Source organism: Streptomyces vilmorinianum (assembly GCF_005517195.1).
GTDB lineage: Bacteria > Actinomycetota > Actinomycetes > Streptomycetales > Streptomycetaceae > Streptomyces > Streptomyces vilmorinianum.
This window is the reverse complement of record NZ_CP040244.1, coordinates 4,686,486-4,912,722: the sequence shown is the minus strand read 5'-3', so window position 1 is coordinate 4,912,722 and position 226,237 is coordinate 4,686,486. Positions and strand designations below refer to the sequence as shown.

Genomic DNA, 226,237 nt, shown 5'->3' with positions numbered 1-226,237 from the left:
GTCAAGCAGCGCGTCGACGGGCAGGACAAGGGGCTCGTGCTGCCGCAGGCCTGGTCGGCCTCGCTGCTCGGCTCGCCGTACATCCGAGTCCTCGGCTCCACGTACGACGTCGAGACGATCAACGCGGTCGACTTCCTGGTCAAGGAGAAGGGCCTGAAGGCGGGCGACAAGATCGGCCACGTCTACTTCGAGGGCGACTACGGCGAGAACGCCCTGACCGGCTCGAAGTACGCGGCCGGGAAGGCCGGCCTCACGGTCGTCGAGCAGAAGATCAAGCCCACCGACAACGACATGTCGGCGCAGGTCGCGGCGTTGAAGCAGGCGGGCGTCAAGGGCATCGTGATCAGTGCGGGACCGCGCCAGGCGGCCTCGCTGGTCGGCGTCGCGGCGGCGACCAAGCTCCTGGTGCCGATCATCGGCAACAACTCGGCGTTCGCGCCGCAGCTGCTCGGCACCCAGGCGGGTCCCGCCCTGGAGAAGATGTACTGGTTCGCCTCCCCGAGCCTGCCCATCGGCGCGGAGACCCCGGCCGCCAAGAAGCTCGTCGCCGACTACAAGGCCGCCTACCCGAGCGACAGCCTCGACAACGGCATCGTCGCCGGCTGGACCGCGGCGAGCGTCTTCGGTGAGGCCCTGAAGAAGGCCTGTGCGTCCAAGGACCTCACCCGTGAGGGCATCGACAAGGCACTGCTGACGCTGAACAGCTACGACGCGGGCTTCGGCATGACGCACGACTTCAGCGACCCGAAGGCGCCGTCGTCCCGCGAGTCGGTCATCCTCCAGCCGGACAAGACGGTCCCGGGCGGCATGCGCACGGTCCGTGAGCCCTTCGTCTCCGACGCGGCCAAGACCTTCACCCCGAAGGCGGGCTGAGCCGGGGAGCGGATCGCGACGACCCCGCACCGCGCCGAAGCCCTCGGCGCGGTGCGGGGCGTCCGCGCGCCCAGGTCACGGTCCGACCCGCGCCCCCGGCGACACCGTCCCGCCGGCCGTGGGCGAGCGACTGAACCATGGCCAGATCATGACGGCCTGTGGCAGGCGGGTGCCGGCTGCCGTCACACTGGTCTCGCCGATCGTGATGAGCGGCACGAGACTGCTGGAGGAACACATGGCGACGTCCGGCGCGGATCTGGCTCACCCGGGAGGAGACGGCACCGCGGAGGACGTCGGCCCCCGGGGCGTCCTCGTTCTGCGCACCTCACCCGCCGTGCCGGCCGCCGCGGTGCTGCTGCTGCACGGCGGCCACGAGCACGGCATGGAGGCACCGCCCGCCCTGAACCTCCCCGCGCTGCGCATGCGCCCCTTCGCGGCGGAGATCGCCCGTGTCACCCGAGGGCGTGACGTGCTCGTCGCCGAGGCGCGGTACGCGCGCCGCGGGTGGAACGGACCGCGCTGCGACGCCGCCCACGACGCCCAGGCGGCCCTCGGCCGGCTGCGGGACCTCGCGGGGAACGTCCCCGTCGTTCTCGTCGGGCACTCGATGGGGGGCCGGGCGGCGCTGCGTGCGGCGGGAGACCCGCTGGTGCGCGGCGTGGTCGGTCTCGCGCCCTGGTGCCCGGCCGGGGAGCCCGTGGAGCATCTCAGGGGCCGCGGGGTCTTCCTGCTCCACCACGAGGCGGACCGGGTCACCCCCGCCGCGGAGTCCTGGGCCTTCGTGCGCCGCGCCCGGGAGGCGGGCGCGGACGCCGTCGGCATCCCGATGGCGGCCGGCGGCCACGCCATGCTCCGCGGCGCGGGCGCCTGGCACCGGCGCACCGCCGCTCTCACGGAGTCCCTGCTGGGACTCTGAGGACATACGGAAGGGCCCGGAAGCGATCTCGCTTCCGGGCCCTTCCGTATGTCCGTACCGCCTACGGCAGCTGGGCCACCTCGGCCTGTCGCGCCTCGCGGCTCTCGCGGCGGTTGCCGCGGAAGGTGTTCACCCGACGGGCCGTCGCGAAGAGGGGGATCACGGCGCCCATCACCACCTGCAGCGCACAGCCGGCCTGCAGCAGGAACGCGCCACCCGGCGCGTCGAACGCCCACGCCGCCAGCATGCCCATGGCTCCGACGATCCAGGCGAGCATCGCCACCGCGAGGACACCCCGCGGCTTGGGGTACTCGACCCGGCTCACCATCAGCCAGGCGACGCCGATGATCGCGAGCAGCGTCGGGATGAACGGCAGCTCGAGGAGCACGATCGAGACCACCGTCAGCGCGCCGAAGGGGCTCGGCATGCCCTGGAACATGCCGTCCTTCATGGTCACGCAGGAGAATCTCGCCAGCCGCAGCACCACCGCGAGCAGCACCACGATCGCGGCCACCGCCGAGACCTTCTGCTGCGCGTCGTCCGCGACCATCCCGTACACGAGTACGAAGTAGGCCGGGGCCAGACCGAAGCTGATCAGGTCCGAGAGGTTGTCCAGCTCCGCGCCCATCGGCGAGCTGCGCAGCTTGCGCGCCACGAGCCCGTCGAACAGGTCGAAGATCGCCGCGCACAGCATCAGTATCACGGCGGTGGCGGCGCTGTTGCGGGCCATGCCGGTCTCGTTGCTGCCGGTGAGGTGCGGGATGAGGATGCCCGTGGTGGTGAAGTACACCGCCATGAATCCACACGTGGCGTTACCGAGCGTGAGGGCGTCCGCTATGGACAGCCTCAGCGACAGCGGCATCTCCTCGGTCTCCTCGACGGAGTCCGCGTCCGCGTCGGCGACCCAGTCGGCGGCCCGGGTGTCGGGATCAATCACGGTCAATGCGAGTCACCCCCGCGGTCGTGGTCTGCCCGACCTCGACGGCGACGTCCACACCTTCCGGAAGGTAGATGTCGACGCGCGACCCGAAGCGGATCAGACCGATGCGCTCGCCCTGCTCGACCTTCGTCCCCTGCGGGATGTACGGCACGATGCGACGGGCCACGGCCCCCGCGATCTGCACCATCTCGATGTCACCGAGCTCGGTGTCGAAGTGCCAGACAACGCGCTCGTTGTTCTCGCTCTCCTTGTTGAACGCCGGGACGAACCCGCCGGGGATGTGCTCCACGGACGTCACCGTGCCGGCCAGCGGCGCGCGGTTGACGTGGACGTTCAGCGGGCTCATGAAGATGGCGACCCGGGTCCGGCCGTCCTTCCACGGCATGATGCTCTGCACCACACCGTCGGCGGGGGAGATGACCCGGCCCTGAGCGATCTCACGCTCGGGGTCGCGGAAGAACCACAGCATGCCCGCCGCCAGCGCGGTGGTGGGCACGGCGATGGCCGCGGCGCGCTTCGACCTGCGCGCACGCGCGAGGCTGAGCGCCGCGGTGGCGACGGTCGGCAGAAGCCACGGCGATGCTCCGCGTGCGATGCGTACGCCGGCAAGGCTGTCGCGAGGTGCAGAGGTTTGGCTGTGGGGCATGGATGACCTTCGTAGCGGATGATGCCGCACTGGCAACAGGGGACGGCGGCTTTCGGGCGATGCTATCGGTTGCGGGCCGCAACTGGGCAAGCCAGAAGCCGAGTCGGTCGGCCGGAAACCCCCGGCAAACGCTTCCAGGGTGTGATCTTCTTCGCGGCCGAACCGACCCAAATGCGACAATCAACCCTGGAATCGGTACTCCTCGAGCAACCGACGCCCAATGATCATTTTCTGGATCTCGGCGGTACCTTCACCGATGAGCAGCATCGGAGCCTCACGGTAGAGGCGCTCGATCTCGTACTCCTTCGAGAACCCGTATCCGCCATGGATACGGAAGGCGTCCTCGACGACTTCCTTGCAGTATTCGGAGGCGAGGTACTTCGCCATCCCTGCTTCGAGGTCGTTTCGTTCCCCGGAGTCCTTTTTGCGTGCTGCGTTCACCATCATGGCATGAGCGGCCTCGACCTTGGTAGCCATCTCGGCCAGCTTGAACTGAATCGCCTGGTGCTGGGCGATCGGCTTGCCGAAAGTGTGACGTTGCTGGGCATACGAGACACCCAGTTCGAAGGCACGATGCGCGACACCGCAGCCACGGGCCGCGACATTCACGCGGCCGACTTCCACGCCGTCCATCATTTGGTAAAACCCTCGGCCGGTGACCCCGCCGAGGACCCGATTGGCCGGAATGCGCAGTCCGTCCATGATGAGTTCGGTCGTGTCGACGCCCTTGTAACCCATCTTGTCGATCTTCCCGGGGATGGTGAGGCCGGGGCGGACCTCTCCGAAGCCGGGCTCCTTCTCGACGAGGAAGGTCGTCATCGACTTGTGGGGCGCCGTACCCTCAGGGTGTCCTTCGTCACTTCGGACGAGAACGGCGACCAGCGTTGACGTGCCGCCGTTCGTCAGCCACATCTTCTGGCCGTTGAGGACGTACTCGTCGCCGTCCTTGACGGCCTTGGACGTGATGGCCGACACATCCGAGCCGAGACCCGGCTCCGACATCGAGAACGCGCCACGCGTCTCGCCGGCCGCCATCCGCGGAAGGAAGTAGTCCTTCTGCTCCTGGGTGCCGTGCTGCTTCAGCATGTACGCCACGATGAAGTGCGTGTTGATGATGCCGGAGACCGACATCCAGCCGCGGGCGATCTCCTCCACGCACAGCGCGTAGGTGAGCAGCGACTCACCGAGACCGCCGTACTCCTCGGGGATCATCAGACCGAAGAGGCCGAGCTCCTTGAGCCCGTCGACGATCTGCTGCGGGTACTCGTCGCGGTGCTCCAGCTCGGTCGCGACCGGGATGATCTCCTTGTCGACGAACTCCCGGACGGTCTTGAGGATCTCCTGCTGGACGTCCGTGAGCCCGGCGGTCTGGGCGAGTCGGGCCATTGCTACTTCTCCGTCTTCTTGGAGGGCTCGATGAGCTCGGGGCGGCCGGGCTGCTCGCCGCCGCGCTCCTTGATGTACGTCTCGGTGGGGACCATCACCTTGCGGCGGAAGACGCACACCAGGGTGCCGTCCTGCTTGTAGCCCTTGGTCTCGACGTAGACGATGCCGCGGTCGTTCTTCGACTTCGAGGGGGTCTTGTCGAGGACCGTGGTCTCGCCGTAGATGGTGTCGCCGTGGAAGGTCGGCGCGACGTGGCGCAGCGACTCGATCTCCAGGTTGGCGATCGCCTTGCCCGAGACGTCCGGCACGGACATGCCGAGCAGCAGCGAGTAGATGTAGTTGCCGACGACGACGTTCTTCTTGAAGTCCGTCGTGTTCTCGGCGTAGTTCACATCCATGTGCAGCGGATGGTGGTTCATCGTCAGCAGGCAGAAGAGGTGGTCGTCGTACTCGGTGACCGTCTTTCCGGGCCAGTGCTTGTAGACGGCGCCGACTTCGAACTCTTCGTAGGTGCGGCCGAACTGCATGGTCTTACGCCTCCGGGATCTCGAACTTGCTGGTGCGCTGCATACCGGCGGCGCGGCCCTTGCCGGAGATGACCAGGGCCATCTTGCGGCTGGCCTCGTCGATCATCTCGTCGCCGAGCATGGCCGAGCCCTTCTTGCCGCCGGCCTCGGAGGTGTAGTAGTCGTACGCGTCCAGGATCAGCTCGGCGTGGTCGAAGTCCTCCTGCGAGGGGGAGAAGATCTCGTTCGCCGCGGCGACCTGGTCCGGGTGGAGCACCCACTTGCCGTCGAAGCCGAGGGCGGCGGCGCGCCGGGCGACCGCCTTGTAGCCCTCCGGGTTGCGGATCTGCAGGTACGGGCCGTCGATCGCCTGGAGGTTGTTGGCGCGGGCGGCCATCAGGATGCTCATCAGGATGTGGTGGTACGCGTCCGCCGGGTAGCCGGGCGGCTGCTCGCCGACGACCAGGGACTTCATGTTGATGGAGGCCATGAAGTCGGCCGGGCCGAAGATGATCGTCTCGACGCGCTGCGAGGCCTGCGCGATCGCGTTGACGTTGGTGAGGCCCTGGGCGTTCTCGATCTGCGCCTCGATGCCGATCTTGCCGACCTCGAAGCCCATCGTCTTCTCGATCTGGGTCAGCAGGAGGTCGAGCGCCACGATCTGCTGGGCGTCCTGGACCTTCGGCAGCATGATGCAGTCGAGGTTCTGGCCGGCGCCCTCGACGACGGTGACGACGTCACGGTACGTCCAGTGGGTCGTCCAGTCGTTGACCCGCACGACCCGGGTCTTGCCGGTCCAGTCGCCCTCGTTGAGGAACTTGACGATGGTGTGACGGGCCTCGGGCTTGGCGAGCGGCGCGCAGGCGTCCTCCAGGTCCAGGAACACCTGGTCGGCGTCCAGCCCCTGGGCCTTCTCCAGGAAGCGCGGGTTCGAGCCGGGCACCGCGAGGCACGAGCGGCGCGGGCGGAGTCGGTTCACAGGGGAAGCCGGCGTGGTCATGCGGGGACCTCCAGAGGGTCGAGCTTGTTCGCTTTCCGGATCTCGTCGACGATACGGCCGATGATCTCGGTGATACCGAAGTCCTTCGGTGTGAAGACGGCGGCCACACCCGCACGCTTCAGTTCTGCGGCGTCGGCGTTCGGGATGATCCCGCCGACGATGACCGGAATGTCGGTCGCGCCCGCCTCGCGGAGGCGGTCGAGGACGTCCGGGACCAGCTCGGCGTGCGAGCCGGAGAGGATCGACAGACCCACGCAGTGCACGTCCTCCGCGAGGGCCGCGTTGACGATCTGCTCGGGGGTCAGCCGGATCCCCTGGTAGACCACCTCGAAACCGGCGTCACGCGCGCGTACCGCGATCTGCTCGGCCCCGTTGGAGTGCCCGTCCAGGCCCGGCTTGCCGACCAGGAGCCGCAGCCGCCCGGAGCCCAGCTCCGTGGCCGTCCGCGCCACCTTCTCCCGTACGAGAGCCAGCGGCGTGCCCTCCTCGGCCGTCACCGCGACCGGGGCGGAGGAGACGCCCGTGGGGGCGCGGAACTCGCCGAAGACGTCCCGCAGCGCCCAGGACCACTCGCCGGTGGTGACACCGGCGCGCGCGCACTCCAGGGTGGCGGCGAAGAGGTTGCCCTCCCCGGCCGCCGTCGCCTTGAGGGCGGCCAGCGACTCCTGGGCACGGTTCTCGTCGCGGTTGTCGCGCCACTCGTGGAGCTTGGCGACGACCTTGGCCTCGTTGGCCGGGTCGACCGTCATGATCGCCGTGTCGAGGTCCGCGGTGAGCGGGTTCTCCTCGGTCGACTGGAAGATGTTGACGCCGACGATCTTCTCGTCGCCGGCCTCGATCCGGGCCCGCCGCTCGGCGTGCGAGGAGACCAGCTGCGACTTGAGGTAGCCGGACTCGACGGCGGCCATCGCGCCGCCCATCTCCTGGATTCGGTCGATCTCGGCCAGGCACTCCTCGACGAGCGAGTCGACCTTGGCCTCGATGACGTGCGACCCGGCGAAGATGTCCTCGTACTCCAGCAGGTCGGACTCGTGGGCGAGCACCTGCTGGATGCGGAGCGACCACTGCTGGTCCCAGGGGCGGGGCAGGCCCAGCGCCTCGTTCCAGGCGGGCAGCTGGACGGCACGCGCGCGTGCGTCCTTGGAGAGCGTCACGGCCAGCATCTCCAGGACGATCCGCTGGACGTTGTTCTCCGGCTGGGCCTCGGTCAGACCGAGCGAGTTGACCTGGACGCCGTAGCGGAACCGGCGCTGCTTGGCGTCCTCGATGCCGTACCGCTCGCGCGTGACCTTGTCCCAGATGCGGCCGAAGGCGCGCATCTTGCACATCTCCTCGATGAAGCGGACACCCGCGTTCACGAAGAAGGAGATACGGGCGACGACCTCGCCGAAGCGGTCCGCCGGCACCTGGCCGGAGTCGCGGACCGCGTCGAGCACCGCGATGGCGGTGGACATCGCGTACGAGATCTCCTGGACCGGAGTGGCCCCCGCCTCCTGCAGGTGGTAGCTGCAGATGTTGATCGGGTTCCACTTCGGGATGTTGTTCACCGTGTAGGTGATCATGTCCGTCGTGAGGCGGAGCGACGGGCCGGGCGGGAAGACGTGCGTCCCGCGCGACAGGTACTCCTTCACGATGTCGTTCTGGGTGGTGCCCTGGAGCCTGGTGACGTCCGCGCCCTGCTCCTCCGCGACCACCTGGTAGAGCGCCAGGAGCCACATCGCCGTGGCGTTGATGGTCATCGAGGTGTTCATCTGCTCCAGGGGGATGTCCTGGAACAGCCGGCGCATGTCACCGAGGTGCGAGACCGGGACCCCGACCCGGCCGACCTCGCCGCGGGCGAGGATGTGGTCGGGGTCGTAGCCGGTCTGCGTGGGCAGGTCGAACGCGACCGAGAGGCCCGTCTGACCCTTGGCGAGGTTGCGCCGGTACAGCTCGTTGGACGCCTCGGCGGTCGAGTGACCGGCGTAGGTCCGCATGAGCCACGGCCGGTCCTTCTGACGCTCAGTCATATACGGTCCCGGGATCAGATGTTACGGAAGCGGTTGATGGCGTCGATGTGCTTCGCGCGCATCTCCGGGTTGCGCACGCCGAGGCCCTCCTGCGGCGCGAGCGCGAGGACGCCGACCTTGCCCTGGTGCAGGTTGCGGTGGACGTCGTAGGCGGCCTGGCCGGTCTCCTCCAGGGAGTAGACCTTGGAGAGCGTCGGGTGGATCTTGCCCTTGGCGATCAGGCGGTTGGCCTCCCACGCCTCGCGGTAGTTCGCGAAGTGCGAGCCGATGATCCGCTTCAGCGACATCCACAGGTAGCGGTTGTCGTACTCGTGGTTGTAGCCCGAGGTCGAGGCACAGGTGACGATCGTGCCGCCCTTGCGGGTGACGTACACGGAGGCGCCGAAGGTCTCGCGGCCCGGGTGCTCGAAGACGATGTCCACGTCCTCGCCGCCGGTGAGCTCGCGGATGCGCTTGCCGAAGCGCTTCCACTCCTTCGGGTCCTGGGTGTGCTCGTCCTTCCAGAACTTGTAGCCCTCGGCGTTGCGGTCGATGATCGCCTCGGCGCCCATCGCACGGCAGATGTCCGCCTTCTGGTCGCTGGAGACGACACAGATCGGGTTGGCGCCGCCGGCCAGCGCGAACTGGGTGGCGTACGAGCCGAGGCCGCCGCTCGCGCCCCAGATCAGGACGTTGTCGCCCTGCTTCATGCCGGCGCCGTTGCGGGAGACCAGCTGGCGGTACGCGGTGGAGTTCACCAGTCCGGGCGCCGCCGCCTCCTCCCAGCTGAGGTGGTCCGGCTTCGGCATCAGCTGGTTGGACTTCACGAGGGCGATCTCGGCGAGGCCGCCGAAGTTGGTCTCGAAGCCCCAGATGCGCTGCTCGGGGTCGAGCATCGTGTCGTTGTGGCCGTCCGAGGACTCCAGCTCGACCGAGAGGCAGTGCGCGACGACCTCGTCGCCGGGCTTCCAGGCGTTGACGCCCGGGCCGGTGCGCAGGACGACGCCCGCGAGGTCGGAGCCGATGATGTGGTACGGCAGGTCGTGGCGCTTGGTGAGCTCGGAGAGCTTGCCGTAGCGCTCGAGGAAGCCGAAGGTCGCCATCGGCTCGAAGATCGAGGTCCAGACCGAGTTGTAGTTCACGGAGCTGGCCATGACGGCGACCAGGGCCTCACCCGGGCCGAGCTCGGGCAGCGGCACGTCGTCGAGGTGGAGCGACTTGCGCGGGTCCTTGTCGCGGCTGGCGAGCCCGGCGAACATCTCGGTCTCGTCCTTGTGGACGGTCACGGCCCGGTAGGACTCGGGGAGCTTGATGTTGGCGAAGTCGGCGGACGTGGATTCCGGCGACTGGATCGCGTCCAGGATTTCCTTCACGGGTGTGCCTCCGGCGGTGCGGCGTCTGAGGGATGACGCGCTGAGGGGTACGTCTGGGGGTGGTGCTGTGGAGGTGTGCCGTCGGTTCGGCGGGGTGGAGCTGTTGGCCGCGCTTGGTGGGCGCTGAAGTTTGCCTGTGACGCAGGCGTCCGGGCGCACAATCACGATCGCTTGTGGGGACAGCCGGCGCACGAGGAGACCTCGGCGCGCCGGCCGCCCGGACAACATCAACGTATGGCACCGCGTGTCACCTGACAAGGCACTGCGTGCCAACAATTTCACTCAGATGCAATCTGGCGGTCACACATGAGCGATGATCGATCGAAGGTGGGTGCAAATGCGACGAAAGCCGCCCCGGTGGGGCGGCTTTCGTCGTGAAGGGGTTGAGCTCAGCTCTTCTTCAGCGCCTGCTGGATCGTCCGCATGACCTCGTCCAGCGGGGCGTCCGTCCGGGCGACGGCGATCACCACGTCGCCCTGGGCCGACGCGGTGGCGGCGGGGCCCGGCGTGGACGGGGCCGACGAGGCGGGCTGCGCGGACGAGCCCGGGCGGCCCGCGCCTATGCCCGTGCCGAAGGTCTCCCGCACGATCGCGAAGGCGTGGTCCAGCTGCGCCTCCACGTCCCCCTTGCCCCCGGCGCGCAGCCAGCGGCGCAGGACGTGGTTGTGGGCGGTGACGACCGCCGAGGCGGCCACCTCGGCGAGCAGCGGGTCGTCGTTGCCGTCGTGGTGGTCGCGCTCGTCGAAATGGCCCAGCAGATAGCGGGTGAACAACCGCTCGTAGCGGGCCACCGAGGCGATCTCGCGCTCCCGCAGGGTCGGCACCTCGCGGGTGAGCCGGTAGCGCTCCACGGAGACCGCCGGCGACGCCGCGTACATCTTCATGACTTCCTTGATGCCCCGGCAGACCGTGTCCAGCGGGTGCTCGTGCGGCGGCGCGGCGTTCAGGACCGCCTCCGCGCGCACCAGGGTGTCGTCGTGGTCGGGGAAGATCGCCTCTTCCTTGGAGCGGAAGTGCCGGAAGAAGGTCCGGCGCGCGACCCCGGCCGCCGCGGCGATCTCGTCGACCGTCGTGGCCTCGTACCCCTTCGTCGCGAAGAGCTCCATGGCCGCGGCCGCCAGCTCACGGCGCATCTTCAGCCGCTGCGCGGCCGCGCGGGTGCCCGCCGCACTCTCGGTGTTGTCGGAGGTGGACGGTGACATGGCACGGGGTGTCTTCGCGGCCTTGGGCATGTCCTGAACGTACTGCATCAGTGCGGGAGTGTGCCCAGGTGGGGGAGGGTCGCCCGGGGCCCCGGAGGCGCCTGAGGGGCTCAGCAACCCTCCCCAGCCCGCATAGGGCTCAGCGTCGGGCATATTCGCGGAAGCCGCGTCCCGTCTTGCGGCCCAGGCAGCCGGCCGCCACCAGGTGCTCGAGCAGCGGCGCGGGCGCCAGGCCCGGGTCGCGGAACTCGCGGTGCAGCACCTGCTCGATCGCGAGCGAGACGTCGAGGCCGACGACGTCCAGGAGCTCGAACGGCCCCATCGGGTAGCCGCCGCCCAGCTTCATGGCGGCGTCGATGTCGTCCAGGGTCGCGTAGTGCTCCTCGACCATCTTGATCGCGTTGTTCAGGTACGGGAAGAGCAGTGCGTTCACGATGAAGCCGGCCCGGTCGCCGCAGTCCACCGGGTGCTTCCTGATCTTCGCGGTGACCTCGCGGACCGTGGCGTGGACGTCGTCGGCGGTCAGGACCGTACGGACGATCTCCACCAGCTTCATGGCCGGCGCCGGGTTGAAGAAGTGCATGCCGATGACGTCCTGCGGGCGCGAGGTCGCGCGGGCGCAGGCGACGACCGGCAGCGAGGAGGTCGTGGTGGCGAGCACCGCGCCCGGCTTGCAGATCTTGTCGAGCCGCCCGAAGAGCTCCTGCTTGATCTGCAGGTCCTCGGCGACCGCCTCGACGGCCAGGTCGACCTCGGCGAAGGCGTCGAGCGAGCCGGCCGGGGTGATCCGGGCCAGCGTCTCGTCGCGGGCCTCGCCGCTCATCCGGCCCTTGTCGACCGAACGGGCGAGGGACTTCGCGATCCGGGCCTTGGCGGTGTCGGCCTTCTCCTGGGAGCGGGCGGCGAGCACGACCTCGTAACCGGCCTTGGCGAAGACCTCGGCGATGCCGGACGCCATGGTGCCCGAGCCGGCGACGCCGACCGAGCGGACCTCGCGGCCGGAGCCGGCGGCGGCGGCCTCCAGCGGGGTGAGCGCGTCGCGGACCACGGTGGCCGAGCCCGGGGCGTCGTAGGTGTAGAAGCCGCGGCCCGACTTGCGGCCCGTGAGACCGGCCTCGCTGAGCTGCTTCAGGATCGGGGCGGGCGCGTGCAGCCGGTCGCGCGACTCGCTGTACATCGCGTCCAGGACGGTACGGGCGGTGTCGATGCCGATCAGGTCGAGCAGGGCGAGGGGGCCCATCGGCAGACCGCAGCCGAGCCGCATCGCGGCGTCGATGTCCTCGCGGGAGGCGTACTTCGCCTCGTACATGGCGGCGGCCTGGTTGAGGTAGCCGAAGAGCAGACCGTCGGCGACGAAGCCGGGGCGGTCGCCGACCGCGACGGGCTCCTTGCCGAGGTCGTGCGCGAGGGCGGTGACGGCCTCCACGGCCTGCGGGGCGGTGAGGACCGAGGAGACGACCTCGACCAGCTTCATGGCCTGGACCGGGGTGAAGAAGTGCAGGCCGAGGACGCGCTCGGGGTGCGCGGAGTCGGCGGCGAGGCGCGTCACCGAGAGCGCGTTGGTGCCGGTGGCGATGATCGCCTCGGGCCGGACGATGGAGTCCAGGGCCCGGAAGACCTCCTGCTTGGCCTCGTACGACTCGGGCACGACCTCGATCACGAGATCGGCGTCGGCCGCCGCCTGGAGGTCGGAGAAGGTGCGGAAGCGGGCGAGGACGTCCTGCCGCTCCTCCTCGGTGATCCGCTCACGGGCCACCGCGCGGGCGGTGGAGGCCTCCAGGGCGGTGACGGCCTGGGCGGCGGCGGCTTCGCTGATGTCGATGCCGATGACCTCACGGCCGGCCCGGGCGAGGACATCGGCGATGCCCTTGCCCATGGTGCCCAGACCGACGACGGCGATGGTGGAGAGAGGGGTGTCCATCAGGGGACTCCAGGGAGGGAAGAGTGACGACTGAAGGCGGCGGTGCGGATCCGGACGGACCGCGAGAACGCGAAACGACGGGAACGCGAAACGACGGGAACGCGAGACCACGAGTACGCGAGACCACAAGAGGAAAAGCGCGAGGGGATCGCGACGAGAGCACGAAGAGATCGCGAGGAAAAGGCGACGGACTCTGTCCCGGAGCCACGTCGAAACTGCCGAACCGACAAACTCGATCCCACGACGGCTGCGTCACCAGGCCGTTGTGAGAGTGCGGGGGTGACCCGCTCACCTGAGATTAACCGGCGAGTAACGAGCGCGCCAGTCCTCGGAACTCCGGAAACTGTGATCTGGATCGCGGATACGCTGACGGCCATGGATATCGCCACGGACGGCGCGGAATTCCGCTCGATGATCGATCGTTTGAACGCGGAGATCGTGGAAGAAGAAGGCCTGGCGGAGTATCGCAGACTTCTCGCCACCGAGGACACGGAATCCCTCGCGGCCGTTCTCACGCAGCCCCAACGCCCCCTCTGGGCCCGCGAGATCGCCGCCTTCCGGCTCGGCCTCGCGGGGGACCCCCGCGCCTTCGAGGCCCTGGTCCTCCTCCTCAACCACCGCGACCCGGAGCGCTGCGTCTCCGCCGCCTACGCCCTGGTGCGGCTCGGCGACCCGCGGACCGCGCGGGCCGCCGCCGCTCTCGCCACCAACGAACTCCGCGTCGCCTACGCCCTGCTGCCGGTCCGTCTGCTCACCGACCTGCGCGCCCCCGAGTCGGTGCCGGCGCTGGTCACCGTCCTCGCACGACGCCTCGCGGCCGACGACCCGCACTGGCGCGTGGGACTCGCCTGCGTCGAGGGCCTCGGTGCCCTGGGCGACACACGCGCCCGGCCGGCCCTCGAAGCCGCCCTTCCCCATCCCCGCCTCGGCGAGGCGGCGGCGCGGTCACTGGCCCGACTCGGCCCCGAGGGGTGACGCGTCGGCGACCGTCGGCACGAGGGCGAACGCCTCGATCTCGACGAGCAGCTCCGGGCGGACGAGCGCGGAGACCTGCACCGCCGAGCTCGCCGGCAGCGGAGTCGTACCGGAGGCCGTACCGAACGCCGTACCGAACGCCGTACCGAAGGCCTCGTCCCGCGCGGAGCGGACCGCCGGCAGGTGGGCGACATCGGTGACGAAGTACGTCAGCTTCACCACGTCCGCGAAGCCCGCGCCCGCGGCGGCGAGGCAGCGGCCCAGATTCGCGAAGACCTGACGGGCCTGCGCCACCGGGTCGCCGACGCCGACGACCGCGCCGCCGGCGTCCAGCGCGCACTGGCCGGATATCGCGACGAACCGCCCCGTGCCCCACACCACATGGCTGTACTGGGGGCTCGGGGCGATGCCGTCGGGGGCGGGCACGTGCGTGAGGTGGCTCGTCATGCCGGACATCCTCGCGCACGCCACTGACAGTCCCCGGCGGGGGACCGCCGCTCAGCGAGCGTGGCCGAGCAGCCCGTGCAGGGTCGCGCCGGAGCCCGCTGCCGGGGTGCCGCGCGTCGGCTTCGCGGGCTCCGGCTCGGGCAGCGTCTCGCAGACCGCGTCCGCCTCCGACCGCCCGTCACCGCGCGGGACGTGCCCCGTGGCGAGGTAGGCCGCCAGATGCTCGTCCATGCAGTCGTTGCCGCCCAGCGTCACCCCGTGGTTCCCGCCGCCCTCCTCGACCACCAGGCTCGATCCCCGCACCATCCGGTGCAGCGCCACGCCACCCTCGTACGGAGTGGCCGCGTCGTCCGTCGCCTGCAGGATGAGCACCGGCGGCACCTCGTCGTTCGAGACGTCGGGCGGCGTCAGCGAGTCCACCGGCCAGAACGCGCACGGAGCGTTGTACCAGGCGTTGTTCCAGGTGGAGAAGGGTGCCTTGGCGTGCACGTCCCAGTTGTCCTTGCGCCAGACGCTCCAGTCGCGCGGCCACGCGGCGTCCCGGCACTGCACGCTCGTGTAGACCGAGTAGCCGTTGTCGGCCCCCGCGTCCGCCGCCCCGTAGTTCTCGTACGCCCGGGTCAGCGGCACCGCGTCCTTGTCGTTGACGTACGCCGAGAAGGCCTCGGCCAGCTTCGGCCAGTAGCCGTTGTAGTACCCGCCCGGCAGGAAGGTGTCCTCCAGCTCGCCCGGGCCGACCTTGCCGCCCGCCGGGCTCTCCTTCAGCTCGTCCCGCATCTCGTACCAGGCGGCTTCGACCGCCGCCGGGTCCGTCCCGAGCCGGTACGTGGAGTCCTGGCGGGCCACCCAGGCCATGAAGTCCTTGTGCCGGGTGTCGAACGCGTAGTCCTGCGCGATGTTGTCCTCGTACCAGACGCCCTGTGGATTGACGACGGAGTCCAGGGCGAAGCGGCGCACCCGCTCCGGGTACAACCGCGCGTACACGGCGCCGAGATACGTGCCGTAGGAGTACCCCAGGTAGTTGAGGTGCGGCGCGCCGAGCGCCGCGCGGATCGCGTCCACGTCCCGGGCGGTGCTGACCGTGTCGATGTACGGGAGGACGTCGCCGTGCTTCTGTCCGCACGCCGCCGCGAAGGCCTGGGCCCGCTCGACGCTCGTCCGCTCGCCCTCGGCGCCGCTCGGCACCGAGTCCGGCCGCACCGGGTCGAAGTGGCCGGGCCTGCAGTCCAGGGCGGGCTCGCTCTTGCCGACCCCGCGCGGGTCGAAACCGATGACGTCGTACTGCGCGGCCACCTTCGCGGGCAGCGAGGCCGCCACGTACCCGGCCATGGTCCGCCCGCTGCCGCCCGGCCCGCCGGGGTTGACCAGCAGCGGCCCCTGGTACTCCTTCGCGGTGTGCGCGATCCGGGTGAGCGCGAGCGTGATGCTCCGGCCGGCCGGATCGTCGTGGTTCAGCGGAACCCTGAGCGTGGCGCACTGGAGCTTCGGATACGCCTTCGTGGCGCAGCCGCTCCAGACGAGCGAGGGGAGGGGACGAGGGACCGGCTCGGCCCCGGGCGCCGCGGACGCGGGCAGGACGGTGACCGTCCCGGCGACCAGCGCCCCAGTGGCGATCAGCATTCCTGCGCGTTTCGTCATAGGGCGTCCGTGCCCCGAACGGAAGGCGGAAGGACCCATTCCGCCGAGAGTTGACCCGATCAGAGGAGGGTGAGCTGTTCCGGGGTCCCCGCGAGCGCCGGATCCTCCGGTACGGGTATCCGGCGCGGCGCCCCCCGATGGGCCGGTCCGATCCCGAACTCGGCGGCCAGCTCGTGCACCTGACGGGTGATCCGACGCTGGTACCAGGTGGGCGCGTAGGCCCCGTCCGCGTACATCCGCTCGTACCGCCCCACCAGGTGGGGGTGGTGCTGCCGCAGCCAGGCGAAGAACCACTCGCGCGCGCCCGGCCGCAGATGCAGGACGAGCGGGGTCACCGAGGTGGCGCCCGCCTCGGCGATGGCGCGCACCGTCTCCCGCAGCTGCTCGGGCCGGTCACCGAGGAACGGGATCACCGGGGCCATCAGGACCCCGCAGCCGATGCCGTGCTCGCCGAGGGTCCGTACGACGTCCAGGCGCCGCTGCGGAGAGGGCGTGCCGGGCTCGACCGTGCGCCACAGCTCCTGGTCGGTGAAGCCGACGGAGACGGAGATGCCGACCTCGGTCACCTCCGCGGCCTGGACGAGCAGATCGAGGTCGCGCAGGATCAAGGTGCCCTTGGTGAGGATCGAGAACGGGTTGGCGTGGTCGCGCAGGGCCTCGAGGATCCCCGGCATCAGCCGGTAGCGGCCCTCGGCGCGCTGGTAGCAGTCGACATTGGTGCCCATCGCGATGTGCGCGCCCTGCCAGCGCCGGGAGGCGAGCTGGCGGCGCAGCAGCTCCGGGGCGTTGATCTTCACCACGATCTGCGAGTCGAAGCCGAGGCCGGTGTCGAGGTCCAGATAGCTGTGGGTCTTGCGGGCGAAGCAGTACACACACGCGTGCGTGCAACCGCGATACGGATTGACCGTCCATTCGAACGGCATGCGGGAGGCGCCCGGCACCCGGTTCACGATCGACCGCGCCCGCACCTCGTGGAAGGTGATCCCGCGGAACTCCGGTGTGTCGAAGGTGCGGGTGGTGACGGAGTCCGTGCCGAACAGCGCGGCCTCCGTCGCGGCGGTGTTGTCGCCCAGATTGTCCCAGCGCATGGACGCCTCCTCGGTAGCAGTGTCCTCAGCTGTCTCCAGAGAATAGAACACATGTTCCCTTGATCGCCGCAACCCGGATTTGGGAGGCCCGGGCCCAGGTGGTTGGCTGGTCCCACACCCCTGAAGAACCAAGTGCTGGAGGAAGTGCAATGGCGCAGGTCGAGGCCACCACGGAGCGGATCATCGCGGCGGACGCGGAGACGGTGTTCGACGCTCTGGCCGACTACAGCGGCACGCGCGCGAAGCTGCTGCCCGAGCACTTCAGCGAGTACGAGGTGCGCGAGGGCGGCGACGGCGACGGGACCCTCGTCCACTGGAAGCTCCAGGCCACCAGCAAGCGCGTCCGCGACTGCCTCCTGGAGGTCACCGAGCCCACCGACGGTCAGCTCGTCGAGAAGGACCGCAACTCCTCCATGGTCACCACCTGGACCGTGACCCCGGCCGGCGAGGGGAAGTCCAAGGCGGTCGTCGCCACCGTCTGGAACGGCGCGGGCGGCATCGGAGGCTTCTTCGAGAAGACCTTCGCGCCCAAGGGTCTCGGCCGTATCTACGACGCCCTGCTGGCCAACCTGGCCACCGAGGTGGAGAAGTAACGCCCGCGCGCTCACCGATTCGAGTGGTTTTCCCGCGACCCCCGCAAGAGCGCCCCGCGCGCCCGGGGGTTGCGGGGCGCCCGGCAAACGCGCTGATGAGCGCCCCAAGTGCGCCGTACCGCAGGGCCGTTCGCGGCCGCGGCCACGACTGACCTCCCGTACCGCCCGACTTGCTCCCGCTTCGTGCCCAATGCGAAGAATGGCGCGGCGCTGAAGTCGTGACGAGGGGAGCAGCACGTGGGTGCGATCGCGATGGTGAAAGCCGCCGAGGAGACGACACCGCGCGTCGCGGACGATCCGCCCTCCGGCCAGGCGCCTGTGCCCGCACCCGAGGAAGCCCCCCTCGACCCCCGTCGCGTCCGGCTCGTCTTCTTCGGCCTCATGCTCGCGCTGCTGCTCGCCGCGCTCGAGCAGATGATCGTCGCCACCGCCCTGCCGAAGATCGTCGGCGAACTCCAGGGCCTGGACCGGATGTCCTGGGCGATCACCGCCTATCTCCTCACCGCAACGATCGGTCTGCCCGTCTACGGCAAGCTCGGCGACCTCTTCGGCCGCAAAGGCGTCTTCCTCTTCGCCATCGTCGTCTTCGTCATCGGCTCGGCCCTGGCCGGCTGGTCACGGTCCATGGACGAGCTCATCGCGTTCCGGGCCGTCCAGGGCGTCGGCGCCGGCGGCCTGATGATCGGCGTCCAGGCGATCATCGCGGACATCGTCCCGGCCAGGCAACGCGCCCGCTACATGGGCCTCATCGGGGCCGCCTTCGGCCTCGCCTCCGTCGCGGGACCCCTGCTCGGCGGCTTCTTCACCGACCACGTCTCCTGGCGCTGGTGCTTCTACTTCAACGTCCCCTTCGGGCTCGTCACCCTCGCCGTCGTCGCCGTGGTGCTGAAGCTCCCCAAGCCACAGGCGCGCGCCCGGCTCGACGTCCTCGGCGCGATCCTGCTCGCCGCCGCCTCCACCTGCCTGGTCCTGCTGACCAGTTGGGGCGGGACCGAGTACGCCTGGGACTCCCGGGTCGTCATCGGCCTCGGCTGCGGAGCCGCGGGATCGGCCCTGCTCTTCCTCGTCGTCGAGCACGTCGCGCCCGAACCCCTCATCCCGCTGCGGCTGTTCCGCGACTCGGTCTTCACCGTCACGAGCCTCGTCGGAGCGGTGATCGGCGTCGCGCTCTTCGGCGCCGCCAGCTATCTGCCGACCTTCCTGCAGATGGTGGAGGGCGCCACCGCCACCGAGTCCGGCCTCCTCATGCTGCCCCTGATGGGCGGGATCGTCGGCGCCTCGGTCGTCTCGGGACAGCTGATCACCCGCACCGGCCGCTACAAGATCTACCCGGTGCTCGGCGGCGCGGTGTCCGTCGTCGGCATGTGGCTGCTCTCCCGGATGGAGACGGACACCCCACGCCTCCACCACAGCGTCTGGCAGGCCGTCCTCGGCATCGGCATCGGCCTGGTCATGCCCGTCCTCGTCCTGGCCGTGCAGAACTCCGTGCGCCCCACCGACCTCGGCACGGCCACCAGCGCCCACAACTACTTCCGCCAGATCGGCGGCAGCGTCGGCGCCGCCGTCTTCGGGACGCTCTTCGCCTCCCGGCTCGACGCCGCCCTCGCCGACTCCCTGCCCCGTACGGCCGCGGCCCCGCTGCCCGCCGCCGAATCGATCACTCCGCAGGCGGTGCACGCCCTGCCGCCCGCCCTGCGCGACGCCTACATCCAGGCGTACGCGGACGCGATGCCGCGGATCTTCCTCTACCTCGTGCCGGTCCTCGTGCTCGGCCTCGTCCTCGCCTTCTTCCTCAAGGAGAAACCGCTGGTGTCCCACCACACCCCCACCACCGAGGCCCCCACCGCCGTCCCGCGCGCCAGGAGCGCCGCCGCCTCCCTCGCCGGCCTCCCGGTCTGCGGTTCGGTCCAGCACCACGACGGCAGCCGCGTCCCGCGCGCGGCGCTGACCCTCATCGACGTCCAGGGGCGCCAGATCGGCCGCGGCGGCAGCGGAGAGGACGGGCGGTACGCCCTCAGCGTCCCGGGCCCCGGCTCGTACGTCCTGATCGCGGCGGCCGGCGGGCACCAGCCACAGGCCGTCTCCGTCACCGTCGGCGACCGGCCCGTCGAGCTCGACGTGGTCCTCGGCGGCGCGGGCCGGCTGGCCGGGACGGTCGTGACCGCCGACGGAACTCCCGTACGGGACGCGGCAGTCACCCTCACCGACGTCCGCGGCGAGGTCGTCGCCTCCACCCGCAGCGGCCGCGAGGGCGCGTACGTCATCACCGAGCTGGTGGCCGGCGAGTACACGCTCGCGGCCAGCGCCCCCGCCTTCCGGCCCGCCGCGCTTCCGGTCAGCGTGCAGGCGTCCCGCGAGACCCGGCAGGACATCGAGCTGGCGGGCGGCGCGGTGCTGCGCGGGACGGTGCGCGCGGGCGGCGGCCGCCCGGTCGAGGACGCGCGTGTGACGCTCCTCGACGCGGCGGGGAACGTGGTCGACACCCTGACGACCGGCCCCGACGGCACCTTCCGCTTCGTGGACCTGTCCTCGGGGGAGTACACGGTGATCGCGGCGGGCTATCCGCCGGTCGCCACCGTGCTCCAGGTCGCGGGCGGCGGACGCACGGAACGCGACCTGCAACTCGGCCACGAGGACTGACGACCCGCCTCGGGCGCCGCCCTGGGCGCTGCCTGCTAGCGGGCGCCGGGGCCGAGGAGCCGCATGACGCATGCCCCGTCCCGCGAAGACCAGTCGAACGCACCGGACTTCCGGACCCGCGCCTCGGTCCCGGGTGTCGCCCGGGGCCGGACCGTCAGATGAAGCCCCGTCCGGAGGACGACCCGCAGACCGCCTGTCCTGAAGGCCACCGCGGAGGCCACCGCGGAGCCGACCGCGTTCTCCAGTGCCCGGGCCGGCAGCTGGGGCGCCCCCGGCGCCGAGGCCCCGCCCTGCGTGAGCAGCCAGCTGCCGTCCACCCTGATCTCCGTACCGTCGGCCAGTGTCACCGCCGGCCCAGGACGCTCCGCGTCCAGCGAGACAGCCGTCACGACGGTGCCCTGAAGACCGAGGATCCAGCGGTCCTCCACTTCTTCCACCGGTCCTCCTCCGTCAGGTGGCCGCAGGCGTGGGGGAGGCTCAGGAGGCGGCGGTCGCCTTGCGCAGCGCGCTGATGCAGCTGCTGATCGCCGACTGAAGGGCTTCGAGGCGCTCCAGCATGTCGTCCTCGACGACGTCCTCCTCCAGGACCTCGTCGAGGGTCAGCTCCTCGAAGACCTTCGTCGCCTTCTGCAGGCTGTTGTAGAACTTCGTACGGCGCTCCTGGACGCGCAGCGCCGGGTCCGCCTCGACGGCCTGGGCGACCAGCCCCTTCACCGTGTCGTACGCCTCCCCGGCCCACTCGCCCGCCTCCTCGGAGTCGTCGAGCTCGTCGATGAGCGAGAGGTGCCGCTCCGCCTCGGCGCGCAGCGCGGCGGGTGCCTCGACCGTCTGCCCGGCGGGTGTCCGGATCTGGCCCTTCTCCGCGATCTGGCGCACATAGCCGATCCGGTCGGCCGCCTTCGCCTCCTGGGCCACGGCCTTCTTCAGGTCGTCGGTGCGGGCGATGGCACGGGCCATCTCGGTCTGCAGCGCCGGGTCCTCCTTCATCCGGTCGAGCAGCGCGCCGCGCGCGGCCTCCGCCGTGCCCGGGTCGGCCAGGATCGCGGCGCGCAGGGCCGTCGGGTTCTCCGCGACCTCCAGTGCCTTCGTCGGCCGGATGCCCTCGGCCTCCGCCGCCGCGGTGATCGCGTGTCCGCGCACCGAGGAGGCGCTGGAGCGGGAGGAGTAGTACGACAGCCAGACGTCGGCGTCCGGCAGCTCGATGTCCTCGCCCGGCACCAGCGCCTCGAACTGCGGGACGATCCCGTCGTCGGCGGCCATGTCCCAGGCCTTGTAGAACCGCATGACCCGCTCGGGGGAGCACTCGGCCAGCTCGGCGAAGGCCTTCGCCGACACCTTGGGCGAGCCCTCCGCCGGCTGCCCGCCGGGCCGCACGCTGCGCGCCACCTTCAGCGCGAAGGCCCACCCGCCGGTCCGGGCGTAGACCCCGAACTCCCGCGCGTCGCGGACCACCGCGTCGGACACGTCCTGGACGACGAACACGGTCGCCTCGGCTTCGGGGGCGGCAGTGGGGATGGCGATGGTCACTGAGGGGTCTCCTGCCGGCACGGGGACAAGAATCTGCGCGGGCCAGCCTATACGCACCCGTTGGAGAGATTTCGTCCGGATTCGGTGCCGGACGTCCGTGGGGCGGGCGGGGCGATTGATGCCGCCGTAGGGGTTGTCAGTGCAATTTCACATTACTATGTTACAGCGCACACGGCGTGGTGAACGTCCGTCAAATGCCGTGCGAACCACAACAGTTCTCGTTCCACTCCCCACAGCCACCCCCCTACAACAGGAGTTCTGTTGTCCATCCACAGACGCGTGCGCTCGTCCCTGCTCGCCTCCGCGATCGCGGTGACCCTCCTGGCCTCCGCCGGCCAGGCCGGCGCCTCCGCGGCAGACACGGACCCCCGCCCCACCCCGGCACCCGCCCCGGCGCTCGGCGCGGCGGCCCCCGAGGCCGGGCACGGAGCCAACCCGTTCGACGAGGTCGAGCGCCTCGCCCGCGCTCCCCGCACGGCCTTCGGGCCCGCCCCCGCCCCCGGCGGGCTCGCCACCGGCCGCGTTCCCGGCCAGGCGCCGTCGGCCACCGCCGTACGGACCTACGCCACGGCCGTCACCACCACGGCCGCCGGCGTCCCCTGCACGCTCGACGGGATCACGGGCCTCGGCCCCGAGCGGTTCGCCGACTTCCTCGCCGACCCGGCCGTCACCGCCGACGGCTGTCTGCGCGGCCTCATCTGGACCTGGGACGCCCGGCTCACGCCCGTCATGTCCGACGCCCACGTCCAGGCCGTCGCCCGCCGAATATCGAGCCTGGCCGCCTCCCACGACGGCCGGAACTCCTCCCACCTGGAGGAGATGTTCACCTACCTGCACGCGGTCGCCTATCACGACTACTCACGCGACGAGATCGACACCACCGACGCCCCCACCGTGAACGCCGTCCGGCAGGCCGTCGCCGACTTCGGCGCCGCCGCCCGCACCTTCGACGTCACGAAGACCAACGCGAACACGCTGCGCGAAGCCCTCTACGCCGCGAGCGCCCCGGGGCTGCGCCAGCACCAACTCGGCCTGATCAAGCGGGTCCTGGCCACCATGGACCCGTCCCACACCGCCACCCACCTCGACCCCGCCTGGGCCGGAGCCGCGCTCGCCGCGCTCTCCGTCAACTACCTGGGTGTCTACACAGGCAACCAGGACACCGCCTTCCACGCGGCCGTCTCCGCCGACCCCGCCTACCGCGCCACCTTCAAGGCCTTCGCGAGCTACGGACACCTCAAGGGCACCGCCAACAGCTGGGTCGCACGCGACGCGCTCGGCGAGTACGGTCGCTTCGGCGAGATCGAGAGCCTCAAGACCGGCATCGTCGCCGACCTCGGCATCCTGCTCACCCCGGTCGTCGACACCTTCGGCCGCGGCAGCGAGCAGTGGGCCAAGGTGGTCTCCTGGCTCAACTTCTACGAGGCGTGCAAGCCGTACGGGGTCTGCAAGGACGACATCGAGCGGCAGATCTTCCCGTACACGTACACCTACGACAACGGGGCCATCAAGGTCCGCACGGGTCTCGACCGGGCCACCGTCGACCAGCTCTACTACGCGAGCAAGCAGGTCAAGGCGCAGTTCCACCGCGTCCTCGGCACCGAGCAGCCGCTCGCGGGCGACCCCAACACCACCCTGAACATCGTGCTGTACGGCTCCCGGGCCGACTACGAGAACTACCACCCGATCCTGACCGGGATGGGCACCAACAACGGCGGCATCTACATCGAGCGGGGCGCCACCTTCTACACGTACCAGCGCCGCGTGCCGCAGGACTCCTCCCTGACCCTCGAGGAGCTGTTCCGGCACGAGTACACCCACTACCTCAACGGCCGCTTCGCCGTCCCCGGCTTCTTCGGCGAGGGACCCTGGTACCAGGACGACCGGACGACCGCGATGGACGAGGGCACGGCCGAGTTCTTCGACGGGGCCACCCGCGACGACGGCATCGCCGTCCGCAAGTCACTCGTCCGCAGCATCATCAACGACACCGCGGGCGGCGGCCCGCGCATGAACGTCGAGCAGATCCTCAACGCCACCTACGACGGCGACGGCTTCCGCTTCTACAGCTACGCCGGCACCTTCTTCGAGTACCTGTGGACCGAGCGGCCCTCGCTGCTCCGCGAGATGTACGGGCATCTGCGCAACAACGACGTCCGGGCGTACGACTCCTGGCGCCACCGGCTGGGCGCCGACACCTACCTCCAGCGGGGCTACGACCGCTTCCTGGACGCGCAGATCGCCAAGGTCGACGACCTGTTCGTGCCCAACACCACCTATACGCCCAACGACCAGCTCCGCGACTCGGCGCTCGCGAACGTGAAGTCCTCCTTCGCCGCCGCGACCTCCAACAACCCCGACTGCGTGGAGAACGGCGACCCGGGCAAGCGCCGGTTCGTCTGCACGGGACGGATCACCGCCAACCTCACCAACTGGGCGAGCGACGACCAGAACTTCAAGGACATGTCCGAGACGGTCGACTACTTCATCCTGGACCGGGCGGGCGCCGCGTCCACCAACCTGGCCGACATGAACTGCAGCTTCGGACCCATCGAGATCTGGTCCACCAGGGTGGCCGGAACGTCGAGCTACAGCTGTGAGGGCCCCCTGCGCAGCTGACCCACCGCACCCCGATGCCCGGGCCGGTCCTTTCCACGGGGGAGGGGCCGGCCCGGCGCGGCACCCCCGACATCGCTTCCCGGAGGCCGTACGTCGTGAGCAGCACCCCGCACACCCCGCACACCCCGCACACCGTCCGTACCACCGACTACCACACGGCGGGCGAGCCCTTCCGTATCGTCGACCAGGACCTGCCCCCGATTCCCGGGGACACCGTCGCCGAGCGCCGCGCCCTCGCGCCGCGGGTCGGACCGCTCGATGAGCTCCGCCGCCTCCTGGTGCGGGAACCACGCGGACACTCCGGCATGTACGGCGGGTTCGTCGTGCCGCCCGACGACGACGGTGCCCACTTCGGCGTGCTGTTCTGGCACAAGGACGGGTACTCCACGGCCTGCGGCCACGGCACCATGGCGCTCGGCGCCTGGGCCGTCGACACCGGACGCGTCCCCGCCCCCGACGACGGCGACGCGTCCGTGCGCGTCGACGTACCCTCGGGGCGCGTCACCGCGACCGTGCACCGGGCGGGCGGCCGCACCACCGGCGTCACCTTCCGCAACGTCCCGACCCGGATCCTCGCGCGCAAGGTCCCGGTGACCACCGGATACGGCACCGTCGAGGCCGACCTCGCGCACTCCGGAGCCCGCTACGTCTCCGTCGCCGCCCGCGACCTCGGCCTGGACACCACCACGGCGTCCCTGCCCGGGCTCGTCCGGGCCGGACGGGAGATCCGGGCCGCGCTCCCGGAGCACGACGTGTACGGGGTCATCCTGTACGAGGACCTGCCCGACACCCCCTCCGGCCCCCGGCAGCGCAATGTCACCGTCTTCGCCGACGGGCAGATCGACCGCTCACCCTGCGGATCGGGCACCTCGGCGCGCCTCGCGCTGCTCGCCGAGGACGGGCGGCTCGCACCGGGGGACACACTCCTCCACGAGTCCGTCGTCGGTACGGTGTTCACCGGCCGCCTGCTGCCCGAGGGCATCACCGAGGTGACCGGCCGGACCCACCGCACCGGCACACACACCTTCGTCCTCGACCCCCACGACGACCTCGGGACGGGATTCCTGCTGTGACCCACCTGCTCCAGATCGACGCCGCGACCACGGCCCGCCTGCTCGACCCGGCGGCGGCGGTCGAGGTGCTGGCCGACGTCCTGCGCGCCGGACTCGACCCCGAGGCCGGACCGTCCCGTACCGCGGTGTCCGTACCCGCCGGTGAACTCCTGCTCATGCCCGCGGTGTTCGGCTCGCACGCCGGCGTGAAGATCGCCGGGGTGGCCCCCGGCAACCCGGCCGCCGGGCTGCCCCGCATCACCGGCTCCTATCTGCTGCTCGACGGCGCGACGCTGCAGCCGCTCGCCCTTCTCGACGGCGCGGCCCTGACCGCCCTGCGTACGCCGGCCGTCTCCGCCCTCGCCGTACGCCATCTGACACCGGACGAGCGGCCCCTGCGGCTCGTCCTCTTCGGCTCCGGACCCCAGGCCTACGGACATCTGGAGGCCGTCCTCGCCGTACGCGAGCTCGCCGAGGCGGTCGTCGTGGCGCGCAACCCGGTCGGGGCACGCGCCCTGGCCGGATACGCGCGGACGCTCGGCGTCCCCGCCGCCCGCACCGGCACGCCCGACGACGTGGCCAAGGCCGACCTCGTCGTCTGCTGCACCACGGCCCGCGGACCCCTCTTCGACGGGACCCTGCCGGCCCCCCACGCCACGGTCGTCGCGGTCGGCTCGCACGAGCCGGCCGCCCGCGAGACCGACACCGCGCTCGTGGCCCGCGCCGAGGTCTACGTCGAGGCGCGCACCGCCGCGCTGCGGGAGGCCGGAGACCTGCTGGTCCCGATGGCCGAGGGGGCGATCGGCGAGGGACACATCGCGGGCACCCTCGCCCACCTGGTGAACGGCCGGCGTACGCCGTCGGCGCAGCGCCCGCGCCTCTTCAAGAGCGTGGGTATGGCCTGGGAGGACCTCGCCGTCGCGAGCGCCGTGTACCGGGCGGCCCGCGCGGCCTGACGGCACACCGATGCCCCGGCCCCGCGCGTCGAGCGGGGACCGGGGCACCGTCGCGTCAGGCCGCCGGTTCGGGGAAGTGGCAGGCGACCTGCCGCGCCTCGCCCGGGGCGGCGATCCGCAACAGCGGAGCCTCGGCCCGGCAGATCTCCTGGGCCTTCGGACAGCGCGGATGGAAGGTGCAGCCGGGCGGGGGAGCGGCCGGGCTCGGCGGGTCGCCCAGCAGCGTGATCCGCTCCCGGGTCCGCTCGGCCGCGGGGTCGGGCAGGGGCACGGCGGACAGCAGCGCCCGCGTGTAGGGATGGGCGGGGGCCGCGTACACCCGCTCCTTCGGGCCGATCTCCACGATCCGCCCGAGGTACATCACGGCGACCCGGTCGCAGACCCGCTTCACCACCGACAGGTCGTGGGCGATGAAGAGATACGCGAGACCGAGCTCGCGCTGGAGCCGTTCCATCAGATTGACGATCTGCGCCTGGACCGAGACGTCGAGGGCGGAGACCGGCTCGTCCGCCACGACGAGGCGCGGGCTGGTGGCGAGCGCGCGGGCGATGCCGATGCGCTGCGCCTGGCCGCCGGAGAACTCGTGCGGATAGCGGTCGATGTGCTCCGGGATCAGCCCGACGAGATCCATCAGCTCGACGGCCCGCTTGCGCGCCTCGGACGCCGAACTGCCCTGCACCATCAGCGGATCGGAGATGATCCGGGCCACGGTCTGGCGCGGGTTGAGGGAGGAGTGCGGGTCCTGGAAGACCATCTGCAGATCACGGCGGAGCGGCTTGAGCTCCCGCTGGGAGAGATGGCTGATGTCGCGCCCGTCGTACGAGACGGAGCCGGCGGTGGGTTCCAGGAGCCGGACGATCATGCGTCCGGTGGTCGACTTGCCGCAGCCGGACTCGCCGACGAGGCCCAGCGTCTCGCCCGCCGCCACGTCGAAGCCGACGCCGTCGACCGCCCGGACCGGGGCCGAGCGGGCCCGGCGCCCCGGGAAGGTCATCGTCAGATCCCGTACGCGGAGCAGAGGTGGGGGTGTCGTGGTCATGAGGGCACGCCTTCGTACGCGGGGAAGTGGCAGGCGACCGGATGGCCCTCCGGGCCGCCGAGCGGCGGACGGTCGCTCGCGCAGCGCGCCCGCTCCTCCTCGGAGCCCTGGGCGGCGCGGGGGCAACGGGGCGCGAACGCGCAGCCCGGTGCCGGGTCGAGCAGCGACGGAGGGCTGCCCGGGATCGCCCGCAGCGGGGCGTCGTCGGGGTCGTCGAGCCGGGGCAGCGAGTCGAGCAGGCCGCGGGTGTAGGGGTGGGCGGGCGCCGCGAACAGGGCGTCCACCGGGGCGTGTTCGGCGGCCCGGCCGCCGTACATCACGAGCACGTCGTGGGCCACCCGGGCGACCACGCCCAGATCGTGCGTGATCATGACGACGGCGAGTCCACGCTCCTGCTGGAGCCGGGCGATCAGCTCCAGGATCTGGGCCTGGACGGTGACGTCCAGGGCCGTGGTCGGCTCGTCGGCGATCAGCAGGTCCGGCTCGCAGGCCAGCGCCATCGCGATCATCACCCGCTGGCGCATGCCGCCCGAGAACTGGTGCGGGTACTCGCCGGCCCGGCGCCGCGGTTCGGGGATGCCGACCTCGGCGAGCGCCTCGACGGCCCGCTCACGGGCGGCCCGGCGGCGGGAGCCGAAGTGGACCCGGTGGTGCTCGGCGATCTGCTCCCCGACGGTGTAGTACGGGTGCAGGCTGGAGAGCGGGTCCTGGAAGATCATGGCCATCTTCCGGCCGCGCAGCCCGTTCAGCTCGCGGTCGGACAGACCGATCAGCTCGCGTCCGTCCAGGGTGACGGAGCCGGTGACCTCGGCGCCGGTGTGCAGGCCCATCACGGCAAGCGAGGTGACGGACTTGCCGGAGCCGGACTCGCCGACGATGCCGAGGGTCCGGCCGCGCCGCACGTCGAAGGCGAGCGAGTCGACGGCCCGGACCGGGCCGCGCTTCGTCGGGAAGGTGACCGTCAGGTCCCGTACCGACAGGAGGGAGGCGGAGGAGGCGGAGGGGCCCATCAGTACCTCACTCGCGGGTCGACGACGGCGTACAGCAGGTCGACGGCCAGGTTGGCGACGACGATGAAGGTGGCGGCCAGCAGGGTGACGCCGAGGATGACCGGCTGGTCCCCGGTGGACAGCGCGCCGTAGAAGAGCCGTCCGATGCCGGGAAGGCCGAAGATGGACTCGGTGATCACCGCGCCCGCGAGCAGGCCGCCCAGGTCCATCCCGAAGATGGTGAGGATGGGGGTCATGCCCGCCCGCAGGCCGTGCTTGACGACCACCGTGCGACGCGGCAGCCCCTTGGCACGGGCGGTGCGGATGTACGGCTCCGCCATGCTCTCGATCATCGAACTGCGGCTCTGCCGCGCGTACATGGCCGCGTACAGGATCGCGAGCGCGAGCCAGGGGAGCAGCAGGTTGGACGCCCAGGAGAGGGGGTCCGAGCCGAAGGGCACGTACTGCGGATAGGGGAGCAGCCCGGTCACCCGGATCAGCCCGAAGATCAGCAGCACCGAGGTGAAGTAGACGGGCAGCGAGGCGGCGGCGACCGCGCCGACCATCAGGGCGCGGTCGGTGAGGGTGTCCTTGTGCAGGGCGGCGGTGACGCCCGCGGAGAGACCGAGCAGCAGCCAGATCACGGCGGCCCCCAGGGCGAGGGAGGCGGAGACCGGGAGCCGGTCCACGAGCAGGTCCCAGACGCCCTCGCTGTTCTCGTACGAGTAGCCCAGGCAGGGGAAGTCGCAGTGCAGGGCGTACTGGCCGCTGCCCATGGTGCGCCCGGTGAAGATGCCGGTGACGAAGTCGGCGAACTGGCGCCACAGCGGGTCGTCCAGGCCCATGTGGGCGCGGATCGCCTCCAGGCGGTCGGCGCTGCACGACTTGCCGCACGCCGCGGCGGCGGGGTCGGAGGGAAGGACGTAGAAGATGGTGAAGGTGACGGCGGCGATGGCGATCAGCACGCCGAGGACGCCGAGGAGCCGGCGGGAGAGGTAGAGGATCACGCGCCGCTCCCTCTCGGGTCGAGGATGTCGCGCAGCGCGTCGCCGAGCAGCGTGAACGCGAGCACCGTGAGGAAGAGGCAGAGGCTCGGGACGACGAAGTACATGGGGTCCGTGTCGTAGTAGGCGACGCTCTCGGCGATCATCTGGCCCCACGAGGGGGTGGGCGGCCGAACGCCGACGCCGAGATAGCTCAGCGCCGCCTCGGTGGCGATCATCCCCGGGATGATCAGGGTGGTGTACGCGATGACGGGTCCCGCGACGCCCGGGAGAATGTCGCGGGCCAGGATCCGCCAGGGGCCCGAGCCGCCGACGCGGGCGGCGTCGACGTACTCGCGGTGCTTGAGCGAGAGGGTCTGGCCGCGCACGACGCGGGCGATGCCGGGCCAGCCGAAGAGGCCGATGACGGCGGTCATCAGCAGGATCCGGTTGACGTCCCGGGCCACCGACATCATCGCGATCATGAAGATGAGGGACGGGAAGGACATGGTCAGGTCCATCAGCCGGGAGAGCACGGTGTCGGTGCGGCCGCCGAAGTACCCGGCGGCGATGCCGGCCGCCGTCCCGGCGAGGACGACGATCGCGGTCGCGGCGAAGGCGATGAGCAGGGAGACCTGGGCGCCGTGCACGACCCGGGCGAACAGGTCGCGGCCGGTGACGGGTTCGACGCCGAGCCAGTGCTCGGCGGAGACCCCGCCGAGCGGACCGATGGGCTGGCCGCCCAGGTAGGGGTCGATGGCGCTCTTGTCGAACTCCTCGGGGCCCCAGCCGCCCAGCGCGCTGAGCAGCGGGGCGGCCACGGCCATCAGCGCGAAGAGCGCGACGACGGCGAGCGAGAGCCTCACGGAGGTGCGGCGGCGCAGTTCGGCGCGGGCGAGCTGCCAGGGGCCGCTGCCCGCGGCGGCGAGAGGTGCGGTGGTGGTGGACATGTGACGGTCTCTCAGCTGCCGCTCTTGGAGGGGTCCTTGAGGCCGACCGTGGCGTAGTCGATCTGGCCGCCGAAGGAGGTGTGGCCGAAGGCGCCGGCGATGTTGGTGCCGATCAGCAGGGGCATGCGCTCCACGACGGCCGGCGCGGTCGGGGCCTTGGCGAGGATCTCGCCGTCCAGCTGCTGCCAGGCCTTGTTGGCCTGCACGGCGTCGGTCATGGCGGCGATCTCGTCCATCCGCTTCATGGTCGCCTCGTCGCGGAAGAGCGAGTGGTTGCCGGAGTTGCCCTTCTCCTTGATGTAGCGGCCGTCGAAGACGAAGGGCAGGAAGGTGGAGCCGGAGGGGTAGTCCGGGCACCAGCCGGTGTAGACGAGGTCGGTGCGGTTCTTGGTGTCGCCGATGGTGTCGTAGAACGCGGACGCGTCGACGGTCTCGATGGTGACCTTGATGCCGGCCCGGCCCAGGGACTGCTGGACGGCCTCGGCGACGCCCTTGTCGCCGTTGGAGACGGTGATGCTGGTGGAGAAGCCGTCCGCCTTGCCGGCCTCCTTCAGCAGCTGCTTGGCCTTCTCGACGTCACCGGTCGCGGGGATCTTGAGGTTGTCGGGCTGCTTCCCGCCCTCGAAGAGGGAGCCCGGCATGAGGGCCGTGGACGGGTCGTTGAGGGCGGGTCCGCCCGAGGCGGTGAGGATCGCCTCGCGGTCCAGGGCGTACTGCACGGCCTGGCGGACCTTGAGGTCGTCGAACGGGGCGCGGCCCGTGTGCATCTGCACCATCTCGGTGCAGTTGGTGGACTCGGCGAGCAGCCGCGCCTTGACCTCGTTCTTGGTGAGCACCTTGGGGGTGCTCTCGGGGCGCAGCTTGGCCCAGGGCACGGCGGAGGCGTCGGCGCCCGAGGAGGTGATGAGCCGGTCGTCGATCTGATTGGCCTTCAGGCCCATCGTCACGACCACCTTGTCCGGGTAGGCCTTGCGTACCGAGTCCGTCGTCGGGTCCCAGTGCGTGTTGCGGACCAGGACGAGCTGCTTGTCGCGGGCGTAGGACTCGATCTTGTACGGGCCCGAGGAGAACGGGCGGTTGTCGTACTGGGGGCCCTTGTCCTTCGCCTTCGGCACCGGGGCGAAGGTCGGCAGGACGGTGGCGTACGGGAACTCGGCGAACGGCGTGCGCAGTTCGAAGACGATGGTGCGGTCGTCGGGGGTCTTGATCGAGTCGAGGTGCTTGCCCTGGGCCGGGCCCTGGTAGCCCTCGGCGCCGGCGAGGTAGCGGGCCGCGTAGTCGGGGCCGCCGGGCAGGTCGGGGGAGAAGGACCGCTCGACGTTGTACTTGACGTCCTGGGCGGTGATGGGCGAGCCGTCCTCGTACTTCAGCCCCGGCTTGAGCCTGAAGGTCCAGGTCTTGGCGCCGTTGGAGGACGTGCCGAGGCTCTCGGCGAGATCGGGGACCAGCTCCCCGCCCTTCGCACCGGGTTCCGCCTTGTACGTCACCAGGGTGCGGTAGAGCAGCCGGGTACCGAAGTCCATGTCGCCCATGACCCAGTTGCGGGCCGGGTCGAGGTGGCTGAAGTCCTGGTTGGACAGGACGGTCAGCGTGCCGCCCTTCTGCGGTGTACCGCCGAGCACCGCCCCGTTGTTGGCGGTCGCGGGGTTCTTCGCTCCCCGGCCGTCGCCGGTCTGCTTCCCGCCGGAACAGGCGGCCGCTCCCAGAGCGAGGGCGGCCACCAGCGTGGTGGCGAGTGCGGTGCGGGTGCGCGTGTCCATCAGTGATCACTCCGAGAGCAGGGTTCGGACAGCCGGCTCGGCGGCGAGCGGCAGCTGGAATGTGACCGGTAACATAGTAATGTGAAATTGCACTGACAAGGCGTCGGGAGTCCCGTTACCCATCCGTGTCCGAGGGGTCGACCAAGCGGACCCGCCGGTTCGGGCGGGGGTCTTGGCGAATCCAGTGCAATGTGAAATATTACTGACGTGCTCACGAGAAACACCTCGGACGTCATCGTCGTCGGCGCGGGCGTCGTCGGCGCGGCCTGTGCCTACTATGCCGCCCGCTCCGGTCTCTCCGTCACCGTCGTCGACCGCGGCCCCGTCGCGGGAGGCACCACGGGGGCGGGGGAGGGGAACCTCCTGGTCTCCGACAAGGAGCCCGGACCCGAACTCGAACTCGCCCTGCTCTCCGGAGCGTTGTGGCGGGAACTGGCCGAACAGCTTCCGCCGGGCATCGAGTACGAGCCCAAGGGCGGACTCGTCGTCGCCTCGGACGAGGACGGGATGCGCGCCCTGCGCGACTTCGCCGCGGGGCAGGGAAAAGCGGGCGTGCATGCCCGGGAGATGCCGGCCGAGCTGCTGCACGAGCTCGAACCCCATCTCGCCCCCGGCCTCGCCGGCGGCTTCCACTATCCGCAGGACGCCCAGGTCATGCCCGCCCTCGCCGCCGCGCATCTGCTGCGTGCGGGCACCGGGATCGCAGACGTACGGCTCAGGCTCCGCGAGGAGGTCACGGCCGTGCTCACCGGCGCGTCCGGAGAGGTGCGCGGAATCCGTACGACGGCCGGGGAGATCCACGCCCCGTACGTGGTGAACGCCGCCGGAACCTGGGGCGGCGACCTCGCGCGGCTCGCGGGCGTCGAGCTTCCCGTACTGCCCCGCCGGGGCTTCGTCCTGGTCACCGAGCCCCTGCCGCGCGTGGTGCGCCACAAGGTGTACGCGGCGGACTACGTGGCGGACGTGGCCAGCGGATCGGCGGCGCTGCAGACCTCGGCGGTGGTCGAGGGCACCCCGGCGGGCCCGGTCCTCATCGGCGCCAGCCGGGAGCGCGTCGGCTTCGACCGCACCCTCTCCACGGAGGTGCTGCGGCGGCTCGCGGCCGGGGCGACCACGCTGTTCCCGGTCCTCGCCGGAGTGCGGGCGATACGGACGTACGCGGGCTTCCGCCCGTATCTGCCGGATCACCTGCCGGCCATCGGACCGGATCCGCGCGTCCCCGGGCTGCTGCACGCCTGCGGACACGAGGGGGCGGGCATCGGCCTCGCGCCGGTGACGGGGCTGATCGTCGCCGCGTGCCTGACCGGGGGAGAACCTCCGCTCGACATCGGGCCGTTCAGACCCGAGCGGTTCGCCTCCGCGTCCTCCTGAACCCGCCCGGCTGTTGTTCCGCACCGTCACGAGAGGAGAGGCCCCGTGGCCCGTACCCCCGCCGACCTGGTCGGGGCGCAGTCCGACCCGCCGTTCGAGATCACCTTCGACGGCCGCCGGATCACCGCCCTGCCCGGCCAGTCCGTCGCCGCCGCCCTGTGGGGAGCCGGCATCCTCGCCTGGCGCACCACCCGGGACGGCGGCCGCCCGCGCGGCGCGTTCTGCGGCATCGGCCAGTGCTACGACTGCCTCGCCACCGTCAACGGCGAGCCCAACCGCCGGGCCTGCCTCGTGCCCGCCCGGCCCGGCGACGCGATCACCACCCAGGAAGGACACGGCCATGACCGCCTCGGGGTGTGAACCGTACGACCTCGTGGTCCTCGGCGCGGGCTGCGCCGGCATCGCGGGCGCCGTCGCCGCCGACGAACTCGGCCTGACCGTCGCCCTGGTGGACGCCTCGGCGCAGACCGGCGGGCAGTTCTACCGCCATCCCGCGCCGGCGCTCGGAGCCGTACGGCCCGAAGCCCTGCACCACGACTGGTCGGCCTACCGCGATCTGGGGCGGAGGCTCGCGGCCAGTGGCGTGACCCATCTCGCCGGACACCACGTCTGGGCCCTGACCAGGGACGACGCGGCCACCGACGCTCCCGCCGGTGCAACCGCCGACGCGCCCTGGACGGTCCATGCCGTCACCGGGCCCGACGGAGCCGAGGAACGGCCCGCCCGGGTACGGGCCCGGGCGGTGCTGCTCGCGACCGGCGCCTACGAGCGCCAACTCCCCTTCCCCGGCTGGACCCTGCCCGGCGTCGTCGGCGCCGGGGGAGCGCAGGCCATGCTCAAGTCCGGCCTGGTGCTCCCCGGCAGAAGCGTCGTCGTGGCCGGCAGCGGCCCCCTGCTCCTCGCGGTCGCCTCCTCGCTGGCCGCGGCCGGGGCACGGGTCCCGGCCGTGGTGGAGGCGTCCGGGTACCTCCGGTACGCCCGCAGCCCCCGCGTGCTCGCGACCAATCCGCACAAGGCGGCCGAGGCGCTGGTCCACGGCGCCGCGCTGCTGCGGCACGGCGTACGGCTGCGGACCCGCAGCGCCGTCACCGAGGTGCACGGCACCGACCGCGTGGAGGCCGTCACCGTCACGCGACTCGACCGCGACTGGCGGCCCGTTCGGGGGACGGGCCGCCGGATCGCCTGCGACGCGCTGGCCGTCGGCCACGGACTCGTGCCGCAGATCGAGCTGGCCACGGCGCTCGGCTGCGCCACCCGCCCCGTGCCGGACGGCACCCTGGCCCTCGACCTGGACGCCCACCAGGAGACCTCGGTGCGCGGCCTGTGGGCCGCCGGCGAGACCGGGGGAGTGGGCGGCGCCGCACTCGCCCGGGTCGAAGGAGAACTGGCCGGCCTCGCGGCGGCCGCCCGGGTGCGCGGCAGCCGCGTTCCCGCCGGCCGCGTACGCGAACTGCGCCGCCGCCGGGACCGGATGCGCGCCTTCGCCGAGGTCATGGCCGCCGCCCACGCGCCCGGACCCGGGTGGCCGGGGTGGCTGACCGACGACACGGACGTGTGCCGCTGCGAGGAGGTCACCGCCGGACGCGTCCGCGCGGCGGTCACCGAGCTCGGGGCCCGCGACGCGCGGACCGTCAAGCTGTTCACCCGGGCCGGCATGGGCTGGTGCCAGGGGCGCATGTGCGGGACGGCCGTCGCCTGCCTCGCGGCCCGCGACGGCGCCGCCGTCGAGCCCCCGTCCGAGCGCCGCCCGCTCGCGGTGCCGGTCCCGCTGTCGGTGCTGGCCGGCCTCGAGGAATCCGGCGAGACCGAAGCGTCCTAGGTGCCCTCCGACCCCTTGTGGGCACCCCGGAAGACCCAATAAAATGTCACACATTACAGAAAGGTACGTCGACATGACCGCCACCTCCTGGACCGGCGCCACCCCCTGGCGCGGCATCATGGTCGCCACCGCCCTGCCCCTGCGGGACGACCTCTCCGTCGACCACGACGCCTACGCCGAGCACGTCCGCTGGCTGATCGACAACGGCTGCGACGGCGTCGTCCCCAACGGCTCGCTCGGCGAGTACCAGACCCTCACCGACGAGGAGCGGGCCCAGGTGGTCCGTACCGCCGTCGAGGCGGCGGGCGACGGGGCGCGCGTCATGCCCGGCGTCGCCGCCTACGGCAGCGCCGAGTCCCGCCGCTGGGCGGAGCAGGCGGCCGAGGCCGGCTGCGGCTCGGTCCTGCTCCTGCCGCCGAACGCCTACCGCGCCGACGAGCCGGCCGTACGCGCCCACTACGCCGACGTGGCCAAGGTCGGGGTGCCCGTGGTCGCGTACAACAACCCCCTCGACACCAAGGTCGACCTCACGCCGGACCTCCTCGCGCGCCTGTACGAGGACGGCAGCATCGTCGCCGTGAAGGAGTTCAGCGGCGATGTCCGCAGGGCGTACGAGATCGCCGAACTCGCCCCGGAGCTCGACCTGTTGATCGGGGCCGACGACGTCCTGCTCGAACTGGCCGTGGCCGGAGCGGTCGGCTGGATCGCCGGCTACCCCAACGCCTTCCCGGCCACCTGCGCCGAGCTGTACCACGCGGCGGTCGCGGGCGACCTGGCCACCGCCCAGCCGCTCTACCGGTCCCTCCACTCGCTGCTGCGCTGGGACTCGAAGACCGAGTTCGTCCAGTCGATCAAGCTCTCCATGGACATCGTCGGCCGCCACGGCGGCCCCACCCGCCCGCCGCGCCTCCCGCTCACCGGCGAGACCGAGGCCCGCGTACGGATCGCCACCGAGAAGGCCGTCGCCGACGGTCACCACTGACCCGCGGCCACCGCTGACCGCGGGCACTGCTGACCGCGGACCCCGCGAAACCCGTCCACCGAAAGGAAGCCCGTGCGTACGCGTCATGTCTTCCACGCCGTCGACTCGCACACCGAGGGCATGCCCACGCGCGTGATCACCGGCGGCGTCGGGGTGATCCCCGGCGCCACCATGGCCGAGCGCAGGCTGCACTTCATCGAGCATCTGGACCACCTCCGGACCCTCCTGATGTACGAGCCCCGGGGGCACGCCGCCATGAGCGGCGCCATCCTCCAGCCGCCCACCCGGCCCGACGCCGACTACGGCGTGCTCTACATCGAGGTCTCCGGACTGCTGCCGATGTGCGGGCACGGGACCATCGGCGTCGCCACCGTCCTCGTCGAGACGGGCATGGTGCCGGTGACCGAACCGGTCACCACCGTGCGGCTCGACACCCCGGCCGGCCTGGTCGCCGTCGACGTACGGGTGGAGGACGGCGCCGCGAAGTCGGTCACGTTCACCAACGTGCCCGCGTTCTGCGTCGGCCTGGAGCGCAAGATCACCGTTCCCGGGTACGGAACGGTCACGTACGACCTCGCCTTCGGCGGCAACTTCTACGCCTTCGTCGAACTGGACGATCTGGGACTGCCGTTCGACCGTGACCGCAAGGACGACCTCCTCTCGGCCGGTCTCGCGATCATGGAGGCGATCAACGCCTCCCCGGACCGCCCCGTCCACCCGGAGCGGCCGGAGATCGCCGGAGTCAAGCACGTGTACCTCGCGGCCCCCGGCTCCGACGCCCGCCACTCCCGCCATGCCATGGCCATCCACCCCGGCTGGTTCGACCGCTCACCGTGCGGCACCGGCACCTCGGCACGGATGGCCCAACTCCACGCCAGGGGCGAGCTGCCGCTCGACACCGACTTCGTCAACGAGTCCTTCATCGGCACGCACTTCACCGGCCGGCTCGTCGCCGAGACCGAGGTCGGCGGGGTGCCCGCCGTCGTCCCGACCGTCACCGGCCGCGCCTGGATCACCGGCACGGCCCAGTACTTCCTCGACCCGGACGACCCCTTCCCCGGAGGCTTCCTCCTGTGACCACCGACCCCACGGGCGTCGTGACCCTCACCTCCCGCAACCCGGCCGACCCCGCCGACGTACTCCTGAGCATCCCCGCGCCCGGCGCCTTCGCCGTGGCCGACGCCGTCGAGCGGGCGCGCACCGCCCAGACCGCGTGGCTGCGCGGCGGGGCGGCGGCACGCTCCGCCGCCCTCGGCGCCGTCGCGTCCGCCTTCGACGCGGCCTCGGCCGAACTGGCCGACCTCGCCGTGCGCGAGGTCGGCAAGCCGGTCGCCGAGGCCAGGGCGGAGGTCGCGCGGACCGTCGCGATCTGGCGCTACTACGCCCAGGCCCCCTACGAGCCCACCGGCACCGTCCACGAGACGGCCGCCGGCCCCGGACTGCTGCTCACCCGCCGCCGTCCGCACGGCGTCGCGGGCCTGATCACCCCCTGGAACTTCCCCTTCGCCATCCCGAGCTGGAAGGCCGCCCCGGCGCTCGCCGTCGGCAACAGCGTCGTCCTCAAGCCCGCCCCCGAGGCCACCGCCTGCGCCCTGCGCCTCGCGGAGATCGTCGAGAAGGCGCTCCCCGAGGGGGTGTTCACGCTCCTGCCCGGCGGAGCGACCGAGGGCGGGGCGCTCGTCTCCGCCGCCGACGTCGTCTCCTTCACCGGCTCGACCTTCGTCGGCCAGGCCGTCGCGGCGCGCGCCACGGCGCGGGGCATCCCCGTCCAGGCCGAGATGGGCGGCCTGAACGCGGCGATCGTGCTGCCGGACGCCGACATCGAGCGGGCCGCGGCCGACATCACCGCCGCCCTCGCCGGGTACGCGGGGCAGAAGTGCACCGCCACCAGCAGGGTGATCGCCGTCGGCGCCGCGCTCGACCCCCTGCGCGAGGCGCTCACCGAGGCGCTGCGCGCCGTTCCGGTCGGCGACCCCGCCGACCCGGCCACCGTCTGCGGGCCCCTCATCGACGAGCGGGCGCGCGACCGGGTCGGCGAGGCCTGGCAGGGTCTGCCCGTCCTCGCGGGCGGCACCATGCCGGCCGGACCCGGCTGGTACGCGGCCCCGACCCTGGTCGAGAAGGCCGCGGCGGACCACCGGCTGCTGCGCGAGGAGGTCTTCGGCCCGATCGCGGCCCTGCTGTCGGCCGACGATCTCGCCGAAGCGGTGCGGATCACCAACTCCGTGCCGTACGGTCTGGTCACCTCGGTCCACACGGCCGATCTGGACACGGCCCTGCACGGCCTCGACGCGCTCGACACCGGCATGATCCGGATCAACGCCCCCTCCAGCGGCGTGGACTTCCATCTGCCGTTCGGCGGGGCGAAGGAGTCCAGCCACGGTCCGCGCGAACAGGGCCGGGCCGCTCTGGAGTTCTACACGTCGAGTCGCACGTACACCCTGTCACCTGCGAGGACAACGTGACATTGTACGGTGGTGGTCCAAACCCGAACGAAGGGATCACCGTCGCCATGGGGCACCTGAAGCACCGCGACCTCAACGCCTCCCGGGAGCGGCTGCGCGACCAGGTCGCCCATGCCCTGCGCGCCGCCCTGATCTCGGGCGAGCTGCGGCCCGGCGTGGTGTACTCCGCGCCGGCGCTCGCCGAGGACTTCGGCATCTCCGCCACCCCCGTGCGCGAGGCGATGCTCGACCTCGCGCGCGAGGGGCTGGTCGAGCCGGTCCGCAACAAGGGGTTCCGGGTCACCGAGGTGGACGAACGCGACCTCGACCAGTACACCGAGATCCGCGCGCTCATCGAGATCCCCGTCGTCGGCCGGGTCGCCAGGACCGCCGCCCGCGAGGACCTGGAGGCGCTGCGGCCGGTCGCCGAGGCGATCGTGCGCGCGGCCCGGGACCACGACCTCATCGGCTACCTGGAGGCGGACCGGCAGTTCCACCTCACGCTGCTCGGCCTCGCGGGCAACGAGCGGCTCGTCGAGACCGTCGGCGAACTGCGCAAGCGGTCCCGGCTGTACGGGCTCACCGCCCTGGACGAGCGCGGCGAGCTGATCCCGTCGGCCGAGGAGCACCTGGAGCTCCTCGACCTGATGCTCGCGGGGGACGCCAAGGGCGCGGAGCGGTGCATGAAGCGGCACCTGGGCCACGTCCGCTCCCTGTGGGCGAAGAGCGAGCGGGCGGCCGAGACCGCGGGCTGACACCCCCTGGCGCCGGCCTTCCGGCGCCTGGGCAGGCCTGTACGTACCGGTGAAATGTCACATGTTATAGTGGAGGGATCGGATGAACCCCGCGTACGCGACCGTCGACCATGTCTTCACCGTCCCCCTGGACCACCAGGTCCCCGACGGGCCCACCCTCGACGTCTTCGCCCGGGAGGTCGCCGACCCGGCCCGCTCCGGCGAGCAACTCCCCTGGCTGCTCTACCTCCAGGGCGGACCCGGCGGCAAGTCGCCCCGCCCGTCCGCCGGTTCGCCCGGATGGCTGGACCACGCCCTGAAGACCCACCGCGTGCTGCTCCTCGACCAGCGCGGCACCGGCCGCTCCACCCCGATCACCGCGCGGTCCGCGTCCCGCTTCCCCTCGGCGGAGCGACTCGCCGCGTATCTCGGCCACTTCCGGGCCGACTCGATCGTGGCCGACGCGGAACTGATCCGCCGCAGGCTGTGCGGCGACACGCCCTGGGAGACCCTCGGTCAGAGCTACGGAGGCTTCCTCACCCTCACCTATCTCTCCCGGGCCCCCGAGGGCCTGCGCGCCTGCTACGTCACCGGCGGACTGCCCGGCCTCACCGCCACCGCCGACGACGTGTACGCCCGCACCTACCCCCGCGTCCGCGACCGCGTCCACGACTTCTACGCCCGCTACCCCGACGACGCCCCGCTCCTGCGAAAGATCGCCGACCTCCTCGCCACGGACGACACACGTCTCCCGGACGGGGACCGGCTCACCCCGCGCCGGCTGCGCACCCTCGGCCTCGCCCTCGGCATGGGCGACGGCTTCGAGCGCGTCCACTGGCTGCTCGACGAAGCCCTCGACGAGCGCGGCGAGTTGACCGACACCTTCCTCCACCAGGTGACGACCCTGACCGGCTTCACCGACAACCCGCTCTTCGCCGTCCTGCAGGAGACCCTGTACGGACAAGGGGCCGGCCCGACCGCCTGGGCGGCGTCCCGTGCGCTCGCCGACTTCCCCGAGTTCGCCGAGGACGCCGACCCCCTCCTCCTCACGGGCGAGATGATGTACCCCTGGATGTTCCGGGACATCAGGGGCCTGCGCCCCTTCGCCGAGGCCGCCGAACTCCTCGCGGCGCGCACCGACTGGCCGCCCCTGTACGACCCGCACCGCCTCGCCGTCAACGAGGTCCCCCTCGCCGCGGTCGTCTACCACGACGACATGTACGTCGACGCAGGACTCTCCCTGCGTACGGCTCGCGCGGTCGGCTCCACCCGCGTCTGGGTCACCAACGAGTGGGAACACGACGGCGTCCACACCTCCGGCGACCGCGTCCTCGCCCGCCTCATGGACCTGGCCGCCGGCCGCGCGTAAGACCTCACCTTTCCCCCCAGCCTCCGACGGGAGATCCGCACGTGCCTGCCCCGATGCCCCGCCTCGCCGCCGCCCTCCTCGCCTCCGCCTCCTGCCTCGCCGTCCTGACCGCCCCCACCGCCCACGCGCGCCCGCAGCCGTTCGCCGCCCCCGCCCCGGCCACCGACTGCGCGCTGCCCGGCCGGACCGGCTGGACCGACGAGGGCCACGACACCGACCCCGTACAGTTCCAGCCCTCCACCGGAACCCGCCGGGTCCTGACCCTCTTCGTGGACTTCCCCGACGCCCAGGCCGACCCCGACGGCGACCCCACCTCCGCCTACGCCGCCCAGCTCGCCCCCGCCGCCGACTGGATGCGCACGGCCAGCTACGGCCGCGCCGAACTCGCCGTCAGCTCCCTGCACCGCTGGATCCGCATGCCGGCGGACTCCGTCTCGTACGGATTCCAGCGCGGCCTCACCTTCGAGGCCCACGAGGCGTACGTGCGCGACGCGATCGCCGCCGCCGACCCGTACGCGGACTTCTCCCGCTACGACATGGTGAACATCGTCCCCACCAGGGCGGCCACCGCGATCCCGTTCTCCCCGACCTACCTCTACGACCCCGCCGGCCCCGGCGTGACCGCCGACGGCACCCGCCTCAAATGGGCCGTCACCTTCGGCCAGGACCTGTGGCGCTGGGGCCACAAGGTCGTCGCCCACGAGACCGCCCACACCTTCGGCCTGCCCGACCTGTACTCCTTCACCGGCGCCACCCACCAGTACGTGGGCGGCTGGGACGTCATGGGCAACATCGCCGGACACGCCCCGCAGTACCTCGGCTGGCACTCCTGGAAGCTCGGCTGGACCCGCGACGACCAGGTCGCCTGTCTCTCCGCACCAGGGCGGCGCACGGTACTCCTGAGCCCCGTGGAGCGCCCCGGCGGAACCAAGATCGCCGTCCTGCGCACCGGCGCCACCACGGCGTACGTCGCCGAGTCCCGCCGCGCCGAGGGCAACGACCGCTCCGCCTGCTCCAGCGGAGTCCTCATCTACCGGGTCGACTCCGCGACCCCGACCGGCGAGGGCCCCGTCCGCGTCATGAACGGCCGTCCCGACACCACCCCGCCCGCCGGCTGCACCCCGCTGGACCTGGGGGCGTACCGGCCGGGCCAGACCTTCACCGACCCGGACGGCGGAGTCCGGATCGAGGTCCTCGCGGGCGGCGAGTGGGGGGACGTGGTCCGGCTGACCACCTCCTGAGCCCGGCGTCGCCCCTCGGCCGGGGCCTGGCCCGGCCGGGGAGGCGTGCACCACAATGTGGCCCTGGCCCACAGCCGTCGGCGCCCGCGGGGTGTACCGTCCCGGCCTCGGGGAAACAGGAGAGCCATGAAGATCCTGATCAGTGCCGACATGGAAGGCGCCACCGGCGTCACCTGGCCCGCCGATGTGCTGCCCGGCACCCCCCAGTGGGAGCGCTGCCGGTCCATGTTCACCTCCGACGTGAACGCGGCGGTCCTCGGCTTCTTCGACGGCGGCGCCGACGAGGTGCTGATCAACGAGGCGCACTGGTCGATGCGGAACCTGCTCCTCGAACAGCTCGACGAGCGGGCCGAGATGCTCACCGGCCGCCACAAGTCCCTCTCCATGGTGGAGGGCGTGCAGCACGGCGACGTCGACGGCATCGCCTTCGTCGGCTACCACACGGGCGCGGGAGCCGAGGGCGTCCTCGCGCACACCTACCTCGCCAACTCCCTCACCGGCGTCTGGCTGAACGGCGAGCGGGCGAGCGAGGGCCTGCTGAACGCCCGTGTCGTGGCGGAGTACGGAGTGCCCGTCGTGCTCGTCACCGGCGACGACCTGACCTGCGAGGACGCCCTCGGATACGCGCCCGGGGCGCTCAAGGTCGCGGTCAAGGACCACGTCTCGCGGTACGCGGCGGTGTGCCGGACCCCGAAGCGTACGGCGAGCGAGATCCGGGCCGCCGCGAAGGCGGCGGCCGCCCTCGCCGTACGGCACGAGCCGGCGCGGGGCGGGCCCTTCACGGTCGAGCTGGAGTTCGACGCCGATCATCTGGGGGCGGCCGCCACGGTCGTGCCCGGCGTGGCGCGGAGCGGCGAGCGCCGGGTCGCGTACACCAGCGAGACGATGTACGAGGGCATTCGCACGTTCAAGGCGGTCACGACCATCGTCTCGGCCGCGGTGGAGGAGCAGTATGGCTGACGACGTGGACAGCACGGCGCTCGACGAGGTGGTGACCTTCACCTCCGAGCTGATCCGGATCGACACGACCAACAGGGGCGGCGGAGACTGCCGGGAACGGCCCGCGGCCGAGTACGTCGCCGAACGCCTCGCGGCCGTCGGACTCGAACCCGCCCTCCTCGAACGGACTCCCGGCCGCACCAACGTGGTGGCGCGCATCGAGGGCACCGACCCCTCCGCCGACGCCCTGCTCGTCCACGGCCATCTGGACGTCGTCCCCGCCGAGCCCGCCGACTGGGCCGTCCACCCCTTCTCCGGCGAGGTCCGCGACGGAGTGGTCTGGGGGCGCGGCGCCGTCGACATGAAGAACATGGACGCGATGGTCCTCGCCGTCGTCCGTTCCTGGGCCCGCCGGGGCATCCGGCCGCGCCGCGACATCGTCCTCGCCTACACCGCCGACGAGGAGGCCAGCGCCGAGGACGGCTCGGGCTTCCTCGCCGGCCACCACCCCGGGCTCTTCGAGGGCTGCACCGAGGGCATCAGCGAATCCGGGGCGTTCAGCTTCCACCCGGCCCCCGGCATGACGCTCTACCCGATCGCCGCCGGCGAGCGCGGCACCGCCTGGGTCAAGCTCACCGCCCACGGCACAGCCGGACACGGCTCCAAGGTGAACACGGCCAACGCGGTCACCCGGCTCGCCGCCGCCGTGGCCCGCATCGGCGCCCACCCCTGGCCCGTCCGCCTCACCCCGACCGTACGCGCCGCACTCACCGAACTGGCCGCCCTGTACGGCATCGAGACCGACGTGAGCGCCGACGGCTTCGACGTCGACCAGCTCCTGGAGAAGCTCGGCCCGGCCGCCGCGCTGGTCGAGCCGACCGTGCGCAACAGCGCCAACCCGACCATGCTGGAGGCCGGTTACAAGGTCAACGTCATCCCCGGGCACGCCGTCGCGTACGTCGACGGCCGGATGCTGGCGGGCGGCGAGGAGGAGTTCGCCGAGACGATGGACCGGCTCACCGGACCGGACGTGGCATGGGAGTTCCACCACCGCGAGGTCCCGCTGGAGGCCCCGGTCGACTCGCCCACCTTCGCCAAGCTGCGCGCCGCCGTCGAGCACTTCGACCCGGACGGACACGTCGTCCCGTTCGCCATGTCCGGCGGCACCGACGCCAAGCAGTTCTCCCGGCTCGGCATCACCGGCTACGGCTTCTCACCGCTGAGGCTGCCCCCGGACCTCGACTACGGCGCGCTCTTCCACGGAGTCGACGAGCGCGTCCCCGTCGACGCCCTGCACTTCGGCGTCCGCGTCCTCGACCACTATCTGAAGTCCGCGTAAGGGGAGTCGACATGGTACCCACGGGGGCCTACGGGACCTGGCCTTCCCCCATCGACGCCGCGCTCGCCGCCCGCCACGACGGGCGGCCCGAGTACGTCGGCGTCGTCGGCGACGAGGTGTGGTGGACCGCGCCCCGCCCCACCGAGGGCGGCCGGCGCGCGCTCGTACGCCGACGGGCCGACGGCACCGAGGAGTCGGTGCTCCCCGCCCCGTGGAACGTCCGCAGCCGGGTCGTCGAGTACGGCGGACAGCCCTGGGCGGGCCTGGCCCGCGAGGACGACGGCCCGCTCGTCGTGTTCAGCCACTTCCCCGACCAGCGGCTGTACGCGTACGAGCCCGACCGGGAACCGGCCGCCGAGCCCCGGCCGCTCACCCCCCTCTCCGCCGTCGGAGGCGGACTGCGCTGGGTCGACCCCGTGATCCACCCCGAACGCGGCGAGATCTGGTGCGTCCTGGAGGAGTTCACCGGCCCCGCCCCCACCGACGTGCGCCGGGTGCTCGCCGCCGTACCCCTGGACGGATCGGCCGCGCGGGACCGTGGGGCCGTACGCGAACTCTCCGACGACCGCCACCGGTTCGTCACCGGACCCCGGCTCTCCCCCGACGGACGGCAGGCGGCCTGGATCGCCTGGGACCACCCCCGCATGCCCTGGGACGGCACCGCGGTGATCCTCGCCGACGTCACACCCGACGGCACCCTCCACGGCGCGCGACCCGTCGCCGGCGGACCCGAGGAGTCGGTGCCCCAGGCCTGCTGGAGCGCCGACGGACAGCTCCTGTACGTCAGCGACCGCAGCGGCTGGTGGAACCTCTACCGCCACGGCGACGACGGCGAGCCGGTCGCCCTGTGCCCCCGGCCCGAGGAGTTCGGCGGACCGCTGTGGAAGATCGGCCTCGGCTGGTTCCACCCCCTGGACAACGGTCTCGTCGCCGTCATCCACGGCAAGGGAGCCACCGCTCTGGGGATACTCGACCCCGACAGCGGCGAGCTCGTGGACGCGGCCGGCCCCTGGACCGAGTGGGCCTCCACCCTCGCCGTGCACGGCACCCGCGTCGTCGGCGTCGCCGCCAGCCCGCGCAGCGCCTACGAGGTCGTGGAGCTGGACACCCGTACCGGCAGGGCCCGGGTCATCGGCTCCGCGCACGACGACCCGGTCGACCCGTCGTACTACCCCGAGCCGCAGATCCGCACCTTCACCGGACCCGACAACCGCGAGATCCACGCCCACGTCTACCCGCCGCACAGCCCCGACCGGATCGCCCCCGGCGAGGAGCTGCCGCCCTACGTGGTGTGGGCGCACGGCGGGCCGACCGGACACGCCCCGCTCGTCCTCGATCTGGAGATCGCCTACTTCACCTCCCGGGGGATCGGCGTCGCCGAGGTCAACTACGGCGGCTCCACCGGCTACGGGCGGGAGTACCGCGAACGGCTGCGCGAGCAGTGGGGCGTGGTCGACGTCGAGGACTGCGCCGCCGTCGCCGAGGCGCTCGCCGCCGAGGGCACCGCCGACCCGGCGCGGCTGGCCATCCGGGGCGGGAGCGCGGGCGGCTGGACCACCGCCGCCTCCCTCGTCACCTCCGAGGTGTACACCTGCGGCACGATCATCTACCCCATCCTCGACCTGATGGGCTGGGCCACCGACGAGACCCACGACTTCGAGTCCCAGTACCTGGAGTCGCTCATCGGCCCCCTCGCCGAGGTGCCCGCCCGCTACCAGGAGCGCTCGCCGCTGGACCACGTCGAGCGGATCTCCGTCCCCTTCCTGCTGCTCCAGGGGCTCGACGACCCGATCTGCCCGCCGGCGCAGAGCGAGCGGTTCCTGGCGCGGATGGCGGGGCGGGGGATCCCGCACGCCTCCATCGCCTTCGAGGGCGAGAGCCACGGCTTCCGGCGGGCCGAGACGATGATCCGCGCCCTCGAGGCCGAACTCTCCCTGTACGCACAGACCTTCGGCATCGCCCGGCCCGACGTCCCCCAGCTGGAGCTGAAGAAGTGACGGTGACCGCGCTGACCCGGCCCCCGCGACTGCGCCCCGGCTCCCGGGTCGCCGTCGTCGCACCCAGCGGGCCGGTCCCGGAGGAGCGGCTCACGGCCGGCCTCGACGTCCTGCGCGGCTGGGACCTGGAACCGGTCGTGGCGCCCCATGTCCTCGACGTCCACCCCGGGTTGGACTATGTCGCCGGTACGGACGAGGCCCGCGCCCGTGACCTTCAGGAGGCCTGGTGCGACCCCGCCGTCTCCGCGGTGATCTGCGCCCGGGGCGGCTACGGGGTCCAGCGGATGGTGGACCTGCTCGACTGGCCGGCGATCCGGGCCGCGGGACCCAAGGTGTTCGTCGGCTACAGCGACATCACCGCCCTGCACGAGGCGTTCGCCGTCCGCACGGGCCTCGCCACCCTGCACGGGCCGATGGTCGCGGCGGGCACCTTCCTCAAGGACCCCCGCACCCAGGAGTCCCTGCGGGCCACCCTCTTCGAGCCCGACTCCGTCCGCACCCTCGGCCTGGAGAGCGCCCGGACCCTCGTCGGCGGCCGGGCCCGCGGTGTCACCCTCGGCGGCTGCGTCAGCCTCCTCGCCGCCGATCTCGCCACCCCGCACGCCCGCCCCTCGGCCCGCGGGGGCCTGCTGCTCCTGGAGGACGTGGGGGAGGAGCCGTACCGCCTGGATCGCATCCTCACCCAACTGCTGCGCTCCGGATGGCTGGACGGGGTCGCGGGCATCGGCCTCGGCTCGTGGGAGGAGTGCGGTCCGTACGACGAGGTCCGGGCGGTGCTCGCCGACCGGCTGGGCGGCCTCGGCGTCCCGGTGGTGGAGGAGATGGGCTTCGGCCACAGCGAGACCGCGCTGACCTTCCCGCTGGGGGTGCCGGGCGTCCTGGACGCGGAGTCCGCCACACTCACGCTGGACGTTCCGGCGCTCGCCTGAAGCGGGCCACCGGACCTTCACTGAATCTCCGTCAATAACCCCTGTCAGGCGCGTTGACGCGGTCTGACACGTGTCACACGATGGGCCCGGCTCGGTACTTACCAGTCGGTAATCCTCAGTGTGGAGGCCCCGTGTCCGTGTCCCGTGCGCTGCCCCTGTCCCGGAGACTTCTCGCCCTTGCCGCGAGTACGGCGCTGGCTGCACCACTCGCCCTCGCGGGGCCGGTGTACGGCTCCGAACCCGCCCCGTACACCGTCACCCCGCTGCGGTTCACCGTCGAGGCGGGCGGGCGCACCTGCGCGGTCGACGCCGATCTCTACCGGCCGGCCGGGGTGGACGCCGCACACCCCGCGCCCGCCGTGCTCGCCACCAACGGCTTCGGCGGCAGCAAGGCGGACGGGTCCACCGACGCCATCGGGAAGGCCTTCGCCGCGCGGGGGTACGTCTCTCTCGTCTACTCCGGGCTCGGCTTCGGGAAGTCCGGCTGCCTGATCTCCCTCGACGACCCGCGGATCGACGGACAGGCCGCCTCCCGGCTCGTCGACTTCCTCGGCGGGACCCGCGCCGCCGACGACGGCACCCGCGCCGACTTCGTCACCCAGGACCGTACGGGCGACCCGCGCGTCGGCATGATCGGCGGCTCCTACGGAGGCGCCATCCAGCTCGCCACCGCCTCCGTCGATCCCCGGCTCGACGCCCTCGTCCCGCTCATCACCTGGAACGACCTCGCCTACTCGCTCGCCCCCAACGGCGCCGACCGCGCCACCCCCGGCGTCTTCAAATGGCAGTGGGCCAACGGCTTCTACCTCATGGGGGAGGGGCAGCCGCTGCTCGTCCCCTCCCTCGACCCCACCCGGATCAACAGCCTCGGCTGTCTGCACTTCGTCACCGACGCCTGCGAGACCGTCCGGCTGCTCAACTCCGGCCGCTACCCGCAGGCCGAGACGGAGAAGATGCTCGACTTCGCCCGGAGCGTGTCCCCGGCCTCGTACCTCGACCGGGTCACGGCACCGACCCTGATCGTCCAGGGCCAGTCCGACAGCCTCTTCAACCTCAACGAGGCCCAGGACACCTACGAGAAGCTCCAGGAGCGGGGCGTCGAGACCAAGATGATCTGGCAGTCCTGGGGACACAGCGGAGGCATCTCCGACCCCGTCGCCGGCGAGCTCGACCTCGGCCGGGGAAATCTGGAGACCAGCTACGTCGGACAGCGCGTCCTCGCCTGGTTCGACCGGTACCTGGGCGGAGACCGGAGCACCGACACCGGCCCGGAGTTCGCCTACTACCGCGCCTGGCAGAGCGGCTACGGCACCGCGGCCACGGTCCCGGCCCTCAGCCAGAAGCTCTACCTCTCCGGGGACGGCAAGCTCGTCGACAACCGGGCCAAGGTCGCCCGGGGTTCGCGCGCGTACAGCAACTGGCTCGTCCCGACGAGCCACTCGGAGTCCTCGCTCGCCGGAATGATCGGCCTGCCCGACCCCCAGCCGTACGACATCAAGGGCACCTTTCTCGGCTGGACCAGCGCCCCGCTCACCGCCCCCGTCGACCTCGTCGGCGCCCCGAAGGCGACGCTCCGGGTCGTCTCCCCGCAGACCGAGCGGGTCCAGGACTCCGGCGACGCCGCCGACAAGCTGGTGCTCTTCGCCAAGGTCTACGACATCGCGCCGGACGGGAAGAAGACGCTGGTCAACCGGCTCGTCGCCCCGGTGCGGGTGCCGGATGTCACCCGGCCCTTCACGGTGGAGCTGCCAGGGATCGTGCACCGCTACGAGACGGGCCACCGCCTGGAGTTCGTGATCGCCGCGAGCGACACGGCGTACACCGGCAACCGCGGGATCAAGACGGTGACGGTCGTCGGCGGACCCGAGGAGACGGGGACGCTGGAGCTGCCCGTCGTGCGAGGGACCGTGGGCTCGTAGACGCCTTCCCGATCGTGAATCGCGGGCCCCGGGGCGAGGGGCTCGGCTTCACCCGACTGCCTGCTGGCCTTTACCTTTTCTTTCCCCAATCCGTCCGCGATGGGACAGATACTGTGCCACCGCCTTCACATCGCGATCACTGGCGCGGTGAGAAAGGCAGCACACCCCTCGCAGAAGGACCGAAGGCCCCGTGCCAGTTCCCGTTGCGCTCACCGGCCGTTCGGTTCGGCTTGAGCCCCTTGCCCCGCAGCACGCCCCGGCCCTTGCCGCCGCCGGCGGACAGGACCGTACGACGTACGGCTTCACGCCCGTGCCCCACGATCTGGACACGGCCTGGAGCTATGTCGAGCGGGCCCTCGACGAACAGAGGGCCGGCCGGCAGCTGGCTTTCGCCGTCGTCGACACCGCCGACGGCCAGGTCGTCGGCTCGACCCGCTTCCTGGAGCTCGACTACTGGCAGGGGCCGCTGGTCTGGCCCTCCGTGCCCGGTGTGCCGTACGGGGATCCGGCCACCGCGGTGCCGGACGCCGCGGAGATCGGAAACACCTGGCTCGCCCCCAGGGCCCAGGGCTCCGGCATCAACACCGAGACCAAGCTGCTGATGCTCCGCCACGCCTTCGAGGTGTGGGGAGTGCGGCGGATCTCGATGCGCGCCGACGCCAGGAACCTGCGCTCGCGGGCCGCCATCGAGCGGCTCGGCGCCACCTGCGAAGGCGTGCGCAGGGCCCATTCCCGAGGCCTCGACGGCGCCGTGCGCAGCACCGCCTTCTACTCGATCCTCGACGAGGAGTGGCCGGCGGTCCGGGGCGTCATCGAGGCGCGCCTCACCGCCGCCCCGCACCGCTCCGCGGCCCTGCGCGCGCCCCTCGTACCCGCCTAGGGGGGCGGGCGGCGCGGGCCCGGCTCGGAGGGTTCCGAGCCGGGCCCGGCGCGTGGGCTAGCGGGCGGCGAGCGCCGCGTAGCCCGGGCGCACGACCTCGTCGATCAGCCGCTGCCGCTCCGGCAGCGGCAGGAAGGCGGAGTCGAGCGCGGCGACCGTGAACTCCTGGAAGACCTCCGGGCCGTAGCCGAAGGCGTCCGCCATGTGCTGGAACTCCTCGCTCATGGTGGTGCCCGAGACCAGGCGGTTGTCCGTGTTGAGGGTGATCCGGAAGCCGAGGCGCCGCAGCTCGTCGATCGGGTGCGAGGCGTAGTCCTTGGCCGCGCCGGTCTGGAGGTTGGAGGTCGGGCAGACCTCCATGGCGATCCGGTTGTCACGGACGTACGCGGCGAGGTGGCCGAGCGTGCCGTCCTCGGCGATGTCGTCGGTGATCCGCACGCCGTGGCCGATCCGCTCCGTGCCGCAGATCTGGACGGCCTCGTGGATCGACTCCGCGCCGACGGCCTCGCCGGCGTGGATCGTGAAGTGGCAGTTGTGCCGCTTGAGGTGCTGGAACGCGGGCAGGTGGCGGGCCGGCGGGTTGCCGATCTCGCCGCCGGCGATGTCGAAGCCGGCCACGCCCTGGTCGCGGTGGGCCACGGTGAGCTCGGCGATCTCCAGGGAGCGGTCGGTGTGGCGCATGCCGGTGAGCAGGGCGCGCACGGTGATCCGGCCGCCGGAGCGGCGCTCGCCCTCACGGAAGCCGTCGTTCACGGCCTCGACGACCTCGTCGAGGCTCAGCCCGCCCTCCAGGTGCTGCTCGGGGGCGTAACGGATCTCGGCGTAGACGACCCCGTCCGCGGCCAGGTCCTCGCCGCACTCGGCCGCGATCCGGTGCAGCGCCTCGCGGGTCTGCATCACCGCGCACGTGTGGGCGAAGGTCTCCAGGTACCGCTCCAGCGAACCGGAGTCGGCGGCGTCCCGGAACCAGACCGCGAGCTCGGCCGGGTCCTCGGTCGGCAGCGCGGTGTAGCCGCACTCCCGGGCCAGTTCGACGATGGTGGCGGGGCGCAGACCGCCGTCCAGGTGGTCGTGGAGGACGGCCTTCGGCGCGCGGCGGATCCACTCGGCGACGGGTATGGAGACCGGGGAGCTGAGCGGGGCGGCAGGGTTGTCAGACAAGTGCATGGCGCGGAAGTGTACGCCACGACCGGGGCCGGGTGCTGTGACGCCGGTCGCCCGCCCGGTGCGCCCGCTCAGTTCGACTGGAGTACGGGGAGCGCCGGGGCGCCCGTCGGCAGCATGTGCTTGGCCGCGAGGACCGGGGTGTCCCCGACCCGTACGACCTGGGTGACCAGCACCGCCGGGGTGTCGGCGGGGCGGCCGAGCTGATCGCCGCGGCGCTGGCCGAGCAGGGTCGCGGTGACGCTGCTGTGCGCGCCCAGCGGCACCCCGCGCGAGGCGGCGGCGAGCACCGCCAGCATCGAGGTCCGCTCCGGCGCCGACTCCGTGCGCAGCGCCTCGGCGAAGGCCGGGTGCGCCCGCTCCAGTACGTCGTCGGCCGCCGCCCATTCCTGGCTGAGCGCAGCCGCCGCACCCTCTCCGGCCAGCAGCGACTCCCAGAACCGCAGCTCCGCCCTGGCCGGGGCCAGCAGGTGCTGCGTGGTGAAGTCGGTGGGCTCCTCGACGGCCCGAAGCAGCGCCCGTACGCGCAGCGGCGCGCCCGCGCCGATCAGCTCCTCCAGGGGCTGGATGTGCTCGAAGCCGCGTCGCGGCGGGTGGTCGTTGACCGTGCGGCCCACCCCGCGCCGTACCGAGAGCAGCCCGTCCTCCTGGAGCAGCAGCAGGGCCTCGCGCAGGGCGGGCCGGCTCACGCCCAGCTCGCCGGCGAGCTTCGGCTCGGAGGGGAGGGTGGAGCCCGGGGGATAGGTGCCGTCGTGGATGGCGTCCGCGATCCGCTCGTAGAGCACCACGACCGGTCGCCTCTGCTGTCCGCTGACTGCCACTGCCCCTCCTCGGCCTCACTTGTCGGCAAGTGAACGGTATCCGTGATCACAGGTCAAAGGGACTTGACGTGTGACGCGCGTAGAACTCACTCTGTTCTGCGCGCGCTTGTCAGACAAGTTTGCCGTGCGGCGTGCGTCATCACGTGACATTCAAGGCAAAGGGGCCCCCATGTCAGCAACATCCGACCTCAAGGGCCGTGGGCCCATGCTCCTGGCGATGGTGCTCGCCGTTCTCGGGTACCAGATCAACGCCACGATGCTCAGCCCCGCACTGCCGGATGTCATCGAACGCCTGGGCACCACCACGGCCGCCGCCGGCCTCTCCCAGACGCTGTTCTTCCTGATGGCGGCCATCGGCCAGGTCACCCTCGCCCGCCTGAGCGACCAGCGCGGCCGCAAGCCGATGATGATCGTCTGCGCGTTCGTGCTGATCGCCGGAAACCTGCTCTGCGTCTTCGCGCCGAACATCGAGATCTTCATCGCGGGCCGCGTCCTCCAGGGCATCTCGGCCGCGATGTTCACCCTCGCCTTCCTCACCCTCAACCAGCTGCTGACCCCGGCCGGCTTCGGCAAGGCCGCCGGGATCATCACCGCCGTCAACGGCGGCCTCGCGGGTGTCGACGCCATCGCCGGCGGCCAGATCGCCGACACCATCGGCTTCCGCGGCATCTTCGTCTGCTCCACCCTGATCGCCGTCGCCGGCCTGATCGGCGTACGGAAGTACGTCCCCGACGTCCCGGCCACCGCGACCGAGGGCCGCTTCGACTCCCGGGGCATCGCCGCCCTCGCGCTCGGCCTCACCGGCATCCTCGTCGGTCTCGCCCAGGGCGCCGCCTGGGGCTGGACCTCCGTCCTCACCCTCGGCTTCCTGCTCGGCGGACTCGCCTCCCTCGTCTTCTTCGTCGTCTCGCAGAAGAGCGCCGCCAACCCGGTCATCGACATCGACGTCCTCGCCTCGCGACGCGCCTGGCCGCTGCTGCTCACCACGATCTGCACCCTGGGCGGCGCCTTCGGTGCCATCGCGCTCACGATCCCGCTCTTCTCGCAGGACGCGCGGGTCGGCCTGGGTCTGTCAGCCGTGACCGCCGCCGTGCTCTTCCTCACCCCGATCCAGCTGATCGGCGTGATCTCGGCCCCGCTGACCGGGCGCCTCGGCCCGAAGATCGGCTGGCGCAGGATCGTCGTCACCGGCGCGGTCGCCAACTTCGCGATCTTCCTCTTCGCCACTCTCTTCCTGCGGAGCGAGTGGATCCTGGTCGCCTCGCTCGCCGCGCTCGGCGTCACGTACGGCGGCTTCATGCTGACCGGCCTCAACGGCCTCGCCGTCACCACCGCCCCGAAGGACAAGCCCGGTTCGCTCTCCGGCCTCAACGGCGCCTGCTTCGGCATCGGGGCCTCGCTCGGCATCGCCCTGGCCTCCGCGATGATCACCGCGGGCAGCGACGCGGGCGGCCCGACCGAGGCCGGCTACCAGCACGCGATGTACACGGCGCTCGCCCTGCTCGGCATCGGCGTCGTCACCGCGCTGCTCATCCAGCGCCCCGACCCGGCCGAGGAGCCGGCGGCCGACGAGCCGCGGCTGGTGCTCGCCCACCACTGACCCGGCCCGCCGGGCGAGGCCGCACCCTCACCCGTACGGCCCTTCCCACGCCCCCGTGCGGACCGGATCCCTCCATCCTGGTCCCACGGGGGCGTCCGTGTACGACGGAGGAGAGGACCGGGCCATGAGCCGCAGGGAGACACCGAGCGCGACGGCCCTGCTCGGCGCCATCGGGGCGGGGGCGGTCCTGGCGATAGCGGCGGCGGCCGTCACCTCGGGCGAGGCGGTGGCGGCGGAGGAGGACTCCGCGCCGATGCCCGGCTTCCTGGGCAAGGGCCTGTGGCGGGTCTTCACCACGCTCGACCACCGCACCCGCGTCGACGTCCACGACGCCGGCGGGCGCGACCGGCGGGTGCTGTGGCCGCCGAACTGGAAGGTGTGCACGCAGTACCCGGCGCAGGGCGTGGAGCTCGACGGCCGTGCGACCGTACTGATCGGCGTGGTGAAGAGGGGCGAGACCTGCCCGTCGAGGGTCCGCTCGGCCCGCCGCTGAATGACAGCGGCGGGCGCGTGCTCGGCGTCGTCGGCGCCGGCGGCATAACACGGCCGCAGCGGGACAGGAATGCGGCGACGGACCGGGCGCACCGCATGGTTCAAGGGGGCCAAGGCGCTCAGGGGGCTCAAGGGGGAGATCGTGGAGTATCCAGCTGTTTCCTTGGGCGTGGGGGCAGCCGCACAGGCCGCCGCCTCTCTCATCAACACTCATCGCCAACTCAAGGCGGAGGAGCAGGCCAGGGCCTCGCGCCAGGACTTCGAGAAGGTCCAGGCAGAGGCCCGGTTCGGTCGCGAGCTCCAGCTGGAGGCCGTCCGCCACAAACGCCTGACCCGGATCGCCGAGCTGGAGAGCCGCCTGCGCCGCGACACCGATCTGGCGGCACTCCGCAACCGCAGGCTCATCGACAGCTACCCCGTCGAGGAAGGTCCCGGCCATCTCCGGGAGAGCCTGCGGCTGCTCTCCTCCGACCTCACGACGCTCCCGCTGGTCGTCCTGCTGCCGACCTTCCACGGCTCCCCGGAGGGCCACTGGGCGGGACTGCGCGCCTCGGTGATCGACGCGCTCAGGCGCCGGCTCGCCGCCGACGGGCTGATCGAACTCCAGGACTCGCTACGGACGTTGGCCTGGCCGCACGCCGCCTTCTACTGGAACGACCTGTACGGCATACCCACCCTCGTCGTGCAGGTGCGCTACTTCCGCGACACCCTCGACATCAGCCTCGGCGGCTGCCATCTGCGAGCGGGCGCCGAGTCGCCGGCGGAGGGGCTGCGCAGCATCTACCGGCACCGCATCGCACGCCCCGACCGCTGGACGCCGGAGGCCGTCGCGGAACTCAACGCCTCGGTGCCCGCCAGCCACCGGCTGGCCGTCCCCACGGACGACACGGAACGGGTACGGGTCGACATCGAGATCGCCGCCCGGGCCGCGACCGCCGTGGTGACCGCCGCCGTGGACGCGTACTACCTGGGCAACTCCGCCCGCTACCGGCAGCGCCTGGACGAGGCCGCCGCCGCACTCGGCGCCGGTGCCCTGGCCGACTGGGAGCCCGACCTCGGCATCCCGCTCTGGCAGGTCGCCGACCCGGCCTTCCACCTGCTCACGGTCGCCACCCGGCAGGCGAGGCGGAGGCAGGGCGAGGCGGCGGTCGCCTCGCTGCGGCACTCGCTGGCCATCCTGACCCACCCTGACTACGCCGTCACCGGCCCGCCCTTCCCCCCGGTCGCCGACGCGGCCGAACCCCTCGCCGCGGCCGACTCCCTCTACCGCACCGCTTTCCGCCAGGCCCTGTCGGAGGCGGCCACGGCCGTCCCGGCGGTGCCGGCCGTTCCGGGTGCCACGGACAGCGCCTCGCGGCAGGACCTCGACGAGATGGCGGGAGTGCTCCATGACTGACGACCGGATGGGCGGCGACCGGATGGGCGGCAACCGGATGGGCGGCAACCGGATGGGGGGCAACCGGATGGGGGGCTCGGGCGAGGGCGGTACCAGTCCCGGCGGTGACCCGACCGTGGCTCCCCCCGTCACCGAACTCCTCGACGTCCTCCAGCGCCACCAGGGTCTCCTGCCCTCCCTCGCCCCAGCCGTACGGGACGCCCTTGCCGCCGTCCGTCGAGCCGCCGAGCGCAGCCACCTCGTGGTGGTGGGCCCCGAGGGCGCGGGCAAGTCCACCCTCATCAGCGCGCTCGCCGAAGCCGATGTCACCCCCACCTCCGCCTTCCTGCCCGGCACCGTCGCCCCGGTCCACATCCTGCACGGTGAGGGCGCCGCGCCGGGCTTCACCGTGTTCCGCGCGTCCGAGGAGCCCGGCGGCCCGCCGCGGGCCGACCCGACGGACCGAGCGGGGTTCGACGGCTGGCTGCTCCAGGAGCACAACCCCGAGAACACCCGGCGCGTGCTGCGCGGCGAGGTCCGGCTGCGGTCCGACCTGCTCAGCGGGGGCCTGCGCCTGGTCGACCTGCCGGGTGCCAACAGCGTCTCCCGGGAGGTCACCGCCCGGACGGCCGAGGACCTCGCGGGCAGCGCGTTCACCGCCGTACTCGTCAGCTTCGGCAGGGTCAGCATCGCCGCCCTGGCGGACGTCGTACGGGAACTCGCCGAGAGCCCGTACGAGGTGAAGGTCGCCGCGATCGTGTTCAACGAGGTCGCGCCACCCCCGTCCGAGCGGTTGGCGGACCACCTCACCATGCGGCGACGGAGCGTCGCGGAGTATCTGCTGCCCGCCGACGCGGACGGCACGCTCGGCCTCGCGCGGGCCGGAATCCACGCCCTGCACCTGCCGTCCTTCCTGCCGGCCGCCAGTGCGGCGGCGGCGCCTGCCGCGGGCCCGAGGCAGGAGGAGGAGCAGTGGAAGGCGTTCCGCGCCGAGGTGGCCGACCGGGTACGGCGCAATGTCGCCTCGACCGCCGCCTCCGCCGCCCGGTACGCCCTTCCGCTGCTCGACACCGCGCTGGCCGACCGGGCACGGAGTATCGATCGCTCCCTCGACGGCAAGGTCCCGCGGAGCGAGGCGGCCGCGCTCGCCCGGGAGCTGACCGCCTCGACGAGAAAGCGGCTGGGGGAGGTGGAGGCGGCCTCCCGCGCGGCGGACTGGGCCGAGATCGAACCGACCGTGCTCCGTACCGCCGCCACGCTCCGCGCCGACCTCGATCGCATCAGGTCCCGGATCACCACCGGCCTCACGCTTCCGAAGGCGGAGGCGAAGAAGCTCAACGACGAGATCGAGGGGCTGCTGACCCGGGCGGCGACCGGTCTGGCCGCCGAGGCCGAAGCGGCGTTCGAGCGGCTGGGCGCGGAGCTGCGGGCGGTCACCGAGGCCGCCGTCGTCGAGTACGACACGCGGATTCCGCTCGGGGCCACCGGGAACCCCGGACATGCCGACAGCTCCGTCTCGTTCACGGTCGGGAGCTACCACTACCAGTCGTCGGGCGACGAGTTCGAGGATCTGGCCAACGACGGGTTCGGGGGGCTGGTCGCCGCCCTGCTGCCGACGGTGTGGATAGCCCTCATCGGCCAGCACTATCTCGGCGGCGGCCATCTCGGCCACACACTGCGGGCGATGGGCAGGACGCGGAAGGAGATCGAGAAGGCGCTCTCCCCGGATCCGGACACCGGCTGCGCACCCGTCTGGCTGCAGGTCCGCACGCGGATGGTGGAGCGGGCCCGGAGGGAAACCGGCTCGCTGCTGACCGGTTTCCAGAGGAAGGCCGTCGACAAACTCCCCCAGACGTCGGTCCGCGACCTGACCGCCCAGCGCGACGGCATCAAGGCGGCCCGCGCGCAGCTCGCCGAGTGGCGCGGCCGTCTTGACAGCCTCGGTGGCCTCGGGGGTCAGTAGTCCAGCGAGGCGTCGCCGCCCCAGGACGAGGTGTCCGTCACGGTGCCGTCCTCGATGGTGGTCGCATTCTCGTGGTGGATCTCGCCGCTGACGGTGACGCTGCTGTCGTCGTCATCGGCGGGACCCCAGGAGTCGGGGTAGTCGACCGTCAACGAGCCACCGGCCTCCTGGCGTTCGGTGCTGGTGCCGCCCTCGATGGTCCGGCTCTCCCGGACGTAGACCTCCCCGGAGAGCGAGACACCGCTCTCGTCGTCCGTGGAGCCCGACTCCCCCTGGTAGTCGTCCCAGTTCGACTCGTCCGCCATGACCGCCCCTCCCGTGGACCGACCACACACCGTCACCACTGTTGCGTCTACCCGTGGGCCGATGCCTTCACGCCGTGGCAGGGCGAGACCAAAGTCCTCCTGGAGCACTGGCTAGTCTGGGACCATGCCCGACGATCTCGGCCCGTACCTCACCGCCGGCCCCCGCGTCGGCCTGCGGCACTACTCCCTCGACGACGCCGAGGAGTTCACCGCCCGGGCGCGGGAGAGCCGTGAGCTGCACCGCCCCTGGCTCTTCCCGCCCGACCACCTCGACACGTACGCGGCCTACGCGCGGTCGATGACCGACGACCCGGCCAAGGCCGGGTTCCTCGTGTGCGAGCGGGCCGAGCAGGGGCGGATCGCCGGGTTCGTCAACATCAACAACATCGTCCGCGGCGCCTTCCTCAGCGGAGCCCTCGGCTACGGCGCCTTCGCGCACGCCGCCGGGCGCGGCCTGCTCACCGAGGCGCTGGGCCTTCTCCTCCCGTACGCCTTCGGGCCCTTGGGGCTGCACCGCCTCGAAGCCGACATCCAGCCGGGCAACGCCGCCTCCCGCGCCCTCGTCCGCCGGGCCGGCTTCCGGCTCGAAGGGTTCTCGCCCGCCATGCTCTTCATCGACGGCGCCTGGCGCGACCACGAGCGGTGGGCGATCACCGCACCCGAGCCCGCTCCCTGACCCACACCGGCGGCGCGCGGGCTCAGTGCCTGTAGTTGATCTTCATCGTGTCCATGTCGGTCACGGAGGACTTCAGCTCCCCGTGGCCGTGGCCCAGCTCCTTCAGCGCGGACTCCACGCGGTCCTCGGCGATCGCCGCGGCCATCTCCTCGCCGTCCGCCGCGTCCGAGACCACGACCAGCCGGTACGAGAAGTGCTTCAGCGTCCTGTCGTACGCGAGGGAGCCCTCCGGGGTGAACCGCATCGCCGCCATCCCGTGCGCGTCGACCTCGGCGAGCAGCCGGGCCCGGCTCTCCTCCGACAGACCCTCGAACGTACCGCGCACGATCACTCGGTAGGTGTGCCGCGTGCTCATCTCTCTCCGTACTCCCGTCACCGTTGAAGATCCAGACTACGGCGGCGAGGATGGCGCGCATGCGGAATATCGTGGCCCTCGACGCCCCTTCCAACCTCGGTCTGCGCCCGCCGGCCCCCGGCACCGTCCCCGGCTGCTACAAGCTCGCCGGTGCCCTGCGCGAGAACCGGATCGTGCAACGGCTCGGTGCGCTGGAGGGCGGAGTCGTCGTCCCGCCCCGCTACGACCGGGGCGACTGGCAGGAGGGCGACGGCGTCTTCAACGCGGCCGCCCTCGCGACCTACACCCGTACCCTCGCCGACCGGATCGAACAGCACGTGCGCGCGGGCGACTTCCTCCTCGTCCTCGGCGGCGACTGCTCCATCCAGCTCGGCGCCTCCCTCGCCCTGCGCCGCGTCGGCCGCTACGGGCTCGCCGCGATCGACGCCTCCCCGGACTTCCGCCACCCCGGCAACTCCGACCGTGTCGGGGCCGCCGGCGGCGAGGAACTCGCCCTCGCCACCGGCCGGGGGCAGCGCTACCTCACCGACCTGGAGGGGCTGAAGCCCTACCTCCGGGACGAGGACATCCGCCTCTTCGGCATCCGCGACGCCTTCCACGACGAACCCGAACTCGTCGAGCTGCGCGCCCTGAAGGTCCCCACCGTCACCGTCTCCGAGCTGCGCGCGTGGGGACCGGCCGAGCTCGCCGCGGCCACGGTCACCAGTCTCGAGACCACGGCCCTCGACGGCTTCTGGGTCCACCTCGACGCCGACGTCCTCGACCCCTCCGTGATGCCGGCCGTCGACAGCCCCGACCCCGACGGCCTGCTGCCCGGCGAACTGACCGAGCTGCTCGGGCCCTTGGTCCGTTCCGAGCGCTGCGTCGGGCTCAACATCACGATCTACGACCCCGATCTCGACCCGGACGGTACGGCCGGAGCGCTGCTCACCGACCTCGTGGTGGCCGCCTTCGCCGGCGCCTGACGTTCAGGAGCGCCGGTCGACGTACTCGAAGACCGAGCCGTCCGGGTGGACCGCGATCAGATTGCGGCCCACCGGCGTCGGCACCGGACCCGCCAGGATCTTGGCGCCCGCCTCGGTCAGCGCCGTGAACGCCGCGTCCACGTCGTCCACGGACAGGGTCGCGGCGACCTTGCGCAGCACCTCCAGCTCCGACTCCGGTCCGCTCATCAGCAGAAACGAGCTGACGGCCGCGACCGCCACCCCGCCCCGCTCGAAGCGCTGGGCGGGGGCACCGGTGAGCCGCTCGTAGAAGTCCACCGCCGACTCGAGATCGTCGACGCAGATGCGCAGCGTGGTACCCAGAATCTCCATACCACCGAGCCTAGTTGAAGACGCGCGGGCCACGGCAGGGGTTCCGGATCAGGAGACCCGGCACACGATCTCGCCGTGCGGGACCATGAACCAGGCGTCCTCCTGCCGGCCCCACTCCCGCCACGCCTCGGAGATCGCGGCCAGCCCCTCGCGCGTGGTGTGGCCGCCGTCCACCGCCAGCTCCGCGTAGACGGACTCGGAGGTGCGGTCCGCCCACAGCCCGCTCCACCAGGCCCGCTCGTCCGGTGTCGCGAAGCACCAGGTGCCGGCCGTCGTCGTGACGTCCGTGAACCCGGCCTGCCGTGCCCACGAGAACAGCCGCCGCCCGGCGTCCGGCTCGCCGCCGTTGGCCCGGGCGACCCGGTGGTACAGCTGCTGCCACTCATCCAGGGCGGGCGACTGCGGATACCAGGCGAAGGCCCCGTAGTCGCTGTCCCGGGCCGCGACCACACCGCCCGGGCGGCAGACCCGCCTCATCTCGCGCAGCGCCCGCACCGGATCGCCCACGTGCTGCAGCACCTGGTGGGCGTGGACGACGTCGAAGGAGTCGTCCGGGAAGTCCAGGGCGTGCACGTCCGCGACCGCGAACTCCACGTTCTCCAGGCCCCGTTCGGCGGCCACGGCACGCGCCTTGGCCAGGACGTCCTCGGCCGCGTCCATGGCGGTCACCCGGCCCGGCGCGACCAGCGCGGCCAGATCGGCGGTGATGGTGCCCGGCCCGCAGCCCACGTCCAGGACGTCCAGGCCGGGACGCAGCTCGGGGATCAGATAGGCCGCCGAGTTGGCCGCGGTGCGCCAGCTGTGCGAGCGCAGCACGGACTCGTGGTGCCCATGGGTGTAGACGGCGGTCTCATGGGGCCTGGACTGCTCGGAGGTATGCGTCATGACCGGACTCCCTCGTCTGGGTTGGTACGGAGAACCGTACGTGCCTCAGCCGCATACTGAGACCCCGATCTTGCGATGTGGACATCGGCTCAAGGGAACAGGCGCCGCCGGTAACGGAGTTCGTCGAGCGTCCGGCCCGCCGTCGTGTCCTGGACGACGGTGCCGTCCGCCCGCCAGCCCGCCGCCTCGTAGAAGCGCCGACCCCGGTCGTTGTCCGCGAGCACCCACAGCGCCGCCTCCCGGAACCCGGCCGCCGCCAGTGCCTCGACGGACGCGGCGAGCAGCCCCCGGCCCACCCCCGTCCCCCACACCTCCGGCAGCGCGTAGAGCGCCGCGATCTCCCCGGTCGTGGCGGGATCGAGATCGCCGTCCGAAGGCCAGGCACGGAAGCAGCAGAACCCCGTCACCCGCCCGCCCGGCTCCTGCGCCACCAGGACCGCGGGCCGCTCGGGCGCCCCCAGCCGGGCCGCCCAGACGGCGGTGCGCTCCTCGACGTCGAGGCCGTCGAGATACGGCCCGGGAAGCAGGTCACGATAGGCGGCCTGCCAGGACCGGACATGGACGGCGGCGATCGCCGCCGCGTCCGCGGGAAGAGCTTCACGGATCGGCATGCGCCGCATTCTCGGCCCGCCCGCGCCGCCCCGGCCACCGCATATCGCCCGGGCCGGCACGCATTGCGGGGCATACGCCCCCGCCCCCTGGGTACCCGGGCGGATGTGGGCCCGCATCCCCGTCCGCCGACGCGAACGTTCCTGGAGGAAGGTGCCCGATGTACGAAACGATGTCCGATCTCGCCCGGCAGCTCCGCGTGGACGCCGTACGCGCCGCCGACGCGGCCGGCTCCGGCCATCCGACCTCCTCGATGTCGGCCGCAGAGATCGGCGCGGTCCTCCTCGCCCGTCACCTCCGCTACGACTTCGACCGCCCCGACCACCCGGGCAACGACCGCCTCGTCCTGTCCAAGGGGCACGCCTCGCCCCTGCTCTACGCCATGTACCGGGCCGCGGGTGTCGTCAGCGAGGGGGAGCTGCTCACCTTCCGCCGCCATGGCAGCCTCCTCGAAGGCCACCCCACGCCCCGGCTGCCCTGGGTCGACGTCGCCACCGGCTCCCTGGGGCAGGGCCTGCCCATCGGGGTCGGCATGGCGCTGGCCGGGAAGTTCCTCGACCGCGTCCCGTACCAGGTGTGGGTCCTGTGCGGGGACAGCGAGATGGCCGAGGGGTCCATCTGGGAGGCCGTCGAGCACGCCTCGTACTGCCGTCTGGACAACCTCACCCTGATCGTCGACGTCAACCGGCTCGGCCAGCGCGGACCCACCCGCCACCAGCACGACCTCGGCGCCTACGCCGCCCGCCTCGAGGCCTTCGGCTGGCACACCGTACGGATCGACGGCCACGACGTCGAGGCCGTCGACGCGGCGCTGCGCGAGGCCCGCGCGACCGTCCGCCGGCCCACCGCCGTCCTCGCCGCCACCCGCAAGGGCCGGGGCGTGGCCTCCGTCGAGAACCGCGAGGGCATGCACGGCAAACCCCTCCCGGACGCCGAGGCCGCCATCGCCGAGCTGGGCGGCTACAGCGACCTGCGGGTCCAGGTCACCGATCCGCCCGCCGCGCTCGTACCCAGCCCGGCCGGCGGCGGCGTACCGCGGCTGCCGCGGTACGGCAGGGGCGAGAAGGTCGCCACCCGGGACGCCTACGGGCAGGCGCTGGCCGCCCTCGGCCACGCGCGCGGCGACGTGGTCGTGCTGGACGGCGAGGTCGGCGACTCGACGCGCACCGAGTTCTTCGCCAAGGCGCACCCCGATCGCTACTTCGAGTGCTGGATCGCCGAGCAGCAGCTCGTCGGGGCCGCCGTCGGGCTCCAGGCGCGCGGCTACGTCCCGTACGCCTCGACCTTCGCCGCGTTCCTCACGCGCGCGTACGACTTCGTCCGGATGGCGTCCGTGAGCCGGGCCGGGATCAATCTGGTCGGCTCGCACGCCGGTGTCGCCATCGGCCAGGACGGGCCGAGCCAGATGGGCCTGGAGGATCTGGCCATGCTGCGGGCCGTGCACGGCAGCACCGTCCTGTACCCCTGCGACGCCAACCAGACGGCGAAGCTCGTGGCGGCGATGGCCGACCTGGACGGGGTCCGCTATCTGCGCACCACACGCGGCGGCACCCCCGTCGTCTACGGGCCCGAGGAGGACTTCCCGATCGGCGGGAGCAAGGTGCTGCGCAGCCACGGCGAGGACGACCGGGCGACCGTCGTCGCGGCCGGGGTGACCGTGCACGAGGCCCTGCGGGCCGCCGACCGGCTCGCGGAGCTCGGCATGCCGGTCCGGGTCATCGACCTCTACTCGGTCAAGCCGGTGGACACCGACACCCTCGACCAGGCGGCCGGCACGACCGGCTGCGTCCTGACCGTGGAGGACCACCACCCCGAGGGCGGGCTCGGCGACGCGGTCGCCGAGGCCTACGCCAACGGACACGGAGGGATGCCCCGCCTGGCACGGCTCGCCGTACGCTCCATGCCCGCCTCGGCGAGCCCGGAGGAACAGCTTCACGAGGCCGGTATCGACGCGGACGCGATCGTCTCGGCGGTCGAGCTGATGCTGGAACGCGTCCTGGTCCGCTGAGTCCGCCGACCGTCCGGTGCGGGCCGGCGTCACCCGGTCACCCGGTCACCCGGACGGCCCTCCTCCCCGCCGTGACGAGACACCCGGTCACCGTCTTCTGGGGCGGCGAACCCCGCTGAACCTTCGTATAAAGGGCACTGGGGCGCCGCGTGGGGCGCCCTTCGGAGCTCAGGAGGTGCGGAAGATGCGGCAGACGGCACCGGAAGGCCGTGGCCCGGTGCGCTACGGGCCTCCCGCCCCGGAACCCGACCTGCCCGTGCTGCCGGTCCTCGCCGCGATCCTCGCCGCCGCGGCGGACCGCACCACCGTCGAGCCCCCCGGCGGCGGGCCGGTGCTGCGCGAGGCGGCCGCCGGCTACTGGTGGCGCCGCGGCCTGCGCACCCACGCCGAGGACGTGGTCGCCGCCCCCGGCGCCCAGCCCCTGCTGCTCGCCCTGATCGCCGCCCACGGCGGGGACGTCCTGATGCCCCGGCCCTGCCCGGCCTGGTGGACCCCCCAGGCCCGCCTCCTCGGCCGCCCCGCTTACCACGTGCCGACCCCCGCCGAGTGCGGCGGCGTACCCGACCCGTACGCCCTGCTCGAAACCGTCCGCCGGGTCCGCGCCGAGGGCGGCCACCCCCGCCTGCTGCTGCTCTCCGTCGCCGATGACCCCACCGCCACCGTCGCCCCGCCGGAACTGGTCCGCGAGGCGTGCGAGGCTGCCGTCGCCGAGGGTCTGCACATCGTCAGCGACGAGACCTGGCGCGACACCCTGCACCGGCGCCACGACACCGTGCTCCTCAGCCCCGCCGAGATGTGCCCCGACGACGTCACCGTCCTGTGCGACCTGTCCGCCGCCCTCGCCCCGGCCGCCTGGCCCTGTGCCGTGGCCCGCTTCCCGCCCACCGACCCCTCGCGCGCGGACCGCTGGACCGACCCCCGCGCCCGCACCCTCGACGTGCTGACCGCGCTCGGCGCCTGCGTCGCAGGGCCGGTCGCCCCCGCCGCGGCGCACGCCCTCGACGAACCCGAGGACGTCACCGTACGGGCCGCCCTCGCCGCCGCCCTCCACGCGCGCGTGGCGGCCGCGGCCCACCGCGCCGTCCTCTCCGCCGGCGCGCTCGCCCGGCCCCCGCAGGCCGGCCGCCACCTCTACGCCGACCTCGGCCCGCTGCGCGCCGGGCTCGCCGCCCGGGGCGTCACCGACTCCATGGAGCTGGAGACCCACCTCACCGAGCGGCTCGGGACCCCCGTCCCCGGCGGCCACCGCTTCGGCGACGAACTCGGCGCCCTGCGGGCGCGTTTCGACACCGGGGTGTTCCTGGGATCGACGGAGGAGGAGCGGAACGAGTCCCTCACATCGGCGGACCCCGTGGAACTGCCCCATGTGGCCCGGGCGTTGAGCTCCTTCGGAGCCGCCCTGGAGGAACTCCGGTGACCTCCGGGGCACTTCGGACCCCTGTACGCCCGTAAGACGTCCCCGACGAACTGCGCAGAACGGAGCTCGCAGATGACGGAACAGACGGCACGGCCGACGCAGGCCCCGCACCCCGCGCGTGACGGCCGGACCGCCTCCGCGCCCGGCCGCCCGGCGCCCGGCCCGGCCCCGGCCGCCTCCCCGGCCGCCTCCCCGGCCTCGGCCCCGGCCTCCGCCCCGGCCCCCGTCCTCCAGCCCCTCGGCCGGATCCGGGACGACTGGCCGCGCTCCTTCGTCGAGCGGCTCACCGCACCGCTCCCCGGCGTCCGCGCCATGGCCCGCCTCGCCCGCGAGGGCGCCGTGCGCCCCGGCCCCGAGGGCCTGCGCGACATCCCGCTGCTGCCGTTCGCCCCCGGCCCGCTGCCGCCCGCCGGGCCCGACACCCTCGCCGTGACCTGGGCGGGCCACGCCAGCTGGATCCTGCGCGCCGGCGGCCTCACCGTCCTCACCGACCCCGTCTGGTCCCGCCGGATCCTCGGCACCCCCGCCCGGATCACCCCCGTCGGGGTGCGCTGGGAGGACCTGCCGCCCGTGGACGCGGTCGTCATCAGCCACAACCACTTCGACCACCTCGACGCCCCCACCCTCAAGCGGTTGCCCAAGGACACCCCGGTCTTCGTCCCGGCCGGGCTCGGCCGCTGGTTCACCCGCCGCCGCTTCAGCCGCGTCACCGAGCTCGACTGGTGGGAGGCGGCCGAACTCGACGGCGTACGCTTCGAGTTCGTCCCCTCCCACCACTGGTCCAAGCGGACCCTCCTCGACACCTGTCGCTCGCTGTGGGGCGGCTGGGTGCTCACCGACCGCTCCCAGCGGCGAGTGTACTTCGCCGGCGACACCGGCTACGGCCACTGGTTCGCCGAGATCGGCCGCCGCCACCCCGGCATCGACCTCGCGCTCCTCCCGATCGGCGCCTACGCCCCGCGCTGGTGGCTCAGCGACGTCCACACCGACCCCGAGGAGGCCGTCCGCGCCTTCCAGGACCTCGGGGCGCGGCGGATGGCGCCGATGCACTGGGCGACCTTCGTGCTCTCCTCCGAGCCGGTCCTCGAACCCCTCACCCGGGTCAGAGCCGCCTGGGAGCGGGCCGGGCTGCTCCGCGAGGACCTGTGGGACCTCCCCGTCGGAGGCTCACGCGTGCTCGCTCCCTGACGCCTCCGACGCGCCCCGCCGGCCCCCGCGCACCCGCCGCCACAGCGCCGGAACGACACTGATCAGCAGCGCCAGACCCACCGCGGCCACCACGCCCTGCCACGGCTCCGGGAACAGCGAACCGCCCAGGATCCCGATCAGCTGGTACGTCGCCGCCCACGCCAGACAGGCCGGCAGGTCCCCGCGGACGAACCGGCGCAGCGGCACCTGCGCCAGCAGGCACGCCAGCATCACCGGAATCCGCCCCGCGGGCACCAGCCGGGACAGCACGAGCACCTTCACCTGATGGGTGTCCAGCCGCGCCCGCGCCTGCGCGAGCCGGTCGGGCGTGACCCGGCCCCGCAGCGCCGCCAGCCACCGCGAGCCGTTCCTGGAGCGGACCCCGCGCTGCCCCAGCCAGTACAGCGCCACATCGCCCACGAGCGCGGCGGAGGCCGCCACCAGGAAGACGAAGAGCAGCGCCAGCGGAGACGTCTGGTGGAAGGCGACCACGGCCGCCGAGCTGACGATCGCCCCCGTCGGCACCACCGGCACCAGCGCACCCAGCGCCACCAGCAGGAACAGGGAGGGATAGCCGACCGCCTGCTGCGTCGACTCCGGCGGCAGCTCCCGTACCGCCCCCATCAGACCGTCGATCACCGGGCGACCTCGGGCCGCACCCGCTCGCCGTGGCCGAGCAGATGCACCACCACCTTCGGCGCGAGCCGCGCCGCGTGCCGGACGAACTCGTCACCCGGCGCGTGGAACTCGTGCGGCCGCACCCCGTCCATCCCGATCGGCCAGTACGTGCCGTAGTGCACCGGCACCGCCGCCGCGGGGGAGAGCGCCGCGAGCGCCTGCGCCGCCCGCCCCGCGTCCAGATGGCCGTGTCCCAGATACGGCCCCCAGCCGCCCACCGGCAGCAGCGCCACGTCCACCGGACCGACCGCCTCCGCCATCTCGTCGAAGAGACCGGTGTCGCCGGCGAAGTACGTCCGCGCCTCGCCCTCCACGACATACCCGAGCGCGGGGGAGCGGTGGGGCCCCAGCGGCAGGCGCCGGCCGTCGTGCAGCGCCGGCACGGCCCGTACGGTCACACCCTCCACCGTCACCACGTCGCCCGGCCCCACCTCGGTCAGCCGCAGCCCCTGCCCGTCGAGTCGGCGCAGCCCCGGTACGGCACCGGGCGCGCCGCGCGGCACGACGATCCGCGTCCCGGGCGCGAGCCTGGCGAGCGAGGGCAGATGGAGGTGGTCGGCGTGCAGATGGGAGACGAGCACGACCTCGGCGCGCGCGGCCTCGGGCGGGGGCAGCGCGCCGCGCCGGCGCCGCAGATGCGCCAGCCGCCGCGCGAAGAGCGGATCGGTGAGGAACCGGACCCCCGAATCCTCGACCGTGCAGGTGGCATGACCCCACCAGGTGACCTCCACCGGCCCGCCGCCCTTCCGCTCGGCACTCCCTTGTCATGAGGGTAAATGTCCGCAGGGGGCGACGCGGGGCGTCTACGGTGGGTCGTGGGGGTAGCCATCCGTCGGCAAGGGGATGGGAGTCGCGGTGAGCACGATGGGGACGACCTGCAATTCTGCGCAGTGTCCGCGCTGCGGGGGCGTCCTGGCCGTCACCCAGGACGGCTGGAGGATCTGCCACACCTGCGGCTACTCCTCGCCGCCGTGACGCCGGGCGTGGCCCCGGGGGACTCCCTCCTCGCGGGACACGGTTCGGAGTAGGGTCGGCCCATGGACGACGTTCGGGTGGCGGCGATCGCCAGCCTCACCCCGCTCGAGGAACTCGACAGCGACCCCTTCCTGGTCGACACGCGCAGCCAGCACGCGATGTGCGCCCGCTGGGCCCTCGACAAGGGCTACGTCGTGACGAGACAGCTGCTCTGCTACGGCATGCGCCCCGACCACGACGCGCTCTGGGCGGACGTCGACGCCGGTCACGTCGACCTCTTCGTCGCCCCCAACGAGCGCGTCCTCGCACGGGCGTTGACCGACGTGTCCGCGTTCTTCGCGGAGTGCGAGCGGCGCGGCGTGCGCCTGGAGACCGCGGGGCTCGACGAGCCGTCCTACGACGCGGCCGGCAAGGCCGACGTGCACCGCAGACTCTCCATGCCGACCGCCGGCTACGACGGCTGCTGAGGCGCCGCAGCCCCGCCCTGCGCCGCGTGGGCGATGTGCCACGCTTGAGGCAGGAAACGGGCGAAAGGTGAACCAGGCGTGGGTGACGGGCGATGGCGTACCGCCGGCCGCTGGCGGACCGCGGGGCGCGCCCTGGTGCGGGTGATCGTGGTCTGGGCGGTGTCGACCCTGACCTTCCTCGCCCTGGCCGGACTGCTGCCCGACTTCCAACTCCAGTCCGCCGACGGCGACAGCATCACCAGGACCGCCGTCACCGCCGCCTGGGGAGCCGGCGCCTTCGGCCTCCTCAGCGCGCTCGTGTGGCCCGTGATCGTCCGGGCACTGCTCCTCGTACCGGCCCTGGTCCTCGGCCTGTTGGTCTTCTTCCTCAACGGCTCCCTGCTGCTGATCGCGCTCTGGCTCATCCCCGACGGCCGAGGCGTCGCCGACCCCGAGACCGCCGTCGTGGTCGCCGCCGTCATGTCCGCCGTCGCCTCCGCCACCTCCACCGCGCTCGCCGTACGCGACGACGACGCCTACCGCCGCCGCCTCTACCGGCTCGCACACCGCACCCGCCCCCGCGGCCCGGCCGGCGGCCCGGAGCCCGACCACGGCACCGTCTTCCTGCAACTCGACGGCGTCGGCCACCGGGTGCTCCGCGAGGCCGTCGCCGGCGGGCTGATGCCGACCGTCGCCGACTGGCTCGACACCACCCACCGGCTCACCCCCTGGCGCACCGACTGGTCCAGCCAGACCGGCGCCAGCCAGCTCGGCATCCTGCACGGCTCCAACGAGGACGTGCCCGCCTTCCGCTGGTACGAGAAGGACACCGGCCGGCTGATGATCTCCAACCGGCCCGCGAGCGCCGCCGAGCTCCAGCGGCGGGCCATCGCCCGCACCGGGGACGGCGGGCTGCTGACGTTCGACGGGGCCTCCCGCGGCAACCTCTTCAGCGGCGGCGCCGACCAGCTCGCCCTCGTCCTGTCGATGGCCGCCCGCCGCGGCCGGAGCAACCGCTCGCGCGCCGGGTACTTCGCGTACTTCTCCGACCCCGCCAACGCCGTCCGCACCGCGGGCTCGTTCGTCGCCGAGGCCGCCCGCGAGATGGTCCAGTCGACCCGGGCGCGGGTGCGCAAACAGACCCCGCGGGTCTCGCGCGGCGGCGCCTATCCCTTCATCCGGGCCTTCGCCACCGTCGTGGAACGGGACGTGGTCGTGGCCGCGCTGATCGGCGACATGCTGGCGGGGCGGACCGCCGTCTACGCCGACCTCGTCGCCTACGACGAGGTCGCGCACCACTCCGGCCCGCACGGCCGGGACACCGACCAGGTCCTCGCCCGGCTCGACCGGTCGATCGCGCTGATCGCGAAGGTCGCCGAGCACGCGCCGCGCCCGTACCGGATCGTGCTCCTCTCCGATCACGGCCAGAGCCCCGGCGTGACCTTCGAGAGCGCGTACGGCCTCACGCTCAAGGACCTGGTGCGCGCCGGGTGCGGGCTTCCCGTGCCGCGCAGGGTCGGGCGCACCCCCAGCGGCTCGGAGGCCAGGGACGCGGCCCGTGACGCGCTGCGCAGCGCGCTGCACCGGCCGGTGGACGAATACGGCGAGGAGGCCGCTGACGCGGAGGCACCGGCGGTCCGGCCGTCCGAGCCGGTGGTGCTCGCCTCCGGGAACCTCGGGCTCGTCTCCTTCCCCGGCGTGCCGCACCGGATGACCCGCGAGGAGATCGACCGGCGCCATCCGGCGCTGCTGCGCACCCTGGCCAACCATCCGGGCATCGGCTTCCTGCTCGTCGCGAGCGCCGAACACGGCTCGGTCGTGCTGGCGCGGGACGGCACGGAGGTGCCCGTGGCCGAACTCGCCGACGACGGGCCGCTCGCGGTCTTCGGGCGCGGCGCGGCGGACGCCGTACGGCGCGCGGACCGCTTCCCGCACGTCGCCGACATCATGGTCAACTCGATGTACGACCCGGTGACCGGCACCGTCCACGCCTTCGAGGAGCAGATCGGCTCCCACGGCGGTCTCGGCGGCGAGCAGTCGCACCCCTTCCTGATGTCGCCGGTGGCCCTCTCGGCGCCTCCGGCCGATCTGGCCGGTGCCGAACAGGTGCACCGCGTGCTGCGCAGATGGCTGCGGGAGTGTCACGGCCCGCAGGTGCCGCTGGAGATTTCGCCGTCGACAGCCGATTCGGAAGCACTTCTTCCGGTTGATGGCCCCGTCGTACCGGACAAAAACAGCTGATTTGGTGGCGCGTCTCGCCTGCCGGACCATGTTCGGGTTTGTACGACGGAAGGCGCACCACCCCTCATGAGCACGGCCACAACTCCATCCCCCGAAGAGAACAGGCACGCCCGGCGGTTCGGCCTGCCGGTCGCCACCGCCCTGGTCATGGGCAACATCATCGGCGGCGGAATCTTCCTGCTGCCCGCCTCGGTCGCCCCCTTCGGCACCATCAGCCTCGTCGCCTTCGGCGTCCTCACCCTCGGCGCGATCGCCCTCGCCCTCGTCTTCGGCCGGCTCGCCCGCCGCCACCCGCAGACCGGCGGCCCGTACGTCTACGCCCGCGAGGCGTTCGGCGACTTCGCCGGATTCCTCGCCGCCTGGTCGTACTGGATCACCGCCTGGGTCTCCAACGCCGCCCTCGCCGTGGCCGCCGTCGGCTACCTGAACGTGCTGCTCCCCGTCCACGAGTCGACGGCCGCCACCATCGCCGCGGCGCTCGCGCTCCAGTGGCTGCCGGCGCTCGCCAACCTCGCCGGCACCCGGTACGTGGGAGCCGTCCAGCTCGTCGCGACCGTGCTCAAGTTCGTCCCCCTCCTCCTGGTCGCCGTGGGCGGACTGTTCTTCTTCGACAGCGCCAACCTCGGCCCCTTCCAGGCAGGTGGGGACAGTGCGCTCGGCGCGGTCTCCGCCTCCGCCGCGATCCTGCTCTTCAGCTACCTCGGCGTCGAGTCGGCGGCCGTCAGCGCCGGCGAGGTCCGCGACCCGCGCCGCAACGTCGGCCGCGCCACCGTCCTCGGCACCCTGGGCGCCGCCGCGATCTACCTCCTCGGCACCATCGCCGTCTTCGGCACGGTCGCCCACGACCGGCTCGTCGACTCCACCGCGCCGTTCTCGGACGCCGTGAACGTCATGTTCGGCGGCTCGTGGGGCGGCACCGCCATCGCGTGCATGGCCCTGGTCTCCATGGTCGGCGCGCTCAACGGCTGGACACTGCTCAGCGCCCAGACCCCCTACGCGGCAGCGAAGGACGGGCTCTTCCCGAAGGTCTTCCGCCACAAGCGGCGCGGTGTCCCGACGGTCGGCGTCCTCGTGACCGTCGTCCTCGCCTCGCTGCTCACCGTCTACAACTACACGGCCGGCACGGAGGGCGTCTTCGAGATCCTGGTCCTCGTCACGACCTTCACCGCCACCGTCCCGTACCTCCTGTCGACCGCCGCCCAGATCTACTTCCTGCTCTCCGGCCGGTCCGAGCGCGTCGACCGCGCCCGGCTGATCCGCGACGGGGTCCTGGCCGCGGCCGCCTTCGCCTTCTCCATGTGGCTGGTCGCCGGCTCCGGATACGCGGCCGTCTACCAGGGCGTGCTGTTCCTCTTCGCCGGTGTGCTCGTGTACGCGTGGATGGCGGCGCGCAGGGTACGGGCCCAGGCCCCGGCGACGGCATCGGCGGAGGCACCGGCCGAAGCCGACGACGCGGCCCTGCCGGCGCCCGGGAGCGCACCCGAGCCGGTGAAAACGGGCGCGCCCGCGTAGACCGCCCGGGCGGTTTCGCGCCCCGACCCGGCACGTCGGTCCGGCCCCGGGGCAGGACGTACCCCGATGAGCACCGCGTCCGCGCACCCCGCCGAACCCTCGGCCCCGCCGGGCGCCGCGGCACCGGTCCGCGCGACCGGGCCACGGCGCCTCGCGGTCGTGCTGCTCCTCGTCCTCGCCATGCTGCTCGGGACCGCCGCCGCTGCCGGCGCGGGTCTCCCGGCGGCCGAACCGCGGGCCGCCGCGTCCGGGACGCCGGACACCGGTGGCGAGACGTATGACGTCGCCGAGACCGTGGCGGCCGCGACCGTGCGTGCCCGGAGGCGCCGTGCCGTCGTCAGGACCGGGGAGCGGGGGCCCGGGCGCCGGCCCCGGAACTGGCGCCCCGTACCCGCCCCCACCCCCGTACCGCTCCCGCGAGGCGACGCACGCCGGTGCGTGGTGATGCGCTGCTGAGAGGCCCCGCCCTCGCAGCCCCCACCCCCCACCGCAAGGAGCTTCGCCATGCCCGTCGACCCCTTCGCCGTCCTCCACGCCCTGCTGCGCGCCGAGGCCGCGCGCGCGGAACGGACCACGCGCGCCGCCACGGCCCTCCCGCCGGAACGCGCGCCCGGCAGCCGCCGCACCCAGCAGGAGACCGCGGCGCGGCAGGACCGCCCCACCCGCTGAACACCCGGCGCGGGGCCGGACGGAGGATTGCGCGACGGCGGGGCGTCGCGGCGAGGCTGAGCCGACGACCTCGACCGACGGCACACGCCCCCCGAGCGGTCGCCGAGCCCCGCGTACGGCTCCACGTCCGGCCTCGCCCGTCCCCTCCGGCCGGCGGCCGTCTCGCGCGGCGTGCAGGCACCGCACGGCCACCGCTACGCGGCGGCCACCGCAGACGGCCGGGCCGCGATGGCCCCGCCGGAGGGCTGGACGGCCGCGGAGACGGCCCGCCTGCGCGGCTTCCTCCGGCACCGCCAGGCCGCGTACCGAGCTGTCACGCGTACAGAGCCGTCACGCGTGCCGATCCGTCACGCGCCCCGCACTCCGCCCCTGCCGTGCAGCCCCACCAGGGCCGTCACGCCGGCGGCCAGCGCGACCAGCGCCACCAGTGCCGGGACGTGGCCGACGAGGGCGCCGGAGGCGAGGGCGCACACGCCGCCGACGGCGAGGACCGTCGGGCGGCGGCCCGTCGCCCGCAGGACGATCGCGGCGCCGCCGAGCAGGAAGACGCCGACGCCGCCCGTCAGCGACCAGGCCACGACCCCGTGCAGCGGCTCGGCGAGGCCGTAGTGGCCCGTGTCCGCGACCTGGTGCAGGATCTTCTTCATCCCGAGGGCGCACAGCACCACACCCGCGACCAGCGGAAGATGCAGGAAGGTGTACGTGTCCCGGGCGAACCGGGTCCGCTCGTCGCCCTCCAGGCCGGCCAGCCGGTGCTCCGCGGCCCCGCCGAGCTGCCGGAAGTACAGCGCCCACAGCGCGGCCGCGAGCAGCAGCCCGGCGGCCGTGGCACCCAGGACCGCGTAGGTGAGCGGCAAGCCGGACACCCCGACGCCCATCGCCACGATGGACTCGCCGAGCGCGATGATGACGATCAGACCGTGGCGCTCGGAGAAGTGCCCGGGGGAGTTGACCCGCCAGCCGGAGCCTCCCGTGACGTAGATCCCGCCGTAGTCGATGGCCACCGCGCCCAGCCACAGCAGGAGTTGGGTCTTCCCGCTGTACGCGCTGCCGATCAGCAGCAGCACCAGCGGCGGCGCCACGGACAGCAGCGCGGTGCGCCGCAGGGTCGCCCGCAGGACCGGGTCGTCCTGGCTGGAGAGCCAGTACGAGACCAGATGCAGCACGCGCACGGCTCCGTAACAGAGCACGAACACCAGCGGCGCCGAGAGCCCGCCGGGGGCGTCCGCGAAGACGTCGGGCACGGCGAGCGACACGATCAGGACGACGGCCATCACGGTGACGACCACCGCGAACAGCGCGCCGGAGTCCGCCCGTACGACATTGCCCAGCCAGGCGAAACAGCACCAGCACCACCACAGCAGCGCGAGCACCGTCATCGCACCGACCACCCGCATCGGCGACGGGCCGGCCGCCATCAGAGCGGTGACCTGGGTGATCGCGTACACGAACACCAGGTCGAAGAAGAGTTCGGCCGGCGTCACCCGGTGATCGTCCGTGGCCGCCACCATCCGCGCCCGGTCCCTGCCCCACGCCATGTGCGTCTCCCCACCGTCCCCGGGGCGGCCCCCGCCGCCACCAGCGCGCACCCTACCCACGTACCCGCCCGCCGCGAGGCGCTGTCCCCCAACCCGCATTACCTCGCGCGTAATCGACCCGCGCAGCCCCGGGCGGCATCGTGGTGTCCACCGGAGCTCGGCCGGCGCACTCCGGCCGAGCTCCGGTCCCACCACCAGCGCGAACGTCCCCCATGGAGGGTGATCCGTCATGTCCCAGGCCCTGCTCACCGGTCTCTCCCGCACCACCCAGCCGCAGTCCATGGTGCGCCGGTTCCTCGCCCTCGACGCCGTCGTCACCGGCGGCAACGGACTCGCCTACCTCGCCGCCTCCGGGCCGATCGGCGAGCTGCTCGGGGTCGACTCGGCCCTCCTGCTCGAACTCGGGCTCTTCCTCACCGCGTTCGCCGCCGGAGTCGCCTGGCTCGCGTGCCGCCGCCGGCCCCCGGCCCTCGGCGTCAAGCTCGTCGTCGACGCCAACATCCTCTGGGCCGTCCTGAGCGTCGTCGCCCTCGTCGCCTGGCTGGAGCCCACCACCGCCGGTCTTGTGTGGACCCCGACGCAGGCCGCCACCGTCGCCGGCTTCGCCGGACTCCAGTGGTCGGCGCTGCGCGCCGCTACCCCCTGAGCGCCTGCAGATACGCGACCGTCGCCGGGTCGGCCGGGAGGAACGTCTCGATGGCCAGCTCGGCGACCGTCACATCCATCGGCGTGTTGAACGTCGAGATCGAGGACACGAACGACAGCACCTGCCCGTCGTGCTCGATCCGCAACGGCAGCGCGAAGTACGGATACGGCTCCGGGTCCTCCCGGTCGTCCGGATCCCCGGCGCCCTCCGGCAGCGGGTACGCCGCCACCTCCTCGTACAGCTCCCGCAACGCCTCCGAACGGGCCAGGCCGATCTGCCGCTCCATCTGGGCCAGCAGATGCCCCCGCCACTCCCGCAGATTCCGGATCCGCGGCGCGAGCCCCTCCGGATGAAGCGTGATCCGCATCGCGTTCAGCGGAGGCGTCAGCAGATGCTCCGGCAGCCCCGCGAGCAGCATCCCGATGCCCTGGTTCGCCGCCACCACCGTGTACGAGCCGTCCACGACCAGCGCCGGATACGGTTCGTACCCCTGCAGCAGCTGCCCGATGCCCTCCCGCAAGGTCTCCAGCTGAGGATCGTCCAGCGTCGACTCGCCGTACCGCGGGGCGTACCCCGCCGCGAGCAGCAGCGCGTTGCGCTCCCGTACCGGCACGTCCAGATGCTCGGCGAGGCGCAGGATCATCTCCTCGCTCGGCCGGGACCGGCCCGTCTCGATGAAGGAGATGTGCCGGGCCGAGGAATCCGCCCGCAGCGCCAGCTCCAACTGGCTCAGCCGTCGCTGCTCACGCCAGCCGCGCAGCAGCGGTCCTACTCCCGTACCGGTTGCGACAGTTGTCATGTGCAGACGCTATCCCAGGTGTCGGCCCGGGTATCCAGTCCCCGGGACCGTATCGTCACCGTCAGCAACCCCGACCGGAGGGAGTACGGACATGCCCACAGAGCCGCTGTCGCAGAAGGAGATCGAGGACCGCCTGCGAGAGCTCCCCGGCTGGTCCCTGACGGAGGACCGGATCACCCGCACCTACCGTCTCGGCGACCACTTCGCGGCCACCGCGATGGTCGTCCACGTGGCACAGATCCAGCAGGAACTCGACCACCACTCCGATCTGACGCTCGGTTACAACACCGTCGCGGTGTCCGTGAACACCCACTCCGCCGGAGACGCGGTCACCGAGAAGGACTTCGAGCTGGCCGCACGCGTCGAGAACATCGCCCCCGGGCACGGCGCGAGCTGACCTCAGGGAACTACCCTCTCCCGCATGGGGGAGACCGTGCTGGACTACGACGCCGAGGCGGACCGCTACGACGAGACGCGCGGCGGTGTGCCGCGTGCCCGGGCCGCGGCCGACGCCGTCCTGCGCCTCGTGCCGCCCGGCGCCCGTACGCTCCTCGACCTCGCCTGCGGCACCGGCCTGGTCACCAAGCGGCTCGCCCGCCCGGGCCTGCGGGTGTACGGCGCCGACACCGCGCCGGGCATGGCCCGCAAGGCCGCGGAGCGCGTCCCGGGCTCGATCGTGCTCGCCGACGCGCGGCGCCTTCCCCTCCCCGACGCCAGCGTCGACGCGGTGAGCGCGGTCTGGCTGCTGCACCTGCTCCCCTTCTCGGCAGCCGTCGTCGCCGAGGCGGCCCGGGTCCTGCGCCCCGGCGGCGTGCTCGTCACCACGGTCGACAAGGACGCGGCCCACGACGTCGGCTGCGACATCGACCGCGTCCTCGCCCCGCACCGCTCGTACGACCGCTCCTCGGACCGGGCCGATCTGATCGACGCCCGCGCGGCCGCCCACGGCCTCACTCCGTCCGGCGCCACCCGCTTCACCGGCCACGGCCAGGGCAACTCCCCGCGCGGCGTGGCCGAGAAGCTGCGCAGCGGCTATTTCGCCTCGTGGTTCCGCGGCGACGCGGAGACGGCCGGCGCACTGGTCGAACAGCTCGCCGCCCTGCCGGACCAGGACCGCCCCCGTGACGACCCCGCGTACCGGCTCGTCTCCTACCGGCGCCCGCTCAGACGCGGCTGAACTCCATCACCCAGTTCGCCACCCACTCCCCGCCCGCCGGCGCGAACGCCTGCTCCCAGCGGGCGGTCACGGCCGAGATCTCCGACCAGCGGAAGCGGACGCGCACGTCCGTGCCCCCGTAGCGGTCGTCCCCGTGGAACTCGCCCGTGCCGTCCTCGGCGAACCGCCCCCTGACCGGCGGATCGAGTCGGCCCGTACGGCTGTCGGACCAGTTCAGGGTCCACTCGCCGGTCTCCGGCTCGTACAGCCGCAGGGTCAGTCCGCTGAACCCCTTCGAGGGGAAGACGATCTCGTCGACATGGGCCCGGTCGCCCCAGAAGAGCCGGCCCGTGGTGTGCCCCTCGAACTCCTCCCAGCCGCTGTCGGGGTCGAGGAAGTCGGCGAGCCTGCGGTTGCGGACGCTCCAGCGGCCGTCGAGGAAGGCGAAGCCGTGGGCCGGGGTCATGCGCGGTCCCCCGTCGTGCCGGCGGGGAGGGAGTCGAGGACGTACGCGTCGAGGTCGGGGGTGCCCGGGGCCAGCATGTGCCGTACCCAGGCGTCCCGTTCGTGCTGGACCGGCACGAGCTCCCAGACACAGCCGATCCAGGAGCGGTCGACCCGGGTGAAGTGGGTGGGGTCCTCGTCGGGACAGCCGAGGACCGGCTGGCCGGCCGCCGCGCCGCCGAAGTGGAGCACGTTGTCCCACACCCAGCTGTACGCGTTGAGATAGGCGCCGCTGTCTCCGCCCCGGTGCAGCACGACGAAGGTCGCCGGCGGCGTGCCGTCCGGCTCCGGGAGGATCTCCGACAGGAAGGCGTACGCCGCCTTCTCCACCTCCGGCTCGATGCCGGCCGGGTCGGCGGTGACGTGGTAGCGCTTGACGCGACGGCCGCCCGACTCGATCGGCGGCGGCGTGAACAGGAGTTTCTCTGCGAAAGCCATGACTGGACCGTACGAGCGGTTCACTGACACCTTGTGTCAGTGAAGTCCAGCCGTCTCCTCTCCATCCTGCTGCTGCTCCAGACCCGGGGCCGCATGACCGCCGCCCAGCTCGCCGACGAGCTGGAGGTGTCGGTACGGACGGTCTACCGCGACGTCGAGTCCCTCCACGCGGCCGGTGTGCCGCTCTACGGCGACGCCGGCCACTCCGGCGGCTACCGGCTGCTCGACGGCTACCGGTCCCGGCTGACCGCCCTGTACACCGGCGAGGCCGAGGCGCTGTTCCTCGCCGGGCTCCCCGGGGCGGCGGCCGAACTCGGGCTCGGCGCCCACTTCGCCGACGCCCAGCTCAAACTGCGCGCCGCCCTCCCGGCGCCGCTGCGCGACCATGTCGACCGGCTCCGCGCCCGGTTCCACATCGACGCACCGGGGTGGTACGCGGAGGAGACCGAGGCACCCTTCCTGCCCCAGGTGGCCGAGGCCGTGCGGGCGGGCCGGGTGATGGAGGCCCGCTACCGCCGCTGGAAGGAGCCGACCGACGTCGACCGGCGCCTCGAACCGTACGGCCTGGTCCTCAAGGCCGGCCGCTGGTACCTGGTCGCGGGACCCGGCCCGCGCACGTACCGCGTCGACCAGATCCTCGAACTCCGGCTCACCGACGAGGAGTCCGAGATCCCCGGCGACTTCTCCCTGACCGCCTACTGGACCGAGCACCAGGCCGCCTTCCGCGCCCGCCTCCACGGCGGCGACGCCCTCGTCCGGCTCTCCCCGGACGGCGCGAGGCGCCTGACGGGCGAGGCCGCCCGGGCCCTCGCCACCACCGGCACCCCCGAGCCGGACGGCTGGACCCGCGCCACCCTCCCCATCGAGTCCCTCGCCCACGCCCACGACACCTTCCTCGCCCTCGGCGCGGACATCGAGGTCCTGCACCCCGCCGAACTCCGCGACCGCATCACCACCACGGTCACCGCCCTGGCGGCCCGCTACGCACCCTCCAGGCCACGTCCGGGCGAGTGACGCCCGCGCACGAGACCGGACCACGTGTGTGGGGACAAGGCGTACAGCTCACGTCGGAACGGGCCGTCCTCCCGGCAACGTGTGGATCCACCCGCCCGGGGAGATGAGCAGGGCCCCTGTTATCGTGCGCCGATGTCAACGATCAAGCAGTTCCAAGTGACCTTCGACTGCGCGGAACCTGCGCGCCTCGCCGCCTTCTGGTGCGAGGTGCTGGGGTACGTCGTACCGACAGTCCCGGAGGGCTTTGCCACGTGGGAGGAGTACCACCACTCGCTGCCGCCCGAGGACGGGGTCTACTTCGCGTGCGCTGATCCCTCGGGTGTGGGCCCGCGCGTGCTCTTCCAGCGCGTTCCCGAAGGCAAGGTCGTCAAGAACCGGGTGCATCTTGATGTGCGGGTCGGCACAGGGCTCGTGGGTGACGAGCGCCTGGCCACACTCGAGGCCGAATGCGCACGGCTGATGGCGCTCGGCGCGAAACACGTGCTGACGCAGCGCGCCGATGGCGTCAACGAGTCATGCATCACGATGCAGGACATCGAGGGCAACGAGTTCTGCCTCGACTGATTCTCCTCCGAGACTGCGAGGGGGGAGCCGTCTCCCTGGTCCTCTCAGGTCTCGTATGCGGCAGAAGCTGTCCCGTGAGAGCGAGGTTGCGCAGTCGGGCGATGCCGAGCATGGCGTGTCGGACCCCGTCGCCCTTGAGACGGCAGTCGCGGATGATCTTCCAGGTCTTCATGCGGGCGAAGACGTGCTCGACGCGGGCCCGGACCTGTTTGTGCGAGCGATCGTGCTCGCGCTTCCAGCCCGGCAACTCTTCGCCCGGGGTGCGGCGGTGGGGCGTGAGGAGGCCGGCGCCCGGATAGCCGCCGTCGGCCATCGTGAGGGTCCTGCCCACGGCGGCCTGCGCGCCGGACTCCGCCCATGCCCGGCAGTCGTTGCGATTGCCGGGCAAGGGCTCACCGACCCAATGACGACCTGGTGGTTGGTGGAGTACCGGTAGTTCTTCGACTGTTCAGCGATGCTGTGGTCCCGGGTAGGCACCAGGGTGCCGTCGACCACCAGCACGGTGTCCTTGGCGAACCGGCGCCGAGGCTGGAACGCGATGAGCGGGCCGAGTTGGTCGATGATGCGGTCGGCCGCATGGGGCGAGTTGGCGCATCGTCAGGTTCGTGCGCCAGTAAGCGACTACCAAGAGCATTCGGTCCTCCAGCGGCAGACCCCACGGCCGCCCCTGGCCCGGGGAGCCGGCGCCCTCGCGGCGAAGCGCGGTCACCAACTTGCCGAAGACGCGCGGGCTCAGCCGGTAGACGGGGCTGTCCAGGACGGTTCCGACGCCGTGATCACACCTGACACGATCAAGATCATTGCAGGGCGAGATCACTTACGGGACATCCCTCAGGTGACGCGCTGAGGTGCCGGACGCCAAGGGCGGGCAGGAGTCGAGTCAACGGTCAACCAGCCGTGGACGCGGGGCCTCACCCGTGGATTCCGCGTCGGTGTCGTCGGTGCCGACCGGGCCGCGGGGAAGCATCCGGTCCAGCCACTTCGGCAGCCACCAGTTGGTCCGGCCGAGGAGTGTCATGGTCGCCGGTACCAGCACCATGCGTACGATCGTGGCGTCGATGAAGATCGCGGTGGCCAGGCCGAGCCCGAACATTTTGGTGGAGGGGTCCTCGGCGACGGCGAAGGACAGGAAGACCGCCACCATGATGAGGGCGGCCGAGGTGATGATCCGGGCGGTGCCCGAGACGCCCTCGACGATCGCCGGGCCGTTGTCGCCGGTGCGCACGTACTCCTCGCGTACGCGGGAGAGGAGGAACACCTCGTAGTCCATCGACAGGCCGAACAGGATGGCGAAGAGGAACATCGGGATGAACGACACGATCGGAACCGTCGCTTCCAGCCCGATGAGGGCGCCTCCCCAGCCCCACTGGAAGACCGCGACCATGATGCCGTAGGCCGCGCCGATGCTCAGCAGATTCAGCAGCACCGCCTTGAGCGGTACGAGTATCGAGCGGAAGACCAGCATCAGCAGCAGGAACGACATCGCCAGCACGGCGGCGACGAACGCCGGCAGGCGTTGGCTGGTGCGTTGGCCCACATCGGACAGGCTCGCGGCGGCGCCGCCGACGTGGGCCCTGGCCGGGCCGTGCCCGATCGCCGTGGGCAGCACGTCGGTGCGCAGCCGGGCGATGGTGTCGGCCGTGGCCTTGTCCTGAGGGCTGGTGGTCGGGAACACCACGAGGGTCGCGATGCCGGTGGCCCGATCGATGTGCGTCGGCGCGACGGATGCGATGCCCGGATCCGCCGCGACCGCCCCGACGAGTCGGTCCAGCACTCCCGGATCACCGGTGGGGTCCGCGGCGATGACGAGGGGACCGTTGGTGCCCGGGCCGAACCCCTCGGCGACGAGGTCGTAGGCCCGGCGCTCGGTACGGCTGTGGGGCAGTGAGCCGTCGTCGGGCAGGCCGACGCGCAGGCCGAGCACGGGCAGCGTCGCGGTCAGCAGCAGCCCCGCCGCGCCGACCGCGTACGGCACCGGGTGCCGGCTGACGTGCCCGATCCAGCGACGCCACCCGGCGGCGTGGGCGGAGCCTGCCGCCGGTTCCCGCCGCCGTGCGAGTCGGCCCGGCTTCCTGGTCTGCAGAGCCCGGCCGATCCGGCCGATCCGGCCGGCCCGGGCCAGGCGTGGGCCGGCGGCGCCGAGGAAGGCCGGCAGCAGCGTCACCGACGCGAGCACCATGGTCAGGACGACGATCGAGACGGCAAGCCCGCCCACCGTCATGAACGGCACGTTCGCGACCGCCATGCCGAGGATCGACACGACGACGGTTCCGCCGGCGAAGACCACCGGCCGCCCCGCCGTGGCCACCGCTCGTCCGGCCGCCTCGTGCGGATCGAGCCCGCGCGCGAGGTACTCCCGGTGCCTGGCGAGCACGAACAGCGCGTAGTCGATGCCCACTCCGAGCCCGACCATGCTGCCCAGGACCGGTGCGAAGGTGGGGACGTCCGTGACCCCCGCCAGTACCGTCATCGTGGCGACCCCGACGGTCAGTCCGAAGACCGCCATGCCGATCGGCAGCGCGGCGGCGACGAGCGAACCGAACGCCAGGAACAGGATCGCGGCCGCGGCGACGAGGCCGATCAACTCGCTCACGCCGCCGTCGGGGTCGGAGAAGGCGTAGAAGAGGTTCCCGCCCATCTCGATGCGCAGCGGCAGCTCGGCGCGCAGCCTGTCGCCGAGATCGACCAGGGCGTCGAGGTCTTCGGCCGACAGCCGGCTCTGGTCGGGGTACTGCACCCGGACGACCGCGATCCGCCCGTCGGCCGAGACGAGGCCGCCGCGCACGGCGGTGTCCCCGCCCGCGTCGAGTGCCCCCGCCGGGTCGCTCGTGCCGAGCACGTGCGGCAGCCGCTTCACCTCGGTCCGCAGCCGCGCGAGAGCGGTGCGCGCGCTGTCGTCGTCGAAGAACGTCGCACCGTCGTCGAGGGGGGTGACGACCACTTGGGCGGTCATCCCCTCCTGGCCGGTGCCGGCCCGCTCGATCAGTTCCGCGGCCCGCTGGGAGTCCAGTCCCGGAGCGGTCATCGAATCCACATTCCGCCCGCCGAACGCGACGGCGGCGAGGACGGCGAGCGTGGCGGCGACCAGCCATGCCGCGATCACCCGCCAGGGATGGCGGGCGGCGCTTGCGCCCAGGCGCAACAGGGCTTTCGAGAGCATCGGGTCCTCCAACCACCTCGTCGGCCGTCCTTGTACGGCCGCCGATGCCGAGGCTCGTCGCCACGGCGCTCCGCGGCATCGGCCCGCGGGCCACGGATCCGTCGGCCCCAAGTCGGAGTGAGGCCCCGTCCTTTCGGCCGATGCGCGGCACGGCGCGGTCCCTAGGCTGAGAACCGTGCTGCGAGACGACCTGCGAACCCTGTGGACCGAACCCCGGCCGCCCGACGCGCCCGCCCGGGTGTGGCGGGACTGGGCCCTGCTCGCCGCGAGCCTTGCCGGTGTGGCGCTGGAGGCCACCCTGCGCGAGAACGTCGTGTGGCGGCCGGTGGCGGTGGTGTTGGCGGTGTGGCTGTGCCTGCTGCCCCTGTGGCGCCGGACCCACCCGCTGGCGATGGTCACGCTGGCGTTCGGTTCGGTGATGCTGCTCCCGGTGGCCACGCTCGTCGTCGCACCGCGCGAGCCCGTCGGCCTGGACACCGGCGCGGTCGTGCTCGTGCTGGTGTACGCGCTGCTCCGGTGGGGGTCGGGACGGGAGATCGTGCTGGGCGGCGCGGTGATCGTCGTGGTCGGCGCGCTGTGTGTCGTCACGTACGAGAGCCCGGTCGTCGAAAAGGTCGTGGGCTTCGTCTTCCTGCTGCTGCCCGGCGTGGTCGGGGCTGCCGTGCGGTTCCGTGTGACCGCTCGCGAGCGGCAGTTGGAGCAGGTGCGCTCGCGCGAGCGCGAGCAGCTCGCCCGGGAACTGCACGACACGGTGGCCCACCACGTGTCGGCCATGGTGATCATCGCCCAGGCGGGCCGGGTGCTCGCGGGCACCGACCCGTCCGCCGCCGTCGAGGCACTGGAGGGGGTCGAGGAGGAAGGGGCGCGCACGCTGGAGGAAATGCGCGCCATGGTCGCCACGCTGCGCGACCGCGGGGTCGGCGCCGAGCTGGCGCCCCCTGCCGGAGTCGCGGATCTGGAGCGCCTGGTGCGCACCCCGGGTGGTCGCCTCAGGGTCGACCTGGGGCTCGACGGCGAACTGGACGCGCTGCCCCCGGCCGTGGACGCGGCCGTCTACCGGATCGTGCAGGAGTCGGTGACCAACGCGCTGCGCCATGCGGTCGACGCGACCGAGCTCGTCGTTCGAGTCGCCGCGGAACGGCACACGGTACGGGTGAGCGTGCGCGACAACGGCCGGCGCACCGGCCGGGGGCGCGACGGATACGGACTTACCGGACTGCGCGAGCGCGCGACGCTGCTCGGCGGCACACTACGAGCCGGCCCGGGTACCGACCGGGGCTGGCATGTCGAAGCCGAACTGCCGAGAGCGAGGAGCGAGAGCGGTGTCCATTCGCGTCCTCGTCGCTGACGACCAGACGATCATCCGCACCGGGTTGCGGATCATGCTGAACGCCCAGCCCGGCATCGAGGTGGTCGGCGAGGCCGCCGACGGACACGAAGCGGTACGTCTGGCCCGCGAACTACGCCCCGACGTCTGCCTGTTCGACATCCGCATGCCCGTACTCGACGGGCTCGAGGCCACCCGGCTGATCGCCGGCCCGGGCGTCGCCGACCCGCTGGCCGTGGTCGTCATCACCACGTTCGACCTCGACGAGTACGTCTACGGCGCGCTGCGTGCCGGCGCCCGCGGATTCCTCCTCAAGGACACGGGACCGGACCTTCTGGCCCAGGCCGTACGGTCGGCGTCCGACGGTGAGGCGCTCATCGCGCCCAGCGTCACCGTCCGTCTGCTCCAGGCGTTCGCGGACCTGCCCGCCGGCCGGCCCGCGGCCCAGCCGGTCTCCCCCGTCACCGCCCGCGAGGAGCAGGTGCTCCTCGCCGTCGCTCGCGGGCTGACCAACACCGAGATCGCCGACGCGCTGCACATCAGCCTCAGCACGGTGAAGACGCATCTGGCGAGCCTGATGGCCAAACTCGGCGCCCGCAACCGTGTCGAGATCGCGATGTGGGCCTACGAAACGCGCCGTATCCTCCCCGGAACCTGAGCCGGGGTGCCGGGCCATGTCCCATGAGTCCCCGCCCGGACATCAGTGCACCGGCCGGCTCACGTCGGCTCCACGTGCCTCACCCGCCCCAGAGCGTGACGTACCAGGAGGTCAGTCTCCACCCGCACGCCTCGATGATCTCGATCAAAGGCCTCACCAGGACCACCCGATGATCACGACTCGATACGCGCCCTAGCGCGCCGTAGTGAGCCCGACAGGAGCTGTCCGGGTTGCGGCACGCCAGGCGGTGGGGCTGCTTCCGAACCGGGTGTGGAACCAGCGGGAGAAGGTGCCGAGGGCCGAGAACCCGAGGAGTTCGGCGACCTCGGTCAGGGGGCGGTCCAGCCTGGTGACGTAACGCTGCGCGAGGTCGGCTCGTACTGCCCCGAGGAGAGAGGAATAGGTGTCGCCGGTTCGGGCGAGATGACGTTGAACGGTGCGGACATCGGCGTCGAGGGTGCGTGCGACCTGTTCGATCGTGCAGCGCCCGGTGGGCAGGAGCGCTTCGATGATCCCGCGGACGTGCTGCGGCAGCGGGCTTTCCCGGTGCGCGGGGAGGCTCAGCAGGAACTGGCGCGCGTAGGCCCGGAGCAGGGGGTCGGCCAGTGTGTTGCGCGCATTGAGATCGGCCGTGTACAGGACGATGCCCGCGTAGTCCTGGTCGTAGGCGATGGCGGGGCCAAGGACGCGGTGATGGGTCGTCGGGTCCGCGGGGGCGCTGTGGGTGAGGCTGACCGAGACCGGGCTCCAGTCCGAGGCGATCAGGCTTCGGATGATGCGGTGGCACACGCCGACCAGTAGTCCCATCACCTGGCGCCGCCTGCCGGGGGCCATGTCCAGCTCCAGGTCGACGGTCAGCGTCGCCAGACCGTTGGCCTCGGTGATCCGGGCGCGGAGGGCTTCGTTGTACAGGTGGAGGTACTGGATGAGCAGGTCGAGGGCGCTGCGGACATCCGGCTCCTCGCGTGCGACCAGCCCCAGCGGCCCCAGGTTCGACAGTCGGCCGATCGAGGAGGAGCAGATCGCGGTCGCCGACAACTTCATCGCCTCGGTCGCCACCGCCCGTCAGCAGGTGCTGGGACAAGCCCTCATCGCCAACGGCATCGAGGTCGACGAGCCGGACGCCTACTACCTCTACAAGGCACGCACGCAGATGATCTGGCCGTACGACGACCGTGGCCGGATGATCGGCGAGGACGTCTGGGAGACCGACGCCGACACGTCCGAGATCGTCAGGCTCGACGCGGCCGACGTGATGACGACGCAGGACGCGGCCCGGCTGCTCGAGCCGCTCATCAAGCCGCTCCCGGACTTCGACGAGTACGTTCTCGGCGCGTCGGCGCTTCTCCAGCGACTCGTCTGCCATCGGCCTCTCCCAGGTACTCCAGCGAACCCCGTCCGAGCCCGAAGCTATGAGCGCCGCCCGCCGCCCGCCGCCCGCGCGGCCAGTCCGCCCAACGGGTGACGCCATGGTGCTGAGGGCCAGAGGGGCCTGAGGGGCCTGAGGGCGCAGAGTGCCGCAGTCAGAGGCACGGGACGACGGCCGCGGCCTCGCGCCGGACGATCGCGCGGCTGCGGCGCCGGTTCAGGCCGTGGATGTGCCCGCCCGTCGGACAGGGGCGTCACACCCAAGCCGACGGGCGCCCTTCGCCATGGTCGCGTCCGGCACAGCCATCGGACTCATGCGTCTAGGCGCTCCACGCCTCGGCTGCGAAGAGGCTGAAGTCGCGCGGCTCGCGGCCCAGGACCCGCTTCACACCGTCCGTCACCGACGCGTTGTGGCCGTCGAGCAGCATGCAGAACAGTGCCGACAGCCACTGCGCCTCCGGCGCCGGCAGGCCGAACCGCTCCAGCAGGGCGGCGTATTCGCCCTCGCTCATCGGCGCGTACACGACCTCGCGCCCGGACGCCCGGGAGATCTCCGCCGCCACCTCCGCGAAGGTCAGCGGCCGCGGGCCGGTCAGCTCGTGCACCAGGCCCGCGTGACCGTCCCGCGTCAGGGTCTCGATGATCACCTCCGCCAGGTCCTCGGCGTCGACGAACGGCTCGGCCGTGTCACCTGCCGGGAACGCGATCGTGCCCGCCGCGACTCCCTCCGCCATCGCGCCCTCCGTGAAGTTCTGCGCGAAGAACGAGGCCCGCACGACGGCCAGTTCGACCCCCGACTCGCGCAGCGCCTCCTCCGCCCCGACCGCCTCCGGCTCACCGCGCCCGGACAGCAGCGTCAGCCGCCGCACCCCGTTCGCCACGGCCAGCCGGCCGAAGGTCCGCATCGCCTCGACCGCGCCGGGCGCGGCGAGGTCCGGGTAGTAGTTCACGTAGGCGGCGTCCGCGCCCTTCAGCGCCGGGGCCCAGGTCGTCGTGTCCTCCCAGTCGAACCGGGTCGTTCCGGAGCGGGACCCGGCCCGCACGCTCGCGCCGCGCGCCGCGAGCCGCTCGGCCACCCGCCGTCCCGTCTTGCCGGTCGCGCTCGTCACCAGAACCGTCTGCGTCGTGTTCGTGTTCGTCGTCATGGCTCAAGATTCGCGGTCCGCGCGGCTGCTTCCCATGCTCCACAGACTCACTCCCATACGCGTCCGTCTACGCTTGCGCCCCATGGACGCTCTCGCCGGACTCCTCGACGGACCGCGGGCCAAAGGGGCCTTCCTGCTCCGGATGATCATGGAGCCGCCGTGGTCGGTACGGATCGAGGACCGTGCCCCGCTCTGCCTCATGTGCGTCACCGAGGGCGAGGCGTGGATCGTCCCCGACCGGGGCGAGCCCGTCCTGCTGCGGCCCGGCGACATCGCCATCGCCCGCGGCCCGGAGCCGTACACCGTCGCCGACGCCCCCGACGCCCCGCCCCGCGCGGTGATCGGCCCCGGCGGGGTCTGCACCACCCTGAGCGGGGAGCCGCTCGCCGAGTCCATGCACCTGGGCGTACGGACCTGGGGCAACGCCCTGGACGGCTCCACCACCGTGCTCGTCGGCACCTACCCGTTGGACGGCGAGGTCAGCCGGCGGCTGCTCGACGCGCTCCCGCCGCTGCTCCACCTGCCCGCCGAGGTGTGGAGATGTCCCCTCATGCCGTTCCTCGACGAGGAGATCTCCCGCGACGAACCCGGGCAGAGCGTCGTCCTCGACCGGGTCCTGGACCTGCTCCTGATCGCCGCCGTGCGCGCCTGGTTCTCCCGGCCGGGAGCCGAGGCCCCGGCCTGGTACCGCGCCATGGCCGACCCCGTCGTCGGCCGGGCCCTGCGGCTCCTGGAGAACGACCCCGCCCACCCCTGGACGGTCGCCTCGCTCGCGGCCAAGGCGGGCGCGTCGCGGGCCGGGCTCGCGCGCCGGTTCACCGAACTCGTCGGGGAGCCGCCGATGGCGTACCTCACCGGCTGGCGGCTGGCGCTCGCCGCGGACCTGCTGCGGGCGACGGACCTGACGGTCGAGTCCGTGGCCCGGCAGGTCGGCTACAGCAGCGCCTTCGCGCTCAGCGCCGCCTTCAAGCGGGTACGGGGCGTCAGCCCGCAGGAGCACCGCATACGGCTCTGACGGCGGCCGGCGGGCGGCGGGTGGCGGGCGGCGGCCTACCGGATCGGCGACTTGCCGGAACAGCAACAATCCTGGCGCTTTCCGCGCACGCGGCAGAGCCTGGTCCCATGAGTCGACACCACCATCACCACCACACCACGGACCTGAACTGGACCGAGATGGCCCCGCTCCTCGAGCGCCAGGCCGAGATCCAGGGCGACGCCTACGCGCGGGCGGCCGCCTGGATCGGCGACCTGCTCCCCGCCGCCGGCGTCCGCAGGATCCTGGACATCGGCAGCGGCCCCGGCGTCGTGACCGCGCTCCTCGCCGAGGCGTTCCCCGCCGCCGAGGTCGTCGCCGTCGACGCGAGCCCGGAACTCCTGGAGCGGGCCCGCGCCCGCGCCGAAGCCCGCGGGCTCGGCGCCCGGGTCTCCACCCTGCACGCCGAACTGCCCGCTGGATTCGACGACTTGGGTGAGGCCGACCTGATCTGGGCCGGCAACTCCCTGCACCACCTCGGGGACCAGCGGGCCGCCCTCGCCGCCTTTGCCGGACTCCTGCGGTCCGGCGGCCTCGTCGCCCTCGTCGAGGGCGGACTGCCCGGCCGTCACCTCCCCTGGAACACCGGCATCGGCCGGCCGGGCCTGGAGGCCAGGCTGGACGCCGTGAACGCCGAGTGGTTCGGCGAGATGCGCGAGGGGCTGCCCGAGGCCAAGGAGGAGGTGGACGACTGGCGCGCGCTCCTCGCGGCCGCCGGCCTCACCCCCAGCGGCACCCGCTCGTTCCTGACCGACGTCCCCGCGCCCGTACCCGCCGTCGTACGGGAGCAGATCGTCGCCCACTTCACCCACCAGCGCGAGGTCATGGGCGAACGGCTCGCGGACGACGACCGGAACACCCTCGAACGGCTCCTCGACCCGGCGGAACCGGAGTCCCTGCACCGGCGCACGGACCTCTTCCACCTCACCGCCCGCACGGTTCACACCGCGCGCAAGGGCTGAGCGGAAGGCCGCGCCGGACAGGCGACCGGCAGCTGGCAGCTGGCAGCCGGCAGCCGGCAGCCGGCGGGCGGCGGCGGAGAATCAGAGCACCGGCTCCAACTGCCACCACTGGGCGGGGGAGTCGGTGTCCTCCCACTGCCGCACATTGCCGCCGTCGTCCATCGAGCCGTCGGCCACCTCCAGGAGCAGTCCGCTGATGAAGCTCACCAGCGCGACCGTGCCCGGGGACTGCAGGTCCTGCTCGATGATCCACTCCTGCGCGCCGAAGTTGTTCGCCTTCCACTGCTGGACGTTGGCGCCGTTCTCCGTCGAGGCGCCCGCCACGTCGAGCCGCTTGCCGCTGGCCGCGTTGACCAGGTGGTGGAGGCCGCTGCCGTTCGGCACGGAGGTGATGTGCCAGTGCTGGCCGGGGGTGCCGTTCTCCTTGCCCTGCTGCACGTTGGCGCCACTGCGGTGCGAGCCGTCGTACACCTCCAGGACCAGCCCGCTGGCCACGTTCCGTACCCGGTAGAGACCGTCCTCGACCGGCGCGGGCGAACCGCTCACTGTCCGTACTCCTTGTGTCTCGTCGTCTCGCCAGGGCATACGAAGGGGCCGGCCCGTGCCGGGCCGGCCCTCTGCCGCCGCTCAGGCGCCGAGGTTGAACTCGCCCGGGTTCGGGCCGAGGCGCCGGTTCTCGTCCAGGGCGGCGATCGCGGCCATGTCCTCGGCGTCCAGCTCGAAGCCGAACACGTCGATGTTCTCCCGGATACGGGACGGCGTCACCGACTTCGGAATGACCACGTTCCCGGTCTGCAGGTGCCAGCGCAGCACCACCTGGGCCGGGGTCCGGCCGTGCTTGCGCGCGACGGCGACGATCGCCGGGACCTCCAGGAGCCCCTTGCCCTGACCCAGCGGCGACCAGGCCTCGGTCGCGATGCCGTGCCGGGCGTGCGCGTCGCGCGAGGCCTGCTGCTGCAGATGCGGGTGGAGCTCGATCTGGTTGACGGCGGGGACGACGGAGGTCTCGCCGATCAGCCGCTCCAGGTGCTCCGGCAGGAAGTTGGAGACACCGATCGCCTTAGCCCGGCCGTCGGCGTAGATCTTCTCGAACGCCCTGTACGTCTCGACGTACGCGTCCTTCGCCGGCACCGGCCAGTGGATCAGGTACAGGTCGACGTAGTCCAGACCGAGCCGGTCGAGGGAGGCGTCGAACGCCCGCAGGGTCGAGTCGTGGCCCTGCTCGGTGTTCCAGAGCTTCGTGGTGACGAAGAGCTCCTCGCGGGGGACGCCCGAGGCGGCGATCGCCCGGCCGGTGCCGGTCTCGTTCCGGTAGATCGCGGCCGTGTCGATGGAGCGGTAACCGGCCTCCAGAGCCGTGGCCACCGCGCGCGTCGCCTCGTCGTCCGGCACCTGCCAGACACCGAAGCCGAGCTGCGGCATCGGCACGCCGTTGTTCAGGGTGAGAGAAGGGACCGTGTTGTCCGTGCTCACGTGAGGTCGATCCTAACGTCGTCGGGTGATACTCCCAGGGTCAACGATCGACGCCGCGATCGCATTCCGCGGGCCCCGGGGCCGTGCCCAGATACGCCTCGCGCACGGAAGGGTCGGCGCGGACCTCGGCCGCCGTCCCCTGGGCCAGGACCCGGCCGAGATCCAGGACCACGACGCGCGAGCACAGCTCCATCACGAAGGCCACGTTGTGCTCCACGAGGAGCACCGCGCAGCCCTTCTCGTACGCCATGTGGCGCACGACGGTGGCGAGTTGGCGGCGCTCCTCGGCGGTCGTGCCGGAGGCGGGCTCGTCGAGGAGGAGGACGCGGGGCGGGTCGGCGAGGGCGCGGGCCAGTTCGACCATGCGGGCCTGCCCGACGGGCAGCGCGCCGGCGTACGACTCCGCGAGCGCGTCGAGCCCGCACTCGCGGAGCACGGCGGCCGCCCGCTCCCGGTGGCGGCGTTCACCCGGCCGCCAGTCCTGGGCCACGACCAGGTTGTCGGTCACCGTCAACTGCCCGAAGAGCTGCTGGCGCTGGAAGGTGCGCCGGATCCCGTGCCGGGCCCGCCACACGGGGGAACGGCGCGTGATGTCGCCGCCGGCGAACTCGACCCTGCCGGAATCCGGCCGCCGCATCCCGGACAGGACGTCGAACAGCGTGGTCTTCCCCGCGCCGTTCGGCCCGATGAGGCCGCAGACCTCACCGGGGCGTACGGAGACGGTCACGTCGCGCAGGGCGTGGACGCCGCCGAAACGGACGTCGATCCCGGCGGCCTCGAGCAGCGCACTGGTCATCGGCGGACTCCCGTCCCCAGGTAGGCCTCGGCGAGCCGGTCCGTGTCCACCTCGGACCGCGGCCCGCACCAGGCGATCTCGCCCTGCGCGAGGTAGGCGACCCGATCGGCGATGCCGAGCACCTCGGCCGCCTTCTCCTCGACCAGGAGCAGCGCGGTGCCGCTCGCGCGGAGCTCGGTGAGGAGGCGGAACACCTCGTCCACGACGCGGGGCGCGAGACCGAGGGAGGGCTCGTCGGCGACGAGGGCGGCGGGCGGGCGCTGGAGCAGCGGGGCGAGGGCGAGGAGCTGCTGCTCCCCGCCCGAGAGGGAGCCGGCGGTGACGGTGCGGCGGGCGGCGAGCGCGGGAAAACGCGTGTACACGGCGTCGCGGTCGTCGGGCGCGGGCAGCTGCAGGGCCAGGTTCTCCTCGATCGAGAGCCCGGCGAAGATCCCCCGGCCCTCGGGCGCGAGGCGCACCCCGCGCCGCGCCCGGGTGACCGCCGTGTCGCGCGTGGCGTCCGCCCCGCGTACACGTACGACGCCCTCGGCGGGCCGCAGCGCCCCCGCGGCCACCCGGCACAGCGTGGACTTCCCGGCCCCGTTGGGCCCGAGCAGCACGAGCACCTCGCCGCCGCGCACCGCGAGGTCCACGCCGTGGAGCACGACCGCGCCACCGTACCCGGCCCGTACACACCGCAACTCCAGCGCGAGCGCTGCCTCTTCCGGCCCGCCGCGCGAACCCGGGGCTGCGCCCGCGTCACCGTACCCGGCCCGTACGCGCCGCAACTCCAGCGCGAGCGCTGCCTCTTCCGGCCCGCTGCGCGAACTCGGGGCTGCGCCCCTGGCGTCGACGATGTACGCCCCCGTCGGCTTCGGCTTCGGCTCCGGCCCGGGCTTCGGCTCCGGCGCGCGTGGCGGATGCGGGTCGCCGATCGTCTGCGCGGTGGCGCCCTTCGGGCCTCGCGGCGCGAAGCCGCCGCCGACAAGGCGTCGGGGGCCCTGCCCCCGATCCTGCTCCCCGGGGGTCCGGGGGCCTGCCCCCGGTTTCGGGAAGGGGAGGGGTGGGGCAGTGGCCCCCGGCACGGGCCCACGCGCCCCGCCCGCCCGCGCCGCCCTCCTCGACGGCCACGCCGCGCAGTACCCGTCCGGGTCGTTCGCCAGGGCCAGGCCCGCCAGGCCGAAGAGGATCACCGGCAGATGCGCGGACTCCGTCACGTACGTCGTCATCAGATGAGGGACCACCGCGAAGACCAGCCCCGCCACCACCGCGAACTGCGGCCGCCGCACGCCCGCCGCGACCACCACCGCCAGCCACACCAGACCCGTCATCGCCGTGAAGTCCGTGGCCGTGATCCGGGTGTTGTACGAGGCGTACAGCACGCCCCCGAACCCCGCGAGCCCCGCCGACACCGTGAAGAGCAGCAGCTTCGTCCGCACCACCGACACCCCCGAGGCCGCGGCGGCCTCCGGCGCCGAGCGGACCGCGAGCATGGCCCGCCCCCACCGGGAGCCGCGCAGCCAGGTCAGCAGCGCCACCACCGCCGCGCACAGCAGCACCAGCGTGAGACCCAGCGCACGGTCGTCGCCCAGGTCCACCGGGCCGAGGACGGGGCGCGGGATCTCCCACCCGGTGTCCCCGTTGCGCAGCCACCCCATCTGGAAGAGCACCTGGTCCGCCAGGAAGGCGAGCGCCAGCGTGGCCAGGGCCAGCGAGCGGCCGCCGAGCCGCAGCGCGGGCAGGGCGACCACCGCGCCGAGCAGCGCCGCCGCGGCCGTGCCGATCACCGCCGCGGCCGCGAACGGCCAGCCGTGGCTCATCAGCAGCCCCGCCACCAGCGCCGCGCCCGTCACGAACGTCGCCTGGGCGAGCGACACCATCGCGCCGAGGCCCGTGACCACCGTGAACGACATGAACACGAGCCCGATGGCGAGGCCCTGCGCGAGCATCCCGCTCCAGAAGGGCGTGGTGACGGTGTAGAAGGCCGCGCCGAGGAGCACGGCCGCCACGACCCAGGCGCCCCACCTGCGCCCCCACCCCTTCCCGGCGAGATAGTCGACCGGCGGCGGGTCCGCGGCCGCCGTGCCCGCCGCGCGCCGGCGCTGGGCCAGGACGACGAGCCCTGCGAAGAGGATCAGGAACGGCACCGCCGTACGGAAGCCGGTGATGCCCTCCGCGAACGAGGCGTACCCGGCCACCAGGTTCTGCAGCACGCCGAGCCCGAGCCCGCCCGCGAACGCGAGCGGCACCGACACGAACCGCCCCAGCACGGCCGCCGTCGCCGAGACGAACAGGAAGAGCGTGTAGTCGTGGGCGGAGAGACCGAGGAGCGGGGTGGCGAGGACGCCGGCGAGGCCCGCGAGCCCGGAGGACAGCATCCAGGCGATCGAGGACAGCCGGTCCGCGCTGATGCCCCGCAGCTCGGTCAGCGAGCGGTTGTCGACGGCCGCCCGCAGCCGCAGCCCGAGCCGGGTGTGCCGCATCAGCACCCACAGAGCGGCCGCAGCGAGCGCCGTAGCGACCCAGGTGATCAGCTGGTCGGAGTCGATGCCGACCCCGTCGAGCGGCTGCCAGGACACCGCCGGGCTCGGCCCGACGCCCGGCAGCCCGAACTGGTTCTCGGCCGGCTGGACCGGGGCCCCGGCCCGCTCCAGGAGCTCGACCGCCCACAGCCCGGCCGCCGGCAGGGCGACGAGGAGGCCGATCGTGGCCACGATCTGCGCGGTCTCGCCGACCCTGGCCAGCTTCCGGAACATCAGCCGGTCCAGGCCCCAGCCGAGACCGGGCGCGACCACGAACACCAGCAGCAGGGCCGTGGGCACGGCCGGCCACCCGAATCCGGAGTGGAGCTCGTGGAAGGCGAGGGCGCACAGGTAGGCGGTGGCGCCGTGCGCGAAGTTGAAGAGTCCGGAGGCGGAGTACGACAGGACGAGCCCGGTCGCGAGCAGCGCGTAGAGCGCGCCCGAGACGAGACCGCTCAGGACGAAGCCCAGCAGGTCACCCACGGGTGGGACTCCCTATCCGAAGGGGATCGGCGGGTAGCACGTGAACGGCACCGCCACCTCGTACCGGCCGTCGGTGAGTCGTACGAGCGCCCCGCAGCCGAAGCTCTCCTTCTGCCCCTTGGGCTCGGCCCGGTCGCCCACGAGCGTCCCGGTGTCGGAGAACCCGGCCGCGGCCTTCTGGAAGGACTCGGCCGTGAGATCCTTGCCCGCCCTGGCGGCGATGGCGAGGAACAGATCGGCCGACATGTAGCCGGTCATCATGTGCATGTTCAGCGGGACGTCCTTGCCGCCCGCCGCCTTCTTGATGTCCGCCTTGAACTGCCGCATCGCGGGGCTGTCCGCCTCGAACGGCTGGAACTGCAGCAGGACGTGCACCCCGTCGAGCGCCTGCCGCGTCGCGTCCTTGGCGAGCAGCCCGGGGTCGTAGTCCGTCGGGTCCGAGATCACTCCCTTGTACCCGGAGCGCTTGAGCGCGGTGAACAGGCCGATGTTGTACGGCGTCTGCATCACGGAGACGACGGCGTCGGGCGCGCCGCCGCCCGGGCCCGAGCGGAGGATCTCCTTCGTGTACGCCGACCAGTCGCTGGGCACCGAGGTCGCGGGCACCACGGCCTTGGCGTACGAGACCTGGAAACCGGCCGCCTTGAAGCCCTGGGTGAAGGTGCGGATGCCGAACTTCCCGGCGTCGTTGTCACCGGCGATCAGCGCGACCGACTTGCCCCGCGCGCCGCCGAGGACGGCGGCGAGGCCCTCGGGCCAGGTCTGGTTGAGGGTGCCGCCGGGGGTCGGGACGAGGCAGCCGTTGAAGCCGTAGATGTACGGCGGGCCGCAGAACGAGGGGAGCGTGCCCCAGCCCACGGTCGGCACCTTCTGCCCGTTGAGGAAGTCTGCCCCGGCGAAGGTGACCGAGCTCATGGGGGAGACGGCGAAGACCTTGTCCTGCTGGACGAGCTTGCGGGCCGCGGCCAGGTTCTTCGCCGGGTCCTGGCCGTCGTCCTCGGCGCCCAGGTAGTCGATCCCGCGACCGTTGACGCCGCCCTCGGCGTTGGCACGGTCGTAGCGGGCCCGGGCGCCGAGGTCGGTGTCCTTCTTTGAGTAGCCGCTGGCGGTCGTCATGGACACGATGCCGCCGACCTTGATCGAGTCCGCGGTGACTCCGCGTGCCGAGGAGCCGGGGGAGCCCGGCCTGTCCGAAGAGCCCCCGGTGGAGGCGGAGTTGCAGGCTGTGGCGAGGAGCAGGGCCGCTGCTGCGGCGGCGAGGGTGCGGATCGGTCGCAACACGGTCGGTCGTCCCTCCGTCGGGTGACCGCATTCTGTGACCGGGCTGATGAACCGTCAATAACTGATGCAACGTCAATTGATGATGCGTCAGAAACCCTTGACCGCTGCTCCGATCAGCCGTACAGCGCCTCGACCTCCGCCGCGTACGCCTTCTCGATCGCCTTCCGCTTCAGCTTCAGCGAGGGCGTCAGGAGCCCGTGCTCCTCGCTGAAGGGATGCGCCAGGATCCGGAAGGTCCGGATGGATTCCGCCTGCGAGACAAGGGTGTTGGCCGCCACCACGGCCCGCCGGATCTCGGTCTCCAGGCTCGGGTCCCGCACCAGCTCGGCCGGCGGCAGCGGCGCCCGCCCCTGCATCGCCAGCCAGTGCTCCACCGCCTCCTGATCCATCGTCACCAGCGCGGCGATGTACGGCCGGTCGTTGCCCACCACGATGCACTGCGCGATCAGGGGATGCGACCGCACCCGCTCCTCGAGCGCGGCGGGCGACACGCTCTTGCCGCCCGAGGTCACCAGGATCTCCTTCTTCCGCCCGGTGATCGTCAGATAGCCGTCCTCGTCGAGCATCCCCAGGTCCCCGGTGGCCAGCCAGCCGTCGTTGAGGACGGCGGCCGTGGCCTGCGGATTGTTGAGGTAGCCCGAGAAGATCTGACCGCCGTACAGCCACACCTCCCCGTCCTCCGCGATGTGCACCGTCGTGCCCGGAATCGGCTGCCCGACCGTCCCGTACCGGGTGCGCTCGGGCGGGTTCGCCGTCGCGGCCGCCGCGGACTCCGTCAGGCCGTACCCCTCGAACACCGTCACCCCCGCGCCCTCGAAGAAGAGCCCGAGGCGCCGGGCCATGCCCGAACCACCCGACATCGCGTGCCGGATCCGCCCGCCCATGGCGTCGCGGATCTTGCCGTACACGACCTTCTCGAAGAACTGGTGCTGCATCCGCAGCCCCGCCGACGGGCCGGGGCCGAGCCCGAACGCTTTGTGCTCCAAGGCCTCGGCGTACTTGACCGCCACCTCGACCGCCTTGTCGAAGGGGCCCAGCCTCCCCTCGCTCTCCGCCTTGCGGCGGGCCGCGTGGAAGATCTTCTCGAAGACGTAGGGAACGGCCAGGACGAACGTCGGCCGGAAGGAGACGAGATCGGGCAGCAGCGCGGCGGCCGCGAGGGCCGGCTGATGGCCCAGCTTCACTCCGCCCCGTACCGCCGCGACCTCCACCATCCGCCCGAAGACATGCGCGAGCGGCAGGAAGAGCAGGGTCGACGCCTCGTCTCCGGGCTTGGAGTGGAAGACCGGCTCCCAGCGGCCGATCAGCATGTCCGACTCGAACATGAAGTTGGAGTGCGTGATCACACACCCCTTGGGCCGGCCCGTGGTGCCCGAGGTGTAGATGATCGTGGCCACGGACTCCGGCGTCACCGCCCGCCGGTGGCGCTGCACCACGTCCTCGTCGATCTCCGCGCCCGCCGCGACCAGCTCGGCGACCGCGCCCTCGCCCGCGTCCAGCTGCCACAGCCGCTGCAGCCGCGGCAGCCGGTCGATGACCGAACCGATCGTCATCGCGTGGTCCTCGTGCTCCACCACGCACGCCGTCACCTCGGCGTCGTGCAGCATCCAGTAGACCTGGTCCGCGGAGGAGGTGGGGTAGATGGGCACCGGCTGCGCGCCCAGCGTCCACAGCGCGAAATCGAAGAGCGTCCACTCGTAGCGGGTCCTGGCCATGATGGCGACCCGGTCGCCGAACCGTACGCCGTGCGCGATCAGCCCCTTCGCGAGGGCGAGCACCTCGTCCCGGAACTGCGCCGCCGTCACGTCCCGCCACTGCCCGGCGGCGTCCTTGCGGCCCAGCGCGACCCGGTCCGGAGTCCGCTCGGCGTGATCGAACACGGCGTCCGCCAGGCCGCCGACCTGAGGCGCCGCCTCGACGGGCGGCACGGTGAACTCGCGCAATGACCTGCTCCTCGACCGCTCGTTGTCGCGCTCCGTACGGCGCGGGTGACGGTACCCCACCTGCCTGGGCCGTGGGAGGGCCTTCACCAAGCCGGGACATTGGGTGTTCTCACAGGTCAGGGCGGGGGAGGAGGGCGAGCGACGGGTGGCCGGGGTCCACTACTGACCGACGGGTAAGCAGTGGCGAACCGAATCTCCACCGAATCTGTACGGACCACTCACGTTCGGGCGCGGCCAGGGTCAGCGCGGCCGGTGCAGCCGGTCGCCGCCCGCGAGGATCGCCGAGGCCAGCGCGTCGGCCGCCTCCTGGGTCGTCCCGCCGCGCCGGCCCTTGCGCAGGACGAAGTCGACATCACCCAGATCGGGCAGCCCCACCCGGGCCGGGACCTGGGTCAGACCGGGCGGCACCAGCCCACGCGTATGGGCCATCACGCCGAGGCCCGCGCGGGCGGCGGCGATGTTGCCGCTCAGGCTGCTGCTCGTACAGGCGATCCGCCACGCCCGCCCCTGCGCCTCCAGGGCCTCGAGCGCGCGGGCGCGGGTGATGCCGGGCGGAGGAAACACGATGAGCGGAACCGGCCGGTCGGGATCGAGCCGCAGCTGCGGCGAGCCGATCCAGACCAGCGAGTCCTGCCAGACCAGCTCGCCTCCACTCTCCTCGGCGCGCCGCTTGGCGAGGATCAGGTCCAGACGGCCCGCCTCCAGCCGCGCGTTGAGCGTCCCGGACAGCTCGACCGTCAGCTCCAGATCCACCTCGGGATGCTCGCGCCGGAACGACTCGAGAATCTCCGGCAGCCGCGTCACCACGAAGTCCTCCGAGGCGCCGAAGCGCAGCCGCCCACGCAGCCGGGTCCCGGTGAAGTACGCCGTGGCCCGCTCGTGGGCCTGCAGGATCGTACGGGCGAAGCCGAGCATCGCCTCGCCGTCCTCCGTCAGCTCCACGCTGTGGGTGTCCCGGGTGAACAGGGGACGACCGGTGGCGTCCTCCAGGCGCCGCACGTGCTGGCTGACGGTCGACTGGCGCAGCCCGAGCCGGCGGGCGGCCTGGGTGAAGCTCAGCGTCTGGGCGACCGCGAGAAAGGTACGGAGCTGGGCGGGGTCGTACACGAGGCCAGGCTAGCGCGGGCCATCGCGAAACGTGATGACAGTCAGAGCGCTGTACGGGATTCCCGATCGCCGGGCCGGGGGCCAGGATGGGGAGGGCACGATCCCGTCCGGATCCCGTCCGGTCCGTCCGAGAGCAGTGGAGCACATGAGCCGCCGTACGACCCTCCTGCCGTCCTGGCTGCCGATCGACCCGTACATCCTGGCGCTCCTCGGCACGGTCGGCCTCGCGGCACTGCTGCCCGCCTCCGGCGCCGCCGCCACGGTCGCGGACGGCGCCTCGACGGCGGCCATCGCCCTGCTGTTCTTCCTCTACGGCGCCCGCCTTTCCACCCGCGAGGCCCTCGACGGACTCCGGCACTGGCGGCTCCACCTCACCGTCCTCACCTGCACCTTCGCCCTCTTCCCGCTCCTCGGGCTCGCCGCGAAGGGGCTGGTACCGGCCGTTCTCACGCCCCCGCTCCACAGCGGGCTCCTCTTCCTCTGCCTGGTGCCCTCCACCATCCAGTCCTCCATCGCCTTCACCTCGATCGCCCGCGGCAACGTGCCCGCCGCGATCTGCGCGGGCTCCTTCTCCTCGCTCGCCGGGATCCTGCTCACCCCGCTGCTCGCCGCCGTCCTGCTCGGGGGCAGTGCGGGCGGCTTCTCCGCGGACTCGCTGCTGAAGATCGTGCTCCAGCTGCTGGTGCCGTTCCTGGCGGGCCAGCTGCTGCGCCGGTGGGTGGGAGGGTTCCTGCTCCGGAACAAGAAGGCGCTCGGGTACGTCGACCGGGGCTCGATCCTGCTCGTCGTCTACACGGCCTTCAGCCACGGCATGGTCGCGGGCATCTGGCACCAGGTCACCCCGGCGCGCCTCGGGCTCCTGCTCGCCGTGGAGGCGGTCCTGCTCGCGGTGATGCTCACGCTGACCTGGTACGGGTCGAAGCGGCTCGGCTTCGACCGGGCGGACCGGATCGCGATCCAGTTCGCCGGCTCGAAGAAGAGCCTGGCGGCGGGGCTCCCGATGGCGAGCGTGCTGTTCGGGGCGCAGGCCTCGCTCGCCGTCCTGCCGCTGATGCTCTTCCACCAGATGCAACTGCTGGTCTGCGCGATGATCGCAAAGCGCCGCGCCCGGGACCCCGAGGAGCACGATCACCCGGACCAGAGCGCCGGTCGATCCCCGACGCCCGAGGCCGTGACGGCACGCGGCTGAACGGACGGGCGGCACGGGGTGGTGGGTCGTGCGGGCGGGGCCGGTTCCCCTCCACCCCAGCTCACGGGCGGCGTCCGTGGGCGCACGGGCGGACGGCGGCGCGGGCCGGTCCGGCTCCGGCCCCCGGGTGAACGCGAGCCTACCGGCGGTCTTTGTGGACGCAGGCGCGGGCCGCCGAGGCCGGTGACGGCCGGAGGCTGAGCGCACCGGCGGCCTCCGGGGACGCGCGGGCGGACGGTCGTGTGGACTGGTCCGGCTCCGACCACCGCCGGACCCGAGCCCACAGGCGGTCTCCGTCGCCGCCCACGACCGCCCACCGCGAGCGGCCCCCGGCGGCCCGCCGGGCGCGGGGCAGCGCACCCGCGCTCAGCCGGTGCGCGGCGGCTGCCGTCCAGGGCACCCAGCCGCCTGCCGCCCCGCCGTCGGCGGCGGCCACGACCCGCCCCACGCCGGCCTGGCGCGGCCGCTCCCTGCACGGGGCCCAAGGCCCAGCTCGTGCCGGGCCTTGGCACGTACCGCTCTCTGCGCGGCGCACAGGGACCGACCCGCGTCGCCCCCCGCACCGCCCGGTCGTTGGCGGGACCGACCCACGCCAACCTCACGCACGGTCCGCGCGTTGGCGGGATCACATCCCACCCCGCCCGCGAAGATCAACGAGGCGGATACCGTGCTCCCATGCCCGCACTCGATCCCGGCCGCACCGCGCTCGTCCTCGTCGATCTGATGGAACGCATCGTCGCGCTGCCCCTCGCACCCCGCCCCGGAACCGACGTCGTCGCCGCCGCGGCCCGCCTCGCCGAGGACTTCCGGGCCGCCGGCGCGCCCGTCGTCCACATCAGGGTCGAGCGGCCGAACGTCGAGACCCAGCCGCCCGGCAGCGAACTCGTCCCCTCCCTCGTCCACGAAGGCGACCACGTCGTCGTCAAGCGGACCATCGGCGGCTTCCACGACACCGGGCTGCACGAACTCCTCGCCGAACACTCCGTCACCACCGTCGTGTTCGGCGGCATCGCCACCAACCTCGGCGTCGAGTCCACCGCCCGCGCCGCCTGCGACCTCGGCTACGAGCCCGTCTTCGCCGAGGACGCCATGACCGCCCTCACCGCCGACGAGCACCACGCCTCGGTGACGCTCGACTTCCCGCGCCTCGGCACGGTCGCCCCCGTCTCCGAGATCACCCTGGAAGGGCCGCGCGCGTGACGCCCGTCCCGATACGTTACGGCGCCCGCCCCTGCTCCCTCGTCGTCTGCCGAGGCTGCTGCTGCGGCGACGCCCGCAAGAACCCCGGCATCGACCACGCCGGACAGCTCGCCCGCCTCCGCGAGGCCGCCGCGGCCTCCGGTGGCCGGCTGTCCGTCCGTACGAGCGACTGCCTCGGCCCCTGCGCTCAGGCGAACGTGGTCGTCGTCCAGCCCTCCACCGAGGGCCGCCGCCGCGGCGGCCGCGCCGCCTGGATCGGCTTCACCGTGGACGACGACTGCCTCGACGACATCCTCGCCTGGACCGCCGCGGGCGGCCCGGGCATCGCCGAACCCCCGGCCACCCTCACCCTCCAGATGATCGACCCGCCCGCCGCGACGGCACGCCGCGCCCGCTAGAGGCCGTCCCCGGGGATCCGCGCGCAGCACCAGCTCCAGCAGCCCCGGGAAGCGGGCGTCGAACTCCGCCCGCCGCAGGCCCGCGACCACTCGGGCGATCCCGCCAACTCCCGTACGAGAGCCATGCGTACGGGGTCGGCGAGCGCGGTGACGCCACGCCCTGGATCCGTCACCGGTCCATCCGGGCCGACGCTTGCTGGCGACCGAGGTCGGACGCATCCTCGTCGACGGGAACGACGCGGTCGTCCTCGGTGAGATCCGCCGGGCGTGCTTCGCGCTCCCGCTGGTCACTCGGCGATGGCGAGTCATGCGAGGCGGAGTGCGTCAGCCCTGGGAGGCCGCGGCGCCGAGGGCGATCCGGTGCTCACCCGCGTACACGTTCATGTCCGGACCGCGCAGGAAGCCGACCAGTGTCAGCCCCGTCTCCGCGGCCAGGTCCACGGCGAGCGAGGACGGGGCCGAGACCGCCGCGAGCACCGGAATGCCCGCCATCACCGCCTTCTGCGCCAGTTCGAACGACGCCCGGCCCGACACCATCAGGACCGCCCGGTCCAGCGGCAGCCGGCCGTCGCTCAGCGCGCGGCCCACCAGCTTGTCCACCGCGTTGTGGCGGCCCACGTCCTCCCGTACGTCGAGCAGCTCGCCGTCCTCCGAGAACAGCGCCGCCGCGTGCAGCCCGCCGGTCCGGTCGAAGACCCGCTGCGCCGCACGCAGCCGGTCCGGGAGGCGGGAGAGCAGCGCGGGCGTCAGCCGGAGCGGGGGAGTGTCGGCGATCGGGAAGCGCGCGGTGGTGCGGACGGCGTCCAGGCTGGCCTTGCCGCACAGCCCGCACGACGACGTCGTGTACACGTTCCGCTCAAGGGTGATGTCCGGGACCGGGACCCCCGGCGCCAGCTGCACGTCCACCACGTTGTACGTGTTCGTGCCGTCGTCCTTGGCGCCCGCGCAGTACACGATGTTCCGTACGTCGGAGGCGGCGCCGAGCACCCCCTCACTGACCAGGAATCCGGCGGCGAGCGCGAAGTCGTCGCCGGGCGTGCGCATCGTGATCGCGAGCGGCCGGCCGTTCAGCCGGATCTCCAGCGGCTCCTCGGCCACCAGCGTGTCCGGCCGCTCGTTCACCGCCTCGCCGCGGATCCGGATGACGCGCCGTCGCTCGGTGACCCGTCCCATGTCACATCAGTCCCGGTTCTGTACGTGTTGGAAGCCGAAGCGGCCCTTGATGAGGTGACCTTCACGACCTCATTGTCCTGCACGTGCAGGGGTCAGGTTGCAGCCCGTTCCGCAGTACGCGCAGACCGTCGTCGTCTCGGTCGAGATGTTGCCGAGCAGCTTGCGCCAGATGTCGGCACGCAACTCCGGCTCGACCGGGTCCTTCAGGCCCCCGGCGCGCATCGCCTCGGCGAAGACCTCCCACCGCTCGGACGCCGAGCGGTCGGGTTCGCCCATGGAGAACCGGGTGCCTTCGAGGTGGCGGACGATCCCGGGGCCGCTCAGCTCGGTCGCGGCGTGGACGACGCAGCCGATGGCCGTTCGGGGGCGAGGACGCCGAGTTGCCCCTGCCCCAACCGCGAGAGAGGGGCATGTCGACGAAATATTGTCTGCAGTATGGAGGGGTGGCCGACAGGAGGTACGGAACGCCCCTTGTCACGGTCTCCCAACAGGTACGGGTGAATCTTGGTGGTTTACGTGCCTGGTTACCGATCAGTCGCTGGCAAGACTGGGTGGTTCCTGCTTCCGCACGAACCACAGCAACAACCACGCGTCACATGAACCCAAGGGGGTCCCGGGCATGACGGGCACTCGTATCGCCGCGCTCGGGCACTACCAGCCCGCCAAGGTGCTGACCAACAACGACCTGGCCGCGCTCGTCGACACCAGCGACGAATGGATCAGCAGCCGGGTCGGCATCAGGACCCGCCACATGGCCGGCCCCGACGAGCCGGTCGACGAGCTCGCCGCGCACGCCGCCGGCAAGGCGCTCGCCACCGCCGGGCTCGGCCCCGCCGACATCGACCTGGTCCTCGTCGCGACCTCCACGGCGATCGACCGCTCGCCCAACACGGCCGCCCGCGTCGCCGCCCGGCTCGGCATGGCCTCGCCCGCCACCATGGACCTCAACGTGGTCTGCGCCGGCTTCACACACGCGCTCGCCACCGCCGACCACGCGATCCGGGCGGGCGGCGCCCGGCGCGCCCTGGTCATCGGCGCCGACAAGATGACCGAGGTGACGGACTGGACCGACCGCACGACGTGCGTCCTCGTCGGTGACGGCGCGGGCGCGGCGATCGTCGAGGCGGTGGCGGACGGGGAGGGCGCGCCTGGCATCGGCCCCGTGCTGTGGGGATCGGTCCCGGAGATGGGCCACGCCGTCCGTATCGAGGGCACCCCGCCGCGCTTCGCGCAGGAGGGCCAGTCCGTCTACCGCTGGGCCACCCAGCAGCTGCCCGCCCTCGCCCGCCAGGCGTGCGAGCGGTCGGGGCTCGCGCCCGAGGACCTGGCCGGTGTCGTGCTGCACCAGGCCAACCTCCGGATCATCGAGCCGCTCGCCGCGAAGATCGGCGCGGTCAACGCGATCGTCGCCCGTGACGTGGTCGAGTCCGGGAACACCTCGGCCGCCTCGATCCCGCTGGCGCTCGCGAAGCTGGTCGAGCGGGGCGAGCTCCCGTCCGGGGCGCCGACCCTGCTCTTCGGCTTCGGCGGCAACCTCTCGTACGCCGGGCAGGTCGTCCGCGTCCCGTAGAGCCGCGCCGTGGAGCCGCGTTTCGGCCGAGACGGCGGCGGGCCGCATGGCCGGGACCTACGCGCCGGTAGACTGTAGACGATAGCCAATCCGCGATAGCCAATCCGCGCTGATCGCCTACGGCGAACCGAGGGGGCCGCGATGGTGTCCGCAGGACTGCCGCAAGGGGCCCTGCCCAGGCTGGAGCGGCCCGGGCCGCTGCGCGACCGGGTCTACGAGACGCTGCTCGAACTGATCACCACCCGCGCCCTGCGCCCCGGTCAGCATCTGGTCGAGAGCGAACTCGCCGGACACCTCGGCGTCTCCCGGCAGCCGGTGCGCGAGGCGCTCCAGCGGCTGAACACCGAGGGCTGGGTGGACCTGCGCCCCGCCCAGGGAGCCTTCGTCCACGAGCCGACCGACGAGGAGGCCGACCAGCTCCTCTCCGTCCGTGCGCTCCTGGAGGCGGAGGCCGCCCGGCTCGCCGCCGCGAACTCCGGCTCCGCCGGGACCGCCGCGCTGGAGGAGCTCTGCGCGCGCGGCGAACAGGCGGTCGCGGACGCCGACCTCGAGCTGACCGTGGCGACCGACGCGGCCTTCCACGCCAAGGTCATGGAACTGGCCGGAAACCTCGTCCTGTCCGAGCTGGCCGGCCAGGTCGACCGCCGCGTGCGCTGGTACTACACGCCGGTCGCCCGCCGGCGCGGCGAGCAGTCCTGGAAGGAGCACCGGGAACTGATCGACGCGATCGCGGCGCGCGACGAGGCCCGGGCGACGGCGGTCATGCGCGCCCACACGGAACACACCCGTACGACCTACCGCGCGCACAGCCAGGGCTGACCCCCCGTTCGGCGGAGCCCGGTGGCGGCGGGAAGAGGGCCCACCTAGCTTCGATCGCGTCGAGGGACATTTCCGGCCGTGTGCGGAGACCGCCCGCACACACACCCCCTCGCGTGATCTGGAGGATCGCCATGCGCGCGATACGTGTTGCTCCCGCAGCCCTGCTCGTCACCGCCACCACCACCGTCACCGCCGCCGCTGCCGTCTGCCTCGGCGCGCCGACGGCCGTGGCCGACGAAGGCACCGGGAACAACATCACGTCGTTCGGCTTCTCCGTCTCACCCTCGACGGTCGCCCCCGGCGGCACGGTCACCCTGAAGTCGGACGGCTGCGAGGTCCCGACCGTGACCGTCTCGTCCGGCGTCTTCGACACCGTCACCCTCAACGAGGGGCACGCGGGCACCGCCACGGTCGACGCCGACGCCAAGGTCGGCGCCGAGTACCAGGTGACCTTCGACTGCAAGGGCGAGAAGGGCACCACGCCCCTCACCATCGCCGGCGGGTCCCCGGGCCACACGACCGGCGGCCAGACCACCGGGGGCCAGACCACGGGCGGCCAGACCACCGGCGGCCGGACGACGGGCGGACAGACGACGGGCGGCCACGACACCGGCGCCCCCAAGGGCGTGAAGGCCGGCTTCGGCGGCGGCACGGACGCGCTCGGCACCACCGAGGTCGTCGCGGGCTCCGCGCTCATCGCCGGCGCACTCGGCGGCGGTGTGCTGCTGATGCGCCGCCGCCGCGCCGACGGCCGCTCCTGATACGGCTCCTCCGCCCCGGGGTGACGAGGTCCGGGGCGGAGGGGCGCCAGCGCACACATCGCGTACATCGCCCATATCGGCATACGACATACGGCATACGGCATACGGTGCGCGGCACACGCGCGTACGAGGGAGAGGGCGAACCGTGCAGGGGTCGAGCGGGTTGCCGAGCGGGCCGGGCACGCGCGGTGCGTGGGGTGTCCTGGCCGTCGTCCTGCTGGTGGGGGTCCACCTGGTGCGCGGCGGTACGGAGGAGTGGCCGACCGCAGGCCCCCCGCAGCCGCTCGCCGCCGCGGCCCCGGACCACGCCGCCGCCGTCGCCCGCCCCGATGTCGTCCCCGCCCCGCTGCCCGCCTCCCGCCCCGTACACGTCCGTGTCCCGGCCGTCCGTATCGACGCACCCGTCACCGGCGTCGGCCTCGACGCCGAGGGATGGATCGACACCCCGCCCCCGTACGAGAGGAACCTCGCCGGCTGGTTCACCCGCGCCGTCACCCCGGGCGAGAAGGGCACCGCGGTCGTCGTCGGCCATGTCGACACACCCGACGGGCGCGCCGTCTTCTACGACCTCGGCGCCCTGAACAAGGGGCATCGCATCGAGATCGCCCGCCAGGACGGCCGCACGGCGGTCTTCTCCGTGTACGGCATCGAGGTCGTCCCCAAGGACGGCTTCCCGGCCGAGCGGATCTACAAGGCGGCCGCCCACCCCGAGCTGCGCGTCATCACCTGCGGGGGAGGGTTCTCGAAGCAGAAGGGGTACGAGGGCAACGTCGTCGTCTCCGCCCGCCTCGTCGACGTGCGCTGACCGCCTCCTCCCGGACCTTCCCGCACCCGGCTTTGTCCTCACCCAGGAAAAAGTCCTACCCGATTCCTGCGCGACTTCTTCCCAGCCCGGGACACCGCTGCTACGTTCCCCTCGAAAGCCCGACGGAGAGGGAGGGGCGCGTGAGACGCATGACGGCACGGCCTGCCAACGCGCACCAGGCGCGACTGCTCCGGCTGCTGCGCGACGGAGGACCCAACTCCCGTGCGCAGCTGGGCGATCAGGTCGACCTCTCCCGATCCAAACTCGCCGTCGAGGTCGACCGGCTCCTGGAGACCGGACTCGTCGTCGCGGACGGACTCGCCGCCTCCCGGGGCGGCCGCCGTTCGCACAACATCCGGCTCGCCCCCGAACTCCGCTTCCTCGGCATCGACATCGGCGCCACCTCCATCGATGTGGCCGTCACCAACGCCGAGTTGGAGGTGCTCGGGCATCTCAACCACCCGATGGACGTCCGCGAAGGCCCCGTCGCCGTCTTCGAGCAGGCCCTGTCGATGGCCGCCAAACTGCGCGCCTCCGGGCTCGCCGAAGGCTTCGACGGCGCCGGCATCGGCGTCCCCGGCCCGGTCCGCTTCCCCGAGGGCATCCCGGTCGCGCCCCCGATCATGCCCGGCTGGGACGGCTTCCCCGTACGGGAGGCGCTCAGCCAGGAACTCGGCTGTCCGGTCATGGTCGACAACGACGTGAACCTGATGGCCATGGGGGAGCAGCACGCGGGCGTCGCCCGCTCGGTCGGCGACTTCCTCTGCGTCAAGATCGGTACGGGCATCGGCTGCGGCATCGTCGTGGGCGGTCAGGTCTACCGCGGTACGACGGGCAGCGCCGGCGACATCGGGCACATCCAGGTCGAACCGGACGGCCGCTCCTGCGCCTGCGGCAACAAGGGCTGCCTGGAAGCCCACTTCAGCGGAGCCGCCCTGGCCCGCGACGCCGAGGACGCGGCGCGCGGCGGCCGGTCGGATGAGCTCGCCGGACGCCTCGCGGCGGCCGGCCGGCTCACGGCCGTGGACGTCGCCGCGGCCGCCGCCGCGGGGGACGCCACCGCGCTCGGGCTCATCCGTGAGGGCGGCAACCGGGTCGGGCAGGTCATCGCCGGACTCGTCAGCTTCTTCAATCCCGGTCTGGTGGTGATCGGCGGCGGGGTGACCGGCCTCGGACACCACCTCCTCGCCAGTATCCGCACCCAGGTCTACCGGCAGTCCCTGCCGCTGGCCACCGGCAATCTCCCCATCGTGCTCGGCGAGTTGGGCCCGGCGGCCGGAGTCACCGGCGCGGCCCGCCTCATCAGCGACCACCTCTTCTCCCCGGCGTAACAGCTCGGTTGTGCCCACCACCGAGCCGCAGGGCGGGACGGGTGGGCACAAGCCCACCACCGAGCCGCACCCGCCGGCCCCACCTCAGTTCCCACCCGCTCAGGCGCACACCCGCACCCGCCGAGGGGACCTCACCCATGCCTCAAGATCCGCCCCTGCCTCAAGACCCGCCCGTGCCTCAAGACCCACCCGCGCCTCAAGAACCGCCCGTGCCTCAAGCCCGGCCCCTGCTCACCATGTCCGGCATCACCAAGTCCTTCCCCGGCGTCCGCGCCCTCGACGGCGTCGACCTCGAGGTCGCCCCCGGCGAGGTCCACTGCCTCCTCGGCCAGAACGGCGCCGGCAAGTCCACCCTCATCAAGGTCCTCGCCGGCGCCCACCAGCCCGACGGCGGCCGGATCACCTGGGCCGGCGCCCCCGTCCGGCTGCGCTCCCCGATCGCCGCGATGCGTCTCGGCATCGCCACCATCTACCAGGAGCTCGACCTCGTCGAAGGGCTCTCCGTCGCCGAGAACGTCCACCTCGGCCACGAACCCACCACGGCAGGCTTCGTCGTCCGCGGCCGCGCCGCCCGGACCTCCACGTCCGCACTCCTCAAGCGGCTCGGCCACCCCGAGATCGACCCGGCCCGACGAGTCGGCGAACTCTCCGCCGCCCAGCGGCAGATCGTCTCGATGGCCCGCGCGCTCTCCCACGACGTCCGCCTCATCGTCATGGACGAGCCGTCGGCCGCGCTCGACCCCGACGAGGTCGACAACCTCTTCCGTATCGTCGCCGACCTCACCGCGGCCGGGGTCGCGGTCGTCCACATCTCCCACCGGCTGGAGGAGATCCGCCGCATCGGCGACCGCGTCACCGTCCTCAAGGACGGCAGGGCCGTCGCCGGGGGACTGCCCGCCGCCTCGACCCCCACCCGGGACATCGTCGCCCTGATGACCGGCCGCGACGTCGAGTACGTCTTCCCGCCGCGCCCCGCGCAGCCCCCGGCCGCCCCACCCGTGCTGCGGGTCCAAGGGCTCGCGAGGGACGGCGAGTTCGCCCCCGTCGACCTCGACGTACGGCCAGGCGAGATCGTCGGACTCGCCGGGCTCGTCGGATCCGGCCGCTCCGAGATCCTGGAGACGATCTACGGCGCCAGGAAGGCCACCGCCGGACGGGTCGTCGTCGACGGCCGCACCCTGCGCCCCGGCAGCGTCCGGGACGCGGTCCGCGCCGGGCTCGGTCTCGCCCCCGAGGAGCGCAAGGCCCAGGGCCTGCTGATGCTGGAGTCCGTCACCCGCAACGTCTCGCTCTCCACCCTCGCCCGCTTCTCGCGCGCCGGCTGGATCGACCGAGGTGCCGAACGCGCGGCCTCCCGGGCCGCCACCCGCGAACTCTCCCTCAGGCCCGACAACCCCGACGCCCGGATCCGTACCCTCTCCGGCGGCAACCAGCAGAAGGCCGTCCTCGCGCGGTGGCTGCTGCGCGGCTGCCGGGTCCTGCTCCTCGACGAGCCGACCCGGGGGGTCGACGTCGGAGCCCGCGCCGAGCTCTACGCCGTCATCCGCCGGCTCGCCGACGACGGCCTCGCCGTCCTCCTCGTGTCGAGCGAAGTCCCCGAGGTGCTGGGCCTCGCCGACCGTGTCCTGGTGCTCAGGGAGGGCCGTGTCGTCCACACGGCACCCGCCCGCGAGCTCGACGAACACCGCGTACTCGACCTCGTGATGGAAGGGAGCCCGGCGTCATGACGCTGTCCACCGCCAAGAACACCAAGGCGCCTGTGCGGGAGGGGGGTCGGCTCACGCTCGGGCTCAGGGCCGACGCCCGCACCCTCTCCCTGCTGGGGGTGCTCGCCGTACTGGTCGCGGTCGGCGGCCTCACCAAGCCCGACGAATTCCTCAGCACCTCCAACCTCCAGCTCGTCCTCACCCAGGCCTCGGTCATCGGTGTCGTCACCGTCGGCATGACCTTCGTCATCACCAGCGGCGGCATCGACCTCTCCGTCGGCGCCATCGTCGCCCTCGCCTCCGTATGGGCGACCACGCTCGCCACCCAGGAGTACGGCTTCGCCGGCATCCTCTTCACCGCCGTCGTCGTCGGCCTGGGCTGCGGACTGGTGAACGGGCTCCTCATCGCGTACGGCGGGATGGTGCCGTTCATCGCGACCCTCGCCATGCTCGCCTCTGCCCGCGGACTCGCCCTCCAGATCACCGACGGCCGCACCCAGATCGTCACCGTCGAGTCCGTCCTCGACCTCGGCATCCCCGACGCCTACGTCCTCGGCATCCCGCCGCTCGTCCTCGTCTTCGCCGCCGTCACCGTCGCGGGCTGGCTCATCCTCAACCGGACCACCTTCGGCCGCCGCACCGTCGCCGTCGGCGGCAACGCGGAAGCCGCCCGCCTCGCCGGCATCGACGTACGCCGCCAGCGCCTCTACCTCTATCTGCTCTCCGGACTGTGCTGCGGCATCGCGGCCTTCCTGCTGATCATCCTGTCCGGCTCCGGCCAGAACACCAACGGCAACCTGTACGAACTCGACGCCATCGCCGCCGCCATCATCGGCGGAACCCTGCTCACCGGCGGCCGCGGCACCATCGCCGGCTCCGTCCTCGGCGTCCTGGTATTCACCACGATCACCGACATCTTCGCGCTCAACAACCTGCAGAGCGACGTCCAGCAGATCGCCAAGGGCGCGATCATCGTCGCCGCCGTCCTGGTCCAGCGCCGCACCGCGCGCACCGGCGAGGCCTGACCCACCGCCTCGCACCGAACCCCGTACCGCCCCCTCACCCAGAAGGGTCCCGCCGCCATGCCACAAACCAGCCGCAGAGGCCTCCTTTTCGGCACCGCCGCCGTCTCCGCCGGAGCGCTGCTCACCGCCTGCACCAGCAACGAGCCCAGGAACGCCGGCAACACAGCCCCGGCCGCGAGCGGCGTCCCCGCCGCCGACGACAAGCCCGGCACCCCCGTGACCATCGGGTTCGCCGGCCCCCAGGCCGACCACGGCTGGCTCAACGCCATCAACCAGAACGCCAAGGACCGGGCGAAGAAGTACTCCGACGTCACCCTGGAGATCACCGAGGGCTCCAACGACACCGCCATCCAGATCGGCCAGATCCAGACCCTCATCAACAAGAAGGTCGACGTCCTCGTCATCCTGCCCGCCGACGGAAAGGCACTCACCCAGGTCGGCCTCCAGGCCATGAAGGCCGGCATCCCCGTCATCAACCTGGACCGCATTTTCGCCTCCCCGCAGGCCTACCGCTGCTGGATCGGCGGCGACAACTACGGCATGGGCCTCAACGCCGGCCGCTACATCGGCGAGAAGCTGAAGGACAAGCCGGACGCCACCGTGATCGAGCTGGCCGGCATGGACAGCCTGGAGCTGACCAAGCAGCGCACCCAGGGCTTCGACGACGCCCTGAAGAACTACCCCAACATCCGCAAGACGGCCCGCCAGGCCGCCGACTTCACCGTCGAGTCCGGCCAGGCGAAGATGGCCCAACTCCTCCAGGCCCAGCCGAAGTTCGACGCCCTGTGGAACCACGACGACGACCAGGGGGTGGGCGCCCTGCGCGCCATCGCCCAGGCCGGCCGCAAGGACTTCCTCATGGTCGGCGGCGCCGGAGCCAAGTCCGCCATGGACGCCATCAAGGCCGACACCGGCGTGCTCAAGGCGACCGTCCTCTACCCGCCGACCATGGCCGCCTCCGCCATCGACCTGGCCCGCGCCCTCGGCCAGAAGAAGGGCGTGGGAGGGATGTCCGAGCTGGAGATCCCGGCCTCCATCACCCTCTACTCGGCCGTCGTGACCAAGGACAACGTCGACGAGTACCTGCCCACGGGCTTCAGCTGACCGGCCTCCGGCCGCCCCCACCGCGCAACCGACGAGGAGGAATCCGTATGGAACAGAGGGACAGCGAGGCCGGCGAGGCCACGCCGCCGACACTCGGTATCGGCATGGTCGGCTACGCGTTCATGGGCGCCGCACACTCCCAGGGGTGGCGCACCGCCGGACGCGTCTTCGACCTGCCGATGCGACCGGTCCTCGCCGCCGTCGCCGGCCGCGACGCGGCCGCCGTACGGGCCGCCGCCGCGCAGCACGGCTGGGCGGCCGCCGAGACCGACTGGCGCGCCCTCGTCGCCCGCGACGACGTCCAGCTCGTGGACGTCTGCACCCCCGGCGACAGCCATGCGGAGATCGCCGTCGCCGCCCTGGAGGCGGGCAAGCACGTCCTGTGCGAGAAGCCGCTCGCCAACTCCGTCGCCGAGGCCGAGGCCATGGCCGCCGTGGCACAGGCGGCCGCGGCCCGCGGCCAGGTCGCCATGGTCGGCTTCAACTACCGGCGCGTGCCGGCCATCGCGTACGCCCGCCGGCTCGTCGCGGAGGGCAGGCTCGGCGCGCTCCGCCACGTACGGGTCACGTATCTGCAGGACTGGCTCGTCGACCCGGGCTTTCCGCTGACCTGGCGCCTGGAGCGCGAGCACGCGGGATCGGGAGCCCTCGGGGACCTCGGCGCGCACGCCGTCGATCTCGCGCAGTATCTGGCGGGGGAGCTCCTGGTCGGGGTCTCGGCGCTCACCGAGACCTTCGTACGGGAACGTCCGCTGCTCGCCGGGGTGTCGGCCGGCCTCTCCGGGGCCGCGGCGGGCGGTGCGTACGGGACGGTGACGGTGGACGACGCCGCGCTGTTCACCGGGCGGCTCGCCTCCGGGGCCCTCGCCTCCTTCGAGGCGACCCGGATGGCCGCGGGCCGCAAGAACGCCCTGCGACTGGAGATCAACGGCGAGAAGGGCTCACTCGCCTTCGACCTGGAGCGGCTCAACGAACTCTCCTTCCACGACCACACCGAGCCGGCCGCCTCCGCGGGCTTCCGCCGCATCCTGGTGACCGAGCCGGACCACCCCTACCTGGAGGGCTGGTGGCCGCCGGGCCACGCGCTCGGCTACGAGCACACCTTCGTCCACCAGGCCCGCGACCTGGTCCTCGCCATCGCGTCCGGGACCGCCCCCGCGCCCTCCTTCGCCGACGGACTCCAGGTTCAGCGGGTCCTGGCCGCGGTGGAGGAGAGCGCCGCCAAGAACGCCGTCTACACCCCCATCGACACCCCCATCGACACCCCCGTCCACACCACCGCCCACACTCCCGTACCGCAGGAGTAAAGGAGACCGTCGCCGTGCCACGTCCCTTCACCCTCTTCACCGGCCAGTGGGCCGACCTTCCCCTGGAGGAGGTCTGCCGGCTCGCCCGCGACTTCGGCTACGACGGCCTCGAACTCGCCTGCTGGGGCGACCACTTCGAGGTCGACAAGGCGCTGGCGGACCCGTCGTACGTCGACGGCCGCCGCGCCCTCCTGGAGAAGTACGGCCTCACGTGCTGGGCGATCTCCAACCACCTGGTGGGCCAGGCCGTCTGCGACCATCCGATCGACGAACGCCATCAGGCGATCGTGCCGGCCCGGATCTGGGGCGACGGCGAGCCGGAGGGCGTACGGCGGCGCGCGGCGCGCGAGCTGGCCGACACCGCGCGGGCCGCGGGAGCCCTCGGCGTCGACACCGTCATCGGGTTCACCGGCTCGTCGATCTGGCACCTGGTGGCGATGTTCCCGCCGGTTCCTGAGCGGATGATCGAGCGCGGTTTCGAGGACTTCGCGGAGCGTTGGAACCCGATCCTGGACGTCTTCGACGCCGAGGGTGTGCGCTTCGCCCACGAGGTCCATCCCAGCGAGATCGCGTACGACTACTGGACCACCCAGCGGGCCCTGGAGGCGGTCGACCGCCGTCCGGCGTTCGGGCTGAACTTCGACCCGAGCCACTTCGTCTGGCAGGACCTGGACCCGGTCGGCTTCCTGTGGGACTTCCGCGACCGGATCTACCACGTGGACTGCAAGGAGGCCCGCAAGCGCCTCGACGGGCGCAACGGACGCCTCGGCTCGCACCTCCCCTGGGGCGATCCGCGGCGCGGCTGGGACTTCGTCTCGGCCGGGCACGGTGACGTGCCCTGGGAGGACGTGTTCCGGATGCTCCGCTCGATCGGCTACGACGGGCCGGTGTCGGTGGAGTGGGAGGACGCGGGGATGGACCGGCTGACCGGCGCGCCGGAAGCGCTGGCCCACCTCAGGCGCTTCGACTTCGACCCGCCGGCGGCCTCCTTCGACGCCGCCTTCGGAGGCGACCGGTAGCTCCCTGCCCGGACCGGATCGGCCCGGCTTGGCCCGAGAGAGGCTTTGTCCTCTCTCGGGGAAAAGTTCAGCGGTATCGGTGCACAAGGGCTTTGCGGAGTGGATGAACCCCGCTACGGTCCTTGATGTGTACATGACGTGACAGAGGTATGAGACCAGCGTGACGGCGCACGCCGGTCCCCGGACACCCCGCACACCCGGCCCTACTCCGGAGGACACCCGTGCACAGAAAACGCCCCCGAGCCAGGAAGTCGCTCGCCCTCCTCGCCGTCGGACTCCTCGCCCTCGGCGCGCCGCCACAGGCCCTCGCGGCCGACCCGGACAGCACGACCACCACCACCACCAGGACGACGGCGGCCGGCACGACGGCAGCTACCGCGGCCGCCGAAGCATTCCAGCAGGTCACCCTCGCCAAGGGCGGCGAAGAAGTCGGCGAACCGATGTCCTTGGCCGTGCTCCCCGACCGCAGCGTCCTGCACACCTCCCGAGGCGGCGAACTACGCCGCACCGACGCCGCGGCCAACACCGAGGTCATCGGCACGATCCCCGTCTACTCCCACGACGAGGAAGGCCTCCAAGGCATCGGCCTCGACCCGGACTTCGCCCAGAACAAGGCCATCTACCTCTACTACGCCCCACCGCTCACCACCCCGACCGGCGACGCCCCGAGCGACGGCACCCCCGCCGACTTCGCCCCGTACGAAGGCGTCAACCGCCTCTCCCGCTTCACCCTGAAAGCCGACGGAACCCTCGACAACGCCAGCGAGAAGAAGGTCATCGACATCCCCGCCACCCGGGGCATCTGCTGCCACGTCGGCGGCGACATCGACTTCGACGCCCAGGGCAACCTCTACCTCTCGACCGGCGACGACTCCAACCCCTTCGCCTCCGACGGCTTCACCCCCATCGACGACCGCCCCGGCCGCAACCCCGCGTTCGACGCCCGCCGCACCTCCGGCAACACCAACGACCTCCGCGGCAAGATCCTCCGCATCAAGGTCGCCGACGACGGCACGTACACCATCCCCGACGGCAACCTCTTCGCCCCCGGCACCGACAAGACCCGCCCCGAGATCTACGCCATGGGCTTCCGCAACCCCTTCCGCTTCAGCGTCGACAAGGCGACCGGCGTCCTCTACGTCGGCGACTACGGCCCCGACGCCGGCGCCGCCGACCCCACGCGCGGACCCGCCGGCCAGGTCGAGTTCGCCCGCGTCACCAAGCCCGGCAACTTCGGCTGGCCCTTCTGCACCGGCAACAACGAGCCCTACGTCGACTACGACTTCGCCACCAGGATCTCGGGCGCGACCTTCGACTGCGGTGCGCTCAAGAACGACTCGCCGCACAACACCGGACTCGTCGACCTCCCGCCCGCCGAACCCGCCTGGATCCCCTACAACGGAGGCTCCGTACCCGAGTTCGGCACCGGATCCGAATCACCCATGGGCGGACCCGTCTACCGCTACGACGCCGCCTCCACCTCCCCGGTGAAGTTCCCGGAGTCGTACGACGGCGACTTCTTCGCCGGAGAATTCGGCCGACGCTGGATCAAGCGCATCGAGCAGAGCGCCGACGGCGCCGTCCAGTCCATCAACCCCGTGCCCTGGACCGGCACCCAGATCATGGACATGGCCTTCGGCCCCGACGGAGCCCTGTACGTCCTCGACTACGGCACCGCCTGGTTCGGCGGCGACCACAACTCCGGCCTCTACCGCATCGAGAACGCCACCGGCGGCCGCTCACCGGTCGCCGAGGCGAGCGCCACGAAGACCTCCGGCGTGGCACCCCTGAAGGTCGCCTTCTCCTCGGCAGGCACCACCGACGCCGACGGCGACACCCTCACCTACAGCTGGGACTTCGGTGACGGCGGCACCTCGACCGCCCCCCACCCCACGCACACCTACCGCACGAACGGCACGTACACCGCCACCGTGACGGCCAAGGACACCAGCGGCCGCACCGGCTCCGCCTCCGTCCGCGTCGTCGTCGGCAACACCGCACCCAGGATCACCCTCGAACTCCCCGCCGACGGCGCCCTGTTCACCTTCGGCGACGAGATCCCCTTCAAGGTGACGGTCACCGACCCGGAGGACGGCACGATCGACTGCGCCAAGGTCAAGGTCACCTACATCCTCGGCCACGACAGCCACGGCCACCCCGTCACCTCCGCCAACGGCTGCACCGGCACCATCAAGACCGACGCCGACGGCGGCCACGACGACGACGCCAACATCTTCGCCGTCCTCGACGCCGAGTACACCGACGGCGGAGGCGGCGGCCAGGCCCCGCTCACCAGCCATGACCAGGCCAAACTCCAGCCCCGCCACCGCCAGGCCGAACACTTCGACGCCCAGAGCGGCATCCGTACCTACGACAAGACCCAGGCACACGGCGGCAGGACCGTCGGCGACATCGACAACGGCGACTGGATCTCCTTCACGCCCTACAACCTCACCGGCTCCACCCGACTCACCGCACGCGTCTCCTCCGGCGGCGCCGGCGGCTTCCTCGAAATCCGCACCGGATCCCCCACCGGCACCCTGCTCGGCTCCTCACCCGTCCCCGTGACCGGCAGCTGGGAGACCTTCCAGGACATCGACGTACCCCTGCGCAACGTACCCCGCAGGACCACCCAGCTCTTCCTCGTCTTCAAGGGCGGCGCGGGCGCCCTCTACGACGTCGACGACTTCACCCTCTCCGCCGCCGCGGCCGCCCCCGACGCCAAACGCGTCCTCGTCTTCTCCCGCACCGCCGGATTCCGCCACGACTCGATCGGCACCGGCATCACCGCCCTCAAGGAACTCGGCGCCGACAGCGGCATCACCGTCGACGCGACCGAGGAACCACGCCAGTTCACCACCAGCAACCTCGCCCGCTACGACGCCGTCGTCTTCCTCTCCACCACCGGCGACGTCCTCGACCCCCAACAGCAGGCCGCCTTCGAGAACTACGTCTCCACCGGCGGCGGCTACATGGGCATCCACGCCGCCGCCGACACCGAGTACGACTGGGAGTTCTACGGCGGACTCGTAGGCGCCCACTTCGCCTCCCACCCCCAGATCCAGCCCGCGACCGTACGGGTCGAGGACGACGCCCACCCGGCGACCGCCCACATCGACGGCCCCTGGCAGCGGACCGACGAGTGGTACAACTACCGCACCAACCCCCGCGGCCAGGCCCGCATCCTCGCCACCCTCGACGAAACCACCTACCAGGGCGGCACCATGAAGGGCGACCACCCCATCGCCTGGTGCCAGACCTACGGCGGCGGCCGCTCCTTCTACACCGGCGGCGGCCACACCAAGGAGTCGTACACCGAACCCGCCTTCCGGCAACACCTGCTCGGCGGACTGCGCTACACCACCGGCCAGGTCGCCGCCGACTGCCGGCCCCAGACCGGCTACCGGACCCTCTTCAACGGCGAGACCCACGAAGGCTGGAAGCAGGCAGGCCCCGGCGGCTTCGACATCGCCGACCGCGAACTGCGCTCGGTCGGCGGCATGGGGATGCTCTGGTACCAGGCCAAGGAGTTCACCTCGTACTCGCTCACCCTGGACTGGAAGATGGCGGGCGACGACAACTCCGGGATCTTCGTGGGCTTCCCCGCCTCCGACGACCCCTGGTCCGCCGTGAACAACGGCTACGAGATCCAGATCGACGCCACCGACGCCGCCGACCGGACCACCGGAGCCGTCTACGGCTTCAAGTCCGCCGACCTGACGGCACGCGACGCGGTCCTGCGGCCACCCGGCCAGTGGAACACCTACGAGATCCGCGTACAGGGCGAACGGCTCCGGGTGTTCCTCAACGGGGTGAAGATCAACGACTTCACCAACACCGACCCGGCCCGCAGCCTCAAGGGCGGCCACATCGGCATCCAGAACCACGGAGCCGACGACCAGGTGTCCTTCCGCGACATCCAGCTCAAGGAGCTCCCCTCGACCCCATAGAGCTCCCGCTCAGCCGGCGGCGGGCGGGGAGGCGCCGTACCCCCCGCCCGCCGTCTCCACCGCACCCCAAAGACCCAGGGAGGCTGGCCATGCCACGCACACGAGTCGGAGTCTGGTTCATCGGCGCGCGAGGCTCCGTCGCCACCACCGCGATCGCCGGGTGCGCCGCGGTCACGGCAGGACTGCACCCGCCCACCGGCATGGTCACCGAGACCGAGCCCTTCGCCTCCGCGGGCCTCCCCGCACTGCCAGACCTGGCCTTCGGCGGACACGACACCGCCGCCTGCCCCCTGCCCAAACGCGCCGAGCGACTCACCGCCGCCGGCGTCCTGTCCCACGGCCTCGCCACAGCCGTCGCCACCGAACTGGCGGCCGCCGACGCGGAGATCCGCCCCGGCGGCCCCCTGCCCGGGGAGACCCGCGACGAGGAGGAACTGATCGCCGCCTTCGCCGCCGACCTGACGGACTTCCGGCGACGACTGGACCTGGAGCGGGTGATCGTCGTCAATGTGGCGACGACGGAGCCGGCGTCGGGGGGCGCCGGACTTCCGCCCAGCACGCTCTACGCGGCCGCGGCACTGCGCGCCGGCTGCCCCCACGTCAACTTCACCCCCTCGACCGGGCTGCGCCACCCCGCCCTCGCCACCACCGTCACGGCGAGCGGCCTGCCCCACGCCGGCCGGGACGGCAAGACCGGCCAGACGCTGCTGCGCTCCGTCCTCGCCCCGATGTTCCTCCAGCGGGCCCTGACCGTACGGGCCTGGTCCGGCACCAACCTCCTCGGCGGCGGCGACGGGGCGGCCCTCGCCGACCCGGCCGCCGCCGCGGCGAAGAACGCGGGCAAGGAACGGGTACTCGCCGAGATCTTCGGCCGGGCCCCGGAGGGCGAGGTCCACATCGACGACGTACCGGCGATGGGGGAGTGGAAGACCGCCTGGGACCACATCGCCTTCGACGGCTTCCTCGGCTCCCGCATGACACTGCAGACCACCTGGCAGGGCTGCGACTCCGCCCTGGCGGCCCCCCTCGTCCTGGACCTGGCCCGCCTGACCGCCCGAGCCCACGAGCGGGGCCTCACGGGCCCCCTGGAGGAGCTGGCCTTCTACTTCAAGGACCCGGACGGCGACACCGCCCCCGCGGGCCTGGCGGACCAGTACGCCCGCCTGATCGCGTTCGCGGCACGGCTGGGGGAGGGCCGGTGAGCGGGGAAACGCGTACGGGGACGCGGACGCGTACGGGTGGAGCCCAGACCGGGAGCGGCGTGGGCTCCGAAAGCGCGACGCGCACGGTGGGCGCGCGCCTGACCGCCTGGGCGGAACTGTTCCGCGTCTCGGCACTGTTCACCGTGCCGGGTGACGCCCTCGCGGGCGCGGCGGCCGCAGGCCTGCGCCCGAACCGGCGCACACTCCTCGCCATCGGCTCCTCCCTCTGCCTGTACGAGGCGGGCATGGCGCTCAACGACTGGGCCGACCGGGCCGAGGACGCCGTCGACCGCCCCCACCGCCCGATCCCCTCGGGCCGGATCTCCCCCCACGCGGCCCTCGCCGCCTCCGCGGCGCTCACAGCCGCCGGCCTCGGCCTCGCCGCCCGCGCGGGCCGCCCGGCGCTCGGCGTCGCCACCGCACTCGCGGCCACCGTCTGGTCCTACGACCTGCACGGGAAGCACACCCCGGCGGGGCCGGCGGCGATGGCGACGGCCCGCGCCCTGGACCTCCTCCTCGGTGCCACCGCCACGGGGGGCGGGTCCCCCTCCCCCCGCCCCCTCCCCTCCGCCGCCCTCCTGGCCGCCCACACCTACGCGGTCACCGCGGTCTCCCGCCACGAAGCCCACGGCGGCTCGACCCGCGCCCCGCTGCTGGCCCTGGCCACCACCCTCGCGGTGGCCGCGGCCGCAGGGGCCCGCCCGCCCGGCGCAACGGGCGCAGCCTCCATCCTCGCGGTGAGCCACGCGAGACGCTCGGCCCGGGGCTCCACCGAACGGGCGGCCCACCGGCGCCGGGGGCCGGCCGACGGCCCGACGGGCTCGCCCCTGGGCGCACCGCCCCGCGGTTCCGGGGCGCGTACCGCCACCACAGTGGGCCCCCTCCTCACCACCACGCTTGCCGCCGCCTACGCCCGCACCCCCGCCACGCCCCTCCTCCACGCGACCCTCAACCCGTCACCTCCTCTCACCCAGCGCTCCGTCGGCGCCGGCATCCGCGCACTGATTCCCCTCCAGGCCACCCTCGCCGCCCGAGCCGGCGCACCCGTCACCGCACTCGCGCTGCTCGGCCTCGCCCCGCTCGCCCGCGCTCTCGCCCGGAAGGTGAGCCCCACATGAGCCCCCGACCCCCCGCCGTGCGCCTCGGCTACGGCACCAACGGCCTCACCGACCTCCGGCTCGACGACGCCCTCGCCCTCCTCGCCGACCTCGGCTACGACGGCGTCGGCCTCACCCTCGACCACATGCACCTCGACCCCCTGGCGCCCGACCTCCCCGCCCGCACCGCCCGACTGGCCCGGCGCCTCGGAGCGCTCGGCCTCGGCGTCACCGTCGAGACCGGCGCCCGCTATGTCCTCGACCCGCGGCGCAAGCACGGCCCCTCTCTCCTCGACCCGGACCCCGACGCCCGTGCCACCCGCACGCGCCTCCTCCTGCGCGCCGTCCGCGTCGCCGCCGACCTCGGCGCCCACGCCGTCCACTGCTTCAGCGGCGTCACCCCCCAGGCCACCTCCGAATCCACCGCCTGGAAGCGCCTCACCGAATCCCTCACCCCCGTCCTCGAAGCCGCGGCCGCCGCCCGCGTCCCCCTCGCCATCGAACCCGAACCCGGTCACCTCCTCGCCACCCTCGACGACTTCCACACCCTCCGCGGCCTCCTCGGCGACCCGGACCCCCGCCACCTCGGCCTCACACTCGACATCGGGCACTGCCAGTGTCTGGAGTCCGCGCCGCCCGCCGACTGTGTCCGCGCCGCCGCCCCCTGGCTGCACCACGTCCAGATCGAGGACATGCGCAGGGGAGCCCACGAGCACCTCCCGTTCGGCGACGGGGACATCGACTTCCCACCCGTCCTCGCCGCCCTCAGCGCACTCACCGCCTCCGGATACCAGGGCCTGACAGTCGTCGAACTGCCCCGCCACTCCCACGCCGGCCCCGAACTCGCCCGTACCTCCCTCGCGTTCCTGCGGCGTCACCTCACCCCACGGGAGGCCGCGGCATGCTGACCGACTCCGCCCGCGCCTGGCTCGACGAGGCCCTCAGCGCCGCCGCCGCCCGCACCACCCTCTGGGAGCTGCGCTTCGCCTCCGCGGGCCGGCACTGCGGCCCGGAGCACGCCGACTCCGCCCGCGTCCTCCTCCTCAGGGCGGCCCGCGCCGACACGGACATCCTCACCCGCCTCTACCACCACGGCTCCGCCGCCGAACGCCGCGCCGTCCTCCTCTCCCTCCCCTCACTCCTCACCGGCCCACAGGCCCTGCCCCTCGTCGAGGACGCCCTGCGCACCCACGACACCACCCTGCTCTCCGCCGCCCTCGGCCCCTACGCCGCCGCCCATCTCGCCCCGCACGCCTGGCGCCACGCCGTCCTCAAGTGCCTCTTCACCGGGGTCCCCGTCGACACCGTCGCCGGCCTGGCCCAACGCGCCCGGGGTGACGGCGAACTCGCCCGGATGCTCGCCGACTACGCCGCCGAACGCACCGCCGCCGGCCGCACCGTCCCCGACGACCTGCACCGCGTCCTCGCCCTCACCACCCCCACGCAGGAGTCCTGATGCGCATCTTCGACCCCCACATCCACATGACCTCGCGCACCACGGACGACTACCAGGCGATGTACGACGCCGGAGTCCGCGCCTTGGTCGAACCCTCCTTCTGGCTCGGCCAGCCCCGCACGTCACCCGCCTCCTTCCTCGACTACTTCGACTCGCTCCTCGGCTGGGAACCCTTCCGGGCCGCCCAGTACGGCATCGCCCTCCACTGCACCCTCGCCCTCAACCCCAAAGAGGCCAACGACCCCCGCTGCACCCCCGTTCTCGACGCCCTTCCCCGCTACCTCGTCAAGGACCACGTCGTCGCCGTCGGGGAGATCGGCTTCGACTCCATGACCCCCGCCGAGGACACCGCCCTCGCCGCCCAGCTCCAGCTCGCCGCCGACCACGGCCTGCCCGCCCTCGTCCACACCCCGCACCGCGACAAACTCGCCGGGCTGCGCCGCACCCTCGACGTCCTACGCGAATCCGCGCTCGCCCCCGACCGCGTCCTCCTCGACCACCTCAACGAGACCACCGTCAAGGACGCCGCCGACAGCGGCGCCTGGCTCGGCTTCTCCCTCTACCCCGACACCAAGATGGACGAGGACCGCATGGTCGCCGTGCTCAAGGACCACGGCACCGAGCGCGTCCTGGTGAACTCGGCCGCCGACTGGGGCAAGAGCGATCCGCTCATGACCCGCAAGGCCGCCGACGCGATGCTCGCCGCCGGATTCTCCGCCGACGACGTCGACCAGGTGGTGTGGCGCAACCCCGTCGCCTTCTACGGCCTCAGCGGCCGCCTGCGGCTCGACCTCCCTTCGTCCGACACCTCCCATCAGGGCAACTCCATCCTCCGCGGCGGGGAATGAGGCAGGCCGCCCCCATGCGCTTCCGCCACCCCGACGGCTCCACCGTCCATCTCGCCTACTGCACCAACGTCCACCCCGCCGAGACCCTCGACGGCGTCCTCGCCCAGCTCCGCGACCACTGCGAACCCGTCCGCCGGCGTCTCGGCCGCGACCGTCTCGGCATCGGACTCTGGCTCGCCCGGGACGCCGCCCGCTCCCTGATGACCGACCTCGCCGCCCTTCGCGCGCTGCGCGCCGAGATCGACCGCCGCGGTCTCGAGGTCGTCACGCTCAACGGCTTCCCGTACGAGGGGTTCGGCGCCCAAGAGGTCAAGTACCGCGTCTACCAGCCGGACTGGACCCGCCCCGAGCGTCTCGCCCACACCACCGACCTGGCCCGTCTCCTGGCGGCCCTCCTTCCCGACGACATCACCGCCGGCTCCGTCTCCACGCTGCCGATCGCCTGGCGCACCCCCTTCGACGCCCGGGCCGCAGAGACCGCCCGCACCGCCCTGACCACCCTGGCCGAGCGCCTCGACGCCCTTGAGGAACTCACCGGCAAATCCGTCCGGATCGGACTCGAACCGGAACCCGGCTGCACGATCGAGACCACCACCGACGCGATCGCCCCGCTCGCCGCCGTATCAAGCCCCCGCATCGGCGTCTGCCTCGACACCTGCCATCTCGCCACCTCCTTCGAAGATCCGCACACCGCCCTGGACGCCCTCGGCTCCGCCGGCATCCCCGTGGTCAAGGCCCAGCTCTCCGCGGCCCTGCACGCCGAACACCCCCATCTCCCCGAGGTCCGCGCCGCGCTCGCCGCGTACGCCGAACCCCGCTTCCTCCACCAGACCCGCACGCGGACCGCCGCCGGACTGCGCGGCACCGACGACCTCCCCGAAGCCGTCGCGGGACGGTCCCTCCCCGACGGCGCCCCCTGGCGCGCCCACTTCCACGTCCCCCTGCACGCCCCGCCCGCGCCCCCGCTCACCTCCACCCTGCCCGTACTCCGGACCACCCTCGCGCTCCTCGTCGGCGGCCCCCATCCCCGCACGCACCACCTGGAGGTCGAGACCTACACCTGGCAGGCGCTCCCGGCCGACCGGCGCCCCCGCACCCGCGCCCGCCTCGCCGACGGCATCGCCGCCGAACTCACCCTGGCCCGCGACCTGTTGACCGATCTTGGCCTCAAGGAACTCCCATGACCGGCCCCCGCAGCGACAACCCACCCACCCCCCTTCTCGTCCTCGACGTCGTCGGTCTCACCCCACGCCTCCTGGCCCACATGCCCCACCTGCGGGCCCTCGGCACAGCGGGCTCGCAAGCCCCCCTCTCCACCGTGCTGCCGGCCGTCACCTGCACCGCCCAGTCCACCTTCCTCACCGGAACGCTCCCCTCCGAACACGGCATCGTCGCCAACGGTTGGTACTTCCGCGACCTCGGCGAGGTCCTCCTCTGGCGCCAGCACAACGGCCTCGTCTCCGGCGACAAACTCTGGGACGCCGCCCGCCGCGCCCACCCCGGCTACACCGTGGCCAACATCTGCTGGTGGTACGCCATGGGCGCCGACACCGACATCACCGTCACCCCCCGTCCCGTCTACTACGCCGACGGACGCAAGGAACCCGACTGCTACACCCGGCCCCCGGCCCTCCACGACGAACTCACCGAGAAACTCGGCACCTTCCCCCTCTTCCACTTCTGGGGTCCGGGCGCCGACCTGGTCTCCAGCCGCTGGATCATCGACGCCACCCGCCACATCCTGCGCACCCGCCGCCCCGACCTCGCCCTCGCCTACGTCCCGCACCTCGACTACGACCTCCAGCGGTACGGCCCCGACGACCCGCGCTCCGCGCGCGCCGCAGCCGACCTCGATGCCGCCCTCGCCCCCCTCCTCGACGACGCCCGCACCGAAGGACGAACGGTCGTCGCCCTCTCCGAGTACGGCATCACCCGGGTGAACCGGCCCGTCGACATCAACCGCGCCCTGCGCCGAGCCGGCCTCCTGGAGGTCCACACCCAGGACGGCATGGAGTACCTGGACCCGATGACCTCCCGCGCCTTCGCGGTCGCCGACCACCAGATCGCCCACGTCTACGTGCGACGCCCCGAAGACCTCGACACCGTCCGCGAGACCCTCGCCGCACTGCCCGGCATCGAGCGGCTCCTCGACGACGAGGGCAAGAAGGAGCACGGCCTCGACCACCCCCGCTCCGGGGAACTCGTCGCCCTCGCCGAACCCGACGCATGGTTCACGTACTACTACTGGCTCGACGACGCGAAGGCCCCGGACTTCGCCCAGCTCGTCGAGATCCACCGAAAACCCGGCTACGACCCCGTCGAGCTGTTCATGGACCCGCTCGACCCGTACATACGGATCAAGGCGGCGAAGGCGATCGCCCGCAAGAAGCTCGGTATGCGCTACCGGCCGGCGGTCGTACCCCTCGACCCCTCACCTATTCGCGGCAGCCATGGCCGCCTCCCCACGAGCGATGACGACGACAACAGTCCGCTCATTCTGTGCTCCGCCCCCCGCGCTGTGAGCGGCCGCGTAGCGGCCACCGATGTGAAGTCCCTCTTGCTTCGACTGGCCGGTCTTCACTGACCGGACTCCAGTGAAGCAGACCCCACCGACAACGAGGAGTTATCCACAGATGAGCCGCACCCACCGCACCCACCGGACCTCCCGTACTCCCGCCGACCCCGAACTCGTCCACAGGCTCAGCAGACGCGGCATGCTCGGCGTCGCCGCCGGAACCACCGCCGCGGCCCTCCTCGGCGCGACCGCCCCGACCGCCGCCGCAGCCGACACCCCCGAGGCAGCCACCGACCCCGCCACCCAAGGCAACGGCAACGGCAACGGCAACGGCAACGGCCGCCCCGTCCTGCCGCCCGGCCGCCTCGGCATCCAGCTCTACTCCCTGCGCGACAAGGTCGCCACGCTCGGCTTCGCCACCGTCTTCGCCGAGCTGAAGAAGTACGGCTACGACGAGATCGAGTTCGCCGGCTACGGCCAGGGCTCCGCGGGCCCGATCACCCTCGCCGAGCTCAAGCAGCTCACCCGTGACCACGGCCTGCGCGGAATCGGCAGCCACGTCGGCTACTACTCCTCCGACGCCAAGGCGTACACCTTCGCCCAGAACCTCACCCAGGTCCTCGACGACGCCCAGGCCCTCGGCCTCCCGCACATCGGCACCGCCTCGGGCCCCTGGCGCTACGGCGCCACCGTCGACGGCTGGAAGCGCTGCGCCGAGGAGTTCAACCGGTACGGCGCCGAGGCGAAGAAGCGCGGCATGAAGTTCTACCAGCACAACCACGCCGAGGAGTTCTCCTTCGCCACCGATCGCCCGGACGTGCGTCTCTACGACGTCCTGCTCGCCGAGACCGACCCCGCACTCGTCCACCTCGAAATGGACGTCTACTGGGCGTACGTCGCCCAGTTCCGCTTCTCCCGCCGCGCCGACGGCACCCCCGCTCCCTTCGACCCGCTCGGCTACGTCCTCGACCAGCCCCACCGCTATCCGCTCTTCCACGTGAAGGACGGCGAACGCGACGAATCCGTCCGCGACGGCTACCGCATGGCGGACGTCGGGGACGGAGACATCGACTACGGACGCTTCATCTCGGCGGTCAACCGCACCCAGCAGGGATACCGCTCCCACCACTGGCAGGCCGAACGCGACAACCCGGTGGAGTCGTTCGACTTCGCCCGCAAGTCCAGCGCGCACCTCCACTCCCTGCGCGAGAAGGACTGCTGACCCCGGGCACCCCTCCCCCTCACCCGTCCCGGCTGATCGGCCGCGGGTTCGCCGCAACCTGGCGGGCCCGGGGCCGTCCCGACGGATGCACCCGGCACCCGCCCCGTCACCCGATCCCCTGACGGTCCGCCTCCAGCGCGAAGGCGCGGTCGGCAGCCTCCTGCGCCGTACGCTCCACCAGCTGCACCAGGAGCGTGCGGTGCCGGACCAGCGGCCCGCGCCGCTCCTCCGGCGCCAACGACAGCAGATCGTCGAGCCCGGCCAGCATCCGCCGCGACACCTGGGGGGTCCCCGCCGCGCAGCCCCGGATCTCGGTGAACCCCAGGTCCACCAGATTCGGCCACCCCGGCACGTCCTGGACCAGCCGGACCGCGCCCTTGCCGTCGCGATGGTGGACGGCCCCCAGGGGGCGGTGCGCCAGCTCCGCCAGCAGCTGTGTGATCCGGTCCAGACACTGCACGGCGGTCGTCGGGTCGTTGACCGCGGGGGAGAGCGCCCGCAGGGCGATGTCCGCGAGCTGCCGCAGCCCGAAGCCGAGGTCCTGGTGGAAGGTCCGCTCGATCCCGACGGAGATGGCCGCCCCCACCCGGCGGGGCACCTGCCCTCCGTGCACGGCGAGGACCGGCGTGCCCGGCACCACGAAGTCCCCGATCCGCGGCAGCAGCCGCAGCACGACGCCGTGGCGCTGGGCGGCCCGCACGAGCAGCGCGACATTCACATCCCGCAGCACCCCGGCGCGCCCCCGGTGCACCACGTACGCGGTCGGATCCCCGAGGTCGCCGACCTCACCCTCGTGCCGCGGCTGATTCGCCAGCACACCGAACGCCTCGCGCGCGATGTGGTCCACCACGTGCCCCACGCGCATCAGCCGCAGCGTCGTGTTCACGTACGCCACGAAGAGCAGCAGGCTCAGCCCCACCATCACCAGCGTCAGGATCGACTGCACCAGCGGCACGGTCGAGACGTACCGGGGATCGGTCTCGCTGTCGTACGAGGTGAGGACGAGCAGCGACAACAGGAACGTGGAGAGGAAGACGGAGAAGGTCGCCTTGGTGATCCGGCTGCGGATGAAGATCCGCACCACGCGGGGGCTGAACTGCCCGCTCGCCATCTGCACCGCGACCAGCGAGATGGAGAAGACGACACCGATGAACGTCATCATCGCCGAGCTGATCGTCGTCACGATCGTCTTGGCGTCCTCGACGATCCCGATCAGGTCGGTGACCGCGCCGTACTCCCGCTCGTCCTGCAGATACTCGATGATGGCCTCGTCCACGAGGGCCGCCATCGTCCACAACACGAACACGGCGATCAGCGCCGTGATCGGCGCGAACCAGAAGGTGTCCCGCAGATGCTCCCGCAGCGGAGACAGCATCCGGGGCCTGCGGTACTCGGAGAGGTAACTCACCCCGCGCAGGCTAGGCGCCCGAACCGCCCGAAGCGGGGCGACGCCCCGCACACGCCTGCCGCCGCTCCCTCCACTGCGCGTACAGGTACGACGACACTCCGTAGACCTGCCCGGTCCACAGGGACTGGATCAAGGACTTCAAGGCCACCGCACGTCACTGACCACGGGAAACGTGGGTGAAAGGCACCTCGAACCCCTGGTAGAGTTATCCATGTCGCCGCGGGGAACGCCCCGGAGCGACACAACACCTGGTCCGGGTGGCGGAATGGCAGACGCGCTAGCTTGAGGTGCTAGTGCCCTTTATCGGGCGTGGGGGTTCAAGTCCCCCCTCGGACACAAAGATCGACGTATCAAGTGCTGGTCGGGTAACCCGGCCAGCACTTTGCGTTATGGCCAGCTAGAGTGCGAGTGATCGACCGGCGGCCAGGGGTGGGGTTCGGGATGGAAGCGCGCGAGACGACCTTTCAGCGTCTGATCCAGGGGGACAACCAGTTCCAGATCCCCCTCTTCCAACGCACGTACAGTTGGGACGCCGTCGATCACCAGCGCCTGTGGGACGACCTGTTCGAGCAGGCGACGGTGTGCGCGGGCGGTGACTCGGAGGAGGCCGCCGGGCACTTTCTGGGGCCGCTGGTCCTCGACCCGATCCCCCCACTGCCCGACACGGTGCAGCGCTGGACCGTCATCGACGGGCAGCAACGGCTGACCACGCTCATGCTCCTCGCCTGCGCGCTGCGCGACCACGTGCGCGGCTTCGACACGGGCAAGGCGGACCTCATCCATCGCCGGTATCTCGTCAACGAAGAGGACTACAGCGGCCTCGACGCCTACCGGCTGCTTCCGACCCAGGCGGACCGGCCCGCGTACCTCGCGTGCGTGGACGCGGACCCCACCGCGGGCGGGGACGACAGCATCGGTGCCGCCTACCGCTTCTTCCGTTCCGCGCTGGCCGAACACGACCCGGTCGGCGAGTGGGACGCCGTCCGCCACATCGACCAGGCGCTGCGCCACCGGCTGACGCTGGTGACCATCACCTCCGGGCCGCGGGACAACGTCTTCCGGATCTTCGAGTCGCTCAACAACACCGGCAAGCCCCTCAGCCAGGCCGACCTGCTGCGCAACTACGTCTTCATGCAGCTGCCGCGCCTGGGCGAGCAGGTGTACGACAAGGTGTGGCTGCCCATGCAGACCGAGCTGGGCGCCCACCGGCTGACCACCCTCGCCTGGCTGGACCTGGTGCTTCACGGGCAGACGAGGGCGACCAGCAGCGAGGTGTACCAGGGCCAGCAGCGCAGGATGGCCAAGATCGTGGAGAAGGCGGGCGAAGAGGGGCTGCGCGACGATCTCGTACGGCTCCGGCGTCTCGGCCGTCTCCTGCTGCGTGTCTTCGAGCACCGGCGGGAGCCCGACGCAGAGCTCCGAGCCGTACTCGAACGGCTCACGGAGTGGGGTGGCGAGGCCCACTATCCGCCCGCTCTCCACATTCTCGATCAGGTGGAGCGAGGAGAGGCCTCGGCCGACGAGGCGCTCCTGGCGCTGAGGCACGTGGAGAGTTTCCTCGTCCGCCGCATGATCTGCCGCGAGCCCTCCCACAGCGTCCGCCAGATCCTGGCCGCCCTGCCGGCCGCCCTGGAGCGGGACCGGCCGCTGTCGGAGGCCGTGCACCGCTATCTGTCAGGACCGCGCCGGGGCTGGCCACGCGACGAGGAGCTCCGCGAGGCCATCCGCACCCAGCCGTTCTACTGGCAGGGGAGCAGTCGGCACCGCTCCTTCGTCCTCAGACGGTTCGAGGAGAGCTATGCCGCGCCCGAGCCCGTGGACTTCTCACGTGCGTGGGCGACCATCGAACACGTCATGCCCCAGCGCGCCGGCCAGGAGTGGCTCGACATGCTCAGGGAGGACGCCGTGGACGGCGAGCGGCCCGAGGAACTGCACGACGCGCTGGTGCACACCCTGGGCAACCTGACGCTGACCGGGGAGAACGGACGGCTGTCCAACCACCCGTTCGAGCGCAAGCAGCAGATCCTGGATCAGAGCGCCCTGCGCATGAACCGGGAGATCGCAGCGGCGGAGCGCTGGGGAAGGACGGAGATCCTCGGCCGTGCGGAGCAGCTGGCCGACCGCGCGGTACGGATCTGGTCCGCGCCGCTGCCGGCCGACGCGGCCCACTCCGACGAGCGCTCCGAGTGGCTGCGGCTGCGCAAGGTGCTCGCCTCGCTGCCCGCGGGCAGCTGGACCACGTACAAGGATCTCGCGGCGGCCACGGGCGCGGGGATCCCGCAGACGGTCGGGGCCTATCTGGCCAAGCACGCGGACGTCCCCAACGCGCATCGTGTCCTGCGGGCGGACGGCACGTCGTCACCGGACTTCAGCTGGTTCGACGGGCGCACCGAGTCACAGCGAGAGGCGCTCGAGCGCGAGGGCGTCCGCTTCGTCGGAGCCGCGGCCGACAAGGCCCAGCGGGTGGGCGCGACGGGCCTCGCCGCCATGGTCGAGCCCGGGCTGACCCTCGCGTCGGACACGAAGGAAGGGAAGGGCGCGAAGGACGCGAAAGGCGCGACAGCGCGACCCGAGGTCTCCGGTGAACGGCACGACAACTTCAGGGCGTTGCTGCGCCGGCACCGACCCGACCTCGCCGACGGGGTGGTGGGGCTGCTGGAGCGGTGGGAGGCCGCAGGCGGCTGGCTCTGGTACGGGGCGGCCGAGGAGACGAGTTGTGCGCCGATGCTCCGTCAAGGGCCGGGCCCTCAGGGTGCCGTCTGGCCGGTCGTCTTCTATCCGCGCTCGGGAAGCGTCGAAGTCGTCTTCGCCTACCTGGCCAAGCGGGAACCGTTCACGAGGCCGCTGCTCCTGGCCGAGCTGCGTGACCGGCTGAACGCCATTCCTGGTGTGAACCTGGCGGTGCCCGACGCCGAACTGGTCGGGCGACGCCCGAGTTTCCCTCTGACGGTGCTTCGTGGCGAGGGCCTCGACCGCTTCGCCGAGGTCCTGGAGTGGTTCCGCCAGCAGAGTCAGTGATCAGGGCTGCTTCCGCGCCAGCACCAGCCTGCACCTCGGGCTCCCGTCCTCCCGGCACCCCAGGGACTCGATCGCCGTCAGCTCCACCTCGAACCCGGCGTTCTCCAGCCGGGCCCGCACGTCCGCGAGCCGGAACGTGCGGTAGTACATGACGAAGCGTGGTCGCCACACCGCGTTCCGTACGCGCATCGCCGCGTCGAAGCCCAGCAGGGTCCAGTACGGGAGCGAGCCCACGCGCGGTGGGGCCGGGAGCGGGAAGGCGAGGAGGCCGCCCGGGCGGAGGGACCGGTGGGTCTGGGTGAAGAGGGATTGTTGATCGGACGGGAGGAAGTGGCCGAAGGCGCCGAAGCTGACCGCCAGGTCGAAGGTGGGGGCGAAGGGGAGGGCCAGGGCGTCCGCGCGGATCAGGGTGGCCGTGGGGTGGGCGTGGCGGGCCTGGGTCAGCATGTTCGTACTGAAGTCGACGCCCGTGACCCGGCCCGTGCACAGGGAGCGCAGGACGGAGAGGCCGGCGCCCGTGCCGCAGCACAGGTCGAGGCCCGTGTCGAAGGGGCCGAGCGGGCGCAGTGTGTCCGTCACCGCCGACAGGAGGCGGTCCGGGGTGCGGAAGGGGGTCTCGTCGAACTTCGTCGCCAGCAGGTCGTAGCCGTGCTCCACCGAGGAGAGGGCCTGCACGGCCAGCTCACGGACGGTCGGGCCCTGAGGGGTGAACATGCTCCGACAGTACGCCGCCACCGCGCGTGCGCAGGACGGGCCAGGACGGCGCGATCCCCGTCAGCTGGCAGGTCAGCAGATAGAGCGGGATCGGCGGGGTGTACGGAGAGGTCCCGTCCGGGTGGTGGATCAGGCGGGGGCGGCGGTCGGGGATCTCCGTGCCGGGGGCGTAGCAGGCCGGCATCGGCCAGGTCAGGTCCAGGTCCGAGCCGGCCGGGACCAGCCACCACCACCAGTCGGTGTCCGCGTAGACACAGCCCTTGGCGGGCAGACGGGACAGGATCCGGAAGCCGTAGCGCGCCGGCACGCCGACCGCGTCGCAGCCCAGGGCGGTACGGAAGCCAGGCGGGACGACCAGGCGGGTCGAGCCGGTCTCCGTGGTCCTGCGCGATCTCAGCGTCAGGAGGGTCGCCATCGACCTCAGCACGGCTCCCCCATGCCGTGGGCCAGCTCCGCCCAGACGACCCGCGCCGTTCCATGACCCGTACGGTCCGCTCCCCACGCGCTGCACAGACCGTCCACGAGAATGAGTCCGCGGCCGCGCTCCTCCTCGCCGCAGTCGCGGATCCGCGGGTCGGCCGCGCCGCCCTCGTCCCGTACGGCTATGCGCAACTGCTCTTCCCCCTCGCGCAGTTCGCACACGACATGGCTGCTCGCGGTGTGCACGATCGCGTTGGTGACCAGTTCGGAGACGATGAGCGTCACCGTGTCGCGTATCTCCGGATCGCAGCCCCAGAGTATGAGCCGCTCCTCCGCCAGCCTGCGGGCGCGCGACACCGATGACGTGCGGGCCGGGAGTTCGAAGGCGAACCGGCGGACGTCGGGGCGAGGAGGGCGAGGAGGGCGAGGAGGGCGAGGAGGGCGAGGAGTGGAGTGGCCGGTGCCTGGGCGCTGGGTCATGACGCGGGGGCTCATGAGATCTGAGGGGAGCGCGTTACCAGAAGCCACGACCGGTCCTCACAACAGTGGGTAAGCAGTGCCGTACGTCGCCCCCGAGGCGGCGCGCGACAGCAGCGCGTACTGGTTCACCGGAATACTTTGCTCCCGACGGGGACACTTGGCAAGTGGCACTCTGAAAATTGCAGAGTGCTGTGTTCTCTCTGGCTGTGTTCATGGCACACTCGGTCCGGTCCATACAGCGCGTCGGGGAGGTCTTCAGAGTGAGCGAGCCGCGGTCCGCCCCCACGGTGGGACAGGTCGTTCTCGGCAAGCGTCTGCAGGATCTGCGCGAGCGGGCCGGACTGAAGCGGGAGGAGGCCGCCAAGGTCCTCCGGGTCGCTCCGGCCACCATCCGTCGCATGGAGACCGCGGAAGTCGCGCTGAAGATCCCGTACGTACAGCTCCTGCTGAAGGCGTACGGCGTCACCGACTCCGAGGCGGAGGGGTTCATCGCCCTCGCCGAGGAGGCGAACCTGCCCGGCTGGTGGCAGCGCTTCCACGACGTGCTGCCCGGCTGGTTCTCCATGTACGTCAGCCTGGAGGGGGCGGCCAGCCTCATCCGGGCCTACGAACCCCAGTTCATCCCCGGTCTGCTGCAGACCGAGGAGTACGCCCTCGCCATTCTGCGCAGCGGGGCGGTCGGCGGCGGCAACGCCGAGGACATCGAACGCCATGTGGCCCTGCGGATGGAGCGGCAGTCCCTGCTGACCAAGGACGACGCGCCGAAGTTCTGGGTGATCATGGACGAGACGGTCCTGCGCCGGCCGGTCGGCGACGGGCCCGAAGTGATGCGAGCCCAGCTCGACCGGTTGCTCGAGGCATCCGAGCTGCCGAACGTCACCCTGCAGATCGCGGAGTTCGCGTCCGGCCATCACCCCGGCACCTACGGACCGTTCGTCCTCTTCCGCTTCGCCGTGCCCGAACTCCCGGACATGGTCTACAGCGAGTACCTGACCGGGGCCGTCTATCTCGACGCGCGCCCGGAGGTGGCCTCACACCTCGAGGTGATGGACCGCATGGCGGCCCAGGCCGCGACTGCACAACGCACGAAGGAGATTCTCCGGAATGTCCGCAAGGAGCTGTGAATGGATCGCATTTACAACGGCATGCCCGCCGCGGATCTCGGTGCCGAGGGATGGCACAAGCCGTGGAGCGGCGGGAACGGGGGCAACTGCGTGGAGGCCATGAAGCTGGCCGACGGCAGAGTCGCCGTGCGACAGTCCGCAGACCCTGAAGGGCCGGCCCTCATCTACACCCACGGTGAGATCGCCGCGTTCATCCAAGGAGCGAAATCCGGTCAGGCAGACTTTCTGCTCACCTGACCTCTTCCGTCACACCCCTACCGTCACGTAACTCTTGCTGCATTACCCGTCGTTCTCTCTGTTCACCAGGAGTGCCGCTGATGACCCAGGAACCCGCAGCCGTACGCATCGACACCAGCAAGCCGCATCCCGCGCGGATGTACGACTGGTTCCTGGGCGGCAAGGACAACTACCCGGTCGACGAGGAGATGGCCCGGCAGCTGCTCACCGTCGACGCCCGCGGCCGGGAGATGGCCCTGGTCAACCGGGCCTTCATGCACCGGGCCATCCGCTGGCTCAGCGCCCACGGGGTCCGTCAGTACCTGGACATCGGCACGGGCATCCCGACCGAGCCCAACCTGCACCAGATCGCCCAGGAGAACGCGCCCGCGTCGCGGATCGTCTACTGCGACAACGACCCGATCGTCCTCGCGCACGCGGCCGCCCTGCTGCGCTCGACGCCCGAAGGGGCGACCGAGTACATCCAGGCGGACGCCCGCGACCCCGAGATCATCCTCGAAAGGGCCGGAAAGGTCCTTGATTTCGACCAGCCCATCGCCCTGTCGATGCTCGCCCTGCTGCACTTCGTCGGGGACGAGGACGGGGCGTACGACCTGGTCGGCAAGCTCGTCGAGAAGCTCGCGCCGGGCAGCTACCTCGTCCTGTCGCATGTCACCGGGGACTTCGACCCGGAGGGCGCCGCGAAGGCCGTCGGCATGTACAAGGCCCGCGGGCTGACCCTGCGGCCGCGCTCGCGCGACGAGCTGGCCGCGTTCTTCGACGGGATGGAGTTCGTCGAGCCCGGAGTCTCGCTCACCGCCGAGTGGCACCCGGAGCTGGGCGAGGCCGTCCCGGTCCAGGGCGACGACCCGATCCCCGGATGGGCCGGCGTCGCCCGCAAGCTCTGACGGACTCCACGCGGACCGGTACGGACGAAGGCCCGCAGCCCCCGGAGGGCTGCGGGCCTCTCTCCGTCAGTGCCGCGGCTCGACCAGCGTCACCAGGAACGACTTCGCCGCGCCCACATTGCCCGCCGCGTCGATCGTGCGGTACTCCACCGTGTGCGTGCCGTAGTCCGGCGTCGCGTCGTCCCACGGGACCGCCCGGCTCCTGCCCAGCTTGCCGTAGACGAGATCGTCGATCACGGTGCCGCTCGGCGAGAAGCGGAACGGCGCCCCGGCGTCCGTCGGCCAGCCGTAGTACGTGTACCAGCCGTCGCCGTCCACCCGGAACTGGCTGACCGCGGCGCCCTGTTGGTCGTCACGCCCCGTCAGTCGCATCGTGAACTCACCGTCGTAGACGTACTCGACGGGGCTGCCGGGCCGGTTCACCGTGCGCAGCGGCTCGGACAGCTCGTACGACGTCGTCGCCGGACGGGCGTCCACCGTCCACCTCAACTCGGCCTCGGTGCCCGGGATCCGGGCCGTCAGCGTGTGCGTCCCGGGAGTGAGCCGCAGCGCACGCAGGTCCAGGTCACGGTCGTTGCCCGGGTTGTCGACCGTCCGGCCGTCGAGCCGCCACCGGACGGCGAGCGTACGCCGCGTCGGGTGGGTGGTGTCGGCGTGGACCACCGTCTGCGCGCCGACCGGTGACGCCGTCGGGGTGTGGCCCGTGAAGGCCGCCTCGATCTCGTCCTCGGGCGTGGTCAGCGCGCGGTTCACCGTCCAGCTCACCGTACGGGTGAGGGCCGCCGAGCCGCGTACCGCCGGATCGCGGACGAACGGGGTCGGGTCGCTCACCGTCGCCGTCAGGGTGTGGGCGCCGGGGGAGAGGGACACGGCGCGCAGGTCGATCGTCCGTGCGTTGCCGGCGCCGATCGTCCGGCCGTCGAGCCGCCACGTCACGTCGAGTTCACCGCCGAGCGGGTGCAGGGTGTCCACCCACACCGTGCGATCCGCCCCGATCGGCGCCGAGTTGGGCGTATGTCCCTGCACGAGGTTCACCTTGGCCGAGATCGCCCGCACCATCACCTCGCGCTCCACCTGGTCGAAGGCGTAGCCGAGCGTCTTCATGATCGAGTGCTTGCTCGGCCGCCAGACGCCCTTGGTGCTGTAGAGCCCGCCCTCGAAGCGGCCGATGACACCGCCCGCCTCGCTCCTCTCGCCCAGCCAGCGCCACCACTTGGCGCGCTGCTCCCGCATCCGCTCCTCGGTCAGCAGGGTGTGGTGCGCCGACGACGGCTCCGGCCCCGTGTACGCACCACCCGCGACGCCCCGCGCGTAGTAGTCGTACTCGTCCTGCAGCCCGCCCAGCGAGTGGCCTATCTCGTGCGGGGTGATCAGCGAGGAGAGCGCGTTTCCGCCGGACGCCGTTGCGTAACTGCCGCCCGCTCCGCCGTAGGTGTCGCTGTTGGCCAGGGCCAGGATCTGACGGTTGGCGCCGCTCGTCCCGGGGACGAGATCGGCCAGCGCGCCGGCGAGCCGGCTGTCGACGGTGAGCAGCCGCTGCACGCTGTTCGGGTTGCAGCCGCCCCAGAAGCCCATGCCGAGCGCGGTGTCGCGCAGCGGGGCGTCGAGACCCGGGTCGCAGTCCACCCCGGACTCGGGCGAAGGGACCTCCACCGCCCAGACGTTGATGTACGAGCGGTACGAGGCGAACGGCTCGATGCTCCACAGGACGCTCAGGTGCTTCTCGACGTCGGCGCGGAACGCCGGCATCTCCTCGGCGGTGTAACCGTCGCCCATGACCACCAGGTTGAAGCGCTTGTCGGCGGGGCCCGTGGTCTGGACGGGGACGACGGTCGCCGGGGAGGCGGGAGCCGGGGACTCGGCGAGCGCCGGTCCGGCGCCCACCAGACCGGCGGTGAGCAGACAGCCCACGGTGAGACGGGCCATCGCTCTTCGAAGACGTATGCCAGGTGAGGTCATGGGGCGCGAGCGTATGCCGCGCCCCGAGGGGCGTAAAGATGTTCGCCGGACAGTCGTTTCAGCGCCGCAGATAGGACAGTTCGGCGTGCTCTGCCGTGTAGCCCTCGACCAGCCGGCGGGCCACCGACACCGAGTCGACCAGCGGATGCAGCGCGAACGCCTTCACCGCCGTCGCCCGCGATCCGCTCTCCGCCGCCGCGAGCACCTCGCGCTCGACCGCCTTGACCGCCGTCACCAGGCCGACCGCGTGGTACGGCAGCGGTGCCACGGACACCGGATGGGCGCCGGCCGCGTCGACGAAGCACGGCACCTCGATCACCGCGTCCGCGTCGAGCACCGAAAGCGTCGTGCCGTTACGGACGTTGAGGATCAGCGTGGCCCGCTCGTTGCGCGCGATCGCCCGCATGAGCGCCAGGGCCACCTTCTCGTACCCGCCCGACTCCAGATCCTCCTCGTCGCGCTCGCCGATCCCGGCGGCCTCCCGGTTGGCGGCCATGTACGTCGCCTCCCGGTCGGCGAGCGTACGGTGCCAGGTGTCCAGCGCGGACGTGTCCGGCTTGCCCATCTCCGCGTAGAACCCGGCCTGTTGGTCGCGGAGGTAGGCGCCGCGGGTCCGCTCGGCCTCCTGGTAGGCGCGCACGGCCTCACGGTTGAAGTAGTAGTAGTGCAGATACTCGTTGGGGATCGCGCCCAGCGAGCGCAGCCACTCGGGGCCGAAGAGCCTGCCCTCCTCGAAGGAGCCGAGCGCCTGCTCGTCCGCGAGGAGTCGCGGCAGCTCGTCGCGGCCGCCGACGCGCAGGCCGCGCAGCCAGCCGAGGTGGTTGAGGCCGACGTAGTCGATCCACGCCTCGTCCGGGCGCGCGCCGAGGACCCGGGCGACCCGGCGGCCGAGCCCGACGGGGGAGTCGCAGATGCCGACGACCCGGTCGCCCAGCACCCGGGACATGGCCTCGGTGACCAGACCGGCCGGATTGGTGAAGTTGATGACCCAGGCGTCCGGGGCGAGTTCGGCGATCCGCCGGGCGATGTGCACGGCGACCGGCACCGTCCGCAGCCCGTACGCGATCCCGCCCGCGCCGACCGTCTCCTGGCCGAGGACCCCCTCGGCGAGCGCGATCCGCTCGTCCGCCGCCCGGCCCTCCAGACCGCCGACCCGGATCGCCGAGAAGACGAAGTCCGCCCCGCGCAGCGCCTCGTCCAGATCCGTCGTCGCCGTCACCGCCGGCGCGTCCGGCACCCCCGCGCCCTGCTCGGCGAGGACCCGGGCGATCGCCGAGAGCCGTCCGCCGTCGAGGTCGTGGAGCGTCACCTGGGTGACCCGCCCCTCGGCGTGGTCGCCGAGCAGGGCGCCGTACACGAGCGGGACCCGGAATCCGCCGCCTCCGAGAATCGTCAGTTTCATGGTCGTACGCTACTGCGATGCACGTACTGAGCAGCCGGATTCTGCTCCGGCCGGCCGATCCCGAGCGTTCCCGGCGCTTCTACGGCGACACCCTCGGGCTCGCGGTGTACCGCGAGTTCGGCACCGGCCCGGCGCGGGGCACCGTCTATTTCCTGGGCGGCGGCTTCCTGGAGGTCTCCGGGCGCGCCCCCGCCTCCGCGCCGCCGCCCGGGCTGCGGCTCTGGCTCCAGGTGGCGGACGTGCGGGCGGTCCACGAGGAGCTCCTCGGCGCGGCCGTCGAGATCCTGCGGGAGCCGGTGACCGAGCCCTGGGGCCTGGTCGAGATGTGGATCGCGGACCCCGACGGCGTCGAGATCGTCGTCGTCGAGGTCCCCGAGGAGCATCCGTTGCGCTACCGCCCCTGAGGCACGGCCCCCACGGACCCCCCCCACGGCCCCCCCACGGACCCCCCACGCCCCCTCACGGCTCCCACGGCGCAGGGCTACGGCTCACCCCACGTCGAGCGCGTTGCGCAGACCGAGCCGGTAGCGCAGCCGGTCGTGCCGCTTGAGCGCCTCCAGCTCGGGTGCGCGGAACAGCGGCTTCACCGTGCAGCGCGCGGCCGTCGAACCCGTACGGTCGAGCAGCGCGTTGACGGCCTGCCGGGCGGAGGCGTTGGCGCCCTCCATCGTGGCCAGATCGATGTCGACGGCCACGTAGTCGCCGGCCAGATAGAAGTTCGGGACCCTGGTCGCCGCCTGCGGGCGGTTGTGGAACGTGCCGACGGGGTGGATGAGGAGCTGGTCGTCGTTGGTCGGATTCGGGGTGCCGAGACCGTCCACGCCCGGGTCCAGGAACCAGGAGTGCAGGGAGCCGTCCTTCAGCACCGTACGGCCGGTGTCGTTGAACGCGGCCTTCAGCTGCGCCCACACCTCGCGCGCGACCTCCGTGCGCGTGCACTGCTTCGCGGTCTTGCCGTAGAGGATGCCCGGCCGGTCCCACTCCGAGATGTCCACCGAGAGGCAGTCGACGGCCGTCCCGTCGCCATAGTCGGCGGGGAAGTCCCGGGTCGGCCAGTGGTGGGCCTGCTGAATGCACGTCAGGGACCAGGGGGAGTCGATCAGGTTGGCGTGTCCGGCGAGAAGCGGGGCCCGCTCGGTCAGATAGAACTGGATGCCCGTCATCCAGTCCGTCTCCAGCTTGTCGCAGCGGGCCAGTTGGGGGTCCGCCGCCCGCAGCGCGGCGCCCCAGGTGCGCCGCGCGTGCTCCACCGGCATCGCCGAGACGTAGTGGTCGGCGCTCACCGAGCGGCGGACGCCCTCGGGGTCCTCGATCACGGCGGCGGAGATCCGCCCGGCGGCGGAGTCGTACGCCATCTCCCGTACGGTCCAGCCGATACGGAACTCCACGCCGAGACCGGTCAGATGGGCCACCCACGGGTCGATCCAGGCCTCGTTCGTCGGCAGGTCGAGGATCCGGTCGAGGGGCCCGTCCGCGCCGCGGCCGAGCGCGTTGAAGGCGAAGGCCTCCAGGAGCGTGGCGACCGTACGGGTGCTGGCCTCCTCGGCCTTGGTCGCCACGATGTTGCGGGTGAGCCCGACGGCGAGGATGCGCTGGTAGTCGTAGCTCATCCGCTCGGCCCGCAGGAAGTCCCACCAGGGCGTCGCCTCCCAGGTGTCGTCGCGCCGCTCGTCGCAGCTGGTGAGGAAGACCAGGAAGCGGTTGACGAAGTACGCCGACTCGGACAGCGGGATGGAGCGGACGGTGTCGAGGAGCGCGGTCAGGGCGCGGCGGATCTCGTCGAGGGTGAGTTCGGCGGGCCGATGGCCCGGCCAGGGCAGCGGGATGCGCAGGTCCTCGCGGCCGGTGCGCGCGAAGGACATCTCTGCCGGTGCGACGAGGTTGTCCCAGACTCCGTTGGCGTTCCCGGGGAAGGGGATGCGGCGCAGCGTGTCGGGGAGGTTGTGGTAGATGCCGGGGATGAAGCGGAAGCCGTGCTCCGCGGGGAGCGGCCGCCGGCCGCCGCGGCCGGTGCCGGGCACATCCATCGAGCGGGCTTTGCCGCCGAGCGCCCGGCGTTCGTAGACGGTGACGCGGAAGCCGCGCTCGGCCAGCTCGTGGGCGGCGGTGAGCCCGGCGACGCCTCCGCCGAGGACGGCGACCGAGGGCGGTGCCGCCGGCGTCGTCGTTCCGGCCGCGAGAGCAGGAGCCGGAGCGGCTCCGACGGCCGCCGCGCCGGTGACCGCGGCGGCGGTGGTCACGAAGGTGCGTCGCGAGGTGCCCGTACGGTTCATGCCCCAGCCCCTTTGCCTTACCGGCGGTAACGGTCACGTCCGGCGCAGGAGCATAGGGGTGTCCACCGGCTCCCGGAAGCACCGTGCGGGCCGCGCCGCACCCATGGCGTGATCCCGCCCCTCCGGTGCACCCTCCGAATACACGGGACAATGGCGTCATGTCCCGACGCGTCACCCGCAAGAACCCCACCCGTCCCGCTGCCACCACGGGCTCGCCCTGCCCCTGCGGCCTCCCCGCGCCGTACGGCGAGTGCTGCGCACGCTTCCACGCCGGGCCGGCCACGGCCCCGACCGCCGAACTGCTCATGCGCTCCCGCTACAGCGCCTTCGTCGTGCGCGACGAGGCGTATCTGCTGCGCACCTGGGCACCGGAGACACGCCCCGGCGAGGTCGACTTCGACCCGTCACTGCGCTGGGCGGGCCTGGAGATCCGGGACACCACCGACGGCACCGCCTTCCACCAGGCCGGCACCGTCACCTTCGTCGCCCGCTACACCCACGGTGGCGAGCAGGGCTCGCTCCACGAGCGCAGCCGCTTCCGCCGCCACGAGGGCGCCTGGGTGTACGTGGACGGCGACTTCCTCGACTAGCGCTCATCGGGTTCATCCAGCGCTCACCAGGCTCATCGCCTCACGCTCACGGGGCTCATCGCCTCACTCTCACCGTGCGGCGGCGCCGACCGTCTCGCGCGGGGCCCTCGGCATGCCCTGCGCGAGGTCCTCCGCGACGAGCTTCTTCGCGATGGCGTCCGTCGCCGCCCGCAGTTCGGGCCCGCTCGGCCGGCCGCGCTCCCGCTCGATCCGGTCGCCGAGCCAGTCGCCCCAGGCGCGGGTGATGACCTCGGCCTCCCGCTTCCCCGCCGCGGTGTGCGAGAGCAGATTGCCGTCCCGGGTCAGGAACCCCTCGTCGACCATGCGGTCGAAGACCGGCAGCAACACCTCCGGGGGCACCCGTCGGCCGGCCGAGATCAGGCCGAGGCTCGCGTGCCCGACCATCCGGGTGAAGAGCTCCACCTGCATCACCGCCCAGGCGCCCGCCGTGTCGAGCCGGGTGTCGGAGCCGGCGACGATCCGGCGCGCCGTGTCCGGATCCATCGAACGCAGGATCCCTCCGACGGAGAGTTCGAGCAGCTTGGCCGAGTCGCGCGTCATGGTGGGGGAGCCGAAGCCCTCGCCCATGTCGGGTGCCAGGGCGCGGGCCGTGTCCCGCAGCGGTACCTCCTTCAGGAAGAGCGCCACGACGAAGCCGATCGCGGCGACCGGCACCGTCCAGAGGAAGACCGTGTGCAGGGTGTCCGCGTACGCCTGGACGATCGGCGCCGCCACGTCGTCCGGCAGCCCGTGGACGCCGGACGGGCTCTGCGCGGCCCGCGCGAGGGCGGACGGATCCGGGGCCCCGGGAACGGTGGCCGCCTCGCCGACCCCCTGCGCCAGGTTGGGCTGGAGGGAGTTGGCGTAGATCGTGCCGAAGACGGCGGTGCCGAAGGAGCTGCCGAGCGTACGGAAGAAGGTGACGCCCGAGGTGGCGGTGCCGAGGTCGGCGTACTCCACGGTGTTCTGCACGGCGATGGTGAGCACCTGCATGCACAGACCGATGCCGACACCGAGCACGAACATGTACAGCGACTCCAGCCAGGCGCTGGTCTCCGTGCCCATCAGCGACAGCAGGAAGAGGCCGAAGCCCATCACCAGACAGCCCGCGAGGGGGAAGAACCGGTAGCGGCCCGTCTTGCTCACCACGTTGCCGCTGTAGATCGAGGCGATCAGCAGACCGATGACCATCGGCAGCGTGCGGATGCCGGAGACGGTCGCCGAGTCCCCGTCGACGTACTGGAGGTAGGACGGCAGGAAGATCATCGAGCCGAGCATGGCGAAGCCGACGACGAAGCTCAGCACGGAGCAGACGGTGAACACCGGATTGGCGAACAGCCGCATGGGCAGCATCGGTTCGGCGGCCCGGGTCTCCACCCAGCAGAACAGCGCGAGCGCGATCAGACCGCCGGCGAAGAGGCCGATGATGACGCCGGAGCCCCAGGCGTACTCGTTGCCGCCCCAACTGGTCGCCAGGATCAGGGCGCTGGAGCCGGCCGCGACGAGCGCGATGCCCGCGTAGTCGATGACCGGCTTGCTCGCGGAGCGTACGGAGGGGATCGTGCGGGCGGCGGCGATGACGACGAGGATCGCGATGGGGACGTTGACGTAGAACGCCCAGCGCCAGCTCAGATGGTCGGTGAAGAGCCCGCCGAGCAGCGGGCCGATGACGGTGGACACACCGAAGACCGCGCCGATCGCGCCCTGGTACTTGCCGCGGTCGCGCAGCGGGATCACATCGGCGATCAGCGCCATGGAGGTGACCATCAGACCGCCCGCGCCGATGCCCTGCAGACCCCGCCAGACGATCAGCAGGGTCATGTTGGTGGCGAGGCCGCAGAGGAACGAGCCGGTGATGAAGACGATCGCGGAGATCTGGAAGATCACCTTGCGCCCGAAGAGGTCGCCGAACTTGCCGACCAGGACGGTGGCGACCGTCTCGGCCAGCAGATACGCGGTGACCACCCAGGACATGTGGGCGGCGCCGCCGAGGTCCGAGACGATGGTCGGCAGCGCGGTGCCCACGATCGTCTGATCCAGCGCGGCGAGGAGCACGCCGAGCATGATCGTGCCGAAGACGATGTTGCGGCGGCGGCTGTCGAGCACGGGAGGCTCGGCGGCCGGGGGCGCGGGCGCGGCTTCGCTGGTGGTCGTCACCCTCGCAGCCTCACACCGGGCACCGCCGCCCGCATGCGGGGGACGTCCGAACCGGTGCGGTCGCGGGGCGGCGCCACGAACGGGCTAGGGACTGTTGCGGGTGTCGGTTATCGCGGGCGGACCGGGAGCAGCGGGTGGTGCTTGGCCAGGATCTTGTTGGCCCGGGCCAGCGCGGACAGGGCGTGCTCGCGGTCCGCGCGGTCCTCCGCGCAGAGGGGCCCCCGGAAACGGAGCACCTCGCGCGCCGCGCAGTCGGCGTCGACCTCCGCCTGCAGGACGTACAGCGGCAGGCAGGACCCGATCATCGCGGCCACACGGTCGGGGATCGGGACGGGTACGAGGGGTGAGGGCGAGGTGATCACGGGTCAGTCCTTGTGGGTCCGGAGTCGGGGCGGGGTGTCCCTCTCCATACGTACAGGATGGCCTTCCGGGTTCGTCGACGGGGATGTCTCCGGGAAGCAACGGCCCCGGAGGCGGTTCGGCGGGGTGTACGGGCCGGCCGCGGACCGCGTGTCGGCGGGGGCCGCCGGCGGTCCGGAGCGTTCTCGCAGGTGCGCGCCGCGTGGGGCGATCTTCATAAGGAAAGGACTCTTCGTATCGCTCGGGCGTTCGTCGAACGAGGAGGCGAAACTCCGTGCTCGACGGCAAACCCGTCCGCGCGTGGATGTGAAGCATCTCACCCGCCGAGGGCGCGGGTCGGTCAGTGGGGCCGGACCGGGGTGATCGTGTCCGGAGGGTTGAAATCCCCTTACGCCCGAGTAAGTTGACCTGGCGGTAAGTCCCGAGATCCCGGTCACTCCTCCCCGCCCGCACGCCGCGAACAGGAGCCCGCCATGGGTGTACGCAAGGATCTGAAGCAGGCCAGGAAGCGCAGCGATCTCCTCGGCCGGTTCCCGGTCGAGGTCGTGCGCGAGAACGGGGTCGTACGCGAGGCGCGGACGGCTCTGCCGGAAGGGCCGCCGCCGACCGGCACGCCCGCGGACATACCCTTCACCAACGCCGCCGAGGCGCCCGGCGCGGTCGTCATGCGCCGTCGGCAGTACGGGACCTGGCGGACCGTCACCGCGGCCGAGTTCGCCGGGGACGTCGCCGCCGTCGCGAAGGGCTTGATCGCCGCCGGGGTCGAGCCCGGCGCGCGGGTCGCGCTGATGGCGCGTACCCGTTACGAGTGGGCCGTGCTCGACTTCGCCGTCTGGGCGGCCGGCGGTCAGTCCGTCCCCGTCTACGCCACTTCCTCGGCCGAACAGATCTCGTGGATCCTGCGCGACTCCGGCGCCCGCCACGTCGTCACCGAGAGCGCCGGGCACACCGCCACGGTCGCCGAAGCCGCCGCCACGCTGCCGGATCCCACGCGCACCTGGGAGATCGACTCCGGCGGCCTGGCCGAACTCACCGCCCTCGGCTCCGAGATCACGGACGAGGAGGTCGTCAAGCGCCGCTGCGCGCTCACCCCGGACACCATCGCCACCCTCTGCTACACCTCCGGCACCACCGGCCGCCCCAAGGGCTGTGTCCTCACCCACGGCAATCTCCACGCCGAGGCCGCCACCACCGTCGAGCTGCTGCATCCCGTCTTCGAGGAGGTCACGGGCCAGTCGGCCTCGACTCTCCTCTTCCTGCCGCTCGCGCACATCCTCGGACGCACCATCCAGCTCGCCTGTCTCATGGCGCGGATCGAGCTCGGCCACTTCCCCAGCATCAAGCCCGACGAACTCCGCCCCGAACTGCGCCGGTTCAGGCCGACGTTCGTCGTCGGCGTGCCCTATCTCTTCGAGAAGATCCACGACACCGGCCGGGCCACCGCCGAGAAGCTCGGCCGCGGTGCGTCCTTCGACCGCGCCGACTCCGTCGCCGTACGCTACGGCGAGGCGGCCCTGGCCCACCTGCTCGACAAGGGCGCACGCCCCGGCCTCGCACTGACCGCCGCCTGGGCGCTGTACGACCTGCTCGTCTACCGGCGCATCCGCAAGGAGCTCGGCGGGAACCTGCGGTACGCCATCAGCGGCGGCTCCCCGCTCGACCGCCGTCTCAGCCTCTTCTTCTACGCCGCCGGGGTGCTCGTCTACGAGGGGTACGGGCTCACCGAGACGACCGCGGCGGCCACCGTCACCCCGCCGCTGCGCCCCCGGCCCGGCACCGTGGGCCGGCCCGTCCCCGGTACCGCCGTCCGGATCGCCGACGACGGCGAGGTGCTCATCAAGGGGCCCATCGTCTTCACCGCGTACTGGGACGACCCCGAGGCCACCGGGGAGGTGCTGCGGGACGGCTGGTTCGCCACCGGCGACCTCGGGGCCCTCGACGACGACGGCTATCTCGTCATCACCGGCCGCAAGAAGGACATCCTCGTCACCTCCGGAGGCAAGAACGTCTCCCCGGCCGTTCTCGAGGACCGGCTGCGCAGCCGCCCGCCCGTCGGGCAGTGTCTCGTCGTCGGCGACGACCGCCCCTGCGTCGCGGCCCTCGTCACGCTCGATCCCGAGGCGGTCCGGCACTGGCTCGCCGTCCGCAAGCGGCCCGCGGACACCCCCGCGGCCGCGCTCTGCGAGGACCCGGAGATGGTCGCCGAGATCCAGAAGGCCGTCGACCACGCCAACCGGGCCGTCTCGCGCGCCGAGTCGATCCGAACGTTCCGTATCGTGCCGGGGGAGTTCACCGAGGAGAACGGGCTGCTCACGCCGTCCCTCAAGGTCAAGCGGCACGCGGTCGTGGCGGCGTACGCGACCGAGATCGAGGCGCTGTACGCGTGAGGCCAGGCTCCGGCCCGCCGGTGAGCTGCCTACGCCAGCACCTCGGACAGGTCGTACGAGACCGGCTCCTCCAGCTGCGCGTACCCGCAGGACTCCGGCGCGCGGTCCGGGCGCCACCGCTTGAACTGGGCCGTGTGCCGGAAGCGGTCGCCCTCCATGTGGTCGTAGCCGACCTCGCAGACGCGCTCGGGCCGCAGCGCCACCCACGACAGATCCTTCTTGCCCGACCAGCGGCTCGGCGCACCCGGCAGCCGCGCCCCCGCGTGCGCGGCCTCCTCGGTCCACGCCGCCCAGGGGTGTCCGTCGGGCGGGTCCATCCGCAGCGGCTCCAGCTCCGTGACCAGCTCCTCCCGGCGCTTGGCGGTGAAGGCCGCGCAGACGCCGACGTGCTGGAGGGTGCCCTCGTCGTCGTACAGGCCGAGCAGCAGCGAGCCGACGACGGGCCCGCTCTTGTGGAAGCGGTATCCGGCCACCACCACATCGGCCGTCCGCTCGTGCTTGATCTTGTACATCAGCCGGACGTCCGGCCGGTACGGCAGATCCAGCGGCTTGGCGATCACGCCGTCCAGGCCCGCTCCCTCGTACTGCTCGAACCAGTGCGCCGCGAGCTCCGGGTCCGTCGTCGCCGGCGCCACATGGACCGGGGTGTCGACCCCGCGCAGGGCCTCCTCCAGGGCCGCCCGCCGGTCGGTCAGGGGGGTGTCGAGCAGCGACTCGTCGCCGAGGGCGAGCAGATCGAAGGCGATGAACCGGGCCGGGGTCTTCTCGGCCAGCATCCGCACCCGTGAGTCCGCCGGGTGGATGCGCTCGGTGAGCCGATCGAAGTCGAGCCGGCCGCCGTGCTCGATCACGATCTCCCCGTCGACCACGCACCGCTCGGGGAGCCGGGTCAGCAGCGCCTCGACCAGTTCGGGAAAGTACCGGGTCAGCGGCTTGCCCGTACGGCTGCCGATCACGAGATCCGGACCGTCGCGGTGCACGATGGCGCGGAAGCCGTCCCATTTGGCCTCGTACTGCATGCCCGGCGGAATCTTCTTCACGGCCTTGGCCAGCATCGGCTTCACGGGCGGCATCACCGGCAGATCCATGGATCGATTGTCCGGTATGCGAGGAATGTCGGCTAGCTCTACGCTGGCACGCATGGCGAGCAAGGCGGCAGCGGTGGAACTGGAAGTCGGGGAGCGGACCGTACGCGTCTCCAATCCGGACAAGGTGTACTTCCCCGAACCCGGCTACACCAAGCTCGACATGGTCCGCTACTACCTCGCCGTCGGTGACGGCATCACCCGCGCGCTGCGGGACCGGCCCACCACCCTGGAGCGCTACCCCGACGGAGTGACCGGCGAGTCCTTCTTCCAGAAGCGCGCCCCCAGATACCTCCCGGACTGGATCCCCACCGCGCACATCACCTTCCCCAGCGGGCGCTCCGCCGACGAGATGTGTCCGACCGAACCCGCGGCCGTCGTGTGGGCCGCCAACCTCGGCGCGGTCACCTTCCACCCGTGGCCCGTGCGGCGCGAGGACACCGACCACCCCGACGAGCTGCGCCTCGACCTCGACCCGCAGCCCGGCACCGACTACGCCGACGCCGTGCGCGCCGCCCACGAGCTGCGCGCCGTCCTCGACGAGGCGGGGCTGCGCGGCTGGCCCAAGACCTCGGGTGGGCGCGGCCTGCACCTCTTCGTGCCGATCCAGCCGCTGTGGACCTTCACCCAGGTCCGCCGCGCGGCCATCGCCGCCGGCCGCGAACTGGAGCGCCGGATGCCGGAGCGCGTGACGACCAAGTGGTGGAAGGAGGAGCGCGGCGCGAAGATCTTCGTCGACTACAACCAGACCGCCCGCGACCGCACGATCGCCTCCGCCTACTCCGTACGGCCCCGCCCGCACGCCCCCGTCTCCGCGCCGCTGCGCTGGGAGGAGGTCGACGACGCGACGCCGCGGGACTTCGACATCAGGACGATGCCGGTCCGGTACGCCGAGGTGGGCGATGTCCACGCCGACATGGACGACCAGCGGTTCAGTCTGGAGCAGCTGTTGGAGCTGGCCCGCCGCGACGAGGCGGAGCACGGCCTCGGAGATCTGCCGTATCCGCCGGAGTACCCGAAGATGCCGGGCGAGCCGAAGCGGGTCCAGCCGAGCCGCGCCAAGAAGGGCGACTGACGTCGCGCCGTGGCCGGCGGGGCGCCGCGCTCTTTGACTCTGAAACTGTACGAACGGTCGTGCTAGCATTTTGGTACTGCTCCGGCCGACCGAGGAGATCCGGCATGCCTTCCATGACTCCGCTCCTGCGCCCCGCCCTGAACGCCGCACTGAACACCTCCCTGAACGCCGCCTCCCTCGTCGCCCCGGGCACCGCCGGGCGCGCGGCCTTCGCCCTCTTCGTCCGGCCGCTGGGCCGGGCCCGGCTGAGACCGGACGAAGAGCCGCTGTTCACCGAGGCCCGGACGGGCCGGCTGTGGATCGACGGCAAGAGCGTCGTCACCTACGCCTGGGGTGACGGCGAGCGGCCCGTGCTCCTGGTGCACGGCTGGTCCTCGCGCGGATCGCGCCTCTCCGCCTTCGTCGCGGCGCTGCGCGAACGGGGTTACAGCCCCGTCACCTTCGACGCCCCCGGACACGGCGCGTCGGAGGGGCGCGCCACGAACATCCTCGAATACCGTCGCGTCATCCGGGCGTTGCACGCCGAGCACGGGGACTTCGAGGCCGTCGTCGCGCACTCCTTCGGCGTGCTCGCCGCCCTGTTCGCGCTGCGCGACGGAGTGCGGACACGGCGGTTCGTGGGCATCGGCGGGGTCGCCCGATTCGACCTGCTCGTCGAGGAGTTCCGGGCCGGCCTCGGGCTCCACGAGCGGGTGGTCCGCCGGATGCGCCGCCACATCGAGCAGACCCTCTTCCGCGGCGAACCGGACGTCTGGCGGCGACTGAACGCCACCTACGCGCCCGCCGAACTGGACGCCCCCGTCCTGCTGTTCCACGACGAGACGGACGACATGGTCCCGCTCGCCCACTCCCGCGCGGCGGCCGAGGCCCATGGCGACCGCGCCCGCCTGGTCGTCACCCGCGGCCTCGGCCACCGCCGTATCCTCGCGGACCCGGCCGTGGTGGCGGAGGCGGTCCGTTTCGCCACGGACCCTGTGCCGGCAGCAGCGGAGGAGACGGCGGGCGTGCGCGGCTGAGAAACCTGGCCCGGCGTCAGCCGGAAAGGCCTCCTGACGGCCCTCCCCGGGGGCGCCGGCGCGCGGGCGCAGGGGGTCGCGGGTGGGTGGGCCGACCGGTGCGTACGCTCCCCGCCGACGCCCGTGGGCGGCCGCAGGGACCCCTCGCGAAACCCCGTCTGAGCTGGGCTTTCACCGTGATCGGCACTACCGTCTCCCCATCGGGAAAGGGGTGCCGGATGGACCGGAACATACGCAGCGTCGACGATGTGATGAAGCTCCTCGACGGGCTCTTCGCACCGGAGGCCGACCGCTGGACCGCCGACGGGGCCGGCTGGTGGGACGGCTTCTACAGCGACCGCTCCAAGACGGTGCCGTTCTTCGTGGCGAAGCCGGACGAGAGCCTGGTCTCCTACCTCGACCGCGGCCTGATCGCACCGGGCCGTGCCCTCGATCTGGGCTGCGGCCCGGGGCGCAACGCCCTCCATCTGGCCTCCCTCGGCTTCGAGGTGGACGCCGTGGACCTCTCCGAGGAGGCGATCACCTGGGCGCGGCAGCGCGCCGAGGAGGCCGGCGCCGACATCCGGTTCCACCGCGGAGACGCCTTCGAGCTCGCCGGGGCCGCCCTCCGCGGCCCGTACGACCTCGTCCACGACTCGGGCTGCTTCCACCACCTGCCGCCCCACCGCCGCATCAGCTACCTCGCCCTGCTCGACCGGCAGCTCGCGCCGGGTGGCCATCTCGCCCTGACCTGCTTCGCGTCCGGCGAGGCGGGCATGGGATCCGAGCTGCCCGACGCGGACTTCTACCGCGAGTCGGGTCTGCAGGGCGGGCTCGCCTACACCCCGGAGTCCCTGCGCCGGATCTTCTCCGATCTGACGGAGGTCGAACTGCGGCGCATGCGGGACGAGCCGGACGACTCCCCGTCCTTCGGTGAACCCTTCCTGTGGACGGGCCTGTTCCGCCGGGGCGGCACGGAGGGCTGATTCAGGCCGCGTCGTCGATCTCGCCGCGGGCCTCGTCCGTCGCCTCCGCCCGGAGCCGGCGGGCGATGCCCCGGCTCGCCCTCCCGTACGCCGCGGTGTCGCCGTGGAGAACGGACTGCGCGTTGGCGGCCTCCATCAACGCGATGATCTCGAAGGCCAGTTGGGGTACGTCGACATCCTCGACCAGCCCGCCCGCCATCCGGGCCTCCGTCAACTCCTTCTCCACATACGTGACCCAGTCCTGGCGCGTCCGCGCGATCGCGTCGTGGACCGGGCCGCTGCGCGCGTCGAACTCCGCCGAGACCGCGTAGAAGAAACAGCCTCCCTCGAAGACCCGTTCGGAGGAGTACGCGAGCCAGTTCCGGCACAGCGCCCAGACCCGGCCGGGCCCGGGCGGCAGGCCGTCGAGCGGTGCGACGACGCGGTCGGCGAAGACGGCGACGGCCGCGCGGATCGTGGCGAGCTGGAGCTCCTCCTTGGAGCCGAAGAGCGCGAAGACCCCGCTCTTGCTGAGCTTCAGCTCGGTCGCGATCCGACCCAGGGACAGGCCTTCCAGACCCTCGACCGATGCGATGTCCATCGTCCGGCCCAGGATCAGGCGCCGGGTCTGGTTGCCCCGCTCGACGCGCCCGTCCGTCTTGGTCCCGCTGCCGCCGCTCATGCGCTCCATCGTACTGAACGCACGGTCGTGCGGACATTCCCGGGCAGCCGGTCCCTTCGGGCCTCAGGCGCCGAGGTCGAGGACGGCCCAGTCGGTGTACGGCTCCTCCTGGACGTGGATCCGGGGCCCGCGAGCCACGACGCGACGGCGGCCGATCCGCCGACCGTCCGGCCGGGTGAGCCGCCCGGTGACCAGGGGCCGGACCTCACCGTCGACGAGCTCGCACTCCACCAGCCGGTCGTGCTCGTCGCCGTACCCGCCGAAGAAGGCGACGCGCTCGCCGCGCACGGCGAGCGCCTTGGCGGCGCGGACCGGATTGGCCCACGCGACCACCTCCGGTCCGGACTTCCGCCCCGGCCGGATCTCGAGCAGCGCGAAGTGGTGATAGGCGCAGGCCCAGGCCTGGGTCCGGTGCACGTTCAGCGCGTAGCAGTCGGAGATCTCGCCGCCGGCCACGCCGTCGTACGTCCACAGGGCCTCGCCGTCGGTGCCCCAGCGCCGCAGCCCCGCCCAACTGAGCTCGTCGCCGCCGAAGACGCCCTCGTCGAAGTAGCCGGTCCACAGGGCCCCGGACTCGTCGGTGAGCAGATGCTCGACGGCGTCCCCGACACGGAAGGTCCACGACTCCCGCCCGAGCGCGTCGAAGACCTGCACCTGCCGCTCCGGAGCGCGGCTGCGCGCGTCCGCGACGACGAAGCCGCCGTCGGGCAGCGTGTCCAGCCGGGGGTGGTGCGCCGTCAGGGCGCTGAGCTCCGTGGTCGTGAACCGGCCGTCGTCGACCGTCACGACGGCGGCATCGTACGGGCGGTACGCGCGGTACGGGCCGTCCTTCGGCGCCTGGTCGGTGAGCAGCCACTGCGCGCGCCCGAAGGCGTCGACGGTGCTGGTCAGCACGTGATGGTCGCGGTACGCGCGCGGCAGGCGGGCGTACGGCGCGAGTGCGGTGGTCTTCTGCATGGTCGGGCTCTCCTCGTCGGGCGGTCTCCAGCGCGGCGGCACGGTGTGCCGGCGGCGCGCGGACCGAGGAGAGCGGAACGGGGCGCCTACGCGGCATGGCCCTTTCTGGTCGTCATGCGCACATCCTCGCCGAACCGCGCCCCGGCGCACAATCGTTCACCGCGCGAGGCCCGCCCCCCGGTCGCCCTCGGCGCGCCGCATTGATCGAACGTTGATGGACCGTTTACGGCCACCGGGCAACGTGTCCACCATGCAGACCGACACCTCCGTACTGACCGTCCCGGCCCCCGACATGTCCTGGCAGGAGAACGCCCTGTGCGCCCAGGCGGGCCCCGAGTTCTTCTTCCCGGCCCCCGGCTCCTCGACCCGCGAGGCGAAGCTGCTCTGCGGAGCGTGCGAGGGGCGGGTGGCCTGCCTCGAGTACGCGCTGGACAACGACGAGCGGTTCGGCGTGTGGGGCGGGCTCTCGGAGAAGGAGCGGGGGCGCTTGAAGCGCCGGCGGGGTTGAGCGGGCGAGCGGGCGTCGTCCGGCGATAACCGGGTGCCGACCCTCGTCCGCCCTCACTACGATCATCGATCCATGGAGCACGACCACATACGCGTCACGGACCAGGAACTCGCCGCCTTCGAGCGCACGATCGACAGGCTGCGGAGCCTGCCCCTCGGCGATCCCGCCCGGATGCGTGGCGAGGAGCTTGCCGCCACCTTCGCCCGCGAGAGCCGCAACAAGCGCCGCAAGGCGCTGCGTGCCGAACGGTCCGCCGCCGACGCCGCGCTGACCGCGCGCACGGCGACCGGGGCGCTCGACCGGCGCGAGGACGCGCCCCTCGTGGTCGTGGCGAAGGAATCGCCGGGCGTGTTCCTGAAGACCCGGTACTGCTATGTGTGCAAGACCGCCTATCGGCAGGCCGACGCCTTCTACCACCGGCTCTGCCCGCCCTGCGCCGCCGACCACACCGCCCGCCGCGCCCTGAGCACCGACCTCACCGGCCGCCGTGCCCTGCTGACCGGAGGCAGGGTGAAGATCGGTTTCCAGCTGGCCCTGATGATGCTCCGCGACGGGGCCGAGCTGCTCGTCACCAGCCGCTTCCCGCACGACACCCTGCGCCGCTTCCGCGCCGCCGAGGGGAGCGAGCGGTGGATGGACCGGCTGACCGTCGTCGCGATCGATCTGCGCGACCCACGCCAGGTCCTCGGCCTCTGCGAGCGGCTGCGCGCGGACGGACGGCCGCTGGACATACTCGTCAACAACGCCGCCCAGACGATACGCCGGCCCCCGGAGGCGTACGCCCTGCTGGCGGCGGGGGAGCGGGAGGCGCTCCCCGAGGGGGTGATCCCCGCGCCGGGGTACGAGAGCGCCGACCGCGTCCCGGTACTCGCCGGTCTGCAGTCGGACAAGGAGCTGGACAGGCAGGTGGACAGGCAGGTGGACAGGCAGGTGGACGAGGCCGGGCTGCTGCCCGACGCCTCACCGAGCAACTCGTGGTCGGTACGGCTCGGCGACCTCGACGCCGCCGAGCTCCTGGAGGCCCAGCTCGTCAACGCCGTGGCGCCGACCCTGCTCTGCGACCGTCTGCTGCCGCTGCTCCTCGCGTCCCCGCGCCCGCGCCGCTACATCGTCAACGTGTCGGCCGTCGAGGGGCGGTTCGCCGTACGGAACAAGACGGGCGGCCATCCCCACACGAACATGGCGAAGGCCGCCCTCAACATGCTGACCCGCACCAGCGCCGGCGAACTCGCCGAGCAGGGCGTGCACATGTGCAGCGTCGACACGGGCTGGATCACGGACGAGAACCCCGCGCCGCGCAAAGCCAGGATCGCCGCGGCCGGAACCCGTACGCCGCTCGACGTCGTCGACGGGGCCGCCCGGATCTACGACCCGATCGTGCGCGGTGAGGCGGGGGAGCCCGTCTCGGGCGCCTTCCTCAAGGACTACCAGGAGGCCGCGTGGTAGCGGACGCGTGGTGGTAGCGGGTCAGCCCGCCGCGCGCGCCGCCATCCGCGCCTTGCGGGCGGCGAGCTTCTCGTCGAACTTGCTCGCCTCGCTGTCCAGGCCGTTCATGTAGAGCCCCAGCTCCTCCTGGGCCTTCAGACCCTCCGGGCCGAGGCCCTCGATCTGGAGCACCTTGAGGAAGCGCAGGACCGGCTGCAGGACGTCGTCGTGGTGGATGCGCATGTTGTAGATCTCGCCGATCGCCATCTGCGCGGCCGCCCGCTCGAAGCCCGGCATGCCGTGTCCGGGCATCCGGAAGTTCACGACGACGTCCCGCACGGCCTGCATCGTCAGGTCGGGGGCGATCTCGAAGGCCGCGCCCAGGAGGTTGCGGTAGAAGACCATGTGCAGGTTCTCGTCGGTGGCGATGCGGGCCAGCATCCGGTCGCAGACCGGGTCGCCGGACTGGTGGCCGGTGTTCCGGTGCGAGATGCGGGTGGCGAGCTCCTGGAAGGCGACGTACGCGACCGAGTGCAGCATCGAGTGGCGGTTGTCCGACTCGAAGCCCTCGCTCATGTGGGCCATCCGGAACTGCTCCAGCTTGTCCGGGTCGACCGCGCGCGAGGCCAGCAGGTAGTCGCGCATCACGATGCCGTGGCGGCCCTCCTCGGCGGTCCAGCGGTGCACCCAGGTGCCCCAGGCGCCGTCGCGGCCGAAGAGGCTGGCGATCTCGTGGTGGTAGCTGGGCAGGTTGTCCTCGGTGAGCAGGTTCACCACGAGGGCGATCTTGCCGATCTCGGTGACCTTGGACTGGGACGGCTCCCAGGCCTCGCCGTCCTCGAAGAAGCCGGGGAAGTTCCGCCCGTCGGACCACGGGACGTACTCGTGCGGCATCCAGTCCTTGGTGACCTTGAGGTGCCGGTTGAGCTCCTTCTCCACCACCTCTTCCAGCGCGTACAGCAGGCGCGCGTCGGTCCACCCTGTCGAGCTGCCGAGGTGGGGAGAGGTGAGTGTCACGGGGACTCCTGGGGACGGAGAGGGGGTACGGAATTACCTACGCATTCGTAGGTTACGAAACCGTAGGTTAAGCCCCCGTAAGGCCTTGGCCAAGCCCGTCTCGGCGATGTCCGGTTACGTTCGGTTATGTACGCAGCTGGTGAGCGCCCGTAGAGAGGCAGGTCACGCGGTCGGCCCGCCCGCGCCCCGCGATCACGGCTACTCAGAGCAGATGGTCGGCCTCCCCGGCCTTCACCGCGCAGATCAGGGCCCGCAGCGCCTCGACCGAGTCGCTCACATACGCGCCGGGGCGCCAGGGGCGAGCCGATGTACGCGCGCCCGGCGTCGCCGACGCCGAACCGGAAGCAGTTCACGCCCTCGCTCCAGGAGATGTTCTCCGGCGCGGCGACCTCGTGCGTGACGCGGCGACCGTAGCCGTGTGTGAGGATCCCCACGCGCACAGGAATTGCGAGCAACACGATGAAGGGCGCCCTGCGTTGCCTCCCGTCCGCCGTCGCGGCCGGCCCCGTACCTCCGGCCGCGGAGAACCTCAGCTACTCGATGCCGCTGCCCGGCGGCGCCTACTGCGCCGGACTGGCCCGCCAGGCCGTCCGGAGCCTCCTGACCCGGCAGGGCCTCGCCGGACTCTGCGACACCGCGGCGCTCGCGGCCTCCGAACTCGTCGCCGCCGCCTACTGGTTCACCCCCGACCGGGAGGTGATCCCGCGCGTCCGCCGGCAGTTCGACGCCCTGCGGATCGTCCTCTACGACCAGCACCCGGCCCACGCCTCGGCCGAGAAGGCCGAGGAATGCCGCGACCGCCGCAGCCGCAGCATGTGGCTGCCGGCGGCGGCGGTCGATACCCACGGCGGGGACTGGGGGCTCGCCCCGGTGCTCACGCCCGGGGGTGGCACGAAGTCCTGGGCGTTACTCCACCGCTAGCGACCTCGGCAGCCCCTCCCGTACCGCCTCCGCCGTCGTCGGCCGCAGCTCGCCGTCGAGCATCAGCCAGCGGGTGATCCCCAGCGACTCCAGGAACGGCACATCGTGGCTCGCCACGATCAGCGCCCCCTCGTACGCCTCCAGCGCCGCCGTCAGCTTCCGGACGGACGCCATGTCCAGGTTGTTCGTCGGCTCGTCCAGCATCAGCAGTTGCGGTGCCGGCTCGGCGAGCAGCAGCGCCGCGAGCGTCGCCCGGAACCGCTCCCCACCCGACAGCGTCCCGGCCGGCTGATCCGCCCGCCCGCCCCGGAACAGAAACCGGGCGAGCCGCGCCCTGATCGCGTTCCCCGTCGCCGTGGGAGCGAACCGGGCGACGTTCTCCACCAGACTCAGCTCCTCGTCCAGCACATCGAGACGCTGCGGCAGGAAACGCAGCGGAACCTGCGTCACGACCTCGCCGGACAACGGCTCCAGCTCCCCGGCGATCGTGCGCAGCAGCGTCGTCTTGCCGGCCCCGTTCCGCCCGACGAGCGCGATCCGCTCCGGTCCGCGCAGCTCGAACTCGCCGCTCACCCGGGCGCCGTAGCGCAGTTCCAGGTCGCGCAGCGCGAGCACCCCGCGACCCGGATGGACCGTGGTGCGCGGCAGCTCGATCCGGATCTCGTCGTCGTCCCGTACCGCCTCCACCGCCGCGTCGAGGCGCTCCCTCGCCTCGGCGAGCCGCTCGGAGTGCAGGGCGCGGAACTTGCCCGCCGACACCTGGGCCTCGCTCTTGCGCCCGTTGGCGACGATCTTCGGCACCACCTTGTTCTGGGCGCTCTTCTGCGCGTACCGCTTGCGTCGCGCCAACTTCAGCTGCGCTTCGGACAGTTCCCGCTTCTGGCGCTGCACGTCGGCCTCGGCGACCCGCACCATCCGCTCCGCCGCCTCCTGTTCGGCGGCCAGCGCCTCCTCGTACGCGGAGTAGGCACCGCCGTACCAGCCGACCTCGCCGTCCCGCAGATCGGCGATCTGGTCGACCCGTTCCAGGAGTTCACGGTCGTGACTGACCACGACCAGGACACCGGACCAGGCGTCCACCGCCGCGTACAGCCTGCGGCGGGCGTGCAGATCGAGGTTGTTGGTCGGCTCGTCGAGCAGCAGGATGTCCGGGCGCGCGAGCAGCAGCGCGGCGAGCCGCAGCAGGACGGACTCGCCGCCCGACACCTCGCCGATGGTCCGGTCGAGACCGATGTGTCCGAGACCGAGCTGATCCAGCGTGGCGCGGGCCCGCTCCTCCACGTCCCAGTCGTCGCCGACCGCCGCGAAGTGCTCCTCGGCGGGATCGCCCGCCTCGATCGCGTGCAGCGCGGCGCGGGTCGCCGCGATCCCGAGGGCCTCGTCGACCCGGAGCGCGGTGTCGAGGACCAGGCTCTGCGGGAGGTAGCCGACCTCGCCGGCCGTGCGGACGGTGCCTGCGGTGGGGGTCAGCTCACCGGCGATCAGCTTGAGGAGCGTGGACTTGCCGGAGCCGTTCAGGCCGATGAGGCCGGTCCTGCCGGGGCCGACCGCGAGCCGGAAGTCGTCGAGGACCTCGGTGCCGTCGGGCCAGGAGAACGAGAGGGACGTGCAGGTGATGAACGTGGGATGGGTCGCCATGGGGGCCTCCCGGTTGCAAGAGCGTGGGCTGGGGCAACGGGTGAGACACCGGGGGCGCGGGCAGGCGGGAACGCTCGTACGCCGAGGTCGAAGACGGCACACGCGGCGGCAAGGGGCACGCGCGGCACGGTGTCTCGAAACCTCAGACGAGCAACGGCCTTCTCCGATCGGGCGACAACAGGGCCAGGTCAGGACCGTACGCCCGCCTCGGAGCGGGAGGCAATCGATTTACGGGGCGGCCGTCAGGGAGCCGGCGCGGCGGCTCACGCGTAGTCGTCGAGGAGCGCCGCGAGATCCTGGTCCCAGTCCAGGTACTGGTGCTCGCGCCCGGCCGGCACGAGGCTCTGCGAGCGCTTGAGGAAGCGCCGCAGTTCGGCCGTACGGATGTGCACCACGGCCACGCCCTCGGGCGCGTGGAACTCGACGACCGTGCGGTCGTAGCCGTACGGGCGGACGCGGACGTCCCCGACCCCGGCCGGTCCGTCCACGCCCTGGGCGAGCAGCTCGCGGGAGAACGCCCACGACACCTCGACGCCCTCCAGCGTCGCCGGCGGCGGGAACGCCATGCTCACCGCGAAGGGATCCTCCCGGTCGTATCGCAGCGTGGCGGGGACGGTTTCCATCCGGGGCGCGGCTGCGACCAGACGGGCCTGGACGGCCTGTTCGATGACGGTGGACAAGGCCAGCTCCTGTCGCGCGGCTTCGGTTCCTGAGGTCCTGAGGTTCCTGACGTCTCCCTGACACAAGGGAAGACGAACGATCGGGCCGGAACGTGCACCGGAGGGTCACGTGAGCTGTGTCACCGACGCACTCTGGACGGGATCACGGGGGTGGGCTAGCTTCCGGCGCCATGACGTCCATGGGGAAGACGAGACGAATGATGTCGGTGGGGCTGACCGGGGCGGCGCTTGCCATGGCCCTGGCGGTCCCTGCGCAGGCCGGGGAGACCCCCGCGGCCGCGGCCGGCTGGCAGCTGACACAGACCGGTACGGACGCCCGGTTCCGGGGGCTCGCGGCGGTCGACCGTACGACGGCCTGGGCCGCGGGCTCGAAGGGGACGGTGTTGCGGACCACCGACGGCGGCCGGAGCTGGCGGAACGTGTCGCCGCCGGGGGCAGGGGAACTGGAGCTGCGCGACGTCGAGGCGTTCGACGCCCGGCGCGCGGTGGTCCTCGCGATCGGGGAGGGGGAGGCGTCGCGGGTGCTGCGCACCGACGACGGCGGGGCGACCTGGACCGAGTCCTTCCGCAACACCGACCCGAGGGCGTTCTACGACTGCATGACCTTCTTCGACCACCGGCACGGGCTCGCGATGAGCGACCCGGTGGACGGGAAGTTCCGGATCCTGTCGACGCGGGACGGCGGCCGCTCGTGGGAGGTGCTGCCGGACGCGGGGATGCCGGCGGCCCTGCCCGGAGAGGCGGGGTTCGCGGCGAGCGGCCAGTGCCTGGTCTCCTCCGGGCCCAAGGACGTGTGGCTGGCGACCGGCGGCGGGGCCACGGCGCGGGTCCTGCACTCCGGCGACCGGGGCCTGACCTGGACCGTCGCCGCTTCGACGATCCCGGCCGGTGACCCGGCCCGCGGGGTCTTCGCGCTCGCGTTCCGCGACCGGGCGCACGGGATCGCGGTCGGCGGCGACTACCGCAAGGACCAGCCGTCCCCGCAGGCGGCGGCGGTCACCGGTGACGGCGGCCGCAGCTGGAGCGCCGCGCCGACCCCGCCGCCCGCCTACCGCTCGGGTGTCGCGTGGCTCCCGCACAGCGGGTCGGCCGCGCTGGCCGTCGGCCCGACCGGCACGGACCTCACGACGGACGGCGGCCGCACCTGGCGGACGGTCGACACCGGCTCGTACGACACGGTCGACTGCACGCGGGACGGCGCGTGCTGGGCCTCCGGCGAGAAGGGACGGATCGCCAGGACGGTCGTCCGCTAGGCGGGCAACTGCTCCCGGTACGAGGCGAGTTCGTCGGCCGTCTTGGTCGCGTAGAACTCTGTTATCCGGTACGCGCACACGCCCTCGACGGCGAACGGGTCGGCCGCCGCGATCTTCTCGATCCGCGCGCGGTCGACCCCGGCGGCGAGGATGACCCCGCCGTCACGCGGGTTCTTCCGTCCGGAGGCGATGAAGACGCCCGCGGCGTACTGCGCGTCGAGCCACTCGATGTGCGCCTCCAGCAGGGCGTCGACCCGCTCGACGGGGGCGGTATAGGTCAATTCCAGTACGAACATGGCCGCCAGGCTACCCGGGGGCCGGGAGGCGGCGGGAAAAGCGCTCGCCTGTCGGACCGAGGGGCGCCGTAGGGTGGCCGTCATCATGACGATCATCGACATTCCGGCGGGCTGGCCCGCCGACGAGACCGCCGCACGTGCGCTTCAGCGGGAGCTGCGGGGGCGGCTCGTGCTCGACGAGCCGGGCCCGGCGCCCGGCACGGGGCATGTCACGGGCCTGGACGTGGCCTACGACGACGAGCGCGATCTCGTCGCCGCGGCGGCCGTCGTGCTCGACGCCCGGACGCTCGACGTGGTGGAGGAGGCCACGGCGGTCGGCCGCGTGTCGTTCCCCTATGTCCCCGGGCTCCTCGCCTTCCGGGAGATCCCGACCGTGCTCGCGGCGCTCGCCTCGCTGACCGCCGACCCCGGGCTGCTGGTCTGCGACGGCTACGGCCTCGCCCACCCGCGCCGCTTCGGCCTCGCGAGCCACCTGGGCGTCCTGACCGGGCGTCCGTCCATCGGCGTCGCCAAGAACCCGTTCACCTTCACGTACGAGCAACCCGGCCCCGACCGGGGCGACTTCAGTCCGCTCCTGGCCGACGACGGCGAGGAGGTCGGCCGCGCCCTGCGCACGCAGGCCGGGGTGAAGCCGGTCTTCGTCTCCGTCGGCCACCGCGTCTCCCTGGAGAACGCCTGCGCCCACACCCTGCTCCTCGCCCCGCGCTACCGCATCCCCGAGACCACCCGCCACGCCGACTCCCTGTGCCGCCGCGCCCTGAGGGAAGCGCTCGGGGCCGCGCCGTGACCGAGCTGATCCTCGACGTACGGGACCGGCCCCGGCCGGGGCTGTGCCTGCGGACCGCCGGCGACAGGTTCGTCCTCACGCAGGGCGCGGATCCCCTCCTGCTCGCGGTCGTGGAGCGGGGCGACCACGGCGTCGACTTCTACCGCACGGCCGCACCGCGCCCGCTCCTGCCGGCCCTGCGCGCCGCGGACGCCCGGGCGTACGAGGGGCGGCCCGAGCGCTGGGTGCATCGCGTCGCGGGCGTGCTGACCGCCGATCCGGACGGGCCGCTCCACGACGGCCGCTGGGTCCTCGCCGACGACACGGAGCCGCAGTGGAACCGCCACGGCATGGGTCCCGCCGCCTACTGGAGCGAACGCGTCGTCGAGGGCCACCCGGACGGATACATCGACTGGTGGCTCCACGACACGGACCGGGAGCTGCTCCCGCTGCGCCCCCTGCCCGACGGCGACGACGCCCGCGTCAAGGCGTACCGCAAGCAGGCCCGTGCCGGCATCCTGCCGCCCGTCCTCCTCTGGTGGGTGAGCGGGCTCGACTGCTCTCTCGTCCTCGACGGCCACGCCCGCCTCGCCGCCGCGATCGCCGAGGACGTCGAGCCGCCCGTCCTCGTGCTCCGGCGGACCGTGCCCCGCGACGAGCGTGCGCGGGGCGAGGCCGAGGCGGCAGCCGCGTACGAGGCCGAACTCGACCGGTACTCGGCCCTCATGGCCCGTCATGGCCCGGCCGTCCCCGACGGCGCCGGGATCGCGGGCCCGCTCCTGGCGCGGCGGCTCGAAGAGCTGCGCAGAGGAAACCGTCCCAGCTGGGCCTGGCCCCTGCCCGGGGGTGAGCAGGAGTGGCAGCGCGTCGTGCGGGACCTGAGTACGCGTACGGATACCGGTCTTCGATCATGGGCGGCAGAGTGGGTCACATGACAACCTCCGTTCCCTCCCCGCTGCGTCCCGCCGGGCGCGGCATGACCGCGATCCTCGCCACCGCCGGGCTCGTCGCCCTGGCGTGGGTCGGCGCCATGGTCTATGTCGTCGCGGCCTGGGTGACGGCGTGATCGGCACCCTGCAGTGCGTCGTCCTCGACTGCACCGACGTCATGGAACTCGCCCGCTTCTACCAGCAGTTGCTCGGCGGCGAGATCAACCGCCCCGATCCCCAGTGGGCCGTCGGCGACGGCTGGGCCACCCTGCACGCCGCCGCCGGCTCGCCCGTCCTCGCCTTCCAGGGCGTCGCCGACCACCGGCCGCCGGTCTGGGGCGCGCCCGAGCAGCAGTTCCATCTCGACGTACGCGTCACCGATCTGGAGGCCGCCCACCACGCCGTCCTCGGGCTCGGGGCGAGGCAGCTCGACGACGGGGGTGGCGACCGGGCCTGGCGGATCTACGCGGACCCGGCCGGCCACCCCTTCTGTCTCGTACGCCACTGAGGCCGGGCGTCAGCCCTCGTACGCCACCCGGAAGCGGATGCCCGCCGCCCGCAGCCGGCCGAGCAGCGCGTCGCCCATCGCCACCGCCGTCGTGACCTGCCCGGACGTCTTCGGCAGCGTGTCGAAGGCGAGACACAGCGCCGACTCGGCGAGCATCTTCGCCGTCTCGTCGTAGCCGGGATCGCCGCCCGAGACCTCGGTGAAGACCCGCCGCCCGCCGCCCTCGCCGACGAACCGGACGGAGAACCAGCTCCGTGCGCGCCGGTCCGCGCTCGGACCCTGGCCGGGCTCGTAACGTGTCATCAGCCAGCGTCGCACCGGCGGAAGTTGGGCCGCCGCCACGCCCGTGCCGACCGCCGCGGCGCCGCCGATCGCCATCGGGAGCGTCCTCACCGAGGCGTAGTGCCGGTAGCGGAAGTCGGGGCCGTACGACTCGAGCGCCCGCGCCGAGCGCGCCACCACCTGGGCGTCGATGGTCGGCAGCGGCAGGGCCCAGGTGCCCGTCTCCCGGCTGAAACGCGGCCCGCCCAGCGGCGCCCGCGCCCGTCGCCCCACCAACCGCGGCTCGTACAGGCGCCGTTCGTGCGCGGCCCGCAGGATCTCCCGGCCGCGTCCCATGGCCGTCAGGGCGGAGGCGAAGGTGCCGCCCGAGAAGACGGCGCCGGCGCGCACGAAGCCGTCGATCCGCAGCGGGACGTCCTTCGGCAGCTGCTGGACGGTGAAGTACACGCCCAGATCGTGCGGGACGGAGTCGAAGCCGCACGCGTGGACGAGCCGAGCCCCGGTCTCCCGGGCCCGCGCGTCGTGCCGTACGTACATCAGATCGACGAACTCGGCCTCGCCCGTGAGGTCCACATAGTCCGTGCCGGCTTCGGCGCATGCCGCCACCAGGCCCTCGCCGTACCAGACGTACGGGCCGACGGTGGTCGCCACCACCCGGGCGGACTCGGCGAGTTCGCGCACCGCGTCCGCGTCGGCGGAGTCCGCGACCACCAGCGGCAGCTCCGCGCACCGCGGCCACCGGGCGGCCAGCCGCTCGCGCAGCGCCGCCAGCTTGGCGCGGCTGCGTCCGGCGAGCGCCCACCGGCACTCGACCGGAGCGTGCTCGGCCAGATACTCCGCGGTGAGCTCACCCACGAACCCCGTCGCCCCGAAGAGCACGAGGTCGTACGGCCTCGCTCCGGTGTCCCGCCCCGCGACCGCCCCTGTCTCCATCCGGCCCCTCGCCTTCCCCTGTGACCTCGCCCCGCGCGGTGGTCGGAGGCGGAGCCTAGCGGGCGGTCGGCGGTGGTCGTCGGGGTGGTCCCGCATCCAGGCGGAACCTCCGAGGCCTCGGCCGCTTCGAGCGATTTCCAAGCGCTTGCTCGGCCCGGGGGCTTGTGCGGAGTGGAACACGTTCCTAGCATCGCTGGTGTTACATCATTGGTGTCACACAGGCTGGGGGCTCGATGGCGGTACAGGCGAACGGTGGCGACGGCCCCCTCTCCGGGGTGCGCGTGGTCGAGCTGGCGGGGATCGGGCCCGGCCCGTTCGCGGCCATGCTCCTGGGCGATCTCGGCGCCGACGTCGTACGGATCGACCGGCCCGGCGGCCCCGGGCTCGGCGTCGACCCCGCGTACGACCTCACGAACCGCAACAAACGCTCCGTCCTCGTCGACCTCAAGGGCGACGGCGGCCCCGGAGTCGTCCTCGACCTCGTCGAACGGGCCGACATCCTCATCGAGGGCTACCGGCCCGGCGTCGCCGAGCGCCTCGGCGTCGGCCCCGACGCCTGCCTCGCCCGCAACCCGAAGCTCGTCTACGGCCGCATGACCGGCTGGGGCCAGGACGGGCCGCTCGCCGCCCGCGCCGGACACGACATCGCGTACCTCGCGATCACCGGCACGCTCGGCATGATCGGCCCCGACCCCGACGGCCCGCCCACCGTGCCCGCCAACCTCGTCGGCGACTACGCCGGCGGCTCGCTCTACCTCGTCATCGGCGTCCTCGCCGCCCTCCAGCACGCGCGCGCGGGCGGCGCCGGCCAGGTCGTCGACGCGGCCATCGTCGACGGCGCCGCCCACCTCGCCACCATGATCCACGGCATGCTGGCCGCCGGCGGCTGGCAGGACCGCCGGGGCGTCAACCTGCTGGACGGCGGCTGCCCCTTCTACGGCACGTACGAGACCTCCGACGGGCAGTACATGGCCGTCGGCTCCCTGGAGCAGCAGTTCTACGACGAGTTCACGCGCCTGCTCGGCATCGAGGACATCGCCCCCGCCCGTAAGGACCTCGGACGCTGGGACGACCTGCGCACCGCCGTCGCCGAGCGGTTCAGGGAACGCACCCGTGAGGAGTGGACGGCCGTCTTCGAAGGGACCGACGCCTGCGTGGCGCCGGTCCTCTCGCTGCGCGAGGCCCCCGCCCACCCGCATCTCGCCGCCCGCGCCACCTTCGTCGAGCACGGCGGCCTCACCCAGCCCGCCCCCGCGCCCCGCTTCTCCGCCACCCCCGGCACCGTCCGCACGGGCCCCGCCCTGCCCGGCGCCGACACCGACGCGGTCGCGCGCGACTGGGCCGTACCGTCACTGAACCGCCACGAAGACCCTCAGGAGTCGCAGGGATGAAGCGCCAGCTCTACACCGCCGACCACGAAGCCTTCCGCGAGACCGTCCGTACCTTCCTGGCCAAGGAGGTCCTGCCCCACTACGAGCAGTGGGAGAAGGACGGCATCGTCTCGCGCGAGGCCTGGCGCGCCGCCGGGCGGCAAGGGCTGCTCGGCCTGGCCGTCGACGAGGAGTACGGAGGCGGCGGCAACGCCGACTTCCGCTACAGCGCCGTCCTCGCCGAGGAGTTCACCCGGGCGGGTGCGCCCGGCATCGCCCTCGGCCTGCACAACGACATCATCGGCCCGTACCTCACCTCGCTCGCCACCGAGGAGCAGAAGCGCCGCTGGCTGCCCGGCTTCTGCGGCGGCGAGATCATCACCGCCATCGCGATGACCGAGCCGGGCGCGGGCTCCGACCTCCAGGGGATCCGGACCAGCGCCGAGGACCACGGCGATCACTGGCTGCTCAACGGCTCCAAGACCTTCATCTCCAACGGCATCCTCGCCGACCTCGTGATCGTCGTCGCCAGGACCACCCCGGAGGGCGGCGCGCACGGACTGTCCCTCCTCGTCGTCGAGCGCGGCATGGAGGGCTTCGAGCGCGGCCGGAACCTCGACAAGATCGGGCAGAAGTCCCAGGACACCGCCGAACTCTTCTTCCGCGACGTCCGCGTCCCCAAGGAGAACCTCCTCGGCGAGCTCAACGGGGCCTTCGTCCACCTCATGACCAACCTCGCCCAGGAGCGGATGGCCATCGCCGTGGCCGGCATCGCCGCCGCCGAGCACCTCCTGGAGATCACCACCACGTATGTGAAGGAGCGCGAGGCGTTCGGGCGCCCGCTGGCCAAGCTCCAGCACATCCGCTTCGAGATCGCCGAGATGGCGACCGAGTGCGCCGTCACCCGGACCTTCCTCGACCGGTGCATCGTCGATCACTCGAACGGGGAACTCGACGCCGTCCACGCGTCCATGGCCAAGTGGTGGGCCACGGAGCTGCAGAAGCGCGTCGCCGACCGCTGCCTCCAACTTCACGGTGGATACGGCTACATGAGCGAATTCCCGGTGGCCCGCGCCTTCACCGACGGCCGGATCCAGACCATCTACGGAGGGACGACCGAGATCATGAAGGAGATTATCGGACGTTCCCTGCTCGGCTGACCCTTCCGCCGCCCGCTTCCTGCCGCCCCCTTCCTGCCACCCCTTTCCCGCGACCCCTTCCTTCCACCCCGGCTTTCTTCCACCCTCATCGTCGAAAGGCGTTCTGTGAGCACCGAAGCGTACGTGTACGACGCGATCCGCACCCCGCGCGGCCGCGGCAAGGCCAACGGCGCCCTGCACGGCACCAAGCCGATCGACCTGGTCGTCGGCCTGATCCACGAGATCCGCGCCCGCTTCCCCGGGCTCGACCCGGCCGCGATCGACGACATCGTCCTCGGCGTCGTCGGCCCGGTCGGCGACCAGGGCTCCGTCATCGCCCGGATCGCCGCCATCGCCGCCGGACTGCCCGACACCGTCGCAGGCGTCCAGGAGAACCGCTTCTGTGCCTCCGGCCTCGAAGCCGTCAACATGGCCGCGATGAAGGTCCGTTCGGGCTGGGAGGACCTCGTCCTCGCCGGTGGCGTCGAGTCCATGTCGCGCGTGCCGATGGCCTCCGACGGCGGCGCCTGGTTCGCCGACCCGATGACGAACTGGGACACCAACTTCGTCCCGCAGGGCATCGGCGCCGACCTCATCGCCACGATCGAGGGCTTCTCGCGCCGCGACGTCGACGAGTACGCCGCCCTCTCCCAGGAGCGCGCCGCGGCGGCCTGGAAGGACGGCCGCTTCGACCGCTCCGTCGTCCCGGTGAAGGACCGCAACGGCCTGGTCGTCCTCGACCACGACGAGCACATGCGCCCTGGCACCACCGCCGACTCCCTCGCCGCCCTCAAGCCGTCCTTCGCCGCCATCGGCGACATGGGCGGCTTCGACGCGGTCGCCCTGCAGAAGTACCACTGGGTGGAGAAGATCGACCACGTCCACCACGCCGGCAACTCCTCCGGCATCGTCGACGGCGCTTCGCTCGTCGCCATCGGCTCCAAGGAGGTCGGCGAGCGCTACGGGCTGACCCCGCGCGCCCGGATCGTGGCCGCGGCCGTCTCCGGCTCCGAGCCGACCATCATGCTCACCGGCCCGGCGCCCGCGACCCGCAAGGCGCTCGCCAAGGCGGGCCTGACGATGGACGACATCGACCTGGTCGAGATCAACGAGGCCTTCGCGGGCGTCGTGCTCCGCTTCGTCAAGGACATGGACATCAGCCTGGACAAGGTCAACGTCAACGGCGGCGCGATCGCGCTCGGCCACCCGCTCGGCGCGACCGGCGCGATGATCCTCGGCACCCTCATCGACGAGCTGGAGCGCCAGGACAAGCGCTACGGCCTGGCCACGCTGTGCGTCGGCGGCGGCATGGGCATCGCCACGATCGTCGAGCGCGTCTGACCGTCCGTCCCACCAGCCTTACGGAGAAGCAGCAATGAGCCAGAGCACCACCATCCGCTGGGAGCAGGACGAGACCGGCGTCGTCACCCTCGTCCTCGACGACCCGAACCAGTCCGCGAACACCATGAACCAGGCCTTCAAGGACTCCATCGCGGCGATCGCCGACCGCGCGGAGGCCGAGAAGGACTCCATCCGCGGCATCATCTACACCTCCGCCAAGAAGACCTTCTTCGCGGGCGGCGACCTCAAGGACATGATCCGGCTGCGGCCCGAGGACGCGCAGATCGCCTTCGACACCGGCACGGCCATCAAGAGCTCGCTGCGCCGGATCGAGACCCTCGGCAAGCCCGTCGTCGCCGCCATCAACGGCGCCGCGCTCGGCGGCGGTTACGAGATCGCCCTCGCCGCCCACCACCGGATCGCCCTCGACGCGCCCGGCTCCAAGATCGGCCTGCCCGAGGTCACGCTCGGTCTCCTCCCGGCGGGCGGCGGCGTCACCCGTACCGTACGCCTCATGGGCATCGCGGACGCGCTGCTCAAGGTCCTCCTCCAGGGCACGCAGTACTCCCCGCGGCGGGCCCTCGACAACGGCCTCGTCCACGAGGTGGCCGCCACGCCGGAGGAGATGCTGGCCAAGGCACGCGCCTTCATCGACGCCCACCCCGAGTCGCAGCAGCCCTGGGACGTCAAGGGCTACAAGATCCCCGGCGGCACCCCGTCGAACCCGCGGTTCGCCGCCAACCTGCCGGCCTTCCCCGCCAACCTGAAGAAGCAGCTGAACGGCGCGCCCTACCCGGCCCCGCGCAACATCCTCGCGTGCGCCGTCGAGGGCTCGCAGGTCGACTTCGAGACCGCGCTGACCATCGAGGCGCGGTACTTCACCGAGCTGGTCACCGGCCAGACGGCGAAGAACATGATCCAGGCGTTCTTCTTCGACCTCCAGGCCGTCAACTCCGGCGCGAACCGCCCCAAGGGCGTCGAGCCGCGCCCCGTCCGCAAGGTCGCGGTCCTCGGCGCGGGCATGATGGGCGCCGGCATCGCGTACTCCTGCGCCCGCGCGGGCATCGAGGTCGTCCTCAAGGACGTCTCGGCGGCGGCGGCCGCCAAGGGCAAGGGCTACTCCGAGAAGCTCTGCGCCAAGGCCGTCTCCCGGGGCCGCTCCACGCAGGAGAAGGCGGACGAACTGCTCGCCCGGATCACCCCGACCGCAGACCCCGCCGACCTGGCCGGCTGCGACGCCGTGATCGAGGCCGTCTTCGAGGACACCGCCCTCAAGCACAAGGTCTTCCAGGAGATCCAGGACGTCATCGAGCCGGACGCGCTGCTCTGCTCCAACACCTCGACGCTGCCGATCACGGTGCTCGCCGAGGGGGTCGACCGCCAGGCCGACTTCATCGGACTGCACTTCTTCTCGCCCGTCGACAAGATGCCGCTCGTGGAGATCATCAAGGGCGAGCGGACCGGCGACGAGGCGCTGGCCCGCGCCTTCGACCTCGTACGGCAGATCAAGAAGACCCCGATCGTCGTCAACGACTCGCGCGGCTTCTTCACCTCCCGGGTGATCGGCCAGTTCATCAACGAGGGCGTGGCGATGGTCGGCGAAGGCGCCGACCCGGTCTCGGTCGAGCAGGCGGCGGCCCAGGCCGGCTACCCCGCCAAGGTGCTCTCCCTGATGGACGAGCTGACCCTCACCCTGCCCCGCAAGATCCGCAACGAGACCCGGCGCGCGGTCGAGGAGGCCGGCGGGACCTGGGCCGGGCACCCCTCGGACGCGGTGATCGACCGCATGGTCGACGAGTTCGGGCGTACGGGACGCAGCGGCGGGGCGGGCTTCTACGAGTACGGCGAGGACGGCAAGCGGGCCGGGCTGTGGCCGGGGCTCCGCGAGCACTTCACGAAGGCGGACGTGGACATCCCGTTCGAGGACATGAAGGAGCGGATGCTGTTCTCGGAGGCGCTGGACTCGGTCCGCTGCCTGGAGGAGAACGTCCTGACCTCGGTCGCCGACGCCAACATCGGCTCCGTCATGGGCATCGGCTTCCCGGCCTGGACCGGTGGTGTGCTCCAGTACATCAACGGGTACGAGGGCGGGCTTCCCGGCTTCGTGGCACGCGCGCGTGAACTGGCGGAGAAGTACGGCGACCGTTTCCTGCCGCCGGCCCTGCTGGTGGAGAAGGCCGAGCGCGGCGAGGTCTTCACGGACTCCTGAACGCCGTCCGCAGCTCCTCGCTCAGCGAGCGCTGGAAGGCCGTGACGAGGGCCTGGATCACCATCGGCTGCATGTGCGCCGAGAGCGACTTCATCGCGGCGAGGTGATCCGGGTCCTCGGCGCTCTCCCGGTACGGGTTCCACACCTCGTCCCGGAAGAGCCGGGACAGCTCCTGCGCCGCCGCCCGCGCGTGCTCGAGGAGGACCGTGCGGGAGGCGAGGATCGTCTCGTGCGCGATGGGCACGTCGAGGAGTTCGACGCCGAGCCGCAGCAGGGTCGCGTCGAGCCGGAAGACGTCCGGGTCGGGGCCCTTGTCGAGGACGCCCATCGCCGCGAGCCGGTCGACGTCCGTGTCGGCGAGGGCCCGACCGGCGCGCCGTTCCAGCTCGCGCCGGGTGATCTCCTCGGCCGACTCCGGTGCCCAGGAGGCGACGAGGGCGCGGTGGATCGCCAGATCCTGGGCGCTCAGATCGGGCGGGAGCTGCTCCAGGTACCGCTCGATGGCGGCGAGCGTCATGCCCTGGCGCTGGAGCTCCTCGATGAGGGCCAGGCGCGAGAGATGCCCGGGGCCGTAGTGCCCGACCCGGCGCGGACCGATCACGGGCGGCGGCAGCAGTCCCTTGGTGCCGTAGAAGCGGACGGTCCGCACGGTGACGCCCGCCCGGGCGGCCAGCTCGTCGACGGTGAACGTCGGCTGCTGCTCCTCGGTCTCGGTGCCCATCTGAGGTGCCTCGCTTCCGGTGCCGTGCCGCTCCCTATCGGTGCAACAGTATTGCTGTCTCACCGGCGTTGTAAAAGCGCGCGTCCTCAGTGCGTTGTCAGTGCGTCGTCAGTGCGTGGTGCGACCCTGACGCGCGGCTGTGCGCAGCGCTGCGACGACGGCCGTGGTCGTCGGGTTCGCGGTCCCGGTGCGACGGGTCGCGGCGAACAGGAGGCGCAGGATCGGGCGGTCCTCGACGGGCGCCGTGCGGATAGCGCTGTCCCAGCACGACATCGACGGTGCCGAGCGTGAGTTCCCGCAGTTGCGCCTGGTCGGTGACACGGCAGGTCACGGTGAGCTGCGGGTGGTGCGAGCCCAGTGCGGTGAGCGCGGGGGCCACGATCCCGGCGACGGTGGACGGCAGTGCGGCGAGCGTGGCGGTGGCGCCGACCGTGCCCTTGACCGCTGCGATGGCGCACTCGGCTTCCTCCACGGCGGCGAGGATCCGGTCGGCGTGTTCGAGGAGCACCCGGCCCGCCTCCGTCAGTGCCACGGTTCGCCCGTCGGGGCGCAGCAGGTCGACACCCACGTCGTGCCGCAGCGCGGACAACTGCTGGGACACGGCACCGGGGGACAGCGACAGGGACCGGGTGGCCGTCAGCGCATGGAAATCCTCGACTGCATCTCCGTGGTTGCCCGGCCCCTCCACGACTTCGGTGACGAGTTCATGTCCGACGAGGCGACCGCCGCCAGCGGTCTCGGTGCCGGGTTCGCCCGTCGGGGCGCGGCTTCTACTGCCGCGGACGGTTCGGGGTGCTCGGCGAGGCGCCGGCCTCGGTGGTCCAAGCGGTACAGGGCTTCCTCGGCCCCCACCTCGTCACCGCGGGCTGGCTGGCGGGACGGCCCGTGATGCCGGCGGAGGAAGCCGCCGCCTGCTATGCGCGGGCCGTCCGGACGTGGGGGCGCGCCCACATCCCCGGCGACGTCGACGCGGAGCGCTTCAACCACCTGGCACAGCGGCTGATCGACGCCGCCGACGCCGACGCGCTGCCCCTGTTCGCCGGCTGGCGCGCGCAACCCTGCCCCGGCGACGACCCGGTAGGCGCGGCCATGCGGCGCGTACACGTCCTGCGGGAACACCGCGGCGCCTGCCATCTGGCGGCGGTGCGCCTGAGCGGGCTGAGCGCCCGAGCGGCCATGGTCATCAACCTCGGTGTCGAGCAGGCGACCCACTACGGCTGGCAGGAGCCGCAGCCCGTCGCGGCGACACAGGTCCCCCGACGGCAACGAGCCGAGCGACTCACCGACGAGATGCAGGCGCCGCTCTACGCCACCCTGACCGACCGGCAACGTACCGAGTTCGCCCAGCTCGTCGACGCGTTGACCGCCTCCCTGGTCCCGTGACCGGCGTCGCGGAGACCGCATGACGGACCGTGCACTGAGCAGGAAGCCCAGCCGGTGCTCCTCGTAGGCTGGGGGCATGTCGGGGATCACGTACGTACAGGGGGACGCCAGCGCGCCGCAGGGCAAAGGCGTCAAGATCATCGCGCACGTCTGCAACGACCTGGGCGGCTGGGGGAAGGGTTTCGTCCTGGCGCTGTCACGCCGCTGGCCGGATCCGGAGGCGGCGTTCCGTCGCTGGCACCGGGAGCGCGCGCGGAACGACTTCGGGCTGGGGGCGGCCCAGTTCGTCCAGGTCGGGCCGTATCTGTGGGTGGCCAACCTGGTGGGGCAGCGGGGGACCAGGACCGGGCGCAGCACGGGGGTGCCGGTGCGGTACGAGGCGATCGACGCCTCGCTCGGGCTGCTCGCCGGGAAGGCGGAGGAGCTGGGGGCCTCCGTGCACATGCCCCGGATCGGCTGCGGCCTGGCCGGAGGGAAGTGGTCGCGGGTCGAGCCCCTGATAACCGAGCGGCTGGTCGCGCGGGGGATACCGGTCACCGTGTACGACTTCGAGCCGTAAGCGGCCGTACGGGACACCGCCCCACCCGGGGCCGCGCGGGGGGTTGCGCCTGCCGCTAGAGTCACGTGCTTGTTCGAATGCGGGGAACGGTGACAGGGGAGGGTCATGTACACGGAACTCAGGGAGACGGCCACGGAGTTGGCCGCGGTCCTGTGGCGGGAGCACACCGTGTACCGGGAGCGGGGCGGCGGGGTGGTGATCCGCGGTGAGCACGTGGGGCGCTGGATCAGCCTGGCCCCGACCGGTGGCAAGGACCAGGCGCGGCTGCGCGCCGGGCGCCTGCTCGACGGGGGCACCACGGCGCCGGCCCGCTCGGAGGCCGTCGTGGACCTCTCCGTCGGCACGGCCGAGCTGGCCGCGGTCTGCCGCCGCCTGCTCGCCGACGTCGCCGCCGCCGAGACGGTGCCGCCCCGCGCCCGCACGGAGCGCCCCACGCGCGCGAACCGCCCGGCCAAGCCCGCCCGCCCCCGCCGCCCCCGCTCCCGCTCCCGCTCCCGCAAGAGTCGCCACACGAGCCTCAGCTCCTGGGTGGTGCTGATCTGCGTGGCGGGCGTCGTGGGCCTCTGGGCCTATGCCCAGTTCGGCATGTACGGCCACTAGCTCGCGTCCGGCGCCGGTACGAAGTACGAACCGGCCGCCGTACAGGGGTGGCTCGACCGCCCGGCCGTGGCCGTCGGCCCGCCGCGCACGCAAGGCGCGGCGGGCCGGGGCCGAACGGTTCAGGCTGTTCAGTACGCCGTCACCGGGTAGTGGTCCGAGAGGTTGGTGTACGTGTACTTCGTGCCCCAGCTGGAGACCGTCCAGGGCGCGCTCTTCTCCAGGACCACGTTGTTCGTCCAGTTCGCGGGGCGCGCGTTGCCCGAGCGGTACAGGACGTAGTCGAGGTCCTCGCGCGGGTCGTCCGGGTAGCGCTCGGAGGCGATCGAGTTCAGCTCGGTGTCGAAGGAGTACGGGTGACCCGTCCGGGCGTCCGCGCCGGCGAGGCCCGCGTCGCTCAGCATCGTGCCGTACTCGGGCGTGCGGGAGTCCACGTTGAAGTCGCCGGCGACGATGACCTGCTCGTTCGCCGGGATGTTCTTGGCGTCCAGGAAGGCGTCCATCGCCTTGAACTGCCGGCTGCGCATCAGCGCCGCCTCGCCCGCCGAGCAGCCCGGGTCGGTGGACTGGGCGTGGGTGCCGACGACGTGGACCCGGGTCCCGTTCACGTCGAGGACGGTGTAGACGAAGCCCTTGTTCGAGTACCAGTCCGCGCCGCACGCGTCCTTGTAGACGTACTGCTCCTTGCGGACGATCGGCCACTTGCTGAGGATCGTCACGCCGCCGTCCTCGGGCGTGGTGTACGAGTAGGCGCCGCCGGTCGCGTCCCAGCCGGACTTGCTGCGGCCCATGACCGGGGTCTGGTACGGGTACCGGGCGGCCGAGTTCGCCTTCAGCGCGTCCGAGGAGGAGTTGTCGAAGGCCTCCTGGATCACGACGACGTCGTGGCCCTGGTAGAAGTCGGCGGCGGGGATCGCCTTGGCCCGGTGGTCCTGGCCCCAGTTCGGGTAGAGCGTCTTGCTGAACAGGAAGGCGTTGTAGCTCAGCACCTTCAGGCGCGGGGCCTCGGTCCCGGCGGCCGTGGCCGAGGGGGCTGCCGTGGCCAGGGTCGCGGCGGCGAGCGCCAGCGACAGGGCGGCGCCGGAGGCGCGACGGCGGTGTGCGGCGAGCGGCACAGGAACTCCCATGTGTAGGTGGGGGGTTGGACCAGCGCCGCACATCAAAGCAGTCGTAGTTACCTTTCGGTAGCCATTGGGTGCCGGGAATCTTGCGCAGTCGGCACGAACATGCCAACTCTCGACCACCCGGGGAAATTGTCCCTTTCCCGGGCGGGTATCATGCCGCGCATGACCCTCGCGCAGAATTCGACGATCTTCGACATGGACCTCGGTCCGCTCAACCCCGTCACCGCTGAGCTCATCCTCGGCGCGGTGTTGTTCGCCCTCACCTTCCTCATCCTGGCGAAGGGCATCCTGCCGAGGATCAACCGCACCCTCGCCGAGCGCGAGGACGCCATCGACGGCGGCACCGAGCGCGCCGACGACCTGCGCGCCGAGGCCACGCAGATCCGCGAGCAGTACGAGGCGGAGCTCGCCGAGGCCCGCCACGAGGCCGCCCGCATCCGCGCCCAGGCCACCGAGGAGGGCGCGGCCGCCATCGCCGCCGCCCGCGCCGAGGGCGTCCGCGAGCGCGACGCGATCCTGGCCGCCGGTGCCGAGCGCATCGCCGCCGAGCGCGCCGCCGCCGAGCGCGAGCTCACCGCCGACGTCGACGCCTGGGCCCGCGCCCTGGCCGGCCGCATCGTCGGCGAGCCGGTCGGCGCCGACCGCGCCTGACACCCACGCACCGCGAGGTCGGGGCCGCGCTCCGGGCTGAGGCCCGGGACGCGGCCCCGACCCATTTGTGCCCTTTGCCCGAAAGGCCTGGCCGGGGCAGGCTGAGAACGTGGAGGAGAGTGCCCGCATGACCGGATCGGCGAGACGGACGAGGTGGATGGGCCGGACGGGTCGGACGGGTCGGACGGGTCGGACCGGGCCGGCGAGGCCAGGGGCGAGGCCGGAGAGCCCGGGGAACCCGGAGAGCCTCACCCGACCCGCCGGCACACCCGCACCCGAGCCGCCCCCCGTCGGTGGGGTGCTGTGGAGCGTCGCCGGGGACATCCGCGGGCTGCTCATGCTGCCCGCCGCCCTCACCCTGCAGGTCGCCCACCCCGCCGTGGGCGCGGGCGTCGACACGTACTCCGTCTTCCGCACCGACCCCTGGGGCCGCGGCGAGCGCTCGCTGCGCTCCGCGCTCCTCTGGGTGTACGGAGGCGAGGCCGCGGCCGAGGAGGGGCGCCGGCTGCGCAAGCTCCACCGGAACATCCAGGGCACCGACGCCCACGGCCGCCGCTACCACGCGCTCACCCCCGCCAACTACGCGTGGGTGCACGCCACCGGCTTCCCCGTCTACCAGCGCGGACTGAGCCTCATGCACCGCCCGCTCACCGAGGCCCAGGAACGGCAGCTCTACGCCGAGTGGCTCCAGGTCGGCCGCATCCTCGGCATCCACGACCGGGACATGCCCCAGACCATCGAGGCGTACTGGCCCTACTACCGGAAGATGCTCGGCGAGCTGGAGGCCACCGTCGTCGTACGCGAGCTGGTCGCCACCGACCAGCCCGTACCGCCGCCCGACCGTGGTCCCCTGCCGCTGCGGCTCCTGCTCAGGGCCTTGTGGCCGGTCGTCCTGCCCCGGCTCGCCCGTTTCCGCTCCTTCGTCACCGTCGGTCTGATGCCGCCGGACGCCCGCGAGGCCATCGGCCTGGAGTGGACCGACGAGCAGGAGCGACGGCTGCGCCGCTTCGGCCGGGTCGTACGCGCCGTGGTGCCCGTGCTCCCCGAGCGGCTGCGCTACCTGCCCCTGGCGAGGAAGGCCCGCCGCGACGCCCGCGACGCCCGAGACGCCCGGGACGCCCGGCACGCCGCCCGCGACACCGCCCGAGACGGCCGGCTCAGCGGAGCAGACCGCCCCGCGCGATGACCTCCGCGTACCAGCGCGCGCTGTCCTTCGGGGTGCGCCGCTGGCTCGCGAAGTCCACGTGGACGATGCCGAACCGCTTGCCGTAGCCGTACGCCCACTCGAAGTTGTCCAGGAGCGACCAGAGGAAATACCCGCGCACGTCGGCGCCGTCGGCGATCGCCCGGTGCGCGGCCGAGAGATGGGCGTCGAGATACGCCACCCGCTCAGGGTCGTGCACCTCGCCCTCCGGGTCGGCGTAGTCGTCGTACGCGGCGCCGTTCTCGGTGATCAGCAGCGGAACCCCGGGCAGCTCGTCGCGCAGCCGGACCAGCAGCTCGTGCAGGCCGGACGCGTCCACCGGCCAGTCCATCGCCGTGCGCGGTCCGGGCGCGGGCTCGAACCGCACCCGCTCCGCCGCGCCCGGCCAGGGAGACGGGGACTCCGAGGTGCCGGCGCCGACGACGGCGGGGGAGTAGTAGTTGACCCCGAGCGAGTCGATCGGCGCGGCGATCCGCTCCAGGTCGCCGTCCCGTACGAAGGACCAGTCCGTGATCCGCTCGGTGTCCGCGATCAGATCGGCCGGCAGACGTCCGTGGAAGACCGGGTCGAGGAAGATCCGGTTGCCGACGGCGTCGATGCGACGGGCCGCGTCCCGGTCCTCCGGCGCGTCCGAGAACGCCCTGATCGCATGGAGATTGAGCGTCAGCGAGAGCTCCGCCGAGGACGGCACGGACGCGCGCAGCACCCGGGTGGCCAGGCCGTGGGCCAGATTGAGGTGGTGGGCGGCGCGCAGGGCGGCCACGTCGTCGGTGTGGCCCGGGGCATGCACCCCGGAGCCGTAGCCCAGGAAGGCCGCACACCAGGGCTCGTTGAGCGTCGTCCAGGTGGTGATCCGGTCGCCGAGCGCCTCGGCGGCGAGGCCCGCGTACTCGGCGAACCGCTCGGCGGTGGCGCGCTCGGGCCAGCCACCCGCGTCCTCCAGCTCCTGCGGCAGATCCCAGTGGTAGAGCGTGGCGACCGGACGGATCCCGGCCTCCAGCAGCTCGTCGCTCAGGGCGCGGTAGAAGTCGAGCCCCTTCTGGACGGCCGGTCCCCGACCCGTCGGCTGGATCCGGGGCCAGGAGAGGGAGAAGCGGTAGTCGGTGAGCCCCAGCTGCCGCATCAGGGCCACGTCCTCGCGCATCCGGTGGTAGTGGTCGGCGGCGATGTCGCCCGTGTCGCCGTTGCGCACCTTGCCCGGCGTACGGCTGAAGGTGTCCCAGATGGACGGGGTGCGGCCGTCCTCGGCGGCGGCACCCTCGATCTGGTAGGCGGCGGTGGCCGCGCCCCAGCGGAAGCCGTCAGGGAAGAGAGCGTTCATGGACGGAGAACTCCTGTGAGAGGAAGGGGGATACGGGTCGGCTCCGGACTCGGGACGGTCAGCCCTTGACGGCGCCCTGCATGATGCCGCCCACGATCTGCCGGCCCAGCAGGCCGAAGACGAGCAGCACGGGCAGGGTGCCGAGCAGCGTGCCCGCCATGATCACGGACTGGTCGTGGACATAGCCGCCGCCGAGCTGGCGCAGCGCGACCTGCACGGTCGGCTCCTGCGAGGACAGGGCGACGATCGGCCAGAAGAAGTCGTTCCAGGCGGCCATGAAGGTGAGCAGCCCGAGCACCGCCATCCCGGGCCGGGCGACGGGCACCACGATCGACCAGAAGATCCGGGCGGAGGAGGCACCGTCGACCCGGGCCGCCTCGATCAGCTCGTCCGGCAGCGACTGCACCAGGAACTGGCGCATGAAGAAGACCCCGAAGGCCGAGACCAGGCCGGGCAGGATCACCGACTGCAGCTGGTTCACCCAGCCCAGTTCGGCGATCAGCATGAAGAGCGGGATCACCCCGAGCTGCGGCGGGATCATCATCGTGCCGACCGTGAGGGCGAGCAGCGCGCCCCGGCCGCGGAAGCGCAGCTTGGCGAAGGCGAACCCGGCGAGCGTGCAGCACAGCACCGTGCCGACCGTGATGGAGCCGGAGACCACGAGGGAGTTGAGGAGCGCCGTGCCGATGTCGGCCTCCTCCATGACCGCCTCGAAGTTCCGGAAGAGGTTCGGGCCCGGCAGCAGCGTCGGCGGCACCTGCGCCAGGTCGGCGTTGGAGCGGCTCGCGGCGACGATCGTCCAGTAGAAGGGGAAGGCGGAGACGAGAACGGCGAGGACCAGGACCGTGTACGTGACCCGGCCCCCGCGACCCGTACGGCGGGCGACACGCGTGGTCATGCCCGGCCCTCCTTCCGTGAACGGCGGCGCAGGATCAGGGCGTTGGCCCCGACCACGACGAGAATGAGCAGGAACATCAGCCAGGCGATGGCCGCGGCCCGGCCCAGGTGGAAGAAGCCCCAGCCCTGCTCGTACAGATAGAGCCCGAGGGTCTGGTACTGGTGCGAGATCCCGCCCGAGACCGAGCCCTCGAAGAGCAGCGGCTCACCGAAGAGCTGCGTGGCGCCGATGGTGGAGACGACGGCGGTGAAGACGATCGTGGGGCGCAGGCCGGGCAGCGTGACATGGAAGAACTGGCGCCAGTGGGAGGCACCGTCCATCTCCGCCGCCTCGTACAGCTCGACGGGTATGGACTGCATCCCCGCGAGATAGATCAGGGCGTTGTAGCCCGTCCAGCGCCACACGACGATCGAGGAGACGGCGATCTGCGAGGCGAGCGTGCCGTTCTGCCAGTCGACGGGATCGAGACCGACCAGGGAGAGCGCGTAGTTGACGAGCCCGAAGTCCCGGCCGAAGAGCTGGGCGAACACGAGCGTGGCGGCGGCCACGGACGTCGCGTACGGCAGCAGCATCGCCGTACGGAAGAACGTCCGGCCGCGCAGCTTGTAGTTGAGCAGATGTGCGAGCCCGAGAGCCATCGCGAGCTGAGGGACGGTGGACAGGACCCCGATGGTGAACGTGTTGCGCAGCGCGGTCCAGAAGAACTCGTCGGTGAGGAGCGCCGCGTAGTTTCCGAGGCCGCGCCACTCCATGTCGCCGGGGGTCTGCAGCTCGACGCGGTAGAGCGAGACGAAGGCCGTGTAGAGCAGGGGGAAGAGGCCGAAGGCCGCGAAGAGGGTGAAGAAGGGGGCGAGATACGCGTACGGGACGAGCGCCGCCCACTTGCGGCGGCGCGCGGGGCCGGTGGACCGGGCCGACGACGGCGGGACGGGCGCCGTCGTCGGCCCGGAGGCGGTGAGGGTCACGGTGCGGCCCTTCGGATCGAGGGGGTGCGGACGGGGCGGGGCGGGGCGGCCGGTGCGGACGGGGCCGGGTGCGAGGGCCGCATGGGTACGGCGCCGCCTGCGGGTGCCGGGTGCGCGGGGGCCGGGTGCGCGGGGGCCGGGTGCCGGCCCCCGCGCGGGCTCAGCCGATGGCGTTCTCGACGCCCTTCCGCGCGTTCGACCACGCCTTCTCCGGCGAGGTGCCCTTGCGCTCCACCTCGCTCAGCGCGTTGGTGATCTGGTCGGCGACGTTCTTGTCGTGGATCCCGAGCACCTGCACCGGAGCCGCCTTGGCCGCGTCACCGAAGATCTGGCCGATCGGCGCGCCGGAGAAGTACGGGTCCGTCGCCGTCGCGACCTGGGAGATGGCGCCGGTCGAGGAGGGGAAGTTCCCCTGCTTCCTGAAGAGCGTGGCCTGCTGCTCGGGGGCGGTGAGCCACTTGATCAGCTCGTACGCCTCCTTCTTGTGCTTCGCCGCACGCGGGACGGACAGATACGAGCCGCCCCAGTTCCCGGCGCCGCCGGGCAGCTTGGCGATGTCCCACGTGCCCTTGCCGGCGTCACCGGCCTGGCCCTTGATGTAGCCGAGCATCCACGCGGGGCACGGGAGCGTCGCGAAGGAACCGGTGGAGAAGGCCTGGTTCCACTGCGGCGACCACTGGTCGAGCTTGGCGCTCAGGCCCTCCTGGGCCGCCTTCGCCGAGGTCTCCCAGGCGGTCTTCACCGCCGGGCTGTCCGCGTAGATCAGGGTCCCCGAGGCGTCGTAGAACCGCTCCTTCTCCTGGCCGATCATGACCGTGAAGAGGCTGCCGACGCTGTCCAGCCAGGCGCTCTTGGCCGGGGCCTTGGCCTTGTACTGCCGGCCCAGCTCCAGATAGCCGTCCCAGGTGGACCACTTCCGCGCCAGCTCCGTGCGGTCGGTGGGCAGACCGGCCTGCTTGAACAGGTCGGTGCGGTAGCACATGGCCTCCGGGCCCACGTCCGTGCCGAGACCGAGGACCTTGCCGTCCTTGGTGGTCGCGGCCGACCACTTGGCGTCGGCGAACTCGCTCTTCAGCCCGGCCGCGCCGTACTTCGTCAGGTCCTCGAACTTGTCCGCCTGCTGCTGGGTCACGGACGCGATCCGGCCGACCTCGATGCCCTGGACGTCGGCGAGCCCGCCCCCGCCGGCCAGCCGGGTCTGGAGCGACTTCCAGTAGTCCTGCTCGTCCTCGGTGTCGGTCTGCTTGATGGTGACGTTCGGGTGGAGCTTCTCGTACGCGGCGTAGAGCCCGGCCTCCTTGTAGCCGAACGAGCCGAAGAGGTCGACGGTGATCGTGACCTTTCCGCCCGCGCTGTCGGAGGCGCTGTCGGATCCACCGGATCCGCAGGCGGCGAGGAGTGCCCCGGTGAGGACCACCGCACCGAGGCGGACGGCGGTCGTTCTGGCGGCTCGGGCAGTGGGCATGGGAAGCCTCCGGTTTGAGAGCGCTCTCAAGAATGCGTCAGGAGCGTGCCTCCCGGTCGAGGTTCCCGTCAAGAGTCGAACGCGAAACAGCTGGATACGGGGCCGAAGTTGCGCCCCTGCTTCAGGAGCCTTACGCGGGCTCCGGGGCAGGGCCACGGGAGCCGGACCGGGCTCCGGCTCCGGCTCCGGCTCCGGGCTCCGGACACCGCGCGTCGTCAGGCCGAGGCGCGGCGGACCAGCTCGGTGCCGGTGATCACCGGTTCGGCGCCTTCGCCGTCGAGGGTGCGCATGAGGAGCCGTACCATCAACCGGCCCATGCCCTCGATGTCCTGACGGACCGTCGTGAGCGGGGGATCGGTCGCTTCGGCCACCGGCAGCATGTCGTCGAAGCCGACGAGCGCCACGTCCTCGGGCACCCGCCGGCCGTGCTCGCGCAGCACGCCCAGCGCGCCCGAGGCCATCAGGTCGTTGGCGGCGAACACGGCGTCCAGATCGGGGCGGCGGCGCAGGAGTTCGGCCATCGCCCGCGCCCCGCTCTCCTGCGTGAACGCGCCCTCGGCCACCAGGTCGGGCCCGGCGTCCGGCAGTTCGTCCCGGTAGCCGTCGAGCCGGTCGAGCGCGGATGTCTGGTCGCGCGGCCCCGTGATGTGCGCGATGTTCCGGCGGCCGAGCGAGCGCAGATGGCGCACGGCGGCGCGGGCGCCGCCGCGGTTGTCGCAGTCGACGTACGGGACCGGCGGCTCGCCCTGGGGGCCCGTCCACCCCGGGCGGCCGCCGAAGACCGTGGGCACCTGGACGCGCCGTACGATCTCGGGCAGCTGGTCGTCGTTGTGGAGCGAGAAAGCCAGGGCCCCGTCGACATGGCCGCCCCCGAGATAGCGGGCGATCCGCTCGTGATCGCCCGGCCCCTCCACCCAGAGCAGCACCAACTGGGCGTCGTGCGCCGTGAGTTCGCGGCTGATCCCGCGCACCTGCTGCTCGAAGAACGGGTCGGAGAAGATCCGGAACTCGGGCTCGGCGATGATCACGGCGACGGCGCCGTTGCGCCGCGTCACCAGCGTCCGCGCGGCGTGGTTGGGGATGTAACCGAGCTCCTCGACGGCCTTGCGCACCTTCTCCGCCAGGGCCTCGCGCACCCCGGCCCCGCCGTTGACGACACGGGACACCGTCGCCCGGGACACCCCGGCGCGCGCGGCGACGGCTTCCAGGGTCGGGCGCGTCCCGGTCGTCGACTCGCTCAAGGCTGGCTCCCCACGGACACGGTGACACGACGGTGCTGACAGCGTCGAGGGTAACCGGTGGCGCGATCGGCGGGACCGTCCCGGGAAAGCGCTCTCCCGTCCGTCCTCGCCGCTCAGCGCGCCGGTCGCAGCACGTCGACGTCCCGCAGCGCGCGGTGGCGGTGATGGGCCTCGGCGATCTTCGCGAGAGCGGGGCGGCCGAGATCCCGGTAGGCCACGGCCAGGAGTTCGCGCGCGTACTCCTCGTGCTCCGCCCGGCCGTACGAGGCGCGGTGCAGGTCCCGCCCGAGCACCAGCGCCTCCGCCGGATCGCCCGCCGCGGCCCGCCGAAGGGCCTCGTCGCGGGCTGCCCGTACGGCCTGCGCGTCGTCGAAGAGCTCTTCCATGAACGTGGCGAAGCGGTACGCGCCGGCGGCGCCCAGCGGGGGACGGTCCAGCGCCGTGGCCCCGGAGACCAGGGCGCCCGCACCGTCCAGGGTCGTGATCCGGTCGGTGTCGACGGCCGGGCGCGGGTACGCGTACGCCTGGGACCAGGCGAGCCCCGTCTCCGTACGCTCGCCGGTCTCGATCCTGGTCAGGGCATCGCGCAGCCGCCCCAGGTCCACGCGCCGCTCGGCCTCGTACGCGTCCCCGTCGGCCGCGTAGTCCGCGAGGTCACGCTCCGCTGCCTCGATCCGCGCCCGGACGGCCTCCAGCGGGGTGCGGTGGCGCCGCTCGATCTCACCACCGTCGTGGGAGTGGTACGACGCCACGCCGTCGCAGGTGCGCCCGTCGTCGGACCAGAGCCCGAAGTGGAGCCCGTCGGAACCGCCGTGCAGAAAGGTCAGGAACTCCGGCGGGTCGCGGTAGTACCGCCCGTGCACCCGGATGTCGAGACCCTCACGGGGACGCGCCGAAGGATCCGCGAAGAGGTCCATGACGCCGTACGGCGCGAGATCCAGGTCGCGCAGCGCCCGCTGCTCGGCGGGGCCGAGCACGGCCAGGAAGTCCAGGAACCGGAAGAAGGAGCCGGGCAGTTCGAGCCCCCACTCGGCGCCGATCCGCTGGGCTACGGCCTCCCGCACCGCCGGGTCTCCGTACCGCTCCGTCTCCGCCGCCACTGCCACCGTCCACCCCCGCCGTCCGGATCCGTACAGCGGGCGAGCCTACCCATGGCCCACGGCCCACGGTCCACGGTCCACGGGCGGGCGTGCCCCGCCACCGCCCCTCGGACGGTGGCGGGGCCTACCCGCGGTCTCAGTGCTCGTCGTGACCCCCGTGTTCGTGGATCGTGTTCGTCTCCGCGATCTTCTTCCACGACCTCGGCTGCACCGGCACCGGCACCGGCACCGACTCCGACTCAGGGGTGGCGGCCGCCGACCTCGCGGCCACCCCCGCCTCCGCGGCGGCCGGGACGGCCGGCTTCACCGGCTGGTAGAGCCAGGTGTCGAAGAGCGCGGCGAGCGGCTTGCCCGAGACCCGCTCCGCGTACGCCACGAAGTCGCCGACCTGTGCATTGCCGTACGCGAACTCCGTCGGCCAGCCCTTCAGGACGGCGAAGAAGTCCTCGTCGCCGATCTCGTTGCGCAGCGCCTGGAGCGCCAGCGCGCCCCGGTCGTACACGGCGATGTGGAACTGGTTGTCCGGGCCCGGGTCGCCGGGCTTGACCGTCCAGAACGGGTCCTCGGCGGCGCGGGTGGCGTACACATAGTCCGCGAGCTCCTGGGCCGTGCCCTCGCCCTCCTTCTCCGACCACAGCCACTGGCTGTAGCGGGCGAAGCCCTCGTTGACCCAGATGTCCTTCCAGTTGTCGACCGAGACGCTGTCGCCGTACCACTGGTGCGCCAGCTCGTGGACGACCACCGACACGTTCGCCCCGTTGTTGAACTGCCGCGGGCTGTAGAACGGCCGGGTCTGCGTCTCCAGCGCGTACCCGCTGGTCACGTTGGGGACGTAGCCGCCCAGCGCGTTGAACGGATACGGCCCGAAGACACCCTCCAGCCACTCCGCGACCTCGGCCGTGCGCTCGATCGAGGCCCGCGCCGCGCCCGCGTTGTCGCCGAGATCCTTGCTGTACGCGTTGAGGACCGGAAGGCCGTTCGCCGTCGTGCCGGTGGTGATGTCGAACTTTCCGACCGCGAGCGTGGCCAGATACGTCGCCTGGGGCTTGTTGGAACGCCAGTTGTAGCGGGTCCAGCCGAGCCGCGAGGACTGCGACTGCAGCACGCCGTTGCTGATCGCCTGCGTCCCGTCCGGCACGGAGACGGAGACGTCGAACGTGGCCTTGTCCAAGGGGTGGTCGTTGGACGGGAACCACCAGGCGGCCGAGTCCGGCTCCTGGGCGGCGACACCGCCGTCCGGCGTACGGTGCCAGGCGGTCCAGCCGCCGATCCTCACCTCGGAGGGCTTGCCCGCGTACCGCACGACGACCGAGACCGTACGGCCCTTCTCCAGCGGGACGGCCGGCGTGATCTCCAGCTCCTGCTCGCCCGACGTGGTGAACGCCGCCTTCCTGCCGTTCACCCGCACCTCGCCGGCCTTCAGCCCGAGGTCGAGGTTGAAGCGCGAGAGGTTCTGCGTGGTGGTGGCGAGGATCGTCGCCGTACCCTCCAGGACGTCCGTGGCCGGCTGGTACTTCAGCCGCAGGTCGTAGTGGGAGACGTCGTATCCGCCGTTTCCGCTGGCCGGGTAGTACGGATCTCCGATGCCCGGGGCGCCCGGAACGTAGTCGGCCGCTGATGCCGGGATCGCCAGCAGGACGGAGGCCGCGAGAGCGCTCGGAACGAGGAATCTGCGGTGCACAGGGGCTCCAAACGTGAAGAAGCGTCAGACGCACGGGTGGTCGTCGGTCCGTGGCGACACTATTCAGGCCCCCGGCGCACCGTCATGTCCATGGGCCCTCCCGTCACACGATCGCCATTCGGCCGTCATGAACCATCCGGCCCCCGACTGCACTCTTTTGCTCGGGAGTTGACCGGGGTACGTTCCGCCCCATGCCGATACCTGTGCGGAGAACCCGCAGAGTCCGTCTGTCGTGCAGAACCCTGGTGGCGGCCGCCACGGCCGCCCTGATGACCGCGCTCGTCTCGCCCACCGGCGCCCGAGCGGACGCCGGGCCAGGGGAGTCGCAGCCCGTCCACTCCTACGCCGACGCGATCCGCGAGTCCGTCTGGGTGGACACCGGACTCGACGGCGACGGCGACGGCCGCACCGACCGGGTCGCCGTCGACATCGTCCGGCCGCGCGAGAGCGCCGCCGCCGGCCGGAAGATCCCGGTCATCATGGACGCAAGCCCCTATTACGCCTGCTGCGGGCGGGGCAACGAAGGCCAGAAGAAGACCTATGACGCCGCCGGGAACCCCGTCCAGTTCCCGCTCTTCTACGACAACTACTTCGTCCCGCGCGGCTACGCGTTCGTCGCCGTCGACCTCGCCGGCACCAGCCGCTCCGACGGCTGCGACGACGTGGGCGGCCGCTCCGACGTCCAGTCCGCCAAGGCCGTCGTCGACTGGCTGAACGGCCGGGCGCGCGGCTGGACCACCCGTACCGGATCCGAACGGGCCCGGGCCACCACCTGGTCCACCGGCAAGGTCGGCATGATCGGCAAGAGCTGGGACGGCACCGTCGCCAACGGCGTGGCCGCCACCGGGGTCGACGGTCTTGAGACGATCGTGCCGATCGGCGCGATCTCCTCCTGGTACGACTACTTCCACTCCCAGGGCGCCCCGCTCTACGACGCCAACCCCACCTGGCTCTCCAGCTATGTCAACAGCCCCGAGGCGAAGGCCCGTTGCGGCGCCGTCCAGGAGCGCATCAGGGCCACCACCCCGTACAGCGGCGACTGGACCCCTGCCTGGAGCGAGCGGAACCACGTGCCGGACGCCGGGAAGGTGAAGGCCAGCGTCTTCGTCGTGCACGGGCAGCAGGACCTCAACGTCCGCGCCAACCAGTTCGGCCAGTGGTGGGACGCTCCCCTTACTGACGTAGGGGGAACCCCAGCCGCCCAGGGCGTCGAGCGCAAGATCTGGCTCTCCCAGACCGGCCACGTCGACCCCTTCGACTTCCGGCGCGCCGACTGGGTCCGCACCCTGCACCGCTGGTTCGACCACTACCTGCTCGGCTACGACAACGGCATCGACCGTGAGCCGATGGCCGACATCGAGCGTGCCCCGGACCGCTGGACCACCGACCGGGTCTGGCCGCCGACCACCACCGAGCCCACCACCCTGCGGCCCGGCACGGGTGCCGCGCCCGGCGTCGGCACTCTCGGCCGCGCCCCCGCCGCACCCGGCGCCACGGAGACCTTCACCGACGACCCGGGCCTGGGCGAGACCGACTGGGCCGCGCGGATCGACGAGACGACACCCGCCAAGGCCGGGTTCGTCACCCGGCCGCTCACCCGTGACCTGCGGATCTCCGGATCCTCCCGGGTGACCGTGACCGCCACCTCGACAACCGCGACGGCGCATCTGACCGCCGTACTCGTCGACCTCGGGCCGGACACCATCCGGGACTACGCGGCAGCCGGCGAGGGCATCACCACCCTCACCGAGCGGAGCTGCTGGGGCGCGAGCACGAGCGGCGACAGCGCCTGCTTCAAGGAGACCAAGGCCCGCACGGCGGACGTCGACTACACCGTCGTCAGCCGCGGCTGGGCGGATCTCGGGACCTGGGCCGACCCGAGGAAGGGCCGGCCGCTGACCCCCGGCACGGCGTACACGATCACGCTGAAGCTGGCCGCCACCGACCATGTCGTGCCGGCCGGCCACCGGCTCGCGCTGATCGTCGGCGGCACGGACAAGGATCTCCTCGATCCTCCGTCGACCAGGCCGACGATCACCCTCGACCTGGCCCGTACGTCGGCGCGGCTTGCCCTGGTCGGCGGGGCCGATGCCTTCGTACGGGCGACGACCGGCCCGGGCGTGGCGCGCCCGGCGGCGCCGACGGGACAGACTCTCACGGGCGTCGGGCAGCCGCGCTCGGACCACCCGATCCCCGGGAGCCTTCGATGACGCGTACACCCGGCCGCCCCTCCCGGCGCACGCTCGCCCTCGTGGCGGGCGTCGCCGCCCTCGGCCTGCCGCTGGTCGCCGTCCCCGCCGAGGCCGCCGACAGCGCGGCCTCGGCGCCGCCCCCGCGGACGGGCTTCGAGCGGAGCCACGGCGCCCACTGGACGACGGAGGCGGAGGAGACGGCCTTCCTGGCCGCCGTCGACCGGGGCAGCGACCGGGTCGCGGTACGCACCATCGGCACGACGAGGCAGGGCCGGCCGCTCCGCCTCGCCACGGTGGGCCCGGGGACCGCCGCCACCACCGTGCTGCTCGTCTGCAGCCAGCACGGTGACGAGCCGTCGGGCCGCGAGGCCTGCCTGACCACCGTGCGGGACCTGGCGTACGCCCGGGACCAGGACACGCTCCGCTTCCTCTCCCGTACCACCGTCCTCGTCGTTCCCTCCGCCAACCCGGACGGGCGGGAGGCCGACACCCGGGGCAACGGCGAGGGCGTCGACGTCAACCGCGACCACATCGCCCTGAAGACCGCCGAGGGCCGCGCGCTGGCCGGGCTCATCCGCGACCGGCGCCCGGACGTGGTCTACGACCTGCACGAGTACGGCGGGACCTCGCCGCACTACGACAAGGACCTGCTCGCGCTCTGGCCCCGCAACCTCAACACCGACGCCCGGGTCCACGACGAGGCCCACACCCTGTCGGAGTCCTACGTCCGGCCGGCCGCGGGCGCCGCCGGCTTCAGCAGCGGCATCTACGGCATCTGGACCGACCCCCTCACAGGGAAGCCCGTCAGGCAGGTCGCCGGCGACGGCCAGGAGCGGATCCTGCGCAACACGGCCGGCGTCAAGCACTCCGTCGGCCTGCTCGTCGAGACCCGCGTCGAGGCATTGACCGACGCCGACAAGGACGACGAGGCCCGCAACCAGCGACGCCGCGTGACCTCCCAACTCACCGCGCTGCGAGGTCTTTTCGCCTACGTCGACGAGCGGCGCGGGCAGCTCGCGGCGGCCACGGCCCTCGCCCGCCGCACCGGCTTCGCCGACCGCGGTCCGGTCCTGCTCGGCGGCGCCGACAACGACCCGGCCGAGCCCGCGGAGATCATCCAGGACCCGCCCTGCGGCTACCGCCTGGACGCCGCGCAGTACGCCGAGTTCGGCGACGAGCTGGCCCTGCACGGGATCACGGTCCGGCCGGACGGCGACGGGGTCTTCGTCCCTCTGCGGCAGTCCCAGCGCGCGCTCGTCACGCTGCTGCTCGACGCCAGGGCGGCCTATCGGCTCACCACCGGCCGGCCCGTGGAGGTCTGCTGACCTCCGCCACCGGCACGTCGGGTGCGAGGCGTTGATCGTTCTGGGTTAGGGTTACCGGCCGGTACTGACCATACCCGTGAACGGGCCCCCACGGCTCGGAAGTTGGAGACACCATGATGTACGCGACGCCTCTGCGCCGCACCCTGACCGCCCTCACCGCCACGACGCTGCTGGCCGGGGGCCTGCTGTTCGGGCAGACGGTGACCGCCACGCCCGCCAGCGCGGCCGGCGGCACCAAGATCGTCTGCGAGATCGACAAGATGCGCCGGCAGTCGGCCGATCTCCGCGCGAAGGCCAACAAGCTGCAGCGCCTCGGCGCCACGGCCGAGGCCCGCAAGGCCCGCGCGCAGGCCGACGCGATCGACCGCCGGATCCGCAACTGCATCGACGCGGACAACTCGCACAAGCCCTGGAACTGACCTCCCCCACGGTCGGGCTTCCGCCGGACTCCGGCCCGATCCGCGGATCGGGCCGGAGCCCCGGCTGTCAGCCCGGTGACCCCGCCGCCCACCACGATCACGTCGTCACCCACGACCGGACCGTACGCGGACGGGCCGACCAGGGGGCGGGCACGCATCCCAGGTCCGCCGGGGGAAGGGGCGCCGGCGGTCCTGACCTAGGATTCATCTCCTGATGACTGCAACCCTCGTCGCCAAGGACCTCGCCGCCGGCCACGGCGAACGCTCCCTCTTCGCCGGCCTCGACCTCGTCGTCGCCCCCGGCGACGTCATCGGCCTCGTCGGCGTCAACGGCGCCGGCAAGTCGACCCTGCTGCGGCTGCTCGCCGGACTCGACACCCCCGAGGAGGGAGAGCTGAAGCTCTCCCCGCCCACCGCCACCGTCGGCCACCTCCCGCAGGAGCCGGAGCGGCGCGAGGGCGAGACGGTGCGCGCGTTCCTGGCCCGCCGTACGGGCGTGGCCGCCGCCCAGGCCGCCATGGACGAGGCGACCCAGGGCCTGGTCGACGGGGCGCCCGGCGCCGACGACGCGTACGCCGTCAGTCTGGAACGCTGGCTGGACCTCGGCGGCGCCGACCTCGACGAGCGCGCCGCGGAGGTCGCCGACTCGCTCGGCCTCACCGTCGGCCTCGACCAGCCGATGACCTCCCTCTCCGGCGGTCAGGCCGCCCGCGCCGGACTCGCCTCCCTCCTCCTCTCCCGCTACGACGTCTTCCTCCTCGACGAGCCCACCAACGACCTCGACCTCGACGGTCTCGAACGGCTCGAATCCTTCGTGAAGGGGCTGCGGGCCGGGACCGTCGTCATCAGCCACGACCGCGAGTTCCTCACCCGCACCGTCACCAAGGTCCTCGAACTCGACCTCGCCCAGCAGCAGATCACGCTGTACGGCGGCGGCTACGAGGCGTACCTGGAGGAGCGGGACACCGCCCGTCGCCACGCCCGCGAGGACTACGAGGAGTACGCCGACAAGAAGGCCGCCCTCGAAGGCCGGGCCCTGATGCAGCGCAACTGGATGGACAAGGGCGTGCGCAACGCCCGCCGCAAGGCGACCGACAACGACAAGATCGGCCGGAAGCTGCGCGGCGAGGCGAGCGAGAAGCAGGCCGCGAAGGCCCGCCAGACGCAGCGCATGATCGAACGGCTCGACGTCGTCGACGAGCCCCGCAAGGAGTGGGAGCTGCGGATGGAGATCGCCGCCGCCCCCCGCTCCGGCTCGGTCGTCGCGACCCTGCGCGAGGCGGAGATCCGGCGCGGCGACTTCCGTTTCGGGCCCGCCACGGTCCAGATCGACTGGGCCGACCGGGTCGCCATCACCGGCGCGAACGGCGCCGGCAAGTCGACCCTGCTCGCCGCCCTCCTCGGCCGGCTCCCGCTCGACGCGGGAGCCACGATGCTCGGTTCGGGTGTGGTGGTCGGCGAGGTCGACCAGGCCCGCAAGCTCTTCCACGGCTCCGAGTCGCTGCTCGACGCCTTCTGCGCGGCGGTCCCCGAGACCGAGCCCGCGGAGGTACGGACCCTCCTCGCGAAGTTCGGTCTCAAGGCCGAGCACGTGCTGCGCCCGGCCACGACCCTCTCCCCGGGCGAGCGCACCCGCGCCGCGCTGGCCCTGCTCCAGGGCCGCGGGGTGAACCTGCTGGTCCTCGACGAGCCGACCAACCACCTGGACCTGGTGGCCATCGAGCAGCTGGAGTCCGCCCTCGACTCGTACAACGGCACGCTGCTCCTGGTCACCCACGACCGGCGCATGCTGGACGCGGTCCGCACGACCCGCCGCCTGGAGGTCGCGGCGGGCAAGGTGACCGAACTCTGATGGGTGTCACCTTCGGCTGGGGCCCGACGGAGGCGGCGGTCCTCGCCCGGGAGGCGGCGTGCCTGGTGGTCGTCGACGTCCTGTCGTTCACGACCTCGGTCGGCGTCGCCGTGGAGTCCGGTACCGCCGTCCACCCGTACCGGTGGCGCGACGCGACCGCGCGCGCCTACGCGGACGAGAGGGGCGCGGAGCTGGCCGTCGGGCGGAGCGAGGCCTCGCCGGAGTCCCCGTGGACGCTCTCCCCGGCCGCCCTGCGCGCGGCCCCGCCGACCCCGCGCCTGGTCCTGCCGTCCCCGAACGGCTCCACGATCTCCGCCGAGGCGGTCGAGGCGCAGGCGACCGTGGTCGCCGCCTCGCTCCGCAACCGCACGGCGGTCGCCCGCTGGCTGTCGCGGCACGGCTACGGCTCCGCGTCACGGCCCCTGACCGTCATCGCCGCGGGCGAACGGTGGCCGGACGGCTCCCTGCGGCCTGCCCTGGAGGACCTGCTGGGCGCGGGCGCCGTGCTGTCGGCGCTGGCGGCCCTGGGGCCGTACGCCCTCACCCCGGAGGCGAGGGCGGCGGCCACGCTGTGGGAGGCGACGGACGACCCCGCCGCGGTGCTGCACCGATGCGATTCAGGGCGTGAACTGTACGAGTACGGCTATCCGCAGGACGTGGCGGTGGCCGCCGAGGCCGACACCTCGGAGACGGTCCCCGTCCTGAGGGACGGCGCATTCCAGGAGACACGATGACCGACCTGCTGACCCGGCTGACCGAGATGCTGGACGACCTCGACGCCGACGTCGACGAGACGATCGACCTGGCGGACGAGATCGCCGCCTCCGGCGACGCCGCTCTCCTCCCTCGGCTCCAGGCCGAAATGGAGCGCGCCCTCGTCGAGCGGAACGCCTACGCCCGCGAGCTGCTCGGCGGCGTGCTCGCCGCGATCGGCGGCCCGGACACGCTCCCGGCCCTGCTGCGGGCCTCCTCGGTCGACCTCGGCGACGACCAGGACTCCCTGGCGGCCGAGATCGTCGAACTGGTCCAGTCCGACCCGGATCGCTCCCGCGCCCTGCTCCAGCCCCTGACGGAGGACGACGACCTGACGGTCGCCAACCGCGCGGAATGGGCCCTCCGCTTCCTCCCGAACGCGTAGGCCTGCCCGGCAGGCGCGGGGCGTCCCCGAGGCCCTGCGGGCCTGGGGGAGCTCCCTTGGTCCGCTGGACAGCGGCGACGCGCCGACGCGCCGACACGCCGACGCGCCGACGCGGCGACGGGCCGACGCGGCGACGGGCCGACGCGGCGACGGGCCGACGCGGCGACGGGCGCGAGCCCTGCGGGCGTCGGCCGTCCAAGCCGACGGCGGGGTACCCCACAGGGGGCCCGCGCCTCTGTCCACTCACGCGCACGGGTGGTGCGGGGGTGGGAAGGGCAATGGGCCCGGCCGTCAGGCCGGGCCCGTCGGCGTCAGCGGCCGCCGCGTCGCTTGCCGCCGCCGCCCTCGTTCAGCAGGCCCGCCTTGCGCAGCGCGTCCGCCATCGCGCTGTTCGCGGGGGCCGGGGCCGAGCCCTGGGGCTGGGCGCGGCGCTGCTGCGGCGGACGGCCGCCGCGCTCGCGCCGCTCCCGCTTCGGGGCAGGCCCGCCCGCCGCGTCCGCCGTCGCCTCGTCGTCGAGCCGCAGCGTCAGCGAGATCCGCTTGCGCGGGATGTCCACGTCCAGGACCTTCACCTTGACCACGTCGCCCGGCTTCACCACCTCGCGCGGGTCCTTGACGAAGTTCTTCGACATCGCCGAGACGTGCACGAGACCGTCCTGGTGCACACCGATGTCCACGAACGCCCCGAACGCGGCCACGTTCGTGACGACGCCCTCCAGGACCATCCCCGACACCAGGTCGCCGATCTTCTCGACGCCCTCCTTGAAGGTGGCCGTCTTGAACGCCGGCCGTGGGTCACGCCCCGGCTTCTCCAGCTCGCGCAGGATGTCGCTCACCGTCGGCAGACCGAAGGTCTCGTCCACGAAGTCGTCGGCCCGCAGCGACCGCAGCACACCCGTGTTGCCGATCAGGGACGCGACCTCGCCGCCCGTCGTCTTCACCATCCGCCGCACCACCGGGTACGCCTCCGGGTGCACCGAGGACGCGTCCAGCGGGTCGTCGCCGCCCCGGATCCGCAGGAAGCCCGCACACTGCTCGTACGCCTTCGGGCCGAGCCGTGCCACGTCCTTCAGCGCCTTCCGCGACCGGAAGGGACCGTTGGCGTCCCGGTGCGCCACGATGTTCTCCGCCAGGCCCGCGCCGATGCCCGACACCCGCGAAAGCAGCGGCGCGGAGGCGGTGTTGACGTCGACACCGACACCGTTCACACAGTCCTCGACGACCGCGTCCAGCGAACGCGAGAGCTTCACCTCGGACAGGTCGTGCTGGTACTGGCCCACACCGATCGACTTCGGGTCGATCTTCACCAGCTCCGCGAGCGGGTCCTGCAGCCGGCGCGCGATCGAGACCGCGCCGCGCAACGACACGTCCAGGTCCGGCAGTTCCTGCGAGGCGAACGCGGACGCCGAGTACACCGAGGCGCCGGCCTCCGACACCATCACCTTGGTGAGGTTCAACTCCGGGTGCTTGGCGATGAGTTCACCCGCCAGCTTGTCCGTCTCGCGCGAGGCGGTGCCGTTGCCGATGGCGACCAGCTCGACCCCGTGCTGCTTCGCGAGCCGCGCCAGCTGCGCCAGCGACTCGTCCCACTTGTTCGCCGGGACGTGCGGGTAGATCGTGTCGGTGGCCACGACCTTGCCCGTCGCGTCGACCACGGCGACCTTCACACCCGTACGGAAACCGGGGTCGAGCCCCAGCGTCGCCCGTGTCCCGGCCGGGGCGGCGAGCAGCAGGTCGCGCAGGTTCGCCGCGAAGACCCGTACCGCCTCGTCCTCGGCCGCCGTCCGAAGCCGCAGCCGCAGGTCGATCCCGAGGTGGACCAGGATCCGGGTCCGCCAGGCCCAGCGGACCGTGTCGAGCAGCCACTTGTCGCCGGGGCGCCCCCGCTCGGCCACGCCGAAGCGCGAGGCGACCATCCCCTCGTACGAGGACGGGCCGGGAGCCTCGGAAGGCTCCTCGGGCTCCAGCTCCAGCGTGAGGACGTCCTCCTTCTCGCCGCGCAGCATGGCGAGGATCCGGTGCGAGGGGAGCGCGGTGAACGGCTCGGCGAAGTCGAAGTAGTCGGCGAACTTCGCGCCCGGCCCCTCCTTGCTGTCGCCCTTGCCCTCGCGGACCTTCGCCACCAGCCGGCCCCGGCCCCACATCCGCTCGCGCAGCTCGCCGATGAGGTCGGCGTCCTCGGAGAACTTCTCGGTGAGGATCGCGCGGGCGCCCTCCAGCGCCGCGGCCGCGTCCGCGACACCCTTGTCCGCGTCCACGAAGGCCGCGGCGGCGGCCGCGGGCTCCACGGAGGGATCCGCGAGCAGGCCCTCCGCCAGCGGCTCCAGACCGGCCTCGCGGGCGATCTGCGCCTTGGTGCGGCGCTTGGGCTTGAAGGGCAGATAGATGTCCTCCAGACGGGCCTTCGTGTCGGCGGCCCGCAGCTGGGCCTCGACCTCGGCCGTCAGCTTGCCCTGCTCCCGCACCGAGTCGAGGATGGCGCTCCGCCGGTCCTCCAGCTCCCGCAGATAGCGCAGCCGTTCCTCGAGCGTGCGCAGCTGCGCGTCGTCGAGCATCTCGGTCGCTTCCTTGCGGTAGCGCGCGATGAACGGCACGGTCGAGCCGCCGTCGAGCAGCTCGACGGCCGCCCTCACCTGTCGCTCGCGTACGCCGAGTTCCTCGGCGATCCTGCCTTCGATGGACGTCGTCACGGTGTCCCGACTCGCCTTCTCGTGCCTCAAGCTTGCGACTGCATTGTGCCGGGTCCCTCACCGGAATGCCGCACACGCCCCACCGCGGGCCGCGTCCGGCCCGCGCCCGACCCGCGTCCGGCCCGCGCCCGCCTCGCCTTCTCAGCCCTTCCCGGTGAGGTCCGCGGGGAACGCCCCGGCGAGGAAGGCCGCGTTCCGGAAGGCCTTGCCCAGCTCCGTCAGGCGCTCGACCCCGGCCGCGCCCAGGTGCTCGTAGGGGGCGGAGTCCAGGCGGTCCGTGTGCTCCTCCACGGCGTCGCGCAGGGCGATGCCCTCGGGCGTCAGCTCGCCCGCCGCGTCCAGCAGCCCGCGCGCCCGCAGCCGCCCGACCGCGGCCTCCCAGTCGGCGCGTCGCCAGCCCCGGCTGCCCAGGACCCAGCGCGGGCTCATGCCCAGGCCCGTCGCGGTGTGGCTGACCAGCGCCTCCAGCGGGTCGAGACCGGCGCTCAGCAGTGCCACCAGGTGGCCGTCGCCCCGGTGCTCGCGCAGCAGCGTGGCGGCGTGCCAGTACCGCAGATGCGGCTCCTCGGGCACGGGCAGGTCGGCGTGGGCCGAGTAGAGCGGGCGCGCGTGCCGGGTGCACGCCTCGGTGGCGCGCAGGGCGAGCTCGGCGGCCTCGGCCATCTCGGCGGAGGCGACCGCCTCCTCACCGAGGAGCCGGCGCAGGGTGGTGTCCACGGCCCGCAGCCGGGCGGCCAGCACCTCGGCGGGCGAGGCGATGTCCCAGACGGCCGGCAGGTGCCGGGCGAGCAGCTCGACGTTGTAGTTGTAGAAGGTCGCGGCGACGGTGCCGGCGCCGACGGCCCCCATCGCGGCGCTGCGCGCGGCGAGCCGCATGGCCGAAGGGTCCTCGAAGCCGAGGGCCTTGAACTCGCTCTCCAGGTCCGGTGAGAAGTACACCGTGGAGTGCACCGGGTTGACGACGTGGTGGCAGCGGCGGCCCGCGCGGGGCGGCAGAGAGGTCATGGAACCGCACGTTACCGACTGGTCGGTACGACGGGAAGGCCAGGGTCCGCTCCACGTCTCCGATGGCAGGAAAGGTGGGGTCTTCGTCATTGCGGCCGCCCCACGCCCGGCGAAGGATGGAGCCCATGACGAAGCGACCCGTGCTCGTCGTCCTCTTCGACGGCGTGCAGAGCCTGGATGTCACCGGACCGGTGGAGGTGTTCGCCGGCGCCGGCCGGCTCGGCGGGAGCGGCGCCTATCCGATCAGGACCGCCTCGCTCGACGGCGGTCCGGTCCGCACCCACAACGGCGGCCTGCGGATGATTCCCGACACGACGCTCGACGGCGCGGACCGCCCGCACACCCTGCTCGTCCCCGGAGGCGAGGGCACCCGGAAGCCCGACCCTCGGCTCATCGACTGGCTGCGCGAGAACGCACCCCGCGCCGAACGCCTGGTCGCCGTCTGCACGGGCGCCCTGCTGCTCGCCGAGGCCGGACTCCTCGACGGCCACCGGGCCACCACCCACTGGGCGGTCTGCGACCACCTGGCCCGCCGCCACCCCGAGGTCCGGGTGGAACCGGACCCGATCTTCGTCCGCGACGGACGCGTCTCCACCTCCGCCGGCGTCACCGCGGGCATCGACCTCGCGCTCGCCCTGGTGGAGGAGGACCTGGGCCGCGACGCCGCCCTCACCGTCGCCCGCAACCTGGTCGTCTTTCTGCGCCGTCCCGGCAACCAGGCGCAGTTCAGCGCCCAGCTCGCGGCTCAGACGGCGCGCCGCGCCCCGCTGCGCGACCTCCAGCACTGGATCACCGAGCACCCCGACGGGGACCTCTCCGTCGACGCGCTCGCCGCCCGTGCCCGCCTCTCACCCCGTCACTTCGCCCGCGCGTTCCAGGCGGAGACCGGCACGACCCCGGGCCGGTACGTGGACCAGGTCCGGCTCGAACACGCGCGCAGGCTCCTGGAGGAGACCACCGACGGGGTCCAGGAGGTCGCGCGGGCGGCCGGCTACGGCACCTCCGAGGCGATGCGCCGGGCCTTCGTCAAGACGCTGGACACGACCCCGGCGGACTACCGCCGCCGCTTCCACGCTCCCGTACATCCCGCCCGCTGAGAGGAACCCATGCAGATCGCCGTCCTGCTCTACGACCGTTTCACCACCCTCGACGCCGTCGGCCCCTACGAGCTGCTCGCCCGTCTCCCCGGGGCCGAGACCGTCTTCGTCGCCAAGGAGGCCGGTCCCGTACGGGGCGACCGCGGCAGCCTCGCCCTCGTCGCCGACCGGACCCTCGCCGACGTGCCGGACCCGGACATCGTCCTGGTCCCCGGCGGCCCGGGCTCGCGCGAGGCCATGCACGACCCCGAGATCCTCGCCTGGCTCCGGGGCGCCGACGCCACCAGCACCTGGACCACCTCCGTCTGCACCGGCTCCCTGATCCTGGGCGGCGCGGGACTCCTCACCGGCCGTCCGGCCACCAGCCACTGGCTCGCCCTGGAGGAGCTGAGGGCGGTGGGCGCCGAACCCACGGGGGAGCGGGTCGTGTTCGACGGCAAGTACGTCACCGCCGCCGGGGTCTCCTCCGGCATCGACATGGCGCTGCACCTGATCGGCCGGATCGCCGGCGACGAGACGGCGCGGACGGTCCAGCTGCTGACCGAGTACGACCCGCAGCCGCCCTACGACGCGGGTTCACCGGAGAAGGCCCCTGCCGAGCTCGTGGCGCGCTGGCGCGGCCGCGCCGAGAAGGTCCTCGCGCCGCAGGGCTGACCCGCCCGGCGTACCGGATCAGATCCCGTACGTGAAGCGGGGCGCGCGCCGCTCCAGGAAGGCGGCGACCCCCTCCGCCGTGTCGCCGCTGCCCCGCGCCTGCTCCGCCCAGTACGCGTCCCGGTCGGTGCGCCCGTCCGCGAACTCCTTGGCCGCGGCCTGGGTCAGCTGCGAGCGCGAGACCAGGACGCGGGTGAACTCGCCCACCCGCTTGTCCAGTTCGCCGGCCGGGAGGAGCTCGTCGACCAGGCCGGTGCGCAGCGCTCGCTCGCTGTCGATCAACTCGCCGGAGAAGAGCAGGTACTTGGCGGCCGAGGGCCCGACCAGCGAGGCCAGTCGCCGGGTCGAGGAGGACGGGTAGACGATGCCGAGCTTCGACGGGGTGACGCCGAACAGCGCACCCTCCTCCGCGAACCTCAGGTCGCAGGCCGCGGCGAGCTGGCTGCCGCCGCCCACGCAGTAACCGCGGACGGCGGCGAGCGTCGGCTTGGGGAAGGCGGCGAGCGCCTCCTCGGCCCGTACGGCCAGCGACTGCTGTTCGTCGCCCGGCTCCCGCAGCGTCGAGATGTCCGCGCCGGCGCAGAAGGTCCCGCCGTCGCCCGTGAGGACCAGCGCGCGGACCCCGGGGTCGGTGGCGAGCGGTGCGAGCAGCCCGGGCAGGGACCGCCACATCGCGGCCGTCATCGCGTTGCGCTTGGCCGGGTTCGAGATGACGACGGTGGCGACCGCGCCGTCGACGGCGACCTTCAGGTGCGGCTCGTTGGGCTCCATGCGCCGGATGCTATCCGGGGACCCCGAACGCACGATCAAGAAGGGGGCCGAGGAGGAGGCGCGCATGGCCCGGGATTCCCACGACGACTCCCTTCGGACTGCTCCTCGGCCTGATCGCGATCGGCATCGGGGCCGGCAGATCGTCAGTATGGTCACACCGCCGACTGTCCCTCCGAAGGAGTCAGAAGAAGATCAGGAGCAGTCGAACAACTGACGTTGGCATACCCACCCGATCAGAAGACGGTCGATAAGCGTCGACTTCTGGTCAGTAGGCCGGTCCGGACCTACGGATTACCAACACTCGGCTCGTGGCGACAATCGAGCACGAGGGTGGGAGCCGGACTATGGAGAGCCGCGGGAGCGTCCCCGCACGGCCACCGTCCTACGAAGGGGTCTGGCGCTTCACCGCTCCCGCGGTCGACGTCTCCGTTCCGCAGGCCCGGCACGCCGTACGCGACCTGCTGATCCGTCAAGGAGTACCGGTCCACGAGGACACGGTCCAGGGCCTGCTCCTGATCGTCTCGGAGCTGGTCACCAACACCGTCAAACACGCGGCGCTGCTCTCCCCGGAAGTGGCCGTGGAGGTGGCGATCGGCCCGGAGTGGGTCCGGGTGTCCGTCGAGGACAACCACCCGTACCGCCCCAAGGCGCTGGAGGCGGACTACGCGCAGACGGGCGGCCGCGGGCTGCTGCTCGTGCGGGAGATCGCGCTGGAGGCGGGCGGGGCGTGCGACGTGGAGCACACCGCAAGCGGCGGCAAGATCATCTGGGCCGCGCTGCCCCTCGCCCCGCTGGTTCCGGGGCCCGGAGGGGCGCCGGGGCCCGGCCTGGCTGCCGGGCCCCGGGTCGAGCCCGGGATCACCAGCCCCCGGACGGACCCGTCAGCTCCCTGACGGCCGGACGCGCCGCGTCCAGGACCGTCATGAACCAGGCGGAGAACGGCGCGTTCGCGTGCCGCTCCTCCAGCTCCTGCGCCGTCACGAAGGCGGTCTCCTCGACCTCCTCCGGATCCGGCCGCAGGTCGGCCTGGACCATCCCGACGAACAGGTGGTTGTACTCCTGCTCCACCAGGCCCGAGTCCGGGTCCGGGTGGTTGTAGCGGACGGTGCCCGCCTCGGCGAGCAGCGAGGGCGAGATGCCCAGCTCCTCGTACGTGCGCCGGGCGGCGGCCGCGAACGGCGCCTCGCCCGGGTAGGGGTGACCGCAGCAGGTGTTCGACCACACGCCGGGGGAGTGGTACTTGCCGAGCGCGCGGCGCTGCAGCAGCAGCCGGCCCGACTCGTCGAAGAGGAAGACGGAGAACGCCCGGTGCAACTGCCCCGGGGCCTGGTGCGCCGCGAGCTTCTCGGCCGTACCGATGGTGTTGCCGTCCTCGTCGACCAGCTCGAGCATGATCGACGCCGGGACGCCGGTGGCGGCGACGCCGTTCGCGGAGACTCCGTTCGGCGAGCTGTGTGCCGCGGTGGCTGATGTGGTCGGCATACCCATCCTTCGCTTCGGTCCTCGGCCCGGTGGGGCACCCTCAGTCTGCCGTACAAAAGCGGCTTGTCCGTACTTCGGAGCCCGGACGTGGCCCGCTCCCACCGCACCGGAGTACACCCGGTGCGGCGGGAGCGGGCGCGCGTCAGACGCCGAAGGCCGCCGGATAGTGGATCATGCCCCGGGGAACGGGGCCGGAACCGTCCAGGACAAGCGCCATCATGGCCTCGTCGGGCACCTCGAAACCTGGCCTGATCCCGTGCCGCGACGCCCGTACGAAGCCGAACCTCGGGTAGTACTCCGGGTGGCCGAGCACCAGGACGAGTCGCTCTCCGCGCAGCCGCGCCGCGTCGAGCACGGCCCGGACGACGGCCTGCCCGGCCCCGCGCCGCTGGTACGCCGGATCGACGGCGACCGGAGCGAGCGCCGCCACCGGAACACCGCCGACGTGGCAGCGAGTCACGAGCGCGTACGCCGCCACCGTGCCGTCGGCCGCCTCGGCGACGTACGAGAGACCGGGCAGCCACGCGCCGGCGTCCTCCCGCAGGGCGTCGACCAGCGCGGCCTCCTCCGCCGTGGCGAAGGCCGCCGCGTTGATCTCCCGTACGCGGGGAATGTCGGCGGCCGTCTCCTCCCGCGTACGCCACCGGGTGTCGGCGGGCCGCAGGACGTAGCCGGTGTAGCCGTACTCGCCGCCGTGGTCGCGGCGCATCGCGAGCTCCTCGCGGGTCGAGGCGAGCGTCTCGGCCATGCCCGGGGCGGCAGGGTCCGCGGCGTCCGCCCGGTCGGCGAGCGGGCGGTAGTACTCGTCCCAGTCGCTCTCGGGCTGGTGGACGACCCCGAGGACGTGATAGCCGCCCTCGACCGCCGCCGCGGTGTTCCCGGCGGTCGTACGGAGTGTGTAGTGCCGGTCCCAGAAGGCGCGGGCCTCCGGGCTCGGCTCGTCCACCGTCCACTCGCACTCGGTGAGCACGAGGGTGCCTCCGGGGGACAGCAGCCGGCGCCACTCGCGCAGCGCGGTGTCGAAGCCGAGGTTGTAGGCCGAACTCTCGGCCCAGACGAGATCGAAGGATCCGTCAGGGAACGGGAGTTCACCCATGTCGGCGTCGAGCGTACGGATCGAGTCGCCGAGCCCGCGGGCGTCGGCGGCGCGCCGCAGCTCATCGAGGAACGGCTCGTGCAGATCCACCGCCGTCACCTCCGCCCCGGCCTCGGCGGCCAGGAGCAGCGCGGAGCGGCCGGGCCCGCAGCCGAGGTCGAGGACGCGCGGCCGCTCGGGGAGCGGTCCGCAGAGCGCGAGCAGACGACGGGTGGTGGAGTCGGAGCCGGGACCCTGCCGCGGAAGACCGTGGTGCAGGGCGAAGAAAGCGGTGTGCAGAGCGTTGTCGGACAACGTGGGAAACCCTTGTGTGAGAGGGCCCCGGCCGACGACGTGACGAACCGGTTCCGAGGAACCGGGGGATCAGGTCAGCCGGAAACCCGGGAGCTGAAGCCGGACCGGGCGCTGCCGCACTGGGCAGCCTCCATCGCGACGGTCATCAACCTCAGCTCCTCTCTCACCTCACGCTTGACGATCAACCGTAGCAGGGCCGCGGGGTCACAGGCAGAGCTTCGCCTCGTGCTCGGCATGACCGGCCGGCTCCAGCTGGAACGTGCAGTGCTCCACGTCGAAGTGGGAGCCCAGGCACCCCTGGAGGTCGTGCAGCATCTTCTCGTGCCCCACCGCGTCCAGGGCGGCCTGGTCCACGACCACGTGCGCGGAGAGCACCGGCATCCCGGAGGTGATCGTCCAGGCGTGCAGATCGTGGACGTCCTCGACGCCCGGCAGCGCCAGGATGTGCGCCCGGACCTCCGCCATGTCGACCCCCTTCGGCGCCGACTCCAGAAGCACGTCCAGGGTCTCGCGCAGCAGCTTGACCGTGCGCGGCACGATCATCAGGCCGATCAGGATCGAGGCGATCGGGTCGGCGTACTGCCAGCCGGTGGCCAGGATGATGCCGGCCGAGACCAGGACCGTCACCGAGCCGAGCGCGTCCGCGAGCACCTCCAGATAGGCGCCGCGCACGTTGAGGCTCTCCTTCTGGCCGCGGACGAGCAGCGAGAGGGAGATCATGTTGGCGACCAGACCGATCAGCGCGAACACGACGGTCAGACCGCCCCTGGTCTCGGCCGGCTCGATGAACCGCTGGATCGCCTCGTACAGGACATAGGTGCCGACGCCGAGCAGCAGCAGACAGTTGGCCAGCGCGGCGAGGATCTCTGCGCGCGCGAAGCCGTAGGTGCGGTTCTCCGTGGGCGGACGGTTGGCGAAGTGGATCGCCAGCAGGGCCATCGCCAGGCCGACCGCGTCGGTCGCCATGTGGGCCGCGTCGGCGATCAGCGCGAGCGAGTCGGCGACGATGCCACCGACGATCTCGACCACCATCACGGACAGTGTGATCCCGAGCGCGATCCGCAGCCGTCCCCGGTGGGCCGCGGCCGCGGTCCCCGTGGGCGGCGGTCCGCCGTGACTGTGTCCGTGGTCGTGTCCAGCCCCCATGACAAAGGCCTCCCCGTTGTCTCGTATCCGTGCCCCGGCTCGCAAGTGAACTACGGGTGGGGGGTATCTGCAACACGGGACTGAACACCGTTGTCATATCGTCTGACCTGCGGTGATGCGTGCAGATCGGGACGGCGGGCGGCAGGCGCCCGGAGGGGCCGCGGAACGCGGTTTGTGGGGCGGGAGGTCGATCGCCCATGATGATCTCCGCGGGACGGGGCGTACTCGCGCGGATGTGAGTGGGCCCGGGGGAGTCCTGACCGCAAAGCCTCGGTGAACTCCCGCTTCCGTTCATCCGATAGCCTCAGCCGACGTGCCGCCGCCCGATGCCGGGCCGAGCCGCCGTGCGCGGGGCCGTGCCCTGGGTCCCGTCGGCCCGCCCGTCAGCTCCAAGGAGTGAGTTCGTCTGTCGACCGCCATCCTCACCGGTCCGCCGGTACCCGGATCGTCGCTCGACGGCGATCTGCGGTCGCTGGGCTTCGACGTCAGGGTCGCCTCCGGCCCGCAGGACACCGGTTCGCTGCTCGCCGCCGTACCGGCAGGTGAGCGGGTCGCCGTGGTCGACCCCCGCTTCGTCGGACACCTCCACGCGCTCCGCCTGGCTCTCACCGACCCCCGCTTCCCCGCGGCCGCCGCGCCCGGTGCGCTCACCGCGCAGCCCGAGGCCCGCCCGGCGCTGGCCCGTGCGCTGACCGACGCGTACGCCGGGGTGCCGGGCGCCGAGCCCGCGCCGTCCCCGGCGGCGGACGAGAGCCTGCCCGACGCCCTCGCCGACGCCCTCGACGCCGACGGCGTTCCCGTCCACCGGCCCCAGCTCGCCACGCTCGTCGCCGCCGTACCGACCGACGCCGAGGCCCGCCACGCGGCCCGCGCCGCCGTCGCGGCCGTCGACGACGAGGCCGTACGGCTCCGCTCCGCCGTGAAGGCCCACGACGGCTTCTTCACGACCTTCTTCATCAGCCCGTACTCGCGCTACATCGCCCGCTGGTGCGCGCGGCGCGGACTGACCCCCAACCAGGTCACCACCGCCTCGCTGCTCACCGCCCTGATCGCGGCCGGCTGCGCCGCCACGGGCGAGCGCGGCGGGTACGTCGCCGCCGGCGTCCTGCTCCTGGTCTCCTTCGTCCTGGACTGCACCGACGGGCAGCTCGCCCGCTACTCGCTGCAGTACTCGACGATGGGCGCCTGGCTCGACGCCACCTTCGACCGCGCGAAGGAGTACTCCTTCTACGCCGGTCTCGCCCTCGGCGCCGCCCGCGACGGCGACGACGTCTGGGCCCTGGCGCTCGGCGCGATGGTCCTCATGACCTGCCGCCATGTCGTGGACTTCTCCTTCAACGAGGCCAACCACGACGCCACGGCCAACACGAGTCCCACCGCGGCCCTGTCCAGCCGGCTCGACAGCGTCGGCTGGACCGTCTGGGTCCGCCGGATGATCATCCTGCCGATCGGCGAACGCTGGGCGATGATCGCGGTGCTCACCGCCGTCACGAACCCCCGGATCGTCTTCTGGGCGCTGATCATCGGCTGCGCGTTCGGCGCCTGCTACACCACGGCCGGCCGCGTCCTGCGCTCACTGACCCGCAAGGCGAAGCGCACGGACCGCGCCGCCCACGCCCTGGCGGACCTGGCGGACACCGGAGCCCTCGGGGAGGCCGTGGCCGGACTCCGCGGTCCGAACACCCGCTTCTTCTCGTACGCCCCCCTCGTGAAAGCCCTGGCGGCCGTCGCCCTGCTCGGCGCGGCCCTCGCCGAGGGCGACCCCTGGGTCGCGGCCGTCGGCGCCGTCGGCTACACGATCATGTCCGGCCTCGCGGTCTCCCAGCCCCTCAAGGGCCCGCTGGACTGGCTGCTCCCGCCGCTCTTCCGCGCCGGCGAGTACGGCACCGTGCTCGTCCTGGCCGCCCGCTCCGACGTCCCCGGGGCCCTCCCCGCCGCATTCGGGCTGGTCGCGGCCGTCGCCTACCATCACTACGACACGGTGTACCGCATTCGCGGCGGCACCGGCGCGCCGCCCGCCTGGCTGGTGCGCACCATCGGAGGCCACGAGGGGCGCACGCTCCTGGTGACCCTCCTCGCCGCACTGCTCGCGAGCCGCGGCAACGACTTCACCCTGGCGCTCAGCGCCCTCGCGGCAGCCGTCGCGCTCGTGGTGCTCGTGGAGTCCATCCGTTTCTGGGTGTCCTCCGGAGCACCCGCCGTACACGACGAAGGAGAAACAGCATGATTGGCCTCGTACTGGCAGCCGGTGCCGGACGGCGTCTGCGCCCCTACACCGACACGCTCCCGAAGGCCCTCGTGCCTGTCGACGGTGACACCACCGTCCTCGACCTGACGCTGAAGAACTTCGCGGAGGTCGGCCTCACCGAGGTCGCCATCGTCGTCGGCTACCGCAAGGAGGCCGTGTACGACCGCAAGGAGGCCCTGGAGGCCAAGTACGGCGTCTCGATCACCCTGATCGACAACGACAAGGCCGAGGAGTGGAACAACGCCTACTCCCTGTGGTGCGCCCGTGAGGTCCTGGGGCGCGGTGTGATCCTCGCCAACGGCGACACCGTCCACCCCGTCTCCGTCGAGAAGACGCTGCTCGCCGCCCGCGGCGACGGCCAGAAGATCATCCTCGCCCTCGACACGGTGAAGAACCTCGCCGACGAGGAGATGAAGGTCATCACCGCCGACGGCAAGGGTGTCCGGAAGATCACCAAGCTGATGGACCCGGCGACCGCCACCGGTGAGTACATCGGCGTCACCCTCATCGAGCCCGAGGCCGCGGAGGCGCTCGCCGACGCCCTGAAGGCCACCTTCGAGCGCGACCCCGACCTCTACTACGAGGACGGCTACCAGAAGCTCGTCGACGACGGCTTCACGATCGACGTGGCGCCCATCGGCGACGTCAAGTGGGTCGAGATCGACAACCACGACGACCTGGCGAAGGGCCGTGACATCGCGTGCCTGTACTGACCCGGCTCATCCCCTCGCCGGTCGTCGTCGACATCCGCCGGGGAGCGCTGGAGGACCTCTCCACGCTCCTGGCGGACCAGCGGATCTCCAGCAACGGCCGGATCGCCGTGGCGATCAGCGGTGGCTCGGGCCTGAAGCTGCGTGACCAGTTCGCCCCCGAGCTGCCGGGCGCCGACTGGTACCCGGTCGAGGGCGGCACGATCGACGCGGCCGTCAAGCTCGCCGACGCCATGCGCGGCAAGCGGTACGACGCCGTGGTCGCCCTCGGCGGCGGCAAGATCATCGATGTGACCAAGTACGCGGCGGCCCGGGTCGGGCTGCCGCTGGTCGCCATCGCCACGAACCTGTCGCACGACGGAATCTGCTCGCCGATCTCCACCCTGGACAACGACAACGGGCGCGGCTCCTACGGTGTGCCGACCCCGATCGCGCTGGTCATCGACCTCGACGTGATCCGGGACGCCCCGGTGCGCTTCGTCCGCTCCGGCATCGGCGACGCGATCTCCAACCTCTCCGCCATCGCCGACTGGGAGCTCTCCCACCGCGAGACGGGCGAGCCGGTCGACGGTCTGGCCGCGGCGATGGCCCGCAGCGCCGGCGAGGCGGTGCTCCGCCACCCCGGCGGCGTGGGCGACGACGACTTCCTCGTCACGCTCTCCGAGGGCCTGGTGATGTCCGGCATCGCCATGTCGATCAGCGGTGACAGCCGCCCCTCCTCGGGCGCCTGCCACGAGATCAGCCACGCCTTCGACCTGCTCTTCCCGCAGCGCGCGGCCAGCCACGGCGAGCAGTGCGGCCTCGGCGCGGCCTTCGCGATGCACCTGCGCGGTGCCGCGGAGGGCTCGCTCGGGATGGTCGAGACCCTGCGCCGCCACGGTCTGCCCGTGACGCCGGAGGAGATGGGCTTCAGCGTGGACGAGTTCGTCCAGGCGGTGTCCTTCGCCCCGCAGACCCGGCCCGGCCGCTTCACCATCCTCGAGCACCTCGACCTGTCCGACGACCAGATCAGGGACGCGTACGCCGACTATGCCAAGACCATCCGTAGCTGAGCTCCGTCCGGTCGTCCACCCGGCGGGTGTGAAGGACCGGCGCAGCGGTGAGCACTGGGCCGGCCGCCTGTACATGCGGGAGATCTCGCTGCGGATCACCCGGCACCTGGTCCACACGCGGGTCACGCCCAACCAGCTGACCTACCTGATGACCGTGTGCGGAGTCCTGGCCGCCCCGGCCCTGCTGATCCCGGGGATCTGGGGTGCCGTCCTCGGTGTGGTCGCGGTCCAGCTCTACCTGCTGCTCGACTGCGTCGACGGCGAGGTGGCCCGCTGGAAGAAGCAGTTCTCGCTGGGTGGCGTGTACCTCGACCGGGTCGGCGCCTACCTGTGCGACGCGGCGGTCCTCGTCGGCCTGGGTCTGCGCGCCGCCGACCCGTGGGGCTCGGGCCGCATCGACTGGCTGTGGGCCTTCCTCGCCACCCTCGCCGCCCTCGGCGCGATCCTGATCAAGGCCGAGACCGACCTCGTCGGCGTCGCCCGGCACCAGGGCGGGCTGCCGCCGGTCAAGGAGGCCGCCTCCGAGCCCCGCTCGTCCGGCATGGCGCTGGCCCGCAGGGCCGCCGCCGCGCTGAAGTTCCACCGGCTGATCCTCGGGATCGAGGCGTCCCTGCTGATCCTGGTCCTGGCGTTCGTGGACGCGGCCAGGGGCGACCTCTTCTTCACGCGCCTCGGTGTCGCGGTGCTCGCCGGCATCGCGCTGCTCCAGACCGCGCTGCACCTGGTGTCGATCCTGGCGTCGAGCCGCCTGAAGTGAGGACAAGCGTGAGTACGCCGATGAAGCTGGGCGCCGTCATCATCACCATGGGCAACCGCCCCGACGACCTGCGCGCGCTCCTCGACTCGGTCGCCAAGCAGGACGGCGACCCGGTCGAGGTCGTCGTGGTCGGCAACGGCGCCCCCGTGACGGGGGTGCCCGACGGCGTCCACACCATCGACCTGCCCGAGAACCTCGGCATCCCCGGCGGCCGCAACGTCGGCATCGAGGCCTTCGGTCCCGGCGGCCCCTGCGGTCCCGTCGACGCCCTGCTCTTCCTGGACGACGACGGGCTGCTCGCCCACACGGACACCGCTGAGCTGGTCCGCCAGGCGTTCACCGCCGACCCGAGGCTGGGCATCATCAGCTTCCGGATCGCGGACCCGGAGACCGGTCTCACCCAGCGGCGGCACGTCCCGCGGCTGCGCGCGGCCGACCCGATGCGGTCCTCACGCGTGACCACGTTCCTCGGCGGCGCCAACGCCGTCCGCACCCGGGTGCTCGACGAAGTCGGCGGCCTGCCGGACGCGTTCTTCTACGCCCATGAGGAGACCGATCTGGCCTGGCGGGCGCTCGACGCCGACTGGATGATCGACTACCGTTCCGACATGGTGCTGCTCCACCCCACCACGCCACCCTCCCGGCACGCGACGTACCACTTCAACGTGGCCCGTAACCGGGTGTGGCTGGCCCGGCGCAACCTGCCCGCACCCCTGGTTCCCGTCTATCTCGGCGTCTGGCTGCTGCTGACTCTCGCGCGGCGCCCCTCGGTCCCCGCCCTCAAGGCGTGGGTCGGCGGATTCCGGGAAGGCTGGGCCACGCCCTGCGGACCGCGCCGGCCCATGAAATGGCGTACGGTGTGGCGGCTGACCCGACTGGGACGCCCGCCCGTCGTCTGACACCGTGGTACCCGACTTGCCGCGCATCTTGAATACGAAAGTTTCGACTTGTGAGTGACACAACCCACGACGGTGCGGTCGCGACGAGCGTCCCGCCTTCCGTCGACGACGGCCTGACCCCGGCCGAGCTGGCCGCGAAGTACGGTCTTTCGGTCAGCGGGGCCCGGCCCGGGTTCTTCGAGTACGTCCGCCAGCTGTGGGGCCGGCGCCACTTCATCCTGGCCTTCTCCCAGGCGAAGCTGACGGCGCAGTACAGCCAGGCGAAGCTCGGCCAGGTCTGGCAGGTGGCGACCCCCCTGCTGAACGCGCTGGTCTACTTCCTGATCTTCGGGCTGATCCTGGACGCCGGCCGGGGGATGACCACCGACGTCTACATCCCCTTCCTGGTGACCGGGATCTTCGTGTTCACCTTCACCCAGAGCTCGGTCATGGCGGGTGTGCGGGCGATCTCGGGCAACCTCGGACTCGTCCGGGCCCTGCACTTCCCGCGTGCCTCGCTGCCGATCTCCTTCGCGCTCCAGCAGCTCCAGCAGCTGCTGTTCTCCATGATCGTGCTGGCCGTCGTCGCGATCGCCTTCGGCAGCTACCCCTCGCTGAGCTGGCTCCTGCTGATCCCGGCGCTGTTCCTGCAGTTCGTGTTCAACGTCGGACTGGCCATGATCATGGCGAGGATGGGCGCCAAGACGCCCGACCTCGCCCAGCTGATGCCGTTCATCATGCGCACGTGGTTGTACGCGTCCGGCGTGATGTTCTCCATCCCGGTGATGCTCGCGGACAAGCCGGCCTGGATCGCCGACACGCTCATGTACAACCCGGCCGCGGTCTACATGGACCTGATCCGCTTCGCCCTGATCGACGGCTACGGTTCCGAGAACCTGCCCTCGCACGTCTGGGCGGTCGCGCTGGGCTGGGCCTTCCTGTTCGGCATCGGCGGCTTCTTCTACTTCTGGAAGGCCGAGGAGAGGTACGGCCGTGGCTGACTCCACCCAGGGACGCGTTCCCACCGTCATCGCCGACGAGGTCCACATCGTCTACCGGGTGAACACCGGGGGCGGCGGCAAGGGCAGCGCCACGGCGGCGCTCAGCCGGATCCTCGGCCGCGGCAAGGCCGAGGTCACCCGGGGCGTCCGCAAGGTGCACGCCGTACGCGGTGTCTCCTTCACCGCCTACCGCGGCGAGGCCATCGGCCTCATCGGCAGCAACGGCTCCGGCAAGTCGACGCTGCTGCGCGCCATCGCCGGACTCCTCCCCACCGAGAGCGGCAAGGTCTACACCGACGGCCAGCCCTCGCTCCTCGGCGTCAACGCGGCGCTGATGAACGACCTCACCGGTGAGCGCAACGTGATCCTCGGCGGCCTCGCCATGGGGATGAGCAAGGAGGAGATCCGCGAGCGCTACGAGGGGATCGTCGACTTCTCCGGCATCAACGAGAAGGGCGACTTCATCAGCCTGCCCATGCGTACGTACTCCTCCGGCATGGGCGCCCGGCTCCGCTTCGCCATCGCGGCCGCCAAGAACCACGACGTCCTCATGATCGACGAGGCGCTGGCCACCGGCGACCGCAGGTTCCAGATCCGCTCCGAGGAGCGCATCCGCGAGCTCCGCAAGGAGGCCGGCACGGTCTTCCTGGTCAGTCACAGCAACAAGTCGATCAGGGACACCTGCGACCGGGTGCTGTGGCTGGAGAAGGGCGAGCTCCTGATGGACGGACCCACGGAGGAAGTCCTGAGGGCGTACGAGCGCGAGACCGCGCGGTAGATCCCGTACCGCGGTCCCGTACCGCGGTCCCGCACCGCGGTCCCGCATCGCGTTCCGTACCGCTTGGCGAAGGCCCCTGCCGGCTCGGCAGGGGCCTTCGCGCTCCCCGTCGTCAACCGCGGCGCGTCGGCCCCCCGCCTGGAATGTTCATGCGGTCAACATCGGGCAGGATGAGCGCATGGCAGCGTTCTCGGGGGGAAAGTCCTACCACCACGGCGACCTGCGCAACGCGCTGATCTGCGCCGCCGTCGACCTCGCCACCGAGGGTGGTCCCGAACGCGTGGTACTGCGCGAGGCGGCCCGCCGGGTCGGCGTCTCGCCCACCGCGGCCTACCGGCACTTCGACGGCCGGGGCGAGCTGCTGCGGGCCGTCAAGATCCACGCCCAGCGGGCGCTCGCCGAGTCCATGGAGCGCGCCGCCGCCCTCGCTCCCGGCGCCGACGATCCGACCGTCGCCGCCGAGCTGCGCCTCGCCGCGCTCGGCCGCGGCTACGTCGGCTTCGCCCTGGACCAGCCCGGCCTCTACCGGGCGGCGTTCTGCACCCCCCGCCCGCCCCTGGGCGAGGAGTGGACGCCGAGCGGACGGCCGCCCGAGCCGGAACCCGAGATCCGCGCGTTCGCCCTGCTCACGGACGCGCTGAACGCTCTCACCCGGACCGCCCGCATCCCGCGCCAGGCCCGTCCCGGCGACGAGGCGGCCGCGTGGTCGGCGGTGCACGGACTGTCACTGCTGCTGCTCGACGGGCCGCTGCGGCGCCTCCCGGAACGGCGCCGGGCGGACGTCGTCGAGTCCACCCTCGCCATGGTCCTCTCCGGCGCGCGCGCCGGCCGAAAGGCGTGGACGAACATCACGGACAGGTGAACTCCCGTCCCTCGCCGGAAGGTTGGCGAGCCCGCTGATGTTTTTGCCGTGCGGCGCGGACCCTCGACGCGGCACCGGCCGTTGTACAACGTAAGCTGTACCGGTGCTGATTCGTGGCAAGTGGGGCGTTACCCCCTAGGCATCCCGGCCGTCAGGCGGTGAGCCCTCTGGGGAGGACCGGTGGCGTGTCCGAAATAGGATGGATTGGATCGGCAGTGTAGAACAGGAGATGTGACGGCCATGACGCGAAATCTCCAGCTCCACGAGGGTGTCGCCGTCCCCGCGTCGGGCAGCCCCCAGTGACGGGAACCCGGCAGGTGCGCCCCGACGCCTCCTCGCGCACCACGCTCGACAAGGCCGCGGACGAGAACTTCCCCGTGGCCCCCTTCTTCCTGCCGCGCGCCTGGCGCGACGACCTCATGGCCGTCTACGGCTTCGCCCGCCTCGTCGACGACATCGGCGACGGCGACCTCGCCCCCGGCGGGGCCGACGCCCGCCACCTCGGCGTCGCCCCGGAGCGGGCCGAGGACCGGCTCGCGATGCTGGACGCCTTCGAGGCCGACCTCCTGCGGGTCTTCGACGACACCCCGCGCCATCCCCTGCTGCGCGCCCTCCAGCCCACCGTGCGGCGCCGCGCCCTCACCCCCGAGCCCTTCCTCGGCCTCGTCGCGGCCAACCGCCAGGACCAGCTGGTGCGCCGCTACGAGACCTACGACGACCTCGTCGCGTACTGCGAACTCTCCGCGAACCCCGTCGGCAGGCTCGTCCTCGCCCTCACCGGAACCGCCACCCCCGAGCGCGTCCGCCGCTCCGACGCCATCTGCACCGCCCTGCAGATCGTCGAGCACCTCCAGGACGTCGCCGAGGACCTCGGCAGGGACCGGATCTACCTGCCCGCCGAGGACATGAAGCGCTTCCACGTCACCGAGGACGACCTCGCCCGGCCCACCGCGAGCGCGTCGGTGCGCGCACTGATCGCCTTCGAGGCCGGACGCGCCCGCGCGCTGCTGAACGACGGCACGCCGCTGGTGGGAAGCGTCCACGGCAGGCTGCGCCTGCTCCTCGCCGGCTTCACGGCCGGCGGACACGCGGCGCTCGACGCGATCGCCGCCGCCGGGTTCGACGTACTGCCGAAGCCACCCAAGCCCACCAAACCGAGTCTGATGCGCCACGCGGGAGCGGTCCTGCTCAGAGCGCGGAGAGAGGGGTGAGCCGGACCGTGGAGGGACAGACGGAGACGTCCGCGCCGGTGCAGGCCGCGTACAGCTACTGCGAGGCCGTCACCGGACAGCAGGCCCGCAACTTCGCCTACGGGATCCGACTCCTGCCGACGGAGAAGCGGCAGGCGATGTCGGCGCTGTACGCGTTCTCGCGGCGGGTCGACGACATCGGCGACGGCACCCTCGCGCCCGAGGCGAAGCGCGACAGGCTCGAATCCACCCGCGCGCTCCTGGAGCGGATCCGTCAGGGCGCGGTCGACGAGGACGACACCGACCCCGTCGCCGTGGCCCTCGCCGACGCCTCGCGCCGCTTCCCGATCCCGCTCGGCGGCCTCGACGAGCTCATCGACGGCGTCCTGATGGACGTGCGCGGCGAGACGTACGAGACCTGGGACGACCTCAAGGTCTACTGCCGGTGCGTGGCCGGAGCCATCGGGCGGCTGTCCCTCGGAGTGTTCGGCACCCAGCCGGGCGCGCAGGGCGTCGAGCGCGCCCCCGAGTACGCCGATACGCTGGGTCTCGCCCTGCAGCTCACCAACATCCTCCGGGACGTACGCGAGGACGCCGGGAACGGGCGCACGTATCTGCCCGCTGACGACCTGGCCAAGTTCGGCTGCGGCGACGGTTTCGGAAGCGAGACCCCGCCCGCCGGCGCCGACTTCACGGGCCTCGTGCACTTCGAGGTCCGCCGCGCCCGCGCCCTGTTCGCCGAGGGCTACCGGCTCCTCCCCATGCTCGACCGGCGCAGCGGCGCCTGCGTCGCGGCGATGGCCGGGATCTACCGGCGCCTCCTCGACCGCATCGAGCGCGACCCGGAGGCGGTGCTGCGCGGCCGCGTCTCACTGCCCGGCCGGGAGAAGGCATACGTCGCCGTGCGCGGTCTCTCCGGCCTCGACACCCGGCACATCTCCCGGCGCTCCGTCAGGAGGCGCGCCTGATGGGCCCGTACGCAGCCCGGCACCGGGCAACCCCACGCCGCGCCGCGGCGTCCCTGACTGCGACGACCCGAGGGGAGAGGGCGTGACGAACCACGGAACCCCCGCGCACGCCGTCGTGATCGGCGGCGGGCTCGCCGGGATCACCGCCGCGCTGCAGCTCGCCGACGCCGGGGTGCGGGTGACGCTCCTCGAAGGGCGGCCGCGCCTCGGTGGGCTCGCGTTCTCGTTCCGGCGCGGCGAGCTCACCGTCGACAACGGACAGCACGTCTACCTGCGCTGCTGCACCGCCTACAGCTGGTTCCTCGACCGCGTCGACGGCGCCCGCCTGGCCCCCCTGCAGGACCGGCTGGACGTCCCCGTCCTCGACGTCGCCCACCCCCGCGGCCCCCGCCTCGGACGGCTGCGCCGCGCCAACCTGCCCGTACCGCTGCACCTCGCCCAGAGCCTGGCCACCTATCCGCACCTGTCACTCGCCGAGCGGGCGAGCGTCGGGCGGGCCGCGCTCGCGCTGAAGCGGCTTGACCCCGCCGACCCCGCTCTCGACGGCATCGACTTCGCCACCTGGCTCGGCCGCCACGGCCAGTCCCCGCGCGCCATCGAGGCCCTGTGGGACCTCGTCGGCGTCGCCACCCTGAACGCCACCGCGCCGCACGCCTCCATGGGCCTGGCCGCGATGGTCTTCAAGACCGGACTGCTCTCCGAACCCGGCGCCGCCGACATCGGCTGGGCGCACGTCCCCCTCGGCGAGCTCCACGACACCCGCGCCCGCAAGGTCCTCGACTCGCTCGGCGTGCGGACCGAGCTGCGGACCAAGGCCGAGCGGATCTCCCGTACCGCCGACGGCCGGTGGACCGTCGAGGTACCGGGGGAGACCATCGAGGCGGACGCCGTCGTCCTCGCCGTACCGCAGCGCGAGACCCGCGAACTGCTCCCCGACGGAGCCCTCGACGACCCCGACCGACTCCTCGACATCGGCACCGCGCCCATCCTCAACCTGCACGTCGTCTACGACCGCAAGGTGCTCAGGCAGCCCTTCTTCACCGCGCTCGGCTCCCCGGTGCAGTGGGTCTTCGACCGCACCGAGTCCTCCGGTCTCCAGGGCGGCGGGCAGTACCTTGCCGTCTCCCAGTCCGCCGCCCAGGACGAGATCGACACGCCCGTCGCCGCCCTGCGCGAGCGCTACCTCCCGGAGCTCGAGCGGCTGCTGCCCGCCGCCCGGGGCGCCGGGATCCGGGACTTCTTCGTCACCCGGGAGCGGACAGCGACGTTCGCCCCCACCCCGGGCGTCGGCCGGCTCCGCCCCGGCGCCCGTACCCACGCCCCCGGCCTGTACCTGGCCGGCGCGTGGACCGCCACCGGCTGGCCCGCGACCATGGAGGGTGCCGTACGCAGTGGTTTCAGCGCCGCGGGCGCCGCGCTCTCCGCCCGCGGCCGCCGCCATGAACATCCGCTGCAGGAGGCGGCATGAGTGTGAGTACTGGAACAAGAGGAGAGACCGTGCCGACTGTGCCCCCGGTGAACCCGGCCGTCGACACCGCCGACGTCACCGCTCTGCTGGAGCGCGGGCGGACCCTGTCCACCCCCGTCCTGCGGGCGGCCGTCGACCGGCTCGCCCCGCCCATGGACACCGTGGCCGCCTACCACTTCGGCTGGATCGACGCCCACGGCAATCCCACCGAGGGCGACAGCGGCAAGGCGGTACGGCCGGCGCTCGCCCTGCTCTCCGCCGAGGCCGCGGGCGTCGCCCCCGAGGTCGGCATCCCCGGCGCCGTCGCCGTGGAGCTGGTCCACAACTTCTCGCTGCTGCACGACGACCTGATGGACGGCGACGAGCAGCGCCGCCACCGCGACACCGTCTGGAAGGTGCACGGCCCCGCCCAGGCCATCCTCGTCGGCGACGCGCTCTTCGCCCTCGCCAACGAGCTGCTGCTCGAACTCGGCACCGTCGAGGCCGGCCGCGCCACCCGCCGGCTGACCACCGCCACCCGCAAGCTCATCGACGGGCAGGCCCAGGACATCTCCTACGAGCACCGCGAGCGGGTCACCGTCGAGGAGTGCCTGGAGATGGAGGGCAACAAGACGGGCGCGCTGCTCGCCTGCGCCGTCTCCATCGGCGCCGTCCTCGGCGGCGCGGACGACCGCACGGCCGACAAGCTGGAGGAGTACGGCTACCACCTCGGCCTCGCCTTCCAGGCCGTCGACGACCTGCTCGGCATCTGGGGCGACCCCGAGTCCACCGGCAAGCAGACCTGGAGCGACCTGCGCCAGCGCAAGAAGTCCCTGCCCGTCGTCGCCGCCCTCGCGGCCGGCGGACCGGCCTCCGAGCGGCTCGGCGAACTGCTCGCCGCCGACGCCAAGAGCACCGACTTCGACTCCTTCTCCGAGGAGGAGTTCGCCACCCGCGCGGCCCTGATCGAGGAGGCCGGCGGCCGCGAGTGGACCTCCCAGGAGGCCCGTCGCCAGCACACCATCGCCATCCGCGCCCTGCACGAGGTGGACATGCCCGAGCGCGTCCGCGACCAGCTCACCGCGCTCGCCGACTTCGTCGTCGTACGGAAGAGATGATCACCATCGCTCTGATATGAGTGCGCAGTCGCCGGCCGGTGCCACCGGGCACCGGCCGACGGCAGACCCGAAGAAGCAGAAGTAACCGACTGCACGAAGGGGAAGCCATGACAGCGACGACCGACGGAAGCGCCGGGGCCGTGGGCCCCCGGGCGACCGCGGCCAGCACCACCACCGACACCGCGCCCGCGGCGGGCGGCCTGGAAGAGGCCGCCGCGCGGGCCGCGCAACGCTCCGTCGAACACCTCCTCGGCCGCCAGGACACCGAAGGCTGGTGGAAGGGCGACCTGGAGACCAACGTCACCATGGACGCCGAAGACCTGCTGCTGCGTCAGTTCCTCGGCATCCAGGACCCGGAGACCACCCGCGCCGCCGCCCTCCACATCCGGGGCGAACAGCGCGAGGACGGCACCTGGGCCACGTTCCACGGCGGACCCGGCGAACTCTCCACCACCGTCGAGGCGTACGTGGCGCTGCGCCTCGCAGGGGACCTCCCCGAGGACCCGCACATGGCCCGCGCCGCCACCTGGATCCGTGACCGGGGCGGGATCGCCGCGGCCCGCGTCTTCACCCGGATCTGGCTCGCCCTCTTCGGCTGGTGGAAGTGGGACGACCTGCCCGAGCTGCCGCCCGAGCTGATCTTCCTGCCGAAGTGGTTCCCGCTCAACATCTACGACTTCGGCTGCTGGGCCCGGCAGACCATCGTGCCGCTCACCGTGGTCTCCGCGAAGCGGCCGGTGCGGCCCGCGCCCTTCGCGCTGGACGAGCTGCACACCGATCCCTCCCGGCCGAACCCGGTGAAGCCCCTCGCACCCGTCACCGGCTGGGACGGCGCCTTCCAGCGGCTCGACAAGGCGCTGCACCTCTACCACAAGGTCGCACCGCGCCGGCTGCGCAAGGCCGCCATGAACGTCGCCGCCCGCTGGATCGTGGAGCGCCAGGAGAACGACGGCTGCTGGGGCGGCATCCAGCCCCCCGCCGTCTACTCGGTGATCGCCCTGCACCTGCTCGGCTACGACCTCCAGCACCCGGTCATGCGGGCCGGGCTGGAGTCCCTCGACCGCTTCGCCGTCTGGCGCGAGGACGGTTCGCGCATGATCGAGGCCTGCCAGTCGCCGGTCTGGGACACCTGCCTCGCCACCATCGCCCTCGCCGACGCGGGCCTGCCCGCCGACCACCCGGCGCTCGTCAGGGCCGCCGACTGGATGCTGGGCGAGGAGATCGTCAGGCCCGGCGACTGGGCCGTACGGCGGCCCCACCTTCCGCCGGGCGGCTGGGCGTTCGAGTTCCACAACGACAACTACCCCGACATCGACGACACCGCGGAGGTCATCCTCGCGCTGCGCCGGGTCGAGCACCCCGACCCCGCCCGGGTCGAGGCGGCCATCGCCCGCGGCGGCCGCTGGACCCTCGGCATGCAGTCGAGGAACGGGGCCTGGGGAGCCTTCGACGCCGACAACACCAGCCCCTTCCCCAACCGGCTGCCGTTCTGCGACTTCGGCGAGGTCATCGACCCGCCCTCGGCCGACGTCACCGCCCACGTCGTGGAGATGCTCGCCCACGAGGGCAAGGCCCACCACCCCCGTACCCGCAGGGGAATCGAGTGGCTGCTCGCCGAACAGGAGCCGAACGGCGCCTGGTTCGGGCGCTGGGGGGTCAACTACGTGTACGGGACGGGCTCGGTGGTCCCGGCCCTGACCGCCGCCGGACTGCCCCGCACCCACCCCGCGATCCGCCGGGCCGTCGCCTGGCTGGAGTCCGTGCAGAACGAGGACGGCGGCTGGGGCGAGGACCTGCGCTCGTACAAGGAGCAGCCCTGGATCGGGCACGGCGCCTCGACCGCCTCGCAGACCGCCTGGGCGCTGCTCGCGCTGCTCGCGGCCGGCGGGCGCGACTCCAAGGCGGTGGAGCGGGGCGTCGCCTGGCTCGCCGAGACACAGCGTCCGGACGGATCCTGGGACGAGCCGTACTTCACCGGAACCGGCTTCCCCTGGGACTTCTCCATCAACTACCACCTCTACCGGCAGGTGTTCCCGCTCACGGCGCTCGGCCGCTATGTGAACGGCGAGCCGGCCGTCTCCAGGGAGGGGTGATGGGCGAAGAGCCGGGGTCCTCGGGCTCCGTGGCGCCGCTGCTGATCGCCTGCGCGCTCGGCATCGAGCAGCTCGCCCTGCGCAGCGGCGAGCGCGCCGGCGCGCCCGGACCGTTCACCGTGGTGCGTACGGGCATGGGACCGGCCCATGCCCGCCGGGCCGTCGCCCGGACGCTCGGCCAGGAGCCCTGGCGGGACGCCGTCGTCATCGCCTCGGGCTTCTGCGCCGGACTCGCCCCCGGGATGCACCCGGGGGACCTGATCGTGGCCGACGAGACCCGCGGTCCCGAGGGCGCCGACGGGATCACCCCCTGCACCGGGACCGAGCTGCTGGTGCGGGCCCTGTCGCGGGCCCTGCCCGGGCGGACGGTCCACACCGGCCCCCTGACCGGCTCCGACCATGTCGTGCGCGGACACGAGCGGGCCGAGCTGCGGGCCACGGGGGCCATCGCCGTGGACATGGAGTCCGCCGCCACGCTCCGTACCGCGCTGGAGGCCGGACCGCGCCCGGTTGCGGCCGTACGGGTGGTCGTGGACGCTCCAGAACATGAACTGGTCCGGATCGGCACGGTACGCGGTGGAATATCGGCTTTCCGTGTTCTTCGTGCCGTCCTTCCCGCATTCTTCGAATGGCACCGTTCTTTGCTGCTCCCCAGGAGGTGAGCGAGTTATGGCCATGCCGCTCCGTCAGTCCATCCGGGTCGGGACCTATCTCTTCGAACAGAAGCTTCGCAAGCGGGACAAGTTCCCGCTGATCGTGGAACTGGAGCCGCTGTTCGCCTGCAACCTCAAGTGCGAGGGCTGCGGAAAGATCCAGCACCCGGCGGGTGTGCTCAAGCAGCGCATGCCGGTCGCCCAGGCCGTCGGCGCGGTCCTGGAGTCCGGGGCGCCGATGGTCTCCATCGCGGGCGGCGAGCCCTTGATGCATCCTCAGATCGACGAGATCGTGCGCCAGTTGGTGGCGAAAAGGAAGTACGTCTTCCTCTGCACCAACGCGATGCTGCTGCGCAAGAAGCTGGAGAACTTCACCCCCTCCCGGTACTTCGCCTTCGCGGTGCACATCGACGGGCTGCGCGAGCGGCACGACGAATCCGTCGCCAAGGAAGGCGTGTTCGACGAGGCGGTGGCGGCGATCAAGGAGGCCAAGCGGCGCGGCTTCCGGGTCACCACCAACTCGACCTTCTTCAACACCGACACCCCGCAGACCATCATCGAGGTGCTCAACTACCTCAACGACGACCTCCAGGTCGACGAGATGATGATCTCGCCCGCGTACGCCTACGAGAAGGCCCCCGACCAGGAGCACTTCCTCGGCGTCGAGCAGACCCGTGAGCTCTTCAAGAAGGCCTTCGCGGGCGGCAACCGCGGCCGGTGGCGGCTCAACCACTCGCCGCTCTTCCTGGACTTCCTGGAGGGCAAGGCCGACTTCCCCTGCACGGCGTGGGCGATCCCGAACTACTCGCTCTTCGGCTGGCAGCGACCCTGCTATCTGATGAGCGACGGCTACGTCCCCACGTACCGCGAGCTGATCGAGGAGACCGACTGGGACAAGTACGGCCGCGGCAAGGACCCGCGCTGCGCCAACTGCATGGCGCACTGCGGCTACGAGCCCACGGCCGTCCTCGCCACGATGGGCTCGCTGAAGGAGTCCCTGAGGGCGGTCCGCGAGACCGTCTCCGGAAACAACAGGTGAGGTGACGTGGACGGGGGAGCCCGCGCCACCGCGCGCGGGCCCTCCCGCCGGCCGACGAAAGGGGGCCGAGCATGACGATTCTGGAGAACATCCGGGGGCCGCACGACCTCCGGCCGCTCAGCGGCGCGGAGCTCGACGAACTGGCCGAGGAGATCAGGCAGTTCCTGATCCACGCGGTCGCGAGGACCGGAGGCCATCTGGGCCCCAACCTCGGTGTGGTCGAGCTGACGATCGCCCTGCACCGGGTCTTCGACTCGCCCGCCGACCGTGTCCTCTGGGACACCGGGCACCAGGCCTACGTCCACAAACTCCTCACCGGCCGCCAGGACTTCTCCAAGCTGCGCAGCAAGGGCGGGCTGTCCGGCTACCCCTCCCGCGAGGAGTCGGAGCACGACGTCATCGAGAACTCGCACGCCTCCACCGTCCTCGGCTGGGCCGACGGGCTCGCCAAGGCCAACGAGGTGTCCGGCCGCCCCGACCACGTGGTCGCCGTCATCGGTGACGGCGCCCTCACCGGTGGCATGGCCTGGGAGGCGCTGAACAACATCGCCGCCGCCAAGGACCGCCCGCTCGTCATCGTCGTCAACGACAACGAGCGCTCCTACGCCCCGACGATCGGCGGCCTCGCCGACCACCTGGCCACCCTGCGTACCACCGACGGCTACGAGCGCTTCCTGGCCTGGGGCAAGGACGTCCTGGAGCGCACCCCCGTCGTCGGCAGGCCGCTCTACGAGTCGCTGCACGGCGCGAAGAAGGGGTTCAAGGACGCGTTCGCCCCGCAGGGCCTGTTCGAGGACCTGGGGCTGAAGTACGTCGGTCCCATCGACGGCCATGACATCGAGGCCCTGGAGTCCGCCCTGACGCGCGCCAAGGGCTTCGGCGGGCCGGTCATCGTCCACTGCCTCACCGAGAAGGGCCGCGGCTACCGGCCCGCCCTGGAGGACGAGGCGGACCGTTTCCACGCCGTCGGCGCCATGGACCCCCTCACCTGCGAGCCGCTGGCCCCGGCAGCCGGCCCGTCCTGGACCTCCGTCTTCGGCGACGCGATCGCCGAGATCGGGGCCGAGCGGCCGGACGTCGTCGCGATCACCGCCGCGATGCTGCACCCCGTCGGCCTGACGAGGTTCGCCGAGCGCTTCCCCGACCGGGTCTGGGACGTCGGCATCGCCGAGCAGCACGCCGTCGTCTCGGCCGCGGGCCTCGCGACCGGCGGACTCCACCCGGTCGTCGCCGTGTACGCGACCTTCCTCAACCGCGCCTTCGACCAGCTGCTGATGGACGTGGCCCTGCACCGGTGCGGGGTCACGTTCGTCCTGGACCGGGCCGGTGTCACGGGCACCGACGGCGCCTCGCACAACGGCATGTGGGACCTCTCGCTCCTGCAGGTCGTGCCCGGTCTGCGCATCGCGGCCCCGCGCGACGCCGCGCAGCTGCGGGCCCAACTGCGCGAGGCCGTCGACGTCGACGACGCCCCGACGCTGCTGCGCTTCCCCAAGGAGACGGTCGGGGCGCCGGTGCCGGCCGTCGGCCGGATCGGCGGCATGGACGTGCTGCTCCAGGAGCCGGACGCGCAGGTGCTGATCGTCGCCGTCGGCGTGATGGCCGAGGTCTGCCTCCAGACCGCCGACCTGCTCTCCGGCCGCGGCATCCGCTGCACCGTCGTCGACCCCCGCTGGGTCAAGCCCGTCGACGAGGCCCTCGCCCCGCTCGCCGAGCGGCACCGGCTCGTGGCCGTCGTCGAGGACAACAGCCGAACGGGCGGTGTCGGCGCGACCGTCGGGCAGGCGCTGCGCGATGCCGGCGCCGACGTACCGCTGCGCACCTTCGGCATCCCCGAGCAGTTCCTCGCACACGCCAAGCGCGGCGAGGTGCTCGCCGATCTCGGTCTCACCCCGGTGGAGATCGCCGGGCACATCAGCGCGGCACTGACCCGGAAGAAGGGGCAATGAGCAAGGAGTTCGACCTCGCGGCGCTGCTCGCCGAACGCGGCGCCGACCGCTACGAGCTGCACACCCGGTACCTCAACCACCAGCTCCCGCGCATGCTGCACACCATCGGCTTCGACAAGGTCTACGAGCGGGCCGAGGGCGCCCACTTCTGGGACTCCGACGGCGGCGACTACCTCGACATGCTGGCCGGCTTCGGCGTCATGGGGCTCGGCCGGCACCACCCCGTGGTCCGCAAGGCCCTCCACGACGTCCTGGACGCCTCACTCGCCGACCTCACCCGCTTCGACTGCCCGCCGCTGCCCGGGCTGCTCGCCGAGAAGCTGCTCGCCCACAGCCCGCACCTCGACCGGGTCTTCTTCGGCAACAGCGGTACGGAGGCGGTGGAGACCGCGCTGAAGTTCGCCCGGTACGCCACCGGGAAGCCGAGGATCCTCTACTGCTCCCACGCCTTCCACGGCCTGACCACCGGTTCTCTGTCGGTCAACGGAGAGAAGGGCTTCCGGGACGGCTTCGCCCCGCTGCTGCCCGACACCGCGATCGAGCTGGGCGACCTCGACGCCCTGGAGCGGGAGCTGAGCAAGGGCGACGTGGCCGCGTTCGTCGTCGAGCCCATCCAGGGCAAGGGGGTGCACGAGGCCCCGCCCGGCTTCCTGCGCGCCGCCCAGGAGGTGCTGCACCGGCGCGGCGCCCTGCTGATCGCCGACGAGGTGCAGACGGGGCTCGGCAGGACCGGCGACTTCTACGCGTACCAGCACGAGGACGGTGTCGAGCCGGACCTGGTCTGCGTCGCCAAGGCCCTCTCCGGCGGGTACGTGCCCGTCGGCGCCACGCTCGGCAAGGACTGGATCTTCAAGAAGGTCTACTCGTCCATGGACCGGGTCCTCGTCCACTCGGCGAGCTTCGGCTCGAACGCACAGGCCATGGCCGCCGGGCTCGCCGTGCTCTCGGTCATGGAGACCGAGGGGACGGTGGCGCACGTGCGGCGGGTGGGCGAGCTGCTCTCCTCGCGCCTGAAGGAGCTCGTCCCGCGCTACGAGCTGCTCAAGGAGATCCGCGGACGAGGGCTGATGATCGGGATCGAGTTCGGGCGCCCGTCCTCGCTGGGGCTGCGCAGCCGGTGGACGATGCTGCAGGCCGCCCGCAAGGGGCTCTTCGCGCAGATGGTCGTGGTGCCGCTGCTCCAGCGGCACCGGATCCTGACGCAGGTGTCGGGGGACCATCTGGAGGTGATCAAGCTGATCCCGCCGCTGATCATCGACGAGACGGACGTGGACCGCTTCGTGACCGCGTTCACGGCCGTGATGGACGACGCTCACGGCGGTGGCGGACTGATGTGGGACTTCGGAAAGACGCTGGTCAAGCAGGCGGTGGCGCAGCGCTGACCCCTGGCGCGGTGGGAATTTTGCCTCTGGGGCAAGAAACTTGCCCCAGAGGAAAGATCCTGGCGGAATGGAGGCATGGACCACCTCCCCGGGGAGCAGTCCCCGGATCCCGCCGCACCGGACGCTCTGCCCGACGTCGCTCCGCAGCTGCGCGGTCTGCGCCGCCGCCGCGGGCTGACGCTGGAGGCCGCCGCCCAGCGCGCCGGTCTCTCCCCGGCCCATCTCTCCCGGCTCGAGACGGGCCGCCGGCAGCCCTCGCTGCCCATGCTGCTCGCCCTCGCCCGTATCTACGGTACGACCGTCTCGGAGCTACTGGGCGAGGTTCCGCCCGAACGTGATCCGATCGTCCGGGCCGGCCGGTCGGAGCCCGTGGAGGCCGACGGCTGGATCTACCACCAGGCGGGCGGACCCGGCCGTGCCCTGCAGGCGCTGCGCGTCCACGTGCCGTACGCCACCCGGGCCGACATCGTGCGCGTCCATCCCGGCGAGGAGTGGCTCCATGTCCTCGAAGGCCAGGTGCGCCTCGCGCTCGGCGACGCCGTGCACGTACTGGATCCGGGGGACAGCGCGCACTTCGACTCGCTCACCCCGCACCGCATCGGCGCCGCCACCCGCGGCGGGGCCGAGCTGCTCTTCGTCCACACGCTGATGCAGAGCCCCGCCGCCGAGCTGTGCCTCGGCGACGGGACCCCGCATCTGCGCTGAGCCCTTCGAAAGGGGCCGACATGTCCGACAAATCCGTACCGGTCACTGGCGAGGAACGCGGGGGCGGCACGTTCCCCCGCGGGCTCGTGATCCGGCTCTTCGCCTATCTGGTGGCCGGCCACCTCTTCGCGGGCTTCCTCTATCTGCTGTTCATGCTGGGCGGGCAGAACCAGTAGCGGGACAGGGGGAGGCGAGACAGGGAGAGGCGAGACAGGGAGAGGCGGGGCAGGGAGAGGCGGGGCAGGGGGCGGGACTAGGCCTCGGTGACGAGGCGCTCGCGCAGCCGCTCCCGCGTCTCGGGGGCGAGCTTCAGGCCGTCCGAGAAGTAGCGCTCGGTCGTCCCCCAGGTCTGCTCCAGCGTCTCGAACGCCGCCCGCAGATACTCCGCGCGCGCGTCGAAGAGCGGGCCCAGCAGCTCCATCACCTCGGGCGACATGGCGTCCGCGGCGGTGGAGCTGCGGCGCACCTTGTAGCGACGGTGCGGATCGTTCGACTTCAGATAGTCGGCCTCGATCGCCTCGCGCTCGACGCCCACCGCGAGCAGCGAAATGGCGATGGAGAGGCCCGCCCGGTCCTTGCCGGCCGCGCAGTGCATCAGCGCGGGCATGCTGTCCTCGGCCATCGCGTGCAGGATGCGGCTGTGCTCCGCTGTCCGCTCGACCATCATCTTCCGGTATGAATCGGACATTCGGGCAGCCGCCTTGCCGTCGCCGAGGATCTCGCGCAGCTGCTCCAGGGCGCCCGTGCTGACGAGCTTCCAGAACTCCTTGCCGTCGGCCGGGTCGTTGAGCGGGATGTTCACGTTCCGTACGCCGGGAAGCTCGACATCAGGACCCTCCACCTTCCGGTCCGCCGCGTTGCGGAAGTCGAAGACGGTGTGCAACCCGAGGGTGGAGAGGAACGCCGCGTCCTCCTCGGTGGCGTGCGCGAGGTGACCGCTGCGGAAGAGGCGCCCGAACCGCACCGACCCGCCGTCCACGGTCGGCAGGCCGCCCACGTCCCGGAAGTTGCGCACTCCGGTGAGCTCGGGTTCGGTCGACGGGACCTGCGGCAGCTGCTGCGTCACGAGTGCTCCTGAAGGTTGACGGATCGAGATCGGTTCCCGGGGCAATCATCCCGGGTGCGCCTCTTCCCGCCCACCCCGGGTACAAGAATGGGTGTTCTGTCCGAATTGAGCTCTTCGATATAACGCGCCCTGGTTGCAGGGGAGATGGCCCTCGGTGCGTGAGCAGGGTCATAAAGGTGACGGACCGTGCCTGATCGTCTCGGGTAATCCCCGTACGAGAAAAGGAGATCGAGGTCCCGTCATCCACGGAGGGTGACCGGAATTCGGTGCGAATATCACGTCCCGGATTGATCCATGAAATCGACGGCTTGTTCGCGCCGACCCCGCTCGTCTACGGTCACCGTCAATCCGGTCGGACCGCCGAATCCTGCCACCGCCCGGAATTCGCACCCACCCACGTGCGGCAGGAGCGGGGGACCCAGGTAGTACGCCGATCCTTCAGGTCAGGACGGCTCGGGGTGAAGCCGCGTGAGAACGCGGCCGGACATCTCCAGTCCGAACCCGACAGCTCACCTCGCAGGCGACGGAGAGGAATTCGCCATGCCCGCGAAGGGTAAGCACCGCCGTCCCAAGGTCAACCCGATCACACGCGGATTCGTCGCCGCCGGTACGGGTGGCGCCGTCGTCGCCCTGCCGCTTCTCGGTGCGACCGGAGCCCACGCCGCCGACAAGGCCGCCCCGGCTGCCGTGACGCCCGAGCAGGCCGTCGCCGCCATTGCCGCCGCCGCCCCGGCGAAGGCCCCGGCCGCCGCGCCCGCCGCCGCCAAGCCGAAGACGTACCGCGTCGTCCCCGGCGACTACCTGTCCAAGATCGCCCAGGAGCACCACCTCGCCGGCGGCTGGAAGAAGCTCTACGAGGACAACCGGCAGGTCGTCGGCGAGAACCCCTCGCTGATCTTCCCCGGCATGAAGCTCACCCTCGGCGCCAAGTCGACGGCCAAGGCCACGCCCAAGGCCGCCGCCCCGAAGGCCACCACGAAGGCCGCCCCCAAGGCCGCCCCCAAGGCCGAGAAGCCGTCCTCCGCCTCGGGTGAGTCGCGCAGCTCGCGCTCCACCGAGCGCAGCACGGTGGAGTCGACCCAGGCCGCCCCCGCCGCCCCCGCGCAGAGCGTGTCCTCCGGCTGGGTCGCCCCGGTCGGCGGCGGCGTCTCCACCCCGTACCGCGCCTCCGGCTCGATGTGGTCCTCCGGCTACCACACCGGTGTCGACTTCATCGCCTCCTCGGGCACCTCGGTCAAGGCCGTCGGCGCGGGCACCGTGCACTCCGCCGGCTGGAGCGGCGCCTACGGCAACGAGGTCGTCATCCAGCACGCCGACGGCACGTACTCGCAGTACGCGCACCTCTCCTCCCTCTCCGTCTCCGCCGGCCAGACCGTCTCCGGCGGCCAGCAGATCGGCCTGTCCGGCTCGACCGGCAACTCCAGTGGTCCGCACCTGCACTTCGAGATCCGCACCGGACCGAGCTACGGCTCGGACATCGACCCGCTGGCCTACCTGCGCCAGCACGGTGTCGGCATCTGACGCACACCCAGCACCCGACGGGCCCGGCACCTCTGTGCCGGGCCCGTCGCGTGTCCGGAGTATTCCGGCTTGGCGGAATCTTGACCGGTGGCGTATCTCACCCGGCGTCAACCCCTCCTTACGGTCGCGTAGGTCACACCTGTAAGGGAAGGATGTGCTCCCGTGGCAGACGATTCGAGATCAACAGACATGAACGTATTCGGGTCGTACGCGGCGATCGGTGACAGCTTCACCGAGGGTGTGGGAGATCCCGGGCCCGACGGGAAGTACGTCGGCTGGGCGGACCGCTTCGCGGTTCTGCTCGCCGACCAGCTGCCGGAGCACGACGCATTCCGTTACGCCAACCTGGCCGTACGCGGCCGCCTCCTCGACCAGATCGTGGAGGAGCAGGTCCCCAGGGCGAAGGAGCTCGCCCCGGACCTGGTGAGCTTCTGCGCGGGGGGCAACGACATCATCCGCCCCGGCACCGACCCCGACGACGTCGCCGAGCGTTTCGAGCGCGCCGTGGCCGAGCTGACCTCCGCCGTCGGCACGGTCATGGTGACGACCGGCTTCGACACCCGGGACGTACCCGTGCTGCGCCATCTGCGCGGCAAGATCGCCACCTACACGGCCCATGTCCGGGCCATCGCCGACCGCTACGACTGCCCGGTCCTGGACCTGTGGTCGCTCAAGTCCGTGCAGGACAGGCGGGCTTGGGACGACGACCGGCTGCACCTGTCTCCCGAGGGCCACACCCGGGTCGCGCTGCGCGCCGCCCAGGTCCTCGGCATGGAGGTACCGGCCGACCCGGACCAGCCCTGGCCGCCGCTGCCGCCCCGGGGCACGCTGGAGGTGCGCCGCGACGACATCCACTGGGCCAAGGAGTACCTCGTCCCGTGGATCGGCCGGCGGCTGCGGGGCGAGAGCTCGGGGGACCACGTGGAGGCCAAGCGCCCGGACCTCATGCCCCTCTGATCACCGACGGGCTCCGTTCGGGGATCCGCTCCAGGACACCGCCGGCGAACACGTCGTACAGCGGCAGCGTCTCCAGGTGGACGTAGCCGATGTGGCAGTCGCAGACGGCGAGGGGGCAGGCGCGCGGGCGCAGGGCGGCGCGGTACGAACCGTCGTAGAGATTGCCCAGCTCGGCCTTCACGAAGTGACAGCGCCGCCTCTTGGGAATGAGCATCGCCCGCGAAGCCGACCGGTGGAGGGGAGAGAAACGGGCGTCGGCAACGGGAAAGGTGAACGCGCGTTCTCGTGTTCGCTGGTTGTGGTGCCCTTGTCCTGATGCGGGGACGGATGTGCGTCTGTCGTGCGTACGGTCTCGTTGTGGGGGCCGGGGCGAGCGACCGGGCGTGAGAGGGAGGGGGTGTTGTCGTGTCGGTGGCGGGGGAGGGCGGGCATGCCCGGTACACGTACCGGCTCCGTGTGTCGTCGACGGCCCGTACGGAGCTCCTGGCGGAGTGGGACCGCTGCCGGTGGATCTGGAACGAGTGTGTGGCCCGGTCTAAGAAGGCCCTCGCCGAGAACGAGAACTGTGGTCCCGCCCGGCTGGACAGGATGCTGACCGGGGCCCGCGCTGTGACGCGGTGGCTGGCCGAGGGCTCGTCGGTGCCGCAGCAGCAGGTCATCCGCGACTTCGCCAAGTCCCGTGTCAAGGCGTTGAAGGACATCAAGGACCGCCTGCCCGTGCGGCGGCGTGCGGGGATGCCCCGGTTCAAGAAGAAGCGTGAGGCCGACCCGACCCTGAACTACACCCGGCGCGGCTTCCGGTTGAAGGAAGGGCGCCTGCACCTGGCCGGGAATATCGTGCTGACGGTGGTGTGGTCGAGGGACCTGCCGGCCGAGCCCTCCAGCGTGCGTTTGTACTGCGACAGCGTCGGTCACTGGTACGCGAGCTTTGTCGCGCCTGCCGAGGTGCAGCCTCTGCCGGAGACGGGTCGGGTGATCGGAATCGACTGGGGTGTGAAGGAGACCGCGACCACCACCAGCGACGCCTACGATCTCCCGCACGCCGGACACGGCAAGCGAGGGCAGGCTGAGCTGACCCGGTACGACCGGATGATGGCCCGCCGTAAGCCCGCCAGGGGGCAAGCTGCGTCGAAGGGCTACCGCG

General features: G+C 72.2%; 201 protein-coding genes, 1 tRNA gene, 7 pseudogenes and 1 riboswitch (2 of these 210 only partly in view). Of the genes and pseudogenes, 128 read left to right on the top strand and 81 right to left on the bottom strand.

All coding sequences use genetic code 11. The annotated features are described in order from the left end of the window. On the top strand, positions 1-873 hold the 3' portion of the coding sequence (locus tag FDM97_RS22975) for an ABC transporter substrate-binding protein (RefSeq protein WP_137992389.1). Its footprint begins 402 nt before the window's first position; 873 of the gene's 1,275 nt are visible here — the last part of the coding sequence; its start codon lies beyond the left edge, outside the window; its stop codon occupies positions 871-873. 118 nt (positions 874-991) lie between these two features. Next, on the top strand, positions 992-1,789 hold the full coding sequence (locus FDM97_RS22970; protein WP_349775390.1) for an alpha/beta hydrolase: 798 nt from the start codon (positions 992-994) through the stop codon (positions 1,787-1,789). A gap of 61 nt (positions 1,790-1,850) precedes the next feature. Here FDM97_RS22970 and pssA read toward each other — a convergent pair whose 3' ends face one another. The 9 genes from pssA to FDM97_RS22925 form a co-directional block, all read right to left on the bottom strand. Then, positions 1,851-2,726, bottom strand: a complete 876-nt coding sequence (gene pssA, locus FDM97_RS22965) for a CDP-diacylglycerol--serine O-phosphatidyltransferase (RefSeq protein ID WP_137994975.1) — start codon at positions 2,724-2,726, stop codon at positions 1,851-1,853. Continuing rightward, positions 2,719-3,375 carry a phosphatidylserine decarboxylase gene (locus FDM97_RS22960; RefSeq protein WP_137992388.1) on the bottom strand — a complete coding sequence of 219 codons (657 nt, stop codon included), beginning with the start codon at positions 3,373-3,375 and terminating at the stop codon, positions 2,719-2,721. The genes pssA and FDM97_RS22960 overlap by 8 nt, the downstream gene beginning before the upstream one ends. 180 nt (positions 3,376-3,555) lie before the next feature. Beyond that, positions 3,556-4,761 carry an acyl-CoA dehydrogenase family protein gene (locus FDM97_RS22955; RefSeq protein WP_137992387.1) on the bottom strand — a complete coding sequence of 402 codons (1,206 nt, stop codon included), beginning with the start codon at positions 4,759-4,761 and terminating at the stop codon, positions 3,556-3,558. A gap of 2 nt (positions 4,762-4,763) precedes the next feature. Next, the gene (locus FDM97_RS22950) at positions 4,764-5,288 is read right to left on the bottom strand and encodes a MaoC family dehydratase (RefSeq protein ID WP_137992386.1); all 525 of its coding nucleotides are present in this window, start codon (positions 5,286-5,288) and stop codon (positions 4,764-4,766) included. 4 nt (positions 5,289-5,292) lie between these two features. Next, positions 5,293-6,267: an HpcH/HpaI aldolase/citrate lyase family protein gene (locus FDM97_RS22945; protein WP_137992385.1), complete on the bottom strand. Its 975-nt coding sequence runs from the start codon at positions 6,265-6,267 to the stop codon at positions 5,293-5,295. Beyond that, entirely contained in the window at positions 6,264-8,276 is a 2,013-nt protein-coding gene (locus FDM97_RS22940) for a protein meaA (protein WP_137992384.1), read from the bottom strand. Before FDM97_RS22940 ends, FDM97_RS22945 begins: the two co-directional genes overlap by 4 nt. A 14-nt stretch (positions 8,277-8,290) precedes the next feature. After that, the gene (ccrA, locus tag FDM97_RS22935) at positions 8,291-9,628 is read right to left on the bottom strand and encodes a crotonyl-CoA carboxylase/reductase (protein WP_137992383.1); all 1,338 of its coding nucleotides are present in this window, start codon (positions 9,626-9,628) and stop codon (positions 8,291-8,293) included. Positions 9,629-10,017: 389 nt separating this feature from the next. Next, a complete protein-coding gene (locus FDM97_RS22930; RefSeq protein ID WP_137992382.1) occupies positions 10,018-10,878 on the bottom strand; it encodes a TetR family transcriptional regulator in 861 nt (286 codons plus the stop codon). 91 nt (positions 10,879-10,969) lie between these two features. Further along, positions 10,970-12,751, bottom strand: a complete 1,782-nt coding sequence (locus FDM97_RS22925; RefSeq protein ID WP_137992381.1) for a 3-hydroxyacyl-CoA dehydrogenase family protein — start codon at positions 12,749-12,751, stop codon at positions 10,970-10,972. 375 nt (positions 12,752-13,126) lie between these two features. On the opposite strand from FDM97_RS22925, the gene FDM97_RS22920 reads away from it, so the two are divergent. Next, positions 13,127-13,726 carry a HEAT repeat domain-containing protein gene (locus tag FDM97_RS22920; RefSeq protein WP_137992380.1) on the top strand — a complete coding sequence of 200 codons (600 nt, stop codon included), beginning with the start codon at positions 13,127-13,129 and terminating at the stop codon, positions 13,724-13,726. On the opposite strand, the gene FDM97_RS22915 is transcribed toward FDM97_RS22920, so the two are convergent. The 3 genes from FDM97_RS22915 to FDM97_RS22905 are packed head-to-tail and all read right to left on the bottom strand — an operon-like array spanning position 13,697 to position 16,899. Further along, positions 13,697-14,173, bottom strand: a complete 477-nt coding sequence (locus tag FDM97_RS22915; RefSeq protein ID WP_137992379.1) for a RidA family protein — start codon at positions 14,171-14,173, stop codon at positions 13,697-13,699. The genes FDM97_RS22920 and FDM97_RS22915 overlap by 30 nt on opposite strands. Positions 14,174-14,224: 51 nt before the next feature. Beyond that, positions 14,225-15,811 (bottom strand): alpha/beta hydrolase, encoded by a 1,587-nt coding sequence (locus FDM97_RS22910; protein ID WP_137992378.1) that lies wholly within the window; start codon positions 15,809-15,811, stop codon positions 14,225-14,227. Between the two features lie 59 nt (positions 15,812-15,870). After that, positions 15,871-16,899, bottom strand: a complete 1,029-nt coding sequence (locus FDM97_RS22905; RefSeq protein WP_137992377.1) for an Rv2578c family radical SAM protein — start codon at positions 16,897-16,899, stop codon at positions 15,871-15,873. A gap of 149 nt (positions 16,900-17,048) precedes the next feature. Here FDM97_RS22905 and FDM97_RS22900 point away from each other — a divergent pair, with 149 nt between their 5' ends. Then, positions 17,049-17,492 carry an SRPBCC family protein gene (locus FDM97_RS22900; protein WP_137992376.1) on the top strand — a complete coding sequence of 148 codons (444 nt, stop codon included), beginning with the start codon at positions 17,049-17,051 and terminating at the stop codon, positions 17,490-17,492. A gap of 252 nt (positions 17,493-17,744) precedes the next feature. Beyond that, positions 17,745-20,132 (top strand): MFS transporter, encoded by a 2,388-nt coding sequence (locus FDM97_RS22895; RefSeq protein ID WP_137994974.1) that lies wholly within the window; start codon positions 17,745-17,747, stop codon positions 20,130-20,132. Between the two features lie 35 nt (positions 20,133-20,167). On the opposite strand, the gene FDM97_RS22890 is transcribed toward FDM97_RS22895, so the two are convergent. Continuing rightward, positions 20,168-20,569, bottom strand: coding sequence for a DUF6188 family protein (locus FDM97_RS22890; RefSeq protein WP_137992375.1), 402 nt, complete (start codon positions 20,567-20,569; stop codon positions 20,168-20,170). A gap of 40 nt (positions 20,570-20,609) precedes the next feature. Beyond that, a complete protein-coding gene (locus tag FDM97_RS22885) occupies positions 20,610-21,647 on the bottom strand; it encodes a hypothetical protein (protein ID WP_137994973.1) in 1,038 nt (345 codons plus the stop codon). Between the two features lie 273 nt (positions 21,648-21,920). Between FDM97_RS22885 and FDM97_RS22880 the strand changes: the two genes are divergently transcribed. The 3 genes from FDM97_RS22880 (at position 21,921) to FDM97_RS22870 (ending at position 26,286) form a co-directional block, all read left to right on the top strand. Continuing rightward, complete coding sequence (locus tag FDM97_RS22880) at positions 21,921-24,278, top strand: collagenase (RefSeq protein ID WP_137992374.1); 2,358 nt, start codon at positions 21,921-21,923, stop codon at positions 24,276-24,278. Positions 24,279-24,373: 95 nt separating this feature from the next. Further along, positions 24,374-25,351, top strand: coding sequence for a proline racemase family protein (locus FDM97_RS22875; protein WP_254705723.1), 978 nt, complete (start codon positions 24,374-24,376; stop codon positions 25,349-25,351). Then, on the top strand, positions 25,348-26,286 hold the full coding sequence (locus FDM97_RS22870) for an ornithine cyclodeaminase family protein (RefSeq protein ID WP_137992372.1): 939 nt from the start codon (positions 25,348-25,350) through the stop codon (positions 26,284-26,286). The genes FDM97_RS22875 and FDM97_RS22870 overlap by 4 nt, the downstream gene beginning before the upstream one ends. A gap of 55 nt (positions 26,287-26,341) precedes the next feature. On the opposite strand, the gene FDM97_RS22865 is transcribed toward FDM97_RS22870, so the two are convergent. From FDM97_RS22865 to FDM97_RS22845, 5 genes are read right to left on the bottom strand one after another with little or no spacing between them, the layout of a single operon-like run. After that, entirely contained in the window at positions 26,342-27,325 is a 984-nt protein-coding gene (locus tag FDM97_RS22865) for an ABC transporter ATP-binding protein (RefSeq protein WP_137992371.1), read from the bottom strand. Beyond that, positions 27,322-28,335 (bottom strand): ABC transporter ATP-binding protein, encoded by a 1,014-nt coding sequence (locus tag FDM97_RS22860; protein WP_137992370.1) that lies wholly within the window; start codon positions 28,333-28,335, stop codon positions 27,322-27,324. The genes FDM97_RS22865 and FDM97_RS22860 overlap by 4 nt, the downstream gene beginning before the upstream one ends. Then, complete coding sequence (locus FDM97_RS22855) at positions 28,335-29,321, bottom strand: ABC transporter permease (protein WP_137992369.1); 987 nt, start codon at positions 29,319-29,321, stop codon at positions 28,335-28,337. Before FDM97_RS22855 ends, FDM97_RS22860 begins: the two co-directional genes overlap by 1 nt. Beyond that, a complete protein-coding gene (locus FDM97_RS22850; protein ID WP_137992368.1) occupies positions 29,318-30,247 on the bottom strand; it encodes an ABC transporter permease in 930 nt (309 codons plus the stop codon). Before FDM97_RS22850 ends, FDM97_RS22855 begins: the two co-directional genes overlap by 4 nt. An 11-nt stretch (positions 30,248-30,258) precedes the next feature. Next, entirely contained in the window at positions 30,259-32,007 is a 1,749-nt protein-coding gene (locus FDM97_RS22845; RefSeq protein ID WP_137992367.1) for an ABC transporter substrate-binding protein, read from the bottom strand. Between the two features lie 207 nt (positions 32,008-32,214). Between FDM97_RS22845 and FDM97_RS22840 the strand changes: the two genes are divergently transcribed. From FDM97_RS22840 to FDM97_RS22770, 15 genes are all read left to right on the top strand, one after another. Continuing rightward, on the top strand, positions 32,215-33,378 hold the full coding sequence (locus FDM97_RS22840) for an NAD(P)/FAD-dependent oxidoreductase (RefSeq protein WP_137992366.1): 1,164 nt from the start codon (positions 32,215-32,217) through the stop codon (positions 33,376-33,378). A gap of 45 nt (positions 33,379-33,423) precedes the next feature. Continuing rightward, positions 33,424-33,738: a (2Fe-2S)-binding protein gene (locus FDM97_RS22835; RefSeq protein WP_137992365.1), complete on the top strand. Its 315-nt coding sequence runs from the start codon at positions 33,424-33,426 to the stop codon at positions 33,736-33,738. Then, positions 33,719-35,197 (top strand): NAD(P)/FAD-dependent oxidoreductase, encoded by a 1,479-nt coding sequence (locus FDM97_RS22830; RefSeq protein WP_137992364.1) that lies wholly within the window; start codon positions 33,719-33,721, stop codon positions 35,195-35,197. Before FDM97_RS22835 ends, FDM97_RS22830 begins: the two co-directional genes overlap by 20 nt. Positions 35,198-35,270: 73 nt before the next feature. Then, entirely contained in the window at positions 35,271-36,179 is a 909-nt protein-coding gene (locus FDM97_RS22825) for a dihydrodipicolinate synthase family protein (protein WP_137992363.1), read from the top strand. A gap of 72 nt (positions 36,180-36,251) precedes the next feature. After that, on the top strand, positions 36,252-37,256 hold the full coding sequence (locus FDM97_RS22820; RefSeq protein ID WP_137992362.1) for a proline racemase family protein: 1,005 nt from the start codon (positions 36,252-36,254) through the stop codon (positions 37,254-37,256). Further along, the gene (locus FDM97_RS22815; RefSeq protein WP_137992361.1) at positions 37,253-38,644 is read left to right on the top strand and encodes an aldehyde dehydrogenase family protein; all 1,392 of its coding nucleotides are present in this window, start codon (positions 37,253-37,255) and stop codon (positions 38,642-38,644) included. The genes FDM97_RS22820 and FDM97_RS22815 overlap by 4 nt, the downstream gene beginning before the upstream one ends. A gap of 47 nt (positions 38,645-38,691) precedes the next feature. Then, entirely contained in the window at positions 38,692-39,378 is a 687-nt protein-coding gene (locus FDM97_RS22810; RefSeq protein ID WP_137992360.1) for a GntR family transcriptional regulator, read from the top strand. Between the two features lie 82 nt (positions 39,379-39,460). Next, positions 39,461-40,726, top strand: coding sequence for an alpha/beta fold hydrolase (locus tag FDM97_RS22805; RefSeq protein WP_137992359.1), 1,266 nt, complete (start codon positions 39,461-39,463; stop codon positions 40,724-40,726). 53 nt (positions 40,727-40,779) lie between these two features. After that, the gene (locus tag FDM97_RS22800; protein ID WP_137994972.1) at positions 40,780-41,967 is read left to right on the top strand and encodes a M6 family metalloprotease domain-containing protein; all 1,188 of its coding nucleotides are present in this window, start codon (positions 40,780-40,782) and stop codon (positions 41,965-41,967) included. 126 nt (positions 41,968-42,093) lie between these two features. After that, positions 42,094-42,927, top strand: coding sequence for a M55 family metallopeptidase (locus FDM97_RS22795; RefSeq protein WP_137992358.1), 834 nt, complete (start codon positions 42,094-42,096; stop codon positions 42,925-42,927). Next, positions 42,920-44,245 (top strand): M20/M25/M40 family metallo-hydrolase, encoded by a 1,326-nt coding sequence (locus FDM97_RS22790; RefSeq protein ID WP_137992357.1) that lies wholly within the window; start codon positions 42,920-42,922, stop codon positions 44,243-44,245. Before FDM97_RS22795 ends, FDM97_RS22790 begins: the two co-directional genes overlap by 8 nt. 11 nt (positions 44,246-44,256) lie before the next feature. Next, positions 44,257-46,242, top strand: a complete 1,986-nt coding sequence (locus FDM97_RS22785; RefSeq protein WP_137992356.1) for a S9 family peptidase — start codon at positions 44,257-44,259, stop codon at positions 46,240-46,242. Next, a complete protein-coding gene (locus FDM97_RS22780; RefSeq protein ID WP_137992355.1) occupies positions 46,239-47,171 on the top strand; it encodes a S66 peptidase family protein in 933 nt (310 codons plus the stop codon). The genes FDM97_RS22785 and FDM97_RS22780 overlap by 4 nt, the downstream gene beginning before the upstream one ends. Before the next feature lie 137 nt (positions 47,172-47,308). Further along, positions 47,309-49,090, top strand: a complete 1,782-nt coding sequence (locus FDM97_RS22775) for a CocE/NonD family hydrolase (RefSeq protein ID WP_254705949.1) — start codon at positions 47,309-47,311, stop codon at positions 49,088-49,090. 190 nt (positions 49,091-49,280) lie between these two features. Continuing rightward, entirely contained in the window at positions 49,281-49,970 is a 690-nt protein-coding gene (locus FDM97_RS22770; protein WP_137992353.1) for a GNAT family N-acetyltransferase, read from the top strand. A 57-nt stretch (positions 49,971-50,027) separates the two neighbouring features. Here the strand turns inward: FDM97_RS22770 and FDM97_RS22765 are convergent, their stop codons facing one another. Then, entirely contained in the window at positions 50,028-51,137 is a 1,110-nt protein-coding gene (locus FDM97_RS22765; protein WP_137992352.1) for an adenosine deaminase, read from the bottom strand. Positions 51,138-51,205: 68 nt separating this feature from the next. Next, positions 51,206-51,955, bottom strand: coding sequence for a GntR family transcriptional regulator (locus tag FDM97_RS22760; RefSeq protein ID WP_137992351.1), 750 nt, complete (start codon positions 51,953-51,955; stop codon positions 51,206-51,208). Positions 51,956-52,124: 169 nt separating this feature from the next. Between FDM97_RS22760 and FDM97_RS22755 the strand changes: the two genes are divergently transcribed. The 4 genes from FDM97_RS22755 to FDM97_RS22740 all read left to right on the top strand — a co-directional run bounded on the left by FDM97_RS22755 (position 52,125) and on the right by FDM97_RS22740 (position 57,385). Beyond that, entirely contained in the window at positions 52,125-53,555 is a 1,431-nt protein-coding gene (locus tag FDM97_RS22755) for an MFS transporter (protein WP_137992350.1), read from the top strand. A 124-nt stretch (positions 53,556-53,679) separates the two neighbouring features. Beyond that, the gene (locus FDM97_RS22750; RefSeq protein WP_137992349.1) at positions 53,680-54,048 is read left to right on the top strand and encodes a hypothetical protein; all 369 of its coding nucleotides are present in this window, start codon (positions 53,680-53,682) and stop codon (positions 54,046-54,048) included. A gap of 168 nt (positions 54,049-54,216) precedes the next feature. Next, positions 54,217-55,443 (top strand): hypothetical protein, encoded by a 1,227-nt coding sequence (locus FDM97_RS22745; protein WP_137992348.1) that lies wholly within the window; start codon positions 54,217-54,219, stop codon positions 55,441-55,443. Beyond that, entirely contained in the window at positions 55,436-57,385 is a 1,950-nt protein-coding gene (locus FDM97_RS22740; protein ID WP_137992347.1) for a dynamin family protein, read from the top strand. Before FDM97_RS22745 ends, FDM97_RS22740 begins: the two co-directional genes overlap by 8 nt. Here FDM97_RS22740 and FDM97_RS22735 read toward each other — a convergent pair. Further along, positions 57,379-57,690, bottom strand: coding sequence for a hypothetical protein (locus FDM97_RS22735; protein WP_137992346.1), 312 nt, complete (start codon positions 57,688-57,690; stop codon positions 57,379-57,381). The two genes, FDM97_RS22740 and FDM97_RS22735, sit on opposite strands and share 7 nt — an antisense overlap. Before the next feature lie 124 nt (positions 57,691-57,814). Here FDM97_RS22735 and FDM97_RS22730 point away from each other — a divergent pair, with 124 nt between their 5' ends. Beyond that, positions 57,815-58,366, top strand: coding sequence for a GNAT family N-acetyltransferase (locus FDM97_RS22730; RefSeq protein ID WP_137992345.1), 552 nt, complete (start codon positions 57,815-57,817; stop codon positions 58,364-58,366). Between the two features lie 22 nt (positions 58,367-58,388). Here FDM97_RS22730 and FDM97_RS22725 read toward each other — a convergent pair whose 3' ends face one another. Continuing rightward, positions 58,389-58,721, bottom strand: a complete 333-nt coding sequence (locus FDM97_RS22725) for a DUF6204 family protein (protein ID WP_137992344.1) — start codon at positions 58,719-58,721, stop codon at positions 58,389-58,391. A 59-nt stretch (positions 58,722-58,780) separates the two neighbouring features. On the opposite strand from FDM97_RS22725, the gene FDM97_RS22720 reads away from it, so the two are divergent. After that, entirely contained in the window at positions 58,781-59,686 is a 906-nt protein-coding gene (locus tag FDM97_RS22720; protein WP_137992343.1) for an arginase family protein, read from the top strand. A gap of 3 nt (positions 59,687-59,689) precedes the next feature. Here FDM97_RS22720 and FDM97_RS22715 read toward each other — a convergent pair whose 3' ends face one another. From FDM97_RS22715 to FDM97_RS22705, 3 genes are all read right to left on the bottom strand, one after another. Continuing rightward, on the bottom strand, positions 59,690-60,037 hold the full coding sequence (locus tag FDM97_RS22715; RefSeq protein ID WP_137992342.1) for a VOC family protein: 348 nt from the start codon (positions 60,035-60,037) through the stop codon (positions 59,690-59,692). Positions 60,038-60,085: 48 nt separating this feature from the next. After that, on the bottom strand, positions 60,086-60,922 hold the full coding sequence (locus FDM97_RS22710; protein ID WP_137992341.1) for a methyltransferase domain-containing protein: 837 nt from the start codon (positions 60,920-60,922) through the stop codon (positions 60,086-60,088). An 89-nt stretch (positions 60,923-61,011) separates the two neighbouring features. Further along, complete coding sequence (locus tag FDM97_RS22705; RefSeq protein WP_137992340.1) at positions 61,012-61,533, bottom strand: GNAT family N-acetyltransferase; 522 nt, start codon at positions 61,531-61,533, stop codon at positions 61,012-61,014. A 158-nt stretch (positions 61,534-61,691) separates the two neighbouring features. Here FDM97_RS22705 and FDM97_RS22700 point away from each other — a divergent pair, with 158 nt between their 5' ends. The 3 genes from FDM97_RS22700 (at position 61,692) to FDM97_RS22690 (ending at position 66,144) form a co-directional block, all read left to right on the top strand. Next, positions 61,692-63,539, top strand: coding sequence for a transketolase (locus tag FDM97_RS22700; protein ID WP_137992339.1), 1,848 nt, complete (start codon positions 61,692-61,694; stop codon positions 63,537-63,539). 184 nt (positions 63,540-63,723) lie between these two features. Next, the gene (locus FDM97_RS22695; RefSeq protein ID WP_137992338.1) at positions 63,724-64,956 is read left to right on the top strand and encodes an aminotransferase class I/II-fold pyridoxal phosphate-dependent enzyme; all 1,233 of its coding nucleotides are present in this window, start codon (positions 63,724-63,726) and stop codon (positions 64,954-64,956) included. A gap of 72 nt (positions 64,957-65,028) precedes the next feature. After that, positions 65,029-66,144 carry an MBL fold metallo-hydrolase gene (locus FDM97_RS22690; protein ID WP_137992337.1) on the top strand — a complete coding sequence of 372 codons (1,116 nt, stop codon included), beginning with the start codon at positions 65,029-65,031 and terminating at the stop codon, positions 66,142-66,144. Here the strand turns inward: FDM97_RS22690 and FDM97_RS22685 are convergent. Together FDM97_RS22685 and FDM97_RS22680 are read right to left on the bottom strand one after the other, a co-directional pair. Further along, on the bottom strand, positions 66,124-66,768 hold the full coding sequence (locus tag FDM97_RS22685; protein WP_137994971.1) for a DedA family protein: 645 nt from the start codon (positions 66,766-66,768) through the stop codon (positions 66,124-66,126). The two genes, FDM97_RS22690 and FDM97_RS22685, sit on opposite strands and share 21 nt — an antisense overlap. A gap of 11 nt (positions 66,769-66,779) precedes the next feature. Then, a complete protein-coding gene (locus FDM97_RS22680) occupies positions 66,780-67,553 on the bottom strand; it encodes an MBL fold metallo-hydrolase (protein ID WP_137992336.1) in 774 nt (257 codons plus the stop codon). A 306-nt stretch (positions 67,554-67,859) separates the two neighbouring features. On the opposite strand from FDM97_RS22680, the gene FDM97_RS22675 reads away from it, so the two are divergent. The 5 genes from FDM97_RS22675 (at position 67,860) to FDM97_RS35965 (ending at position 72,665) form a co-directional block, all read left to right on the top strand. After that, positions 67,860-68,264, top strand: a complete 405-nt coding sequence (locus FDM97_RS22675) for a recombinase family protein (protein ID WP_137992335.1) — start codon at positions 67,860-67,862, stop codon at positions 68,262-68,264. Between the two features lie 78 nt (positions 68,265-68,342). After that, positions 68,343-70,484: a phage holin family protein gene (locus FDM97_RS22670; protein ID WP_137992334.1), complete on the top strand. Its 2,142-nt coding sequence runs from the start codon at positions 68,343-68,345 to the stop codon at positions 70,482-70,484. Positions 70,485-70,550: 66 nt separating this feature from the next. Continuing rightward, the gene (locus tag FDM97_RS22665; protein WP_137992333.1) at positions 70,551-71,996 is read left to right on the top strand and encodes an amino acid permease; all 1,446 of its coding nucleotides are present in this window, start codon (positions 70,551-70,553) and stop codon (positions 71,994-71,996) included. Between the two features lie 66 nt (positions 71,997-72,062). Beyond that, positions 72,063-72,452, top strand: coding sequence for a hypothetical protein (locus FDM97_RS22660; RefSeq protein ID WP_137992332.1), 390 nt, complete (start codon positions 72,063-72,065; stop codon positions 72,450-72,452). Positions 72,453-72,500: 48 nt separating this feature from the next. After that, positions 72,501-72,665 carry a hypothetical protein gene (locus FDM97_RS35965; protein WP_175439208.1) on the top strand — a complete coding sequence of 55 codons (165 nt, stop codon included), beginning with the start codon at positions 72,501-72,503 and terminating at the stop codon, positions 72,663-72,665. Between the two features lie 347 nt (positions 72,666-73,012). Here the strand turns inward: FDM97_RS35965 and FDM97_RS22655 are convergent, their stop codons facing one another. Further along, the gene (locus FDM97_RS22655; RefSeq protein WP_137992331.1) at positions 73,013-74,203 is read right to left on the bottom strand and encodes a low temperature requirement protein A; all 1,191 of its coding nucleotides are present in this window, start codon (positions 74,201-74,203) and stop codon (positions 73,013-73,015) included. Between the two features lie 229 nt (positions 74,204-74,432). Between FDM97_RS22655 and FDM97_RS22650 the strand changes: the two genes are divergently transcribed. Beyond that, positions 74,433-74,849 (top strand): hypothetical protein, encoded by a 417-nt coding sequence (locus FDM97_RS22650; protein WP_137992330.1) that lies wholly within the window; start codon positions 74,433-74,435, stop codon positions 74,847-74,849. Here the strand turns inward: FDM97_RS22650 and FDM97_RS22645 are convergent. Next, a complete protein-coding gene (locus tag FDM97_RS22645) occupies positions 74,839-75,648 on the bottom strand; it encodes a helix-turn-helix domain-containing protein (protein WP_137992329.1) in 810 nt (269 codons plus the stop codon). The genes FDM97_RS22650 and FDM97_RS22645 overlap by 11 nt on opposite strands. Before the next feature lie 91 nt (positions 75,649-75,739). On the opposite strand from FDM97_RS22645, the gene FDM97_RS22640 reads away from it, so the two are divergent. Both FDM97_RS22640 and FDM97_RS22635 read left to right on the top strand, forming a co-directional pair. Beyond that, positions 75,740-76,045 carry a 4a-hydroxytetrahydrobiopterin dehydratase gene (locus FDM97_RS22640; protein ID WP_137992328.1) on the top strand — a complete coding sequence of 102 codons (306 nt, stop codon included), beginning with the start codon at positions 75,740-75,742 and terminating at the stop codon, positions 76,043-76,045. Between the two features lie 36 nt (positions 76,046-76,081). Next, positions 76,082-76,825, top strand: a complete 744-nt coding sequence (locus tag FDM97_RS22635; protein ID WP_137994970.1) for a class I SAM-dependent methyltransferase — start codon at positions 76,082-76,084, stop codon at positions 76,823-76,825. On the opposite strand, the gene FDM97_RS22630 is transcribed toward FDM97_RS22635, so the two are convergent. Next, positions 76,812-77,270 (bottom strand): hypothetical protein, encoded by a 459-nt coding sequence (locus FDM97_RS22630; RefSeq protein WP_137992327.1) that lies wholly within the window; start codon positions 77,268-77,270, stop codon positions 76,812-76,814. The two genes, FDM97_RS22635 and FDM97_RS22630, sit on opposite strands and share 14 nt — an antisense overlap. Continuing rightward, complete coding sequence (locus FDM97_RS22625) at positions 77,267-77,746, bottom strand: hypothetical protein (protein ID WP_137992326.1); 480 nt, start codon at positions 77,744-77,746, stop codon at positions 77,267-77,269. Before FDM97_RS22625 ends, FDM97_RS22630 begins: the two co-directional genes overlap by 4 nt. A 39-nt stretch (positions 77,747-77,785) precedes the next feature. Between FDM97_RS22625 and FDM97_RS22620 the strand changes: the two genes are divergently transcribed. After that, positions 77,786-78,760 carry a helix-turn-helix transcriptional regulator gene (locus tag FDM97_RS22620; RefSeq protein ID WP_432816237.1) on the top strand — a complete coding sequence of 325 codons (975 nt, stop codon included), beginning with the start codon at positions 77,786-77,788 and terminating at the stop codon, positions 78,758-78,760. Positions 78,761-78,892: 132 nt separating this feature from the next. Then, the gene (locus FDM97_RS22615; protein WP_137994969.1) at positions 78,893-79,324 is read left to right on the top strand and encodes a VOC family protein; all 432 of its coding nucleotides are present in this window, start codon (positions 78,893-78,895) and stop codon (positions 79,322-79,324) included. On the opposite strand, the pseudogene FDM97_RS22610 reads toward FDM97_RS22615, so the two are convergent. Next, positions 79,281-80,113 (bottom strand): annotated as a pseudogene (locus tag FDM97_RS22610) (transposase). The gene FDM97_RS22615 and the pseudogene FDM97_RS22610 overlap by 44 nt on opposite strands. Positions 80,114-80,204: 91 nt before the next feature. Further along, entirely contained in the window at positions 80,205-82,484 is a 2,280-nt protein-coding gene (locus tag FDM97_RS22605; RefSeq protein WP_137992325.1) for an MMPL family transporter, read from the bottom strand. A gap of 175 nt (positions 82,485-82,659) precedes the next feature. On the opposite strand from FDM97_RS22605, the gene FDM97_RS22600 reads away from it, so the two are divergent. Both FDM97_RS22600 and FDM97_RS22595 read left to right on the top strand, forming a co-directional pair. Continuing rightward, a complete protein-coding gene (locus tag FDM97_RS22600) occupies positions 82,660-83,832 on the top strand; it encodes a sensor histidine kinase (protein WP_137992324.1) in 1,173 nt (390 codons plus the stop codon). Continuing rightward, a complete protein-coding gene (locus tag FDM97_RS22595) occupies positions 83,807-84,469 on the top strand; it encodes a response regulator (RefSeq protein ID WP_137992323.1) in 663 nt (220 codons plus the stop codon). Before FDM97_RS22600 ends, FDM97_RS22595 begins: the two co-directional genes overlap by 26 nt. Before the next feature lie 192 nt (positions 84,470-84,661). Here FDM97_RS22595 and FDM97_RS22590 read toward each other — a convergent pair whose 3' ends face one another. Then, positions 84,662-85,513 (bottom strand): AraC family transcriptional regulator, encoded by an 852-nt coding sequence (locus FDM97_RS22590; protein WP_137992322.1) that lies wholly within the window; start codon positions 85,511-85,513, stop codon positions 84,662-84,664. A 28-nt stretch (positions 85,514-85,541) separates the two neighbouring features. On the opposite strand from FDM97_RS22590, the gene FDM97_RS22585 reads away from it, so the two are divergent. Next, positions 85,542-85,934 carry a hypothetical protein gene (locus tag FDM97_RS22585; protein ID WP_137992321.1) on the top strand — a complete coding sequence of 131 codons (393 nt, stop codon included), beginning with the start codon at positions 85,542-85,544 and terminating at the stop codon, positions 85,932-85,934. A gap of 223 nt (positions 85,935-86,157) precedes the next feature. On the opposite strand, the gene FDM97_RS22580 is transcribed toward FDM97_RS22585, so the two are convergent. After that, positions 86,158-86,982 (bottom strand): NmrA family NAD(P)-binding protein, encoded by an 825-nt coding sequence (locus FDM97_RS22580; RefSeq protein ID WP_137992320.1) that lies wholly within the window; start codon positions 86,980-86,982, stop codon positions 86,158-86,160. An 82-nt stretch (positions 86,983-87,064) separates the two neighbouring features. On the opposite strand from FDM97_RS22580, the gene FDM97_RS22575 reads away from it, so the two are divergent. Together FDM97_RS22575 and FDM97_RS22570 are read left to right on the top strand one after the other, a co-directional pair. Next, on the top strand, positions 87,065-87,997 hold the full coding sequence (locus FDM97_RS22575) for an AraC family transcriptional regulator (RefSeq protein WP_137992319.1): 933 nt from the start codon (positions 87,065-87,067) through the stop codon (positions 87,995-87,997). A gap of 107 nt (positions 87,998-88,104) precedes the next feature. Then, positions 88,105-88,977: a class I SAM-dependent methyltransferase gene (locus tag FDM97_RS22570; RefSeq protein ID WP_137992318.1), complete on the top strand. Its 873-nt coding sequence runs from the start codon at positions 88,105-88,107 to the stop codon at positions 88,975-88,977. 81 nt (positions 88,978-89,058) lie between these two features. On the opposite strand, the gene FDM97_RS22565 is transcribed toward FDM97_RS22570, so the two are convergent. The 7 genes from FDM97_RS22565 to FDM97_RS22530 all read right to left on the bottom strand — a co-directional run bounded on the left by FDM97_RS22565 (position 89,059) and on the right by FDM97_RS22530 (position 98,561). Continuing rightward, positions 89,059-89,523: an RICIN domain-containing protein gene (locus FDM97_RS22565; RefSeq protein WP_137992317.1), complete on the bottom strand. Its 465-nt coding sequence runs from the start codon at positions 89,521-89,523 to the stop codon at positions 89,059-89,061. An 81-nt stretch (positions 89,524-89,604) separates the two neighbouring features. Continuing rightward, positions 89,605-90,399, bottom strand: coding sequence for an aldo/keto reductase (locus FDM97_RS22560; protein WP_137994968.1), 795 nt, complete (start codon positions 90,397-90,399; stop codon positions 89,605-89,607). A gap of 91 nt (positions 90,400-90,490) precedes the next feature. Then, on the bottom strand, positions 90,491-91,246 hold the full coding sequence (locus FDM97_RS22555) for an ABC transporter ATP-binding protein (protein ID WP_137992316.1): 756 nt from the start codon (positions 91,244-91,246) through the stop codon (positions 90,491-90,493). Continuing rightward, positions 91,243-94,230, bottom strand: a complete 2,988-nt coding sequence (locus FDM97_RS36575; protein ID WP_254705722.1) for an ABC transporter permease subunit — start codon at positions 94,228-94,230, stop codon at positions 91,243-91,245. The genes FDM97_RS22555 and FDM97_RS36575 overlap by 4 nt, the downstream gene beginning before the upstream one ends. A 12-nt stretch (positions 94,231-94,242) precedes the next feature. Further along, positions 94,243-95,511 (bottom strand): ABC transporter substrate-binding protein, encoded by a 1,269-nt coding sequence (locus FDM97_RS22540; protein ID WP_175439207.1) that lies wholly within the window; start codon positions 95,509-95,511, stop codon positions 94,243-94,245. 113 nt (positions 95,512-95,624) lie between these two features. Beyond that, positions 95,625-97,454: an AMP-dependent synthetase/ligase gene (locus FDM97_RS22535; RefSeq protein WP_137992315.1), complete on the bottom strand. Its 1,830-nt coding sequence runs from the start codon at positions 97,452-97,454 to the stop codon at positions 95,625-95,627. Positions 97,455-97,694: 240 nt separating this feature from the next. After that, positions 97,695-98,561 carry a LysR substrate-binding domain-containing protein gene (locus tag FDM97_RS22530; protein ID WP_137992314.1) on the bottom strand — a complete coding sequence of 289 codons (867 nt, stop codon included), beginning with the start codon at positions 98,559-98,561 and terminating at the stop codon, positions 97,695-97,697. A gap of 145 nt (positions 98,562-98,706) precedes the next feature. On the opposite strand from FDM97_RS22530, the gene FDM97_RS22525 reads away from it, so the two are divergent. The 3 genes from FDM97_RS22525 (at position 98,707) to FDM97_RS22515 (ending at position 101,348) form a co-directional block, all read left to right on the top strand. Continuing rightward, positions 98,707-99,750 (top strand): bile acid:sodium symporter family protein, encoded by a 1,044-nt coding sequence (locus FDM97_RS22525; RefSeq protein ID WP_137992313.1) that lies wholly within the window; start codon positions 98,707-98,709, stop codon positions 99,748-99,750. A 675-nt stretch (positions 99,751-100,425) separates the two neighbouring features. After that, on the top strand, positions 100,426-100,950 hold the full coding sequence (locus tag FDM97_RS22520; RefSeq protein ID WP_137992312.1) for an isochorismatase family protein: 525 nt from the start codon (positions 100,426-100,428) through the stop codon (positions 100,948-100,950). Continuing rightward, on the top strand, positions 100,947-101,348 hold the full coding sequence (locus FDM97_RS22515) for a (2Fe-2S) ferredoxin domain-containing protein (protein ID WP_137992311.1): 402 nt from the start codon (positions 100,947-100,949) through the stop codon (positions 101,346-101,348). Before FDM97_RS22520 ends, FDM97_RS22515 begins: the two co-directional genes overlap by 4 nt. Positions 101,349-101,363: 15 nt before the next feature. Here FDM97_RS22515 and FDM97_RS36570 read toward each other — a convergent pair. The 3 genes and pseudogenes from FDM97_RS36570 to FDM97_RS22495 all read right to left on the bottom strand — a co-directional run. Continuing rightward, positions 101,364-101,500: pseudogene (locus FDM97_RS36570) on the bottom strand (transcriptional regulator); the annotation flags it as partial. A 172-nt stretch (positions 101,501-101,672) separates the two neighbouring features. Continuing rightward, positions 101,673-102,521 (bottom strand): formate dehydrogenase accessory sulfurtransferase FdhD, encoded by an 849-nt coding sequence (gene fdhD, locus FDM97_RS22500; protein ID WP_137992310.1) that lies wholly within the window; start codon positions 102,519-102,521, stop codon positions 101,673-101,675. 141 nt (positions 102,522-102,662) lie between these two features. Further along, a pseudogene (locus FDM97_RS22495) lies at positions 102,663-102,959 on the bottom strand (oxidoreductase); the annotation flags it as partial. A gap of 181 nt (positions 102,960-103,140) precedes the next feature. Between FDM97_RS22495 and FDM97_RS22490 the strand changes: the two are divergent. The 19 genes from FDM97_RS22490 to FDM97_RS22400 all read left to right on the top strand — a co-directional run bounded on the left by FDM97_RS22490 (position 103,141) and on the right by FDM97_RS22400 (position 126,258). Next, positions 103,141-104,091, top strand: coding sequence for a beta-ketoacyl-ACP synthase III (locus tag FDM97_RS22490; protein WP_137992309.1), 951 nt, complete (start codon positions 103,141-103,143; stop codon positions 104,089-104,091). A gap of 141 nt (positions 104,092-104,232) precedes the next feature. After that, complete coding sequence (locus tag FDM97_RS22485) at positions 104,233-104,910, top strand: GntR family transcriptional regulator (protein WP_137992308.1); 678 nt, start codon at positions 104,233-104,235, stop codon at positions 104,908-104,910. Between the two features lie 131 nt (positions 104,911-105,041). Continuing rightward, positions 105,042-105,671 (top strand): respiratory nitrate reductase subunit gamma, encoded by a 630-nt coding sequence (locus FDM97_RS22480; RefSeq protein ID WP_137992307.1) that lies wholly within the window; start codon positions 105,042-105,044, stop codon positions 105,669-105,671. A 145-nt stretch (positions 105,672-105,816) separates the two neighbouring features. Beyond that, entirely contained in the window at positions 105,817-106,476 is a 660-nt protein-coding gene (locus FDM97_RS22475) for a class F sortase (protein ID WP_137992306.1), read from the top strand. Between the two features lie 149 nt (positions 106,477-106,625). Then, positions 106,626-107,807, top strand: a complete 1,182-nt coding sequence (locus FDM97_RS22470; RefSeq protein WP_137994966.1) for an ROK family transcriptional regulator — start codon at positions 106,626-106,628, stop codon at positions 107,805-107,807. 236 nt (positions 107,808-108,043) lie between these two features. Further along, positions 108,044-109,534 carry a sugar ABC transporter ATP-binding protein gene (locus tag FDM97_RS22465; RefSeq protein WP_175439422.1) on the top strand — a complete coding sequence of 497 codons (1,491 nt, stop codon included), beginning with the start codon at positions 108,044-108,046 and terminating at the stop codon, positions 109,532-109,534. Further along, on the top strand, positions 109,531-110,538 hold the full coding sequence (locus FDM97_RS22460; protein ID WP_137992304.1) for an ABC transporter permease: 1,008 nt from the start codon (positions 109,531-109,533) through the stop codon (positions 110,536-110,538). The genes FDM97_RS22465 and FDM97_RS22460 overlap by 4 nt, the downstream gene beginning before the upstream one ends. A gap of 57 nt (positions 110,539-110,595) precedes the next feature. After that, on the top strand, positions 110,596-111,642 hold the full coding sequence (locus FDM97_RS22455; protein WP_137992303.1) for a substrate-binding domain-containing protein: 1,047 nt from the start codon (positions 110,596-110,598) through the stop codon (positions 111,640-111,642). Positions 111,643-111,689: 47 nt separating this feature from the next. Next, complete coding sequence (locus FDM97_RS22450) at positions 111,690-112,949, top strand: Gfo/Idh/MocA family protein (RefSeq protein ID WP_137992302.1); 1,260 nt, start codon at positions 111,690-111,692, stop codon at positions 112,947-112,949. 14 nt (positions 112,950-112,963) lie between these two features. Continuing rightward, entirely contained in the window at positions 112,964-113,968 is a 1,005-nt protein-coding gene (locus tag FDM97_RS22445) for a sugar phosphate isomerase/epimerase family protein (RefSeq protein ID WP_137992301.1), read from the top strand. Between the two features lie 221 nt (positions 113,969-114,189). Further along, on the top strand, positions 114,190-117,918 hold the full coding sequence (locus tag FDM97_RS22440) for a ThuA domain-containing protein (protein ID WP_137992300.1): 3,729 nt from the start codon (positions 114,190-114,192) through the stop codon (positions 117,916-117,918). A gap of 89 nt (positions 117,919-118,007) precedes the next feature. After that, complete coding sequence (locus FDM97_RS22435) at positions 118,008-119,120, top strand: inositol-3-phosphate synthase (RefSeq protein ID WP_137992299.1); 1,113 nt, start codon at positions 118,008-118,010, stop codon at positions 119,118-119,120. Next, on the top strand, positions 119,117-120,238 hold the full coding sequence (locus tag FDM97_RS22430; RefSeq protein ID WP_432816236.1) for an SCO3242 family prenyltransferase: 1,122 nt from the start codon (positions 119,117-119,119) through the stop codon (positions 120,236-120,238). Before FDM97_RS22435 ends, FDM97_RS22430 begins: the two co-directional genes overlap by 4 nt. Continuing rightward, on the top strand, positions 120,235-121,125 hold the full coding sequence (locus FDM97_RS22425) for a sugar phosphate isomerase/epimerase family protein (protein WP_137992298.1): 891 nt from the start codon (positions 120,235-120,237) through the stop codon (positions 121,123-121,125). The genes FDM97_RS22430 and FDM97_RS22425 overlap by 4 nt, the downstream gene beginning before the upstream one ends. Next, positions 121,119-121,673, top strand: coding sequence for an EboA domain-containing protein (locus FDM97_RS22420; protein ID WP_137992297.1), 555 nt, complete (start codon positions 121,119-121,121; stop codon positions 121,671-121,673). Before FDM97_RS22425 ends, FDM97_RS22420 begins: the two co-directional genes overlap by 7 nt. Beyond that, positions 121,673-122,521: a TatD family hydrolase gene (locus FDM97_RS22415; RefSeq protein WP_137992296.1), complete on the top strand. Its 849-nt coding sequence runs from the start codon at positions 121,673-121,675 to the stop codon at positions 122,519-122,521. The genes FDM97_RS22420 and FDM97_RS22415 overlap by 1 nt, the downstream gene beginning before the upstream one ends. Before the next feature lie 14 nt (positions 122,522-122,535). Further along, positions 122,536-123,705, top strand: a complete 1,170-nt coding sequence (eboE, locus tag FDM97_RS22410) for a metabolite traffic protein EboE (RefSeq protein ID WP_137994964.1) — start codon at positions 122,536-122,538, stop codon at positions 123,703-123,705. Further along, positions 123,702-125,105 (top strand): nucleotide pyrophosphatase/phosphodiesterase family protein, encoded by a 1,404-nt coding sequence (locus tag FDM97_RS22405; protein WP_137992295.1) that lies wholly within the window; start codon positions 123,702-123,704, stop codon positions 125,103-125,105. The genes eboE and FDM97_RS22405 overlap by 4 nt, the downstream gene beginning before the upstream one ends. Before the next feature lie 49 nt (positions 125,106-125,154). Next, positions 125,155-126,258, top strand: coding sequence for a sugar phosphate isomerase/epimerase family protein (locus FDM97_RS22400; protein ID WP_137992294.1), 1,104 nt, complete (start codon positions 125,155-125,157; stop codon positions 126,256-126,258). A 106-nt stretch (positions 126,259-126,364) separates the two neighbouring features. Here FDM97_RS22400 and FDM97_RS22395 read toward each other — a convergent pair whose 3' ends face one another. Then, on the bottom strand, positions 126,365-127,633 hold the full coding sequence (locus FDM97_RS22395) for a DUF2254 domain-containing protein (RefSeq protein ID WP_137994963.1): 1,269 nt from the start codon (positions 127,631-127,633) through the stop codon (positions 126,365-126,367). Positions 127,634-127,917: 284 nt separating this feature from the next. Between FDM97_RS22395 and FDM97_RS22390 the strand changes: the two genes are divergently transcribed. Both FDM97_RS22390 and FDM97_RS22385 read left to right on the top strand, forming a co-directional pair. Beyond that, positions 127,918-128,002 (top strand) — tRNA-Leu (locus tag FDM97_RS22390). A gap of 105 nt (positions 128,003-128,107) precedes the next feature. Next, on the top strand, positions 128,108-130,684 hold the full coding sequence (locus FDM97_RS22385; protein ID WP_137992293.1) for a GmrSD restriction endonuclease domain-containing protein: 2,577 nt from the start codon (positions 128,108-128,110) through the stop codon (positions 130,682-130,684). Here FDM97_RS22385 and FDM97_RS22380 read toward each other — a convergent pair whose 3' ends face one another. Genes FDM97_RS22380 through FDM97_RS22370 form a run of 3 tightly spaced genes read right to left on the bottom strand, consistent with a single transcriptional unit; the run spans position 130,685 to position 132,298 of the window. Continuing rightward, entirely contained in the window at positions 130,685-131,398 is a 714-nt protein-coding gene (locus FDM97_RS22380; RefSeq protein WP_137992292.1) for a class I SAM-dependent methyltransferase, read from the bottom strand. It lies immediately after the preceding gene. Continuing rightward, positions 131,367-131,813 carry a hypothetical protein gene (locus tag FDM97_RS22375; RefSeq protein WP_137992291.1) on the bottom strand — a complete coding sequence of 149 codons (447 nt, stop codon included), beginning with the start codon at positions 131,811-131,813 and terminating at the stop codon, positions 131,367-131,369. Before FDM97_RS22375 ends, FDM97_RS22380 begins: the two co-directional genes overlap by 32 nt. Positions 131,814-131,818: 5 nt before the next feature. Next, a complete protein-coding gene (locus tag FDM97_RS22370) occupies positions 131,819-132,298 on the bottom strand; it encodes an ATP-binding protein (protein WP_137992290.1) in 480 nt (159 codons plus the stop codon). A 260-nt stretch (positions 132,299-132,558) separates the two neighbouring features. Here FDM97_RS22370 and FDM97_RS22365 point away from each other — a divergent pair, with 260 nt between their 5' ends. The 3 genes from FDM97_RS22365 to FDM97_RS22355 all read left to right on the top strand — a co-directional run bounded on the left by FDM97_RS22365 (position 132,559) and on the right by FDM97_RS22355 (position 134,546). Further along, entirely contained in the window at positions 132,559-133,422 is an 864-nt protein-coding gene (locus tag FDM97_RS22365) for a helix-turn-helix domain-containing protein (RefSeq protein ID WP_137992289.1), read from the top strand. Next, positions 133,423-133,659: a DUF397 domain-containing protein gene (locus FDM97_RS22360; RefSeq protein ID WP_137992288.1), complete on the top strand. Its 237-nt coding sequence runs from the start codon at positions 133,423-133,425 to the stop codon at positions 133,657-133,659. 80 nt (positions 133,660-133,739) lie between these two features. Further along, positions 133,740-134,546, top strand: a complete 807-nt coding sequence (locus FDM97_RS22355) for an SAM-dependent methyltransferase (RefSeq protein WP_432816235.1) — start codon at positions 133,740-133,742, stop codon at positions 134,544-134,546. A gap of 66 nt (positions 134,547-134,612) precedes the next feature. Here the strand turns inward: FDM97_RS22355 and FDM97_RS22350 are convergent, their stop codons facing one another. Further along, positions 134,613-136,472 (bottom strand): M64 family metallopeptidase, encoded by a 1,860-nt coding sequence (locus tag FDM97_RS22350; protein WP_254705720.1) that lies wholly within the window; start codon positions 136,470-136,472, stop codon positions 134,613-134,615. Positions 136,473-136,563: 91 nt separating this feature from the next. Next, positions 136,564-137,907, bottom strand: a complete 1,344-nt coding sequence (locus FDM97_RS22345) for a 6-phospho-beta-glucosidase (protein ID WP_137992286.1) — start codon at positions 137,905-137,907, stop codon at positions 136,564-136,566. Between the two features lie 17 nt (positions 137,908-137,924). Here FDM97_RS22345 and FDM97_RS22340 point away from each other — a divergent pair, with 17 nt between their 5' ends. Then, positions 137,925-138,311 carry a VOC family protein gene (locus tag FDM97_RS22340; RefSeq protein ID WP_137992285.1) on the top strand — a complete coding sequence of 129 codons (387 nt, stop codon included), beginning with the start codon at positions 137,925-137,927 and terminating at the stop codon, positions 138,309-138,311. A gap of 84 nt (positions 138,312-138,395) precedes the next feature. Here the strand turns inward: FDM97_RS22340 and FDM97_RS22335 are convergent, their stop codons facing one another. Then, positions 138,396-140,180: a hydroxysqualene dehydroxylase gene (locus tag FDM97_RS22335; protein ID WP_137992284.1), complete on the bottom strand. Its 1,785-nt coding sequence runs from the start codon at positions 140,178-140,180 to the stop codon at positions 138,396-138,398. A gap of 158 nt (positions 140,181-140,338) precedes the next feature. Between FDM97_RS22335 and FDM97_RS22330 the strand changes: the two genes are divergently transcribed. Then, positions 140,339-140,770, top strand: coding sequence for a YchJ family protein (locus tag FDM97_RS22330; protein ID WP_137992283.1), 432 nt, complete (start codon positions 140,339-140,341; stop codon positions 140,768-140,770). A 69-nt stretch (positions 140,771-140,839) separates the two neighbouring features. Here FDM97_RS22330 and FDM97_RS22325 read toward each other — a convergent pair whose 3' ends face one another. Both FDM97_RS22325 and FDM97_RS22320 read right to left on the bottom strand, forming a co-directional pair. Beyond that, on the bottom strand, positions 140,840-142,927 hold the full coding sequence (locus FDM97_RS22325; protein ID WP_137992282.1) for an MDR family MFS transporter: 2,088 nt from the start codon (positions 142,925-142,927) through the stop codon (positions 140,840-140,842). Positions 142,928-143,034: 107 nt separating this feature from the next. Beyond that, positions 143,035-143,232, bottom strand: coding sequence for a hypothetical protein (locus tag FDM97_RS22320; protein WP_432816287.1), 198 nt, complete (start codon positions 143,230-143,232; stop codon positions 143,035-143,037). A gap of 528 nt (positions 143,233-143,760) precedes the next feature. Here FDM97_RS22320 and FDM97_RS22315 point away from each other — a divergent pair. Next, positions 143,761-145,674 (top strand): AMP-dependent synthetase/ligase, encoded by a 1,914-nt coding sequence (locus tag FDM97_RS22315; RefSeq protein WP_137992280.1) that lies wholly within the window; start codon positions 143,761-143,763, stop codon positions 145,672-145,674. 29 nt (positions 145,675-145,703) lie between these two features. On the opposite strand, the gene FDM97_RS22310 is transcribed toward FDM97_RS22315, so the two are convergent. Continuing rightward, entirely contained in the window at positions 145,704-146,762 is a 1,059-nt protein-coding gene (locus FDM97_RS22310) for an ATP-dependent DNA ligase (RefSeq protein ID WP_137992279.1), read from the bottom strand. Between the two features lie 52 nt (positions 146,763-146,814). On the opposite strand from FDM97_RS22310, the gene ligD reads away from it, so the two are divergent. The 3 genes from ligD (at position 146,815) to FDM97_RS22295 (ending at position 149,815) form a co-directional block, all read left to right on the top strand. Further along, positions 146,815-147,834: a non-homologous end-joining DNA ligase gene (gene ligD / locus FDM97_RS22305; protein WP_137992278.1), complete on the top strand. Its 1,020-nt coding sequence runs from the start codon at positions 146,815-146,817 to the stop codon at positions 147,832-147,834. A 104-nt stretch (positions 147,835-147,938) separates the two neighbouring features. Beyond that, positions 147,939-148,850: an alpha/beta hydrolase gene (locus tag FDM97_RS22300; RefSeq protein ID WP_254705719.1), complete on the top strand. Its 912-nt coding sequence runs from the start codon at positions 147,939-147,941 to the stop codon at positions 148,848-148,850. A 218-nt stretch (positions 148,851-149,068) separates the two neighbouring features. Next, positions 149,069-149,815 (top strand): class I SAM-dependent methyltransferase, encoded by a 747-nt coding sequence (locus tag FDM97_RS22295; RefSeq protein ID WP_137992277.1) that lies wholly within the window; start codon positions 149,069-149,071, stop codon positions 149,813-149,815. A gap of 1 nt (position 149,816) precedes the next feature. Here the strand turns inward: FDM97_RS22295 and FDM97_RS22290 are convergent, their stop codons facing one another. Together FDM97_RS22290 and FDM97_RS22285 are read right to left on the bottom strand one after the other, a co-directional pair. After that, positions 149,817-150,476: a TetR/AcrR family transcriptional regulator gene (locus FDM97_RS22290; RefSeq protein WP_137992276.1), complete on the bottom strand. Its 660-nt coding sequence runs from the start codon at positions 150,474-150,476 to the stop codon at positions 149,817-149,819. 63 nt (positions 150,477-150,539) lie between these two features. Further along, a complete protein-coding gene (locus tag FDM97_RS22285; protein WP_137992275.1) occupies positions 150,540-151,433 on the bottom strand; it encodes a hypothetical protein in 894 nt (297 codons plus the stop codon). 250 nt (positions 151,434-151,683) lie between these two features. On the opposite strand from FDM97_RS22285, the gene FDM97_RS22280 reads away from it, so the two are divergent. Both FDM97_RS22280 and FDM97_RS22275 read left to right on the top strand, forming a co-directional pair. Further along, on the top strand, positions 151,684-151,941 hold the full coding sequence (locus FDM97_RS22280) for a WhiB family transcriptional regulator (RefSeq protein WP_137992274.1): 258 nt from the start codon (positions 151,684-151,686) through the stop codon (positions 151,939-151,941). A gap of 72 nt (positions 151,942-152,013) precedes the next feature. Next, positions 152,014-153,387, top strand: a complete 1,374-nt coding sequence (locus FDM97_RS22275) for an SDR family NAD(P)-dependent oxidoreductase (RefSeq protein ID WP_137992273.1) — start codon at positions 152,014-152,016, stop codon at positions 153,385-153,387. Between the two features lie 21 nt (positions 153,388-153,408). On the opposite strand, the gene FDM97_RS22270 is transcribed toward FDM97_RS22275, so the two are convergent. Beyond that, positions 153,409-154,383 (bottom strand): acyl-ACP desaturase, encoded by a 975-nt coding sequence (locus FDM97_RS22270; RefSeq protein ID WP_137992272.1) that lies wholly within the window; start codon positions 154,381-154,383, stop codon positions 153,409-153,411. Between the two features lie 459 nt (positions 154,384-154,842). Here FDM97_RS22270 and FDM97_RS22265 point away from each other — a divergent pair, with 459 nt between their 5' ends. Further along, positions 154,843-155,304, top strand: a complete 462-nt coding sequence (locus FDM97_RS22265) for an ATP-binding protein (RefSeq protein ID WP_137992271.1) — start codon at positions 154,843-154,845, stop codon at positions 155,302-155,304. Here FDM97_RS22265 and FDM97_RS22260 read toward each other — a convergent pair. Both FDM97_RS22260 and ssgD read right to left on the bottom strand, forming a co-directional pair. Next, positions 155,290-156,942: an ABC-F family ATP-binding cassette domain-containing protein gene (locus FDM97_RS22260; RefSeq protein WP_137992270.1), complete on the bottom strand. Its 1,653-nt coding sequence runs from the start codon at positions 156,940-156,942 to the stop codon at positions 155,290-155,292. The two genes, FDM97_RS22265 and FDM97_RS22260, sit on opposite strands and share 15 nt — an antisense overlap. 263 nt (positions 156,943-157,205) lie before the next feature. Further along, on the bottom strand, positions 157,206-157,622 hold the full coding sequence (gene ssgD, locus FDM97_RS22255) for a spore wall synthesis regulator SsgD (protein WP_137992269.1): 417 nt from the start codon (positions 157,620-157,622) through the stop codon (positions 157,206-157,208). 170 nt (positions 157,623-157,792) lie between these two features. Between ssgD and FDM97_RS22250 the strand changes: the two genes are divergently transcribed. Continuing rightward, positions 157,793-158,875 carry a WD40/YVTN/BNR-like repeat-containing protein gene (locus FDM97_RS22250; RefSeq protein ID WP_254705718.1) on the top strand — a complete coding sequence of 361 codons (1,083 nt, stop codon included), beginning with the start codon at positions 157,793-157,795 and terminating at the stop codon, positions 158,873-158,875. On the opposite strand, the gene FDM97_RS22245 is transcribed toward FDM97_RS22250, so the two are convergent. Continuing rightward, positions 158,872-159,171: a YciI family protein gene (locus FDM97_RS22245; protein WP_137992268.1), complete on the bottom strand. Its 300-nt coding sequence runs from the start codon at positions 159,169-159,171 to the stop codon at positions 158,872-158,874. The genes FDM97_RS22250 and FDM97_RS22245 overlap by 4 nt on opposite strands. Before the next feature lie 85 nt (positions 159,172-159,256). Here FDM97_RS22245 and FDM97_RS22240 point away from each other — a divergent pair, with 85 nt between their 5' ends. From FDM97_RS22240 to FDM97_RS22230, 4 genes are read left to right on the top strand one after another with little or no spacing between them, the layout of a single operon-like run. Next, complete coding sequence (locus FDM97_RS22240; protein ID WP_137992267.1) at positions 159,257-159,958, top strand: endonuclease V; 702 nt, start codon at positions 159,257-159,259, stop codon at positions 159,956-159,958. Beyond that, entirely contained in the window at positions 159,955-160,872 is a 918-nt protein-coding gene (locus FDM97_RS22235) for a hypothetical protein (RefSeq protein ID WP_137992266.1), read from the top strand. Before FDM97_RS22240 ends, FDM97_RS22235 begins: the two co-directional genes overlap by 4 nt. Further along, positions 160,869-161,003, top strand: a complete 135-nt coding sequence (mmpA, locus tag FDM97_RS36890; protein WP_284440299.1) for a morphogenic membrane protein MmpA — start codon at positions 160,869-160,871, stop codon at positions 161,001-161,003. Before FDM97_RS22235 ends, mmpA begins: the two co-directional genes overlap by 4 nt. Then, entirely contained in the window at positions 161,000-161,374 is a 375-nt protein-coding gene (locus FDM97_RS22230; protein ID WP_137992265.1) for a VOC family protein, read from the top strand. The genes mmpA and FDM97_RS22230 overlap by 4 nt, the downstream gene beginning before the upstream one ends. 9 nt (positions 161,375-161,383) lie before the next feature. Here FDM97_RS22230 and FDM97_RS22225 read toward each other — a convergent pair whose 3' ends face one another. Continuing rightward, on the bottom strand, positions 161,384-162,589 hold the full coding sequence (locus FDM97_RS22225) for a saccharopine dehydrogenase family protein (RefSeq protein ID WP_137992264.1): 1,206 nt from the start codon (positions 162,587-162,589) through the stop codon (positions 161,384-161,386). Between the two features lie 233 nt (positions 162,590-162,822). Here FDM97_RS22225 and FDM97_RS22220 point away from each other — a divergent pair, with 233 nt between their 5' ends. The 4 genes from FDM97_RS22220 (at position 162,823) to FDM97_RS22205 (ending at position 168,648) form a co-directional block, all read left to right on the top strand. Next, on the top strand, positions 162,823-163,980 hold the full coding sequence (locus FDM97_RS22220; protein WP_137992263.1) for a CaiB/BaiF CoA transferase family protein: 1,158 nt from the start codon (positions 162,823-162,825) through the stop codon (positions 163,978-163,980). After that, on the top strand, positions 163,977-165,119 hold the full coding sequence (locus tag FDM97_RS22215; protein ID WP_137992262.1) for an acyl-CoA dehydrogenase family protein: 1,143 nt from the start codon (positions 163,977-163,979) through the stop codon (positions 165,117-165,119). The genes FDM97_RS22220 and FDM97_RS22215 overlap by 4 nt, the downstream gene beginning before the upstream one ends. A gap of 105 nt (positions 165,120-165,224) precedes the next feature. Beyond that, positions 165,225-166,439: an acetyl-CoA C-acetyltransferase gene (locus FDM97_RS22210; protein ID WP_137992261.1), complete on the top strand. Its 1,215-nt coding sequence runs from the start codon at positions 165,225-165,227 to the stop codon at positions 166,437-166,439. A gap of 34 nt (positions 166,440-166,473) precedes the next feature. Next, positions 166,474-168,648: a 3-hydroxyacyl-CoA dehydrogenase NAD-binding domain-containing protein gene (locus FDM97_RS22205; RefSeq protein WP_137992260.1), complete on the top strand. Its 2,175-nt coding sequence runs from the start codon at positions 166,474-166,476 to the stop codon at positions 168,646-168,648. Here the strand turns inward: FDM97_RS22205 and FDM97_RS22200 are convergent. Together FDM97_RS22200 and FDM97_RS22195 are read right to left on the bottom strand one after the other, a co-directional pair. After that, the gene (locus FDM97_RS22200) at positions 168,635-169,369 is read right to left on the bottom strand and encodes a MerR family transcriptional regulator (RefSeq protein WP_137992259.1); all 735 of its coding nucleotides are present in this window, start codon (positions 169,367-169,369) and stop codon (positions 168,635-168,637) included. The two genes, FDM97_RS22205 and FDM97_RS22200, sit on opposite strands and share 14 nt — an antisense overlap. Positions 169,370-169,466: 97 nt before the next feature. After that, positions 169,467-170,057 (bottom strand): LysR family transcriptional regulator, encoded by a 591-nt coding sequence (locus tag FDM97_RS22195; protein ID WP_137992258.1) that lies wholly within the window; start codon positions 170,055-170,057, stop codon positions 169,467-169,469. Between the two features lie 83 nt (positions 170,058-170,140). Here FDM97_RS22195 and FDM97_RS22190 point away from each other — a divergent pair. The 3 genes and pseudogenes from FDM97_RS22190 to FDM97_RS35960 form a co-directional block, all read left to right on the top strand. Continuing rightward, positions 170,141-170,752 (top strand): annotated as a pseudogene (locus tag FDM97_RS22190) (helix-turn-helix domain-containing protein); the annotation flags it as partial. Between the two features lie 76 nt (positions 170,753-170,828). Then, positions 170,829-171,311 (top strand): macro domain-containing protein, encoded by a 483-nt coding sequence (locus tag FDM97_RS22185; RefSeq protein ID WP_137992256.1) that lies wholly within the window; start codon positions 170,829-170,831, stop codon positions 171,309-171,311. 105 nt (positions 171,312-171,416) lie between these two features. Further along, on the top strand, positions 171,417-171,911 hold the full coding sequence (locus FDM97_RS35960; RefSeq protein ID WP_175439205.1) for a hypothetical protein: 495 nt from the start codon (positions 171,417-171,419) through the stop codon (positions 171,909-171,911). 128 nt (positions 171,912-172,039) lie between these two features. Here the strand turns inward: FDM97_RS35960 and sph are convergent, their stop codons facing one another. Continuing rightward, a complete protein-coding gene (gene sph, locus FDM97_RS22175; RefSeq protein ID WP_254705717.1) occupies positions 172,040-173,035 on the bottom strand; it encodes a sphingomyelin phosphodiesterase in 996 nt (331 codons plus the stop codon). Between the two features lie 159 nt (positions 173,036-173,194). On the opposite strand from sph, the gene FDM97_RS22170 reads away from it, so the two are divergent. Then, positions 173,195-173,683, top strand: a complete 489-nt coding sequence (locus FDM97_RS22170; RefSeq protein ID WP_137992253.1) for a F0F1 ATP synthase subunit B family protein — start codon at positions 173,195-173,197, stop codon at positions 173,681-173,683. Positions 173,684-173,840: 157 nt separating this feature from the next. Continuing rightward, entirely contained in the window at positions 173,841-174,869 is a 1,029-nt protein-coding gene (locus tag FDM97_RS22165) for an oxygenase MpaB family protein (RefSeq protein WP_137992252.1), read from the top strand. Here FDM97_RS22165 and FDM97_RS22160 read toward each other — a convergent pair. From FDM97_RS22160 to FDM97_RS22130, 7 genes are all read right to left on the bottom strand, one after another. After that, positions 174,841-176,208, bottom strand: a complete 1,368-nt coding sequence (locus FDM97_RS22160) for a GH1 family beta-glucosidase (RefSeq protein WP_137992251.1) — start codon at positions 176,206-176,208, stop codon at positions 174,841-174,843. The two genes, FDM97_RS22165 and FDM97_RS22160, sit on opposite strands and share 29 nt — an antisense overlap. Positions 176,209-176,266: 58 nt before the next feature. Continuing rightward, positions 176,267-177,106 (bottom strand): carbohydrate ABC transporter permease, encoded by an 840-nt coding sequence (locus tag FDM97_RS22155; RefSeq protein WP_137992250.1) that lies wholly within the window; start codon positions 177,104-177,106, stop codon positions 176,267-176,269. Next, on the bottom strand, positions 177,103-178,071 hold the full coding sequence (locus FDM97_RS22150) for a carbohydrate ABC transporter permease (protein WP_137992249.1): 969 nt from the start codon (positions 178,069-178,071) through the stop codon (positions 177,103-177,105). Before FDM97_RS22150 ends, FDM97_RS22155 begins: the two co-directional genes overlap by 4 nt. Before the next feature lie 160 nt (positions 178,072-178,231). Continuing rightward, positions 178,232-179,536, bottom strand: a complete 1,305-nt coding sequence (locus tag FDM97_RS22145; protein WP_137992248.1) for an ABC transporter substrate-binding protein — start codon at positions 179,534-179,536, stop codon at positions 178,232-178,234. A 215-nt stretch (positions 179,537-179,751) separates the two neighbouring features. Then, the gene (locus FDM97_RS22140; protein ID WP_137992247.1) at positions 179,752-180,777 is read right to left on the bottom strand and encodes a LacI family DNA-binding transcriptional regulator; all 1,026 of its coding nucleotides are present in this window, start codon (positions 180,775-180,777) and stop codon (positions 179,752-179,754) included. A gap of 113 nt (positions 180,778-180,890) precedes the next feature. Further along, positions 180,891-181,877, bottom strand: coding sequence for an ADP-ribosylation family protein (locus FDM97_RS22135; protein ID WP_137992246.1), 987 nt, complete (start codon positions 181,875-181,877; stop codon positions 180,891-180,893). A 136-nt stretch (positions 181,878-182,013) separates the two neighbouring features. Further along, a complete protein-coding gene (locus tag FDM97_RS22130) occupies positions 182,014-183,558 on the bottom strand; it encodes a M1 family metallopeptidase (protein WP_137992245.1) in 1,545 nt (514 codons plus the stop codon). A gap of 191 nt (positions 183,559-183,749) precedes the next feature. Here FDM97_RS22130 and FDM97_RS22125 point away from each other — a divergent pair, with 191 nt between their 5' ends. The 6 genes from FDM97_RS22125 to FDM97_RS22100 all read left to right on the top strand — a co-directional run bounded on the left by FDM97_RS22125 (position 183,750) and on the right by FDM97_RS22100 (position 190,484). Next, positions 183,750-185,768 carry a Xaa-Pro dipeptidyl-peptidase gene (locus tag FDM97_RS22125; RefSeq protein ID WP_137992244.1) on the top strand — a complete coding sequence of 673 codons (2,019 nt, stop codon included), beginning with the start codon at positions 183,750-183,752 and terminating at the stop codon, positions 185,766-185,768. Continuing rightward, on the top strand, positions 185,765-187,075 hold the full coding sequence (locus tag FDM97_RS22120) for a M14 family metallopeptidase (RefSeq protein WP_137992243.1): 1,311 nt from the start codon (positions 185,765-185,767) through the stop codon (positions 187,073-187,075). Before FDM97_RS22125 ends, FDM97_RS22120 begins: the two co-directional genes overlap by 4 nt. Before the next feature lie 113 nt (positions 187,076-187,188). Further along, positions 187,189-187,494 (top strand): hypothetical protein, encoded by a 306-nt coding sequence (locus tag FDM97_RS22115; protein WP_137992242.1) that lies wholly within the window; start codon positions 187,189-187,191, stop codon positions 187,492-187,494. Between the two features lie 214 nt (positions 187,495-187,708). Beyond that, the gene (locus tag FDM97_RS22110; RefSeq protein ID WP_137992241.1) at positions 187,709-189,346 is read left to right on the top strand and encodes an ABC-F family ATP-binding cassette domain-containing protein; all 1,638 of its coding nucleotides are present in this window, start codon (positions 187,709-187,711) and stop codon (positions 189,344-189,346) included. After that, positions 189,346-190,080, top strand: coding sequence for a 2-phosphosulfolactate phosphatase (locus FDM97_RS22105; protein WP_137992240.1), 735 nt, complete (start codon positions 189,346-189,348; stop codon positions 190,078-190,080). The genes FDM97_RS22110 and FDM97_RS22105 overlap by 1 nt, the downstream gene beginning before the upstream one ends. Next, a complete protein-coding gene (locus tag FDM97_RS22100) occupies positions 190,077-190,484 on the top strand; it encodes a hypothetical protein (RefSeq protein WP_137992239.1) in 408 nt (135 codons plus the stop codon). The genes FDM97_RS22105 and FDM97_RS22100 overlap by 4 nt, the downstream gene beginning before the upstream one ends. 311 nt (positions 190,485-190,795) lie before the next feature. Here FDM97_RS22100 and FDM97_RS22095 read toward each other — a convergent pair whose 3' ends face one another. Continuing rightward, on the bottom strand, positions 190,796-193,174 hold the full coding sequence (locus tag FDM97_RS22095; protein WP_137992238.1) for a Tex family protein: 2,379 nt from the start codon (positions 193,172-193,174) through the stop codon (positions 190,796-190,798). A gap of 141 nt (positions 193,175-193,315) precedes the next feature. After that, positions 193,316-194,179 (bottom strand): SCO6745 family protein, encoded by an 864-nt coding sequence (locus tag FDM97_RS22090; RefSeq protein WP_137992237.1) that lies wholly within the window; start codon positions 194,177-194,179, stop codon positions 193,316-193,318. A gap of 125 nt (positions 194,180-194,304) precedes the next feature. Here FDM97_RS22090 and FDM97_RS22085 point away from each other — a divergent pair, with 125 nt between their 5' ends. After that, the gene (locus FDM97_RS22085) at positions 194,305-195,276 is read left to right on the top strand and encodes a GlxA family transcriptional regulator (RefSeq protein WP_137992236.1); all 972 of its coding nucleotides are present in this window, start codon (positions 194,305-194,307) and stop codon (positions 195,274-195,276) included. A gap of 9 nt (positions 195,277-195,285) precedes the next feature. Next, positions 195,286-195,930: a DJ-1/PfpI family protein gene (locus FDM97_RS22080; protein WP_137992235.1), complete on the top strand. Its 645-nt coding sequence runs from the start codon at positions 195,286-195,288 to the stop codon at positions 195,928-195,930. A gap of 18 nt (positions 195,931-195,948) precedes the next feature. On the opposite strand, the gene FDM97_RS22075 is transcribed toward FDM97_RS22080, so the two are convergent. Beyond that, complete coding sequence (locus tag FDM97_RS22075) at positions 195,949-196,701, bottom strand: enoyl-CoA hydratase/isomerase family protein (RefSeq protein WP_137992234.1); 753 nt, start codon at positions 196,699-196,701, stop codon at positions 195,949-195,951. Between the two features lie 344 nt (positions 196,702-197,045). Between FDM97_RS22075 and FDM97_RS22070 the strand changes: the two are divergent. Then, positions 197,046-197,489 (top strand): annotated as a pseudogene (locus FDM97_RS22070) (ATP-binding protein); the annotation flags it as partial. Between the two features lie 70 nt (positions 197,490-197,559). Here FDM97_RS22070 and idi read toward each other — a convergent pair. The 3 genes from idi to FDM97_RS22055 all read right to left on the bottom strand — a co-directional run bounded on the left by idi (position 197,560) and on the right by FDM97_RS22055 (position 200,719). Beyond that, complete coding sequence (idi, locus tag FDM97_RS22065) at positions 197,560-198,183, bottom strand: isopentenyl-diphosphate Delta-isomerase (RefSeq protein WP_137992232.1); 624 nt, start codon at positions 198,181-198,183, stop codon at positions 197,560-197,562. 142 nt (positions 198,184-198,325) lie between these two features. Then, on the bottom strand, positions 198,326-199,573 hold the full coding sequence (locus FDM97_RS22060; protein ID WP_137992231.1) for a bifunctional class I SAM-dependent methyltransferase/N-acetyltransferase: 1,248 nt from the start codon (positions 199,571-199,573) through the stop codon (positions 198,326-198,328). Positions 199,574-199,777: 204 nt separating this feature from the next. Further along, a complete protein-coding gene (locus tag FDM97_RS22055; RefSeq protein ID WP_137992230.1) occupies positions 199,778-200,719 on the bottom strand; it encodes a cation diffusion facilitator family transporter in 942 nt (313 codons plus the stop codon). Positions 200,720-201,125: 406 nt separating this feature from the next. Here FDM97_RS22055 and FDM97_RS22050 point away from each other — a divergent pair, with 406 nt between their 5' ends. From FDM97_RS22050 to FDM97_RS35955, 19 genes and pseudogenes are all read left to right on the top strand, one after another. Continuing rightward, positions 201,126-202,946, top strand: a complete 1,821-nt coding sequence (locus FDM97_RS22050; RefSeq protein ID WP_137992229.1) for a DUF5941 domain-containing protein — start codon at positions 201,126-201,128, stop codon at positions 202,944-202,946. Beyond that, complete coding sequence (locus FDM97_RS22045) at positions 202,943-203,680, top strand: phosphocholine cytidylyltransferase family protein (RefSeq protein WP_137992228.1); 738 nt, start codon at positions 202,943-202,945, stop codon at positions 203,678-203,680. Before FDM97_RS22050 ends, FDM97_RS22045 begins: the two co-directional genes overlap by 4 nt. Further along, on the top strand, positions 203,668-204,729 hold the full coding sequence (locus FDM97_RS22040) for an iron-containing alcohol dehydrogenase family protein (RefSeq protein WP_137992227.1): 1,062 nt from the start codon (positions 203,668-203,670) through the stop codon (positions 204,727-204,729). Before FDM97_RS22045 ends, FDM97_RS22040 begins: the two co-directional genes overlap by 13 nt. Next, on the top strand, positions 204,707-205,486 hold the full coding sequence (locus tag FDM97_RS22035; protein WP_137992226.1) for a CDP-alcohol phosphatidyltransferase family protein: 780 nt from the start codon (positions 204,707-204,709) through the stop codon (positions 205,484-205,486). The genes FDM97_RS22040 and FDM97_RS22035 overlap by 23 nt, the downstream gene beginning before the upstream one ends. 8 nt (positions 205,487-205,494) lie before the next feature. Next, the gene (locus FDM97_RS22030; protein ID WP_137992225.1) at positions 205,495-206,385 is read left to right on the top strand and encodes a glycosyltransferase family 2 protein; all 891 of its coding nucleotides are present in this window, start codon (positions 205,495-205,497) and stop codon (positions 206,383-206,385) included. A 50-nt stretch (positions 206,386-206,435) separates the two neighbouring features. Further along, positions 206,436-207,365: an ABC transporter permease gene (locus FDM97_RS22025; protein WP_137992224.1), complete on the top strand. Its 930-nt coding sequence runs from the start codon at positions 206,436-206,438 to the stop codon at positions 207,363-207,365. After that, on the top strand, positions 207,358-208,143 hold the full coding sequence (locus FDM97_RS22020) for an ABC transporter ATP-binding protein (protein WP_137992223.1): 786 nt from the start codon (positions 207,358-207,360) through the stop codon (positions 208,141-208,143). Before FDM97_RS22025 ends, FDM97_RS22020 begins: the two co-directional genes overlap by 8 nt. Before the next feature lie 178 nt (positions 208,144-208,321). Then, positions 208,322-209,005, top strand: a complete 684-nt coding sequence (locus FDM97_RS22015) for a TetR/AcrR family transcriptional regulator (protein ID WP_137992222.1) — start codon at positions 208,322-208,324, stop codon at positions 209,003-209,005. Positions 209,006-209,304: 299 nt separating this feature from the next. Continuing rightward, positions 209,305-210,216: a squalene synthase HpnC gene (gene hpnC / locus FDM97_RS22010; RefSeq protein WP_137992221.1), complete on the top strand. Its 912-nt coding sequence runs from the start codon at positions 209,305-209,307 to the stop codon at positions 210,214-210,216. Further along, positions 210,213-211,163, top strand: a complete 951-nt coding sequence (hpnD, locus tag FDM97_RS22005; protein WP_175439204.1) for a presqualene diphosphate synthase HpnD — start codon at positions 210,213-210,215, stop codon at positions 211,161-211,163. Before hpnC ends, hpnD begins: the two co-directional genes overlap by 4 nt. Beyond that, positions 211,129-212,631, top strand: a pseudogene (gene hpnE, locus FDM97_RS22000) (hydroxysqualene dehydroxylase HpnE); the annotation flags it as partial. The gene hpnD and the pseudogene hpnE, both read left to right, overlap by 35 nt. Continuing rightward, complete coding sequence (locus FDM97_RS21995) at positions 212,628-213,728, top strand: polyprenyl synthetase family protein (RefSeq protein ID WP_137992219.1); 1,101 nt, start codon at positions 212,628-212,630, stop codon at positions 213,726-213,728. The pseudogene hpnE and the gene FDM97_RS21995, both read left to right, overlap by 4 nt. 107 nt (positions 213,729-213,835) lie before the next feature. Beyond that, positions 213,836-215,821 carry a squalene--hopene cyclase gene (shc, locus tag FDM97_RS21990; RefSeq protein ID WP_137992218.1) on the top strand — a complete coding sequence of 662 codons (1,986 nt, stop codon included), beginning with the start codon at positions 213,836-213,838 and terminating at the stop codon, positions 215,819-215,821. Further along, positions 215,821-216,483 (top strand): phosphorylase family protein, encoded by a 663-nt coding sequence (locus FDM97_RS21985; RefSeq protein ID WP_137992217.1) that lies wholly within the window; start codon positions 215,821-215,823, stop codon positions 216,481-216,483. Before shc ends, FDM97_RS21985 begins: the two co-directional genes overlap by 1 nt. Positions 216,484-216,490: 7 nt before the next feature. After that, positions 216,491-217,513: an adenosyl-hopene transferase HpnH gene (gene hpnH, locus FDM97_RS21980; RefSeq protein WP_137992216.1), complete on the top strand. Its 1,023-nt coding sequence runs from the start codon at positions 216,491-216,493 to the stop codon at positions 217,511-217,513. 71 nt (positions 217,514-217,584) lie between these two features. Beyond that, a complete protein-coding gene (gene dxs, locus FDM97_RS21975) occupies positions 217,585-219,462 on the top strand; it encodes a 1-deoxy-D-xylulose-5-phosphate synthase (RefSeq protein ID WP_137992215.1) in 1,878 nt (625 codons plus the stop codon). Then, positions 219,459-220,844 (top strand): aspartate aminotransferase family protein, encoded by a 1,386-nt coding sequence (locus FDM97_RS21970; protein WP_137992214.1) that lies wholly within the window; start codon positions 219,459-219,461, stop codon positions 220,842-220,844. Before dxs ends, FDM97_RS21970 begins: the two co-directional genes overlap by 4 nt. Positions 220,845-220,919: 75 nt before the next feature. Further along, positions 220,920-221,549, top strand: a complete 630-nt coding sequence (locus tag FDM97_RS21965; protein WP_137992213.1) for a helix-turn-helix domain-containing protein — start codon at positions 220,920-220,922, stop codon at positions 221,547-221,549. 20 nt (positions 221,550-221,569) lie between these two features. Continuing rightward, positions 221,570-221,725: a DUF6126 family protein gene (locus tag FDM97_RS35955; protein WP_175439203.1), complete on the top strand. Its 156-nt coding sequence runs from the start codon at positions 221,570-221,572 to the stop codon at positions 221,723-221,725. 77 nt (positions 221,726-221,802) lie between these two features. Here the strand turns inward: FDM97_RS35955 and FDM97_RS21960 are convergent, their stop codons facing one another. Continuing rightward, positions 221,803-222,615, bottom strand: a complete 813-nt coding sequence (locus tag FDM97_RS21960; RefSeq protein WP_137992212.1) for a tyrosine-protein phosphatase — start codon at positions 222,613-222,615, stop codon at positions 221,803-221,805. Between the two features lie 381 nt (positions 222,616-222,996). Next, positions 222,997-223,153, top strand: a riboswitch (cyclic di-AMP (ydaO/yuaA leader). A gap of 2 nt (positions 223,154-223,155) precedes the next feature. Between FDM97_RS21960 and FDM97_RS21955 the strand changes: the two genes are divergently transcribed. Both FDM97_RS21955 and FDM97_RS21950 read left to right on the top strand, forming a co-directional pair. Further along, positions 223,156-224,136 (top strand): M23 family metallopeptidase, encoded by a 981-nt coding sequence (locus FDM97_RS21955; protein WP_137992211.1) that lies wholly within the window; start codon positions 223,156-223,158, stop codon positions 224,134-224,136. Between the two features lie 162 nt (positions 224,137-224,298). Further along, positions 224,299-225,093: an SGNH/GDSL hydrolase family protein gene (locus FDM97_RS21950; protein WP_137992210.1), complete on the top strand. Its 795-nt coding sequence runs from the start codon at positions 224,299-224,301 to the stop codon at positions 225,091-225,093. On the opposite strand, the pseudogene FDM97_RS21945 reads toward FDM97_RS21950, so the two are convergent. Then, a pseudogene (locus FDM97_RS21945) lies at positions 225,080-225,289 on the bottom strand (STM4011 family radical SAM protein); the annotation flags it as partial. The gene FDM97_RS21950 and the pseudogene FDM97_RS21945 overlap by 14 nt on opposite strands. A gap of 209 nt (positions 225,290-225,498) precedes the next feature. Between FDM97_RS21945 and FDM97_RS21940 the strand changes: the two are divergent. Further along, on the top strand, positions 225,499-226,237 hold the 5' portion of the coding sequence (locus FDM97_RS21940; protein ID WP_137992209.1) for an RNA-guided endonuclease InsQ/TnpB family protein. 455 nt of this gene lie beyond the right edge of the window; 739 of the gene's 1,194 nt are visible here — the first part of the coding sequence; it begins with the start codon at positions 225,499-225,501; its stop codon lies off the right edge, out of view.

What these genes read in the sequence shown, in the direction of transcription:
- FDM97_RS22960 (WP_137992388.1), bottom strand. Translation starts at nt 3,375, where the DNA reads ATGCCCCACAGCCAAACCTCTGCACCTCGCGACAGCCTTGCCGGCGTA.
- FDM97_RS22955 (WP_137992387.1), bottom strand. Translation starts at nt 4,761, where the DNA reads ATGGCCCGACTCGCCCAGACCGCCGGGCTCACGGACGTCCAGCAGGAG.
- FDM97_RS22950 (WP_137992386.1), bottom strand. Translation starts at nt 5,288, where the DNA reads ATGCAGTTCGGCCGCACCTACGAAGAGTTCGAAGTCGGCGCCGTCTAC.
- FDM97_RS22945 (WP_137992385.1), bottom strand. Translation starts at nt 6,267, where the DNA reads ATGACCACGCCGGCTTCCCCTGTGAACCGACTCCGCCCGCGCCGCTCG.
- FDM97_RS22940 (WP_137992384.1), bottom strand. Translation starts at nt 8,276, where the DNA reads ATGACTGAGCGTCAGAAGGACCGGCCGTGGCTCATGCGGACCTACGCC.
- FDM97_RS22930 (WP_137992382.1), bottom strand. Translation starts at nt 10,878, where the DNA reads ATGCAGTACGTTCAGGACATGCCCAAGGCCGCGAAGACACCCCGTGCC.
- FDM97_RS22925 (WP_137992381.1), bottom strand. Translation starts at nt 12,751, where the DNA reads ATGGACACCCCTCTCTCCACCATCGCCGTCGTCGGTCTGGGCACCATG.
- FDM97_RS22920 (WP_137992380.1), top strand. Translation starts at nt 13,127, where the DNA reads ATGGATATCGCCACGGACGGCGCGGAATTCCGCTCGATGATCGATCGT.
- FDM97_RS22915 (WP_137992379.1), bottom strand. Translation starts at nt 14,173, where the DNA reads ATGACGAGCCACCTCACGCACGTGCCCGCCCCCGACGGCATCGCCCCG.
- FDM97_RS22910 (WP_137992378.1), bottom strand. Translation starts at nt 15,811, where the DNA reads ATGACGAAACGCGCAGGAATGCTGATCGCCACTGGGGCGCTGGTCGCC.
- FDM97_RS22905 (WP_137992377.1), bottom strand. Translation starts at nt 16,899, where the DNA reads ATGCGCTGGGACAATCTGGGCGACAACACCGCCGCGACGGAGGCCGCG.
- FDM97_RS22900 (WP_137992376.1), top strand. Translation starts at nt 17,049, where the DNA reads ATGGCGCAGGTCGAGGCCACCACGGAGCGGATCATCGCGGCGGACGCG.
- FDM97_RS22895 (WP_137994974.1), top strand. Translation starts at nt 17,745, where the DNA reads ATGGTGAAAGCCGCCGAGGAGACGACACCGCGCGTCGCGGACGATCCG.
- FDM97_RS22865 (WP_137992371.1), bottom strand. Translation starts at nt 27,325, where the DNA reads ATGACCACGACACCCCCACCTCTGCTCCGCGTACGGGATCTGACGATG.
- FDM97_RS22860 (WP_137992370.1), bottom strand. Translation starts at nt 28,335, where the DNA reads ATGGGCCCCTCCGCCTCCTCCGCCTCCCTCCTGTCGGTACGGGACCTG.
- FDM97_RS22850 (WP_137992368.1), bottom strand. Translation starts at nt 30,247, where the DNA reads ATGTCCACCACCACCGCACCTCTCGCCGCCGCGGGCAGCGGCCCCTGG.
- FDM97_RS22845 (WP_137992367.1), bottom strand. Translation starts at nt 32,007, where the DNA reads ATGGACACGCGCACCCGCACCGCACTCGCCACCACGCTGGTGGCCGCC.
- FDM97_RS22830 (WP_137992364.1), top strand. Translation starts at nt 33,719, where the DNA reads ATGACCGCCTCGGGGTGTGAACCGTACGACCTCGTGGTCCTCGGCGCG.
- FDM97_RS22825 (WP_137992363.1), top strand. Translation starts at nt 35,271, where the DNA reads ATGACCGCCACCTCCTGGACCGGCGCCACCCCCTGGCGCGGCATCATG.
- FDM97_RS22810 (WP_137992360.1), top strand. Translation starts at nt 38,692, where the DNA reads ATGGGGCACCTGAAGCACCGCGACCTCAACGCCTCCCGGGAGCGGCTG.
- FDM97_RS22805 (WP_137992359.1), top strand. Translation starts at nt 39,461, where the DNA reads ATGAACCCCGCGTACGCGACCGTCGACCATGTCTTCACCGTCCCCCTG.
- FDM97_RS22800 (WP_137994972.1), top strand. Translation starts at nt 40,780, where the DNA reads ATGCCCCGCCTCGCCGCCGCCCTCCTCGCCTCCGCCTCCTGCCTCGCC.
- FDM97_RS22795 (WP_137992358.1), top strand. Translation starts at nt 42,094, where the DNA reads ATGAAGATCCTGATCAGTGCCGACATGGAAGGCGCCACCGGCGTCACC.
- FDM97_RS22790 (WP_137992357.1), top strand. Translation starts at nt 42,920, where the DNA reads ATGGCTGACGACGTGGACAGCACGGCGCTCGACGAGGTGGTGACCTTC.
- FDM97_RS22785 (WP_137992356.1), top strand. Translation starts at nt 44,257, where the DNA reads ATGGTACCCACGGGGGCCTACGGGACCTGGCCTTCCCCCATCGACGCC.
- FDM97_RS22765 (WP_137992352.1), bottom strand. Translation starts at nt 51,137, where the DNA reads ATGCACTTGTCTGACAACCCTGCCGCCCCGCTCAGCTCCCCGGTCTCC.
- FDM97_RS22755 (WP_137992350.1), top strand. Translation starts at nt 52,125, where the DNA reads ATGTCAGCAACATCCGACCTCAAGGGCCGTGGGCCCATGCTCCTGGCG.
- FDM97_RS22750 (WP_137992349.1), top strand. Translation starts at nt 53,680, where the DNA reads ATGAGCCGCAGGGAGACACCGAGCGCGACGGCCCTGCTCGGCGCCATC.
- FDM97_RS22740 (WP_137992347.1), top strand. Translation starts at nt 55,436, where the DNA reads ATGACTGACGACCGGATGGGCGGCGACCGGATGGGCGGCAACCGGATG.
- FDM97_RS22735 (WP_137992346.1), bottom strand. Translation starts at nt 57,690, where the DNA reads ATGGCGGACGAGTCGAACTGGGACGACTACCAGGGGGAGTCGGGCTCC.
- FDM97_RS22730 (WP_137992345.1), top strand. Translation starts at nt 57,815, where the DNA reads ATGCCCGACGATCTCGGCCCGTACCTCACCGCCGGCCCCCGCGTCGGC.
- FDM97_RS22725 (WP_137992344.1), bottom strand. Translation starts at nt 58,721, where the DNA reads ATGAGCACGCGGCACACCTACCGAGTGATCGTGCGCGGTACGTTCGAG.
- FDM97_RS22720 (WP_137992343.1), top strand. Translation starts at nt 58,781, where the DNA reads ATGCGGAATATCGTGGCCCTCGACGCCCCTTCCAACCTCGGTCTGCGC.
- FDM97_RS22715 (WP_137992342.1), bottom strand. Translation starts at nt 60,037, where the DNA reads ATGGAGATTCTGGGTACCACGCTGCGCATCTGCGTCGACGATCTCGAG.
- FDM97_RS22710 (WP_137992341.1), bottom strand. Translation starts at nt 60,922, where the DNA reads ATGACGCATACCTCCGAGCAGTCCAGGCCCCATGAGACCGCCGTCTAC.
- FDM97_RS22705 (WP_137992340.1), bottom strand. Translation starts at nt 61,533, where the DNA reads ATGCCGATCCGTGAAGCTCTTCCCGCGGACGCGGCGGCGATCGCCGCC.
- FDM97_RS22700 (WP_137992339.1), top strand. Translation starts at nt 61,692, where the DNA reads ATGTACGAAACGATGTCCGATCTCGCCCGGCAGCTCCGCGTGGACGCC.
- FDM97_RS22695 (WP_137992338.1), top strand. Translation starts at nt 63,724, where the DNA reads ATGCGGCAGACGGCACCGGAAGGCCGTGGCCCGGTGCGCTACGGGCCT.
- FDM97_RS22690 (WP_137992337.1), top strand. Translation starts at nt 65,029, where the DNA reads ATGACGGAACAGACGGCACGGCCGACGCAGGCCCCGCACCCCGCGCGT.
- FDM97_RS22685 (WP_137994971.1), bottom strand. Translation starts at nt 66,768, where the DNA reads ATGGGGGCGGTACGGGAGCTGCCGCCGGAGTCGACGCAGCAGGCGGTC.
- FDM97_RS22675 (WP_137992335.1), top strand. Translation starts at nt 67,860, where the DNA reads ATGGACGACGTTCGGGTGGCGGCGATCGCCAGCCTCACCCCGCTCGAG.
- FDM97_RS22665 (WP_137992333.1), top strand. Translation starts at nt 70,551, where the DNA reads ATGAGCACGGCCACAACTCCATCCCCCGAAGAGAACAGGCACGCCCGG.
- FDM97_RS22660 (WP_137992332.1), top strand. Translation starts at nt 72,063, where the DNA reads ATGAGCACCGCGTCCGCGCACCCCGCCGAACCCTCGGCCCCGCCGGGC.
- FDM97_RS35965 (WP_175439208.1), top strand. Translation starts at nt 72,501, where the DNA reads ATGCCCGTCGACCCCTTCGCCGTCCTCCACGCCCTGCTGCGCGCCGAG.
- FDM97_RS22655 (WP_137992331.1), bottom strand. Translation starts at nt 74,203, where the DNA reads ATGGCGTGGGGCAGGGACCGGGCGCGGATGGTGGCGGCCACGGACGAT.
- FDM97_RS22650 (WP_137992330.1), top strand. Translation starts at nt 74,433, where the DNA reads ATGTCCCAGGCCCTGCTCACCGGTCTCTCCCGCACCACCCAGCCGCAG.
- FDM97_RS22645 (WP_137992329.1), bottom strand. Translation starts at nt 75,648, where the DNA reads ATGACAACTGTCGCAACCGGTACGGGAGTAGGACCGCTGCTGCGCGGC.
- FDM97_RS22640 (WP_137992328.1), top strand. Translation starts at nt 75,740, where the DNA reads ATGCCCACAGAGCCGCTGTCGCAGAAGGAGATCGAGGACCGCCTGCGA.
- FDM97_RS22630 (WP_137992327.1), bottom strand. Translation starts at nt 77,270, where the DNA reads ATGACCCCGGCCCACGGCTTCGCCTTCCTCGACGGCCGCTGGAGCGTC.
- FDM97_RS22625 (WP_137992326.1), bottom strand. Translation starts at nt 77,746, where the DNA reads ATGGCTTTCGCAGAGAAACTCCTGTTCACGCCGCCGCCGATCGAGTCG.
- FDM97_RS22615 (WP_137994969.1), top strand. Translation starts at nt 78,893, where the DNA reads ATGTCAACGATCAAGCAGTTCCAAGTGACCTTCGACTGCGCGGAACCT.
- FDM97_RS22605 (WP_137992325.1), bottom strand. Translation starts at nt 82,484, where the DNA reads ATGCTCTCGAAAGCCCTGTTGCGCCTGGGCGCAAGCGCCGCCCGCCAT.
- FDM97_RS22590 (WP_137992322.1), bottom strand. Translation starts at nt 85,513, where the DNA reads ATGAAGTTGTCGGCGACCGCGATCTGCTCCTCCTCGATCGGCCGACTG.
- FDM97_RS22580 (WP_137992320.1), bottom strand. Translation starts at nt 86,982, where the DNA reads ATGACGACGAACACGAACACGACGCAGACGGTTCTGGTGACGAGCGCG.
- FDM97_RS22575 (WP_137992319.1), top strand. Translation starts at nt 87,065, where the DNA reads ATGGACGCTCTCGCCGGACTCCTCGACGGACCGCGGGCCAAAGGGGCC.
- FDM97_RS22570 (WP_137992318.1), top strand. Translation starts at nt 88,105, where the DNA reads ATGAGTCGACACCACCATCACCACCACACCACGGACCTGAACTGGACC.
- FDM97_RS22560 (WP_137994968.1), bottom strand. Translation starts at nt 90,399, where the DNA reads ATGCCGCAGCTCGGCTTCGGTGTCTGGCAGGTGCCGGACGACGAGGCG.
- FDM97_RS22555 (WP_137992316.1), bottom strand. Translation starts at nt 91,246, where the DNA reads ATGACCAGTGCGCTGCTCGAGGCCGCCGGGATCGACGTCCGTTTCGGC.
- FDM97_RS22525 (WP_137992313.1), top strand. Translation starts at nt 98,707, where the DNA reads ATGAGCCGCCGTACGACCCTCCTGCCGTCCTGGCTGCCGATCGACCCG.
- FDM97_RS22520 (WP_137992312.1), top strand. Translation starts at nt 100,426, where the DNA reads ATGCCCGCACTCGATCCCGGCCGCACCGCGCTCGTCCTCGTCGATCTG.
- fdhD (WP_137992310.1), bottom strand. Translation starts at nt 102,521, where the DNA reads ATGGGACGGGTCACCGAGCGACGGCGCGTCATCCGGATCCGCGGCGAG.
- FDM97_RS22490 (WP_137992309.1), top strand. Translation starts at nt 103,141, where the DNA reads ATGACGGGCACTCGTATCGCCGCGCTCGGGCACTACCAGCCCGCCAAG.
- FDM97_RS22485 (WP_137992308.1), top strand. Translation starts at nt 104,233, where the DNA reads ATGGTGTCCGCAGGACTGCCGCAAGGGGCCCTGCCCAGGCTGGAGCGG.
- FDM97_RS22480 (WP_137992307.1), top strand. Translation starts at nt 105,042, where the DNA reads ATGCGCGCGATACGTGTTGCTCCCGCAGCCCTGCTCGTCACCGCCACC.
- FDM97_RS22470 (WP_137994966.1), top strand. Translation starts at nt 106,626, where the DNA reads ATGACGGCACGGCCTGCCAACGCGCACCAGGCGCGACTGCTCCGGCTG.
- FDM97_RS22465 (WP_175439422.1), top strand. Translation starts at nt 108,044, where the DNA reads ATGTCCGGCATCACCAAGTCCTTCCCCGGCGTCCGCGCCCTCGACGGC.
- FDM97_RS22460 (WP_137992304.1), top strand. Translation starts at nt 109,531, where the DNA reads ATGACGCTGTCCACCGCCAAGAACACCAAGGCGCCTGTGCGGGAGGGG.
- FDM97_RS22455 (WP_137992303.1), top strand. Translation starts at nt 110,596, where the DNA reads ATGCCACAAACCAGCCGCAGAGGCCTCCTTTTCGGCACCGCCGCCGTC.
- FDM97_RS22450 (WP_137992302.1), top strand. Translation starts at nt 111,690, where the DNA reads ATGGAACAGAGGGACAGCGAGGCCGGCGAGGCCACGCCGCCGACACTC.
- FDM97_RS22435 (WP_137992299.1), top strand. Translation starts at nt 118,008, where the DNA reads ATGCCACGCACACGAGTCGGAGTCTGGTTCATCGGCGCGCGAGGCTCC.
- FDM97_RS22425 (WP_137992298.1), top strand. Translation starts at nt 120,235, where the DNA reads ATGAGCCCCCGACCCCCCGCCGTGCGCCTCGGCTACGGCACCAACGGC.
- FDM97_RS22420 (WP_137992297.1), top strand. Translation starts at nt 121,119, where the DNA reads ATGCTGACCGACTCCGCCCGCGCCTGGCTCGACGAGGCCCTCAGCGCC.
- FDM97_RS22415 (WP_137992296.1), top strand. Translation starts at nt 121,673, where the DNA reads ATGCGCATCTTCGACCCCCACATCCACATGACCTCGCGCACCACGGAC.
- eboE (WP_137994964.1), top strand. Translation starts at nt 122,536, where the DNA reads ATGCGCTTCCGCCACCCCGACGGCTCCACCGTCCATCTCGCCTACTGC.
- FDM97_RS22405 (WP_137992295.1), top strand. Translation starts at nt 123,702, where the DNA reads ATGACCGGCCCCCGCAGCGACAACCCACCCACCCCCCTTCTCGTCCTC.
- FDM97_RS22400 (WP_137992294.1), top strand. Translation starts at nt 125,155, where the DNA reads ATGAGCCGCACCCACCGCACCCACCGGACCTCCCGTACTCCCGCCGAC.
- FDM97_RS22395 (WP_137994963.1), bottom strand. Translation starts at nt 127,633, where the DNA reads ATGCTGTCTCCGCTGCGGGAGCATCTGCGGGACACCTTCTGGTTCGCG.
- FDM97_RS22385 (WP_137992293.1), top strand. Translation starts at nt 128,108, where the DNA reads ATGGAAGCGCGCGAGACGACCTTTCAGCGTCTGATCCAGGGGGACAAC.
- FDM97_RS22380 (WP_137992292.1), bottom strand. Translation starts at nt 131,398, where the DNA reads ATGTTCACCCCTCAGGGCCCGACCGTCCGTGAGCTGGCCGTGCAGGCC.
- FDM97_RS22375 (WP_137992291.1), bottom strand. Translation starts at nt 131,813, where the DNA reads ATGGCGACCCTCCTGACGCTGAGATCGCGCAGGACCACGGAGACCGGC.
- FDM97_RS22370 (WP_137992290.1), bottom strand. Translation starts at nt 132,298, where the DNA reads ATGACCCAGCGCCCAGGCACCGGCCACTCCACTCCTCGCCCTCCTCGC.
- FDM97_RS22360 (WP_137992288.1), top strand. Translation starts at nt 133,423, where the DNA reads ATGGATCGCATTTACAACGGCATGCCCGCCGCGGATCTCGGTGCCGAG.
- FDM97_RS22355 (WP_432816235.1), top strand. Translation starts at nt 133,740, where the DNA reads ATGACCCAGGAACCCGCAGCCGTACGCATCGACACCAGCAAGCCGCAT.
- FDM97_RS22350 (WP_254705720.1), bottom strand. Translation starts at nt 136,472, where the DNA reads ATGGCCCGTCTCACCGTGGGCTGTCTGCTCACCGCCGGTCTGGTGGGC.
- FDM97_RS22345 (WP_137992286.1), bottom strand. Translation starts at nt 137,907, where the DNA reads ATGAAACTGACGATTCTCGGAGGCGGCGGATTCCGGGTCCCGCTCGTG.
- FDM97_RS22340 (WP_137992285.1), top strand. Translation starts at nt 137,925, where the DNA reads ATGCACGTACTGAGCAGCCGGATTCTGCTCCGGCCGGCCGATCCCGAG.
- FDM97_RS22335 (WP_137992284.1), bottom strand. Translation starts at nt 140,180, where the DNA reads ATGAACCGTACGGGCACCTCGCGACGCACCTTCGTGACCACCGCCGCC.
- FDM97_RS22330 (WP_137992283.1), top strand. Translation starts at nt 140,339, where the DNA reads ATGTCCCGACGCGTCACCCGCAAGAACCCCACCCGTCCCGCTGCCACC.
- FDM97_RS22320 (WP_432816287.1), bottom strand. Translation starts at nt 143,232, where the DNA reads ATGATCGGGTCCTGCCTGCCGCTGTACGTCCTGCAGGCGGAGGTCGAC.
- FDM97_RS22315 (WP_137992280.1), top strand. Translation starts at nt 143,761, where the DNA reads ATGGGTGTACGCAAGGATCTGAAGCAGGCCAGGAAGCGCAGCGATCTC.
- FDM97_RS22310 (WP_137992279.1), bottom strand. Translation starts at nt 146,762, where the DNA reads ATGGATCTGCCGGTGATGCCGCCCGTGAAGCCGATGCTGGCCAAGGCC.
- ligD (WP_137992278.1), top strand. Translation starts at nt 146,815, where the DNA reads ATGGCGAGCAAGGCGGCAGCGGTGGAACTGGAAGTCGGGGAGCGGACC.
- FDM97_RS22300 (WP_254705719.1), top strand. Translation starts at nt 147,939, where the DNA reads ATGCCTTCCATGACTCCGCTCCTGCGCCCCGCCCTGAACGCCGCACTG.
- FDM97_RS22295 (WP_137992277.1), top strand. Translation starts at nt 149,069, where the DNA reads ATGGACCGGAACATACGCAGCGTCGACGATGTGATGAAGCTCCTCGAC.
- FDM97_RS22290 (WP_137992276.1), bottom strand. Translation starts at nt 150,476, where the DNA reads ATGAGCGGCGGCAGCGGGACCAAGACGGACGGGCGCGTCGAGCGGGGC.
- FDM97_RS22285 (WP_137992275.1), bottom strand. Translation starts at nt 151,433, where the DNA reads ATGCAGAAGACCACCGCACTCGCGCCGTACGCCCGCCTGCCGCGCGCG.
- FDM97_RS22280 (WP_137992274.1), top strand. Translation starts at nt 151,684, where the DNA reads ATGCAGACCGACACCTCCGTACTGACCGTCCCGGCCCCCGACATGTCC.
- FDM97_RS22275 (WP_137992273.1), top strand. Translation starts at nt 152,014, where the DNA reads ATGGAGCACGACCACATACGCGTCACGGACCAGGAACTCGCCGCCTTC.
- FDM97_RS22265 (WP_137992271.1), top strand. Translation starts at nt 154,843, where the DNA reads ATGAAGGGCGCCCTGCGTTGCCTCCCGTCCGCCGTCGCGGCCGGCCCC.
- FDM97_RS22260 (WP_137992270.1), bottom strand. Translation starts at nt 156,942, where the DNA reads ATGGCGACCCATCCCACGTTCATCACCTGCACGTCCCTCTCGTTCTCC.
- FDM97_RS22250 (WP_254705718.1), top strand. Translation starts at nt 157,793, where the DNA reads ATGACGTCCATGGGGAAGACGAGACGAATGATGTCGGTGGGGCTGACC.
- FDM97_RS22245 (WP_137992268.1), bottom strand. Translation starts at nt 159,171, where the DNA reads ATGTTCGTACTGGAATTGACCTATACCGCCCCCGTCGAGCGGGTCGAC.
- FDM97_RS22240 (WP_137992267.1), top strand. Translation starts at nt 159,257, where the DNA reads ATGACGATCATCGACATTCCGGCGGGCTGGCCCGCCGACGAGACCGCC.
- mmpA (WP_284440299.1), top strand. Translation starts at nt 160,869, where the DNA reads ATGACAACCTCCGTTCCCTCCCCGCTGCGTCCCGCCGGGCGCGGCATG.
- FDM97_RS22225 (WP_137992264.1), bottom strand. Translation starts at nt 162,589, where the DNA reads ATGGAGACAGGGGCGGTCGCGGGGCGGGACACCGGAGCGAGGCCGTAC.
- FDM97_RS22220 (WP_137992263.1), top strand. Translation starts at nt 162,823, where the DNA reads ATGGCGGTACAGGCGAACGGTGGCGACGGCCCCCTCTCCGGGGTGCGC.
- FDM97_RS22215 (WP_137992262.1), top strand. Translation starts at nt 163,977, where the DNA reads ATGAAGCGCCAGCTCTACACCGCCGACCACGAAGCCTTCCGCGAGACC.
- FDM97_RS22205 (WP_137992260.1), top strand. Translation starts at nt 166,474, where the DNA reads ATGAGCCAGAGCACCACCATCCGCTGGGAGCAGGACGAGACCGGCGTC.
- FDM97_RS22200 (WP_137992259.1), bottom strand. Translation starts at nt 169,369, where the DNA reads ATGGGCACCGAGACCGAGGAGCAGCAGCCGACGTTCACCGTCGACGAG.
- FDM97_RS22185 (WP_137992256.1), top strand. Translation starts at nt 170,829, where the DNA reads ATGTCGGGGATCACGTACGTACAGGGGGACGCCAGCGCGCCGCAGGGC.
- FDM97_RS35960 (WP_175439205.1), top strand. Translation starts at nt 171,417, where the DNA reads ATGTACACGGAACTCAGGGAGACGGCCACGGAGTTGGCCGCGGTCCTG.
- sph (WP_254705717.1), bottom strand. Translation starts at nt 173,035, where the DNA reads ATGGGAGTTCCTGTGCCGCTCGCCGCACACCGCCGTCGCGCCTCCGGC.
- FDM97_RS22170 (WP_137992253.1), top strand. Translation starts at nt 173,195, where the DNA reads ATGACCCTCGCGCAGAATTCGACGATCTTCGACATGGACCTCGGTCCG.
- FDM97_RS22165 (WP_137992252.1), top strand. Translation starts at nt 173,841, where the DNA reads ATGGGCCGGACGGGTCGGACGGGTCGGACGGGTCGGACCGGGCCGGCG.
- FDM97_RS22160 (WP_137992251.1), bottom strand. Translation starts at nt 176,208, where the DNA reads ATGAACGCTCTCTTCCCTGACGGCTTCCGCTGGGGCGCGGCCACCGCC.
- FDM97_RS22155 (WP_137992250.1), bottom strand. Translation starts at nt 177,106, where the DNA reads ATGACCACGCGTGTCGCCCGCCGTACGGGTCGCGGGGGCCGGGTCACG.
- FDM97_RS22145 (WP_137992248.1), bottom strand. Translation starts at nt 179,536, where the DNA reads ATGCCCACTGCCCGAGCCGCCAGAACGACCGCCGTCCGCCTCGGTGCG.
- FDM97_RS22125 (WP_137992244.1), top strand. Translation starts at nt 183,750, where the DNA reads ATGCCGATACCTGTGCGGAGAACCCGCAGAGTCCGTCTGTCGTGCAGA.
- FDM97_RS22120 (WP_137992243.1), top strand. Translation starts at nt 185,765, where the DNA reads ATGACGCGTACACCCGGCCGCCCCTCCCGGCGCACGCTCGCCCTCGTG.
- FDM97_RS22115 (WP_137992242.1), top strand. Translation starts at nt 187,189, where the DNA reads ATGATGTACGCGACGCCTCTGCGCCGCACCCTGACCGCCCTCACCGCC.
- FDM97_RS22110 (WP_137992241.1), top strand. Translation starts at nt 187,709, where the DNA reads ATGACTGCAACCCTCGTCGCCAAGGACCTCGCCGCCGGCCACGGCGAA.
- FDM97_RS22105 (WP_137992240.1), top strand. Translation starts at nt 189,346, where the DNA reads ATGGGTGTCACCTTCGGCTGGGGCCCGACGGAGGCGGCGGTCCTCGCC.
- FDM97_RS22100 (WP_137992239.1), top strand. Translation starts at nt 190,077, where the DNA reads ATGACCGACCTGCTGACCCGGCTGACCGAGATGCTGGACGACCTCGAC.
- FDM97_RS22090 (WP_137992237.1), bottom strand. Translation starts at nt 194,179, where the DNA reads ATGACCTCTCTGCCGCCCCGCGCGGGCCGCCGCTGCCACCACGTCGTC.
- FDM97_RS22085 (WP_137992236.1), top strand. Translation starts at nt 194,305, where the DNA reads ATGACGAAGCGACCCGTGCTCGTCGTCCTCTTCGACGGCGTGCAGAGC.
- FDM97_RS22080 (WP_137992235.1), top strand. Translation starts at nt 195,286, where the DNA reads ATGCAGATCGCCGTCCTGCTCTACGACCGTTTCACCACCCTCGACGCC.
- FDM97_RS22075 (WP_137992234.1), bottom strand. Translation starts at nt 196,701, where the DNA reads ATGGAGCCCAACGAGCCGCACCTGAAGGTCGCCGTCGACGGCGCGGTC.
- idi (WP_137992232.1), bottom strand. Translation starts at nt 198,183, where the DNA reads ATGCCGACCACATCAGCCACCGCGGCACACAGCTCGCCGAACGGAGTC.
- FDM97_RS22055 (WP_137992230.1), bottom strand. Translation starts at nt 200,719, where the DNA reads ATGGGGGCTGGACACGACCACGGACACAGTCACGGCGGACCGCCGCCC.
- FDM97_RS22045 (WP_137992228.1), top strand. Translation starts at nt 202,943, where the DNA reads ATGATTGGCCTCGTACTGGCAGCCGGTGCCGGACGGCGTCTGCGCCCC.
- FDM97_RS22035 (WP_137992226.1), top strand. Translation starts at nt 204,707, where the DNA reads ATGCCAAGACCATCCGTAGCTGAGCTCCGTCCGGTCGTCCACCCGGCG.
- FDM97_RS22015 (WP_137992222.1), top strand. Translation starts at nt 208,322, where the DNA reads ATGGCAGCGTTCTCGGGGGGAAAGTCCTACCACCACGGCGACCTGCGC.
- FDM97_RS21995 (WP_137992219.1), top strand. Translation starts at nt 212,628, where the DNA reads ATGAGTGTGAGTACTGGAACAAGAGGAGAGACCGTGCCGACTGTGCCC.
- shc (WP_137992218.1), top strand. Translation starts at nt 213,836, where the DNA reads ATGACAGCGACGACCGACGGAAGCGCCGGGGCCGTGGGCCCCCGGGCG.
- FDM97_RS21985 (WP_137992217.1), top strand. Translation starts at nt 215,821, where the DNA reads ATGGGCGAAGAGCCGGGGTCCTCGGGCTCCGTGGCGCCGCTGCTGATC.
- hpnH (WP_137992216.1), top strand. Translation starts at nt 216,491, where the DNA reads ATGGCCATGCCGCTCCGTCAGTCCATCCGGGTCGGGACCTATCTCTTC.
- dxs (WP_137992215.1), top strand. Translation starts at nt 217,585, where the DNA reads ATGACGATTCTGGAGAACATCCGGGGGCCGCACGACCTCCGGCCGCTC.
- FDM97_RS21970 (WP_137992214.1), top strand. Translation starts at nt 219,459, where the DNA reads ATGAGCAAGGAGTTCGACCTCGCGGCGCTGCTCGCCGAACGCGGCGCC.
- FDM97_RS21965 (WP_137992213.1), top strand. Translation starts at nt 220,920, where the DNA reads ATGGACCACCTCCCCGGGGAGCAGTCCCCGGATCCCGCCGCACCGGAC.
- FDM97_RS35955 (WP_175439203.1), top strand. Translation starts at nt 221,570, where the DNA reads ATGTCCGACAAATCCGTACCGGTCACTGGCGAGGAACGCGGGGGCGGC.
- FDM97_RS21955 (WP_137992211.1), top strand. Translation starts at nt 223,156, where the DNA reads ATGCCCGCGAAGGGTAAGCACCGCCGTCCCAAGGTCAACCCGATCACA.